208 protein-coding genes, 4 tRNA genes, 11 pseudogenes, 2 riboswitches and 1 other annotated feature (2 of these 226 only partly in view) are annotated in these 230,686 nt (G+C 38.5%); of the genes and pseudogenes, 187 read left to right on the forward strand and 36 right to left on the reverse strand.

Features of this window, described 5'->3' with window-relative positions:
* The 3 genes and pseudogenes from QK255_RS03285 to QK255_RS03295 form a co-directional block, all read left to right on the forward strand.
* Positions 1-693, forward strand: the 3' portion of a protein-coding gene (locus QK255_RS03285; protein ID WP_002290877.1) for a permease. Its footprint begins 237 nt before the window's first position; only the last 693 of its 930 coding nucleotides appear in the window; its start codon lies beyond the left edge, outside the window; its stop codon occupies positions 691-693.
* Positions 694-703: 10 nt separating this feature from the next.
* On the forward strand, positions 704-1,546 hold the full coding sequence (locus QK255_RS03290; protein ID WP_002290878.1) for a TIGR03943 family putative permease subunit: 843 nt from the start codon (positions 704-706) through the stop codon (positions 1,544-1,546).
* Positions 1,547-1,810: 264 nt separating this feature from the next.
* Positions 1,811-2,586: pseudogene (locus QK255_RS03295) on the forward strand (LytR/AlgR family response regulator transcription factor).
* Positions 2,587-2,847: 261 nt separating this feature from the next.
* On the opposite strand, the gene QK255_RS03300 reads toward QK255_RS03295, so the two are convergent.
* Together QK255_RS03300 and QK255_RS03305 are read right to left on the reverse strand one after the other, a co-directional pair.
* The gene (locus tag QK255_RS03300; protein WP_002290881.1) at positions 2,848-3,327 is read right to left on the reverse strand and encodes a threonine/serine exporter family protein; all 480 of its coding nucleotides are present in this window, start codon (positions 3,325-3,327) and stop codon (positions 2,848-2,850) included.
* 15 nt (positions 3,328-3,342) lie between these two features.
* The gene (locus QK255_RS03305) at positions 3,343-4,095 is read right to left on the reverse strand and encodes a threonine/serine exporter family protein (RefSeq protein WP_002290882.1); all 753 of its coding nucleotides are present in this window, start codon (positions 4,093-4,095) and stop codon (positions 3,343-3,345) included.
* 116 nt (positions 4,096-4,211) lie between these two features.
* Between QK255_RS03305 and QK255_RS03310 the strand changes: the two genes are divergently transcribed.
* From QK255_RS03310 to QK255_RS03340, 7 genes and pseudogenes are all read left to right on the forward strand, one after another.
* Positions 4,212-4,282, forward strand: a tRNA-Gly gene (locus QK255_RS03310).
* A 366-nt stretch (positions 4,283-4,648) separates the two neighbouring features.
* Entirely contained in the window at positions 4,649-5,374 is a 726-nt protein-coding gene (locus QK255_RS03315; protein WP_002290883.1) for a DNA/RNA non-specific endonuclease, read from the forward strand.
* Between the two features lie 253 nt (positions 5,375-5,627).
* A complete protein-coding gene (locus tag QK255_RS03320) occupies positions 5,628-5,894 on the forward strand; it encodes an IreB family regulatory phosphoprotein (protein ID WP_002290885.1) in 267 nt (88 codons plus the stop codon).
* A complete protein-coding gene (ruvX, locus tag QK255_RS03325) occupies positions 5,891-6,322 on the forward strand; it encodes a Holliday junction resolvase RuvX (protein WP_002290886.1) in 432 nt (143 codons plus the stop codon). Before QK255_RS03320 ends, ruvX begins: the two co-directional genes overlap by 4 nt.
* Before the next feature lie 24 nt (positions 6,323-6,346).
* Positions 6,347-6,652: a DUF1292 domain-containing protein gene (locus QK255_RS03330; protein ID WP_002290887.1), complete on the forward strand. Its 306-nt coding sequence runs from the start codon at positions 6,347-6,349 to the stop codon at positions 6,650-6,652.
* A 193-nt stretch (positions 6,653-6,845) separates the two neighbouring features.
* A pseudogene (locus tag QK255_RS03335) lies at positions 6,846-7,681 on the forward strand (sulfite exporter TauE/SafE family protein).
* 63 nt (positions 7,682-7,744) lie between these two features.
* The gene (locus QK255_RS03340) at positions 7,745-8,179 is read left to right on the forward strand and encodes a GNAT family N-acetyltransferase (RefSeq protein ID WP_283341582.1); all 435 of its coding nucleotides are present in this window, start codon (positions 7,745-7,747) and stop codon (positions 8,177-8,179) included.
* A 61-nt stretch (positions 8,180-8,240) separates the two neighbouring features.
* Here QK255_RS03340 and QK255_RS03345 read toward each other — a convergent pair whose 3' ends face one another.
* Entirely contained in the window at positions 8,241-9,563 is a 1,323-nt protein-coding gene (locus tag QK255_RS03345; RefSeq protein WP_002308483.1) for a 2-hydroxycarboxylate transporter family protein, read from the reverse strand.
* A 153-nt stretch (positions 9,564-9,716) separates the two neighbouring features.
* Positions 9,717-11,357, reverse strand: a complete 1,641-nt coding sequence (locus QK255_RS03350; RefSeq protein ID WP_002290893.1) for a malolactic enzyme — start codon at positions 11,355-11,357, stop codon at positions 9,717-9,719.
* A 327-nt stretch (positions 11,358-11,684) separates the two neighbouring features.
* Here QK255_RS03350 and QK255_RS03355 point away from each other — a divergent pair, with 327 nt between their 5' ends.
* The 13 genes and pseudogenes from QK255_RS03355 to QK255_RS03415 all read left to right on the forward strand — a co-directional run bounded on the left by QK255_RS03355 (position 11,685) and on the right by QK255_RS03415 (position 27,669).
* Complete coding sequence (locus tag QK255_RS03355) at positions 11,685-12,155, forward strand: DUF4809 family protein (RefSeq protein WP_002290894.1); 471 nt, start codon at positions 11,685-11,687, stop codon at positions 12,153-12,155.
* Between the two features lie 221 nt (positions 12,156-12,376).
* The gene (locus QK255_RS03360) at positions 12,377-13,480 is read left to right on the forward strand and encodes an alpha-hydroxy-acid oxidizing protein (protein WP_002290895.1); all 1,104 of its coding nucleotides are present in this window, start codon (positions 12,377-12,379) and stop codon (positions 13,478-13,480) included.
* 284 nt (positions 13,481-13,764) lie between these two features.
* A complete protein-coding gene (locus QK255_RS03365) occupies positions 13,765-14,445 on the forward strand; it encodes a WxL domain-containing protein (RefSeq protein ID WP_002290897.1) in 681 nt (226 codons plus the stop codon).
* Positions 14,446-14,535: 90 nt separating this feature from the next.
* Positions 14,536-15,573, forward strand: a complete 1,038-nt coding sequence (locus tag QK255_RS03370) for a WxLIP family cell surface protein (protein WP_002290898.1) — start codon at positions 14,536-14,538, stop codon at positions 15,571-15,573.
* 10 nt (positions 15,574-15,583) lie between these two features.
* On the forward strand, positions 15,584-15,919 hold the full coding sequence (locus tag QK255_RS03375; RefSeq protein WP_002290899.1) for an EF2685/EF0750 family sortase-dependent surface protein: 336 nt from the start codon (positions 15,584-15,586) through the stop codon (positions 15,917-15,919).
* A pseudogene (locus QK255_RS03380) lies at positions 15,903-18,383 on the forward strand (WxL domain-containing protein). The gene QK255_RS03375 and the pseudogene QK255_RS03380 overlap by 17 nt, the downstream one beginning before the upstream one ends.
* 55 nt (positions 18,384-18,438) lie before the next feature.
* A pseudogene (locus QK255_RS03385) lies at positions 18,439-19,998 on the forward strand (helix-turn-helix domain-containing protein).
* Positions 19,995-21,359: an NAD(P)/FAD-dependent oxidoreductase gene (locus tag QK255_RS03390; protein WP_002290904.1), complete on the forward strand. Its 1,365-nt coding sequence runs from the start codon at positions 19,995-19,997 to the stop codon at positions 21,357-21,359. The pseudogene QK255_RS03385 and the gene QK255_RS03390 overlap by 4 nt, the downstream one beginning before the upstream one ends.
* A 197-nt stretch (positions 21,360-21,556) precedes the next feature.
* Positions 21,557-22,627, forward strand: coding sequence for an ABC transporter permease (locus tag QK255_RS03395; RefSeq protein WP_002290905.1), 1,071 nt, complete (start codon positions 21,557-21,559; stop codon positions 22,625-22,627).
* A 14-nt stretch (positions 22,628-22,641) separates the two neighbouring features.
* Positions 22,642-23,310, forward strand: coding sequence for an ABC transporter ATP-binding protein (locus tag QK255_RS03400; RefSeq protein WP_002290906.1), 669 nt, complete (start codon positions 22,642-22,644; stop codon positions 23,308-23,310).
* Positions 23,311-23,329: 19 nt separating this feature from the next.
* The gene (locus tag QK255_RS03405) at positions 23,330-23,908 is read left to right on the forward strand and encodes a TetR/AcrR family transcriptional regulator (protein WP_002290909.1); all 579 of its coding nucleotides are present in this window, start codon (positions 23,330-23,332) and stop codon (positions 23,906-23,908) included.
* A gap of 433 nt (positions 23,909-24,341) precedes the next feature.
* On the forward strand, positions 24,342-26,618 hold the full coding sequence (locus QK255_RS03410) for a glycosyl hydrolase family 18 protein (protein WP_002290911.1): 2,277 nt from the start codon (positions 24,342-24,344) through the stop codon (positions 26,616-26,618).
* 136 nt (positions 26,619-26,754) lie between these two features.
* A complete protein-coding gene (locus QK255_RS03415) occupies positions 26,755-27,669 on the forward strand; it encodes an N-acetylmuramoyl-L-alanine amidase family protein (protein WP_002290913.1) in 915 nt (304 codons plus the stop codon).
* Positions 27,670-28,210: 541 nt separating this feature from the next.
* On the opposite strand, the gene rnhC is transcribed toward QK255_RS03415, so the two are convergent.
* Positions 28,211-29,128, reverse strand: coding sequence for a ribonuclease HIII (rnhC, locus tag QK255_RS03420; protein WP_002290798.1), 918 nt, complete (start codon positions 29,126-29,128; stop codon positions 28,211-28,213).
* 201 nt (positions 29,129-29,329) lie between these two features.
* Here rnhC and zapA point away from each other — a divergent pair, with 201 nt between their 5' ends.
* From zapA to QK255_RS03460, 8 genes are all read left to right on the forward strand, one after another.
* On the forward strand, positions 29,330-29,767 hold the full coding sequence (gene zapA / locus QK255_RS03425) for a cell division protein ZapA (RefSeq protein WP_002290800.1): 438 nt from the start codon (positions 29,330-29,332) through the stop codon (positions 29,765-29,767).
* Positions 29,768-29,824: 57 nt separating this feature from the next.
* Positions 29,825-30,373 carry a CvpA family protein gene (locus tag QK255_RS03430; RefSeq protein WP_002290801.1) on the forward strand — a complete coding sequence of 183 codons (549 nt, stop codon included), beginning with the start codon at positions 29,825-29,827 and terminating at the stop codon, positions 30,371-30,373.
* 142 nt (positions 30,374-30,515) lie between these two features.
* Positions 30,516-32,876, forward strand: coding sequence for an endonuclease MutS2 (locus QK255_RS03435; protein ID WP_002290802.1), 2,361 nt, complete (start codon positions 30,516-30,518; stop codon positions 32,874-32,876).
* Positions 32,877-32,962: 86 nt separating this feature from the next.
* Positions 32,963-33,277 (forward strand): thioredoxin, encoded by a 315-nt coding sequence (gene trxA, locus QK255_RS03440; protein WP_002290803.1) that lies wholly within the window; start codon positions 32,963-32,965, stop codon positions 33,275-33,277.
* Positions 33,278-33,458: 181 nt separating this feature from the next.
* Entirely contained in the window at positions 33,459-35,237 is a 1,779-nt protein-coding gene (gene uvrC / locus QK255_RS03445; RefSeq protein ID WP_002290804.1) for an excinuclease ABC subunit UvrC, read from the forward strand.
* Between the two features lie 143 nt (positions 35,238-35,380).
* Positions 35,381-36,280, forward strand: coding sequence for an ABC transporter ATP-binding protein (locus tag QK255_RS03450; protein ID WP_002290805.1), 900 nt, complete (start codon positions 35,381-35,383; stop codon positions 36,278-36,280).
* Positions 36,273-37,535, forward strand: a complete 1,263-nt coding sequence (locus QK255_RS03455) for an ABC transporter permease (RefSeq protein ID WP_002290806.1) — start codon at positions 36,273-36,275, stop codon at positions 37,533-37,535. Before QK255_RS03450 ends, QK255_RS03455 begins: the two co-directional genes overlap by 8 nt.
* A 161-nt stretch (positions 37,536-37,696) precedes the next feature.
* Positions 37,697-39,595 carry a fructose-bisphosphatase class III gene (locus tag QK255_RS03460; RefSeq protein WP_002290807.1) on the forward strand — a complete coding sequence of 633 codons (1,899 nt, stop codon included), beginning with the start codon at positions 37,697-37,699 and terminating at the stop codon, positions 39,593-39,595.
* A 543-nt stretch (positions 39,596-40,138) separates the two neighbouring features.
* Here the strand turns inward: QK255_RS03460 and QK255_RS03465 are convergent.
* On the reverse strand, positions 40,139-40,858 hold the full coding sequence (locus QK255_RS03465) for a gamma-glutamyl-gamma-aminobutyrate hydrolase family protein (protein WP_002292852.1): 720 nt from the start codon (positions 40,856-40,858) through the stop codon (positions 40,139-40,141).
* Between the two features lie 189 nt (positions 40,859-41,047).
* Positions 41,048-41,095: a sequence feature (sodium ion sensor (DUF1646 type); this cis-regulatory element may regulate processes involved in with the transportation of sodium ions), on the forward strand.
* A 99-nt stretch (positions 41,096-41,194) separates the two neighbouring features.
* Between QK255_RS03465 and QK255_RS03470 the strand changes: the two genes are divergently transcribed.
* The 10 genes from QK255_RS03470 to QK255_RS03515 are packed head-to-tail and all read left to right on the forward strand — an operon-like array spanning position 41,195 to position 51,112.
* Entirely contained in the window at positions 41,195-41,527 is a 333-nt protein-coding gene (locus QK255_RS03470; RefSeq protein ID WP_002320976.1) for a hypothetical protein, read from the forward strand.
* Positions 41,514-43,517 (forward strand): V-type ATP synthase subunit I, encoded by a 2,004-nt coding sequence (locus QK255_RS03475; protein ID WP_002314651.1) that lies wholly within the window; start codon positions 41,514-41,516, stop codon positions 43,515-43,517. The genes QK255_RS03470 and QK255_RS03475 overlap by 14 nt, the downstream gene beginning before the upstream one ends.
* Before the next feature lie 18 nt (positions 43,518-43,535).
* Entirely contained in the window at positions 43,536-44,006 is a 471-nt protein-coding gene (locus QK255_RS03480) for a V-type ATP synthase subunit K (RefSeq protein WP_099098345.1), read from the forward strand.
* A 20-nt stretch (positions 44,007-44,026) separates the two neighbouring features.
* Complete coding sequence (locus QK255_RS03485; RefSeq protein ID WP_002292847.1) at positions 44,027-44,611, forward strand: V-type ATP synthase subunit E; 585 nt, start codon at positions 44,027-44,029, stop codon at positions 44,609-44,611.
* Positions 44,612-44,625: 14 nt separating this feature from the next.
* Complete coding sequence (locus QK255_RS03490; protein WP_002292845.1) at positions 44,626-45,612, forward strand: V-type ATPase subunit; 987 nt, start codon at positions 44,626-44,628, stop codon at positions 45,610-45,612.
* A complete protein-coding gene (locus tag QK255_RS03495) occupies positions 45,602-45,913 on the forward strand; it encodes a V-type ATP synthase subunit F (protein WP_002292844.1) in 312 nt (103 codons plus the stop codon). Before QK255_RS03490 ends, QK255_RS03495 begins: the two co-directional genes overlap by 11 nt.
* 21 nt (positions 45,914-45,934) lie before the next feature.
* Positions 45,935-47,716, forward strand: a complete 1,782-nt coding sequence (locus QK255_RS03500; protein WP_002292843.1) for a V-type ATP synthase subunit A — start codon at positions 45,935-45,937, stop codon at positions 47,714-47,716.
* Positions 47,709-49,085, forward strand: coding sequence for a V-type ATP synthase subunit B (locus QK255_RS03505; RefSeq protein WP_002292842.1), 1,377 nt, complete (start codon positions 47,709-47,711; stop codon positions 49,083-49,085). The genes QK255_RS03500 and QK255_RS03505 overlap by 8 nt, the downstream gene beginning before the upstream one ends.
* Before the next feature lie 6 nt (positions 49,086-49,091).
* A complete protein-coding gene (locus QK255_RS03510) occupies positions 49,092-49,727 on the forward strand; it encodes a V-type ATP synthase subunit D (RefSeq protein ID WP_002292841.1) in 636 nt (211 codons plus the stop codon).
* Between the two features lie 29 nt (positions 49,728-49,756).
* Positions 49,757-51,112: a TrkH family potassium uptake protein gene (locus QK255_RS03515; RefSeq protein WP_002292840.1), complete on the forward strand. Its 1,356-nt coding sequence runs from the start codon at positions 49,757-49,759 to the stop codon at positions 51,110-51,112.
* Positions 51,113-51,310: 198 nt separating this feature from the next.
* Here the strand turns inward: QK255_RS03515 and QK255_RS03520 are convergent, their stop codons facing one another.
* Positions 51,311-52,705, reverse strand: a complete 1,395-nt coding sequence (locus tag QK255_RS03520; protein ID WP_002292839.1) for an aminotransferase-like domain-containing protein — start codon at positions 52,703-52,705, stop codon at positions 51,311-51,313.
* A 91-nt stretch (positions 52,706-52,796) separates the two neighbouring features.
* Here QK255_RS03520 and QK255_RS03525 point away from each other — a divergent pair, with 91 nt between their 5' ends.
* Complete coding sequence (locus QK255_RS03525; RefSeq protein ID WP_283341583.1) at positions 52,797-53,768, forward strand: ornithine cyclodeaminase family protein; 972 nt, start codon at positions 52,797-52,799, stop codon at positions 53,766-53,768.
* Complete coding sequence (locus tag QK255_RS03530; RefSeq protein WP_002292837.1) at positions 53,765-54,547, forward strand: PhzF family phenazine biosynthesis protein; 783 nt, start codon at positions 53,765-53,767, stop codon at positions 54,545-54,547. The genes QK255_RS03525 and QK255_RS03530 overlap by 4 nt, the downstream gene beginning before the upstream one ends.
* A gap of 167 nt (positions 54,548-54,714) precedes the next feature.
* Here the strand turns inward: QK255_RS03530 and gloA are convergent, their stop codons facing one another.
* The gene (gloA, locus tag QK255_RS03535) at positions 54,715-55,086 is read right to left on the reverse strand and encodes a lactoylglutathione lyase (protein ID WP_002292836.1); all 372 of its coding nucleotides are present in this window, start codon (positions 55,084-55,086) and stop codon (positions 54,715-54,717) included.
* Between the two features lie 133 nt (positions 55,087-55,219).
* Between gloA and QK255_RS03540 the strand changes: the two genes are divergently transcribed.
* A complete protein-coding gene (locus QK255_RS03540) occupies positions 55,220-55,663 on the forward strand; it encodes an NUDIX hydrolase (protein ID WP_002292834.1) in 444 nt (147 codons plus the stop codon).
* A gap of 45 nt (positions 55,664-55,708) precedes the next feature.
* On the opposite strand, the gene yidA is transcribed toward QK255_RS03540, so the two are convergent.
* From yidA to QK255_RS03555, 3 genes are read right to left on the reverse strand one after another with little or no spacing between them, the layout of a single operon-like run.
* A complete protein-coding gene (gene yidA / locus QK255_RS03545; RefSeq protein WP_002292832.1) occupies positions 55,709-56,518 on the reverse strand; it encodes a sugar-phosphatase in 810 nt (269 codons plus the stop codon).
* 18 nt (positions 56,519-56,536) lie between these two features.
* Positions 56,537-57,904: an HD domain-containing protein gene (locus QK255_RS03550; protein WP_002292830.1), complete on the reverse strand. Its 1,368-nt coding sequence runs from the start codon at positions 57,902-57,904 to the stop codon at positions 56,537-56,539.
* Positions 57,888-58,718, reverse strand: a complete 831-nt coding sequence (locus QK255_RS03555) for a lipoate--protein ligase family protein (RefSeq protein WP_002329496.1) — start codon at positions 58,716-58,718, stop codon at positions 57,888-57,890. The genes QK255_RS03550 and QK255_RS03555 overlap by 17 nt, the downstream gene beginning before the upstream one ends.
* A gap of 162 nt (positions 58,719-58,880) precedes the next feature.
* Here QK255_RS03555 and QK255_RS03560 point away from each other — a divergent pair, with 162 nt between their 5' ends.
* The 5 genes from QK255_RS03560 (at position 58,881) to QK255_RS03580 (ending at position 62,683) form a co-directional block, all read left to right on the forward strand.
* The gene (locus QK255_RS03560; RefSeq protein ID WP_002292826.1) at positions 58,881-59,318 is read left to right on the forward strand and encodes a YwiB family protein; all 438 of its coding nucleotides are present in this window, start codon (positions 58,881-58,883) and stop codon (positions 59,316-59,318) included.
* 75 nt (positions 59,319-59,393) lie between these two features.
* Entirely contained in the window at positions 59,394-60,014 is a 621-nt protein-coding gene (gene rpoE, locus QK255_RS03565) for a DNA-directed RNA polymerase subunit delta (RefSeq protein ID WP_002292825.1), read from the forward strand.
* 265 nt (positions 60,015-60,279) lie between these two features.
* The gene (locus tag QK255_RS03570; protein WP_002292824.1) at positions 60,280-60,786 is read left to right on the forward strand and encodes an RNA polymerase sigma factor; all 507 of its coding nucleotides are present in this window, start codon (positions 60,280-60,282) and stop codon (positions 60,784-60,786) included.
* A 16-nt stretch (positions 60,787-60,802) separates the two neighbouring features.
* Positions 60,803-61,702, forward strand: a complete 900-nt coding sequence (locus tag QK255_RS03575; RefSeq protein WP_002292823.1) for an RsiV family protein — start codon at positions 60,803-60,805, stop codon at positions 61,700-61,702.
* 90 nt (positions 61,703-61,792) lie between these two features.
* On the forward strand, positions 61,793-62,683 hold the full coding sequence (locus tag QK255_RS03580; RefSeq protein ID WP_002292822.1) for a polysaccharide deacetylase family protein: 891 nt from the start codon (positions 61,793-61,795) through the stop codon (positions 62,681-62,683).
* A 115-nt stretch (positions 62,684-62,798) separates the two neighbouring features.
* Here QK255_RS03580 and QK255_RS03585 read toward each other — a convergent pair.
* Positions 62,799-62,870 (reverse strand) — tRNA-Arg (locus QK255_RS03585).
* Between the two features lie 59 nt (positions 62,871-62,929).
* On the opposite strand from QK255_RS03585, the pseudogene rpoN reads away from it, so the two are divergent.
* The 8 genes and pseudogenes from rpoN (at position 62,930) to QK255_RS03625 (ending at position 72,581) form a co-directional block, all read left to right on the forward strand.
* Positions 62,930-64,261 (forward strand): annotated as a pseudogene (gene rpoN, locus QK255_RS03590) (RNA polymerase factor sigma-54).
* Positions 64,262-64,410: 149 nt separating this feature from the next.
* Positions 64,411-65,502, forward strand: a complete 1,092-nt coding sequence (locus tag QK255_RS03595; RefSeq protein ID WP_016628649.1) for a sugar-binding transcriptional regulator — start codon at positions 64,411-64,413, stop codon at positions 65,500-65,502.
* Between the two features lie 40 nt (positions 65,503-65,542).
* Positions 65,543-66,544: a type I glyceraldehyde-3-phosphate dehydrogenase gene (gap, locus tag QK255_RS03600; RefSeq protein ID WP_002292818.1), complete on the forward strand. Its 1,002-nt coding sequence runs from the start codon at positions 65,543-65,545 to the stop codon at positions 66,542-66,544.
* A gap of 109 nt (positions 66,545-66,653) precedes the next feature.
* Positions 66,654-67,844, forward strand: a complete 1,191-nt coding sequence (locus QK255_RS03605; RefSeq protein WP_002292817.1) for a phosphoglycerate kinase — start codon at positions 66,654-66,656, stop codon at positions 67,842-67,844.
* Positions 67,845-67,947: 103 nt separating this feature from the next.
* Complete coding sequence (gene tpiA / locus QK255_RS03610; protein ID WP_002292815.1) at positions 67,948-68,703, forward strand: triose-phosphate isomerase; 756 nt, start codon at positions 67,948-67,950, stop codon at positions 68,701-68,703.
* A gap of 115 nt (positions 68,704-68,818) precedes the next feature.
* A complete protein-coding gene (eno, locus tag QK255_RS03615) occupies positions 68,819-70,117 on the forward strand; it encodes a phosphopyruvate hydratase (RefSeq protein WP_002292812.1) in 1,299 nt (432 codons plus the stop codon).
* A 510-nt stretch (positions 70,118-70,627) separates the two neighbouring features.
* Positions 70,628-70,858, forward strand: a pseudogene (locus QK255_RS03620) (hypothetical protein); the annotation flags it as partial.
* Positions 70,859-71,441: 583 nt separating this feature from the next.
* A complete protein-coding gene (locus QK255_RS03625) occupies positions 71,442-72,581 on the forward strand; it encodes an ArgE/DapE family deacylase (protein WP_002292809.1) in 1,140 nt (379 codons plus the stop codon).
* Positions 72,582-72,644: 63 nt separating this feature from the next.
* Here the strand turns inward: QK255_RS03625 and QK255_RS03630 are convergent, their stop codons facing one another.
* Together QK255_RS03630 and QK255_RS03635 are read right to left on the reverse strand one after the other, a co-directional pair.
* The gene (locus QK255_RS03630; RefSeq protein WP_002292808.1) at positions 72,645-73,220 is read right to left on the reverse strand and encodes an ECF transporter S component; all 576 of its coding nucleotides are present in this window, start codon (positions 73,218-73,220) and stop codon (positions 72,645-72,647) included.
* A gap of 4 nt (positions 73,221-73,224) precedes the next feature.
* Positions 73,225-74,199 carry a nucleoside hydrolase gene (locus QK255_RS03635; RefSeq protein WP_002292807.1) on the reverse strand — a complete coding sequence of 325 codons (975 nt, stop codon included), beginning with the start codon at positions 74,197-74,199 and terminating at the stop codon, positions 73,225-73,227.
* 23 nt (positions 74,200-74,222) lie between these two features.
* Positions 74,223-74,267: riboswitch (PreQ1 riboswitch) on the reverse strand.
* Positions 74,268-74,481: 214 nt separating this feature from the next.
* On the opposite strand from QK255_RS03635, the gene QK255_RS03640 reads away from it, so the two are divergent.
* The 25 genes from QK255_RS03640 to QK255_RS03760 all read left to right on the forward strand — a co-directional run bounded on the left by QK255_RS03640 (position 74,482) and on the right by QK255_RS03760 (position 92,770).
* On the forward strand, positions 74,482-75,450 hold the full coding sequence (locus QK255_RS03640) for an alpha/beta hydrolase (protein WP_002292805.1): 969 nt from the start codon (positions 74,482-74,484) through the stop codon (positions 75,448-75,450).
* Positions 75,451-75,562: 112 nt separating this feature from the next.
* On the forward strand, positions 75,563-75,841 hold the full coding sequence (locus QK255_RS03645) for a GNAT family N-acetyltransferase (RefSeq protein ID WP_002300467.1): 279 nt from the start codon (positions 75,563-75,565) through the stop codon (positions 75,839-75,841).
* 117 nt (positions 75,842-75,958) lie between these two features.
* Positions 75,959-76,195: a preprotein translocase subunit SecG gene (gene secG / locus QK255_RS03650; RefSeq protein ID WP_002292802.1), complete on the forward strand. Its 237-nt coding sequence runs from the start codon at positions 75,959-75,961 to the stop codon at positions 76,193-76,195.
* A 102-nt stretch (positions 76,196-76,297) separates the two neighbouring features.
* Entirely contained in the window at positions 76,298-77,053 is a 756-nt protein-coding gene (locus tag QK255_RS03655; protein ID WP_002292801.1) for an alpha/beta hydrolase, read from the forward strand.
* Positions 77,054-77,055: 2 nt separating this feature from the next.
* Positions 77,056-79,413, forward strand: coding sequence for a ribonuclease R (rnr, locus tag QK255_RS03660; protein WP_002292800.1), 2,358 nt, complete (start codon positions 77,056-77,058; stop codon positions 79,411-79,413).
* Positions 79,414-79,434: 21 nt separating this feature from the next.
* Positions 79,435-79,899 carry an SsrA-binding protein SmpB gene (gene smpB / locus QK255_RS03665; RefSeq protein WP_002292799.1) on the forward strand — a complete coding sequence of 155 codons (465 nt, stop codon included), beginning with the start codon at positions 79,435-79,437 and terminating at the stop codon, positions 79,897-79,899.
* Positions 79,900-80,200: 301 nt separating this feature from the next.
* Positions 80,201-80,920: a F0F1 ATP synthase subunit A gene (gene atpB, locus QK255_RS03670; protein ID WP_002292798.1), complete on the forward strand. Its 720-nt coding sequence runs from the start codon at positions 80,201-80,203 to the stop codon at positions 80,918-80,920.
* A gap of 52 nt (positions 80,921-80,972) precedes the next feature.
* Positions 80,973-81,188, forward strand: coding sequence for an ATP synthase F0 subunit C (gene atpE, locus QK255_RS03675; protein WP_002292797.1), 216 nt, complete (start codon positions 80,973-80,975; stop codon positions 81,186-81,188).
* A gap of 90 nt (positions 81,189-81,278) precedes the next feature.
* Positions 81,279-81,803, forward strand: coding sequence for a F0F1 ATP synthase subunit B (gene atpF / locus QK255_RS03680; RefSeq protein ID WP_002292796.1), 525 nt, complete (start codon positions 81,279-81,281; stop codon positions 81,801-81,803).
* On the forward strand, positions 81,790-82,332 hold the full coding sequence (locus QK255_RS03685; RefSeq protein ID WP_002292794.1) for a F0F1 ATP synthase subunit delta: 543 nt from the start codon (positions 81,790-81,792) through the stop codon (positions 82,330-82,332). Before atpF ends, QK255_RS03685 begins: the two co-directional genes overlap by 14 nt.
* Before the next feature lie 22 nt (positions 82,333-82,354).
* Positions 82,355-83,911 (forward strand): F0F1 ATP synthase subunit alpha, encoded by a 1,557-nt coding sequence (atpA, locus tag QK255_RS03690; RefSeq protein ID WP_002292793.1) that lies wholly within the window; start codon positions 82,355-82,357, stop codon positions 83,909-83,911.
* Positions 83,912-83,924: 13 nt separating this feature from the next.
* On the forward strand, positions 83,925-84,827 hold the full coding sequence (locus QK255_RS03695) for a F0F1 ATP synthase subunit gamma (protein ID WP_002292792.1): 903 nt from the start codon (positions 83,925-83,927) through the stop codon (positions 84,825-84,827).
* Between the two features lie 22 nt (positions 84,828-84,849).
* Positions 84,850-86,256: a F0F1 ATP synthase subunit beta gene (gene atpD / locus QK255_RS03700; RefSeq protein WP_002289006.1), complete on the forward strand. Its 1,407-nt coding sequence runs from the start codon at positions 84,850-84,852 to the stop codon at positions 86,254-86,256.
* Positions 86,257-86,269: 13 nt separating this feature from the next.
* Positions 86,270-86,692, forward strand: a complete 423-nt coding sequence (locus QK255_RS03705) for a F0F1 ATP synthase subunit epsilon (protein WP_002289005.1) — start codon at positions 86,270-86,272, stop codon at positions 86,690-86,692.
* A 397-nt stretch (positions 86,693-87,089) separates the two neighbouring features.
* Positions 87,090-87,320: a DUF1146 family protein gene (locus QK255_RS03710; RefSeq protein ID WP_002300479.1), complete on the forward strand. Its 231-nt coding sequence runs from the start codon at positions 87,090-87,092 to the stop codon at positions 87,318-87,320.
* A gap of 99 nt (positions 87,321-87,419) precedes the next feature.
* On the forward strand, positions 87,420-88,721 hold the full coding sequence (murA, locus tag QK255_RS03715) for a UDP-N-acetylglucosamine 1-carboxyvinyltransferase (RefSeq protein ID WP_002308580.1): 1,302 nt from the start codon (positions 87,420-87,422) through the stop codon (positions 88,719-88,721).
* A gap of 12 nt (positions 88,722-88,733) precedes the next feature.
* The gene (locus tag QK255_RS03720) at positions 88,734-88,910 is read left to right on the forward strand and encodes a DNA-directed RNA polymerase subunit beta (protein ID WP_002292789.1); all 177 of its coding nucleotides are present in this window, start codon (positions 88,734-88,736) and stop codon (positions 88,908-88,910) included.
* Between the two features lie 131 nt (positions 88,911-89,041).
* Entirely contained in the window at positions 89,042-89,338 is a 297-nt protein-coding gene (gene yidD, locus QK255_RS03725; RefSeq protein WP_002329491.1) for a membrane protein insertion efficiency factor YidD, read from the forward strand.
* Between the two features lie 180 nt (positions 89,339-89,518).
* Positions 89,519-89,989: a GNAT family N-acetyltransferase gene (locus tag QK255_RS03730; RefSeq protein ID WP_002292786.1), complete on the forward strand. Its 471-nt coding sequence runs from the start codon at positions 89,519-89,521 to the stop codon at positions 89,987-89,989.
* A gap of 81 nt (positions 89,990-90,070) precedes the next feature.
* On the forward strand, positions 90,071-90,955 hold the full coding sequence (locus tag QK255_RS03735) for an ROK family protein (RefSeq protein WP_002292785.1): 885 nt from the start codon (positions 90,071-90,073) through the stop codon (positions 90,953-90,955).
* A gap of 110 nt (positions 90,956-91,065) precedes the next feature.
* A complete protein-coding gene (locus QK255_RS03740; protein WP_002316425.1) occupies positions 91,066-91,302 on the forward strand; it encodes a DUF2969 domain-containing protein in 237 nt (78 codons plus the stop codon).
* 87 nt (positions 91,303-91,389) lie between these two features.
* Positions 91,390-91,470: transfer RNA gene (locus QK255_RS03745), tRNA-Tyr, on the forward strand.
* Positions 91,471-91,476: 6 nt separating this feature from the next.
* A tRNA-Gln gene (locus QK255_RS03750) sits at positions 91,477-91,548 on the forward strand.
* Positions 91,549-91,672: 124 nt separating this feature from the next.
* Positions 91,673-91,843 (forward strand): hypothetical protein, encoded by a 171-nt coding sequence (locus QK255_RS03755; RefSeq protein ID WP_002292784.1) that lies wholly within the window; start codon positions 91,673-91,675, stop codon positions 91,841-91,843.
* A 219-nt stretch (positions 91,844-92,062) separates the two neighbouring features.
* On the forward strand, positions 92,063-92,770 hold the full coding sequence (locus tag QK255_RS03760) for a GntR family transcriptional regulator (protein WP_002292782.1): 708 nt from the start codon (positions 92,063-92,065) through the stop codon (positions 92,768-92,770).
* 57 nt (positions 92,771-92,827) lie between these two features.
* Here the strand turns inward: QK255_RS03760 and QK255_RS03765 are convergent, their stop codons facing one another.
* The gene (locus QK255_RS03765) at positions 92,828-93,472 is read right to left on the reverse strand and encodes a YigZ family protein (protein WP_002292780.1); all 645 of its coding nucleotides are present in this window, start codon (positions 93,470-93,472) and stop codon (positions 92,828-92,830) included.
* A gap of 126 nt (positions 93,473-93,598) precedes the next feature.
* Between QK255_RS03765 and QK255_RS03770 the strand changes: the two genes are divergently transcribed.
* The 27 genes and pseudogenes from QK255_RS03770 (at position 93,599) to QK255_RS03905 (ending at position 119,290) form a co-directional block, all read left to right on the forward strand.
* Positions 93,599-93,886: a DUF7662 domain-containing protein gene (locus QK255_RS03770; RefSeq protein ID WP_002292779.1), complete on the forward strand. Its 288-nt coding sequence runs from the start codon at positions 93,599-93,601 to the stop codon at positions 93,884-93,886.
* A gap of 107 nt (positions 93,887-93,993) precedes the next feature.
* Positions 93,994-94,314, forward strand: coding sequence for a PTS sugar transporter subunit IIB (locus QK255_RS03775; protein ID WP_002292778.1), 321 nt, complete (start codon positions 93,994-93,996; stop codon positions 94,312-94,314).
* An 80-nt stretch (positions 94,315-94,394) separates the two neighbouring features.
* Positions 94,395-95,709, forward strand: a pseudogene (locus QK255_RS03780) (DEAD/DEAH box helicase family protein).
* 50 nt (positions 95,710-95,759) lie between these two features.
* Positions 95,760-96,424: pseudogene (locus tag QK255_RS03785) on the forward strand (ComF family protein).
* 127 nt (positions 96,425-96,551) lie between these two features.
* On the forward strand, positions 96,552-97,103 hold the full coding sequence (hpf, locus tag QK255_RS03795; protein ID WP_002292771.1) for a ribosome hibernation-promoting factor, HPF/YfiA family: 552 nt from the start codon (positions 96,552-96,554) through the stop codon (positions 97,101-97,103).
* 221 nt (positions 97,104-97,324) lie between these two features.
* Positions 97,325-99,859, forward strand: a complete 2,535-nt coding sequence (secA, locus tag QK255_RS03800) for a preprotein translocase subunit SecA (RefSeq protein ID WP_283341585.1) — start codon at positions 97,325-97,327, stop codon at positions 99,857-99,859.
* Between the two features lie 125 nt (positions 99,860-99,984).
* Positions 99,985-101,086 (forward strand): peptide chain release factor 2 gene (gene prfB, locus QK255_RS03805; protein ID WP_096948712.1). Its coding sequence is split into 2 segments (ribosomal slippage): positions 99,985-100,056 and positions 100,058-101,086, totalling 1,101 coding nucleotides; the frame shifts between segments, so codons are not numbered across the junction.
* A gap of 104 nt (positions 101,087-101,190) precedes the next feature.
* Positions 101,191-101,877: a cell division ATP-binding protein FtsE gene (gene ftsE / locus QK255_RS03810; protein ID WP_002292768.1), complete on the forward strand. Its 687-nt coding sequence runs from the start codon at positions 101,191-101,193 to the stop codon at positions 101,875-101,877.
* Positions 101,870-102,754: a permease-like cell division protein FtsX gene (gene ftsX / locus QK255_RS03815; protein WP_002292767.1), complete on the forward strand. Its 885-nt coding sequence runs from the start codon at positions 101,870-101,872 to the stop codon at positions 102,752-102,754. Before ftsE ends, ftsX begins: the two co-directional genes overlap by 8 nt.
* Before the next feature lie 151 nt (positions 102,755-102,905).
* Positions 102,906-104,354: a cardiolipin synthase gene (gene cls / locus QK255_RS03820; RefSeq protein ID WP_002292766.1), complete on the forward strand. Its 1,449-nt coding sequence runs from the start codon at positions 102,906-102,908 to the stop codon at positions 104,352-104,354.
* Between the two features lie 336 nt (positions 104,355-104,690).
* Positions 104,691-105,548, forward strand: a complete 858-nt coding sequence (locus tag QK255_RS03825; protein ID WP_002292763.1) for a phosphate ABC transporter substrate-binding protein PstS — start codon at positions 104,691-104,693, stop codon at positions 105,546-105,548.
* A gap of 114 nt (positions 105,549-105,662) precedes the next feature.
* Entirely contained in the window at positions 105,663-106,583 is a 921-nt protein-coding gene (gene pstC, locus QK255_RS03830) for a phosphate ABC transporter permease subunit PstC (RefSeq protein ID WP_002292761.1), read from the forward strand.
* A complete protein-coding gene (pstA, locus tag QK255_RS03835; RefSeq protein WP_002292759.1) occupies positions 106,583-107,467 on the forward strand; it encodes a phosphate ABC transporter permease PstA in 885 nt (294 codons plus the stop codon). Before pstC ends, pstA begins: the two co-directional genes overlap by 1 nt.
* A gap of 14 nt (positions 107,468-107,481) precedes the next feature.
* A complete protein-coding gene (gene pstB / locus QK255_RS03840) occupies positions 107,482-108,288 on the forward strand; it encodes a phosphate ABC transporter ATP-binding protein PstB (protein WP_002292758.1) in 807 nt (268 codons plus the stop codon).
* A gap of 15 nt (positions 108,289-108,303) precedes the next feature.
* Entirely contained in the window at positions 108,304-109,062 is a 759-nt protein-coding gene (gene pstB, locus QK255_RS03845) for a phosphate ABC transporter ATP-binding protein PstB (protein WP_002292757.1), read from the forward strand.
* A gap of 12 nt (positions 109,063-109,074) precedes the next feature.
* Positions 109,075-109,752 (forward strand): phosphate signaling complex protein PhoU, encoded by a 678-nt coding sequence (gene phoU, locus QK255_RS03850; protein ID WP_002289490.1) that lies wholly within the window; start codon positions 109,075-109,077, stop codon positions 109,750-109,752.
* Between the two features lie 94 nt (positions 109,753-109,846).
* A complete protein-coding gene (locus QK255_RS03855) occupies positions 109,847-110,881 on the forward strand; it encodes a YibE/F family protein (RefSeq protein ID WP_002292755.1) in 1,035 nt (344 codons plus the stop codon).
* Entirely contained in the window at positions 110,878-111,645 is a 768-nt protein-coding gene (locus QK255_RS03860; protein ID WP_002292754.1) for a YibE/F family protein, read from the forward strand. Before QK255_RS03855 ends, QK255_RS03860 begins: the two co-directional genes overlap by 4 nt.
* 99 nt (positions 111,646-111,744) lie before the next feature.
* Positions 111,745-113,313 (forward strand): daptomycin-sensing surface protein LiaX, encoded by a 1,569-nt coding sequence (gene liaX, locus QK255_RS03865; protein ID WP_002292753.1) that lies wholly within the window; start codon positions 111,745-111,747, stop codon positions 113,311-113,313.
* A 175-nt stretch (positions 113,314-113,488) separates the two neighbouring features.
* The gene (locus QK255_RS03870) at positions 113,489-113,797 is read left to right on the forward strand and encodes a PspC domain-containing protein (protein ID WP_002292752.1); all 309 of its coding nucleotides are present in this window, start codon (positions 113,489-113,491) and stop codon (positions 113,795-113,797) included.
* Positions 113,797-114,147: a phage holin family protein gene (locus QK255_RS03875; RefSeq protein ID WP_283341586.1), complete on the forward strand. Its 351-nt coding sequence runs from the start codon at positions 113,797-113,799 to the stop codon at positions 114,145-114,147. The genes QK255_RS03870 and QK255_RS03875 overlap by 1 nt, the downstream gene beginning before the upstream one ends.
* Positions 114,148-114,313: 166 nt before the next feature.
* Positions 114,314-115,252: an HPr(Ser) kinase/phosphatase gene (gene hprK, locus QK255_RS03880; protein ID WP_002289568.1), complete on the forward strand. Its 939-nt coding sequence runs from the start codon at positions 114,314-114,316 to the stop codon at positions 115,250-115,252.
* A 14-nt stretch (positions 115,253-115,266) separates the two neighbouring features.
* Positions 115,267-116,097 carry a prolipoprotein diacylglyceryl transferase gene (gene lgt, locus QK255_RS03885; RefSeq protein ID WP_002291644.1) on the forward strand — a complete coding sequence of 277 codons (831 nt, stop codon included), beginning with the start codon at positions 115,267-115,269 and terminating at the stop codon, positions 116,095-116,097.
* 43 nt (positions 116,098-116,140) lie between these two features.
* Positions 116,141-117,166 (forward strand): NAD(P)H-dependent glycerol-3-phosphate dehydrogenase, encoded by a 1,026-nt coding sequence (locus QK255_RS03890; RefSeq protein WP_002291645.1) that lies wholly within the window; start codon positions 116,141-116,143, stop codon positions 117,164-117,166.
* 14 nt (positions 117,167-117,180) lie between these two features.
* Positions 117,181-118,119, forward strand: coding sequence for a UTP--glucose-1-phosphate uridylyltransferase GalU (galU, locus tag QK255_RS03895; protein ID WP_002291647.1), 939 nt, complete (start codon positions 117,181-117,183; stop codon positions 118,117-118,119).
* A 125-nt stretch (positions 118,120-118,244) separates the two neighbouring features.
* A complete protein-coding gene (locus QK255_RS03900) occupies positions 118,245-118,685 on the forward strand; it encodes a DUF948 domain-containing protein (protein WP_002291648.1) in 441 nt (146 codons plus the stop codon).
* 2 nt (positions 118,686-118,687) lie between these two features.
* A complete protein-coding gene (locus tag QK255_RS03905) occupies positions 118,688-119,290 on the forward strand; it encodes a YtxH domain-containing protein (RefSeq protein ID WP_002291650.1) in 603 nt (200 codons plus the stop codon).
* A gap of 60 nt (positions 119,291-119,350) precedes the next feature.
* Here the strand turns inward: QK255_RS03905 and QK255_RS03910 are convergent, their stop codons facing one another.
* Positions 119,351-120,454: an aminopeptidase P family protein gene (locus QK255_RS03910; protein ID WP_002291651.1), complete on the reverse strand. Its 1,104-nt coding sequence runs from the start codon at positions 120,452-120,454 to the stop codon at positions 119,351-119,353.
* Between the two features lie 209 nt (positions 120,455-120,663).
* On the opposite strand from QK255_RS03910, the gene ccpA reads away from it, so the two are divergent.
* From ccpA to QK255_RS03935, 5 genes are all read left to right on the forward strand, one after another.
* The gene (gene ccpA, locus QK255_RS03915) at positions 120,664-121,665 is read left to right on the forward strand and encodes a catabolite control protein A (RefSeq protein WP_002291653.1); all 1,002 of its coding nucleotides are present in this window, start codon (positions 120,664-120,666) and stop codon (positions 121,663-121,665) included.
* Between the two features lie 354 nt (positions 121,666-122,019).
* Positions 122,020-122,415, forward strand: a complete 396-nt coding sequence (locus QK255_RS03920) for a hypothetical protein (protein WP_025477479.1) — start codon at positions 122,020-122,022, stop codon at positions 122,413-122,415.
* On the forward strand, positions 122,412-122,666 hold the full coding sequence (locus QK255_RS03925; protein WP_002291658.1) for a hypothetical protein: 255 nt from the start codon (positions 122,412-122,414) through the stop codon (positions 122,664-122,666). Before QK255_RS03920 ends, QK255_RS03925 begins: the two co-directional genes overlap by 4 nt.
* Positions 122,667-122,712: 46 nt before the next feature.
* On the forward strand, positions 122,713-123,093 hold the full coding sequence (locus QK255_RS03930) for a hypothetical protein (protein ID WP_002291659.1): 381 nt from the start codon (positions 122,713-122,715) through the stop codon (positions 123,091-123,093).
* The gene (locus QK255_RS03935; protein WP_002291663.1) at positions 123,090-123,356 is read left to right on the forward strand and encodes a hypothetical protein; all 267 of its coding nucleotides are present in this window, start codon (positions 123,090-123,092) and stop codon (positions 123,354-123,356) included. Before QK255_RS03930 ends, QK255_RS03935 begins: the two co-directional genes overlap by 4 nt.
* Positions 123,357-123,517: 161 nt before the next feature.
* Here QK255_RS03935 and QK255_RS03940 read toward each other — a convergent pair whose 3' ends face one another.
* A complete protein-coding gene (locus tag QK255_RS03940; RefSeq protein WP_002329483.1) occupies positions 123,518-125,863 on the reverse strand; it encodes a transglycosylase domain-containing protein in 2,346 nt (781 codons plus the stop codon).
* 278 nt (positions 125,864-126,141) lie between these two features.
* Here QK255_RS03940 and QK255_RS03945 point away from each other — a divergent pair, with 278 nt between their 5' ends.
* Both QK255_RS03945 and QK255_RS03950 read left to right on the forward strand, forming a co-directional pair.
* Entirely contained in the window at positions 126,142-127,044 is a 903-nt protein-coding gene (locus QK255_RS03945; RefSeq protein WP_002291666.1) for a deoxyribonuclease IV, read from the forward strand.
* A 210-nt stretch (positions 127,045-127,254) separates the two neighbouring features.
* Complete coding sequence (locus QK255_RS03950; RefSeq protein ID WP_002291668.1) at positions 127,255-129,030, forward strand: hypothetical protein; 1,776 nt, start codon at positions 127,255-127,257, stop codon at positions 129,028-129,030.
* Positions 129,031-129,114: 84 nt separating this feature from the next.
* On the opposite strand, the gene QK255_RS03955 is transcribed toward QK255_RS03950, so the two are convergent.
* The gene (locus QK255_RS03955) at positions 129,115-130,701 is read right to left on the reverse strand and encodes an Nramp family divalent metal transporter (protein ID WP_002291669.1); all 1,587 of its coding nucleotides are present in this window, start codon (positions 130,699-130,701) and stop codon (positions 129,115-129,117) included.
* A gap of 250 nt (positions 130,702-130,951) precedes the next feature.
* Here QK255_RS03955 and QK255_RS03960 point away from each other — a divergent pair, with 250 nt between their 5' ends.
* The 5 genes and pseudogenes from QK255_RS03960 (at position 130,952) to QK255_RS03980 (ending at position 138,147) form a co-directional block, all read left to right on the forward strand.
* Positions 130,952-131,176, forward strand: a complete 225-nt coding sequence (locus QK255_RS03960) for a YneF family protein (protein WP_002291670.1) — start codon at positions 130,952-130,954, stop codon at positions 131,174-131,176.
* A 141-nt stretch (positions 131,177-131,317) separates the two neighbouring features.
* A complete protein-coding gene (locus QK255_RS03965) occupies positions 131,318-133,069 on the forward strand; it encodes an ABC transporter ATP-binding protein (protein WP_002291671.1) in 1,752 nt (583 codons plus the stop codon).
* Positions 133,069-134,853 (forward strand): ABC transporter ATP-binding protein, encoded by a 1,785-nt coding sequence (locus tag QK255_RS03970; protein ID WP_002291676.1) that lies wholly within the window; start codon positions 133,069-133,071, stop codon positions 134,851-134,853. Before QK255_RS03965 ends, QK255_RS03970 begins: the two co-directional genes overlap by 1 nt.
* 458 nt (positions 134,854-135,311) lie before the next feature.
* Positions 135,312-136,164 (forward strand): annotated as a pseudogene (gene licT / locus QK255_RS03975) (BglG family transcription antiterminator LicT).
* Positions 136,165-136,260: 96 nt separating this feature from the next.
* Entirely contained in the window at positions 136,261-138,147 is a 1,887-nt protein-coding gene (locus tag QK255_RS03980; protein ID WP_002291680.1) for a beta-glucoside-specific PTS transporter subunit IIABC, read from the forward strand.
* 40 nt (positions 138,148-138,187) lie between these two features.
* On the opposite strand, the gene QK255_RS03985 is transcribed toward QK255_RS03980, so the two are convergent.
* Entirely contained in the window at positions 138,188-139,090 is a 903-nt protein-coding gene (locus QK255_RS03985; RefSeq protein WP_002291682.1) for a MurR/RpiR family transcriptional regulator, read from the reverse strand.
* Positions 139,091-139,319: 229 nt separating this feature from the next.
* On the opposite strand from QK255_RS03985, the gene QK255_RS03990 reads away from it, so the two are divergent.
* The 5 genes from QK255_RS03990 to QK255_RS04010 all read left to right on the forward strand — a co-directional run bounded on the left by QK255_RS03990 (position 139,320) and on the right by QK255_RS04010 (position 145,534).
* Entirely contained in the window at positions 139,320-140,723 is a 1,404-nt protein-coding gene (locus tag QK255_RS03990; protein WP_002291684.1) for a 6-phospho-beta-glucosidase, read from the forward strand.
* A complete protein-coding gene (locus QK255_RS03995; RefSeq protein ID WP_002291686.1) occupies positions 140,723-142,156 on the forward strand; it encodes a 6-phospho-beta-glucosidase in 1,434 nt (477 codons plus the stop codon). The genes QK255_RS03990 and QK255_RS03995 overlap by 1 nt, the downstream gene beginning before the upstream one ends.
* 144 nt (positions 142,157-142,300) lie before the next feature.
* Entirely contained in the window at positions 142,301-143,227 is a 927-nt protein-coding gene (trxB, locus tag QK255_RS04000; protein ID WP_002291688.1) for a thioredoxin-disulfide reductase, read from the forward strand.
* A gap of 213 nt (positions 143,228-143,440) precedes the next feature.
* On the forward strand, positions 143,441-145,168 hold the full coding sequence (locus QK255_RS04005) for a phospho-sugar mutase (RefSeq protein ID WP_002291690.1): 1,728 nt from the start codon (positions 143,441-143,443) through the stop codon (positions 145,166-145,168).
* Between the two features lie 15 nt (positions 145,169-145,183).
* Positions 145,184-145,534 (forward strand): ArsR/SmtB family transcription factor, encoded by a 351-nt coding sequence (locus tag QK255_RS04010; protein WP_002316410.1) that lies wholly within the window; start codon positions 145,184-145,186, stop codon positions 145,532-145,534.
* Positions 145,535-145,617: 83 nt separating this feature from the next.
* On the opposite strand, the gene QK255_RS04015 is transcribed toward QK255_RS04010, so the two are convergent.
* Positions 145,618-146,478, reverse strand: coding sequence for a pyruvate, water dikinase regulatory protein (locus QK255_RS04015; protein WP_002314696.1), 861 nt, complete (start codon positions 146,476-146,478; stop codon positions 145,618-145,620).
* 91 nt (positions 146,479-146,569) lie between these two features.
* Here QK255_RS04015 and QK255_RS04020 point away from each other — a divergent pair, with 91 nt between their 5' ends.
* The 3 genes from QK255_RS04020 (at position 146,570) to QK255_RS04030 (ending at position 147,809) form a co-directional block, all read left to right on the forward strand.
* On the forward strand, positions 146,570-146,998 hold the full coding sequence (locus tag QK255_RS04020) for a Fur family transcriptional regulator (protein ID WP_002287322.1): 429 nt from the start codon (positions 146,570-146,572) through the stop codon (positions 146,996-146,998).
* 161 nt (positions 146,999-147,159) lie between these two features.
* Positions 147,160-147,336, forward strand: coding sequence for a 30S ribosomal protein S21 (gene rpsU, locus QK255_RS04025; protein WP_002287321.1), 177 nt, complete (start codon positions 147,160-147,162; stop codon positions 147,334-147,336).
* Between the two features lie 26 nt (positions 147,337-147,362).
* Positions 147,363-147,809 carry a GatB/YqeY domain-containing protein gene (locus QK255_RS04030; protein ID WP_002291695.1) on the forward strand — a complete coding sequence of 149 codons (447 nt, stop codon included), beginning with the start codon at positions 147,363-147,365 and terminating at the stop codon, positions 147,807-147,809.
* 155 nt (positions 147,810-147,964) lie between these two features.
* On the opposite strand, the gene brnQ is transcribed toward QK255_RS04030, so the two are convergent.
* Positions 147,965-149,344 (reverse strand): branched-chain amino acid transport system II carrier protein, encoded by a 1,380-nt coding sequence (brnQ, locus tag QK255_RS04035; protein ID WP_002291696.1) that lies wholly within the window; start codon positions 149,342-149,344, stop codon positions 147,965-147,967.
* A gap of 706 nt (positions 149,345-150,050) precedes the next feature.
* On the opposite strand from brnQ, the gene QK255_RS04040 reads away from it, so the two are divergent.
* The 23 genes from QK255_RS04040 (at position 150,051) to QK255_RS04150 (ending at position 175,117) form a co-directional block, all read left to right on the forward strand.
* Entirely contained in the window at positions 150,051-151,022 is a 972-nt protein-coding gene (locus QK255_RS04040; RefSeq protein WP_002291698.1) for a PhoH family protein, read from the forward strand.
* 23 nt (positions 151,023-151,045) lie between these two features.
* Complete coding sequence (locus tag QK255_RS04045) at positions 151,046-153,238, forward strand: HD family phosphohydrolase (RefSeq protein WP_002291699.1); 2,193 nt, start codon at positions 151,046-151,048, stop codon at positions 153,236-153,238.
* 28 nt (positions 153,239-153,266) lie between these two features.
* Positions 153,267-153,743 (forward strand): rRNA maturation RNase YbeY, encoded by a 477-nt coding sequence (gene ybeY, locus QK255_RS04050; protein WP_002291700.1) that lies wholly within the window; start codon positions 153,267-153,269, stop codon positions 153,741-153,743.
* The gene (locus QK255_RS04055) at positions 153,727-154,122 is read left to right on the forward strand and encodes a diacylglycerol kinase family protein (protein ID WP_002316408.1); all 396 of its coding nucleotides are present in this window, start codon (positions 153,727-153,729) and stop codon (positions 154,120-154,122) included. Before ybeY ends, QK255_RS04055 begins: the two co-directional genes overlap by 17 nt.
* Positions 154,123-154,136: 14 nt before the next feature.
* Positions 154,137-155,036, forward strand: a complete 900-nt coding sequence (gene era / locus QK255_RS04060; RefSeq protein ID WP_002342014.1) for a GTPase Era — start codon at positions 154,137-154,139, stop codon at positions 155,034-155,036.
* Between the two features lie 142 nt (positions 155,037-155,178).
* Positions 155,179-155,997 carry a DNA repair protein RecO gene (gene recO, locus QK255_RS04065; protein WP_002291704.1) on the forward strand — a complete coding sequence of 273 codons (819 nt, stop codon included), beginning with the start codon at positions 155,179-155,181 and terminating at the stop codon, positions 155,995-155,997.
* 385 nt (positions 155,998-156,382) lie between these two features.
* Positions 156,383-157,300 (forward strand): glycine--tRNA ligase subunit alpha, encoded by a 918-nt coding sequence (gene glyQ / locus QK255_RS04070; protein ID WP_002291706.1) that lies wholly within the window; start codon positions 156,383-156,385, stop codon positions 157,298-157,300.
* 1 nt (position 157,301) lies between these two features.
* Positions 157,302-159,377, forward strand: a complete 2,076-nt coding sequence (gene glyS, locus QK255_RS04075) for a glycine--tRNA ligase subunit beta (protein ID WP_002336542.1) — start codon at positions 157,302-157,304, stop codon at positions 159,375-159,377.
* Positions 159,378-159,762: 385 nt separating this feature from the next.
* Positions 159,763-160,539, forward strand: coding sequence for a hypothetical protein (locus QK255_RS04080; RefSeq protein ID WP_002336540.1), 777 nt, complete (start codon positions 159,763-159,765; stop codon positions 160,537-160,539).
* A gap of 36 nt (positions 160,540-160,575) precedes the next feature.
* Positions 160,576-161,520, forward strand: a complete 945-nt coding sequence (locus QK255_RS04085) for an LCP family glycopolymer transferase (RefSeq protein WP_104771655.1) — start codon at positions 160,576-160,578, stop codon at positions 161,518-161,520.
* A 15-nt stretch (positions 161,521-161,535) separates the two neighbouring features.
* Positions 161,536-162,315 carry a YveK family protein gene (locus QK255_RS04090; protein WP_104832584.1) on the forward strand — a complete coding sequence of 260 codons (780 nt, stop codon included), beginning with the start codon at positions 161,536-161,538 and terminating at the stop codon, positions 162,313-162,315.
* A 12-nt stretch (positions 162,316-162,327) separates the two neighbouring features.
* Entirely contained in the window at positions 162,328-163,026 is a 699-nt protein-coding gene (locus QK255_RS04095) for a CpsD/CapB family tyrosine-protein kinase (RefSeq protein WP_002348499.1), read from the forward strand.
* 27 nt (positions 163,027-163,053) lie between these two features.
* Positions 163,054-163,818, forward strand: coding sequence for a tyrosine-protein phosphatase (locus QK255_RS04100; RefSeq protein WP_113848304.1), 765 nt, complete (start codon positions 163,054-163,056; stop codon positions 163,816-163,818).
* Positions 163,819-163,830: 12 nt separating this feature from the next.
* Positions 163,831-165,648, forward strand: coding sequence for a polysaccharide biosynthesis protein (locus tag QK255_RS04105; RefSeq protein WP_113848305.1), 1,818 nt, complete (start codon positions 163,831-163,833; stop codon positions 165,646-165,648).
* A gap of 10 nt (positions 165,649-165,658) precedes the next feature.
* Positions 165,659-166,291 carry an acetyltransferase gene (locus tag QK255_RS04110; protein WP_086310301.1) on the forward strand — a complete coding sequence of 211 codons (633 nt, stop codon included), beginning with the start codon at positions 165,659-165,661 and terminating at the stop codon, positions 166,289-166,291.
* A 1-nt stretch (position 166,292) separates the two neighbouring features.
* Positions 166,293-167,411 (forward strand): DegT/DnrJ/EryC1/StrS family aminotransferase, encoded by a 1,119-nt coding sequence (locus QK255_RS04115; RefSeq protein ID WP_086310300.1) that lies wholly within the window; start codon positions 166,293-166,295, stop codon positions 167,409-167,411.
* A complete protein-coding gene (locus QK255_RS04120) occupies positions 167,401-168,021 on the forward strand; it encodes a sugar transferase (protein ID WP_174784076.1) in 621 nt (206 codons plus the stop codon). Before QK255_RS04115 ends, QK255_RS04120 begins: the two co-directional genes overlap by 11 nt.
* An 11-nt stretch (positions 168,022-168,032) precedes the next feature.
* Positions 168,033-169,160: a glycosyltransferase family 4 protein gene (locus QK255_RS04125; RefSeq protein WP_223602270.1), complete on the forward strand. Its 1,128-nt coding sequence runs from the start codon at positions 168,033-168,035 to the stop codon at positions 169,158-169,160.
* Between the two features lie 22 nt (positions 169,161-169,182).
* Positions 169,183-170,427 carry an O-antigen ligase family protein gene (locus tag QK255_RS04130; protein ID WP_086310297.1) on the forward strand — a complete coding sequence of 415 codons (1,245 nt, stop codon included), beginning with the start codon at positions 169,183-169,185 and terminating at the stop codon, positions 170,425-170,427.
* On the forward strand, positions 170,424-171,212 hold the full coding sequence (locus QK255_RS04135) for a glycosyltransferase family 2 protein (protein WP_161569052.1): 789 nt from the start codon (positions 170,424-170,426) through the stop codon (positions 171,210-171,212). The genes QK255_RS04130 and QK255_RS04135 overlap by 4 nt, the downstream gene beginning before the upstream one ends.
* A 178-nt stretch (positions 171,213-171,390) precedes the next feature.
* On the forward strand, positions 171,391-172,800 hold the full coding sequence (locus tag QK255_RS04140; protein WP_086310295.1) for an oligosaccharide flippase family protein: 1,410 nt from the start codon (positions 171,391-171,393) through the stop codon (positions 172,798-172,800).
* A gap of 27 nt (positions 172,801-172,827) precedes the next feature.
* Positions 172,828-173,994 (forward strand): nucleotide sugar dehydrogenase, encoded by a 1,167-nt coding sequence (locus QK255_RS04145; RefSeq protein WP_086310294.1) that lies wholly within the window; start codon positions 172,828-172,830, stop codon positions 173,992-173,994.
* Position 173,995: 1 nt separating this feature from the next.
* Entirely contained in the window at positions 173,996-175,117 is a 1,122-nt protein-coding gene (locus QK255_RS04150; protein WP_086310293.1) for a glycosyltransferase, read from the forward strand.
* 99 nt (positions 175,118-175,216) lie between these two features.
* Here the strand turns inward: QK255_RS04150 and QK255_RS04155 are convergent, their stop codons facing one another.
* The 4 genes and pseudogenes from QK255_RS04155 to QK255_RS04170 all read right to left on the reverse strand — a co-directional run bounded on the left by QK255_RS04155 (position 175,217) and on the right by QK255_RS04170 (position 179,899).
* The gene (locus tag QK255_RS04155; protein WP_113848307.1) at positions 175,217-176,167 is read right to left on the reverse strand and encodes an NAD-dependent epimerase/dehydratase family protein; all 951 of its coding nucleotides are present in this window, start codon (positions 176,165-176,167) and stop codon (positions 175,217-175,219) included.
* Positions 176,168-176,525: 358 nt separating this feature from the next.
* A pseudogene (locus tag QK255_RS04160) lies at positions 176,526-177,095 on the reverse strand (transposase); the annotation flags it as partial.
* A 305-nt stretch (positions 177,096-177,400) separates the two neighbouring features.
* Positions 177,401-178,885, reverse strand: a complete 1,485-nt coding sequence (locus QK255_RS04165) for a nucleotide sugar dehydrogenase (protein WP_104832605.1) — start codon at positions 178,883-178,885, stop codon at positions 177,401-177,403.
* 264 nt (positions 178,886-179,149) lie between these two features.
* Positions 179,150-179,899, reverse strand: a complete 750-nt coding sequence (locus QK255_RS04170; protein WP_002308670.1) for a MurR/RpiR family transcriptional regulator — start codon at positions 179,897-179,899, stop codon at positions 179,150-179,152.
* Between the two features lie 142 nt (positions 179,900-180,041).
* Here QK255_RS04170 and pfkB point away from each other — a divergent pair, with 142 nt between their 5' ends.
* Genes pfkB through lacD form a run of 4 tightly spaced genes read left to right on the forward strand, consistent with a single transcriptional unit; the run spans position 180,042 to position 183,863 of the window.
* The gene (gene pfkB, locus QK255_RS04175; protein WP_002342016.1) at positions 180,042-180,992 is read left to right on the forward strand and encodes a 1-phosphofructokinase; all 951 of its coding nucleotides are present in this window, start codon (positions 180,042-180,044) and stop codon (positions 180,990-180,992) included.
* On the forward strand, positions 180,974-182,437 hold the full coding sequence (locus QK255_RS04180) for a PTS fructose transporter subunit IIC (protein WP_002342017.1): 1,464 nt from the start codon (positions 180,974-180,976) through the stop codon (positions 182,435-182,437). The genes pfkB and QK255_RS04180 overlap by 19 nt, the downstream gene beginning before the upstream one ends.
* Positions 182,434-182,892: a PTS sugar transporter subunit IIA gene (locus QK255_RS04185; protein ID WP_002314721.1), complete on the forward strand. Its 459-nt coding sequence runs from the start codon at positions 182,434-182,436 to the stop codon at positions 182,890-182,892. The genes QK255_RS04180 and QK255_RS04185 overlap by 4 nt, the downstream gene beginning before the upstream one ends.
* Positions 182,889-183,863: a tagatose-bisphosphate aldolase gene (lacD, locus tag QK255_RS04190; RefSeq protein WP_002340863.1), complete on the forward strand. Its 975-nt coding sequence runs from the start codon at positions 182,889-182,891 to the stop codon at positions 183,861-183,863. The genes QK255_RS04185 and lacD overlap by 4 nt, the downstream gene beginning before the upstream one ends.
* A gap of 178 nt (positions 183,864-184,041) precedes the next feature.
* On the opposite strand, the gene yidC is transcribed toward lacD, so the two are convergent.
* Both yidC and QK255_RS04200 read right to left on the reverse strand, forming a co-directional pair.
* Entirely contained in the window at positions 184,042-184,992 is a 951-nt protein-coding gene (yidC, locus tag QK255_RS04195; protein WP_002306243.1) for a membrane protein insertase YidC, read from the reverse strand.
* Between the two features lie 438 nt (positions 184,993-185,430).
* Positions 185,431-185,706 carry an acylphosphatase gene (locus QK255_RS04200; RefSeq protein ID WP_002289551.1) on the reverse strand — a complete coding sequence of 92 codons (276 nt, stop codon included), beginning with the start codon at positions 185,704-185,706 and terminating at the stop codon, positions 185,431-185,433.
* A gap of 107 nt (positions 185,707-185,813) precedes the next feature.
* Between QK255_RS04200 and QK255_RS04205 the strand changes: the two genes are divergently transcribed.
* The 4 genes from QK255_RS04205 (at position 185,814) to QK255_RS04220 (ending at position 189,559) form a co-directional block, all read left to right on the forward strand.
* Entirely contained in the window at positions 185,814-186,578 is a 765-nt protein-coding gene (locus QK255_RS04205; RefSeq protein ID WP_002340862.1) for a TrmH family RNA methyltransferase, read from the forward strand.
* A gap of 122 nt (positions 186,579-186,700) precedes the next feature.
* Positions 186,701-187,204, forward strand: a complete 504-nt coding sequence (locus QK255_RS04210) for an HD domain-containing protein (protein WP_002291751.1) — start codon at positions 186,701-186,703, stop codon at positions 187,202-187,204.
* A 275-nt stretch (positions 187,205-187,479) separates the two neighbouring features.
* On the forward strand, positions 187,480-188,127 hold the full coding sequence (locus QK255_RS04215) for a FusB/FusC family EF-G-binding protein (protein WP_283341587.1): 648 nt from the start codon (positions 187,480-187,482) through the stop codon (positions 188,125-188,127).
* A gap of 41 nt (positions 188,128-188,168) precedes the next feature.
* A riboswitch (Fluoride riboswitch) is annotated at positions 188,169-188,235 on the forward strand.
* Positions 188,236-188,290: 55 nt separating this feature from the next.
* Positions 188,291-189,559, forward strand: coding sequence for a voltage-gated chloride channel family protein (locus tag QK255_RS04220; RefSeq protein ID WP_002342018.1), 1,269 nt, complete (start codon positions 188,291-188,293; stop codon positions 189,557-189,559).
* A gap of 24 nt (positions 189,560-189,583) precedes the next feature.
* On the opposite strand, the gene QK255_RS04225 is transcribed toward QK255_RS04220, so the two are convergent.
* From QK255_RS04225 to QK255_RS04235, 3 genes are all read right to left on the reverse strand, one after another.
* Positions 189,584-190,783: a YdcF family protein gene (locus QK255_RS04225; RefSeq protein WP_283341588.1), complete on the reverse strand. Its 1,200-nt coding sequence runs from the start codon at positions 190,781-190,783 to the stop codon at positions 189,584-189,586.
* Between the two features lie 120 nt (positions 190,784-190,903).
* Complete coding sequence (locus QK255_RS04230) at positions 190,904-192,211, reverse strand: serine hydrolase (RefSeq protein ID WP_002291756.1); 1,308 nt, start codon at positions 192,209-192,211, stop codon at positions 190,904-190,906.
* 117 nt (positions 192,212-192,328) lie between these two features.
* On the reverse strand, positions 192,329-192,451 hold the full coding sequence (locus tag QK255_RS04235; protein ID WP_002291757.1) for a hypothetical protein: 123 nt from the start codon (positions 192,449-192,451) through the stop codon (positions 192,329-192,331).
* A gap of 232 nt (positions 192,452-192,683) precedes the next feature.
* Here QK255_RS04235 and QK255_RS04240 point away from each other — a divergent pair, with 232 nt between their 5' ends.
* The 19 genes from QK255_RS04240 (at position 192,684) to QK255_RS04330 (ending at position 214,297) form a co-directional block, all read left to right on the forward strand.
* A complete protein-coding gene (locus QK255_RS04240; protein ID WP_002291759.1) occupies positions 192,684-193,802 on the forward strand; it encodes a baeRF6 domain-containing protein in 1,119 nt (372 codons plus the stop codon).
* A 300-nt stretch (positions 193,803-194,102) separates the two neighbouring features.
* Positions 194,103-194,423, forward strand: a complete 321-nt coding sequence (locus QK255_RS04245; protein ID WP_002291761.1) for a hypothetical protein — start codon at positions 194,103-194,105, stop codon at positions 194,421-194,423.
* Between the two features lie 452 nt (positions 194,424-194,875).
* Positions 194,876-195,076 (forward strand): cold-shock protein, encoded by a 201-nt coding sequence (locus QK255_RS04250; RefSeq protein ID WP_002288762.1) that lies wholly within the window; start codon positions 194,876-194,878, stop codon positions 195,074-195,076.
* A 146-nt stretch (positions 195,077-195,222) separates the two neighbouring features.
* On the forward strand, positions 195,223-198,012 hold the full coding sequence (locus tag QK255_RS04255) for a helicase C-terminal domain-containing protein (protein ID WP_283341589.1): 2,790 nt from the start codon (positions 195,223-195,225) through the stop codon (positions 198,010-198,012).
* A gap of 46 nt (positions 198,013-198,058) precedes the next feature.
* Entirely contained in the window at positions 198,059-198,586 is a 528-nt protein-coding gene (locus QK255_RS04260) for a cell wall elongation regulator TseB-like domain-containing protein (protein ID WP_002348809.1), read from the forward strand.
* 20 nt (positions 198,587-198,606) lie between these two features.
* The gene (locus QK255_RS04265) at positions 198,607-199,797 is read left to right on the forward strand and encodes a pyridoxal phosphate-dependent aminotransferase (protein WP_002291769.1); all 1,191 of its coding nucleotides are present in this window, start codon (positions 198,607-198,609) and stop codon (positions 199,795-199,797) included.
* Between the two features lie 39 nt (positions 199,798-199,836).
* Positions 199,837-201,135: an asparagine--tRNA ligase gene (gene asnS / locus QK255_RS04270; RefSeq protein WP_002291771.1), complete on the forward strand. Its 1,299-nt coding sequence runs from the start codon at positions 199,837-199,839 to the stop codon at positions 201,133-201,135.
* Between the two features lie 280 nt (positions 201,136-201,415).
* Positions 201,416-201,802 (forward strand): iron-sulfur cluster biosynthesis family protein, encoded by a 387-nt coding sequence (locus QK255_RS04275; protein WP_002291773.1) that lies wholly within the window; start codon positions 201,416-201,418, stop codon positions 201,800-201,802.
* 168 nt (positions 201,803-201,970) lie between these two features.
* On the forward strand, positions 201,971-202,645 hold the full coding sequence (locus tag QK255_RS04280; RefSeq protein ID WP_002291774.1) for an SGNH/GDSL hydrolase family protein: 675 nt from the start codon (positions 201,971-201,973) through the stop codon (positions 202,643-202,645).
* Positions 202,642-202,983: a GNAT family N-acetyltransferase gene (locus QK255_RS04285; protein WP_002316395.1), complete on the forward strand. Its 342-nt coding sequence runs from the start codon at positions 202,642-202,644 to the stop codon at positions 202,981-202,983. Before QK255_RS04280 ends, QK255_RS04285 begins: the two co-directional genes overlap by 4 nt.
* 35 nt (positions 202,984-203,018) lie before the next feature.
* Complete coding sequence (locus tag QK255_RS04290; RefSeq protein WP_002291778.1) at positions 203,019-203,378, forward strand: YccF domain-containing protein; 360 nt, start codon at positions 203,019-203,021, stop codon at positions 203,376-203,378.
* A gap of 203 nt (positions 203,379-203,581) precedes the next feature.
* Positions 203,582-205,663 (forward strand): heavy metal translocating P-type ATPase, encoded by a 2,082-nt coding sequence (locus tag QK255_RS04295; RefSeq protein WP_002329454.1) that lies wholly within the window; start codon positions 203,582-203,584, stop codon positions 205,661-205,663.
* Positions 205,664-205,973: 310 nt separating this feature from the next.
* Complete coding sequence (locus QK255_RS04300) at positions 205,974-207,440, forward strand: APC family permease (protein WP_002291780.1); 1,467 nt, start codon at positions 205,974-205,976, stop codon at positions 207,438-207,440.
* Between the two features lie 109 nt (positions 207,441-207,549).
* On the forward strand, positions 207,550-208,089 hold the full coding sequence (locus QK255_RS04305) for a P-loop NTPase family protein (RefSeq protein ID WP_047928418.1): 540 nt from the start codon (positions 207,550-207,552) through the stop codon (positions 208,087-208,089).
* A 73-nt stretch (positions 208,090-208,162) separates the two neighbouring features.
* Positions 208,163-208,603: a CopY/TcrY family copper transport repressor gene (locus tag QK255_RS04310; protein WP_002291784.1), complete on the forward strand. Its 441-nt coding sequence runs from the start codon at positions 208,163-208,165 to the stop codon at positions 208,601-208,603.
* 12 nt (positions 208,604-208,615) lie between these two features.
* Entirely contained in the window at positions 208,616-208,825 is a 210-nt protein-coding gene (gene copZ / locus QK255_RS04315; protein ID WP_002291786.1) for a copper chaperone CopZ, read from the forward strand.
* Entirely contained in the window at positions 208,825-211,011 is a 2,187-nt protein-coding gene (locus QK255_RS04320; RefSeq protein ID WP_283341590.1) for a heavy metal translocating P-type ATPase, read from the forward strand. The genes copZ and QK255_RS04320 overlap by 1 nt, the downstream gene beginning before the upstream one ends.
* 19 nt (positions 211,012-211,030) lie before the next feature.
* Complete coding sequence (gene copB / locus QK255_RS04325) at positions 211,031-213,241, forward strand: copper/silver-translocating P-type ATPase CopB (protein WP_002291788.1); 2,211 nt, start codon at positions 211,031-211,033, stop codon at positions 213,239-213,241.
* 96 nt (positions 213,242-213,337) lie between these two features.
* Positions 213,338-214,297 carry an IS30-like element IS6770 family transposase gene (locus tag QK255_RS04330; RefSeq protein ID WP_002329140.1) on the forward strand — a complete coding sequence of 320 codons (960 nt, stop codon included), beginning with the start codon at positions 213,338-213,340 and terminating at the stop codon, positions 214,295-214,297.
* A 124-nt stretch (positions 214,298-214,421) separates the two neighbouring features.
* Here the strand turns inward: QK255_RS04330 and QK255_RS04335 are convergent, their stop codons facing one another.
* The 3 genes and pseudogenes from QK255_RS04335 to QK255_RS04345 all read right to left on the reverse strand — a co-directional run bounded on the left by QK255_RS04335 (position 214,422) and on the right by QK255_RS04345 (position 218,603).
* On the reverse strand, positions 214,422-216,593 hold the full coding sequence (locus QK255_RS04335) for a DUF4129 domain-containing transglutaminase family protein (RefSeq protein ID WP_002291628.1): 2,172 nt from the start codon (positions 216,591-216,593) through the stop codon (positions 214,422-214,424).
* A pseudogene (locus QK255_RS04340) lies at positions 216,583-217,655 on the reverse strand (DUF58 domain-containing protein). The gene QK255_RS04335 and the pseudogene QK255_RS04340 overlap by 11 nt, the downstream one beginning before the upstream one ends.
* Before the next feature lie 3 nt (positions 217,656-217,658).
* Entirely contained in the window at positions 217,659-218,603 is a 945-nt protein-coding gene (locus QK255_RS04345; protein WP_002291623.1) for an AAA family ATPase, read from the reverse strand.
* 257 nt (positions 218,604-218,860) lie between these two features.
* On the opposite strand from QK255_RS04345, the gene QK255_RS04350 reads away from it, so the two are divergent.
* Complete coding sequence (locus tag QK255_RS04350) at positions 218,861-219,949, forward strand: hypothetical protein (protein ID WP_283341591.1); 1,089 nt, start codon at positions 218,861-218,863, stop codon at positions 219,947-219,949.
* Positions 219,950-220,225: 276 nt separating this feature from the next.
* Positions 220,226-220,801: a hypothetical protein gene (locus QK255_RS04355; protein ID WP_002291618.1), complete on the forward strand. Its 576-nt coding sequence runs from the start codon at positions 220,226-220,228 to the stop codon at positions 220,799-220,801.
* Positions 220,802-220,865: 64 nt separating this feature from the next.
* Here QK255_RS04355 and QK255_RS04360 read toward each other — a convergent pair whose 3' ends face one another.
* Positions 220,866-221,231, reverse strand: a complete 366-nt coding sequence (locus QK255_RS04360; protein ID WP_002291616.1) for a hypothetical protein — start codon at positions 221,229-221,231, stop codon at positions 220,866-220,868.
* Between the two features lie 207 nt (positions 221,232-221,438).
* Here QK255_RS04360 and QK255_RS04365 point away from each other — a divergent pair, with 207 nt between their 5' ends.
* From QK255_RS04365 to QK255_RS04380, 4 genes are all read left to right on the forward strand, one after another.
* Positions 221,439-221,921, forward strand: coding sequence for a hypothetical protein (locus tag QK255_RS04365; RefSeq protein ID WP_002291615.1), 483 nt, complete (start codon positions 221,439-221,441; stop codon positions 221,919-221,921).
* Between the two features lie 194 nt (positions 221,922-222,115).
* A complete protein-coding gene (locus QK255_RS04370) occupies positions 222,116-223,006 on the forward strand; it encodes a phosphate ABC transporter substrate-binding protein PstS family protein (protein ID WP_002291614.1) in 891 nt (296 codons plus the stop codon).
* A gap of 250 nt (positions 223,007-223,256) precedes the next feature.
* Positions 223,257-225,725 (forward strand): cation-translocating P-type ATPase, encoded by a 2,469-nt coding sequence (locus QK255_RS04375; RefSeq protein WP_002291612.1) that lies wholly within the window; start codon positions 223,257-223,259, stop codon positions 225,723-225,725.
* Between the two features lie 184 nt (positions 225,726-225,909).
* Positions 225,910-227,379 carry a C69 family dipeptidase gene (locus QK255_RS04380; protein WP_002291610.1) on the forward strand — a complete coding sequence of 490 codons (1,470 nt, stop codon included), beginning with the start codon at positions 225,910-225,912 and terminating at the stop codon, positions 227,377-227,379.
* Positions 227,380-227,473: 94 nt separating this feature from the next.
* Here QK255_RS04380 and QK255_RS04385 read toward each other — a convergent pair whose 3' ends face one another.
* Together QK255_RS04385 and QK255_RS04390 are read right to left on the reverse strand one after the other, a co-directional pair.
* The gene (locus QK255_RS04385; RefSeq protein ID WP_002291608.1) at positions 227,474-229,213 is read right to left on the reverse strand and encodes a sensor histidine kinase; all 1,740 of its coding nucleotides are present in this window, start codon (positions 229,211-229,213) and stop codon (positions 227,474-227,476) included.
* Entirely contained in the window at positions 229,210-229,914 is a 705-nt protein-coding gene (locus tag QK255_RS04390) for a response regulator transcription factor (protein ID WP_002291606.1), read from the reverse strand. Before QK255_RS04390 ends, QK255_RS04385 begins: the two co-directional genes overlap by 4 nt.
* 130 nt (positions 229,915-230,044) lie before the next feature.
* Between QK255_RS04390 and QK255_RS04395 the strand changes: the two genes are divergently transcribed.
* Both QK255_RS04395 and QK255_RS04400 read left to right on the forward strand, forming a co-directional pair.
* Positions 230,045-230,548 carry a 2-thiouracil desulfurase family protein gene (locus QK255_RS04395; RefSeq protein ID WP_002291604.1) on the forward strand — a complete coding sequence of 168 codons (504 nt, stop codon included), beginning with the start codon at positions 230,045-230,047 and terminating at the stop codon, positions 230,546-230,548.
* Positions 230,508-230,686 carry the 5' portion of a putative DNA-binding protein gene (locus tag QK255_RS04400; RefSeq protein ID WP_002291603.1) on the forward strand. It continues 160 nt past the right edge of the window, so the window shows 179 of its 339 coding nt (coding positions 1-179); it begins with the start codon at positions 230,508-230,510; the stop codon falls past the right edge of the window. Before QK255_RS04395 ends, QK255_RS04400 begins: the two co-directional genes overlap by 41 nt.

Genomic DNA, 230,686 nt, shown 5'->3' on the forward strand with positions numbered 1-230,686 from the left:
CATCAGTTTGTAAAAAAAGGCGTGCCGGTTCACACAGCATTTGCTTTTATGCTGACAGCGCCAATCATTAATCCCATCGTGATTTTTTCCACGTTTATCGCATTTGGCAATTCTTGGCAGATGGCAAGCTGGCGAGTGATAGGCAGCTTTTTTGTTGCACTTGTGATTGGTGTCTGGCTTGCCTATTTTCAAAAAGACGCTGTATTGAAAGAAAAAATCTCCTCTAAAGTAGCCGAAGATCACCATCATCATGCCCATGAAGAAGAACACAGTGATAAGAATGAGCCAAAAAATCGGCTGTTCCATCAAACGGGGCATGTGTTGACACATTCAATCGATGAATTTTTTGATACAGGTCGTTATTTGATTATTGGTGGGTTAATCGCAGCTGCGATGCAGACTTATTTACCAACTAGAATGATGCTAACGCTCGGCTCAACAAAGATTTTAGCCATCATTATCATGCTGTTATTAGCTTTTACGATGTCTCTTTGTTCAGAAGCAGATGCGTTTATCGGGTCTTCATTGTTAAGTCTGTTCGGCACAGCACCTGTAGCTGCCTTTTTGGTCTTTGGTCCAATGGTCGATATCAAAAATCTATTGATGATGAAACGATATTTTACAGGACGTTTTATTCTATCGCTGATCGGACTGATTGCCCTTAGCGTTGTTGGATTCACATTATTTATTTAGGAGGAAAAATATGCTGCGGTTTTTGATTTTATCTGGCTATTTCGAATTGATGATGTATTTGCAAGTCTCTGGCAAACTTGATCAATATATCAATGTCCACTATCGTTATTTAGCTATTCTTTCGATGATTTTATCCGCTCTTTTGGCTTTAGTTCAGCTGTATTTGTGGGTCAAAAACGGAAAAGCAGAGGAAGAGACGCACGAGCATGATCATGATCACGACCATGGGTTATCGAAACCTTATCAACGTGGAATCGCCTATGTACTGCTTGCTTTGCCAGTGATCGTTGGTACGTTGTTTCCAACAGTTAGTCTGGACACTACAATCGTAGAAGCCAAAGGATTTAATTTTCCGGTAAGCAAAGAATCGGTAGGTGATCCGGAAATGCAGACACAATACCTAAAGCCAGATACAAGTATTTATTTCAACAAGTCAGACTACTTAGACCAAATGAGTGAACTGAAAGAGAAGTATGGGGATAAGCAGACTATCGAGATCACAGATGAAAATTATTTAGAAGTCATGGAGCTGATCTATAATTACCCTAGCGAATTCATTGGCAAAAAAATCAGCTATGAAGGATTTGTTTACCAAACACCGAACGATAGCAATGCAGATGTCTTCTTGTTCCGCTTCGGTATTATCCATTGTGTGGCAGATTCAGGAGTCTTTGGCTTGTTAACACATATGCCTGAAGGAGTAACGGTTAAAAATGATGAGTGGTATAAAATAGAAGGAACCATCCAATCGGACTATTATCAACCATTCAAGCGTGAAATTCCATCTGTAGTTGTGACAAACGCAGAGAAAGTCGCTGCTCCGAAAAATCAGTATGTGTATCGTTCTTTTTAAAAGAAAAAAATAAATGAACATAGCTCAGACAGTTGACGTGTAAGGACGTCGGTTGTCTGGCTTTTTTTGTATGAGATATTTGGCTATTTGATATGTTTTGTAAAATGATATTTATTTTAGAAGTTGCATGCTGAATGTAGTTAATAGCGGTTTCAAAGGTGTTGGAAAAGATTGTGAAGAGAATTACAATTTATTCCTAACATGTATGTTGAAAAGTTGTATGAAATGATTTTGATAGTAAAATATCGAGTGGAGGTACTTTGTATGATAACACGTATATTTATTTTGGATGACAGTTTGGTTTTTGAAAAAATGATAGAAGATATTTTGGAAGAATCCAGAAATTTACTGATTCCTTGGAATTTCGAGATAATCAAGGGATTGAACGTCATGCAGTTTGTTGAATTTGTCAAAAACAATGATATTCGTTCATCGGATATTTTTTTTCTTGATATCGATTTGAACGCTTATTACAGCGGGATTGAACTAGGAGAAATGCTTAGAGAAAAGAACGCGAAGTGTAAAATTGTTTATTTGACCTCTCATCCGAATAAAGCAATAGCTGTTATTAACCGAAATATTACGCCTAGCGGGTATTTGATAAAAGAATTCACTTATGAAAAAAATAAAAAAAACATCCAAAGTTACTTATTGAAAGAAAAAGAGAACGAGCCTGTTCAACAAGCGAACAAAAAAAGTGGACGTCTGTTCGTTATGGCAATAGCGATCATTATATCCATTACGATGAGATTCTTTATCTAATGAGCATGCCAGGCTATAAAAATAAGATAGGTTTGGTATTGAAAGACGAAGAGACACTCATAAACGGCACAATAAAAAAATATAAAAAAACACTGGAATATGAGTATTTATGTAAAGATTTAAAAGTCTACATCATTAATACTGAAAACATTACATCTATTAGCCGAGTAAATGAAGTAGTAACGTTTACGAATGGAGAACAACTAGAGATGGGTAAGAGAAGTATTGATAAACTAAAGAAATTTATTCAAGAAAAGATAAGGAATGAATCATTTTAAAAAATTAAAAATAAAGGATCATATCTCACTTTTTAGTAAACAGACTTAAGTTAATCATGCAAGTTCCTTCTTCCATTTTGTTTCTCTAATACTCGGACCAAGATGCTGATCTCACCCCTTCTACTAAACAGTGTTCCAGAAGTAGTTTCTTCGAAAAATAAGATAGGATTCACAAAAATTTAAGAAACCATTTTCGTGAATCCTGTCTTATTTCGTGAAGCTAATCACTTCTGTCACAACCTTTTCTTTGTTACACTTCGTTTATTTAAAAAGCCGTTTTTTTCGTTTCAACATGATGGCATCACGCTTTACTTTGAAGTTGCGGATGTTATGGTTAAAGACTTCCGATAATACGAGACCTAAAGCAATTGCTCCAGCTATCATGATTGCTTGGACCGCATAGTGAGCTGCTTCTTGATAGGATTCAGTAACGAGATTCCGAACCGCTTGATAAGCCAAACCACCCGGAACTAAAGGAACCATCCCAGGAATATTGAAAATCGTTACAGGCATTCTCAAACGCTTAGAGAAAAGATCACTGATGAATGCGACTCCTAAAGAGCCAAGCAATGACCCGAAAGCAGCAGATCCGCCCATTTGAACACAGATCCAGTAGATCATCCAGCCGAAAGCACCAGAAAGACCACAACAAATCAATGAACGCCTAGGGACATTTGTAACAATGGCAAATGCCGCAGTCGCTAAAAAACTAAAAGAAAATTGAATAAATATCGTGCCCATACTCGTGCTCCTTTCTTAATAAAAAAGCTGGAAAATAAAAGCAATCGCAAAACCAATCATCGTAGCAGTCATCATCGCTTCTGTTCCGCGAGAAACCCCTGACACATAATGACCAGCTAGCAAATCACGGATAGCATTCGTAATTTGAACCCCAGGAACCAAAGGCATCACACATCCGATAATAATTAAATCCTGATTGCTTCCTAAGCCAAAACGAACACTGTAGATAGCAGCTATGCCAATCAATAAAGAAGATAAAAATTCCGATAAAAATTTGATTCTAAAAAATTTCAAACTATACAGATAAACTGCGTATCCCCATCCACCAATAATTAAAGTCACAGGCAAATCGGTCATCTTTCCGCCGAATAACACCATGATCGTTCCACTGATAACTGCCGCACTAACGATCTGCAACCAGACAGGAAAGAACGAACGGTCTCGGTCGATTGCCTGCAATTCACTGTAAAGTTCTTCTAATGTTAGTTCTGAAGCAACATACTTACGTGAAAGATCATTCACTTTTACTACTTTTTCTAAATTGATCGAACGGTTGGTGATTTGTTCCATTCGAATGGTCGAGGTACGATCAAGACCAATAAAGAGACCAGTCTGCGTGACATAGCTGACCAAACGGAAATTTCCAGAAGCTAAAGCAATTCGACTCATCGTATCTTCTACCCGATACATCTCTGCATTGCTTTCCATCATGATTTTCCCAGCGAGTAGACAAGTGTCTAGCAGCAGATCTAATTCTTTTCCCGTCATAGCATCTTCTCCAATAATTGATTGATTAGTTTTATTTTACTACAAAACATATCGGAAGCGTAAAGAATAAAAAAACTTGAGGAAGGAGTGAAAGAGGCGTATACTGTTTTTGTATCGCGGGTGTAGTTTAGTGGTAAAATCCCAGCTTCCCAAGCTGATGTCGCGGGTTCGATTCCCGTCACCCGCTTAAAAGAGGCTGTGAAAAAGCTGTCCTGCATCAAGTAATATGAATAGTCAAGCAAAAAAGCTTCTTATGTTTTTGACTTGGTTGGACTTATTACCGCAGATGCAAGCTTTTGAACACTGTTTACCAAGAGGTCGTACAGAAGCCGTTTAGTTTTGAGTATTAAGAAAAATTTTTTGAATGATAATAAATACCTTGTAAATAGTGTTTTGTGATTGAGTAGAGACGATGAATCCGTCTCTTTTTTTGTATTCTTAAGCCGTCTAAAAACTGGTTTTATTTTTTTACTGTTTCTATTTCTTTCCAGTATTTATTTATAGGGGAACATATGTTAAGATTTAGGGGGGCTGTTAGTAAAGGAGTAAAGAAATGAGCAAAAAAACAACCAAGGCGATCGTGGGGATCGTCGCTGCTGTGATTGCAGGGGCACTCGGTATTTCCACCACACAAAAAGATTCAGATATCTTCCAACAAATTACAACCATTTTTGATTCCACACCGCAAGCTTCTCAAGTAGCGGATGTGCCAGAATATGATGGAAAACATCAAGAAATAGAAATCAATGGGAATCAGCCGGAGTTTACAAAAGAGGATCTTAGTCTTTCCAAAGGGACATGGGAAAGCTATTCAAATATAGACAAATTGAACAGAGTAGGACAAGCCAATGCGATGTTGGGAAAAGACTTGTTTCCTACTGAAAAGAGAGAACCTTTGTATATTGATCCGACAGGTTGGAAACAAAAGAAATTAAGTGACGGACAATGGTTATACAACCGCAGCCATTTGATTGGTTTCCAGTTGACTGGTCAAAATAATAACATTAAAAACTTAATGACAGGGACACGTTCGTTGAATGCTCCGTACATGCTTGCCCACGAAAATGATATTGCGGCATATATCAAGGAAACAAATCATCATGTACGCTATCGTGTCACTCCTCATTTCGAGGGAAATGAACTGGTAGCAAGAGGTGTGCAGTTGGAAGCAGAAAGCATTGAAGACAAAAAAATTGAATTCAATGTCTTTATCTACAATGTTCAAGATGGCTACACCATCAATTATGAGACAGGGCAAGCAACGAAAACGAAAAATTAGTAGCAGCAATTCGAATTTTTTATGAACTTTATGAAAAAATTGTGTAAAAACATACTTTCAAAGAAATATAGCGTATACTTTATGGAAAGAGGGCTTTTGAAAAAGCTACAGAAAAAAGGAAAAATCAGACAAATCGTGTTTCTTAATTTATTCAGAAGTTTGGAATATTTGTTTGTAGTTTTCCCTTTCTTCGAGTAAAATAAGGGTGTAGAAGGTAAGCTGGAATTACCTTGCGGGAAAGAGGTGTAGAATCATGGGTTTTACAGATGAAACCGTACGTTTTGGTTTTGACGATAGTCGCAAAAAAGAAGTGAGCGAAACATTAGCGATTGTTTATCGGGCTTTGGAAGAAAAAGGCTACAATCCAATCAATCAGATTGTCGGCTACTTGCTTTCTGGAGACCCGGCCTACATTCCTCGTTATCGTGATGCACGAAATTTGATTCGCCGTCACGAACGCGATGAAATCATGGAAGTAATTGTCAAAGACTACCTCTCAAATCATGGAGTGAATTTATGAGAGTAATGGGCTTGGATGTCGGTTCTAAGACAGTAGGCGTTGCTGTGAGCGATCCCTTTGGCTGGACAGCTCAAGGAGTAGAAATCATTCGAATCAATGAGGCAGAAGAAGAGTTTGGTTTTGATCGGTTGAAGGAATTAGTGGCGCAGTACGAAGTAGACCGTTTTGTAGTTGGATTACCTAAGAATATGAACAATTCCATCGGACCAAGGGCAGAAGCTTCCATGTCATATGGAGAGAAGATCAAAGAACTATTCTCCTTGCCGGTTGATTATCAAGATGAACGACTAACCACTGTTCAGGCAGAACGTATGCTAGTAGAGCAGGCAAATACTTCAAGAGCGAAACGAAAAAAAGTCATCGATAAATTAGCAGCTGTGATGATCTTACAAAATTATTTAGACGGCTCAGGTAAGCAATTATTTTAATAATAAAAGAAAAGAGGTAATCTTATGACAGAACATAACCATTCCCACGACCATGAAGGACACGAACACATCACGTTGGTGGATGACCAAGGAAATGAAACATTATATGAAATCCTACTAACAGTTGACGGACAAGAAGAATTTGGACGTAACTATGTTCTTTTATATCCTGCTGGTGTTTCAGAAGATGAAGATGTAGAATTACAAGCTTATGCATACATCGAAAACGAAGATGGAACAGAAGGCGAGTTAGAACAAATCGAAACAGACGCAGAATGGGACATGATTGAAGAAGTATTCAATACATTCATGGCTGAAGAAGAAGAATAGAATAAAAGAATTGATATGGTGCAAGAAAGCTGGACTCTCTGAAAAGGAGAGCCCGGTTTTTTTGTTTAGCACTACATTTCTTTAAAAAGTAGAAAAGCTTTCGAAGCCTCGTTCGTTTCTTTTACTGTATAATATAAGCAAAGAGTAAAAATCGCTAAAAGATATAAATAAGAGAAAGGATATACAAGATGATATGATTGGTCTGATTTATTTTGTGGTGATCGTTCTGGCAAATACAGTTGGCGCTATTTCTGGCATGGGCGGAGGCGTGTTGATCAAACCGATTCTTGATCTTATCGGTGCCCATTCTGTTGCAGGTATTTCTTTTTACTCAACGGTTGCGGTATTCACGATGTCTATTGTTTCGACAGTGCGACAAGTATCAAGTGGGAAATCGCTGAATTGGCAGATTGTCGGTTGGGTATCTGGTGGAGCTGTAGTTGGAGGAATAGCCGGTAACATTGTATTCGAAATTTTTTTACGGTTGTTTGAAAATGAAAAGCATGTGCAGCTGATCCAAATTTTCTTGACGGTATTGACCTTGGTTTTTGCGTTCTTCTACACCAAGCATCATCAGCCAAAATTTCATCTAACGTCATGGATTTGGTATCTTATATGTGGGGGGATCTTGGGCTTTTTAGCTAGCTTTTTAGGTATCGGTGGTGGACCCATCAATGTTTCATTACTGATGCTGATGTTTGCCTTGCCAATAAAAGAAGCAACGCTGTATTCTCTATCTACGATTTTCTTTTCTCAACTGGCTAAATTAGTAACGATTGCTTAACAAGTGGCTTTATGCGCTTTGATTTATCTATGTTGTTTTATATTATCCCCGCTGCTGTTATTGGAGGTTTGTGGGGAGCAAAATTTAGCAGGATTTTGTCTCCAAAAAAAGTGACCTTTATTTTTCAAGTAATTGTCCTCGTGGTTCTTTTGGTCAATTGTTACAATGCCTTTGTCATCTTACAAACATTAGGAGAATCTAGATTAACGCAAGTCAAAATCACTGAAAAGTCTTTTTTTAAGTGAAAAAAGGAGTATACTGTGATAAAAAAATTCATTTAAAAAAATAAAAATTGGCTGGTGATTTGGATGTTGCGGGAAATGCGTTTAGGAGATGCAGAAGCACTACGAGAAATCAATGCGGAACAATTAGGATATGATGTACCATTAACCGTTACGGTGAGACAAATGAAGAAACTGTTGAAGGAGCCAGAAAAAAATTTTTTCTTGGTCTATGAAGATCCTACTTCTAAAAAAGCAGCTGGCTATGTACAAGCGGAGTCCTATGAATCGATTTTCAGCGATCCGATGTTCAATATTATGGCACTTGCTGTGTCTAAACATGCTGAAAAAAGAGGAATCGGAAAGGCCTTGATGACTGGCGTAGAAGAAGAAGTGAAAAGACGAGGAATATCAGCAATAAGACTTAATTCTGCAGAATACAGAGTAGAAGCACACCGATTTTATGAACGCATCGGTTATCATTCCGATAAAATGCAAAAAAGATTTTTGAAAATCCTGTAAATTTTTATCAAAAAATACCTGGTCATCAAGCCGATACTTGATGATCAGGTATTTTTTTTGACTAAGAAAGTAATTGCATCAAGAAACCTGAGATGATCAAAACGATGGCACCACCAAGCCGATTGCCCATTTGAGCAAAAGCAATAAGTTCCATCCGATTAGCTGCAGATAAGACAGCTACATTTCCTGTACCACCCATCGAGTTGTTGCATAAGCCAGCAGTAATAGTTGATTCGATTGGATATAAACCAAACAAACGACCGACAAATCCTGAAACTACTGAAATCGCGATAACACTTGTCAAACATAAGACAACAAATTGCCATGTCAAAGCAGAAGCCAATACATTTAGATTCAATAACGCAATACCGATACCGGCAAGAACAGCTGCTGTCAAGTTTTTGACAATCAAGTTGTTGAACATGATAGCTGCATCTTCGTAATATTCTGGTAATAGGTTTGCGATTTTACAGATAACAACGATAATGATCATGAATGCGTAAGCATGGACTTTAGGAACAAAATAGTTACCGATTTGTCCTAAGATGAAGAAAGTCAATGATACCATCAAACCGACACCTAATTGTGGAATGGAAGGTTTTACATTTCTAGGTTTTCCATCGCCAAGGTCGCCTTTTTCCATTAATTTACCATTACCGTTGAATTTTGGCATTGATTGTCCCGCACGAGCAACTAACGCTGCACCAATGATAGCTAGGACATTTGTCATTGCTGTCGCAGGAATCAGGCGGGAAATGATAGAAGAAGCGTCCGTACCTAAAACATTTGCATAAATCGTTGATAAAGGTACAGCTCCGGCTCCAACACCACCAGCCATTGCGGGCAATGAGATATATAAAACGGAATTTGCAAAACCATTTCCGATAAGCATACCTACGAGTCCTACGGCAAAAAAGGAGACGACCATTGAAATAAGTGCAACGGGAATAAAACGAACAGAAGCTTTCATCAATAGATTACGGTTCATACCAAGGATGCTACCAGTAATCAAGGCAGCAATATAAAAGTCTAAAAAGCCCATATTGCTGACAAAGTTTTCTGTGGATTTTACTACATACTCAGGTAAGATCCCAAATGTAGCAATCGCGGCAGAGGCAAAGATCGCAAAAACGGAGCCACCACCTAAATAACTTTTGACGATAGGGATTTTTGTTCCGATAAAATGAAATAAATTACCGAAAATGACCAAAACAGCGATTGGGCCAATCATATTCGTCGGTAATTTTCCTAAAGCCATTGCAATGATCAGGACAAGGACCATGATCAAATAAAGGGGCAAACTTACGCCGGTAATTTTTGTTGACCAAAACCCTTCTTTTTTCTTTTCCTCAACTGCAGTTGCAGTTGTTGTTTTTTGTGCCATTTTTACAGATCCTTTCTTATTCTGTATCGTATGAAAAAAGCCAAAGAGAAGCGGCAAAAGAGCAGTAGTTGGCTGGCTGCTGTCTTGCCGCAGTCGCTTTTTTCTTTTTAGACGTCATACAAAGTTTCTGTATGTTCTTTTACTATAACAATCTTAATCTTCTAAAGATTTATATTCAGGAACCCATTTAGCAGATTCAACAGCTTCTTTGATATCCGTGATTTCTTCACGATTCAATTTTTGTGCAACAACTGATTTTGCGACAGTTTCAGCAATCGTTTGAGAGAATTCAGTGATTTTTGCTACTGGAGGCAATATAGCTGCTCCTGGTTTTGTTACATCAACGATTCCGCCTAATGCTCGACTAGCTTGAGAAATGATTTCAGCATTTACTCGTGTAGCTGTTGAAGCAATCAAACCAAGCCCTAAACCTGGGTACATCAACGCATTATTTGCTTGACCGATTTGGTAAGTTACACCGTTATATTCCACATCAGCAGCAGGGATACCTGTTCCAACTAAAGCTTTTCCGTCCGTCCATTCAATCAAATCTTTTGCTTTTGCTTCTGCCAATTTTGTTGGATTAGACAAAGGCATGATGATTGGACGTGGGGTATGAGCCGCCATTTCTTTCACGATTTCTTCAGTGAATGCTCCAGGTTGGGTAGAAGTACCGATCATGATCGTTGGATGGATTGCTTTTACAACTGCTTCTAAGTTTGTCAATTCATCAGCATTAGTGAATTCTGAGCGTTTACGAGCGAATGGGATTTGACCAGGAGTCAATCCTTTTGTATCTTCAAACAATAAACCCTGTTTATCTACTTGATAGAAATGTTGGCGTGCTTCTTCTTCAGGTACACCTTGACGGATCATTTCATCTAAAAGGATGTTTGCGATACCTACACCAGCAGTACCAGCACCAAATGTCAAGATCGTTTGATCTTTCAATTGCTCACCTGATATATTCAATCCACCTAATACACCAGCTAGTACAACGATTCCTGTGCCTTGGATATCATCATTGAAAGTAGTGATTTTATCTTCGTATTTTTCTAAGATCGTTGCAGCATTTCCTCGTCCAAAATCTTCCCAATGTAATAACAATTCTGGGAATAATTCAGTAGCTGATTGAACGAATTGATCAATGAATTCGTAGTAAGTTTCGCCTTCTACACGAGCATGACGATTCCCTAAGTATAATGGATTATTCAATAATTCTTCGTTATTAGTACCAGCGTCGATTGATACAGGCAAGACTTGTGCAGGATTGATACCAGCCGCAGCAGTGTAGACCATCAATTTACCGATAGCGATGTCAACACCGTTCACACCCCAGTCACCCATACCTAAGATTCCTTCTGCATCTGTCACAACGATCAAACGAATGTCGCGTCCACCTGCTGCGTTTTTCAAACTTGCTTTGATATTTTCTGGTTCGTCGATTGAAAGAAATGCAGCATCTTGTGGTTTCAAGAAAATTTCGTTGTATTGTTCGATTGAATCCGCAACGACAGGATCATAAACGACAGGCATGAATTCAACTAAATGTTCGCCCATCAATTTATAAAACAATGTCCGGTTCGTATTGAATAGATTCATTAAGAAGATACGTTTTTCCAAATCGGTCTGTTTGCTTAAGTATTGACCGTAAGCTTGGACAGATTGTTGTTCCAATGTTTGGACAGTACTTGGAAGCATACCAGTGATTCCGTATTTTGCCCGTTCTTCTTTTGTAAAAGCTGTTCCTTTATTTAGAAAAGGATTATTTAATAAGTTTAGCCCTGTAAGCATGAATGATTCCTCCTAAGTTTTAATACAAACGAAGTATAGGAGTCAGATGAGGATATAGTCAAAAAGAGCAGGTATAATAAATTTTATTTATATGAGTAATAGAGTCAAAAGAAATCAAAATAGCGGTATTTGTTCTTTTTATATCAACAATCCTTGCTTGATTACTATGCGTATCTCTTATATGCTAAAGAAAGAAAAGTAGAAGAATAAAAGATATGTTAATAAATAGAATCTCTGAAGAATAAATCACGTGATCGTGACGATAAAGTTCACTTACGTCAGGTGATAAAAAATACATAAGTAGAAAACTAAGAGGAGGATCAGAAAATGAAAGAAGTTCAATTGATCAGAAAAAGCGAACTATCAGAAGGTGGTTGCAATGCGTGCGGCGTAGTAGAAGCAACAAGCTATACATTAAAGCTTGGTGCCAACAAAGCGATAATCTCTGAGTTGACAGTAGGCGGTCTTGTGGACAGTCTGGCGCTTGCTGAAGGTTTTATTGGAGAAGATATTTATGAGATGTTTTCAGAAATCCGTCAGTTAAAAAAAGGGGAAAACTGCATAGAGGTTCATCATGAGAGCCCGAATGTGAGATTCAAACGTGGTGATAATGAGATGATCTTCAATAATCATGTGTCCGATCACACCGAGCTATATGGAATCGTGAATCAAATACTAACTGAGCTTTTTGGATTGGGACCTTATGCGTTCAAGGAAGAAAACGGTAATCCAAAATTAAACGAAGAATGGCAAGAAACGATTGAAACACAAAGAAACAACCCGCACTTATTTCAATAGGCATCCACAGTATTTCGTAAAAGGGACTTTGACACGACTTTTGTCAAAGTCCCATCGTTTTTTATCTATTTGTGTTCTAAACATTTCTTTCAGAGTAGTAACAACTGGAATGACTGAAATGTAAACAGATTATTTGCCTGTATCAATACGGAAGAGTAATATAAAATGTGTAAACGCTATCATATTATTCATTCAATTTTTTATAGAGGGAAGGCATTGAAATGGAAAAAACGTATCAAGCAGGTACAAATGAAGGAATAGTGGATTTTATCAATATGGAAGATTTAGAAATAGCCGCTTCACAAGTGATTCCAGCTGGTGGTTATGGTTACATCAGCAGTGGTGCTGGCGACTTATTTACTTATCAAGAAAATGAACGGGCATTCAATCATCAGCTGATTATTCCTCATGTATTAAGAGATGTAGAATTACCCGATACAACTACACATTTTGACGAAGAAACGCTGACTGCACCAATCATCATGGCACCAGTTGCTGCTCATGGCTTAGCTCATGTGAAGGCGGAGAAAGCTTCTGCAAAAGGTGTAGCAGATTTTGGGACGATCTATACAGCAAGTTCTTACGCTTCTTGTACATTAGAAGAGATAAGAGAAGCAGGCGGGGAGAAAGCACCGCAATGGTTTCAATTTTATATGAGCAAAGATGATGGGATCAATTTGGATATTCTTGAAGTGGCCAAGCGTAATGGAGCAAAAGCAATCGTATTGACAGCGGATGCAACAGTTGGCGGAAACCGTGAAACAGACCGCAGAAATGGGTTTACCTTCCCACTGCCAATGCCGATCGTTCAGGCTTATCAATCAGGAGTAGGCCAAACGATGGATGCTGTGTACAAATCTTCCAAACAGAAGCTTAGTCCAAAAGATATAGAATTTATTGCTGCTCATTCTGATTTGCCAGTCTATGTGAAAGGTGTCCAGTCAGAAGAAGATGTCTATCGTTCATTAGAATCTGGTGCTGGCGGAATCTGGGTATCTAATCATGGCGGCCGTCAACTAGATGGTGGTTCAGCAGCGTTTGATTCGTTGCAATATGTGGCAGAAGCAGTAGATAAACGTGTACCAATCGTGTTTGACAGCGGTGTACGACGCGGACAGCATGTTTTCAAAGCAATCGCATCAGGTGCAGATCTTGTTGCTATTGGCAGACCCGTTATTTATGGATTGTCTTTAGGAGGAAGCATAGGAGTCCGTCAAGTGTTTGATTTCTTTAAAACAGAATTGGAAATGGTCATGCAATTAGCTGGAACACAAACAGTAGAAGATATCAAAAAAATAAAATTGCGTGAGAATCGTTTTATTTAAGATACAAATGACGAAAACAATAGGAGTGCGGCAGTTGATGCCGTACTCCTATTTGTATGGGTCAGAGAAGCATTAATAGAATAAGTTGAAATGAAAAAAAGAAAATTGAAATGTTTTTTCATACTTAATAAAAAAATAAGAATATTCATGTAAACGATTTTATTGCTTTTTTCTCTTTTTATACAAAAAGGGACAGAATTTCAAGTAAGCGGATGAATTCATGAGGATTTTTTGCATGCTGTCTCTACTATACTTAGGTCACTAAGAAAAAGGAGTGATTTATTATGAAAAAGAACATGATTGGGACATTATTACTTTCAACACTTCTTCTAGGCGGCTTGGCAACCCCAGCTTTTGCTGAAGGTCAAGCAACTTCAAAAGGAGATATTACCTTTACTGAGCCAACAAATACTGTCGTACCCCTTGATCCTACTGATCCTTCTAAACCAGTAGAGCCGGCAGATCCGGAAAATCCAGGAACTGGCCAGACAGGTCCTTTAACGCTGGATGTAGTTCCCGAATTGCCGTTTGGTACACACGAGATTGAAAGCGGAACAAAAACATATCAAATAGACGCTTCAAAAAATGATACACCTTATCTTCAAGTATCAGATCGTCGAGGTGTAGGTGCAGTCGGGCAAGCGCAAGGATGGAACGTGACAGTTTCGGTTTCAGATTTTGTAAACGGTTCACAAGTTTTGCAAGGGGCTGAATTGGATTTTGGGACATCCACTGTGAAAAGTACCTCAGATAACGAAGCCACTGCACCAACTAGTCAAGCTGTGACTGGATTAAGTAAAGCAAGTGCAGCGACACCAATATTTACAGCAGCAAAAGACCAAGGTCTAGGAACATGGCTTTCTGTTTATGATCCAGCAAATATCACGCTGAAAGTACCTAAAGCAGCAGCTGGAACATTCACGGCTGATTTGACTTGGAACCTCGTGGCTGGCCCAGTAGCATAGAATATGAAATGAATTCAACAAACTGCGGTGAAAATACTATGGGTGAAGAATCTTTTTACCGCAGTTGTTGTTGAAAGGATGTGGTGGACAATGAATCAAAGTAAACGACTGTTTGTTTCGTTTTTTTCTATTTTAAGTCTATTTTTCATTTTTCCGTCAATCAGTCAAGCAGAGGATTCAGCAGGAGACTTTGGGATCAAACCGGTATTTCCAGAGAATCAAATAGATAAAGCAATCGGTTATTTTGATTTATTAGTGGCACCGGAACAAAATCAGACACTGGAAGTAATTATCAGCAATTCTTTAGATCAAGAACGAACATTTGAGGTCTCTGTTAATCCGGCGGTAACGAGTGATGGTGGAACAATCGATTATAGTCAAAAAAATCCAACGCTAGATGGGACCTTGCCGTTTGATGTCCGTGACGTTTTGACCGTTGCCATAAAGGAAGTCAATGTACCAGCGCATGCTGAAACAACTGTACCTGTAGAAGTAAAAATCCCAGCTAAAAGCTTTAAGGGACGTGTATTAGCGGGTATTCATGTTTCACCTAAAGAAGAAGCTGAAACAGAAAATGCTACAGAAGGTGCACAAATAAAAAATCGTATTGCTTATAATCTCGCAGTCGTTTTACAAGAAAGTCAAGAGACGATAGAACCGGATCTGAAACTTTTATCAGGAGATTTGAACGAGGTCAATGCAAAGCCCACTGTCCAGCTTCGTTTCCAAAATCCTCAGCCTACGATTATCAGCAATTTGATATTTACGAGCAAGATCTATTATGAAAATCAGCTTTATATTGAAAATACGTCTAATGCATTTTTAGTTGCACCAAATTCGAATTTTCACTTGAATCTTGATTTAGCTGGTGATAAAGCAAAAGCCGGCGATTACCGCGCAGAAATCATAGCAAAATCAGGTGACAGTAATGAATGGCGATTTACACAAAACTTTACGATCAAAAAAGAAAAAGCACAGAAAGTAAATGAAAATTCCGTTTTTGCAGTACAAGAACAATCTTTCCCATGGCTTTATGCAGGATTGGTTGCTGCAGTTCTTGTATTACTGTTGATTTTGCTGTTTTTGTGGATCCACAAGAAAAAGAAAAAAGGAGAAACAACACGATGAGGTGATTTCGTTGAAAGCATCAATCTTATTAGGAGGGATTATTGCAAGTTTGCTGTTCTTCAGCTGGCAAGAGCCAGTCCAAGCAGATACCAAAAGTTCAGGCACGATTACATTTTATGATCTAAGTCCAGTTCCGCATCCAAGTGGTTCAGTCAATGGCACATCAAAACAGCAGACACAGCCATCGATTTATAAAGAGGCTAATCAACATGGCGTATTTCCGGAGACGAATGAACAAAGGATCCGTTTTCTTTATTTGATCATTGGTATAGAATTATGGCTTCTTGTGTGGTTGTTGTTATGGAGAAGAAAGGAAAAGGAGGATGAACATGTTGCTACAAAATAAATTTACATTTTTTCGCTCCTTCTTTTTTACTTCGCTTTTTGTTTTAAGTATATTTATCTTTTCACCTTCGGCAGAAGCTGTTGGAGCAACGCCTCCTACCATTTCTTATGATCCGTACACATACGAAAATATCGTACCTCCAAATGGTGGACGTAGTGCAGTGAATGGCGGGAAGCTTGTCCAACTAACTGGGGCTAACCAGTTGCCTAAATTGACTGCTACTTATTTAAACGATGGTTCAAATGATCCTTGGAAAGGTGGCACGGTCCGTTTTCATTGGGAAAGTCATGTGAAACTAACAAATGTACTTGATTTGGTGAATATCACTGCACAAGGTTTTGCCTTCGTTGCAATCATTAATTTACCGGAACATGTATCAAGCAGTGATGTATTAAAAGCAATTGACTGGAACAACGCCTACTTGTATATTGCCGGTGCCCCCATCAAGGTTACTAGCGGAAGTTTATTATCAGCAGGAAGCCATACTTTACGTTTTGGGATGGGTTCGTGGGATACAAATACTCTCCTGCCAGATATCATCGCTATTATTACGCGAGGCGAGTTCAATGTTGACGATGTCCCGCTTCAATTTGATATTACAGCTAATGTCGCGAAGATGACAGAAAACGGAGATAAATATGATACGAGTCCAAACAAAATTTTGACCAAAGGTAAATTACAACCTTCTATATCTAAAAAAGCTATTTTTTCTGTTGATTTTTATGACTCGAATAATATTATCCAAGATCGTATGTTCAATTCGATCTTAGCTCCAGCTGCAGGTAGATTTTATCCTAAATTAACTGGTGGAAAATTGAATCCAGGAGCGTATGCATTTTCTGCAAGTGCAGAGATAAATACGTGGAATAGTTACATTTCACCAAGTGATTCAACAGGAAAATATAATACATTTGCTGATACTACAGAATACGTGGATGGGAATAACCAGAACCTTCCAGGCTCAACCAATAATCGAACACTAACGATGGGGTTGACTGAAGGACGTTTTGATCAATTACCGTCTACTCGCTTTGATCGTGTAGTCAATTATTTTACAGGAAAAAACGTCACACAAGGAGCAGCGCTGACTCATACTCCAGCAAGCACAAGTGGATTGAATCAGTCAACCAATATTGTATATAGCGGGAAAGATGCGCAAGGTGGATTGCTTTCTCCCGTTGCTTTAAAGGTATTGGAGCAGTATAAGCTAGACGGTACGGTTTTACCAACAAATTTAACAGCTGATAGTCAGTGGGGAAAGCTCCTTTCTCCTGCGCCGTACCAAGTCATGGCCAATTGGTCAGCAACTGAATTAAAAACGGGGTCGATCCATTACAGGCTTTATTCGAAAGGAACCCAAAAATTAGCGGCAGGATGGACAGATCAACTTTTCCAAACGATCTCATCAAATAATGGCGGCACAACTACAGCTACTTCTACACTACCTGCATTGGCTTCAGGGCAATATTATTTTGATTATCGCTTGGTGGACGATGTACTTACTAACCTGTATCCTTCTTTTGCGTACAAATGGCAGTCTGAACAAGCGGGAATCACCACTCTTCCCCAAATAACAGTGGCTAATTTTCCATCAGTGAGTGCAGACAGCCAGCTAAAAAATCTTAGCAGACAACCGGATGAAGGAACCCCATTATCTGCACTATCAGGGGATACGATACAAGAAAATGTGACATTCACGTTGACAAAATCTGGGGATGCGATCACCGACAAAAAAATCACGATCTCACTTCCAGAAAATACTACTTATATCAATGGTACCTTAAAATTAAATGGTACAACTGTCGCAGATACCGGCGTTCAACAAGGAGTATCTGTCCCAGCAGATTTATTGAGCAAAGTCGGCGATACTATTCATCTTACTTACAACTATCAATTAAATACTGTAGATACTTCTGTGCAATCTGTCAGCATACCGACAAAGGCAGCTGTACTTTCTAGCAATATTACATTAGCAGATGGTGTTAAGCTTCCTAATCCAGTTGTCCAAACATCTTCCAAAACAATTCTTGTCCCCAAACAAGAATTGACATTAGTTGATGTACCAGATGATTTTACATTTGGCAACGATCTCCCCAAACCGTTGAAGACAAGTTATTATGAAGCAAAAGGCGATTTTTCTTTTGATGTACGGGATACTCGGCTTCCAAGCACGTCTCCTTGGCAACTGACAGGTACATTGACTTCTTCATTTAAGAATGATCAAGGTCAAGAATTAAGCGGAACAAAATTGTACTTTAATCATGCTGGATCAAAGCAATTGATCCAATAAGGACAAAACACGATGATTTATCAAAGTGATGGCACAGCTAAAGGAGAGGTTCTCGTTGACTTTCCCGATACCGATGGTTTACTCTTAGAGGTAAATAGCAGTACGAACGCTCAACCTGGCGTAAGGTATCAAGGCACGATCACATGGGAACTGTCAGCTGGGCCAATCAGCTAAGTGATCAGAATTTGTATGGATCTGTGACAACTGTCGCAGATCCTCTTTTTCAAGGATGAGAAGGAAACTTCTGCTGTTAAAATCAGAAATGCTTGGAGGAGTGGACTTGGAACTTTTCAGTTTGCTTGAAAAAAATGAACAACGGCAAATCAAACTTTTTCAACTTTTATTAGAGGAAAAAGGAGAGATCTCTGTTAATAACGTACTAGCCCGCTTATCAATCGATCGGTCTACCTTGAAAGAAGATTTATTTTATTTACAAGCTAGTTTGGAAAACATCGAACAACTGGAAATCGTTATCCAAGAAGGATACATTTTATTGATCAGACATGGCAATATAGCAGCTATCGATGTTTATTATCATTGCTATTTGCGCTATTCTACAAAATATCAAATCCTTCTTTATCTGTTAGAATATGGCTCATTTGATCGGCAGAAACTTGTTATGGAACTTAATATCAGTTCGGCTACTTTGTCGCGTAGAGTGAAGGAATTAAATGATTCTTTAAAAGAGTTTCATTTGAAAATAAAAAGCGGGCGTTTGACTGGCCCAGAAAATCAAATCCGCTATTTCTATTTTCAATTATTTTGGTTTGGTCGCCCCTACCTTGAAAATAAAAAAGAATACAGCGATTTATCAGGAAACACTTTTTTAGATCTGCTACAAAAAGAGTTCAGTTTTGCCATTACAGAAGAAGGGCGACTGAAATTTGAAATATGGCTTTCCATTATGAAGAAACGGATGCGCTGTACGAAAAAAGCCAAACCAGATTATAGTAATCTTCCTGTTGGATTGTTTCAAACGACACAATTTTTATTGGAGCTTCATACATTTTTGACCCGTTATTTCTTTCAATATGCCTTTCCTTGGGATCAAAACGAAACGTTGGTTTTTTATCTTTTCATGATCAGTAACTTTACATTAGATACACATAATTCACATGTTCAGGAATTTTTGATAAGCGAAAAATACTAAGATGACGTAGTGGCTCAATTGAATCGAACGTTTAAACAATCGATAGAAGAATATTTTTCTTTCTATGCTTTTCCAGAAGAGATTTCGCAAAAGATTGCGTTAACAGTGATGCAAAATCACGCTCATTTTGCCTATTTTAGAGGATGGATGAATATTTTTGGTCAAGAAGGATTGAAACAACGGTTAACTGAAGTAGAAGATAAACAATTCCTTGTTTTATGTGAAAGGCTGGTCAGACAAACATTTGCTATTGTGGATTTTACTGAAGCAGACGAGGAAAATGCCCGTTTTGAATTATTTGCTCGCTATGCATCTATTTTACGAACGCTAATCAAGCAATTGGAATTGCGTTTGCAAATTGCTTATGATCTTCCGTACGAAAGGCTAATGGCGGATATCGTGAAAGAAATCATTCAAGAACAGTTGTTGAATACGATCAAATATGATTTAGTGGAATACGAGAAAGACAAGCAATATGATGTTATTTTGACTAGCCAATTGAAAGAATACCCGTCACAGAAGTCCGCTAAAGTTTTTGTATTTACGAGTAATGAATTTAACTATGATTTTCCCTATTTGAACCAATTTTTAAAAGAATGCTATTTAGAAAAATTGAATTTAAGGATGAATAAAACATGAAAATCGTGATCATTGGTGCTTCCCATGCAGGCATCACCGCTGCCCTAAATCTACGCAAACTTCAACCGGAGGCAGAAGTTCTGTTGATCGATGAAAATCACAAAGATGGATTAGGCTATGTTTCAAATGGGATCAATCTTTATTTAAAAGGAAAGATACATAGTTTAGCTGAAGCTGCAAACAACGAGCGGACTCTTCAAGCAAGTGGTGCAAAACTGATCACCGAATGGAGAGTAACTGAACTTGATCCAGACAAGCATCAGCTCATCCTCACTTCTGAGGAAGGAAAAAAAGAAACCCTAACCTATGATAAACTAATCGTGGCAACAGGTTCATCTCCTGCTACTTTATATAAACAAATTGAAGCTGAAAATGTCTACACCTATAAAAATCTAGTGCAATCTAAACAAGTACTTGCCGCTTTGAAAGAAGCAAAAGAAGTAGTGATTTTTGGTGCTGGTTATATTGGGTTAGAATTAGCAGATGCTTTGAGAAATAAGGGACATATGATTCATTTAGTTGATTACATGCCGAATGTTTTATCAAGATATTTCGATAAAGATATGATTGGCAGTTTTCAAAATCAGCTGAAAAACAAGCAAATCAACTTTCATCCAAATGAATTTTTGATTGATTGGAAAAAATCAGGAGAAGAAGTAGTATCCGTACAACTTTTGTCTCAAACACTGAAGGCAGATATCGTCATTTTTTCTGCTCAAACTTGTCCAAATACGTCATTGTTAAAAGACAAAGTGGCATTGTATGAGGACGACACTGTGATGGTCAATGAATACCTGCAGACAAGTGATTCGGATATCTATGCGATTGGCGATATCGTTCCAGTCAGTTTTGACAAAAAAGAACGGCATCTCTTTTTGCCCTTAGTTACTCGAGCTGTACATATGGCGAGAGCGGTAGCGTTGACTTTGTGCGAGCAGCCGACTGCTTATGATCTCAAACAAAAGATAACAGCAACGGTCATTACCGACCACTTTTTAGGAACTGTTGGGTTGACAGAAGACGAAGCACCATTTTTGGAACAAAGTGCCTGTTCTTGTTCAGGAGAGTTTGACCTATTTCCACAATACTATGAAGAAAATAAAACAGTAAATGCAAAGCTGATCTATCATCCAGATACATTAGAAATCATTGGCGGACAGCTGATAAGCCAAGAATTTTTATTATCAGATTTGAACTTGCTTGCTGATATCGTGAAACAAAAAACCACGATTCCACAGTTAGCAGTTGAAAACTTTGGATTTTTGGCTGAATATACCCCACGTTTTCACTATCTCAATGAGTTAGCTTTTAAAGTACTAGCTAAGAGAGCAAATCGCAATAGAGTAGAAAAAAGACCGTGAGAAACATCACGGTCTTTTATTATGTGAAATGCTATTTTTATAATAAAAAAACTGAAAACTACTAACTAAAAAGCGTTTAGACATCATAAGAAGAGATAATAAAAAAGCGAAAATGTATTTTGAGCATAATATTCGCCAAAAATTTATCAAGTGATAAAATTATTGTATAAAATAATTATTTCAAGAGGAGGAATTAAATGTTTTTAGCATTAAATGAAATTATGCATTCAAAGTTACGTTACGCATTAGTTGCAGGGGTGATGTTTTTAATCGCCTACTTGGTATTTTTTTTGACCGGGTTAGCTTATGGCTTAGCTCAAGACAATCGAACGGCGGTTGACAAGTGGGAGGCAGATTCGATCGTTCTTTCGAAAGATGCAAATTCAAATCTAGGGATGTCCATGATTACTAAGAAGACCGCAGAAGAAGTCGAAGGTGGAAAAGTGGCCTATCTTGCCCAAACTCCAGGAGTCGTGACTAGTAAAGACAGTACAGATGAAGGAAAAATCAATGTTAGCTTCTTTGGTATCGATAAAGATCAGTTCATCATGCCGAATCTTGTTGAAGGAAAAGCTTTTAATAACGATGATGAGGCAATAGGCGATAGTAGCCTGAAGGAAGAATATGGTCTAGCCGTAGGAGATACGGTCAAGTTATCTGGTAGTGATAAGACGTTTAAACTAACTGGTTTTACGGATCATGCCAAGTTTAATGTTTCACCGGTTCTTTATACGACCATCAATGCTTACCAACAAATCCGTTTCGAAAAAGAAGACACAAGTGAGAATGCACGGATCAATGCAATAGTTGTCAGAGGAAAAATCAACGATTTACCTGAAGACTTGGAACAGATCAAAATTTCTAAATTCATCAATGAATTACCTGGATACAATGCACAAGTATTGACTTTTGGGTTTATGATTGGCTTTTTGATTGTTATTGCGGCTATCGTGATCGGGATTTTTATTTATGTACTGACGATGCAAAAAATCAATATCTTTGGTGTAATGAAAGCCCAAGGAATCACGGGAGGATTTATTGCACGCTCTGTAGTGGCACAAACATTCATTTTATCCTTTGTTGGTATTCTTCTTGGTCTAGTGGGAACAGTGGGAACATCTCTTGTTCTACCTGATGCGGTTCCATTCCAAAGCAATTGGCTATTTTTTGGCGTCATTAGCTTGTTGATGTTGGTAGTGGCTGTGTTAGGCGCACTATTTTCTGTTCGGACGATCGTGAAAATCGATCCGCTGAAGGCCATTGGATAAGAAGGAGGAAGAACATGAAAGCAATAGAATTTAAAGAAGTAGAAAAAAGTTTCCAAGATGGCGACCAAGTAGTAAAAGCATTGAAAGAAACAACAATGAGTATCGATAAAGGGGAATTTGTTGCGATCATCGGTCCTTCGGGATCAGGAAAAAGTACCTTTTTGACTTTAGCAGGCGGATTGCAGACACCTAGCAGCGGCTCTGTATTTATCAATGATCAGGAATTCAGTAATCAAAAAGAAAGCGAACGCGTTAAACTCCGTTTCAAGGAAATTGGTTTTATTTTGCAAGCATCAAATCTGGTTCCTTTTCTGACAGTAAAAAAGCAGTTGTTATTAGTAGATAAAATCAAACATGAACATCGGCAAAAAGAAGCAAAAGAATTATTTGAGCAGCTTGGCGTGGATAAGCTGATCAACAAGTATCCAGAAGAACTATCTGGTGGTGAAAGACAAAGGGTGGCAATTGCTCGTGCATTGTACAATGATCCGTCTATTATTCTAGCAGATGAACCAACTGCCAGTTTGGATTCAGAAAAGGCAAGAGAAGTAGTCGATATTTTGGCAAAAGAATCAAAAGAAAAAAATAAAGCAACGATCATGGTGACGCACGACACACGGTTGATTGACAAATGCGATAGAATATTTATGATGGAAGATGGTGTATTGAAAGAAAAAGAATAACCAAAAAGTAGGTGGAAAAATGGTCCATCGATACAATAAAGACACGCAACAAAAAATTTTAAAAGAAGCGGCTGACTTGTTCATGTCCAAGGGCTATCTTGGTACTTCAACAAGAGAGATCGCACAAAAAGTTGGGATCACCCAGCCCAATCTTTATCACTATTTTAGTGATAAAGAAAAGTTATATACAGCAGTATTAGAAAAGCACTTAGAAGATGTTGGGAAAGCGTTGAGAGAAATCGTCCAAACAAGCGAAACGAGATTTCAAGTGACGTTGACAAAAATGGCTCAATTTTTGATTGAGACGCATCTTGTTGATTTATTTCTGATGCTTCACGACCTTGAAAGCAATCTTTCCAATGAAACGAGAGATCATCTTTTCTTTCTATGGAAGAAAAATTATCGTGAACCATTTGAAGAAATTTTTTCAACAAACCAATCCGTGTTAAGAAACGGGATTACCAAAGAAATCGCAGCAAGGCATTTTTTCTTAGTGTTGGCACCGTACATCACTCGATCAAAAAGACCTGTAGAAGAACCGCTAAATGTGGCACAATTGATCGATTTATATTTGAATGGTGTATTAGGACAAACGTAAAGCTGTTATATGTGGAGAAAAACAGTTAGGTAAAGAAACAAGATATGACGAAAATCGTTGTATCTTGTTTCTTTTTTATACGGCTAGTTTTTCATGCATAAAATTTTGTTATTCTCTCATAATTATCATGGGATATTTTATTTATTATTTCATTCTAATTGAATCGTTATCAAAAGGGATTTAACCAAAAAAGTAGTTTTTGTTTACTTATAAATAACGTAAACAATATAAAAGAAAACGTTTGCAAACAGAATTACAGAATGTTACTATTTAGTTGTAATTATAAAGTCAATGTTTCTGGTGCGTTTGTTCTGTCGGCGATCTAGGAGGTGTTTTTATTTAATAACACAAATAATTAATTATTTGTAGAATGAAAGAAACTATTTATTTGGTGGATGAATCATAACGAATAGACAAAAGGAGGTTTCAAAATATGTCAAAAATGAAAAAAATCAGTTTAGCCGTAATGTTATTTTCTTCGGTGATGTCTGTCACATCTCCGTTATTAGGACAAAAAGACTCTGTCTATGCCGAAGAAACAGCTCAAGTTGTTCCAGCAAAAGAATACCGGAATGTCATGTATTATGGAGATTGGTCCATCTGGGATGGTGAAGGGAAATTTCTTCCTCAAGATATTCCAGCGGATCAGCTAACACATTTGAACTTTGCCTTTTTAGATTTTGATAGCGAGGGGAATCTGACATTTACAGATGCAGATGCTGCTGTAGGTGCATCTTTAGAACAACCTGGCGTAGGATGGAACACACCAAGTTCTGGGATTTTGAATGCAATCCAAGATTTACGCGGCAAAAATAAAAATCTAAAAATAGGCGTATCTTTAGGCGGATGGTCAAAATCAGGAGACTTTTCAGAAGTGGCAGCTGATCCAGTAAAACGTAAAAATCTAGTAGAAAATATCACGAAATTTATTAAGTATACCAATATGGATTTTGTCGATGTCGATTGGGAATATCCAGCTGATGTCCGTCAGCCAGATCTAGTAGATAATGTAAACGATGAAGGAACACCACATGCCAAACCGGAAGACAAAGAGAATTACATCACGCTTTTAAAAGAGATTCGCGAGTCAATTGATCAACAAGGAGAAAAGTTAGGGAAAACATATGAATTATCTGTAGCGCTTCCTTCTTCCAGAGAAAAATTAAATGATGGGATTGACATTCCTAAATTATTCTCTGTGGTCGATTTTGCCAATATCATGACCTATGATTTGAATGGGGCATGGAGTCCCAACAGTGCTCACCATACGGCACTATATGGCAATCCAGCTGATCCTAATTATGAAGAAGGTCTTTCTGTCGATCAGACAGTCAAATTTTTACAAAAAGAAGGAGCTCCTTCCGACAAAATCGTGATTGGTGCAGCTTTTTATACACGCGGCTGGCATGAGGTAGAAAGCGGGGATAACAAAGAGCTACCTGGTTTGTTCCAATCAGCAAAAGCAAGCAACCAAGATGCCGATCAAACACCTTCTTACGGTGCCAAAAACAAAAACGATCTCGTTTCAGGAAATGGTGGTAGAGCTGGCGGCGTCTGGCCTTATCGGAATATCGCTGATTTGATTGATCAAACAGCAGACTTAAAAGAATATTGGGATGATGTAGCGAAAGCACCTTATATGTACAGTAAAATAACAGGAGAATTCTTTACTTATGACAATGTCAAATCTGTCAGCTACAAAGCAGAATATGTAAAAGAAAATGAATTAGGTGGAGTAATCTCCTGGATGCAATCACAAGATAAGGAAACCAACAGTAGTAAGAGAGACGAGCTGACTAATGCGATCAAACAAGGATTATTCGGTGACGAAAAACTGTCAGAACAAGAAATAATTTCCTCCCCGTTAGCGATTGATGTGGATATTTCTACTTATAGTGAATATGGTGCGAATGGTTATAACATCACTATCAAGAACAACGAGCAGCTTAACGAAACTTCTAGTGTATTGAGTGCAGTGGAATTAGCCCAAGAAACAATCAAATTCCCTAAACTATATATTCCAATCCATTCAGCTGAAAGCCTAAGTGCCGGAGATTACAAAGCTGGAACAGTAACGATAGAAAATGGGTATGTCGTGATTGATTTAGCTTCTGTATATGACGGTAAACATATCGAGCCAGATGCTTCTTATGAATTTAGATTAAGATCAAGTGATGAAAATCCAACAGTCGATCGAATTGGCCATATTGCGTTAGTCCAAAGAATCGGAGATGAAGGAGCGGAAATCAATCGGCAAGTCATCTATGGAAAAGAACTGATACCGGATCCATCCGATACGCAACCCCCATCTGTACCCGAAAATCTAGCTGTTTCAGATATTCAAGGAACACAAGTTACTTTGAGTTGGGAAGAATCAACAGACAATAATCAGGTGGCAGGTTATTACATCTATCGTGATGGTCAGCGTGTAGCACAAACAGCTCATACTCGATATACAGATACAGGTTTGGAGACAAATACACCGTACACTTATACAGTCAGTGCATTTGACGCTTCTGGAAATGTATCTGAGAAAAGCTTGCCGATAACGATCACAACGAAAAGCGAAGACCCTGCTCCAGGATACGAAGAATGGAACCCAGAAAAAGCTTATGTCAAGGGAGACATCGTCACTTATAAAGGGAAAGTTTATCAGGCAAAGTGGTGGAATCAAGGGGAAGAACCAGGTTCTAATGAGTGGGGCGCATGAGAACTGATTGGTTAAATTTGCTGTTTATTTGAAAACACGGGCTGTGACAAAACGTTTGTCGCAGCTTCTTTTTTGCGTACTTAAGCTGATTTTAAGTTTTGACCCTTAGTCTGGATCTACGAGGTGAGAGTCAAGCATGAAAAAAATAATTGGAGCTTTTGTATGTGCAATCATTATCATTATTATCTGTTTTCAAATAGATGTTTTTGGTCAAAAAAAGATAGTTGGGCAAACAGTCAGCAGTACGAACAGTACGGTTACAAAGACAAAGGAATCATCTGATGACACAAAACAAGAGACATTAGTCAAAATCGGAAAAAATGACCGTACACTATATACAGATGACTCGCTAACTACCCCATTAGCAACTATAAACGGCGGAGAACTGACGGAGTTTCTTTCCGAAACAAAAAATGCTTATCAGATCAAGACAAATGATGGCTATACTGGATATTTAGCCCTCGAAGATGGAACCAAAGTCACAAAGAATATACAAACAAAACCGAAAGAGTTATCTGATGCAGTGATTGTATTAGATCCTGGGCATGGCGGAAATGATACTGGGGCATTAAGCAATGATGAACAAACAGAAGAAAAGGATATAACATTAAGTACAGCCATAAAAGTAAAAAAGGCGCTAGAGGATGCTGGAGCAACGGTTTATTTGACCCACACTACAGATGAATTAGTACAGCTTGGAGATATATGCGACTACAGTGAAGAAAAAAAGGCAGATGTCTTTATCAGCTTACATGCAGACTCTACGGAATATGCGAATGAAGCAACTGGGATCACGACATATTATTACTATGGACAAGAGGAAACATTAGCACAAACAATCGCTGATTCCTTCACTGATCTGCCTCTGGATTCAAGAGGAATCTCCACTGGGAACTATCAAGTTCTTCGAGAAAATCTTCAACCTTCTATTTTAATCGAGATGGGTTATATGAATAATGATGGTGATTTAGAGGAATTAGTAACAGACAGTTATCAGCAGCAGATCGCTGCAAGTTTGACACAAGCATTGACCACCTATTTTCAGCAATAAATAAGGAAAGAGGTTGTGACAGAAGTGGTCAGCTTCAAGAAATAAGAAGGAATTTACGAAAATTGCTTCTCAAATTTTTGTGAAATTTCGGCTTATTTTTCGAAGAAGCTACTTCTGGAACACCGTTTAAGAAAGAGGTCGTGAGCCTGCCGTTCAGCTCCGAGTCACAAGGAGCAATTTCAAAAAACAGCTTCTCATGTTTGATGAATATTGTGACTTGTGACCGAGGAGTTGGCAGGAGAACACCGTTTAAGGAAAGAGGTTGTGAAAAAGCTGTCCTGCATCAAGTAATAAGAACAGCCAAACAAAAATAGCTTCTCCTATTTTTCGTTTGGTTGGACTTATTATCGCAGATACAAGCTTTTGAACACCGTTTAAGGAAGAGGTTGTGAAATCAGCGTTCTGATCTGAGTATTAGAGAAACAAACGGAAAAATAGCTCCTCATATTTTGCCGTTTGTTGAGCTAATATCGAGGGTCAGCTAATTGAACACCGTTTATTCGGAATAAGGGACTGTGACACGACTTATGTCACAGTTTTTTTATTTTTTTATTAGCTTCAACGCTTTTTCTGTATTGGCAAAGTGAAGTTTGGCATATTTTTCAAGTATAGGCATGCCGCCTTTTTCTAATAGTTTTGCCGCTATTTGATCAGATTTCGTTCCAGCTCCTGAGGGAAGGGTGATTCCGGCTTCAGCTGATGCTTTGTCTAACTCTTCTAAAAAGCTGGCACGACTGATGATAGAAGCAGCAGCAACAGCTAAATGATATTGTTCTCCTTTAGTAACGAAGTACAGTTTTTCTTGCAAGTGATTTTTTTCTAAACGCGCATATTTTTTAAAATTTGCTTCTGGCGTAAACTGATCAATCAAAATCGCTTCTGGTTTTTCTGGTGCGATCTTTTTTAGCAGCAAATGGATTGCTTGATTATGCAAAGCGACTTTCATCCGAACAGCATTGTATTTTGGCTGGATCTCATTGTATTTTTCTGGGGGCAAGACAAGTAGTTTGTAAGGGATAGTTTCTTTTAAGACATCAGCAAGTTGGATGATTTGGCTATCTTTTAACTCTTTTGAATCTCGAACACCAAGTTTACGTAATTCTGCAAGCTGATCACGTTTCACATAAGCAGCACATACTGTTAGTGGACCGAAATAGCTGCCATTTCCGACTTCATCGCTACCTAAAACGGATAATTGACTGATATTTTTTGGCAAAGAAGAGACCGTTCTTGCTGGTTTGGCCTGCTTATCCTGTGCCTGTCCCCAGCGCTGAGCTTCCGTTTCTGCGTTTGCCCCTTGGAACATCACTTTTCCTGATGTGTAAGCAGTGATGGTCGTCCCGTCTTTTTTAGCAGCAAAGATAGTATAAGGAATCTGTTTATTTAACAAATAAGAGCGATAGTGTGCTTTCATTTGACTAAGTTGGTCGTTCGTTGCTTTGATAATGACGTTGCTCATAAAATTCTCCTCGTTTTTATACATAAATCTATACCGCAACTCCTGACTTTTCGTTTTCTAAGAGGTTGCGAGACATAGCATTTTTTTAAAGTTTATCATATAATAGTTAAGTATGTGAAAAATATTTGTGGAGAACGGTGAAAGAACCAACTTCATGGTACACTAAATAAAACTTTCATCAAATAGGAGGAAATGATTCGTATGGCGCACGAAAAAACACGCTACAAAGCAGTGATTGCCAACCAAACATATACTATTATCGGACGGGAAACCAAGCATCATATGGATATCGTAACGAAGCTGATCAATGAGCAGTTAGCAGAATTGAAACAATTATCACCACAAATGGATAATGAACAAGCAGCGATCTTGATGGCTGTCAATGCGCTTTCGGATCAATTGAAGAAACAAGAAAGAATCTTGGAGCTAGAAGAAGAAACAGCAGAATTAAAGAAAAAAATGATCAAATTTACAGAGCTTGAAAATCGCGTAAAACGCATGGAAGCAATCGAGAATGAAGCTCGAGAAGTACTGAAAGAAAATGGTCAAGCAGATTATACTATTAAAAATCATGTGGAAGCACAGCAGATTTTAAATGAAAAACGAAAAGGACAAATCAAACAAAAATCTTCTAATTAAGATCCTTTTATCAAAATAAGAAAAATTTAAAAAAGTTAGAAGAGAAAGGAACGTAGCATGCTGAGTTTGCTGATTTTATTTTTATTGCTAATTGCGTTTTTTTCTGGAGCACGTCGCGGGTTTGCTTTACAATTCATATTCGCAATCGGATATGTGTTGTCATTTATTGCTGCCCAGCATTTTTACAAACCATTAGCAAGTCATTTGGAATTATACATTCCATACCCAGCTGTCACCCCGACATCAAAGTTAGCATTTTTTGATCAAGTATTTGCCTTTCACCTAGATGAAGCTTTTTATGCAGGAACGGCTTTTCTGATCATTTTGCTGATTGGCTGGCTGATCACCCGATTTGTGGGGGTCTTTGTCCATGGATTGACATATGTGCCGATCTTGAGACAGGTAGACTGGATTGCAGGAGGTATCCTGTCACTAATCATGGCTTACGTTACTATATTTTTGATTTTGCAGTTACTTGCCTTTGTTCCATTAGATGTGGTCCAAAATCAATTCGGCGAGCATAGTTTCGCTCGTTTTATCGTTGAGAGAACGCCCTTTCTTACCAACAAGATGTATGAGCTTTGGGTAACGAATATTTTGAATTAAGGAAAATAGGGCTAGAAAATATTTTTTTAGAAAAACTTTTACAAGAATGTTTTGTTTTTTGTACACAGTAGTTTATTTAAGAAGGCTGCGCAACGTATGTCCGGCACAGCCCTTTTTTCATAGTGAAAGATAAGGTGATAAAATGAATAACCGAATCCTTGAAACATTGGAATTTGAAAAAGTCAAACAGATGGTCAAACAATTTGTAGTGACTGCACAAGGAAAAGAAGAACTGGCAGAATTGGTACCAGTGAGCGAGAAACAAACGATCACAGAATGGCTTCAAGAAACTGAGGATGGGTTGAAAGTACAACGTCTGCGAGGCGGGATTCCTATACCAAAACTTGAAAATATCCGCCCTCATATGAAACGGATCGAAATCGGGGCAGATTTGAATGGAGTGGAGCTTGCACAAGTTTCCAGAGTGTTATCTACGACAAGTGAATTGCATCGGTTCATTGATGATCTTTCTGACAGTGAAATTGAATTTGCGCGTTTGTATATGTGGGCAGATCAGCTAGTCACGATTCCTGTTTTAAGTCGCCGTTTAAAGGAAGCAATCGATGAAGACGGACGCGTGACCGACGATGCTTCTCCTGAGCTAAAAATCATAAGACAGAACATTCGTCGCAGTGAACAAGCTGTTCGTGAACAGTTAGACGGAATCGTCCGCGGGAAGAACGCAAAATATTTGAGCGATGCAATCATCACCATGCGAAATGACCGCTACGTTATCCCAGTCAAACAAGAATACCGCGGTGTATTTGGCGGTGTAGTCCACGATCAAAGTGCTTCAGGACAGACTTTATTTATTGAACCAAAACAAGTGGTGGATTTGAATAATCGTTTGCGTCAATATCAAATCGCTGAACGAAATGAGATTCAACGTATTTTAAGTGAACTTTCTGCAGAACTTGTTCCACATCGTCAAGAAATCATCCACAATGCTTATGTGATTGGTAAAATGGATCTGATGAATGCAAAAGCACGATTTGGTAAAGAACTAAAAGCCATCGTGCCGGGAATCAGTGAAGACAATCATGTCGTCTTGAAACAAGCAAGACATCCGCTGATCGATCAGGAAAAAGTAGTTCCTAATGACATCGCAATTGGAAAAGACTATCAAGCCATCGTCATTACAGGACCTAATACAGGTGGGAAAACGATCACGTTGAAGACTTTAGGTCTGTTACAGCTGATGGGGCAAGCAGGGTTGCCGATTCCTGCAGGAGAAGAAAGCCAAATCGGTATTTTTGAAGAAGTATTTGCGGATATAGGAGACGAACAGTCGATTGAGCAAAGTCTATCGACCTTTTCTTCTCATATGACGAACACTGTAGATATTTTATCAAAAGTCAATGAAAAAAGTCTGGTACTATTTGACGAGCTTGGTGCAGGAACAGATCCGCAAGAAGGTGCTGCTCTAGCAATCGCGATCTTAGATGATCTTGGTAAAAAGTCTGCTTATGTGATGGCAACAACACACTATCCTGAATTGAAAGTTTATGGATACAATCGGGCAAATACGATTAATGCTAGTATGGAGTTCGATGTGGATACACTAAGTCCAACGTATCGTTTACTGATCGGTGTGCCTGGTCGGAGCAATGCGTTTGAAATCTCCAGCCGATTAGGTCTTGATACAGATGTTATTAATGAAGCAAAGCAGTTGATGAATGATGAGAGCCAAGATTTAAATGAAATGATCACAGATTTAGAGAATCGCCGGAAAATGGCAGAGACCGAATATCTGGAAATGCGTCATTTTGTTTCTGAGGCACAAGAACTTCATCATGATTTGAAAGAAGCTTACAGCTATTTCTTTGAAGAACGTGAAAAAGAAATAGAGAAAGCAAAGAAAAAAGCAAATGAAGTCGTGTCAGAGGCGGAAAAAAAAGCAGAAAAAATCATTGCTGATATTCGTAAAATGCAACAGCAGATCGGGCAAGGAAATGTGAAAGAGCATCAGTTGATCGATGCAAAGACCCAATTAGCAAATCTACATCAAGAAGAAACATTGAAGAAAAATAAAGTATTGAAGAAGGCGAAAGAACAAAAAACATTAAAACCGGGAGACGAAGTGTTGGTTACGACTTACGGCCAAAGAGGGACGCTTTTACGTAAAAACGGGAATCAGTGGCAAGTAGAAATCGGTATACTAAAAATGAATGTGTCCGAAGACGAACTGACGCCTGTTGCTCCTCAAAAAGAGCCGACACAACGAGTTGTCCATGCTGTACGCTCTGAATCTAGCAGTCATGTGCCGAATCAATTGGACCTTCGAGGAAAACGATATGAGGAAGCGCTAAGTGAAGTAGATCAGTATTTGGATTCTGCCATCCTAGCAGGTTATCCTCAAGTGACTATTGTCCACGGAAAGGGGACAGGCGCACTTCGCAAGGGAATTACTGATTATCTTAAAAACCATCGGAGCGTCAAAAGCTTTGAGTTTGCACCGGCAAATCAAGGCGGAAATGGTGCAACAATTGTTAAATTTAAGTAAAACTTACTAAAGGTAAGCAGATGGTTCGCTATCCAAGGATAGAAATGCTATACTGGTCATAGATTTTAAAAATGGAGGTCTTTGATATGTCACAAGTAATTACAGATAAGACATTTAATGAAGAAACAGACAAAGGACTTGTATTAATTGATTTTTGGGCAACTTGGTGTGGCCCATGTCGTATGCAGGCACCGATTTTGGATCAATTGGAACAAGAATATGATGAAGAAGAATTCAGAATTGCTAAAATGGATGTGGATGAAAATCCAGAAACTCCTCAACAATTCGGAATCATGAGTATTCCAACATTAATGTTGAAAAAAGATGGTCAAGTAGTAGAAAAAGCTGTTGGTGTTCATTCAAAAGAACAACTACGTCAAATGATCGATCAATATTTATAAAAGCTTAAAGCAAAAATAAGCTGAGGATGGGACTGAATTCAGTTCCGTCCTCGGTTTTTTTGCGGTTGAGTTAAGGTTATTCAAATTAACATTTTTTGAGTATAATTACGTTGTCAGGCTGGATTGTTTTTTTGACAGACATGCTATAATAACTTTAATTGAATATGAAGGGGAGTACCAGATGAACGAACGAATCAAAAACAAACTAGCTTTACTTCCTGATCAGCCCGGCTGTTACTTGATGAAAGATAAAAATGGAACGATCATTTATGTCGGAAAAGCCAAAATATTGAAAAATCGCGTCCGCTCATATTTTACTGGCAGCCATAATACGAAAACGGAACGGCTTGTTAGTGAAATTGAAGACTTTGAATACATCGTTACAGAATCGAATATAGAAGCTTTGCTCTTAGAAATCAATCTGATAAAGAAAAATGATCCTAAATACAATATTATGTTAAAGGATGATAAAACCTATCCTTTCCTTAAGATAACGAATGAAAAATATCCCCGTTTGGTGATTACTCGCAAAGTACTAAAAGACAAAGCACTGTATTTTGGACCATATCCAGATGTCGGTGCGGCGAATGAGACAAAGAAGATTCTCGACCGATTATTTCCTCTGAGAAAATGCAAACCTAGTCAGACGAAGGAGCCTTGTCTTTACTATCATTTGGGGCAATGTCTGTGTCCTTATTATTTCGACGTAGATCCGAAAGTCTATACGAAAATCGTTGATGAAGTGAAAAACTTTTTAAACGGAGGACACGAAAAAATCGAGTCAGAGATCCATCAGAAAATGGAAAAAGCTGCTGAAAACATGGAATTTGAAAAAGCTGCAGAATACCGAGACCAGATCCGTGCTATCGAAACAATCATGACTCGCCAAAAAATGACAAATACTGATTTACTGGATCGAGATGTATTTGGTTATGCGATTGATAAAGGCTGGATGTGTGTCCAAGTGTTTTTTGTAAGACAAGGAAAGTTAATTGAACGAGATGTTTCAATGTTTCCTTTCTATAACGAAGCAGAAGAAGATTTTTTGACTTATATTGGTCAGTTTTATCAGGAAAATGAACATTTCATTCCTAAAGAAGTCTTGATTCCTGATACGATCGACAAGCCAAGTGTAGAAGCTTTGTTGGATACGAAAGTTCTACAACCGAAACGAGGCGAAAAGAAAAAATTAGTGGAATTGGCGAATAAGAATGCCTCAGTTGCTTTGAATGAACGATTTGATCTGATTGCTAGAAAGCAGGAACGGACGATCGGAGCAGTGGAACGTTTAGGAAACGCAATGAATATCCCGACCCCAATACGCATTGAATCATTTGATAACTCTAATATCATGGGGACGAATCCTGTGGCTGCGATGGTCGTATTCATTGATGGAAAACCAGCAAAAAAAGAATATCGGAAATATAAAATAAAAACAGTCAACGGACCGGATGATTATGCATCGATGAGAGAAGTCATCTATCGCAGATATTCACGAGTGATTCGTGAAGGGTTGCCTTTACCTGATTTGATCTTGATTGATGGAGGAAAAGGACAAGTCGATGTAGCAAAAGATGTCTTAGAAAATCAATTAGGAATCGATATTCCTATTGCTGGTATGGCAAAAAACGATAAACATAAAACAAATGAGTTGCTATTCGGTACAGATTTGGCTGTAGTACCACTTGAACGAAATTCACCTGAGTTTTTCCTGCTCCAGCGGGTCCAAGATGAAGTCCATCGATTCGCAATCACTTTCCATCGGCAGCTGCGTAGTAAAAACAGTTTTGCTTCCCGATTAGACGAAATTGAAGGGCTAGGACCGAAACGAAAAAAAATGTTGCTTAAAGAGTTCAAATCATTGAAAAATATCACAGCAGCTACGATAGAAGAATTACAAGAAATCGGACTACCGAAAAATGTCGCACAAAACGTATTTGATAAATTACATCAGGAATGAGAAAAGGGCACTTTACAAAGAAAGTAAAGTGTCCTATCATTTTAATTACAACAACAAGAGAGTATACGTTTTGTTGGTAAATAATAAATCGCTTACATCTGGTGTCTTAGGATATATGGATTTATTGAAGAAGGAGTGAAGAAATGTTAGAAGTCAAGAATCTTGTTAAAACTTTTGGGAACTACACAGCTGTCGATCATGTCTCTTTCCAAATCCCAGACGGAAAAATCATGGGGCTGATTGGTCAAAACGGTGCTGGGAAGACAACGACTTTTCGTTTGATCTTGGATTTTTTGACACAAGACCAGGGAGAAGTGTTATGGAATGGTCATCATCTTGGGGAGAAAGATTATGATATCATCGGCTATCTTCCAGAAGAACGAGGACTTTATCCAAAAGTAACGATTCAAGACCAACTGCTTTATTTTGCAGAACTTAGAGGGAAATCAAGAAAAGAAATTGAACCAAAAATCGATTTTTGGATGGAAAAATTTCAGGTAAAAGGGAAAAAGACGGATAAAGTAAAATCTTTGTCTAAAGGGAATCAGCAAAAAGTCCAGCTTATCGCCACATTGATCCATGAACCTAAATTGATCATTTTGGATGAACCATTTAGCGGGTTAGATCCGGTAAACGCGGAATTACTGAAAGATGGAATATTGGAATTGAAAAAACACGGTTCGTGTGTCATTTTTTCTAGCCATAATATGGATAATGTAGAAAAAATCTGTGATCATTTGATCATGCTGCGAAACGGAAAAATGGTTTTGAATGGAAAAGTCCATGAGATCCGTGAATCATTTGGCCGTACGAAGTTATTCTTGGAATCTGGGTTAAGTCAACAGGAAGTAGAAGAAATCGAAGGCGTGAAAAAAGTGATCCTTCGTGAGGATAATACGTTAGAGATCACATTAGAAGATCCTGAAGCTGGGAAAGAAATCTTTACTCGTGCGACACAATTCGGCTATATCCCTATGTTCAACCAGCAGCCGCCAACTTTGGAAGAGATTTTCAAATTGAAAGCAGGTGAAATCGATGCGTAAGTTTTGGATTATTACCAAAGATGTCTATTTAAAAAATGTCAAGTCGATTTCTTTCTTGATTATGATATTAGTCCCTTTCATCATGCTAGGTATTATTTATGTAGCAGGAAACTTTGCCCAGCAAAATAGTGATGTCAATAAAATCGGCGTATTGGCTGATAATGAGCAAATCAGTCAGCAATTGAGCCAAGTCAAAACAGATGATTTTGAGTTCAAAGCAGTGGATTCTGAAGAAAACGCACAAAAAGACCTTTCGAAAGAAAAAATTGATGCTTATTTAGTAGTCTCAACTGATAAAGATAAAGTAAATGGGACGCTTTATAGCGAAAATTCATTGGGACAAAGTACACAACTGCTGATACAACAACAATTGACTGGCTTGCAATCGATGCTTCGAGCAAGCGAATTAGGTATTTCTCCAGAAGAAGTGGCAAGTTTGAGCCAACAGGCAAGTTTGACTCGGCAAAAAGTCAACTTTGATTCAAAAGGAAAAATGTCGGTAGGAGAAGATAATTCGACAGTCCAATATGTTGTCAGCTATGTGGCGACGATTGTCTTGTTCATTATCATTCTGACTTATGCACAAATCATTGCACAAGAGATTGCTTCTGAAAAAGGCACGCGGATCATGGAAGTGATCCTGTCCAGTACGACTGCACAAAAGCATTTTTACGGGAAACTAACTGGTGTTTTGCTTGTTGCATTAACGCAAATGGCATTATACGGCATTATTTTTGGTGTAGGATACAATCAATTCAAAGATATGGAAATGGTCAAGAATATATTGGACGGTATCTCATTAGATAATTTGATTGGACCATTCTTGTGGTATTCTCTTCTATTTATGATCTTTGGCATTTTGATTTTTTCTGTTTTGGCAGCTTTATGTGGCTCTTTGGTCAACAAAGCAGAAGATACAGCAAAAGCAATCTTGCCAGTGACTTATTTATCTTTAGGCGGATACATGCTTGGGTTGATATTAGGTGCGTCAGATCCAAATAATATCGTTATTCGGATCACTTCGTATATTCCATTTTTATCTTCTTATATTATGCCGGTTCGCTTGGCAAATGAGACAGTCGGTATGGGTGGAGCATTGATTTCCTTGTTGGTACTTGTAGCCGTGACATTCTTATTGATGATCTTGTCTGCAAACATGTACAAATCGAATGTACTCGTGTATAGCGAAGGCGGATTATGGAGTTCATTGAAACAATCGATTTCAATTATGAGAAATGAACGAAAAAAAGCATAAAATATAGAAAAAATATAGAAGGAAGCTGGACATTTATTGTTCCCAGCTTCTTTTTTGTATATACCTATTTCTATTTTTTTATTATATTGGATATATATTCATTGAAAATAGCGTATAACAACTTTATAATGTTGAGTATACCAATTTTTGGAGGCGTTTTAATGGACCGCTATTTAGATTTACTTTCAGAGAAGTTCCCTACAACGGAAGATGTCATCACGGAAATCATCAATCTCGAAGCAATTTTGCAGCTTCCAAAAGGAACAGAGTTATTTTTGAGCGATATACATGGCGAATTTCCTGCTTTTGATCATATTCTGCGTATCGGTTCAGGAAATCTTAAAGAAAAGATCAAAGACCTTTTCTCTGAACAAATGACGGAAACGGAGATCAGCCAATTCACTATTTTTACGGCTTATCCAGAATATGTATTGACGACTGATTGGTACAAAAAACAAGATAAATCCCAGCTGATCCATCGTTTGATCGATCTTTTACGGTTTACGACAGTCAAATACACTCGATCAAAAGTTCGAAAAGGATTGCCGAAAGAATATAGCTATATCATTGAGGAACTCTTGTATATCGATGATCGTATCAACGGGAAAAAAGACTATGTAAAAAAAATCATTGAACAACTTGTCTTGATGAAGGAAGAAGAAAAATTTTTAACAAAACTTGCGCAGACGATCCAAAAATCTGTCATCGATCATTTGCATATCGTGGGTGATATTTTTGATCGGGGAACTCAAGCAGCCAAAGTAATGGATCGAATCATGGATTTTTCCTCTGTAGATATCCAGTGGGGGAATCATGATATTTTGTGGATTGGTGCGTATTGCGGCTCTGAGGCATGTTTATTGACGCTTTTACGGATTGCCGCACGCTACAACTATTTATTTGAATTAGAGAAAGAATATGGATTAAATTTACGTCCATTATTTTCTTTTGCCCATCAAACCTACCAGAAGAATCCTGTATTTACTCCTAAAAACAGGAAAGATCTATCTGAAAGAGAACAAGAAGAATTAGAAAAGATCCATCAAGCACTTTCTATCCTCCAATTCAAATCAGAACATCAGTTGTTGGATCGACGACCTGAATTTAAAATGGACGATCGTAAATTGTTGGAAAAAATCAACTATGAAGAATCAACAATCGATTTAGAAGGTCAGCTCTATGAGTTGAAAGGGACTTGTTTTCAAACGATCCAGCCAGATGATCCTAAAAAGTTCTTGGAAGAGGAACAAAAAGTGATCGATAGTTTGATGTATTCATTCCAGCACTCGTTAAGAATGCAAAAACACATGACGTTTTTGATCGAAAAAGGGGGAATGTATCTCACGAATAATCAGCATGTACTGTTTCATGGCTGTATACCTGTAGATGAAAAGGGGCAGCTCTTAGCATTTGAATTAGACCAATCTTATCGCGGAAAAGAATTACTGGGATTTTTTGAAAAACAGATAACTGAAAGCGCAAAAGATTTGACTGCAAAAGAAGATTTGGCGACCGATTTGATTTGGTATGCGTGGAGCGGGCCATTTTCGCCTTTATTCGGCAAGAGTAAAATGGCCACTTTTGAGCGCTATTTTCTCACAGAGCCTCATACGCACGTCGAAAAAAGCAATCCCTATTATCACTTGCGAGATGAAGAGTGGTTCAGTGAAAAAATTTTGGCAGAATTCGATGCAAAAGAAGAAGGTTCAGCAATCATCAATGGGCACACGCCAGTAAAAGTAAAAAAAGGAGAGTCACCGATCAAAGCAAACGGAAAAGCATTTGTTATTGACGGAGGTCTATCCAAAGCTTATCAAAAAACAACCGGGATTGCTGGTTACTCACTATTATGCAATTCTTACGGTTTCCAAATCGTGACACATTATCCGTTCTTGCCTATTGAACAGCAATTTGCAAAAAAATCTGATCAAACGAATGTAAAAAAAGTAATCGAGCAGCAGCTCCCACGCAAACTTAATCGGGATACGACAAAAGGAATGGAATTACAGCAACAGATTACTCAGCTCCAAAGGCTGTTGGACTATCGAAAGGACGATTGAGAAAAATGCTAGCCAACATTGCTCAATAGACTAAAAAGCGACTGCAACAAAAGGCGTGTCGCAGTCTCCTTCGGAATTAGCTCAAAAAACGGAAAAATATGAGGAGCTATTTTTCCGTTTATTTCTCTAATACTCAGGTCAGGGCGCTGATTTCACGACCTCTTGGTAAACGGTGTTCAAAAGCCAGTTTCTCGGTATTAAGCCAAATTTATTTAAAAATGTGGAAAGCCATTTTCACAAAATTTTTCTTAATACTCGAAACTAAACAGCTTTTTCACAACCTCTGATTCACGGTGTTCAAAAGCTTGCATCTGCGGTAATAAGCCCAGCCAAACGAAAAATATGAGAAGCTATTTTTGTTTGACTGTTCTTATTACTTGATGCAGGACAGCTTTTTCACAACCTCTTTCCTTAAACGGTGTTCTCCTGCCAACTCCTCGGTCACAAGTCACAATATCCAACAAACATGAGAAGCTGTTTTTTGAAATTGCTCCTTGTGACTCAGAGTTAAACGGCAGGCTCACGACCTAATCAGAAAAACGATTAAAATTCATTCACAAAGAAATCGAATAAACGCTGTTCAGATGAATCTACACGATGAGAAAGTTCCGGATGCCATTGGACACCAAGGATTTTGTGCATATTATCTTTACTTTGGACTGCTTCAATGAGTCCATCGTTGGAAAAGGCGATGGCTTTTAACAAAGGAGAAAGATCTTTGACTGCCTGATGATGATAGGAATTCACAAAGTATGAATCAGGGAGAAGGTCACTTAATAAACTGTCCGAAACGATTTTGACTTCGTGAGTCGCAAACTGCGGGGCAGTGGGCTGTTGTTCGTGTTTTACGGACCATTTTGGATATAATGAAAGATCTTGATAAAGTGTTCCCTCCAACACGACATTCAATAGTTGAAGTCCTCGGCAGACTGCAAAAATCGGTTTTCTTTGTTTCAATGCTTCCAAGATCAATGCCTGTTCGAATTGGTCTCGTTGAATATTTGTTTCCGTCAGTTTTGGATGAGGGTCTTCCATGTAAAGTTGCGGACTAACATCCTGACCGCCTGCAAGAATGAGTTTGTCGATTTTCTCAATTAGTTGAGGCGCTGAATCTGGAGACATGACTGGCAGAATAAGAGGCAATCCTTGAGCATCTAAAACTGCATCCACAAATCCCTGCGGTGTATAGCTTACTTGATTTCCTTGGAAAGTATCTGTCGCTCGAATCAGTTGATTCCCGGCAATGCCGATGATTGGTTTCATTTTTATTCCCCCTAAAGTAGACTAATTGTAACAAGGATTTAAAAAAATTTAAACTATGTAAGACTTGCCCCTATACTTATCTGTTCTTGCTGTGTTACTATCTGTAAAGAGAATTTTCGTGTGAAATTCATGACGATAGTTGAAAATATTGCTTAATTTGTTATAATAAAAAGTAAGCAGAAATAAAAAGGTTGGGCGTAAGCTTCAAGGATCTAGTTCTTCAAGGGGTGAGAAGGACATTTTATTGAAGGGGCCTGCCTATACTAAGTTATCTTTAGAGGTACATACTTTCAATGAAAAAAGAAAGCATGTACCTCTTTTTTAAATCGAAAGGAAGTGAAGCAAGTGTTAGAAGCTTTGGAACAAATCCGAAAAGCAGAAGAAGAAAATGAGAAGCGTGCTCGAACCCTACGGCAGCAGTTGAAGACCTATGCAGAAGAAAAAGAGCAAGAATTGGAGATAATCCAAACGAACAGTCGGCAACAGCTGAAACAGTTGGTAGAAGAAAAAGAACAATTTGAAAAGCAAGAATTAGAAAAAGAAAAAATGAAATTGAAAGCAGAAGCAGACAAGGTGCAAGCAACTTTGAAAGACCAATATCAAAAGCATCAGAGTCAAGCAATCGGTGCAATCATTGAAAGGGTGAAAGAAACTTATGGCCGTCACTAAGATGGAAAAAGTGACCCTCATTTCAGATAAAAGAAATCAGGAGAGGATTTTACAAGCAGTACAAGGAATCCAAAATGTTGAAATCCGGGATCTGTATCAAAATAGAACAAACAACCAGTGGGTAGAAAAATATTTTCCAGATACCACGATTATTGATAAAGAAGCAAAATTAAGCGCTTTAGGCAATCGGCTGAAAGACATCCAAGAAGCTATCCAATTCATACAACACCACGGCGATAGCCGTCAAAAGAAACTCCATTTGAAACGTCAAGAACTTTCCTTACAAGACTTGGAAGCAAATTATTCCGAAGAAAATTTCATGAATAAATTAGAAGAAGTCCTTGATTTAAAAGAAAAGTGGGAACAGCTAACTGAAAAACGTGATCGTTTAGAAGAAGAGGAAGAATGGCTTCTTCATTGGCAACAGCTGGATATTGCTCCAAGTATGTATGCAAGTAAGACGACCATTTTTGAGATGGGGACTGTGAGTGCAGCAAATTTTGAAAGTTTCAAGGAAGAACTAAGTAAGCTTGATGACGTTTATATGGAAGAAATAGATTATACGCCAAAACAAGTTTATCTTTCGTATGTTGCTTTAAAAAAATCAGCTGCTGCTATAGAAGAAATTGCTGGGAAATACGGGTTCAATAAAGAAACGTATCCTTATGAACAAAATCCTAAAGAAAAACTGCAAGAAACCAAACAGCAATTGTCCGTTGTTCACGAGCACCAAAAGAAGATAACGACAGCGTTAGGTCAGTGCAGCGGCTATATCCAAGAATTTGAATGGGTAGAAGAAGTCACACTTGCCGTTGCAGAACGGGAAAAAGTAAAAGAACGGTTTATCCATGCGACTTATCTGATCGTTTTGCAAGGTTGGGTAGATGCAGAAGAAAAACAGAATTTGATGCATGTGTTAACCGAAACTGTATCAGAAGAAGATATATATATTAGTTTCGAAACACCAAACTCAGAAGAGATTCAGCAGGAAGTCCCTACTAAATTGAAAAACCATCCGCTTATCGAACCTTTTGAATTGCTGACTGAAATGTACAGTCTGCCAAAATATGAAGAAGTAGATCCAACGCCTTGGATGACACCATTTTATCTTGTCTTCTTCGGGATGATGGTCGCAGATGTTGGTTACGGATTGCTGATGCTCATTGGGACAATACTAGCTCAAAAACTACTTGTTTTACCACGTGGGATGAAACGTTTCGTAAAATTCTTTGAGATTCTCTCGGTACCATCGATCATCTGGGGATTGATCTACAGTTCATTTTTCGGACAGGCATTACCAAAAGAACTATTTGGCATCCGCTTGCCTTTCCCAATCCTATCTACAACGGATGACGTCAATACGATTTTGATTTTATCCGTGATTTTCGGTCTGATACAGATCTTGGTTGGATTATTTGTGGCAGCAAAGGAAAATATCAGGAGAAAAGATTACTTGAGTGCTGTCAGTGATGGATTTGCCTGGCAAGGGATCCTGATTGGGATCGTTATTGCATTGATTGGTGCCATGTTGATAAAAAATACAGCATTTGTTTATCTTGGCGCGGGGCTATCGATCATTGCTGCTTTATGTATCTTAATCGTGCCGATTATCCAATCGCCGTCTAAAGTCAAGGGTGCTGCCAAAGGAGCGTATAATCTTTACGGATTGACGGGTTATATCGGTGATTTAGTCAGTTATACACGTTTGATGGCATTAGGTATTTCAGGCGGAAGTATTGGCGCGGCATTCAATATGCTGGTTGCTTTCATGCCGCCAGCCGCTCGATTCAGTGTAGGGATCCTTTTGATCATCGCTTTACACGCACTGAATATGTTTTTGACACTGTTGAGTGCCTATGTCCATGGCGCACGATTGCAGTATGTCGAATTTTTTGGGAAATTTTATACAGGAGGCGGACGTGCCTTTGACCCGCTGAAAACGGCGGAAAAATACGTCAACATCAATCATAAGAAAAAAAACAATAAATAATTGGAGGATTTTTATACAATGATGGATTACTTAATTAGTCAAAATGGTGGAATGGTATTTGCAGTATTAGCGATGGCAACAGCGACGATTTTTTCAGGGATCGGTTCAGCTAAAGGTGTTGGAATGACAGGTGAGGCAGCAGCAGCGTTAACAACAAGTCAACCCGAAAAATTCGGACAGGCTCTGATTCTGGAATTGCTTCCAGGTACGCAAGGGTTGTATGGATTCGTTATCGCCTTTTTGATTTTTATCAATTTAGGAAATGATATGTCAGTTGTACAAGGATTGAACTTTTTAGGCGCTTCTCTGCCGATTGCTTTTACAGGCTTGTTTTCAGGTATCGCCCAAGGGAAAGTTGCAGCAGCAGGTATTCAAATTTTAGCGAAAAAACCTGAACATGCTACAAAAGGAATCATTTTTGCTGCGATGGTTGAAACATATGCGATTTTAGGTTTCGTTATTTCCTTCCTATTAGTATTGAATGCCTAAGCATAAAGGAGGAAAAGCAGATGAACGCCATTGAAAAAATCATCTCTCAGATGAATGAAGCAGCAGAGCAAGAAAGAGCGGCGTTAGAGCAAGAAGAGCGAATGAAGATCGATCAAAACTTTGAACAAAAACGTACGCAAATCGAAACAGAACATCAAAAACAAAAAGAAAAACAAATCGAATTACTTGAAAAAAAATACCGTCAGCTTAGGAATCGCCAACAAGTAGAAGTACGACAAGAAAATTTGAATGCGAAGCAGGAATTTTTACGACGATTGTTTGCAGATGCAATAGCTGAAATGGAGAATTGGGATGAATCTGAACAAATCCAGTTTATCAAAAATTCATTGTATTCATTACCTTTGACAGGCAAAGTAGCATTCATTGCTGGAGAAAAATCAGCAGCTTATCTTTCTCAGACATTGCTGGATGAATGGAACAATGAACTTCCCTTTACGATGGTTTTAAGCGATGAATCTGTTGCTGGTCAAGCTGGTTTTCTGATAAACGATCAAGGAGTTCAGTATAATTTTCTTTTCAGCAGCCTTGTACAAGATATCCAAGGAACGATGAGTTTTGAGATTGCCAATCAATTATTCGAATAAGGAGGGATCAGTGTATGGAATACCACGAACTAAATCCCTTGATTCGCGGAAGAGAGCTTGAACTTTTGTCCAATGAGACATTTGAACGGATGATTCAAACCAATTCTGTCGAAGCACTTGGTGAAATATTGAAATCCACGATTTACAGTCCATATATCTATGACGGATATGAATATGACTTCGAACAGAATCTTTTAAAGGAGCAGAGCCGTCTATTTCGCTGGTTAAAGGAATCAGCACCGGAGCCTGAAATCGTTTGGATCTACACGATGCGCTATACTTTCCATAATCTGAAAGTTTTAACAAAGGCCGAGATGACAAATCAAAATCTGGACTATTTGTATATCGACGATGGGTTTTATTCATTAGAAACCTTGAAGGATGCCGTTCATACGCAAGTTTCAAATGAACTCCCTGAAAGCATTATGGACAGTATACGAGAAGTCCGCGATTATTTTGAAGAGTCTACCATTCTTCAGGGAATCGATGTGATCTATGATCGGCAGTTTTTGACAGAGCAGCGACGGCTTGCCGATAAGCTAGGATATCAAGAATTGCTGAAAGAAGTCATTGCTTTTATTGACTTGACCAATATCACAACGATGGCTCGAGGAATATTGCAGAAAAGAACATATGGGTTCATGACGACGGTGCTTTCCAGTTCGGGAAGTATCGAAAAAGAAGTATTTTTGAACTTTGTAGATAAAGATATGGAAGCTTACACGAACTTTCTATTAGAGACAGATTATGCTGAGTTTCTGCGTCCTGTCATCCGTGAGGGAAATCTTGATCTCGTAAAGCTTGAACAGTTGAAAGATGATTATCTAAGTTCATTGTATCAAGAAGCACAAACCCAGGCTTTCGGACCACTGCCACTACTAGCCTTTTTGAACGCAAAAGAGGTAGAAAGCAAAAACCTTCGTTTACTGGTTATCGGCAAAAGAAGCCATTTTGAACCAGAAACAATCAGAAAGCGGGTGAGACAAGTCTATGACGCATAAGATCGGTGTAGTTGGCGACAAAGATTCTGTTTTGCCATTCAAATTGTTTGGCTTTGATGTTCGTTATGGTACAACCAAGCAGACCGTTCGTCAGGCAATTGAAGAAATGGCAAAGAATGAGTATGGCGTGATTTATGTCACGGAGCAATGTGCAGCACTGAGCCCAGAAACGATCGAACGTTACAAAGAACAAATGATACCTGCTATCGTATTGATTCCCAACCATCAAGGATCATTAGGGATTGGGCTGGAAGAAATTCAAAAAAACGTAGAAAAAGCAGTAGGTCAAAATATCTTATAGTATGAAAAGGAGATAGAAATTTTGCAAATTGGAAAAATCATAAAAGTCTCCGGACCTCTTGTAATGGCTGAGAACATGTCTGATGCCAGTATCCAGGACATGTGTTTAGTGGGAGATCTAGGAGTTATCGGAGAAATTATCGAGATGCGTGGCGATGTGGCGTCTATTCAAGTATATGAAGAGACCTCAGGAATTGGTCCAGGCGAACCGGTTCGTTCTACTGGTGAAGCTTTATCTGTTGAATTAGGACCAGGGATCATTTCACAAATGTTTGACGGAATCCAACGGCCATTAGATACCTTTATGGAAATCACACAAAGTAATTTCTTAGGACGGGGAGTCCAATTGCCTGCATTGGATCATGAGAAAAAATGGTGGTTCGAACCCACATTAGAAGCCGGAGAAACGGTTAGTGCTGGCGATGTGATTGGAATCGTAGAAGAAACAAAAGTTATCAAACACAAAATCATGGTGCCAAATGGGATAAAAGGTACGATCAAAACAATCGAAAAAGGATCGTTCACTATTGATGAAACCGTATGTGTCGTTGAAACTGAAAATGGTGACAAAAACTTGACGATGCTCCAAAAATGGCCAGTCAGACGTAGTCGGCCAATCAAAGAAAAATTAAACCCTGATGCACCGATGATCACCGGACAGCGAGTGATCGATACGTTCTTCCCAGTGACAAAGGGGGGAGCAGCAGCTGTTCCTGGTCCATTTGGTGCAGGAAAAACAGTCGTTCAGCATCAAATCGCAAAATGGGCCGATGTGGACATGGTCGTTTATGTGGGATGCGGTGAACGCGGAAATGAGATGACGGATGTTTTAAATGAATTTCCTGAATTGATTGACCCTAATACAGGAGAATCATTGATGGAACGTACGGTATTGATTGCCAATACATCTAACATGCCGGTAGCGGCTCGAGAAGCTTCTATCTATACGGGAATCACGATTGCGGAATATTTCCGTGATATGGGTTATGACGTTGCTATCATGGCAGACTCCACTTCGCGATGGGCAGAAGCACTTCGTGAGATGAGCGGACGTTTGGAAGAAATGCCTGGTGATGAAGGTTATCCAGCTTATCTTGGTTCCCGTCTTGCGGAATACTATGAACGATCTGGAAGAGTCATTGCTTTAGGATCAGAAGGTCGCGAAGGAAGTATAACCGCAATCAGTGCTGTATCGCCTTCTGGAGGAGATATTTCGGAACCAGTCACACAAAATACATTGCGGGTCGTAAAAGTATTCTGGGGACTTGATTCGACTTTAGCCCAAAAAAGACATTTTCCTTCGATCGATTGGATCCAAAGTTATTCTCTTTATTCAACAGAAGTAGGGAAGTACATGGATCATATCCTTCAAGCTGACTGGGCATCCATGGTCACTGAGGGCATGCGTATTTTGCAGGAAGAACAGCAGCTGAATGAAATCGTGCGTTTGGTAGGGATTGATTCCCTTTCAGATAATGATCGTCTGACATTAGAAGTGGCAAAATCCATTCGTGAAGATTATTTGCAGCAAAATGCTTTTGATGATGTCGATACATTCACTTCAAGAGAGAAACAATTCAAAATGTTGAAGATGATCTTGACCTTTGGTGAAGAAGGACGCCGTGCGTTGTCGTTAGGTGCTTATTTAAGTGAGATCATGGACGGTACCGTATCGATTCGTGAAAGAATCGGACGAAGCAAATATATCCCGGAAACAGAATTAGAAAAACTAGATCAAATTATCGGTGAAATCAAGCAAACGATGCAAACAATCGTTTCAGAAGGAGGCATGAGCAATGATTAAAGAATATCGTACGATCGGTGAAGTCGTCGGTCCATTGATGGCGGTTGAAAAAGTTGCTGGTGTCAAATATGAAGAATTAATCGAAGTCCGTATGCAAAATGGGGAGATTCGTCGTGGACAAGTATTGGAAGTCCAAGAAGATAAAGCAATGGTCCAAATATTTGAAGGAACAAGTGGTATCAATTTACGTGACTCTTCTGTACGATTTTTAGGACATCCTTTAGAACTAGGTGTATCGGAAGACATGATCGGTCGAGTATTCGATGGCTTGGGACGTCCAAAAGATAATGGACCAGAAATCCTGCCTGAAAAGCATTTGGATATTAACGGAGAAGTAATCAATCCAGTAGCTCGGGATTACCCAGATGAGTTTATCCAAACAGGTATCTCTGCAATCGATCATTTGAACACATTAGTTCGTGGACAAAAATTACCAGTATTTTCTGGTTCTGGTCTTCCTCACAAAGAATTAGCTGCTCAGATCGCGCGACAAGCAACGGTACTTGATTCATCAGATGATTTCGCCGTAGTCTTTGCTGCTATTGGGATCACTTTTGAAGAAGCAGAATTTTTCATGGAAGATTTTCGACAAACTGGTGCAATCGACCGTTCTGTCATGTTCATGAATTTAGCAAACGACCCTGCAATCGAACGTATTGCTACTCCTCGTATGGCTTTGACTGCTGCAGAATATCTTGCTTATGAAAAAGGAATGCATGTATTGGTTATCATGACAGACATGACCAACTATGCAGAGGCATTGCGAGAGATTTCTGCAGCACGGCGAGAAGTTCCAGGAAGAAGAGGCTATCCTGGGTATCTTTACACGAACTTAGCTACTTTGTTCGAACGAGCAGGAAGGATCCGCGGACTAAAAGGATCAGTTACTCAAATTCCGATTTTAACAATGCCAGAAGACGATAAGACTCATCCGATCCCTGACTTGACTGGTTATATTACAGAAGGCCAGATCATCTTGACTAGAGAGCTTTACAAGAGTGGGATACAACCACCAATTGATGTACTTCCGTCTCTTTCGCGGTTAAAAGATAAAGGAACTGGACCCGGAAAGACAAGAGAAGACCATGCGGCTACGATGAATCAGCTTTTTGCAGCCTATGCACAAGGAAAACAGGCAAAAGAATTAGCCGTAGTTTTAGGAGAATCTGCTTTATCTGATGTAGACAAGATTTATGCGAAGTTTGCTGAGCGGTTTGAAAAAGAATATGTCAATCAAGGATTCTACACGAACCGTTCGATTACTGAAACACTTGATCTAGGGTGGGAACTGCTATCGATGTTGCCAAGAACCGAATTAAAACGAATCAAAGACGACATGCTGGACAAATATCTGCCAGAAGGGAAGTGAGTTCTGATGGCACGATTGAATGTGAATCCGACCCGCATGGAATTGACCCGATTGAAAAAACAGTTGACAACTGCCACAAGAGGGCATAAATTATTAAAAGATAAGCAAGATGAACTGATGCGTCAATTCATTCTGTTGATTCGAAAGAACAACCAACTGCGTCAAGAAATGGAAGAGTCCATGACAGAAGCAATGTCTGATTTTGTATTGGCAAATGCTTCAATCACGGAACCTTTCATCGAAGAATTGTTTGCTTTGCCGGCGGAAAACGTTGATTTATCTATCGTAGACAAAAATATCATGAGTGTAAAAGTACCTGTGATGAATTTTGAATATGATGAACAGCTGACAGACACCCCTTTGGAATACGGGTATTTGAATTCCAGTGCCGAACTGGATCGGTCAATCGATCGGTTTACTACCTTGCTTCCAAAACTTTTGGAACTGACAGAAATCGAAAAAACTTGTCAGCTAATGGCAAGTGAGATCGAAAAGACACGTCGGCGAGTCAATGCATTAGAATATATGACGATCCCTCAATTAGAAGAAACAATCTATTATATTCGTATGAAGCTAGAAGAAAACGAGCGCGCAGAAGTAACAAGGTTGATCAAAGTAAAAAATATGGGTACCACTGACTAAGTGGTATCCTTTTTTAAAAGAGGAAAACGATGATTAAACAAAACAAACAAATAAAGAAACGCTTGCCGGCCGTTCAGCTTCTCGCATTAGGATTTTTTCTCCTGATTTTAGTTGGCGGTGGTCTACTTACCCTGCCATTTTTTAGTAATAGTGGGCATGGGACAAATTTTATCGATGCGCTTTTCACTGCAACTTCTGCCGTCTGCGTGACGGGATTGACGACATTGAATACAGCAGAACATTGGAACAGTGCTGGTCAGTTTTTGATCATGCTTTTGATTGAGATTGGCGGTCTTGGTTTTATGATGGTTCCGATTCTATGCTTTGCATTGATAAAGAAAAAAGTCAGTCTCAGCACACGTATCATATTAAAAGAAGCGCTAAATCTAGAAGAAGTATCAGGTGTGATGAAGCTCATGCTTTACATCCTGAAATTGGCCTTTGTGATCCAATTGATTGGTACGGTTGCTTTATCTTTTGTATTCGTGCCTGAATTTGGCTGGTTGAAAGGGATCTGGTACAGTTTGTTCCACGCAATCTCTAGTTTTTGTAATGCAGGGTTTGATTTGTTAGGAGACAGTTTAGCCAATCACCAGCAAAATGTCTATTTGATCATGGTGGTATCAGCTTTGATCATTTCTGGCGGATTAGGCTTTATCGTTTGGCGTGACTTATTGGAATATCATCAGAAAAAGAAGATGACGATTCATTCAAAAATCGCATTAACCGTTACAGGTACCCTTTTATTAGGCGGTTTCGTTGTGTTCTTTTTCACAGAACACAATGGGGCAACACTAGTGGAAGGGAATATGTTTCAACGATTGGCAAATACTTTTTTTATGAGTGTAACACCTAGAACGGCTGGATATTATTCAGTTGATTACCTCCATATGAGTCATGCCGGTCTGATCTTAACGATGTTTTTGATGTACATTGGCGGAACATCTGGGTCGACTGCCGGCGGATTGAAAACAACTACGTTAGGTGTGTTGCTGATCCAGATGCGTTCGATGTTGAAAGGACGTACGAGAGCGGAAGCATTTGGCCGTACAATCCGTCAAGGCGCAGTGTTGCGAGCACTCACGTTGTTTTTTATCACGTTGACACTGTGTGTAGTCGCCATCATGATTTTATCAGTGACTGAAACGATACCTAAAACTTCTGGCATCGAATATATTGCTTTTGAGGTCTTCTCTGCATTTGGAACAGTAGGACTTACGATGGGATTGACGCCAGATTTGACTGCAATAGGGAAATTGATCATTATAGCGCTTATGTACATTGGACGAGTTGGGGTATTGACTGTGGTCTTCTCTCTGATGACAAAAGCACAAAGAACTCAATCAAAATACAAATATCCAGAAGAAAGTGTCATGATTGGATAATTTCATCTTCTGACAGAAATCTAGTGATCTAGCAAAATAAGAAAATAAAATATAAGACAAATTTTTTTGCTGTTTGGTTACTTTAAGTGCAAAATGTTCATTTGCTTTTTGAGGCACTATCCGTTGTTGAACTTCGGGTAGTGCCTCTTTTTTATCGAAAGGAATCAATCAGCTATGATTCCTTTATTTATCAATAGATTATAATTCATATTTTTTTATTTTTTCTTTTACGATACTTAGTCCAGAAGCTAAAATCTCAAGGTTGTTTGAAGATAGGGAAATACGAACGAATGCATCCGGTTGTGCTCGCGTAGTAAAGCGTCGGGAATGATAGAGTCGGATGCCGTTAGACAGAAAGTCATTCTCAATCCTCTTAGGATCAATCTCAGGATCAACTGGAAGAATTCGATAATAAGGAACACGATTCGTTGGTTTTTCTACTTTGAAAAGAGAATCAAAAAGCTGATTAGCTCTTTTCGTAAGATTTAATTTAGTTTCTAAGATTCTATTTGCTTCATTTGAATGGAGGATTTGAGTGATGACCTCCACATCTAATCCAGAAGTTTTCACATTTATATTAAAAATTGCTTGTTCTATCTTGCTTTGGACATGTACTGGAGCTACAAGATAAGCAACTCGCAATCCAGAACAAATAAATTTTGTCATTCCAGCTAAGTAGATTGTTTGGTTAGGTAACAATTTTTGGAAAGGAGGAATGATCGTATGTTGATAATAAGTTGTTAAAAAAGAATGGATATCATCTTCGATAACCCATAGACCTTCTTTTTCAATTACTTCGGCTAATTGCTCTCGTCTTTGGTGAGAGATTTGAAACCCTATAGGATTATTGCAAGAAGGCATAAGAAAGACACCATGGATCTTCTTTTTTCTACATTCCTGAATCAATATATCAGGTCGCATTCCTTGCTCGTCAAAATCAATTGGAACGATCTCTAAATGATATAATTGAGCCAATTCAATGAAATTAGCGTACGTATATCGGTCTGTTGCTATTCTATCACCTGGAGAGAAAAGTGCAGAAAGTGTGATAGCCAATCCATTTTGAACACCGGAAACAATAGACAGAGATTCTAAAGACGGAATGACTCCTTGAGTTTTTAACCAATTTGCTGCAGTAGTCAATTGAAAATTTGTGCCTTTGGGATCTTGGTAATTAAGCAAACCAACAAGATTTGGATTATTACCAGTTGATTGAATAAACGGGACAACGAATTTATTACATTCTTCAAAAGAACTAACCAGACCAAAATCAATGATATGTTCGGTTACTTCATTGGTAGAGATGGTAATGGATTCAAAGACATTGGGAGAAATAAAAGTGCCACTTCCAATATTCGTATACAGCAAACCTTTCTCAATTCCGTATTTATAAGCCTTGCCAACGGTAGTAAAATTTAAATCTAAATAATCAGCTAGCTCTCTTTGGGAGGGTAACTGAGTGTTTTTCTGTAATTTATTCTTTAAAATATCTTGTTCTAATTGTTGAATCAACGATCGATAATAAGGACGCTTCAATTTTTGTTTGTCTGGCCGCCAAGTTAACGGGTAGTTGTCATAAGAATTAATAGGCATTTTCTCCACTCCTTAAAATTGTATACCATACAATTTTACCATTGATTGTATTGATTTTAGAAGTTAATCTTTTGTGAGGAGGGAATTGTCTATGAAAATTATTAATTTTGAGGAAGTAGTAGCTTCTTTTAGTTTTGAAGAAGCGATCCAAGTAATGAAAAAATGTTTCTTTGATTATGAAAGTGGTAAAATCAGCCAAAATCCTCGATTGGTGGAAATTTTACCGGACGGAAAAGACAAAAATGTGTTTGCGATGATGCCTGCCTATTTGGGAGAGAATAGATATTTTGGAACAAAAGTCATTACCGCTTTCCCGGATAATCATCAGTATCATTTACCTTCTCATTTAGGAGAGATTTTCTTGTTTGATGCTCAAAACGGACTACCCAGAGCATTGATAAACGCAAATGCAGTCACTTGGATTCGAACAGCTGCTGTATCTGCGCTAGCAACAGATTACTTAGCAGATCAGCATGCAGAAACACTTGCTTTAATTGGAGCTGGTCAACAAGCATTGTCGCATTTGGCTGCGATTTCTACCATTCGTCGCATCACTACAGTGTTTGTTTACGATATTTTAGAAGAAAGACGAAATGCTTTTATCGCTAATGCTAAAAATCAGTATCCTAAAATGACGTTTATAAATGCAATATCAGTAGAAGATGCAGTACGCTCAGCGGAAATCATTTGTACGTTGACCCTTAGTAAAGAGGCATTTCTTCAAAAAGAGTGGGTAAGGGAAGACGCACATATCAATGCTGTGGGCACGTTTACTCCTGATACAAGAGAGATAAGTACACCATTGATGGAAACTTCTCAAATCTATGTAGATGATTACTCAGCTGCCTTAACAGAAAGCGGAGACCTACTTATAGCCATGTCAGAAGGAGATCTAGAGGAATCTTGTATTGTTGGTACATTAGGCGAATTAGTTTCTGGGAAAAAAACATTTTACAAAGGAGAATCGAGTCCGACGATTTTCGACGCAGTTGGTCTAGCTGTTGAAGATCTTTGCTGTGCAGAATATATTTATAACAAATTAGAGAGAGGATCTTTAAAATGAACTTAGATTATTACGTAGTTGATGCATTTGCAGATGAGGTGTTCAAAGGAAATCCAGCAGCAGTGTATGTTCTAGAAGAATGGCTGCCAGAAGGTACGATGCAAAAAATTGCCATTGAAAACAATTTATCTGAAACAGCATTTACAGTGAAGAAAAATCAAGGATTTGAGCTTAGATGGTTTACGCCAGATCGAGAAATCGATCTTTGCGGTCACGCGACATTAGCAACAGCATTTGTTTTATTTAACTATTACAAAATACTTGATGAAACGATTAAATTTTCTACTCAAAGCGGTAATCTATTTGTGACAAGAATTGAAGATTATTATTGCATGGATTTTCCTAGTATTATGCCAAAAAAAGTACCAATATTGTCTGAATATGAAGAAGCGATAGGGGCTAAGATTAAAGAAGCCTACTTAGCACGTGATTTATTTTTCGTATTAGAAGATGAAAAAGCGGTGGCTAAATTGCAGCCAGATTTCACAAGTATCAAAAATTTTGATTTAGGAATAGGGGTCATCGTGACAGCAGAAAGTGTACAAGAAGACTTTGTTTCTAGAACCTTCTTTCCAAAATTAACAATCAATGAAGATCCAGTATGTGGATCAGCACATTCTAATCTTATTCCTTATTGGGCAAAAAGAATGAGTAAAACAAAATTGTCAGCTTACCAAATGTCATCAAGGGGCGGGTATCTAGAGTGTGAATTAAAAGAAGATCGTGTGATAATAGGAGGAAAAGCAGTTTTGTTTTCTAAGGGAACCTCGTTTATTTGATTTCTTTCAAATGAACTAAAAATAAATAAGTGTAGAGTGGCAGCCTTATAGCTACAATAGTTGTTAAAAAAAGACGCAAACTTTTTCAATTTAAAGAAAGTTTGCGTCTCATTTTAATTATTGGCGTTTGTTTTTTGTTCAATCAAGAGCAAAATGCCCCCTACTAACTAACCTCGGATGACTTCGATTTTATAACCATCAGGGTCAATGACAAAGTAGTAAGAAGGCGCAGTGCCAGGTAATCCTTTTAAGTCAGTAATTTCAAGACCTGCAGCTTTATGCTGTTCATGTAATTTTTCTAAATCATCAGCTGCAATAGCGATATGACCATAACCATTTCCTAAATCATAGGAACCATGATCGTAGTTATAAGTCAACTCCAATTCATAGTCATCCCCAGGAAGTGTCAAATAAACAAGTGTAAATTTGTTTTCTGGAAAATCACGGCGGCGGCTTTCTTCAAAACCAAATGCCTTTTGATAAAATTCGATTGATGCTTCAAGATCTTTCACTCGAACACATGTGTGAGCCATTTTCATAGATTCATCTCTCCCTTTCCTTTTATTTAATCATAACAAAAAGAAGTAAGGAAATAGTTGATTTGTGCTTGTTCATGAGAAATTTCTCATGTAAAATGGATAGAAAATAAAACTGTTAAGGTGGAAACTATTCATGGATAAACCAATTTTTGGTGAAAAAAAGCAATTTGCTGATTATCAAACCCGTTATGCAGCATATATTGTCATAGAAAGAGATCAGCAGATTGCAGTAATCGAGGCTCCAAATGGTGCTTTTTTTCTTCCTGGCGGGGAAATTGAAGGAGATGAGACGAAAGAAGAAGCAATCGTTCGTGAGCTAGTAGAAGAAATGGGGATTGCGGCAGAAATCGCTTTCTATCTGGGAGAAGCAGATGAGTACTTTTACTCGAATTATCGTGCAACTTATTACTATAATCCAGGATATTTCTTTGCTGCTGATTCTTGGAAGCGTATAGGAGAACCCACAGAAAAGACCAATAAAATCTGGTGGGTCAGTCCTCGAGAAGCACTTGAAAAATTGAAACGTGGCAGCCATCGATGGGCAGTCGAGAGATGGGTCGAAAAAAATAAAAAATAAAAACTGAAAGAAAGCGAGTAGACCAGCTTTCTCTCAGTTTTTTTATTACAGAACGTATTTTTTGATTGCTTCAGCTACGCCGTGTTCGTCGTTCGATGAAGTGATGACATTTGCTGCTTCTTTGACAAGAGAAACGGCATTTCCCATAGCTACTCCTAGACCAGCATATTCAATCATGGATAAGTCGTTCTCGTTATCTCCGATAGCCATGATTTCATCTTGATCAATACCAAGATGCTGTCCGAGATTCGCAACTGCCGCACCTTTACTTGCTTCTTTATTTAGTACTTCAAAGTAATAGGGTGCACTTTTGACCGTTGTGTATTTATCACGGAAAGTTTGTGGTAAACGTGCAATTGCTGCGTCTAAAATTTCTGGTTCGTCGATCATCATCATTTTGACGATGTTCATGTCTGGTGTCATTTCTTCAGGTGTTCGATATTTTAGCGGCATCTTGACTAAGCTTGCTTCGTGGATCGTATAAGCGCTGATATCTCGATTAGGTGTGTAGATCGCTTTGTCATCAATCGAATGGAGATGACTGCCAACACGGCGTGCCATCACTTCGATCTCTAGAAAATCTTCATGAGTCAGACCGTGACGGGCAATGATTTTACCTGATTTTGTTTGTTGTACGAGTGCCCCATTATAAGTAATAACGTAATCATTATCTTGAAAAAGGTCCAGCTCGTTTAACTGTTCTTGGACACCTGGTAAGGGGCGACCAGTACATAAAACGATTGAGACCCCTTTTGCAACAGCAGCGGCAATCGCTTCTTTTACTTCTTTTGTTACTTCTCTTTTCTCATTTAATAAAGTACCATCGATGTCGATAGCGACTAGTTTGATAGCCATAATTTCCTCCAATATATTTCAGTTTATTTCAATCAATGCGCCATTACGGATATGGCTGGCAAATTCTTGATAAGTTTCATCAAATAAATCATAATGATCACGCAAGGATGGGTCAACCATTTCTTTTGGAAAGAAAAATCGCTCATCTCCTTGTTCTTGTCCCGCTAAAGCGGCAACAAGCTGACTAACCTGTGATAATTCTATCAAAGTTCCGTCATTTCGCAAAATCTCGATTTGCGTACGATGTCTGCCTTGTTCTGGGCGATAAAAATCATAAGGCAGATCGTAGCTAGAGTTGACAGCAGTGTAATAAACAGGGTTATAGCCAACCTTTTCTACTAACAAAGTGAGTTTTTGAATCAAATTTGAATCTCGGTTGCCAGAAAAAGTGGCGGATTTCAGTGGTTTACGATTCAAAAAACGTTTAGCTAAATCATTTAAAATAGGATCAGCAGATTCAGACCATTGAGTAAAGTAAGTACCCAAGACCCCATCATCAAGTTTGAGATATTCTTCTAAAGTAAAGCTTCCGTCAAGAAATGGCAAGAGTAGTTGAGAGTGAAGTTCAAAACTGCTGGCATCTTCTTGATACAACTCGTGCGCGCGATGAAGCAGATGCTCCAAGATCACTTCCATACCACGGGAAACAGGATGGAAGTACACTTGCACATACATTTGATATCGGCTAACGATATAATCTTCCACTGCATGCATGCCGCTCATAGAAAAGGCGATCCCACCTTCATATGGACGAATCACACGTAATATTCGGGTAAGGTCAAATGTTCCATACTCCGTTCCAGTGAAATAAGCATCCCGAAGCAAATAGTCCATTCGATCTGCATCGATCTGGCTGGAAATCATTTGGACAACTTGCGGATTAGGGTAGGTTTTTTGGATCACGCTCGCTACTTTTTCAGGAAAACCTTCTTCTACTCGGTTAAGGATCTGATACACCTCTGTTTCTGGAGAAGTGATAATCTCTACAGTGATAGCCTCGTGATTCGTATGGAAGATATGCTCGAATGTATGAGAGTAAGGACCGTGACCGACATCATGCAATAGTGCCGCACATAAAGTTACTAGCCGTTCCTGATCATCCCAGCCTCCGTTGCCTATCTTTTCTTTTGGAAAATTTCGAGAAAAGATATCGCAAATTCGTCTTGAAATCTCATAAACACCTAATGAATGGGTAAAACGGCTATGTTCTGCTCCGTGAAAAGTGAAAGAAGCAGTGCCTAATTGTTTGATTCGTCGCAGACGTTGGACTTCTTTCGAGTTGATCAAATCTAAGATTACTTGATGCTGGACATGGATATAGTTATGGACTGGGTCACGAAAAACTTTCTCCATAGGCAGCATTTGATATTTATAAGGGGTTGTCATATTGTAGCTCCTTTATGTTATTGCGTTGTTCCATTCTCTGGATTTGGTTGTTCCATTGCTCCAGCTGGATTTCTTTTTTTAGCCAGTCGGTAGAATCCAGTAAATCACTTGCAGAATACAGCTTTTCAAAAGCTTTTGCAAATGATTCTTTGACTTCTTCTACGAGAAGGGGATGGTCAAGCAGTTCTTCAAGTGTTGCCATTGTGGCAGGATCAACTGCAGGATAGCCATTTGTACCAAAGCCTTCTTTTAAAGCAGATTGATAAAATCGTTTCATGACTTGCCCACGCTTTTCCTGATTACCGTTGACACTTAAGTACATCATAACAGAAATCCCATTTTTGATGCGACGCTGAGCGATGCCGGCAAATTTTTTGCCATGGATGCTTAAATCATAAGTTCCAGGACAATAAGAATGGGTGATTTCGAATGCTTGAATCGGTGCCTTCGGAAAGGCGTATTTAGTCAATCGAAGCATTTGCTCGTAAGCTTCATCGATGGTTATTTTTTTTTTGTCATTCTGGGGGAAAATCAAAGAAATATTCAAAATCCCTTCGTCTGATACGATTCCTAATCCACCTGAGTTTCTGATTACCGGAGCATAACCTGCATCTTTCAGTGTTTGGATCCCGTCTCTAAGAAAAGGTGTCCGAACATCTTTCATACCTAAGATGACGGTGCAGTCATATTGCCAGAAATGCAAAAAGATCTGCTGGTGTTCTTTGGAATATTTCGTTAATATATCTGTTAATGCGAAAGGGGAAAAGTCGTTTTTTTGATAAATGTGCTGATCTAGTCGAATCGCAGGGTTCATTCAACCGGCTCCTTTTTATAAATTCATATTTTCTACAATATTATACTCTAAATTCAAAGAGTTGTTTTGAAAAAAAGGTTTTCTGTAAAAATGGACAAGTTGGTTGACAAAACAAAAGAAACTAGGAACAATGTAGCTATGAGAAGTAAAGGAGAATGAAGAATGGAATTATCACAAGGAACACCGATTTCGATCAAATTGCGTACAAAAGTGAAACAACAAGGGGAAGTGCAAGATTTTTATTTTGATTTGAAAGGGCAAATGGTGACGATTGGCGATACGCTGTACATACGGTATAAAGAGATGCAGGAGGAAACAGGCGATGAAATCCCTGTAACGATCAAATTAGTTCCAGATGGTCATGTACAGCTGATCCGTGCAGGAGAAATGCGAATGCGTTTGAAATTTGGTTATAAAGAACGGTTAGAAACAGCCTACCGAACACCATACGGTATGATCCAGATTGCTACCTTTACGAAAGAACTGCATGTAAGTTTGAAAGACCGTCCCACAGCAGGAAAGGTTCGGATCGATTATGATTTGTTCATGGGACTAGAAAAAATCGGCGAATATTATTTGACATTGGATTTTACAGCGTAAAAATAAAAGAAAAGTTTGATTTTTTGTGTCTGATTTTGTATGATAAGGAGTAGACTGTGAAAGGACGTGTCCTGATTGGAAATTAGTGTATTTGAAGGTGCAAACAAAAGCGAATTATCAATGATCGAAGTAGCACACGCGATCTTAGAACAACGTGGCGATGTCATGGATTTTTCTGATTTAGCCAACCAAATCCAAAACTATCTTGGCAAATCAGACAGTGAAATTCGTGATTCACTCGCACAATTTTATACTGACTTGAATATTGACGGCAGCTTTATCTCATTAGGGGATAATCGTTGGGGTTTGCGTTCATGGTATGCTATCGATTCGATCGATGAAGAAGTAAACCATGGAATGGACGAAGAGGATGAAGATACTCCGCGTCGCCGTAAACGCAAGAAAGTCAACGCCTTTATCAATGATGATGAAGACGCGATCGATTACAATGACGATGACCCAGAAGATACAGATCTGACAGAAGAAGACGACGATGATCTGTTTGATGACGATGATGATGAAGATGAAGAAATCGCTGCTTATAATTCTGACTTGCAAGAAATTGGAGCAGATGACCCAACAGATGATGAAGAAGACTTGCCTGGGAATATCGAAGAAGATTTAAGTATCATAGACGAAGACGATGATGATGAAGACTATGAAGAGGAAGAATTTTCTGACTCTGAAAAAGAATAAACATCATTTACTGTAGAGGCTGTGACGGAAGTGGTCAACTTCAAGAAATTTCCACTTATTTCCGAAGAAGCTACTTCTAGAACACCGTGTATCAGAGGTTGCAACAGAGACGTTGAAGCTATCAGAATAAGAAGGTGTGACATGATTTTTGTCACACCTTCTTTTTTGTATATAAAAATTCAAAGTAAATACATAAAAAATAAAATAATTGAAACTTTTAGCGTACCTTGTACGTCATATTAAGTGAGGCGGAAAGGAGTGGAGAATGATTTTTACTGGATATAAGAAAAAACGGCAGATTGAAAAATACCGTCACCTGCTGAATGGACTCATCGAAACTGATTATCAAAAAATGTTCCGTATCACGATGAATTACGTACATGATAAAGAAGAGGCCTTAGATGTGATGCAAGATAGTTTCCATAAAGCACTGAAGTATTTTGAAAAAGAAAAAGAAATCGAGCATTTTAGTGCATGGTTTTACCGGATATTGATCCGCACGGCATTAGATAGTTGGCGCAGACAAAAAAGGACACCTGTTGACTTATTTGAAATTCAAGATATCCCGCAGCAATTACCTTTAGAAACTTCCGTTGCAGAACTCCATATGATTTTAGATAAAATAGACAGTCCGGAAAAAGAGATTCTGATCCTTTACTTTTTTGAAGGATTTCGTTTGAAAGAAATTGCGACTATCTTAGATATGAACGAAAACACAGTTAAAACAAAAATGTATCGTTCACTGAATGTTTTACGTCAAATCCTAGAATGAAGGAGAGAAGACCGCTATGTATTCCCAAAAAGAAAAGTTAAAAAAACTAAAGAAAACTTATAAAGAACAAGAAATTCCAAGAGGGCTTCAAGAGGAGATCCGCCAGCGTTTTCTTATCGAAGAGCAATCATTCATAAAAGCAAGACGGAGAAAGAGACGCCTCCAAGGGTTCGGAGTATCTTTGGCTATCGTGATGATTACAACAAGTAGTCTCCTTTTTAATAGTCAAGTTCGAAGCTTTGCAGAAGACTTGCCCATTTTAGGATCAGTCATTGAATTGATCTTAGGCGAACGTTTTACTGATCAATCTGAAAAAATCGATATTCAAGTACCGAAGATCCATACTCAAAATGAGAAAGAAAATAAAACGATTCATGGATTAAACCAAAAATACTTTCACGAAGGACAAGCAGATTTTAAAAAAGCTGAAAAAGAATACGGAAATCTTGAAACGGATCATTACCAAGTTCTGGGTGATTATCAGAAAATCGTAGACGATGACCGGTTTCTTGTGATCGAAAGACAGATTACCCAAACAGCAGCGGATAGCCACGTTGAAAAAAGATACGACACGATCGACAAGAAAAACAGTGTCCAGCTCTCACTTCCGCTGTTATTCAAAGATGACACCTATTTATCTGTTTTGACAAAAGAAGTCAAGCGGCAAATGGCCGAACAAGTCAAGGAAGATCCGTCTAAGTACTATTGGACTGAACAAGATATTCAAGAAGGAACGATAGAAAAACCAACACTTGTTACACCAACACGAAGTTTTTATTTGAATAAAGAACATCAATTAGTTCTGACTTTTTCTCAATATGAAATTGCTCCTGGTTATATGGGAACACCAGAATTTGTCATTCCCAAGTCCGTGACAAAAACGATTTTGGCATCGGAAGATTATCTGGATCATTAGGCGAGAAGTAGTTACGACTAGCAGTTTCAATTCTTTACAGTTATTTTCAAGTAAGTAATTAAGAAGAGAAAAAGAGAAAGAAGAGATATAGTGAAAAGAAATTATTTAGTTATCAGTATCATTGCTTTATCCGTGCTTTTATTTTTCGAAGTCACTTCGGTTGCCTCCTTGATCAGCGAAGAGAAAGGACAAGTAACTTCTTCGGAGCGTTCGTCACAAGCTTTCAAACAATCAGAACAATCAACGAATAAAAACAAGTCGACTGAAACAGCTAGCGTCAACGAATCCACTCAAGAATCAGTGAGATCAACACAAAGTCAATCAACTGAACCAGAACCAACACAAGAAAGTACAGAAGCTGTCCAAGATCCGACTGTCAAAAGTATTGCCATCAGTTTTGATGATGGACCAGGAGCGACCACGACACCACAGCTGTTGCAAATACTTAAAGAAAAAAACGTGCATGCTACTTTTTTTGTTTTAGGAGAAAATACGGCGCAACATCCTGAAATTGTGAAGCAGACAGCTGAAGCAGGACACGAGATCGGCAATCACACGTATGATCATCAGGATCTGGCGACGCTTTCTGCCCAGTCGATTACGGAGGAAGTGACAAAAACAGACACTGAGATCAAAAAAGCCACTGGCAAAACCTCCGCTTTCGTTCGTCCGCCCTATGGTTCGATCACAAGTGTAGGAGCAAGTGTTATCCAGCGGCCAATCATCGAATGGTCGGTCGATTCAGAAGATTGGAAGACAAGAAATCCTGATTTGATTTTACAGAAGATCCAAGCAACAGTATACGATGGTGCAATTATTTTATTCCATGATATTTATCCTGAAACGATTCGTGCCGTTCCTCAAGTGATCGATTATCTGCAAGAGCAAGGGTACCGCATTACGACAGTGGGGGATTTATTAGGACATCCAACGACTGTCGAGAACTATTATGGCAGAAACGATCATCGGCCAGTCCAGTAAGTGAAAACAAGTATACTTATAATAAAAAACTGTCCGCCAATTTTTTTGGTGGACAGTTTTCACTTGAAAAATAAAGAAGCAAACATTCGGAAGTTATGCTAAAATGGCAATAGAACGCGTCCTGAGGGAATCGAACCCCCGTCTCAAGAACCGGAATCTTACGTGATATCCACTACACTAAGGACGCAAGCACTGGGATAATTGTAACTAAACAGATAAAAAATTACAAGGGGATTGGACAAAAAAATGAAATTTGAGCAAAATTTTTCACAAAAACAGCAGCAGACACAGAAACTAGCCATGACGCAACAGTTGCAGCAGTCCATCCAAGTTTTACAATATAACAGTGAAGAGCTGTTGGCATTCGTTGAGAACCAAGCAATGGAAAATCCATTGGTGGAAGTTGTTGAGCCGGAATGGCAGCCAGATTACATAAAAGCTTCTTCATCTTCTTATGAAGGAGAAGAGACAAATTACCTAAATCAGATTCCTGATACAAAAGGGTCTTTATTTGATTCATTGATCGAACAAGTCCATTTGAATTATCGAGATACTTTTTTAAGGAAAATCGTTCTTTATCTTGTAGAATACATCGATTTGAACGGATTTTTGACGATTAGTTTAGAGGAAGCTGGAAAAGAGATCGGAGCGACGCCTATTCAAATGCTCGATGCATTGACACTGATCCAGCAATTAGAACCAGCTGGAGTAGGTGCACGTAGTTTGCAAGAATGTCTCATGCTTCAAACGGAACGGGATGATTATGCGCCGGAACTAGCTTATATTGTGCTAGAAGAATGTTTTGAGCAATTGGTGGAGCGAAAATGGAAAGAGATTGCGCAGCGTTTTTCTGTTGATTTACATGCTGTTCAGCAAATATTCGACTATTTGCAAACATTGAGCCCAAGTCCTGGACGAATTTTCGACCGTAGTAGCGAATTGTACATTATTCCTGATGTCCGGGTATTAGTGGACGATGAAAATGTACAAGTCATCTCAAACCGAAAAAATCAGCCGAATATCCGATTCCAAGAGACCTACTTCAAGCAAATGTCACAACAAGCAGATAAAGAAACTGAAAATTATTTAAAAGAACGGAAACAGGAATTCGAATGGTTGAAGAAAACGATCCTCCAACGCGGGGATACAATTTTGCGGGTTGCTCAAGTCATTGTTTCTCGACAAAAAGCTTTCTTTATCGACAAGGGGCGGCCAATCAAACCTCTTACGTTAAAGGAAGTTGCGGCTGAGATAGATGTGCATGAATCTACGGTCAGTCGAGCTGTCAACGGGAAATATTTGGAAACAGATTTCGGTGTATTTGAGTTAAAGAAATTTTTCACTGCAAGAATCCCTACTAACGGTGCAGAACAGACAGAAGACCTTTCGGCAGATACTGCGAAGAAAAAGTTGCAGAAATTAGTTGATCAAGAAGACAAAAGCAAGCCGTTGTCGGACCAGAAATTGGTTGAATTGCTGAAAAAAGATGAGATAGCGATTTCAAGGTGAACGGTAGCAAAATACCGTGATTTATTAGGAATCCCAAGTTCATCAAAAAGAAAACGTTATGATAACTGATCATCCAAAAGATCAGAAAAAGTATTTTGCTTTTTCTGATCTTTTTAGTTGAAAAACGAAAGAAAAACTGTTAGACTAACAGTCGTGAGGTTGAGATTTCCCTTTATTGATGTGAAATTTGAAAAGTTAATTTCTTTTTTTTATCGTATATGGGTCGTTTTAAGTCTACATTGGACGTAAAGTGTCCAACTAAGGAGATCGCTATGCTAGATGAAATAAAAATGATTGAATCTGTTGCACCAGATATTATCGAAGTGTTGCAAGAACGCTATAAAATTTTACGAAATATCTATTGGATGCAACCGATTGGACGTCGAAGTTTATCGGAAAGTATGGGGATAACAGAACGAGTATTGCGAACAGAAACAGACCTTTTGAAAAATCTGAATTTGATCGATACCTCAAAAAGCGGTATGACGCTGACAACTAAGGGCGAAGAAGTTTATCAAAGTCTTGAAAACTTCATGGATCAGCTTTTAGGTACGCATCAAACCGAACAACAGTTGGCAGAATATTTTGGTAATCAGCGCTGTATCGTTGTTTCAGGAAACAGCGAAGAGCAAACCAAAGTGGCTGATGCATTCGGCGAAGCGCTGAGTGAAGCCTTAGACCGACTGCTTCCGGAAGGCGAGAATATCATCGCTGTGATGGGAGGAACTACCATGGCAGTTGTAGCAGAACAATTGTCTAATCTGGAAAATAAAAAACGGCATAACTTGTTTGTCCCTGCAAGAGGCGGGATTGGTGAAGCGATAACTGTACAGGCAAATTCTGTCAGTGCAAGAATGGCTGCTAAAGCAAATGGAAACCACCGTGCACTTTATGTTCCGGAACAATTAAGTCTGGCAACTTACAATTCTTTACTCAATGAGCCATCTATCCAAGAAGTCTTAAACTTGATTAGTGAGGCGAATTGTGTTATTCATAGTATTGGGCGTGCATTACACATGGCAGCACGTCGAAAGATGACTGAAAAAGAATTAGTCATGCTGAAACAAGCAAATGCTGTAGCGGAATCCTTTGGCTACTTTTTCAATGAAAAAGGCGAAGTTGTTTATAAGGTCCCTAGAATCGGCATAGAATTGCAAGATTTGGCGAAAGTCCCGATCATCATGGCGATAGCGGGCGGAAAATCAAAAGCCAAAGCAATTCGAGCTTATATGAAAAATGCACCAAAACAAACGTGGCTCATCACTGATGAAGCTGCTGCAAACGAGATTTTAAAAGGGGTAACCCTTTAAAATAAATATTTTTTTGATTTTCATAAGGAGGAAATCTTAAATGACAGTTAAAGTAGGTATTAATGGTTTTGGACGTATTGGACGTCTAGCATTCCGTCGTATCCAAGATGTAGATGGAATCGAAGTAGTAGCAATCAACGACTTGACAGATGCTAAAATGTTGGCACACTTGTTAAAATACGACACAACTCAAGGACGTTTCAACGGAACAGTTGAAGTTCATGAAGGTTCATTCAACGTAAACGGAAAAGAAGTTAAAGTATTAGCTAACCGCAACCCAGAAGAATTACCATGGGGCGAACTAGGCGTAGATATCGTTCTAGAATGTACTGGTTTCTTCACTTCTAAATCAGCAGCTGAAAAACATTTAACAGCTGGTGCTAAACGCGTTGTTATCTCTGCTCCTGGCGGAAACGATGTTCCAACAATCGTTTATAACACAAACCACGAAACATTAACTGGTAAAGAAACAGTTATCTCAGGTGCTTCATGTACAACTAACTGTTTAGCTCCTATGGCTAAAACATTGAACGACAAATTTGGTGTTGTTGAAGGATTAATGACAACTATCCATGCTTACACAGGTGACCAAATGACTCTAGACGGACCTCATCCTAAAGGTGACTTCCGCCGTGCACGCGCTGCTGCTGCAAACATCGTTCCTAACTCAACAGGTGCTGCTAAAGCTATCGGTTTAGTAATCCCTGAATTGAACGGTAAATTAGACGGAGCTGCTCAACGTGTTCCTGTACCAACAGGTTCATTAACAGAATTAGTAACAGTTCTTGAAAAAGAAGTAACTGTTGACGAAATCAACGCAGCAATGAAAGAAGCTTCAAACGAATCTTACGGATACAACACAGACGAAATCGTTTCTTCAGATATCGTTGGTATGACTTACGGTTCATTATTTGATGCTACACAAACTAAAGTAATGACAGTTGGCGACAAACAATTAGTTAAAACTGTTGCTTGGTACGACAACGAAATGTCATACACTGCACAATTAGTACGTACTTTAGAATACTTCGCTAACTTATAAGATAGACAAACGTACAAGTGTAAATGATAGACATGTACATTTAAAAGCGGGGAAGCAATCGCGCTTCTTCCGCTTTTTTTGATAATAAGTTTATTCAGGAGGAAATAAAATGGCTAAGAAAACAGTGAAAGATATCGATTTAAAAGACAAAAAAGTTCTTGTCCGTGTTGACTTCAATGTTCCTTTGAAAGACGGCGTGATCACTGACGACACTCGTATCAAAGCAGCATTGCCAACAATCAACTACGTTTTAGAACAAGGCGGAAAAGCAATCCTTTTCTCTCACCTTGGACGTGTAAAAACAGAAGAAGATAAAGAAGGAAAATCTTTAGCTCCAGTTGCAAAACGTCTAGGCGAATTATTAGGTAAAGAAGTAACATTCGTACCTGAAACTCGCGGAGAACAATTAGAAGAAGCAATCCGCAACATGAAAGATGGCGACGTTGTCGTATTTGAAAACACACGTTTTGAAGACGTTGACGGTAAAAAAGAAAGCAAAAACGATACAGAGCTAGGTAAATACTGGGCTTCATTAGGTGATGTATTTGTTAACGATGCTTTCGGTACAGCTCACCGTGCGCATGCTTCTAACGTAGGTATCGCTTCAACTGGTATCCCAACAGTTGCTGGATTCTTGATGGAAAAAGAAATCAAGTTCATCGGTGAAGCAGTAGAAGAACCAAAACGCCCAATGATCGCAATCCTTGGTGGCGCAAAAGTTTCTGATAAAATCGGCGTAATCGAAAACTTGATTCCTAAAGCAGACAAAATCTTGATTGGTGGCGGAATGACTTACACATTCTACGAAGCAAAAGGAATCAAGATCGGTAACTCTCTAGTAGAAGCTGACAAAGTAGAACTAGCAAAAGAATTGATCGAAAAAGCAGGCGACAAACTTGTCTTGCCAATCGACAATGTCTGTGCACCAGAATTTTCAAATGATGTAGAAACACAAGTAATCGAAGGAGACATTCCTGACGGTTTGATGGCTTTAGACATCGGCCCAGCATCAGTAAAATTATTTGCTGATACATTACAAGGTGCAAAAACAGTTGTTTGGAACGGACCTATGGGTGTATTTGAAATGAGTAACTTTGCTAAAGGTACAATCGGTGTTTGTGAAGCAATCGCTAACTTAGAAGGCGCAACAACAATCATCGGTGGCGGAGACTCAGCTGCAGCAGCAGAACAATTAGGTTTTGCTGACAAATTCACACACATCTCAACAGGTGGCGGCGCAAGCTTGGAATTGCTTGAAGGTAAAGAATTACCAGGACTAGCAGCAATCAACGATAAATAAACAGCCAAGTTTGCTCTATTCTGACGAGTGATCGATCAAAAGGTGAAGGGAGTTTTCATGACTCCCTAGCCATTTTTCAATAAATTAAGGAGTGTGTTCCTCAATGCGTAAACCTATTATCGCAGGTAACTGGAAAATGAACAAAACTGCATCAGAAGCAAAAGAATTTGCTGAAGCAGTAAAAAACAAAATCCCTTCAAATGACAAGGTTGATTCAGTCATCGGATCTCCTGCATTATTCTTACAAGAATTAATGACATCAGCTGAAGGTACAGAACTAAAAATCTCAGCACAAAACTGCTACTGGGAAAACTCAGGCGCGTTCACTGGTGAAACTTCACCAGCAGCTCTTGCTGATCTAGGTGTTCACTATGTGATCATCGGACATTCAGAACGTCGTGAATATTTCCATGAAACAGACGAAGACATCAATAAAAAAGCAAAAGCTATCTTTGCAAACGGTATGACACCAATCTTATGCTGTGGCGAATCTTTAGAAACATATGAAGCAGGCAAAACTGCTGAATGGATCGAAGGACAAATTACAGCTGGTTTAGCTGACCTTTCAGCTGAACAAGTGTCAAACATGGTGATTGCTTATGAACCAATCTGGGCAATCGGTACTGGTAAATCAGCTGACGCACAAATCGCTGACGAAATTTGTGGTGTTGTACGTCAAACAGTTGAAAAACTTTATGGAAAAGAAGTATCAGAAGCTGTTCGTATCCAATACGGCGGTTCTGTAAAACCAGAAAATATTGCTGAATACATGGCAAAAGAAAATGTTGACGGTGCTTTAGTCGGCGGCGCAAGCTTGCAAGCAGATTCATTCTTGTCATTGTTAGACGCTGTAAAATAATTGGTGAAAATTTGCGAAAAATGCAAGAAATGTTTGCACTAATGAGCAAAATTAACTAAAATCGTATATGAGGGAAATCCCTTAGGAAAAAACAAACTCAAAGGAGAGACAAAACATGTCAATTATTACTGATGTTTACGCTCGCGAGATCTTAGACTCACGTGGTAACCCAACAATCGAAGTAGAAGTATACACAGAAAGCGGAGCTTTTGGCCGCGGAATGGTTCCTTCAGGTGCTTCAACTGGTGAATACGAAGCAGTTGAATTACGTGACGGAGACAAAGCTCGTTATGGCGGTAAAGGTGTAACTAAAGCTGTCGACAACGTAAACAACATCATTGCTGAAGCAATCATTGGCTACGATGTTCGTGACCAAATGGCTATCGACAAAGCTATGATCGCTTTAGACGGAACTCCTAACAAAGGTAAATTAGGTGCGAACGCTATTTTAGGTGTTTCTATCGCTGTTGCACGTGCAGCTGCTGACTACCTAGAAGTACCTTTATACCACTACCTAGGCGGATTCAACACGAAAGTATTGCCAACACCAATGATGAACATCATCAACGGCGGATCACATGCTGATAACTCAATCGACTTCCAAGAATTCATGATCATGCCTGTTGGCGCTCCAACATTCAAAGAAGCTCTACGTATGGGTGCTGAAGTATTCCACGCATTAGCTTCAATCTTGAAAGCTCGCGGATTAGCAACTTCTGTTGGTGACGAAGGTGGATTTGCTCCAAACCTTGGTTCAAATGAAGAAGGTTTCGAAGTAATCATCGAAGCAATCGAAAAAGCTGGCTATGTACCTGGTAAAGACGTTGTTCTTGCTATGGATGCTGCTTCTTCAGAATTCTACGACAAAGAAAAAGGCGTTTACGTACTAGCTGACTCAGGCGAAGGCGAAAAAACAACTGACGAAATGATCAAATTCTACGAAGAATTAGTTTCTAAATATCCAATCATCTCAATCGAAGACGGATTAGACGAAAACGACTGGGACGGATTCAAGAAATTAACTGACGTATTAGGCGACAAAGTTCAATTAGTTGGTGACGACTTGTTCGTAACAAACACTCAAAAATTATCTGAAGGTATCGAAAAAGGAATTGCTAACTCAATCCTTATCAAAGTGAACCAAATCGGTACATTAACAGAAACTTTCGAAGCTATCGAAATGGCTAAAGAAGCTGGCTACACAGCAGTTGTATCTCACCGTTCTGGTGAAACAGAAGATTCAACAATCTCTGATATCGCTGTTGCAACAAACGCTGGTCAAATCAAAACAGGTTCTCTATCACGTACTGACCGTATTGCTAAATACAATCAATTACTACGTATCGAAGACCAACTTGGTGAAGTTGCAGAATACAAAGGTTTGAAATCTTTCTACAACTTGAAAAACAAATAATTCTTTTCTAATGAAGATACATGATCGACCGATTGAAAGATAGACGAGCATGATCACTTAGTTAAGTAATCAGACTCTCTACCTGCTGATTTCAGCAAGTAGAGAGTTTTTTTGTTGTGAAAATCATTTGATGAATAAATCTCTTTTTTAAGAACAGAAAAATCAGGAGAGTACATAAATTATTATAATAACAACTGTTTATTTATATATATTATATAAACCCTATTATATAAATATCCGTATTTGTTAAAAATAACTTATAATTTTATTTTTGTAACTGGCTTCTGTATATAATATTTACAAATATCGATACGAGACAATCGTATCGAAAAAAGTCAGTTATCAAGAGATAACATCGTATAGGACCTTTTAAGGATAGAACAATAAGAGAGGAGGAAGCAGTCTTCGTTTCATTCATATCCTTTTACGCTCGGATAGGATGATTCTCTTCAAAAAGGGGATGGCAATCTTCCTCTTTCGATAAAAATCATTTGAACAGGGAGACAGAAAAATGAAAAAATTTTAGATAATTACAATGATAAAAATTATAAATATGGGATAACTACAAATATTTTTGAGATGGATCCGACTTACTGTTCTAAAATCGTCTGGCAAGCTTATTGGTATGCTTCGGCTGCTGTGCAGGTAGGAGGAATGTATCAGCCGCTTATTGCTTTGCCATACGATCTTCCTGATTATTTTGATGAAAGAGCGATCCATATCTTAACATGGGAGAATTGATGATGAGAAGGAGGATTTCTAAAAAAAGAAATTACTGTTCTAAGATTTTTATTCGATAGGTTTACTGTTAGGGGGTACATGGCTCTATCAATTTCCAATCAAGAAACATATAGCTACACGAGCACTGTATCAATTATTAGAGGAGGAATACCAATTAACCGATTATGATATTTTTATTTCAAGAGTAGTGAAAGATACGAAAAGTGGTAGAGGCGGTGTCAGTATTTTTTTCATGGTAAGGAATAGTTTGTATGAATATGAGTATGACTACTCTATTGAAGAAAATAATTGGCTACGTGGTTATTACGTAAGGAGGGGTAATTATAGATCATGCGATACTCTCATTTTCAATGATGAGGAATAAAATGATTTGACTACAGAAGAACAGTTCAACAAAGTAGCTTCTCTTGTTTTTTTACTTGGTTGGATTTACTAGCGTAGAGGCAAGAATTGGAAAGCCATTTACTTGGAAAAGGGGAATGTGACGCTGCTTTTGTCACGCCCTTTTTTCTGTGGTCTCTCTTATTTGAAAATCTAGGCGTACTCCAATACAATAAAAAGAAACGGCAAAGGAGAAGATTAGATGAAAAAAGAAGAAAAAATTGCGATTTTACAAGAGATTATCCGAATAAAATCAGTGAATGGAAACGAAGGCGAAGTAGCAGCTTATTTGAATAAGCTTTTGGAAAAACATGGCATAATAGGAGAACTCGTTTCTTACAGTAATGGTAGAGATAATCTGATTGCTCAATTCCAAAAAGGGCAATCAGGAAAAGTGTTAGGCCTATCTGGTCATATGGATGTCGTGGCGGCGGGGAATGAATCGTCTTGGACCTATGCGCCCTTTGCAGCAGAAATCCATGGGAATCGTTTGTACGGACGTGGTGCTACAGATATGAAGAGTGGCTTGGCGGCAATGGTGATTGCCATGATCGAACTCAAAGAGTCAGGAAAACCATTTAACGGAACAGTCAAATTATTAGCCACTGTCGGAGAAGAAGTGGGTGAATTAGGTGGGGAACAGCTCACGAAAGCTGGTTATGTGGATGACTTAGATGCCTTGATCATCGGAGAGCCAACCAATTACAGTTTAATGTACACACACATGGGATCAATCAACTATACGGTCATCTCGCACGGAAAAGAAGCGCATAGCTCTATGCCAGACCAAGGCTATAATGCGATCAATCATCTAAATGAATTCATTACGAAAGCAAATGCTGAAATGAATCACCTCGCTGAAGCAATCGAGAATCCCGTCTTAGGAAAAACAATCCATAATGTCACGTTGATCAGCGGCGGAAATCAAGTAAACAGCATTCCGAGCCACGCGCAGCTTCAAGGGAACATCCGATCGATTCCTGAATATCCAAATGATAAAATCATTGCATTACTGCAATCAATCGTCAAGGAATTGAATCAAGAGACAGACTACCATTTGGAATTGACGATCGATTACAACAAAATACCTGTCAAAGCAGATCCAGATTCTCCTTTGATTCATTGCATTCAGCAACAATTCAGTCAGCCATTACCTTTAGTTGGAGCGGCAGCAACCACAGATGCAGCCGAATTTACAAAAGCTGACCACTCCTTCGACTTTGTTGTCTTTGGACCTGGTGTCGTTACTTTGCCTCATCAAATAGATGAGTATGTCGAGCTCGATAATTATTTAGATATGATCGAAAAATATCAAGCTATTATTTTATCCTACTTAGCGTAAGTTTTTTAATAGATGAAAAACAGAGCCAGATGAGCAACTTTTTGCTCATTTGGCTCTGTTTGTTCATCCTATTTTTCTCTTGGAATATATCAAGCGCTGCGGCAACATAGTGATGACTAATGAAACAACGACGACAGATAGCAGACGGTCAAGGTAGTCTGTGCCTGCCTGTACCAAGATCACACTGATGGTTTGATCGAAACCTAACCCATGTAATAATTGGACGATCATGCTAGACCCTGAGGAAGTGATTCCGCCAAATAACTGAACGGTAATGATCGAAGAGACGATCGTTCCAGGTACAGACAAAATCAAAGCGAGTAATAAGAGTTTCAAACGTTTTTTATCTTTGTCGAGATACCTTGGTAAAATCAATCCAGCCAACAAACCTGTGAGGATTTGGATCGGTGAATAATACAGTGAAAAAATATCTGTAGTCACCCCGCTTAATACACCGCTGGATAGTCCTGTCAACATTCCTGGTATGGGACCAAGTAACGCGCCAGCAAAAATCGTTCCAATAGAATCTAGATAGATTGGCAAACGAAGCCATAAAGCAATCGTTCCTCCAACATAATTGATCCCAATACACAAAGCCATCATTGTAAGTACACGAGTTGCCATCTTGTTTTTATTCATTTTGTTAGCCCATCTTTAACCTTTCCAAATCTTTCATAATCGTTTCTTCTTGTGCATTTAAAAGAACGGTTAAAAACTTTTGGAAAAAAAGACGAGTATCTACTTTTGTCATAATTTTACTGTTAGCAGATTTCTGCCAAAATTCATAACGATCAACCAATGTTTGTCCGCGACTTATTCCTTGAGTTTCTACAGCAGTGAAGCTTTTAAAGCCTTCACAGATGGACTCATCGATAAAATAAGCAACAGCTAACGGATCATTGATGACACATCCTAAGATTCTTTCTTGTTTCCAGTGAAAGTCAAAATAAAAACGAGTGATCGCTTTTAGATACTCTCCCTCTTCAGGATTCATTTGGCAGCAATATTCAAGGATAGTCGGTGTCAAGACGATTTCTCTTGTCACATCTAACCCAACCATTTCTATCGGTTGTTTGAGCTTCTCGAATACATAAGAAGCTGCCTCAGGATCACACCAGTAATTGTATTCAGCAACTGGTGAACAGTTACCATGGCTTTTGTAAGTTCCGCCCATTGAGACAAAACGATCCATATGTTTCCCAACAGTTGGGTTGATTTTCAAAACAGAAGCGATATTGGTCAAAGGACCCAAAGCAATGACTGATGTATCTGTTTTTTCTTTGAAATAATCAGCTAGAAAATCAACTGCATGGAGCGATTCTGCCTGTTTTGCTAAGACCCTCGGGAAATTTGTTTCCCCTAATCCATCCAACCCATGAGTGTCTTGCGCACTAATGAAAGGTTGCTTCAAAGGTTTTTCCATTCCTTGATAAACAGGGATATCTAAACGATCACAGCGCTCCAAACATTTCAGCACATTCTGCGTACCGATATCTACAGGGACATTCCCGCAAACGACGGTAATAGCAACTACTTCGATATCAGGGGATTTGACAGCTAGTGATAAAGCTAAAGTGTCGTCGATCCCTGGATCGCAATCAATAATTACTTTTCGCATTATTTCCAATCTCCTTTCTTTAGAGATACTTAGTTTTTTATTCTGGGAAGTTTCCGAACCAGTCCAAGACGAGCGTCTTGTTTATAATGCACGAAATTAGTATACTGGCTTTTATTGTGAATGTAAATGCTCTCTTACAAGTAAATCTATTGAGAAGAACTTTAAGTAAATGATACAATGAAAAGGAAATGGAATTTACGTGTGCCGAAGAAAAAGAATCCTATTGATCGGTATATTGTATAATAAATAGATTATAGTTTGGCAGAAAGCGGCGGGTGTACGATGGTTATTTTTTATTTCATTCTTATTCTGATAATTATAGGAATCAGTTACCATTTTCTTTCTTATTTTTATGCAAAGAAATTAGTAAGAGCGGGAGTACAGAGAGGCTATGACTGGTATGAAGACACTGGGCACCGCTTGATGGATCCTGCTGCAGTCACGTCAGTAGAAAAAAAGCGGCAAAAATTAGAAGAAGAGTGTGAAAGCTTCTGGGAACAAGGAATACCGAAAACGATCAAAAGTTATGACGGGTTGAAACTAGCTGGACAGATGTTCATCCAACCAACTCAGCAGAATAAATGGGTCATTTGTGTACATGATTATCGAAGTACAGGGAAAAGAGATATGTCTCATATAGGTAAAAGATATGCAGAGAAAGGATTCAACGTTCTTATACCCGATTTACGTGCGCATGGAGAAAGTGAAGGAGAAATCATCGGAATGGGATGGCTAGATCGGCTAGATTTAATTGCATGGATCCAACTCATCTTAGATGAACAACCAGATGCCTCCATTATTTTGCACGGCGGTTCGATGGGCGCTTCTACGATTATGATGGCAAGTGGTGAAAAGCTTCCATCTGCAGTCAAAGGATTTATCTTAGACAGCGGATATGTTTCTGTTTATGCGGAATTTCGGTACATGTTAAGTAAAATCACGGTCTTTCCTAAAAAAATGATCATGAGATATGCGAATCACTATGCTCAGAAATACGCAGGTTATTCTTTAAAGCAAGCATCAGCTACAAGACAGCTTGGTAGTAACCATTTGCCTTTGTTAGTCATCCATGGTGAAAGAGATCATTTTGTTCCTACAGAAGCAGCATACACGATTCAAAACGCTACAGCAGGGGATAAAGCATTACTGCTTGTTCCAGAAGCAGAACATTTGGAAGCATCGATGAAAGATCCGAAAACCTATTGGACAGTGATTTTTTCATTTATTGAACAAAGAATAACGATGGATTGATTTTCTCTTCCTTTTTGTAAGCAATCCGAGGATAAATAATTGTTTATAGACCATGAGACTGTTAAAATAAGGTAGGAATAAAAAAATATCAGTTATTTGAGGAGTGCGGCATATGGAAATCAAAGAGGAAAAAAATCGTCTTGCTTTATTCAATGATGAGCAACAAGAAATCGGAGAAATGACATGGTCGGATGCGGGGCCAGACATCATGATTATTGACCATACATTTGTCGATCCAGCATATCGTGGTCAAAAATTAGCTGAAAAGCTAGTGTATACTGGAGTAGAACTAGCAAGACGAGAGGGGAAAAAGATCATCCCTTTATGCCCTTACGCAAAAAAAGAGTTTGAGAAGAAACCAGAGTATCATGACGTCTTACGCCAATCATAATAATAACAGCTGAAAGATTTGCACTTTCAGCTGTTTTTCCATTTATATAGAGTTGTCACGGAGTTTTATCTATGATAAAGTTAAAGAGACGATATCTTTTGGGAAGGAGGCTGCTATATGTATAATTTAATTTTGGGAATCGTGATCGTTTTATCGATTGTTATGGTCATTGCGATTATGATGCAGCCAAGCAAGCAAAATAGTGCAGCGAGTGCATTTACCGGCGGTGCGGATCAACTATTCGGCAAACAAAAAGCTCGCGGCTTTGAAGCTGTCATGCAGCGATCAACTGCAGTCATGGGAGCTGTCTGGATGATCTTATTATTTGTCCTAGCATTTTTATCTTCGAAGTAGTCGAATAAGCCTCTCGCACAACGGCGGGCGGCTTTTTTTATTGCAAAGAGAACGCTTAAGAAGAAGTTATGAAAGAAACTATGGTAAAATGAGGCGAAAGAGGTGAAACGAGTGAAACAATTACCAAAACCCCTTTATGCAAAACATGGAAAACGAGCAGTTTTGCTGCTTCATGCGTACTCAGGAAGTCCAAATGATGTCCGGATGCTCGCACGGTTTTTAGAAAAAGCAGATTATACAGTCTATGCGCCGCTATTTAAAGGACATGGAACGATGGAGCCATATGATATCTTGCAAGAAAAAGCAGAAAGCTGGTGGGCAGATACTAAAAAAGCTATCCATTTTTTACAGTCTGAACAGTTTTCTGATATTGCCGTATTGGGATTATCGATGGGTGGCATCTTTGCTGTACGGGCACTAGAAGAAGAATCAGTAATTGGCGGCGGTTTTTTCTGTTCGCCCCTGTCTCCTGTAGAAACAAACGTGCCTGAAAATTTTGAAAAATATGTACGTCAAGTGCTGAAGATAGCAGGCAAACCAGAAAAAGAAATCAATGAAAAAGCTGTGTCTTACCGCTCGTTAGCTGAACATCAATTAATGGATATACAAGACCAAGCAGCAATCGCAGAAAGTAGACTATCAGATATCCAACAGCCAATATTTTTAGCTCAAGCTGGGAAAGATGAAATGATCGACCCAAATGGTGTATTTGAAACGGCACGCAAATTGAGCCGCCAACGAGTGACACTTCAATGGTATCCTGAAAGCGGTCATGTGATTACAGTTGGCACAGCAAGACGCGAATTAGAAAAAGACGTGTTGGAATTTTTAGAAAAATTACCTTGGAATGAGGAATAAATATGACAAAAGAAACAATAAAAGAGAAAATTCTCTTTTTCATGGAAAGCAGTCGCAAACGTAGTTTTTCTATGGAAGAAATCGCTGAAGGTCTAGGCTTTCAAAAAAGCGATGATTTTAAATTACTAGTACAAACGATTGCTCAAATGGAAAGAGAACAGAGTATCGTTTTCAATAAAAAAGGAAAAGTCGAACTTCCTTTAAAACCGATCTTGGTCGAAGGGACATTTCGGGCAAATGAACGAGGATTTGGATTTGTAACGATTGATCCCGAAGAAGATGATATCTATATCCCGAAAGAAGCGACTGGCTTTGCAATGAATGGGGATACCGTAGCAATTGATATCATGAAGCGAGCAAATACAGATATGGATCGCGGAGCAGAGGGAAAAGTAGTGGAGATTCGAGACCGAGCGACTACTCAGTTAGCCGGAGAATTTGTTGCTTATTCAGACGAAGAGATACAGGAAACGGATCTTTATGGTGTGGTCATCCCGAAAGATAGAAAGCTTAACCAATTCAAAGTGTATGCAGCGGCAGAGGGAGTTCGTCCAGTTGACGGAAGTATTGTATTGATCGAACTGACCCATTACCCTGAAAAAGGGTATGCGACTAGTTTAGAAGGGATAATCAAGCAAGTGATTGGTCATAAGAATGACCCTGGCATGGATATCCTCTCGATTGTCGTGGCTAACGGTATTCCTACAAAATTTCCTGATGATGTGTTGTCTGAGGCAGATGAAGTTCCAGACCAGATCAGCGAAAAGGATATTGTTGGACGCAGAGATTTAAGAGATCAGCTCATTGTTACGATTGATGGAGAAGATGCAAAAGATCTAGATGATGCAGTGACGGTCAAAAAATTAGAAAATGGTAATTATTTTCTTGGAGTACACATTGCAGATGTATCTTACTATGTGACGCAAGGCAGTCAACTGGACAGAGAAGCATACGAAAGAGGAACAAGTGTCTATTTGACCGATCGAGTGATTCCGATGATCCCACAACGTTTATCTAATGGTATCTGTTCATTGAATCCCCATGTTCCACGACTCACCATGAGTTGTGAAATGGAGATCGATCCACATGGACAAGTTGTCTCTCATGAGATTTTTCCAAGTGTGATCCAAACAACAGAACGGATGACCTACACAGCTGTCAATCAAATCTTAGAAGATCAAGATGAAGAAACGATGCAACGTTATGCTCAGCTCGTGCCTATGTTCCAAGAAATGGGTGAGTTGCATCGAATCCTTGAAACGATGCGAATCAAACGTGGAGCGATTTCTTTTGAGGATCGTGAAGCGAAGATCCTTGTTGATGCTGAAGGACACCCAAATGATATCCAGCTAAGAAGCAGAGGGATAGGTGAACGCTTGATCGAATCCTTTATGCTTGCTGCCAACGAAACGGTAGCTGAACATTATAATAAATTAAATCTTCCGTTTATTTATCGAATCCATGAACAGCCAAAAGAAGAAAAAATGCAGCGCTTCTTTGATTTTGCTTCAGCTTTGGGCATTCTGGTACGAGGAACGAAAGGAACGATCACACCGAAAGATTTACAGCATGTGATCGAAGGAGTAGAAGATAAACCAGAAGCGGCAGTTATCAATACTATGTTGCTCAGAAGTATGCAACAAGCACGCTATTCAGAAGACAATTTTGGGCATTATGGCTTAGCAGCAGATTACTACACACATTTTACATCTCCTATTCGACGCTATCCCGATCTGATCGTCCATCGGCTGATCCGTTCCTATAGCCAAGATAAAAGTGAAAGCAATCAAAGTTTATGGGCTGAGGAACTTCCTGAAATCGCGGATCATAGTTCTAAGATGGAGCGTCGCGCAGTAGAAACAGAACGTGAAGTAGATGCGATGAAGAAAGCAGAATTCATGATGGACAAAGTGGGAGAAGAATTCGACGGGATCATCAGCTCTGTTGTGAAATTCGGACTGTTTATCGAACTACCGAATACAGTAGAAGGATTGATCCATATCAATGAATTGAAACAAGACTACTTCCATTTTATTGAAAATCATTTAGCGCTTGTAGGTGAAAGAACTGGTCTGACTTTTAAAATCGGACAAAAAGTGCGCGTAAAAGTAGTCAAAGCTGATCCAGATGAACGAGCAGTGGATTTTGAACTCGTTTCCGCAGAAGAGGTCACTGCGTTGGAACGTCCAAAAGCACGCAATGGAAAATCTGGAAAACGAGAAGGAAAACAAGCAGGCAAACGCTCAGAAAAAAATGGCAAGAAGAACAAACGATATAGTGATAGTAAGCAAACGTTCGGTAAGAAAAAAGGGAAAAAGCCATTTTACAAAGGTGTCAAAAAGAAGAAAAAGAAAAAATAAAATGAGTTGGAGGAAACAGCTATGCCAAAAGGCGAGGGAAAACTAATTGCACAAAATAAGAAAGCTCGCCATGATTATTCGATCATCGACACGATGGAAGCAGGGATGGTCTTGCAAGGAACGGAGATCAAGTCGATACGAAACAGCCGGATCAATCTGAAAGATGGATTTATTCGCGTCCGCAACGGGGAAGCTTTCTTGCATAATGTTCATATCAGTCCTTATGAACAAGGAAATATTTTTAATCATGATCCGTTGCGCACGAGAAAACTATTATTGCACAAGAAACAAATCGTTCGTCTTGAAAACGAATTGAAAAACACGGGAATCACTGTTGTTCCTTTAAAAGTCTATATTCGTAACGGCTATGCCAAGGTATTGATTGGTCTGGCAAAAGGGAAAAAATCGTATGATAAACGGGAAGATTTGAAACGAAAAGATATCGATCGACAAATTGATCGAACATTAAAAAATTTCTCTAGATAATTTCATTATCCTTTTTCGCATATTCGGTGCTTTTGCTTTTACTTAATGATAAAATTTGTTAGCATTTAATCTGATAAAACATGATTATCACAGGTTTTTTCTTAGATCAGGAGCACCGTGCATGGGGAAAAATTCGTTTCGTTTTTGACTGAAATAAAAAAGTGTCTAATTTTCATGAAAATGTTTTGAATTTTCTGTTTCATGGTGGTATGATACCGTGTGGTTAGAAACCGATTGGAAAAAACCAGATACGCACATGAATTGATTTTATGTGAATTTCGGGGAAAAGAGGTGAAATGGATTGGATGAACGCTCGCTAACGTTCCACATTGGACCAATTTGGTTTGATGGTACAGTTTGTATAATGGTGTTACTGACCTGTTTGATTGTTTTCTTCTTAGCTTACTTTTTTACAAGAAATCTTAAGTTGAAACCAACAGGCAAACAAAATGCGATAGAATGGATCATTGATTTTAGTCGAGGAATCGTAACAGATAATCTGCCTAGAAAAGAATTGAGCAATTTCCATTTGTTGGCATTTACATTGTTTTTATTTGTTTTTGTTGCAAACAACATCGGTTTAGTAACAAAAATCGTCTTACCTAACGAAACAACACTTTGGAAAAGCCCGACAGCAGACCCGTTTGTTACTTTAACTCTGGCATTTATAATGATCTTACTTACTCACTTATTCGGGGTGAAAAAGTTAGGCTTCAAAGGATATTTCGTAAATTCGTTCTTGAAACCCTATAGTTTTATGTTTCCGATGAAACTGATTGAAGAATTTACAAACTTATTAACACTTGCTTTACGTCTTTATGGGAATATTTATGCGGGGGAAGTTTTGCTAACCTTGATTGCAAAAATGATGACAAGCTTAGGCTGGTTCTCATTACCATTAGCAATTCCATTAGAGATGGTCTGGATCGCGTTCTCCTTGTTTATTGGGAGCATCCAAGCATTTGTCTTTGTTACTTTGTCAATGGTTTATATGAGCCATAAGATTGAAGTAGAAGAATAATACTCGGTTAAAAAACAAACTACTATTTATCTATTTTAGGAGGAAAACAATTATGAATTATATCGCAGCAGCAATCGCAATCATGGGAGCAGCAATCGGAGCCGGTTATGGTAACGGTCAAGTTATCTCTAAAACAATCGAATCAATGGCTCGCCAACCTGAAATGTCTGGTCAATTCCGTACAACAATGTTTATCGGGGTAGCTCTAGTTGAAGCTGTTCCTATCTTAGGGGTAGTTATCGCCTTGATTCTAGTTTTTGCCGTTTAATTGAATCAGTATTAAGGCAGAAACAACATCGTTTGTTACTGCTTTTTTACATGGAAACTAGAAATACTCCAAAGAAAGGAAGGCTCGCCTATGCTGAATCAATTGGCAATTGCAGAAGTTGGCAATGCGATGTTAGGTAATATCATCGTTGTCAGCGGCTCATTTTTGATACTACTGGCTCTCTTGAAGCACTTTGCTTGGGGACCAATCAGCGATATTTTGAAAAAACGTGAAGACAAGATCGCCAATGATTTAGATTCTGCAGAACAATCTCGCATCAACTCAGCGAAAATGGAACAAGAACGCGAACAACAATTGTTAGCCTCTCGTTCTGATGCAGCTGATATCATCAAAAATGCGAAAGAAAGTGGAGAATTAAGCCGCCAAAATATTTTGAAGGATGCTCAAGAAGAAGCAGCTCGTCTAAAAAGCAAAGCCCAAGCTGATATCACTGTAGAACGTGATTCAGCGCTGAACTCTGTAAAAGACGACGTTGCAGAACTCTCTCTTCAAATCGCGGAAAAAATCTTGAACAAAGAATTATCTCCAGAAATGCATGAATCATTAATCAATCAATACATTGAAGGTCTAGGTTCTTCAAATGAAACTAGATAAATATACAGTAGGAAGACGTTACGGGAAAGCTTTATTTGAACTGGCGATCGATTCAAATCAAGCAGAAGAAATCTATCAAGATCTCGTAAGTTTACGTCAAATCTATGAACAAGTACCTGGATTAGGAAATATGTTAAGTGATGTTCGTCTAGAACCTCATGAAAAACGAGAAATCATGGACAAGCTTGTCAGCGGTTATGATGGGATCGTTAAAAACTTTTTAGAAGTTGTTTATGAGTATAACCGAATGGATGACCTTTTGTTCATGATCGAAGAATATGAACGTCGATATGATGAACATCAAGGGTTACTATTGGGAAGTGTCACAACAGCAGTCCCACTTTCAGACGAACAACGAATACAATTAGAAAAGAATGTTGCAAAAACAATGGACTATCAATCAGTTGAATTAAAACAAATCGTTGATTCTTCTATTATTGGTGGCGCGATTGTTGAAGCCAACCATCGAGTAATCGACGGAAGCATTCGCACGCAATTAGAAAAAATGCGTAATCAATTAAACAGATAGTACAAAGAGGTAGGTGAATCGAATGGCCATCAAAGCAGAAGAAATTAGTGCCTTGATTAAAGAACAAATTGAAAATTATCAAAACGTGCTTTCAGTCGAAGAAATCGGTACCGTAACTTATGTAGGTGACGGGATCGCTCGTGCACATGGTTTAGAAAACGCGATGAGTGGTGAGTTGCTTGAATTTTCAAACGGCTCATACGGAATGGCGCAAAACTTAGAGTCAAATGATGTAGGTATCATTATCCTTGGCGATTTCGAGTCCATTCGTGAAGGAGATAAAGTAAAACGAACAGGTAAGATCATGGAAGTTCCAGTTGGAGAGGCCTTGATCGGTCGGGTAGTCAATCCGCTAGGTCAACCAATCGACGGACTAGGTGAAATCGTTACTGACAAAGCTCGTCCAGTAGAAGCGATGGCACCAGGTGTTATGCAACGTAAATCTGTTAACGAACCAATGCAAACAGGGCTAAAAGCAATCGACGCCCTTGTGCCAATCGGACGCGGACAACGTGAATTAGTCATCGGTGACCGTAAAACAGGGAAAACTTCTATTGCGATCGATACGATCATCAACCAAAAAGGTCAAGATATGATCTGTATCTATGTAGCAATCGGACAAAAAGATTCTACAGTTCGTACACAAGTTGAAACATTGAAAAAATATGGCGCAATGGATTACACAATCGTTGTGAATGCCGGTGCGTCTCAACCAGCACCATTGCTTTATATCGCACCATATGCTGGTACTGCAATGGGTGAAGAATTCATGTACAACGGTAAACATGTATTGATCATTTTTGATGATCTTTCAAAACAAGCTGTTGCTTATCGTGAACTTTCCTTGCTACTTCGCCGTCCACCAGGTCGTGAAGCTTATCCTGGGGATGTTTTCTACTTGCACTCACGTTTATTAGAACGTGCAGCAAAATTAAGTGATGATCTAGGCGGCGGTTCAATGACTGCTTTGCCATTTGTTGAAACACAAGCTGGAGATATCTCTGCTTATATCCCAACAAACGTTATCTCAATCACTGACGGACAAATCTTCTTAGAAAGCGACTTGTTCTACGCGGGTACTCGTCCAGCGGTTGATGCCGGACTATCTGTCTCTCGTGTAGGGGGTTCTGCGCAAATCAAAGCAATGAAAAAAGTTGCTGGGACTTTACGTCTAGACTTAGCAAGTTATCGTGAATTAGAAGCATTTACACAATTCGGTTCTGATTTGGATGCGGCAACACAAGCAAAACTAAATCGTGGACGCCGTACAGTAGAAATCTTGAAACAAAAACTGCATGCACCGCTAGCTGTTGAAAAACAAGTAGTGATTTTGTATGCCTTGACACATGGATTCTTGGACAGTATCCCTGTAGACAGTATTTTAGACTTCGAACATGAATTATTCGAATATCTGGATACCAATCATTCAGATATTTTTGAAACAATCCGTACAACAAAAGATCTTCCAGAAGAAGAAACGTTGAATAGTGCGATTCAGGAATATAAAGACATGTTCTTAGCTACAAAAGGAAATAATTCCTCTACAGAAGATAAATTGAAATCCATTCAAAATGCATAGTGAGGTGAGATGAATGGGTGCTTCATTAAATGAAATCAAGACACGTATCGCTTCAACGAAAAAAACGAGCCAAATCACGCGGGCAATGCAGATGGTGTCTGCTTCTAAGTTGACAAAATCTGAAGCTTCTTCACAGAAGTTTCAGGTTTATGCAACAAAAGTAAGAGAAATCGTTACGCATTTGACTGCTACTCAGTTAAATGATATTGCCTCAGAAAATCCTAGAGGGGATATCAATTACAACAGCATGCTGCTCAGCCGTCCTGTGAAGAAAACCGGTTATATCGTCATCACTGCAGATGGCGGTCTGGTCGGTGGATATAACAGTTCGATATTGAAACAAACGATGTCTATTTTAGAAGAAGACCACCAATCACCCGATGATTACGTGATGATCGCAATTGGCGGAACTGGTGCAGACTTCTTTAAAGCACGCGGTATCAACCTAGCATATGAGCTGCGCAATTTATCTGATCAGCCAAGCTTTGATGAAGTCCGCAAAATCGTAAATATGGCAACAACTATGTACCAAAACGAAGTATTCGATGAATTATACGTATGTTATAACCATCATATCAATTCGCTAACTAGTCAGTTTCGTGTAGAAAAAATGCTGCCAATCTCAGACTTAGATCCAGAAGAAGCAACGACTTTCGAACAAGAATATATTTTTGAACCTTCAAAAGAAGAAATCTTGTCTCAGTTATTGCCTCAGTATGCTGAAAGTTTGATCTACGGTGCGATCGTTGACGCCAAAACAGCAGAACATGCTGCTGGTATGACAGCAATGAAAACAGCAACTGATAATGCTGCTAATATCATTGATGAGCTGACGGTTTCTTATAACCGTGCAAGACAAGGGGCTATTACCCAAGAAATTACCGAAATTGTTGCCGGAGCTTCGGCACTAGAATAGTATTGAGATTGGAGGAAAAAAGATGAGTTCAGGCAAGATTGTTCAAGTAATCGGTCCCGTTGTCGACGTGGAATTTTCTTTAGACCAATCCTTACCAGATATCAACAACGCATTAGTTGTTTATAAAAATGACGAAAATAAATCAAAAGTTGTTCTTGAAGCAGCATTAGAATTAGGGGACGGAGTGATCCGGACCATTGCGATGGAATCAACAGATGGTTTACAAAGAGGAATGGAAGTCATTGATACAGGCAAAGCAATCTCTGTTCCTGTAGGTAAAGAAACATTAGGTCGCGTATTCAACGTACTAGGAGATACGATCGATTTAGAAACACCTTTCCCAGAAGATGCGGAAAGAAGCGAAATTCATAAAAAAGCACCAGCCTTTGACGAATTAAGTACAAGTACAGAAATTTTGGAAACAGGGATCAAAGTTATCGACTTGCTTGCCCCATATTTAAAAGGTGGGAAAGTTGGACTATTTGGTGGTGCCGGTGTTGGTAAAACCGTACTGATCCAAGAACTGATCCATAATATCGCCCAAGAACACGGTGGTATTTCTGTATTTACCGGTGTCGGTGAACGGACTCGTGAAGGTAATGACTTGTATTATGAAATGAAAGATTCAGGAGTTATCGAAAAGACAGCCATGGTGTTCGGTCAAATGAACGAACCACCAGGTGCACGTATGCGTGTTGCGTTAACTGGTTTGACGATCGCGGAATATTTCCGTGATGTAGAAGGCCAAGATGTACTGTTGTTTATCGACAATATTTTCCGTTTCACTCAAGCTGGATCTGAAGTATCAGCCTTGTTAGGACGGATGCCTTCTGCGGTTGGTTATCAACCAACATTGGCAACAGAAATGGGTCAATTGCAAGAACGTATCACATCTACGAAAAAAGGTTCGATTACATCGATCCAAGCCATCTATGTGCCAGCCGATGATTACACTGACCCGGCGCCGGCAACAGCATTCGCCCATTTGGATGCGACAACCAACTTGGAACGTAAATTAACAGAACAAGGGATTTATCCAGCGGTAGATCCATTGGCTTCTTCTTCAAGTGCTTTAGCACCTGAAATCGTGGGAGAAGAACACTATAAAGTAGCAACAGAAGTCCAACACGTATTGCAACGATATCGTGAATTACAAGATATTATTGCTATCTTAGGTATGGATGAATTATCCGATCAGGAAAAAGTGTTAGTTTCTCGTGCTCGCAGAGTCCAATTCTTCTTGTCACAAAACTTTAACGTGGCTGAACAATTTACTGGTCTTCCAGGTTCTTATGTTCCTGTAGAAGAAACAGTGAAAGGATTCCGCGAAATCTTGGAAGGCAAATACGATGATCTTCCTGAAGAAGCTTTCCGAAGTGTTGGCCGAATCGAAGACGTCGTAGAAAAAGCGAAAACACTAGGCTACTAGAAAGGGGTGCCCCATGGATCAATATTTAACAGTAAATGTGGTAACTCCTGCCGGTTTGGTCTATGATCACCATGCAGCTATCGTCGTCGCACGTACGACAGCCGGTGAGCTTGGGATTTTGCCTAAACATGCACCGATCATCGTTCCTTTGACGATTGATGAAGTTCGTGTAAAACGGACAGATTCAGATACCCATGTCGATTGGATTGCTGTGAATGGCGGAATCATGGAAGTGCGTGATAATGTGGTTTCAATCGTTGCTGATAGTGCGGAACGTGAACGGGATATCGATGTATCTCGTGCTGAACGTGCAAAACAACGTGCAGAACGCCAAATCGAAGAAGCAAAAGCAAAACAAGATACGAACGAATTGAAGCGGGCAACTGTTGCGTTGCATCGAGCAATCAATCGTATTAAAGTATCTAAGCACTCATAAAATGAGAAGCGGATGTTTATCCGTGTATCAGAGGTTGCGACAGAAGTGGTCAGCTTATTTTTCGAAGGAGCTACTTCTGGAACACCGTGAATCAGAGGTCGTGAGCCTGCCATTCAGCTCCGAGTCACAAGGAACAAATTAAAAAACAGGTTCTCATGTTTGATGAATATTGTGGCTTGTGACCGAGTAGTTGGCAGGAGAACACCCTTTATTAGGAATAAAGGACTGAGACAAGACTTTTGTCTCAGTCTCTTTTTTTGCATATTTTTCCCCTTATTTCCTAAAAATGTAAGGGTATTCCTCTATTTTTAAGTATACTTGTTTTTCCTTTTATACATTTTATGGTATTATCATTTTATTAGTTATTATAAAAACAACTGTTAGAAAGGACGTCATTATGCAAGTATATGGAATTGATGCGATACTTCGAATCGTGAGTCATTTGGCGTTTATCTACTTAGCCTTCTGGTCTTTACGTTCGTTACGCATTGAGACTTTTTTTAGACCAATGCATAATACGCAAATTAGAATGGCAATCGTACTTTTTTCAATCTTTTTAGGGTACACTGCAAGTAATTTTTTCTTAGAAGTTATCGCTTTATGCCGAAATCTTTTCGTTAGCCTGTAAATTTTAAAAAAAGGTACTATTTTAAAAGGAAGGGTGTTATAATAGAAAAGATTTTGAGTAAGTGTATGCTCATTGGAATTTTTTGGAGGGAACAACAACATGGAAGAGATCATCGTAAGAGGTGGCAATCAATTAAATGGAACAGTAAGAATTGAAGGAGCTAAAAATGCTGTATTGCCTATTTTAGCTGCCAGTTTGTTAGCAGAAGAAGGTATTACGACATTAGACAACGTCCCGATTCTTTCTGATGTCTTCACTATGAATCAAGTGATTCGTCACTTAAATGTAGATGTAGATTTTGATGAACAAAAGAATCAAGTAACAATCGACGCTTCAAGACAATTAGAAATCGAAGCGCCTTATGAGTATGTTAGTCAAATGCGTGCTTCAATCGTTGTGATGGGACCGCTACTTGCTAGAAATGGACATGCAAAAGTGGCTATGCCTGGTGGATGTGCGATTGGTAAACGCCCAATCGATTTACATTTAAAAGGATTTCAAGCTTTAGGAGCAAAAATTATTCAAAAAAACGGCTATATTGAAGCAATTGCAGATGAATTGATCGGTAACACGATTTATTTAGATTTTCCTAGTGTAGGTGCTACTCAAAATATCATGATGGCTGCCGTAAAAGCAAAAGGAACAACCATCATTGAAAACGTAGCTCGCGAACCAGAAATCGTTGATTTAGCAAATATTTTGAATAAAATGGGTGCGCATGTCTATGGAGCGGGTACTGAAACAATGCGTATCGAAGGCGTTGATCATTTACATGCAGTCAACCATTCAATCGTACAAGATCGTATCGAAGCTGGTACCTTTATGGTCGCTGCTGCAATGACAGAAGGCAATGTACTGATTGCTGATGCTATCTCTGAACATAACCGCCCATTGATTTCTAAATTGATCGAAATGGGTGCAGAAATCATTGAAGAAGAAGGCGGAATCCGTGTCATCGGACCAAAACATATCTTACCTACAGATGTAAAAACGATGCCTCATCCTGGTTTCCCTACAGATATGCAAGCGCAAATGACAGCCATCCAATTAGTGGCAGAAGGTACAAGCGTAGTAACTGAAACAGTTTTTGAAAATCGTTTCCAACATTTAGAAGAAATGCGCCGTATGAACGCCCACGTCAAAATCGATGGAAATGTAGCAATCATGGATGGAAACCATGAATTGCAAGGTGCGGAAGTGTATGCAACAGACTTGCGTGCAGCAGCAGCATTAGTTTTAGCTGGCTTGAAAGCCAATGGAATCACACGTGTCCGTAACTTGAATTATCTAGATCGTGGCTATTATAACTTCCATATCAAACTACAAAAATTAGGTGCAGATGTTGAACGTGTAGACATGGATCAAACTCCTGCTGAAAAAACAGCACAAACGATTGCATAAGGAAGTGGCTGAATGAGTAACCAACGATATATCTTATTAACTCTGATAAAGATTTTAGTGGTGATCTTATTGCTTATCCTTCTTTTTGTAGCCGGAACGATGATTGGATATGGTGTCATCGGTGGTGGCAATCCATTTAAAGTATTTCAACCCAGCTTGTGGATTCATATTCGAGACTTTTTTCATTGATAATTAATTACGGTGGTTCTAGTCGATAGGAAATGAGCCATGAAGCAGCATAGGATAAAAGAAAACAGAAGGGAACGTTGACTTTAGTCGCGATCCCTTTTTTTAGTAAAAGAAAAGAAGGAATCTAGTTGATGAAGAAGATATTGATTTATTTAGTTAGAGGATATCAGCGCTTTATTTCGCCTGCATTTCCGCCTAGTTGCCGCTATTACCCAACCTGTTCTAATTATATGATAAAAGCAATTCAAACTCATGGTGCGCTAAAAGGGACGGTAATGGGGACGGCTCGGATCTTGCGCTGTCATCCCTTTGTCAAAGGCGGCATCGATTATGTACCTTTGACCTTTCAATTAACGAGAAATAAGAAAGATAAAAAAGAACCAGATTATAAAAAGGTTGTGAAAAATACGGGTAGCACTGAGCAATAAAGAAACAATTTGGAAAATAGCTTCCCATATTTTGCAAAATTGTGAGTGATTGCCGAAGTGCTGGATTTTGAACACCGTCAAAAAAAGGTTGTGAAAAATACGGGTAGCACTGAGCAATAAAGAAAAGAGAGAGTGACTATCAAAGTAACGACTTCATGACTACATATATGGAGGTCAAAAATGATCGAAGAACTCAATAAGATAGATTTACCATGGTCCTTGTTATTAGATGCAGATCCTGATAAAGAAAAAGTTCAGGTATATGTTTCAAAGGGGAACGGCTGGATATGGAAAGAAAAAGAAAAAACAATAGGTATACTGATCTATATAGTAAGGGAAAAAGAATTCGAAATCGTTAACGTAGCTGTAGAACCTTCGCATCAAGGAAAAGGGATTGGTGGGAAACTCCTTGAGACAGCTTTTCAGAAGCTTTCACAACTCGCTTCCAGTCAAACTCAGATCATCATACGAACCGGCAGTACTAGCAGTGCTGCGTTACATCTCTATCAAAAAATGGGCTATGTGGAGATTGGTCGAGTCAAAGACTATTTTATCCATCATTATTCTAAACCGATTTTTGAGAACGGAGAACAATTGCGAGATCAAGTGATTTTAGCGATTCACTTACACAAAACCAGCTTTAACGAATAGACTAGTGATCCGAGAAAATGCTTTCAAATACTAAACATATACATTACAATAGCTTTAGCAAGCAAAAAGGAGAATGTTTTTATGGGGATATTAGTTTTTGATTTTGGCGGGTCGGCTGTCAAATATGGTTGTTGGGATAGTAAAGATGTCAAAGGCAAGGGCCAATTTGCAACGCCTGAATCTTGGAAAGAAATGAAAGCGCAATTATTACAAGTCTATAAAGACATGTGTCTTTCTTTTGAGATTGAAGGAATTGGGATCAGCTCACCTGGAGTAGTGAATAATGAGAAACAGGTAATTGAGGGAATCAGTGCGATTCCTTATATTCATGGCTTTAATATTTTTAGAGATTTGGAAACTTTGTTTCAACTTCCGGTAACGATTGAAAATGACGCCAACTGTGCCGGAATGGCTGAGTTTTATGAAGGAGCTGCTCGTGATTATCAAGATGTTGCTTTTGTCGTGGTAGGAACTGGGATTGGCGGAGCGATGTTCACGAAAGGCCAAATCAATAAAGGTGCACATCTTTATGGTGGAGAATTCGGTTTGATGTTCTTAGAGGGCGATCAGACATTTAGTAAACTTGGTACAGCCGTACAGATGGCTTGGCGGTATTGTGAACGCAAAGGAGTCGATAAGAATACTTATACCGGAAAAGACGTCTTTGAATTAGCAGAAACCGGGGATGAAATAGCAAAAGAAGAAGTTGAGAGTTTTTATACGTACCTTGCAAAAGGTTTATTCAGTATCCAATTTTCATTCGATCCGGAAGTTATCGTATTAGGCGGTGGCGTTTCTGCAAAGGATGGGCTCATTGAAGAGATCCAAAGTAGAATGAAGAAGTTGACAGATCAATTCGACTTGCATGATTTCGAGCCGCAGATCCTATTGTGTGAATACAGAAACGATGCTAATCTTGTAGGCGCAGCGGCCAACTATATCGCTATAGGTCAAGGGGAGAATTAAGAGCTTTAGAGAAGTCGCTTCTTGCATAAAAGAAGATGAAATGGACAAGAGATTTTTACCTAAGGAATGTTTTATTGTCTGCAATATGATAAAATGTCTGAGAGGTGAAAATGATGTCAAAAAAAAATAAAGATATTGAAGTGCGTATCGAAGAAGTAAAAAAAGATATCAAAGGTAAGAATTATGAAGTCACTCAGTTATTTATAGGGAAAAAAATGATTGGTGAAATTTTAGCCTATGGACCAAAAGAATATGAAATTTTCTTTGGTGAAGAAGATTTTGGGAAAGAAAAAAGTCTTGAAAATGCGATAGAAACAGTGATTCGTCACTGGAATCTGCACGAATAAAAAAATATCAAAAAAACTTTCAATAAAGGGTTGCAAAAATCTGGAAAATTAGGTATTATAACTAAGTCAGGTTGATACAAACCTTTCGGAGGAGTAGCGAAGTGGCTAAACGCGACGGACTGTAAATCCGTTCCTTAGGGTTCAGTGGTTCGAATCCACTCTCCTCCATTTCATTGGGGTATAGCCAAGCGGTAAGGCAAGGGACTTTGACTCCCTCATGCGTTGGTTCGAATCCAGCTACCCCAGTATAGCACAACCGTAGGCTCTCGTAAGTTCGAGAGCTCTTTTTTTTGCTTTGTTACCTTGTTCCTTGAAGATTCTGTCAATTTAAGATAGAGTTAAGTTAACAAAAAGAATTGGAGGGGTCAAAATGAAGTGGAAAGAAAAAGTAGACGAAGCAGCTGAAAAGTTATATGACTTGGTCAAATCAGAAAAATACGATATCGAAGTGAACATTCCTAAAAAAGGCGAAAAAGCAGTCCATGTAAAATCAAAACGCCCAACGAATCATACAAAAAAATGGATGGCTAAAAACCGCTAATAATAACAAAAGATCCATAAATCGGCATTTTCAGCGATTATAGGGTCTTTTGTTATTTTCTCAATTGAATATATCTAGAAAATGGATTCTGTTAATAGGAATGGGAAGAAGGATTTGTACCTACATCATCTGCTTATGGATAGAATCCTTTATCTTTTTCAGTTGTGAATCAGGTATATACCAGTTATAATAGAAGAAACGAAAGGATGGGTGTACGTTATGTCGAATCAATTACCTGTATATATACAGATTCATGACCAATTAAAAAATGAAATCGAACAAGGTATATGGAAAGTCGGAGACCGTCTTCCTTCAGAAAGAGAATTAGCAGTGAAATTCAATGTCAGCCGTATGACGTTGAGACAAGCAATTCAAAACTTGGCAGATGAAGGAATCTTAGAAAGAAAGATCGGTTCGGGTACATATGTTGCGCGAGAAAAAGTACAAGAAAAGATGTCTGGCGCGACAAGTTTTACAGAAATCATGGAATCGCAAAATAGAGTACCGTCTAGTCGAACAATCTCTTACTTTTTGACTTCGCCAAGCTCAAGTGAAATGGAAAAACTAAACTTGAGTAAAGATGACACGATCTTGCGAATGGAACGTATTCGTTTTGCAGATGATGTCCCTATTTGTTTTGAAGTAGCCAGTGTTCCGCAAAAGCTGATCGATGGCTACAGCAAAGCAGAGATTACTGAATCGTTGTATCGCACATTAGAAGAAAAAGGCGGGAAAAAAATCGGTCCAGCGAATCAAACGATCACGGCTGTATTGGCGTCTGAGAAAATCGCAGACTATTTAGAGGTGAAACGAGGAGATGCAGTTCTTCGTTTGCGTCAGATTTCCTATTTTGAAGATGGCACGCCATTTGAGTATGTGCGTACGCAATATGTAGGAAATCGTTTTGAGTTTTATTTGGAAAAATAAAAAACAGGTGATCCCTGATTCCTTATTCGAAAAAAAGAGAATCAGAATCACCTGTTTTTATCTATGATCAGCTACCAATTGCTCGTGATAAGAAACAGGACCTTCTTCAAATTGGACTTGTCCGTTCAGCAGCTCAATGATGGATTCTTTAAAGCTGTCAGCATTTTTTTCATCCACTGCACAGATGACGATGACTTGATCAGTGTATTGGATTTCTTTTATGAAAAAATGCTGTAGTTCAAGATAATTTTGTAATTTTCCTAGTTGCGGATACGTGATCACAACGGAGATCTCCTGTTGCAAGGTACCTTCTACGATTCCAATGTCGGACAATGCTTGAGAGACCGCATGAGTGTATGCACGTATCAATCCGCCCGTGCCGAGTTTCGTTCCTCCAAAATATCGAGTGACTACTGCAGCTACATTGATCAGTTGATTTTTTTTGAGGACTTCCAACATCGGTACGCCCGCCGTTCCACTTGGTTCGCCATCATCGCTGCTTCGTTGGATCTCATTTTTTTCGCCAATGACGAAGGCACTGCAGTTATGGTTTGCTTTCCAATGTTCTTTTTTGATTTCTTGGATGAAGTTTTTCGCTTCTTCTTCTGATTCTATTCGTTTAAGAGAACAGATAAAGCGTGATTTCTTGATTTCGATCTCACTTTGTCCATTTTCTTTGATTGTACGATAACGTTCGATCATCTTGTCACCTCTTTTTTTCGGTTGCTTTATTCAGTATAAAGAAAGTTCTAGGTTGTTTCAACACTATAACGGTTGCGCAATTGCTGTAGTATGCGATAATAAAGACAAAGGCAGGTGGATCCGGGGATGAAGGAACGAATGAAAAAGTACGATGCAATTACGCATTATTTGAAGAACAACGGCGGCTCCCAAGTAACATTGACCTTTACCCAATTTGATGAACTGTTGTTTCCCAGTAACGGACTTCCCAAAACAGCCAGGGAAAGCACAGATTGGTGGGCAAATGACTATAGACATCCAGAAAAGGGTGCCTACGGCTGGTTAAATGCAGGCTATGAAGTAGTGGTCATCAATTTGGATAAAGAATATGTCGTATTCAATAAATTAGTGAAATCTAGCTGGCTATTTGATTAAATAAACCGTGTTTAGAAAACGTTGACAAATTTCTTTCTTTTTATATAATAGAGTAACAGATGCTAAGAAAACGTTTGCGTAGTCTGTTTTAAAAAGGAGAGAAAAGTATGGCTAAAAAAACAATCATGCTTGTATGTTCGGCTGGTATGAGCACAAGTTTGCTAGTAACAAAAATGCAAAAAGCTGCGGAAGCAAAAGGAATCGATTCTGATATTTTCGCTGTGTCAGCTTCTGATGCAGATAATAATCTTGCAAATAAAGATGTAGATGTACTGTTATTAGGACCTCAAGTTCGCTTTATGAAAGCTGATTTTGAAAAACGTCTGGAACCAAAAGGCATTCCTTTAGACGTCATCAATATGGCTGATTATGGAATGATGAATGGCGAAAAAGTATTAGACCAAGCAATTACATTGATTGGTGAATAAATAGATTATATAGAACTATCGAACAAGCAGTCCAAAAAAAGATTGCTTGTTTTTTCGTATATTTTTTTAGGGCGAATGATATGAATCATTTTTGGGGCAGAAGGCTTCTTACGAGAGAGATTGAAGCAATGGATTGTGAGGAGGGAAACTTACCAAATTATAAGAAGATCGCAGCAGTAGAACGTTTAGGTAACAGGATTCTTTGTCATCGTTGTGGAGTGAAAACGCCTGTCTTTGAGGGACAGCTTGCAGACTATGGCTATTTTTGGCATACATTGCCTGTCTTTAGGGCGATGCGACAGTCAACAAGAGTTATATTTATTTGATCAGCTAAAAGCAGAATCTCGAGAAGTCGTCTTTTCTTGGACAGGAAAGCTTACTGAAAAACAAACGGAAATCGCAGAGAGGATACTTTATCATTCAGAAAAAAGACACCATCTTATTTGGGCGGTAACAGGTGCAGGAAAAACAGAAATGCTTTATCCGATTTTAGTGAAAACATTAAAAGCTGGAGGAAGAGTAGCCATTTGTACACCGCGAATCGACGTTTGTAATGAATTATTTTTACGCTATCGACCTGTTTTTCCAGAAGAAACAATCATGTTGCTCCATGGGAATACAGCAACAGCGTATACCTTTAGTTCTTTTGTTATCTGTACGATTCATCAACTATACCGTTTTTATCGATCCTTTGACTTATTAGTCATTGATGAGATTGATGCTTTTCCTTATAGCGGGGACGCTGGGCTAGCTCACGCTGTGCAAACAGCAATCAAACCAGACGGTCGATTCATCTACTTAAGTGCCACGCCTGATGAGAAGTTACTAAAGGAAATCAAGCAGACATTTGAGCTCCACAAACTTGCCTTGCGCTTTCATCGGCGCTTGCTTCCTGAACCCGTGCTTGTTTTCATGAATAATTGGCGACAAAAATGTGGAAACAAAAAGAAAATCAACTCTTTGGTGCGGATCATTCAGCAACTAATCAAAGAAAACCGTATCCTTTTATTTTGTCCAAGTATTACGATGATGCATCGTTTAAAAATCACACTGCAAGAAGCTTTTCCAGAATATGAGATAACAGATGTTTCTTCACAAGACGATCAACGGGCAAAGAAAGTTCAGGAAATGCGAGAAGCAACATACGAGATACTGTTAACCACGATGATCCTAGAAAGAGGAGTCACATTTGAAAGAATCTCTGTCATCGTTTTAGGAGCAGATCATCCAGTTTTTACTAAATCCTCTTTGGTGCAAATCGCAGGAAGAGCTGATCGTAAAGGTCCTTATACGAACAGTCGGGTCTATTTTTTCTATGAAGAAAAAACTTCAGCTATTCGAAAAGCCTGTCAGGAAATCAAAGAAATGAACGAAGAAGGGAAGAAGATGCTGTGAGATGTTGTTGTTGCAGTAAAGACATCATCTAAAATTTAACATTCAGCGAGATCATCGGTGTGTCGAAATATAGACTTCCTCAGACATGTTCAGTTTGCCGCGCACAATTCCATTTATTGGAAGCAAAAGGTTGTGCAGGTTGTCAAAAACCAATCAATTTGAAATACGAGGAGACGAAAAAGAAAGCAAGGACTAGTTTCGTTTACTGCAACGACTGTCAAGAATGGAAGAAGAAATATCCTGCATATGATTTTCAACACCGCGCCTTTTTTACGTACGATGAAAAGATGCAGGCTTGGATCAATCGGTACAAGTTTATGGGAGACATCCGATTAGCAGGGACTTTTGCATATAAATGGACTCAGATAAAAAAAGATTACCCGGCATATATTTATTGTCCAATACCTTTATCTGAAAAAAGGTGGCTAGAAAGAGGATTCAATCAAGTAAGCGAGATGTTGAAAGCAGCAAAAATTCCTTTTCAGATGCTGCTCAAAAGAGAGCAACATCTGCTTGCTCAAGCAAAAAACACGCGAAAGGAAAGATTGGAGATGCCTCAGCCTTTTGAGCTTGCCGTACCTCTTTCTAAGATACAATATAAAAAATATTGATTATTGACGATGTCTATACAACAGGACAGACGCTTTTTCATGCAGCAGATTGCTTGCAGAACGCACAGCCGAAAATCATCCGAACCATTTCTTTGGCAAGATGAATCAGATGTGGAAATTTGATAGCGATTTAATTTGCAAATAACCTAGAGTTCGATATAATAGAATTAAGAAGAGGGAAAGAGTGGTCCTTCTCCTTCTTGATTGTGGTAGACGAAAGGGGTAATTTTTATGTTTAGATATAATGTACGCGGCGAAAATATCGAAGTAACTGAAGCGATTCGCGACTACGTTGAGAAAAAAGTAGGCAAACTAGAACGCTATTTCAGTGACGCACCCGATGCTACGGCGCATGTGAACTTAAAAGTTTATACAGAAAAAACAGCAAAAGTGGAAGTAACGATCCCATTACCTTATCTTGTATTACGTGCCGAAGAAACTTCTCCAGATCTATACGCAAGTATCGATTTGGTTGTTGACAAATTGGAACGCCAAATCCGCAAATTCAAAACAAAAATCAATCGTAAATCCCGTGAAACGGGCATGAATACTGCAGATGCTGCTGTTTTATTCAATGGAGAGGAAGAAAACGAAAACGATTCTGAATTAGATATCGTACGTACAAAACGCCTTTCATTGAAACCAATGGACAGTGAAGAAGCAGTCTTACAAATGAACATGCTGGGACATAACTTCTTTATTTTTGAAGATGCAGAAACAAATGGTACAAGTATCGTTTACCGCCGAAAAGATGGAAAATACGGATTGATCGAAACAGACTGATCAGCCATACTTAAATAACATCAAAAACTTGCAGCAGCTGTCAATAGCTGCCGCAAGTTTTTTTGAATTCGTCTCTTTTTTAGTTGAAATATGAATAAATTATGAAGTTCTTACTTTAATACGATTAAGATATTTCAATTATCTATAACTAATGATAAAATGAAAAGTAGAGTCTACATAGTCTGGATAATACACAGAAGGAAAAGGAGATTACACAACGCATGGCCAATTTGATTCGTTCACTTATCGAAAACGATAAGAAAGAACTAAAACGTTTAGATAGCATTGCAAAAAAAGTTGAATCATATGCTGACCAAATGGCAGCATTAACTGATGAACAATTACAAGCAAAAACTGCTGAATTCAAGAGCAGATACCAAAAAGGAGAAACATTAGATCAATTACTTCCGGAAGCTTTTGCAGTCGTTCGGGAAGCAGCAAAACGTGTATTGGGGTTATATCCATACCACGTACAATTGATGGGTGGGATCGTGCTTCACGATGGGAATATCCCTGAGATGCGTACTGGTGAAGGTAAAACCTTGACCGCAACGATGCCGGTGTATCTGAATGCGTTGACTGGCGAAGGGGTCCACGTAGTTACCGTCAATGAATACTTAGCAACCCGTGACTCGACGGAAATGGGCGAGCTTTATAATTTCTTAGGATTGACAGTTGGGTTGAATATCAACTCAAAATCTTCGGATGAAAAACGCGAGGCTTATAATTGCGATATCACTTATAGCACGAATAATGAATTAGGATTTGACTATTTGAGAGACAACATGGTCGTTTACCGTCATCAAATGGTACAACGTCCGCTGAATTATGCCATTGTCGATGAAGTTGACTCGATCTTGATTGATGAAGCGAGAACGCCGCTGATCATTTCAGGGCAAGCAGAAAAATCAACAGCTTTATATACAAGAGCAGACAACTTCGTGAAACGTTTGAAAGAAGAAGAAGATTACAAAATCGATATACAATCAAAAACAATCAGTTTAACTGAAGCAGGGATCGAAAAAGCTGAAGAAACATTCGGTTTGGACAACTTATATGACATTGAAAATACTGCATTGACCCATCACTTGGATCAAGCATTGAGAGCCAACTACATCATGCTTTTAGACATCGATTATGTTGTTCAAGATGGAAAAGTATTGATTGTTGACCAATTTACGGGCCGGATCATGGATGGACGCCGTTATTCAGATGGTCTTCATCAAGCGATCGAAGCTAAAGAAGGCGTAGAGATCGAAGACGAAACGAAAACGATGGCGACGATCACTTTCCAGAACTATTTCCGTATGTACAAGAAACTTGCGGGGATGACTGGTACAGCTAAGACAGAAGAGGAAGAGTTCAGAGAGATTTATAATATTCAAGTATACCAGATTCCCACAAACCGTCCGGTCATCCGCGACGATCGTCCAGATTTGCTTTACCCAACATTACAAAGCAAGTTCCATGCTGTCGTACAAGATATCAAAGATCGCTACCGCAAAGGACAGCCTGTCTTAGTCGGAACTGTTGCGGTTGAAACATCTGAGTTATTATCAGATATGCTGAATCAAGAACGTATTCCTCATGAAGTGCTGAATGCGAAAAATCACTTTAAAGAAGCAGAGATCATCATGAATGCGGGGCAAAAAGGCGCAGTGACGATTGCTACCAACATGGCTGGTCGGGGAACGGATATCAAGCTGGGGCTTGGCGTAAGAGAACTTGGTGGCCTAGCAGTTATCGGGACAGAACGACATGAATCTCGTCGTATCGATAACCAGCTTCGAGGGCGTGCAGGACGTCAAGGAGACCCTGGTATGTCACAATTCTACTTGTCTTTAGAAGATGATTTGATGAAACGATTCGGTTCAGAACGAATCAAAGCTTTCTTAGATCGAATGAAGATCGGTGACGAAGATGCTGTGATCCAAAGCAAGATGCTGACGAAACAAGTAGAATCTGCACAAAAACGCGTAGAAGGAAACAACTACGACACACGTAAGAACGTCTTGCAATACGATGACGTGATGCGTGAGCAACGTGAAGTAATCTATAAACAGCGCCAAGAAGTAATCATGGAAGAAAAAAGCTTATCTAAACCACTGATGAATATGGTCAAACGGACAATCAGTCGTATGGTAGATGCGCATACGCAATTAGAAAAAGAAAATTGGAATTTGGAAAGTATCGTCGATTTTGCTGGCAGCACACTTGTCCATGAAGACAGTATTTCCCTTACAGATATCGAAGGAAAAAAACCTCAAGAAATCAAAGAATATCTAAACGAACGAGCACAAGAAGTATTCAATACCAAAGCAGCTCAATTGAACGGACCAGAGCAACTGCTGGAATTCGAAAAAGTCGTGATCTTACGTGTCGTGGATTCTAAATGGACAGATCATATCGATGCAATGGACCAATTACGTCAGTCAATCGGCTTGCGTGCCTATGGTCAAAACAATCCATTAGTTGAATACCAAACAGAAGGCTACAAGATGTTCGAAGATATGGTAGGTGCCATTGAATATGAAGTCACTCGTATCTTCATGAAAGCTGAGATCCGTCAAAACGTACAGCGTGAGCAAGTTTCTCAAGGAACAGCTTCTCACTCAGAAGATGGAGATGCCAAAGAAAATAGTAATACTAGCGCGAAAAAACAACCAATCCATGTGAACAAGGTCGGTAGAAATGATCCTTGTCCTTGTGGAAGCGGGAAAAAATATAAGAACTGTCACGGAAAAGATGCAAACTAATTTCTGACAGCAGGATTGGTGAGACAAATTCTTTTTTAAAGAATTCGTCTCACCTTCTTTCTGTTATTTGCTGATTCTGTTAGACTAGATATAATGAAAAAAGTATAGTGAAAGAAGGAAAAAACATGGAAATATCCGAAATTCGAAATCTCCTGACAGAAATGCAGGAAAAGGTCACAAGCTTCAGGAGGTCTCTTTGACTTAGACCAGCTGGAAGAAGACATTGCGGAAGCAGAAGCAAAAATGGCTGAACCTGGTTTTTGGGATGATAGCGAAGCTGCTCAAAAAGTGATTAGTGAAAACAATGCAAATAAAGAAACTTATGATCAATTCCATTCTCTTGCTGAAGAACTGGAAGAAATCGAATTGATGGTGGAGATGTTGCAGGAAGAACCTGATGCAGCCATGCAAGAAGAAGCAGAAACACGTATCAATGCGCTAGATGAAAAAATGAAGACGTATGAATTATCTATGTTGTTAGATGGTCCTTATGATCGAAACAACGCCATCGTCGAATTGCATCCAGGGGCTGGCGGAACGGAGTCCCAAGACTGGGGCAGCATGCTTTTACGCATGTATACACGCTGGGCAGAGCAGCATGGGTATCAAGTAGAGACACTAGATTATCAAGCAGGTGATGAAGCAGGAATCAAGAGTGTGACCCTACTGATCAAAGGACACAACGCATTTGGTTATCTGAAATCAGAAAAAGGTGTTCATCGCCTTGTACGTATCTCGCCTTTTGACTCAGCGAAACGACGTCATACTTCTTTTTGTTCGGTAGATGTGATGCCAGAGCTTGATGAAACGATCGATATAGAAATCAATCCAGATGATTTGAAGATCGACACATATCGGGCAAGTGGCGCAGGTGGTCAGCACATCAATAAGACAGAGTCCGCTGTACGAATCACTCACTTGCCTACAGGGACAGTAGTAGCGAGTCAGGCACAACGTTCACAATTGAAAAACCGGGAACAAGCGATGGGGATGCTGAAAGCTAAGCTTTACCAATTAGAAGTGGAAAAGAAAGAACAAGAAGCAGCTGCACTGCGAGGAGAACAAAAAGAAATCGGCTGGGGATCACAGATCCGGTCTTATGTTTTCCATCCATATTCTATGGTAAAAGACCATCGGACAAACGTAGAGACAGGAAATGTCCAAGCTGTTATGGACGGAGATCTTGATTTATTTATTGACGGCTATTTGAAAATGCATCTGCAATAAGAGCCCTTTGTTAAATTGAAATAAAATTGTAAGGTTTTGCAAGCAAGTTGAAACATTGCCATGCTATAATAGCTAAAGACTGAAAAAGATATGGAGAGAACGCCATGATTGAAATGAAGGATGTAATGAAGAAGTACTCAAACGGTACCACTGCTATCCGCAATCTCTCGATTGTCATCGAACAAGGAGAGTTTGTTTATGTTGTTGGTCCGTCTGGAGCTGGTAAATCTACATTCATCAAATTGATGTATCGAGAAGAAAAAGCTTCAAAAGGAACTTTGAACGTCGCAGGTCATGATCTAATAGCCATCAAAAACCGCGAAGTTCCTTATCTACGCAGAGAAATCGGCGTGGTGTTCCAAGACTATAAATTATTGCCAAGAAAAACAGTATATGAAAATGTTGCGTACGCCATGCAAGTTATCGGCAGAAAACCTCGGGATATCAAAAAACGAGTAATGGAAGTGCTGGATCTTGTTGGTTTGAAACACAAAGTCCGAGTCTTTCCTAGCGAATTATCTGGTGGGGAACAACAACGTGTTTCTATTGCCCGAGCAATCGTAAATACGCCTAAAGTACTTATCGCGGATGAACCGACAGGGAATCTGGATCCGGAAAACTCATGGGAAATCATGAAACTATTAGATCGGATCAATGCACAAGGAACAACTGTCGTGATGGCTACACATAACAGTACGATCGTAAATACGATTCGACACCGAGTAATTGCTATCGAAAACGGCCGCATTATTCGAGACCAAGCGGAAGGGGAATATGGATACGATGATTAGAACCTTTTTCCGCCATTTATTAGAAAGTATCAAGAGTTTGAAACGTAACGGCTGGATGACAGTAGCTTCGGTCAGTGCGGTAACGATCACGTTGACTTTAGTTGGCGTGTTCATGGCGGTCATCATGAACGCAACCAAACTAGCACAAGATATAGAAGGAAACGTGGATGTATCTGTGTTTGTAGACATTGGTACAAAAGACGAAGAGATGAAAAAACTAGAAAAAGAATTAAATGACTTAGATCATGTCAAAAAAGTCGAATTTTCAAGCAAAGAACAGGAATTGAAGAAAATCCAAAACGAAATGGGTGATTCTTGGAAATTGTTTGAAGGAGATAATAACCCGTTATATGATGTATACGTAGTAAGTGCTACCGATCCTTCTTATACAAAACAAGTAGCAGAAAAAGCGGCAGATTTGAAGAATGTTTCCCGTTCTGATTACGGTGGGGCTTCCTCAGATCGGATTTTCCAAATTGCTGGTGCAGTTCGAACATGGGGATTAGTTGCGGCGGCATTGCTGTTGTTTGTAGCAATGTTTCTCATTTCTAACACGATTCGGATCACGATTTTATCTAGACAGCGTGAAATTCAGATCATGCGTTTAGTAGGGGCAAAAAATGGATATATCCGCTGGCCATTTTTCCTTGAAGGTGGTTGGATCGGCTTAATCGGTGCCATTCTTCCGATACTGATCATTACATTTGGTTACGCATGGTTTTACCAATTGATCAATCCGTCATTATTACGATCTCATTATTCATTGATCCATCCAGAAAATATCGTTTGGAAAATCAATCTTTTGATGGTCGGTATTGGTGTGATCATTGGTTCACTCGGCTCGATCATCTCTATGAGACGTTTCTTGAAATTCTAGTGTCACAAGATAAATATAATCAGAAAGTTGGACGATTTCGTTCCAGCTTTCTTTTTTTATTGGCTAAGTGGAGTAAATGGGGCGGCTTTTTTCCCTTTACTTTAAAAAACAACTTGGGTATTCTTAAGTTGGTAGAAAAAGAGGTGAAGCCGTGAAAATTATCGTTGACAATTTTTTTACGATCCTTTTGATTATGAATATTTTGCTTTCCTTTATTATCGTTTTTCGAGAAAGAAAGGAAACCGCGCAAACATGGGCATGGCTGCTCGTTTTGATGTTCATTCCAGTTGTAGGATTTATTTTATATATTTTTTTAGGAAGAGGGATTTCCAAAGAGAAAATCTTTGATTTGAAGATCCAAGGGAAAATCGGTAAGAATCTAGAAATCGAAGAAGACAAACAGGCATTGATGCGAGGACTTTACCCTCATCCGCCTACTGGACAAGTAGATGTGAAACAATTGATCTATATGCTTACTGTATTTGAAAGTACGCTTTATACGACTAAAAATGAAATCACTTTATTTACAGATGGTCGTGAAAAATTCGATGCGCTGATCGAGGATATCAAACAGGCAGAAGACCATATCCATTTCCAATATTATATTTACCGCAGTGATGCATTAGGTGAAGAAGTTCGAGAGGCATTGACAGAGGCAGCAAGACGCGGAGTAAAAGTCAGAGTCCTTCTTGATGCATGGGGTTCCACACAAGTTTCTTCTAGTTTTTTTCAGAATTTAAAAAAAGCTGGCGGAGAAGTCGCATTTTTCTTTCCTCTATTCGTTCCGTATATCAATCCTCGAATCAATTATCGCAATCATCGTAAAATCGTAGTGATTGATGGGAAAATCGGATATACAGGTGGGTTCAATGTTGGAAACGAATATCTAGGATTGGTAAAGAAATTTGGTTATTGGCGAGACAATCATCTGCGTATCTATGGAGAAGCGGTTTACACCTTGCAAAACCGTTTTTTGATGGACTGGAATTCTCAGCATACAAAAGAAGTAGGCTATTCACCGGAATTTTTCCCGTCCATTCATTCTACAGGTGATATGGCTGTTCAAATCGTGACAAGCGGACCAGATACTGAACATGAGCAAATCAAAATGACATATTTGAAAATGATTTCGTTAGCCAAACGGGAGATATTGATCCAAACGCCGTATTACATACCGGATGGATCGATTCATGAGGCATTGAAGTTGGCTCTTCTCTCAGGCGTAAAAGTCCATATCCAAATACCTAACAAACCAGATCATCTTCTCGTTTACTGGGCAACGTATTCTTTCGCTGCAGAGCTGATCGAGTATGGGGCAAGAATCGAAACATATGAAAATGGATTTATCCATGCAAAGACGATGATTATCGATGGCGGCATCGTTTCCGTTGGTTCAGCTAATATCGACGTTCGCTCATTTAGATTGGATTTTGAGGTCAATACACTGATCTATGATGAACGAATGGCTTCTCGCGTAAGAAAAGCATTCTTTGAAGATTCAAAGATTTCGACGCATCTCACAAAAGAAGTGTATGAAAACCGAGGGATGATGATTAAGATGAAAGAAGGATTAGCAAGACTGATTTCGCCGCTCCTTTAAAATACAAAAAGGACAGGAGAGCCATCAATAGATGGAGATCTCGTGTCCTTTTCTCTCGGGGCCATTTCTGAGAGTACGTCAGAAATGGAGAAAGCGTCTCGCATGAGCGAAATTAACTTTGGGGTATCTCTTGTTTTTTGGGGAAAGCAAGAAATAAGCTAATATATGCTATTAAAAGAGACACATTTCAAAGCCAGTATAGCATAGAAACTTTTAATGAGATAGCTTTTTTTGCAATTATGAGAATTTATTTTGTTATTTAATGATTTTGATTCGTTTTCATCAAGTAATGAAAATGATAGAATAAACATACTTTAGGATTAAAGGAGATTTCTAATGAAAAAACTAAAATTATTCTTACCAATAATAGGATTAGCTATTCTTTTATCAGGCTGTTCAAAGTGGATTGATCGAGGAGAATCCATTACTGCAGTTGGCTCTTCTGCCTTACAGCCTTTAGTAGAAACGGTTGCTGAAACCTACCAGACAGAAAATCCTGGAAAATTCATCAATGTACAAGGGGGCGGAAGCGGAACTGGGTTGTCTCAAGTACAGTCAGGAGCAGTCGATATCGGAAATTCTGATTTATTCGCGGAAGAAAAATCAGGGATTGATGCTTCGGCATTAGTCGATCATCGAGTAGCAGTTGTTGGAATCACTCCTATTGTGAACAAGGATATTGGCGTAAAAGATATCAGTATGGAAAACCTGAAAAAATTATTTACGGGCGAGATCAAAAACTGGAGTGAAGTCGGTGGGAAAGATCAGCCAGTAGTTATATTGAACCGTGCATCAGGAAGCGGGACCCGTAGTACGTTTGAAAAATGGGTATTGGACGGAGAAACAGCTGTTCAGGCACAGGAACAAGATTCAAGCGGAATGGTGCGCCAAATCGTTGCGGACACACCCGGAGCAATTAGCTATGTTGCTTTTTCTTACGTTTCCGATGATGTGGATACGTTGAACGTTAACGGTGTGGAACCAACAGATGAAAATGTGACAACGAACAAATGGACGATTTGGGCATATGAGCATATGTACACAAGAGACCATCCAAAAAAACTGACAAAAGAATTTTTAGACTATATCTTATCTGATGAAGTACAAGATAATATTGTCGGAGAGCTAGGCTATATCCCTGTTTCACATATGAAAGTTGAACGTGATTGGCAAGGAAACATTGTTAAAGAGTAATCTTTACACAAAATTTACAAACTTAGCTAAACTTTTACATGTTATTAAAACCAAATTGATGTTCAATTTGTACACTGAGTGAGTATGTTAAACCTGATTAAGGGGGAGTCATCTGTGGAAGATGTGAAAAAAGTATTATTAACAAAATCAAAACGTTCAAAAATGGAACAGCGCGGAAAATTTATTAGTTTTTTATGTATCGCGCTGATCGTGTTGGTTGTATTATCTATTTTTTATTTTGTCGCTAGTAAAGGTTTGGCCACCTTTTTTACTGATAAGATCAATGTATTTGATTTTCTGTTTGGTACAGATTGGAATCCGAGCCAAATCGGAGCAAATGGGAAACCAATGGTAGGGGCATTGCCTATGATCACAGGTTCATTTATTGTGACTTTTTTATCAGCTATCGTTGCCACACCATTTGCTATCGGAGCAGCAGTATTCATGACGGAGATTTCTCCTAAAAACGGAACGAAGATCTTGCAACCGGTCATCGAACTACTTGTAGGTATTCCATCTGTCGTTTACGGATTTATCGGTCTATCTGTTATCGTTCCTTTTGTTAGAAGTATCTTTGGCGGGACAGGGTTCGGTATCTTAGCTGGTACATTTGTGTTATTCGTTATGATCTTACCGACTGTCACAACGATGACTGTGGATGCATTAAAGGCAGTGCCACGGCACTATCGGGAAGCTTCATTAGCGCTAGGTGCCACAAGATGGCAAACAATCTACAAAGTGGTGCTGCGAGCAGCAGTGCCCGGGATTTTAACAGCAGTCGTTTTTGGTATGGCTCGTGCGTTTGGCGAAGCCTTAGCTATCCAAATGGTTATTGGTAATGCGGCATTAATGCCAACAGGACTTACTACTCCTGCTTCTACATTGACGTCCATCTTGACAATGGGAATCGGAAATACAATCATGGGAACAGTTGAAAATAATGTGTTATGGTCATTAGCGCTGATCTTGCTATTGATGTCATTATTCTTTAATATCGTGATCCGTATGATTGGGAAGAAAGGAGAGCTGAAATAATGAACGCAAAACGCTCAGATAAAATTGCTACAGGTGTTCTATATGTGGTTTCAGGGATCATCGTATTGATCTTAGCAGCTTTATTACTTTATATCTTAGTTCGAGGAATACCGCACATTTCATGGTCTTTCTTGACTGAACCTTCCAAAGCCTACCAAGAAGGCGGTGGTATCGGGATTCAACTGTTTAACTCGATTTATTTGCTTTTGATTACCATGATCATCAGTTTTCCTATTTCTTTAGGTGCGGGTATCTATCTTTCAGAATATGCCGGAAAAAACTGGCTGACAGACGTGATCCGTACGTCTATCGAGATCTTGAGTTCTTTGCCTTCTGTTGTTGTCGGTTTATTCGGTTTCTTGGTTTTCGTTATTCAATTCCAGTATGGTTTCTCAATCATTTCTGGTGCATTGGCTTTGACCGTATTCAACCTGCCTCTTTTGACTCGAACGGTCGAGGAATCTTTACAAGCGGTCCATTACACACAACGAGAAGCTGGATTGGCGTTAGGTTTGTCACGCTGGGAAACAGTGATAAAAGTGGTTGTTCCAGAAGCAACACCAGGAATTTTGACTGGTGTGATCCTAAGTTCAGGAAGAATTTTTGGTGAAGCTGCCGCATTGATTTATACAGCTGGTCAAAGCGCGCCAGCATTAGATTTTACGAACTGGAATCCATTAAGTGTTTCTAGTCCGATTAGCATTTTCCGCCAAGCTGAAACACTGGCTGTCCATATTTGGAAGATCAACACAGAAGGTACGATGCCTGATGGTGTTTCTGTTTCGGCTGGTGCTTCTGCCGTGTTGATCATTGCTGTTTTACTGTTCAACTTCGGCGCTCGTGCGATTGGCAAACGATTATACCGAAAAATGACTTCAGCCTAAGGAGAAGAAGTAAGATGAAAAAATATAATTGGAATGAAACAAATGTCATTACCATGCCAAAAGAGAAGGAAGTAGCATTATATACGAATGATCTTCATGTTTGGTATGGCGACAATGAAGCAATCAAGGGAGTGGATCTAGAGTTCGAAAAAAATAAGATCACTGCATTGATTGGCCCCTCTGGCTGCGGAAAATCCACGTATCTTCGTTCTTTGAATCGTATGAATGATGGGATCGCTAATACGAAGATCACTGGAAAGATCATGTATAAAGACGTGGATATCAATGCGCCTCAAGTGGATGTTTATGAAATGCGCAAACGGATCGGCATGGTGTTCCAACGCCCCAACCCTTTTAGCAAATCGATTTATGACAATATAACTTTTGCTTTGAAACAACATGGTGAAAAAAACAAGAAGAAATTAGATGAAATCGTTGAAACAAGCTTGAAACAAGCAGCTTTGTGGGATCAAGTAAAAGATAGCTTGGATAAAAGTGCTTTGGCTTTATCTGGCGGACAACAGCAACGTTTGTGTATCGCTCGTGCAATTGCGATGAAACCCGATATCTTGCTGTTAGACGAGCCGGCAAGTGCCTTGGATCCTATTTCGACAGGAACGGTTGAAGAAACACTTGTAAACTTGAAAGAAGACTACACGATCATCATCGTGACGCATAATATGCAACAAGCAGCTCGTATCAGCGACTACACTGCCTTTTTCTATCTAGGAAAAGTAATGGAATATGACAAAACAAACAAGATATTTACCAGACCAAAAATTCAGGCAACCGAAGATTATGTGTCCGGTCATTTTGGTTAAGACGGAGGCCTCAACATGACAAAAGAAATTATCTCATCCAAAGATCTTCATCTGTATTATGGAAAGAAAGAAGCACTAAAGGGAATCGATCTAAGTTTCAATCAAGGTGAAATCACAGCGATGATCGGTCCTTCTGGTTGCGGGAAATCTACCTATCTACGTTCGTTGAATCGAATGAACGATCTGATTCCAAATGTAACGATCACCGGAAGTGTTTTATATAAAGACAAAGACATCTATGGTCCGAAAACAGATGTTGTTGAACTAAGAAAAGAAATCGGCATGGTGTTCCAGCAGCCAAATCCATTTCCTTTTTCTATTTATGAAAATGTCATCTATGGATTGAAGTTAAAAGGAGAAAAAGATAAAAAAGTCCTTGATCAAGTAGTGGAAGAAAGTCTGAAGGCAGCGTCTGTTTGGGAGGATGTGAAGGATAAACTGCATAAAAGTGCCTTGTCTTTATCCGGTGGGCAGCAGCAGCGTGTATGTATCGCACGTGTTTTGGCAGTGAATCCCGAAATCATCTTATTGGATGAACCAACTAGTGCACTTGACCCTGTTTCTACTGGGAAAATCGAAAGTATGCTGTTAGAATTAAGAGAGCGGTATACGATGATCATCGTGACCCATAATATGTCTCAAGCTTCACGTATTTCAGATAAGACGGCATTCTTTTTAGATGGTCACTTGATCGAATACAACGATACGAAGAAGATATTCATGAATCCAGAAAAACAAGAGACAGAAGATTATATTTCAGGTCGATTTGGATAAGGAGGAAACGGAATGCTACGTACACAATTTGAAGAAGAATTGCTGAATCTCCATAATCAGTTCTACGAAATGGGGATGATGGTGAGCAGCGCTGTGCACAAGTCAGTTCGTGCATACATCAAACACGATAAAATCTTAGCTCAAGAAGTTATCGAAAACGATATAAATATCAATAATATGGAAACGCGTTTGGAGAAAAAAAGTTTTGAAATGATTGCATTGCAACAGCCAGTTACAACTGACTTGCGTATGATTATCACGGTCATGAAAGCTAGCTCTGATTTAGAACGTATGGCCGATCATGCGGTGTCCGTTGCTAAATCTACAATCCGCGTAAAAGGACAGACGAGAATACCGGAAATCGAAAAAGAGATCTCCGATATGTCCGATTACGTGAAAAAAATGGTGGACAACGTCCTAGTTGCATATGTCAAAACAGACGAAAAAGACGCGCGTACGATCGCCAATATGGATCAAAGAGTCAATGACTATTTCAATCGAATCTATAATGCAACCATCAAAAACATGCAAGAAAATCCTGAAACAGTCATCAGTGGAACAGACTATTTGAATGTTGCCAGTTATCTAGAACGAATCGGAGACTATGTGACAAACATCTGTGAATGGATCGTCTACTTGGCTACAGGGAAAATCACTGAGTTAAATACGAACCACAATGAGATTTTCTAAACTGAAGTTGTGATTCTGCTGTTTATTCGGGAATAGGGTTTGTGACAAAACATGTCACAAACCCTTTTCATTATTCCAATAGAAAGGATAAAGAATGCAAAAAAAGATTAGCATCATCATCACTCTATTTTTTATTTGTATACTTGCTTCATGGTTTATTCAGCGTCAAGCTGCTCTATATGACGTACCTGTTATCGAGATCGAAAGAGTGAGAATAGAAGAGGATCAGCAATTGATTACAGGAAGATTGATGAACACGGACCAAAAAGGAGAAGTGATTTCTTTATCGGCTCCTTATCAAAAAAATCAAATCGAAACAGCAAATATAACAACAAGACAAATCTATCTTGTCCAAATGCATGGAGATGAATGGCAACTAGTAGCAAAAAAAAATGATGGCTGGCTTTTTTTCTTTACAAGTATCTTCATTGGCACCATGTTGCTTATTGGTGGAAAACAGGGTGTATTTGCTTTGGGAAGTCTCATCGTCAACATCGTTTTACTTTTACTTTTGTTGCTCCTCTTTACCAAAACAGAAGGTATTTCTCTCTTAAATATAGCAATCTTATTTGTCGTTATAGGGATAATCGTTAGTATATTGGCGTTAGACGGATGGAATAGAAGCAGTATAATCAAAATTTCGGCTGCAGTTACAAGTGTTTTTTTAGCATTTTTTATTTGTCTTTTGACAATGAATCATTGGAAAGATCAAGGACTGCGCTATGAAGAACTGAATTATCTGACACGACCGTATCGTTCTGTTTTTCTTTCCAGCGTGCTGATTGGGACAGCTGGAGGGACACTGGATACCGTGATCACAGTCATTGCGACATTAGAAGAATTGACCAAGCAACAACCGAAAATATCAGCGAAACAGTTATGGCTTTCAGGAAGGCAAGTGGGCCGAGATGTGATTGGTTCGATGGCTAATATCCTTTTATTCGTCTATATCAGCGGAGCGATTCCATCGCTTCTGTTATATTTAGGAAATCAATGGTCTTTCAAAGAAACGGTAGAACAACATTTATCATTAGAATTTTTACGCGTCATTGCTGGCAGCTTAGGAATAGTATTATCAATCCCCATCGCGGTCCTCTTTTTTCTCGCTGTAAGGAGGTTAAAAAAATGAATGTACTTATTATACTTGTTGGGATTTTTGCAATTAGTGTGCTATTTGTCGGTGGTACGCAAGGTATGTATATTCTTTTAGGATTATTCATTAATTTAGGAATCTTTTTCCTATTATTATTCGGCTATCATCAGAAGTGGCCGATATTGGTATTGTCGATTATAGGATTCCTATTGATCGCTGTGGTTATCTTATTTTTTATCAACGGTTATAATCTGAAAATGCGAGCCGCTTTTGCCAGTATACTGATCTTTTTGTTTTGTTTCCTACTATTGATTCCTATCACTGATTTTTTAGCGATCCAAGGGTTTACTTCGATAGAACTAGAAGAACTATCTGGCTTAGATAAGACGTTAGCAATTGATTTTAGACTACTTGCGAGGTCGTTGCTTCTGATCAGTCTTAGCGGTGCTGTTTTAGATGCGAGTGTAGCGATTTCTAGTGGAACATTCGAAGTATATCAGGCAAATCCGCATTTGTCTTTTAACCAATTGCGCCATGCTAGTTTTGCCATTGCTAAAAAAATATTGGCGTCAACAGTGATGACTCTTCTTTTTGCGTTTATGGGGAGTTCTTTAGCGTTGATTCTTTGGTTCATTGATTTAGACATTCCTTTTCAGCAAATAATCAATGAAAAATCATTTGTCTTGGAATATACGATGGCTATCCTTACCACATTGGCCGCACTACTTGTCCTGCCCTTAACTTGCGTGACTACAGCATATCTCTTTACAAAAAAGAAAGAACATCTCAAGATGGAGTAAAAGTTACAACTTAAGTCCTATGACATTTTTACTGAATCAGTGCATAATATGGATGTAAGGAAAAGCTTGCAAACAATTTTGCTTAAGGAGGCAATTTCCATGAAAGAAAGAGAACGTATTTTAGATTTAGTGAAAAAAGGAATCCTTTCGACTGAAGAAGGCTTAGATTTATTAGAAAGCATGGCAACTGAAAAAGACGAAAAACAAATCAAAAAAGAAGCAGACAAGGTAACTGCTAGTCATAAAGAAAAAGATCAGGCAAGTCAATTGATCGATGAACTTGAAAACGGTGAAGAAAGAATTTCTGAGCCAGTTGATCCAAAAGAAAAAGAAAGACAAGATCAAGAAAACTTAGAAAAGATCTTAGATGAACTAGCAACTGAAGCGAATAAAACTTCGGCGCGTCTAGACGAAGTAAATGCTCAATTTGCTGACAATAAGGCAGCACGTAATGAGAAACAGGAAGCATTGATGCAGCTGAATACAAAAGAAGAATTAGGCGAATTGACAGAAGAAGAATTAGCACAGCGTCAAACGTTAGAAGCAGAAATCAAAGAGTTAGAAGCAACCGGCGATACACTATTAGAAGAACAATTGAAGCTGGAAGCAGAATTAAAAGATATCCGCAAGAACCAATGGTCTGAGAAAAAAGAAACGTTTACGGATAAGTTTGAATTGCCAGATGATTGGAAAGATCAAGCGACAGATACGCTGAATCAAGTAGGCGAAAAAATGTCAGAAGCTGGATCACAGTTAGGCAAATTCTTGAAGAAAACATTCCAAACTGTTTCAGAAACTGTAAATGACAACATGGAATGGAAAGATGTCAGCTTACGTGTCCCTGGAATTGCGACAACGAAATTTGAACACGAATTTTACTATGAAGCTCCTGCAGCAAGTATCCTTGATATCAAGGCAGCAAACGGAAACGTGACGTTAAAAACGTGGGACAGTGATGATGTGAAAGTGGAAGCTAAGATCAAACTTTACGGAAAAATGGGTGCTGAACCATTTGAAGCATTCTCTGAACGGAGCCAGATCGAGGTCAATGAAGATCATATCTCCTTCCAAATTCCAAATAAGCGTGTGCGTGCAGACCTTGTTTTCTACTTGCCTAAACGAGTATACGACCATGCAGCTATCAAACTTCTAAATGGCAACATCATGATTGAGACATTGGAAGCTAAAGATATTTATACAAAATCTACGAATGGGAACATCATCGTGAACCAATTAACTGCAACGATGTTGGAAGTAGAAGGTGTAAACGGCAATATCGATATTCGAAACGGGAACATCTTAGATTCTATTATCGAAACAGTAAACGGCACAGTGACATTTGGTGCCACACCAGAAAACCTTTCTGTGTCTTTAGTAAATGGTGATGTACGTCTTACGATTAAAGAAGATAATTTGAAAAAAGTAGAAGCAAGTTCAGTGAACGGGAATGTCAAAGTTGCTTTACCAGATACCATCGGTTTGGAAGGACACGCTAAAACAAGTCTTGGAAGCATCAACAGCCGTCTGTCCAATTACGAAGTAGTTCGTGAGAAAAAAGAACGGACAAACCAAATGTTGCAATTCCGCCGTGTTTCAGATGATGAGATCGCGCAAGTGCAACTTTCAACGACAACAGGAAGTATCTATTTAAAAGATACAGATAAATAAAGAGGTTGTGAAAGAGATGTTCAGCCTTGAGCAATAAGAAGCGATTTTGTAAAATAGCTTCCCCTATTTTACAAAATTGTGCCTTATTGCCGATAGGCTATCTCTTGAACACCGATTAAGAAGAAGGTTGTCACAACGATTTTCTTCATTTAAAATAGTAGAACAGAGGTGAGACATGATGAAAAAAAAGTTGACAAAATCCAATAAAAATGTTGTTTTGACAGGTACTTTAGCAGGGATTGGGGAATATATCGGGATTGATCCCACTGTTATCCGTGTGCTTTATGTATTCCTAAGCTTAGTTGCTTTTGGAAGTCCAATCATTTTATACATTTTATTAGCTTTGATTATCCCATCTGCGCGTTCTGCACGAACAAACTATGGACATAACAATGCATATTATGAAAAAAACAATTATCGTGAACAAACAAAAAAACGCAAAGAAGCGGAAAAAATCGATGATGACGAATGGAGTGACTTTTAATGTCGTACTTTCAGCGTATTTTGGTTAATACGTTAACATTCATATCGTTGGCTGTTCTTTTTCCTGCGATGGTCCATGTGAGCAGTATTTGGACAGCCGTCCTTGCCAGCTTCGTATTATCTGTGTTGAACATGTTTGTCAAACCGATTTTGACGATGCTGTCCCTGCCCTTTACATTAGTCACATTGGGATTGTTTACGTTTGTTATCAATGCAGCGATTCTTAAAATGACTTCCTTTTTTGTAGGAGCAGAACATTTTAGTTTTTCTTCATTTGGTGCAGCGTTATTCGTAGCTATCTTGATGTCACTTGTCAATGTAATCGTTAGTGAACATAACAGCAGAAAATAAAAAAAGCTGTGCCGAGATCTCGGCACAGCTTTTTTTGTTTAGAATCAAGAATGCGTTTTCTATTACATTGGTAATTAAATAAAAACGTTTTTTTTAATTGGTAGTACTTTTGGCTAGACAATGATAAAATGATAGAGAACACTCTAATAGAAATGAGGTAGCATGAATGTCAGAAGTTGTAAAAGTTAGCCAATTAGTAAAAAAATTATCTTTGGAAATCGTCACAGGCGACGAGAAAAGTTTAGACCGCGTCATCGTGACTGGGGACATCTCACGCCCAGGACTAGAGTTGACCGGTTATTTTAATTATTATTCCCATAATCGTTTACAGCTATTTGGCAGTAAAGAAATCAGTTTTGCGGAACGGATGATCCCAGAAGAGCGTTTGATCATCATGAGAAGATTATGTAGTGAAGATATGCCCGCATTTATTATTTCAAGAGGATTGCCGGCTCCGGAAGAAATGATCCAAGCAGCCAATGAAAATGGGATAGCTGTGCTGCGTTCGCCTATCTCAACGTCTCGGCTGCTAGGTGAATTATCTAGTTATTTAGATGGGCGCTTAGCCCCTCGAACAAGTGTCCACGGTGTGTTAGTCGATGTCTACGGATTAGGTGTACTAATTCAAGGGGACAGTGGGATAGGGAAAAGTGAAACGGCGTTGGAACTGATTAAGCGCGGACATCGATTGATCGCAGACGATCGAGTAGATGTCTATCAGCAAGATGAACTGACGGTAATCGGAGAACCTCCTAAAATCCTGGAACATCTGATTGAGATTCGAGGGATCGGGATCATAGATGTAATGAATCTTTTCGGTGCGAGTGCGGTACGAGGCTCTATGCAAGTCCAGTTAGCTGTTTATCTAGAAGCATGGGCGAAAGATAAGAAATACGACCGTTTGGGTTCTGAAGACACGACCGTTGAAATCGCGGAAGTGGGCATTCCACAAATAAAAATCCCTGTCAAAACAGGACGAAACGTTGCAATCATCATTGAAGTAGCCGCGATGAATTTCCGCGCGCGTACAATGGGCTTTGACGCAACGAAAACATTTGAAGAAAGATTAAGTCGCTTGATTGAAGAAAACTCAGGCAATGACTAGCAAGGAGTGACAATATGTTAGCACAAATCAATCGAGTTGCTTTTGAGCTTGTAGGAATTCCTATCTACTGGTATGCATTGATTATCGTATCAGGAATCATTATTGCCATGTGGCTCAGCAGCAGAGAAGCTGTTCGGGTAGGATTAAAAGCAGATGACGTGACAGATTTTATGTTGTGGGGATTGCCGATTTCCATTATTGGTGCCCGCTTGTATTATGTTTTATTCGATCTTCCCCAATATATAGCTGATCCAATCCAAATATTCAATATCCGTTCAGGAGGATTAGCGATTTACGGGGGATTGATTGCAGGTGCAATCACACTGTACTTTTTTACCAAATATCATTTTATTTCTTTGTGGACCTTTTTAGATATCGCTGCACCAAGTGTATTACTGGCGCAGGCAATCGGACGATGGGGAAATTTCATGAACCACGAAGCGTATGGTCCAGACACGACACGAAGTTTCTTAGAAAGTCTGCATTTACCGCAATTCATCATTGATAACATGTATATCGAAGGGATCTATCGACAACCAACCTTTCTTTATGAATCACTTTGGAGTTTGTTTGGATTTATTCTGCTTTTGGTTTTGCGGAAGAAACCGCATCTTTTGAAAAAAGGAGAAGTCCTTTTATGTTATCTAATGTGGTATAGTTTCGGACGTTTCTTTATCGAAGGATTACGCACAGACAGCCTTTACTTTTTAGGTGTGATCCGCATTTCTCAATTATTGTCTGCTGTTTTATTTGTCGGCACATTGATTCTGTTTATTTGGCGTAGAAAAAAAGGAAATTTACCGGATTATGACCGCTCATTAGGAAAAAATCAACAAATTATTTGATTTTCAGAGCGTTAAAAATGAAAAAAATTTCAGGAGTGGTAAAATGAATTATAGAGTAGCGGTTTTAGGACCAGGCTCTTGGGGGACTGCTTTAGCACAAGTCCTCGCTGAAAACGGACATGACGTTCGGATTTGGGGACATCGTGCTTCACAAGTAGAAGAAATCAACACCCAACACACCAATCAACGTTATTTACCAGATCATCATCTACCCGATTCCATCCGAGCATTCACCGATATGGAAGATGCAGTAAAAGATGCAGATGCGGTACTATTCGTTATCCCGACGAAAGCGATACGTTCTGTTGCAAAAGAACTAGTTGCCAAATTGAATACGAAGCCAGTGATCATCCATGCAAGTAAGGGATTAGAACAGGGAACGCATAAAAGAATCTCTGAAATCTTGTTAGAGGAAATCCCGACAGAAAAAAGAAAAGCTGTTGCTGTTCTTTCTGGGCCAAGCCATGCGGAAGAAGTAGCAAAGCATGACATTACGACGATCACAGCGGCAAGCACAGATGCAAAAGCAGCAAAATATGTACAAGAGCTGTTCATGAACCATTATTTTCGAATCTATACCAACCCTGATGTGATTGGTGTAGAGATGGGGGCAGCTTTGAAAAATATTATTGCCATTGGAGCTGGTGCTATTCACGGCTTAGGGTTTGGCGATAATGCAAAAGCGGCAATCATGACGCGCGGATTAGCTGAGATCAGCCGTTTAGGTGTAGCAATGGGTGCCAACCCGCTGACCTTTATTGGCTTAAGCGGAGTAGGCGATCTAGTCGTTACTTGCACAAGTGTTCATTCCAGAAACTGGCGCGCAGGCAACTTGTTAGGACAAGGACAGCCTCTAGAAGAGGTGCTAGCCGATATGGGAATGGTCGTTGAAGGTGTGAATACTACTCAAGCAGCGATGGAACTAGCCCAAATGATGGAAATCGAAATGCCCATCACTCAAACAATCTATGAAGTGCTGTATGAACAAAAAGAAATCAAAACAGCCGCAAAAGAAATCATGTTACGTGATGGGAAAAAAGAAAATGAATTCTCATTAACAATTTTTTGAAGGAGCGAATGTATATGAAAGTAAAAAAAGCAGTTATTCCAGCAGCAGGATTAGGAACAAGATTTTTACCAGCAACAAAGGCGATGGCAAAGGAAATGTTGCCAATCGTGGACAAACCAACGATCCAATTCATCGTTGAAGAAGCGTTGAAATCAGGAATCGAAGACATCTTGATCGTTACAGGAAAAGCTAAACGACCAATCGAAGATCACTTTGATTCAAATATCGAATTAGAAACAAACCTAAGTGAAAAAGGAAAAACCGAATTATTGAAATTAGTAGAAGAAACGACAGATGTCAACTTGCATTTCATCCGTCAATCTCATCCAAAGGGGTTAGGACACGCCGTTCTTCAAGCAAGAGCCTTTATTGGAAATGAACCGTTTGTCGTTATGCTAGGCGATGATATCATGGAAGACGAAGTACCATTGACACAGCAATTGATCGATGACTATGAACGTACACACGCTTCTACGATTGCCGTTATGCAAGTTCCTCACGATGAAACTTCAAAATACGGAATCATCAACCCAGGGGAAGTACTGGAAGATGGGTTATACAATGTCAAAAACTTTGTTGAAAAACCAGATCCAAGCAAAGCACCAAGTGATTTAGCTATTATTGGGCGTTACTTATTGACTCCAGAAATCTTTGATGTATTATCAGAACAACAACCAGGTGCTGGAAATGAGATCCAACTAACTGACGCAATCGATACGTTGAATAAAACACAACGCGTATTTGCCCGTAAATTCACAGGTAAACGTTATGACGTTGGTGACAAATTTGGTTTTATGAAAACAAGTATTGAATATGGTCTGACACATCCAGAAGTAGGGGCACCTTTGCGTGAATACATCATGTCTTTAGGTAAAACATTAGAAGCAGAAGGAAGCAAGATCGATCATAATCCAAAAGGAATAACAGAAATCAAAGAAGAAAAGAAAAAATAATCATTTTTTTCTAACGAGCTTCAGCTGCTAATTGAATAAAAAGTAGTTGAAGCTCGTTTTTATTTGTTTAAAAAACACGAAAATGCTATCCTTATAGAAAAGAGAGACAAGAAGGGAGTTTGATCATGTCAGGAGGAGAAATTGCAGGATTGATCGCAGCAATCGCCTTTGCGATACTTGTCGTTTTCATCGTTCGCGTATTGTTGCAAGTTTCCAAAACTTTAGAAAAAGTAGACCAGACTGTCGCAGAAGCAAATACGACAATTGAGATCGTCACAAAAGACGTAGATCTTTTATCTAGACAAGTAGAAGGCTTGCTGGTCAAAAGTAATGAGCTGCTCTTGGATATCAATGGAAAAGTCGCAACGATCGATCCATTGTTCACAGCAGTTGCTGATTTAAGTGAAAGTGTATCGGAACTTAATCATTCTAGTAAAAACATCGTGACGAAAGTCGGCGGAATCGGAAAAACGACAGCTAAAGCGACTGTTGCCGGAAAAGTCGGTGGAACAGCGATGAAATTTTTTAAAAACAAAAAACATACTGAAACGATAGGAGGAAAATAAGAATGGCTAAAAAAGGTGGATTTTTATTAGGTGCAGTAGTTGGAGGTACAGCCGCAGCAATCGCCGCATTATTGTTAGCACCCAAATCTGGTAAAGAACTTCGGGATGAATTGGCTGCTCAAGCAGATGATTTGATGGACATGGCTTCAGATTACACAGATATGGCAAAAGAAAAATCAGCTGAGTTAACAGGCATTGCAAAAGAAAAAGCGCAAGATCTTTCTCAACAAGCAGGGGATCTAGCAGGTAATGTTAAGCAAAAGGTAAGTGAATCAGCAGAGGAAGCAGGAAGTGAATCAGATGATATCTTGTTAAACCTCAAAGAACAATCAGCTGATTTATCTAATCGTTTCAAAAAAACAGCAGAAGATCTGAAAAAACCAGCAGACGAATTAGGTAGTATTGCTAAAGATACTTCAGAAGATATCATGATCGATGTAAAAGATGCTGCAGATAAAGCAGGAGAGACGGTCAATGAAGGAATGTCAGAAGCAAAACCAGTTGCAGATGACACAAAAGAAATGTTGAAAATGGCAAAAGAAGATGCAAAAGAAGCTAAAAAAGAAATGAAAGATACAATGACAGATTCGACTACCAATCACTAAGATTACTCATTTCTAGAATAAAAAGGTGAGAGCGGACCAGCTCTCACCTTTTTATTTTCATTACTCTAAAACAAGTAATTCTTTTGGTGTAGTCGTGAATGGCACACAACCATCACTTGTCACATACACACAATCTTCGATACGTACCCCTACTTTTTCAGGAATATAGATTCCTGGTTCAAGAGAGAAGCACATCCCTTCTTCGATCACTAAGTCGTTTCCTTCTACAAGAGAAGGAAATTCGTGGACGGTTGTCCCAATTCCGTGACCTAAACGGTGATTGAAATATTCGCCGTAGCCATAGCTGTTGATCACGTTTCGTGCAATTTGATCAAGTTCACCTGCTGTCACACCTGGGCGAACTGCCTCTTGTGCGGCAAGCTGTGCTTCAAGAGTGATGTTGTAGATTTTTTCTTGGAATTCTGTTGGTTTTTGATAAGCAACTGTACGAGTAGCATCACTGCAATAGCCATTCCAAACAACGCCAAGATCGAATAACACTAGTTCATTTGGTGAAACCTTCGTGCTTCCTGGTGTACCATGAGGGCTTGCAGCATTTGCTCCTGCAAGGACTAAGGTGTCAAAAGACATTTGCGAAACACCTTGTTTTTTTAATTGGTATTCGATTTCTGCGATAATTGCTTGTTCAGTTATGCCTTCTTTTACTGTTTTGAAGCCAATTTCAAAGGCAACATCGGCCCATTTACCAGCTTCGATCAGTTTGTCTTTTTCTTCTACCGTTTTGATCAGTTGCAGACGCTGGATAATAGAAGTTAGATCAGTGTAAGAATCTGTACATGTCAAGATATCAGAGATAGCATCGAAGCGATCGACAGTCAGAGCATTCTTTTCAATCCCTACATTACCAGGTTGCCCATAGCGTGCGCGAAGCTCTTTTCCGATGATCTCCCAAGGGTTTTCGCTGTCTAAGTAGCCACGTACATCGTACGTCCAGCTGCTGTTTTGAGCATCTTCAACTTCCAGAGCAGGAGTGAAAAGGAAAGGATCTTGTTCAAGAGGGATAAAAAGAGCGAGTACACGCTCGTGAGGATCACTTTCATATCCGGAAAAGTAAGCGATGTGGCCAGGGTCGCTGATATAAGCCAATTCTACTTGGTGTTGTGCCATCCATTGACGTAGTTCATTGATTTTTACGTTATTCATTTGGCAACCTACTTTCTAAATTAATTTTATATTCAATAATTGTACCACTGATTGATTAAAAGACCAACGTTCTTAAAACTGAAAAAAGTAAAAATTTTCATGAAAACAGAGATAAAACGGTTGCAATTGTTGAGATTATTTGATATCCTATTTTAGAAATGTAAGACGTATTTTCAGAAAACATATAAAATATGAATAGGAGAACACAAATGGAAAAGCAAACAATCACTATCTATGATGTAGCGAGAGAGGCAAATGTTTCGATGGCTACTGTTTCACGTGTCGTAAATGGCAATCCAAACGTCAAACCAGCAACAAGAAAAAAAGTCTTGGAAGTTATTGATCGCTTGGATTATCGTCCAAATGCAGTCGCACGTGGCTTGGCAAGTAAGAAAACAACAACAGTTGGGGTAATCATTCCTGATGTCAGCAATATGTTCTTTGCCTCTTTAGCACGTGGTATCGACGATGTGGCAACAATGTACAAATACAATATCATCTTAGCAAACTCAGATGGCAACGATCAAAAAGAAGTCAATGTATTGAATAATTTATTGGCTAAGCAAGTGGACGGCGTGATCTTTATGGGTCACCATATCACAGACGAAATCCGTGGAGAATTTTCACGTTCAAAAACGCCTGTTGTACTAGCTGGTTCCATTGATCCAGATGAACAAGTAGGTAGCGTAAACATTGATTATGTATCAGCAACAAAAGATGCAGTAAATAAATTAGCAAAAAGCGGCAATAAAAAAATCGCTTTTGTCAGCGGTGCGCTGATTGATCCTATCAATGGTCAAAACCGTTTAAAAGGCTATAAAGAAGCATTAAGCGAAAACAATCTACCATATAGCGAAGGATTAATCTTTGAGGCACAATACAACTTTAAAGATGGTCTGTCTCTAGTTGACCGGATCCATAATAGCGGTGCAACAGCTGTCTATGTTTCAGACGATGAATTAGCCATTGGTATCTTGGATGGTTTATTAGACCGCGGCGTAAAAGTACCAGAAGAATTCGAAATCATCACAAGCAACAATTCTTTACTGACAGAAGTAGCTCGTCCTCGTTTGACAAGTATCACACAACCATTATACGATTTAGGAGCGGTATCCATGCGCCTATTGACGAAAATGATGAATAAAGAAGAAGTCGAAGAAAAAACGATTATCTTGCCTTATGGAATCGAAGAAAAAGGATCAACTAAATAATAAAAGATCAATCATTTAAAGGTTGTTCCAAAAGTGGTCAACTTCTGGAACAACGTTTATTCGAGAAAAGGGGTTATGACAAAATTTTGTCATAACCCCTTTTTTTTGTGACTTTAAAAAAAGAGAGAATGGCGGAAACAAACCTTACGTCCATCGTATACGACACAATCTGTGCGTAGATGCTACATTTTGTTCACTACTATCAAAATTACTTTAAAATGAAAACGTGATAAAAAAGAAAGTAGAAAAGTAGATAAGTAACTCTAAAAAAATTCAAAAAAATCCAAGCCCGATTGCGTACTTATCTTAAAGGAGAAATAATCCATCATACATAACCCGAAAGGAGACTTCTATTTGCCTAAGAAAAGACGAAAGACCATAGTCATCATTTTGACCATTCTTACTATAGGAATCGGAGGAAAATTTTACATGGACAAAAGAGAAGCGCAAAAACAGCAAGATTTACTCGCAGTAGAAAAACAGTCAGTCAAAGTTTTGAAAAATACCTTTGCGGATATCAAGGAAGTGAAGGTAGAAGAATTTAAAAAAAACCCTGTCACCGGAAGTTATGGTGCACTTGTGACAATGACAAATAATGAAGGGAAATCTGTTTATTTTGATTATTTTTTTTCAAAACAAATGAATGAAATTAGCAGTTATGGCGTAGAAAATGAAGAAATACAAAACGAAGGGGTTACTACTCCTAAAATAAGAGTTATTTATTCTAATGGAGAGGCGGAGGAAGTGTGACAGTAAAAGACGAAGAGTATAGATATATAAGTGAACATGTTTATTGGCTAGATCCAAAACATCCTCAATATAGTAAAAGTTACAAAGAAGGCGCCATTAAAAACTTTGGAGAAACAAAATTCCAAATCCTAAAAATCAAAGACTCATTGGATGGCATGCAGGCGATGGCTGCAGCGCCAATCGTCCATAGCAAATTGGAGAAAAATTTCAAATATAAAAAAATTCCTGCAAACTTTCGCGTACTTAAATAATGAAGGTGTCAATACTTACATACATAAAAAGAAAGGAGGCACGTTCTTGTCACGGAAAATAAGAAAACGCAGCTTAGCCATTTTGTTAATCGTCATATTAGGAATCGGAGGGAAAGTCTACATGGACAAAAGAGAAGCACAAAGACAGAAAGATTTACTCGCAGTAGAAAAACAGTCCGTCAAAGTTCTGAAAAATACCTTTGCGGATATCAAGGAAGTGAAGATTGAAAAATCTGCTCGAAATGAAATGACGGGTTCATACCGGATAGTTATTCTAATGACTAATAAACAAGATCAATCGATTTATTTTTCTTATAGTTTTTGGAAAGAAAGTAGAACGACGAAAACTCTATCAGCAGCAAGACGAACTAGAACGTTCCTATCGTCAAAAAATCAGACAAATAACTATGGAGAAATCATCTTATGAATGAATTTTTAATGCAATTACTAAAAGAATTAGAGAAAAATCTACATCGATCAAATGTACGTTCAGTTGGTATGGGGATATCTCAGCAAATTTGGGCAGAAAAACGATTGACAGATCAAAACCACCAAATGACTGCAGAAGAAGCTGTTCAAGAATTTTCTAACCGACATGTACACTTGAAAGAATCAGTAAAAGGTCAATTTGCAGAAAAACTAACCGAATTATTCCAAAGACAAGAAAAGAAATTAAAACAGTTTCGTTAGTAAAGTTATATAGAAAAATTTTGTGAAAATGCCTTTCACATTTTTACATAAATTTGTCTTAATATCGTAGATGCAAGCTTTTGAACACCATTTATTCGGAAAAAGGGAGCTGTGACAAGATTTTTGTCGCAGCTCCCTTTAATTCTGATTAATCTATTAGATCAATCATCTTTATCGTCTGATTCTTTGGTCTCTGGATTCGCTCTAGCATAAGCTGAAGCGGTGTTCCAGTAATCTGTATAGTTTTCATCGGTACCGCCCACGCCGAATTTAAAGGCGCTTTTCTTCGGACCATTTTTTGCCCAAAGTGATTCCACTGTTTTTCCTGGCGTTTGGATGGATTTTTTATTGACAGTAACTTTTCCAGCTGTTTGTCCTGTGAACCCAGATACTTTTTTCTTCATCACATCGGATGATAAGTCAAATTTCTCATCAGTGCCGAAAATCTCAGGGTTTGCTTGGTAAGCTTGATTGATTAGATTGGCAAGATAATTAGCCGAACGTATCCTTGCTTGGCTGTCCATTCCAGTATTGTCATCGTGTCCTGCCCAACTACTGATAGTGATAGATGGAGTTGAGACGATCAGCCATGAATCTCGGTATTCATTGGTAGAACCAGTTTTTCCGACCCAATCTGCTTTTCCTAGATTTCCGTTTAAGCTTGAGATGACATCTTTGAATGGTGTAGTGATTTTTTCATTGATCACACTGCGCATCATGTCATTCATGATCGATGCCGTTGCTTCGGAATAAATACGGACAGAATTACTTTCATGTTTATAAATCACATTACCTGCATTATCTGTGATGGAATCAATGATATAGCCTTCTTCGTAGACGCCACCATTTGCTAAGGCCTGGAATCCATTTGTCTGTTGAAGCGTCGTTACATCTACTGTCCCTAAAGGAGCCGATTCAACGCCCCAATTATCATTTGCTGGGTAGTTCATCTTCGCCAAGTAGTGCTCGTAAGCATATTGTTTCGATCCACCGGAATTCAATACGTCTTGGTATAAGTGATAAGCTGGGATATTGTTGGACCATTCCAGTGACTCACGGACGGTTTGGAAGGTGTTCGACCCTTCATTGGTCGCATTGACGATTTTCTCGCCAGCATTTTCTCCTTCTTGCCAAGTCGTTGCATAATCTGATACACGGGATTCTGATCCGACAAGTCCCATATCGATTGCAGGACCGTAAACAAGAACCGGTTTGATGGATGAACCAGCTTGACGTTCTGTATCAAAGGCGTGGTTATTTTGATTCTGGCTGTAATTCCGGCCACCCACGAATCCATAGATACGTCCGGTTCTGTTATCCATCAATACATTTCCAGTCTCCACTTGGCTACCAGCACCATCATCTAACATATAGCCGTAATTTTCTACGCCGGTTTGCAATGCAGCATAGATATCTTTATCGATCGTCGAATGGATCGTATATCCTTTGTTTTGGATCGTTTGCTGTGCTTTTTGATAATAAGCTTCACTGACCGATGAATCTGAAATATCAGCATTATCTTTTTCTGCCAATTGTTGTGCAATAATCCTTGTTGCTTCGTTCATCACGGTATAATACAAGAATTCTCTGTCAGTCTGTTCCGCGATTTGTTGTGGGAGAAAGTCTTTTGTAAGATCATAGGCTTTCGCTTCTTCGTATTGTTCTTTCGTAATTTGTCCTTCACGGTACATACTGAATAAAACAAAATCTTTTCTGGCAAGACCGGCAGAAAGATCTTCTTTTAGCGCGCCTGTATTCGTGTAGGGACTATACGTGATAGGGCTTTGAGGCAAACCAGCGATATAAGCAGCTTGTGGCAAAGTCACATCTTTTGCATCTACACCAAAGATTCCTCTAGCAGCTTCCTGGACTCCAGCAATATTTTGCCCCTTATTATTCCGACCAAATGGCGAGACATTCAAATACGTAGCAATGATCTCATCTTTTGAAAAGTGTTTTTCTACTTGTGCAGAAAGAACGATCTCGTTTGCTTTACGTTTGAATGTTGTTTCATCGGTTAGGATCTGTTGTTTGACTAATTGCTGTGTCAAAGTGGATCCTCCAGACGAGCCGATGCCAGTAGCTTCTGAAACTAATGCTCGTAAAACAGCTTTAGGGACATAACCTTGGTGTTTATCGAAGTATTCATCTTCTGTACTGATAATCGCGGTTTTCAATAAAGGCGAAATCTTATCAGATGAAATAGTCGTCCGCATCAGATCTGTCTGGATTTTTGATATCTCTGTATTATCTGCATAAACAATCTTTGACGTTTCCGTAATGTTTCCTAGTTCTGTCTGCAGTTCTTTTTTAGTCGGCAATTGTGTGTCTTCGACAAGATAGGCAAAGTAGCCAGCACCTATTCCGATACCTAGAGCTGCGAACAACAAAAGAAGAACAGTAATAAAAACAGTCAATGATTGAAACACTCTAAAAATAATCTTAGGAACAAACCATTTTTCTTTTTTTCTTCTATTCTGTTTTTTTCGAGTATTTTTGCGTGGCAAAAGGGTCACCTCAACTAATGGTTTTATTTCGCTAATTATAGCAAATAATAGGACAAAAAAACAGACAAGGCTGTTTTTGACAGGAATTTCTTTTTCGAATGAGATAAAACGTGAGGAAATGATCTTTTTTATGAAAGAGTTCTTAAGCTTTTCTTTAGAGAAAGTTTCAGTTACTATGGAGAACAGGGCAAAGAAAAACAAACCATTTTCTTTGTACATCATCTTATCAATATATAGGAATTGTTCGAAACAATTGCCTTTCAAGGAGGAATCCATCCATGTTATTAGGCTCACACGTCAGCATGAGCGGAAAGAAAATGCTGTTAGGCGCGGCAGAAGAAGCAGCCAGTTACGGATCTTCGACCTTTATGATCTATACAGGCGCTCCTCAAAATACTAGAAGAAAAGCTATCGAAGAGATGAATATTGATGCCGGAAAAGCATTTATGGCAGAAAACGGACTAACAAATATCGTCGTTCATGCGCCCTATATCATTAATTTGGGAAATACGATCAAACCAGAAATGTTTCCATTTGCTGTACAATTTCTGAGAGAAGAGATTGTTCGTGCGGAAGCTTTAGGTGCTACTCAAATCACCCTTCACCCAGGCGCTCATGTAGGAGCAGGGGCAGAAGCTGGGATTGCTAGAATTATTGAGGGTTTGAATGAAGTTTTGACAAAAGAACAGACGGCACAGATCGCTTTGGAGACGATGGCAGGGAAAGGTACGGAAATCGGTCGAACATTTGAGGAATTAGCGCAAATCATCGATGGAGTAAAATTGAATGAAAAATTATCCGTTACTTTTGATACATGTCATACGAATGATGCCGGATATAATATAAAAGAAGATTTTTCAGGTGTGATGGAAGAGTTTGATAAGGTCATCGGATTAGATCGGCTTAAAGTACTCCATATCAACGATTCTAAAAATCCACAAGGTTCTCATAAAGATCGGCATGCCAATATCGGTTTTGGAACAATTGGATTTGACACATTGAACAAAATCGTCCATGATCCAATGTTTGACAACATTTCGAAAATCTTAGAAACTCCATATGTCGGTAAAGATAAAAAGAAAGCTTACGCACCATATGGAAAAGAAATTGCCATGTTCAAAGCGCAAGCATTCGATCACGAAGTGTTCCCTGAGTTATTAGCAGAAGAAGTCACACTTTAAGTTTTCTATCTGACAGCAACAAAAAAGGATTGGGCAGTCTGCCTTGTCCTTTTTTGTTTAAGAAACAAAGGAGTGCTTTTTGCAGTCGTTTTCGCCATGCTCCTTTCGCCCCCTCTTTTTAAATTCAGACAAACAGGGTATACTGATAGAAAAGTAAAAAACGAAAAGATTCACAAGCAAGTAGCAAAACGTGATTGAAAGGACGAAAAGATGCTGAACACTTTAAACCCCTTGATCGACCAACTAAAAAAGAAACATACATACTTTATTCTTGGCATAGCCGTATTATTTACAATTATTCGGTTGTATTTATATAGTAAAGCAATCTATGGAACAGATATGTCGGCAACCTATGATGATCAGCTGCTGATTCACTATGCTCAAAATATTTTGGATGGTAAATGGCTAGGGGAGTACACGACTACGACACTTTCAAAAGGGATCTCCTACAGCTTGTTTTTAGTACTTGCACATAAACTGCATCTTTCTTATGCAGTTTTGTTCGGCATGTTCAGTATTCTTGCCAGCATATTGGTTGCACTAGCGTTTAAACCGATCGTGAAGAACAAGTATCTTCTTTTAAGTATCTATTTTTATTTTTTGTTTTCTCCGATTAGTTTTACACATGAGTATTCTACTCGAACGTATCGTAATGCTCTCGTGATCCCGGCTGTTGAGATCATTATCGCTTGTTTACTAGCTATTTATTACCGTAAATATAGTTCCCGCAGAAAATTGCTGCCGTGGTTTTTAGGGCTGGCTGTTTCTTTTCCTTTCTTTTGGTTCATTCGCGAAGATTCCATCTGGCTTCTTCCTTTTACTGTAGTCGCGTTAGGCATCAGTTTCGTTCAGATCTTGCTAGGACAAGACTTTTCTTTCAAAGAAGCAAAGAAGTTAAAAGAACGACCATTTCTCCTTTCGAAACAAGAATGGCTGAAACTTTCATTGTTTTTACTCCCTCTAGTCGGTTTCTCCATCGTCTATCAGTGGATCGAATATAAAAACGAGACAACATATGGTATTGCCACCATCAATGACCGTTCGAGTGGCGAATTTGGACGTTTGATGAAACAGCTGATCCGAATAGATGACGAAACGAACTTAAATAAAGAAAACAGTGAGATATGGGTCTCGCATGCTGCGTTAAATAAAGCATTAGACGCATCTCCTACATTTCATACTGTTTCTACTCGTATTGACGAATTGTATACGACTCATGCGTGGACCCAAGGTGGAAAAGTAAAAGAATTACCAGGAGATATCATTTTTTGGGCATTGCGAGATGTGGTAAGCGAATCTGGTTATTACCAAAACAATGCAAAAGAAACCAATGATTTTTGGAAAAAAGTCAATCAAGAATTAGAAGAAGCCTATCAAAAGGGAACTATCAAAAAGAAAAAAGAATTCTATCTGATGGGATCAGGGGATGGAAAGACGATGAATGATCTGCCAATCGTATTTGCTTTTCTGAAATCAGGATATGCCTATGCATGGCGATACAAAGATTTCCATCAAGGGGGGGATTATAGTTTCGGGACGCAAGAACAAGTCGAACAGGCACAAGAACTATTGAATCTTCCACTAATGGATAATTGGATCGATAGCAGTGATCCGAGAACACCTGATTTCCAGTTGATAAAAACAGCAAAAGTCGCGAATGTCATGATAAAAATTTACCAAGTTTTGGCCATTCCCGTGCTGATTGCTTCAATAGCAGGGATATTACTTATGGTACTAGGAACCGTATTTGCAAAAGCTGATCGTGCCTATTATAGTTCCTCTTTGATTGTAGTCATCGGATTAATACTGACACAATTGGTTTTTCTTTTCGGCGTCTCGTGGTTTTGTTCTTATGCGCCAGAAAAAAAGGATTATTTTTTAAGTGTCTACACTGGCGCAGGTGTGCCATTAACGCAATTCATCGTAGTAACAAGCATGCTAGTTTTCAGTAAATTGAATCTGAAAAAAGCTTTATCTTCTAAATAAAAACATACTAAAAGTAGAGGGGAACATCATTGACGAATGATGTTCCCCTCTACTCTTAGTATGTTTGTGTGAAAGAATCAGTTTCTATTCGATTTCTTCTATCGTTTCTTGCAAACGCTGTTCATATTTTTTGTTTCCTTTATATAAATCACCAATCGTCCATGCCAACAGGAGAAGGACGAGAACAATGATTACATAAGCGATTTGATCAGCCAATGCTAGTTGAGCTGAGGTGGCTTGCTCGCCGAAGAAACTTTCGATTTGACCTGGTAATCCTCGTAAGTTCAAGTAAGTCAGACTAATCACAGAGAACCAGCCAAGTAGTTTTATAACAAATGAATTTTTGAATCGGCTCCCCATCTCCGCTTGGCTATTGGTCATCATCAGTAAAGGAATCATCGAGAATGGCAATGCAAAAGCCAGAAAAACTTGGGATTCATTCATCAAGTTATTCAAAGCGGTATGTTCTTCAATCGTTCCTTTTGTACTTGTAAACAAAACACAAATCAATACAGGAATCACAGAAAGCAATCGTGTGACTAGTCTTCTTAGCCAAATTGGGATACGCATATGGATGAAGCCTTCCATGATGACTTGACCGGTCAACGTACCAGTAATAGTAGAGTTCTGGCCAGAAGCAAGAAGTGCTACAGCAAATAAAGTGGACAAGATACCAGATTTTGCCACAGCAATCAAGATACCATTGCTCATAGCTGATGGATCAGATAAAGCTTCATACAGACCAAAAAAGGAAGGATCTTGGACAGAACCGGTTTTGAATACAGCAACACCCATGATCAATAGCAGTGCATTGACTAGAAAAGCCATTGACAACTGGATATTAGAATCCCAAGTAGAAAAGCGTACCGCTTGTGCTACATCTTCTTCGTCTTGGTGATCGATCTTCCGAGTTTGAGAAACTGCTGAATGAAGATATAAGTTATGCGGCATGACTGTTGCACCAATAATCCCTAAAGCTCCAGTCAGCGGAGTTTCACCGCCGATGACAGGTGAGTCTGAGAATGTATGACTGTTAGGGATAAAGCCGGCAAACAAACTGTGCCAATCAGGGTTAGACAAGCCAACTTGATAGACGAAAACGAATAAAATGACGAAAATCAAGCAGACAACCAAAGCTTCGATTTTACGAAATCCGACTTTTGTCAGCAATAAAAGGACGAAAACATCTAACACAGTGATAAATACGGCAATTACCAATGGAATATCAAAAAGCAGGTAGAGGGCGATTGCTGCACCAATGACTTCTGCGATGTCTGTTGCCATAATGGCTAATTCAGTCAAGATCCATAAAATGACACCCAATGTCTTACTTGTCCGTGCTCGGATTGCTTGGGCCAAATCCATTTGGGTCACGATTCCTAATTTTGCTGCCATATATTGTAAAAGCATAGCAATCAGACTAGACATCAAAATAACTGACATCAATAAATATTGGAAATTTTGTCCACCAGTGATCGAAGTGGACCAGTTACCTGGATCCATATAACCCACTGCTACTAATGCACCTGGTCCAGAGTAAGCAAGAAGTGTTTTAAAAAAACTTTTTCCCTTGGGTACATCCACTGTTCCATTTACTTCAGCTAAAGATAAACCATTTGTATGTTCAATAAGTCGATGCTTATGAAATTGTTTGTTGGATTGATTATTCAAGAAAAAACCACCTTTCCTATTTATCTACGATTACATTCTACACCTCAGAAAGAAAAAATTAAAGAAAAAGATTCGGTATGCCTAATTTTTTTTCGTGGCGTGTCTTGCTGGTTAATGAAAGAAATTTTGTTCTTCTCTAAAAAAACCACTATTTTTTGCATGAAACTAAAGAATACGCCTTTCTTTTTTCAATAAACTTTAGTAAAATAAATCATTGAGAGCAATTCGGAAATAGAAAGGAGAGATTTATATGGTATCAACAGGTATTGTCGTACTTATTGCTATTATTGCTTTGCTAATCGGCGCAGTAGGTGGCTTTTTCCTAGCGCGTAAATATATGAAAGACTATTTAGAAAAAAATCCTCCCGTTAATGAGGACATGTTGCGATCAATGATGATGTCAATGGGGCAAAAACCATCTGAGAAGAAAATTCGCCAGATGATGCAGCAAATGAAGAACCAAGGGAAAAAATAGGTTCTGACCCAAAGACTTTTTGCGGGCTGATTTTTTCAGTCCGTTTTTTATTTCGTAATTTGTTAGACTATTCAGACTATTCAGCAAAAAAGACAAGCACAGACAATCCTATGCTCTTGATAAAGACAAAGGAGGAGTAAAATGTCGATTTTTAGAAAATTAGGTTGGTTTTTTCGACAGGAAAAGAAACATTATTTAATTGGGATTTTCTCCCTATTCGCAGTGGCCTTGGTACAGTTAGTTCCTCCAAAGGTGATTGGGATCATCATTGATGAGATTGCCGATAAAAATTTATCAATAAAGATCATTTCCTGGTGGATCTTATTATTGATCCTTGCAGCTCTCTTACAATATCTTTTTCGTTATATCTGGCGGACGAATATTTGGGGAAGTGCAGCTCGGTTGGAGAAAGAACTTCGGCAGCAGCTATTCAAACATTTTACAGAAATGGACAATCTCTTTTACCAAAAATATCGGACTGGAGATTTGATGGCTCATGCAACGAATGATTTGAATGCAATCCAGAATGTAGCAGGAGCTGGTATCTTGACCTTTGCAGATTCAGTGATCACGGGCGGAACAACGATCATTGCGATGATTTTGTTTATTGATTGGCGCTTAACACTGATTGCGCTGATTCCTCTGCCTTTGCTAGCCGTTACTTCACGAGTGCTGGGGTCAAAACTCCACGATGCTTTTCGTGATTCGCAAGAAGCTTTTTCTAGTATCAATGATAAGACACAAGAAAGTATCACTGGGATCAAAGTCATTAAAACATTTGGACAAGAAAAAGAAGATCTCGCGGATTTTGAAGAAAAGATTGAAGATGCAATTATTAAAAACAAACGAGTCAATTTTTTAGACTCCTTATTCGATCCATTCATTACCTTGATTATCGGTCTGTCTTATGTTGCAACAATTATTTTAGGTGGAAAGTATGTCTTGGAAGGCACGATCTCGATCGGGCAGATGGTCTCATTTATTAGCTATATCGGTATGCTTGTTTGGCCGATGTTTGCGATTGGTCGATTGTTCAACGTATTGGAAAGAGGAAATGCTTCTTATGATCGCGTCAATGAACTTTTGCATGAAAAGACGCATATCGTGGAACAACTGGGTGCAGTGCAGACCCCGGCAAAAGGCGAGCTGAATGTAGCTATTTCCTCTTTTAACTATCCGAAAGAAGAATCACCAGCATTAGAACAAATCAAATTTGTGATCCAAGAAGGAGAAACATTAGGTATTGTTGGGAAAACTGGTGCGGGAAAAACGACAATCATCAAATTACTGATGCGTGAATACGATGATTATCAAGGAAAAATCCAATTTGGCGGACGTTCGATCAAAGAATATTCATTGAATGCTTTATTAGGATCAATCGGCTATGTGCCTCAAGATCACTTCTTGTTTTCGATGACCATTCGAGATAATATCCGTTTTTCTAATCCAAAACTTTCAGAAGAAGAAGTAGAGCATGCGGCTTCTTTAGCATTTATCAACAATGAAATCAAGGAATTGCCAAAAGGTTATGATACCTTAGTTGGAGAACGTGGAGTCTCTTTATCTGGCGGACAGAAACAAAGGATTTCGATTGCTCGAGCATTGATCAAAAATCCTGAATTGCTGATCTTAGATGATGCACTTTCTGCAGTAGATGCCAAAACAGAAGAAGCTATCTTGCATAATTTAAAAGAAATAAGAAAAGAGAAAACAACCATCATTGCAGCTCACCGTTTAAGCAGCGTGATGCATGCAAAAGAAATCATTGTTGTCGATCAAGGGAAAATCATTGAACGAGGAACCCATCATGAGCTGCTTGCATTAGGCGGCTGGTATGAACGAATGTGGGAGAAACAGCAATTAGAAGCGAAGATAGAAGGAGGCGAGGCCTGATGGATGAAAATTATCAATCGGAATGGACAAAATCGATTCCACTTAAAGAACAGAAGAAGATCATCAAACGACTGATGAAGTTCGCCAAACCTTTTAGAAGAACGTTCATCGTTGCTATCTTATTTGCGTTTGCCCTGTCTGTGATCAATGTCCTATTGCCAAGGATCATCCAAACTTTTATGGATGATCATCTGGCTAAACAGTCGGCTACGACACAAGTTATTTTGTTTTTTGCTGGTATGTACTTGTTTGGAGTCATAGTCAAAAGTATCATTTGGTTTTTCCAATGGTATTTGTATTCCATGGCTTCATTGAAGACCTATCAGTATGTTCGGGTAAGATTATTTGAAAAGCTGCATACACTAGGTATGCGTTATTTTGATCAGACACCGGCAGGATCGACTGTTTCTCGAGTGACAAATGACACAGAAACGCTATTTGAATTTTGGTATGTCTTTTTGATGGTATTGACTGGGATCTTTGCAGTCGTTTCTTCCTTCATTGCCATGTTTCAAATCAATGGAGAAATTGCCTTGTGGACTTTGGTGTTCTTGCCGATTTTAGGAATCGTCATCTGGTATTACCAGAAATTTAGTTCTCGTATTTACCGGAATATGCGGGAAAAATTAAGTCAGCTGAACACGAAATTGAATGAATCGATTTCCGGCATGCGTATTATCCAGCAGTTTCGCCAAGAAGCTCGTTTAGCTAAAGAATTTGAACAAGTGAACAACGAGTATTTAGACACGCGCTATGCGATGATCAAAACGAATTCGATTCTGTTAAGTCCGATCATCAATTTTCTATATGCATTGGCGATTGCGTTGGCGTTGACTTTGTTTGGGATCGATGCGTTGCATTCTCCCGTAGAAGTTGGACTGATCTATGCATTTACGACCTATGTCCAGGGATTTTTTAATCCAATGTCTCAAATGATGGACTTTTTGAGCACCTTTACAGATGGAATGGTTGCCGGTAGTCGCATTTTGAAAATCATGGATACAGAAGAATATGCACCGCAACAAAATCCTGGAGCAGATCAAGCGATTACTTCAGGTAAGATCGAGTTTCGCAATGTAAGCTTTTCTTATGATGGAGAGCACAATGTATTGAACAATATCTCTTTTGTCGCTAATCCGGGAGAGACCGTTGCATTAGTGGGGCACACCGGAAGCGGAAAAAGCTCGATCATCAACGTATTGATGCGGTTTTACGAATTTTATGAAGGCCAGATCTTGATTGATAATCATGACATTCGAGAATATCCAATGGAAGAGTTACGTAAGAAAATGGGATTGGTCTTGCAAGATGCCTTCTTGTTTTATGGAGATATCGCAGGAAATATCCGGATGATGAATCCAGCTATCACAGACGAACAGATTCGCCATGCAGCTGAGTTTGTTCAAGCAAACAAGTTCATCGATGAATTACCAAAAGGATATCACTCAAAAGTGATCGAACACGGTGCCAGCTATTCTAGCGGACAACGACAGCTGATCACTTTTGCGCGAACAATCGTGACAGATCCTAAAATACTAGTATTGGATGAAGCGACAGCAAATATCGATACTGAAACAGAAGGATTGATCCAAGAAGGATTGACAAAAATGCGACAAGGACGGACAACGATTGCGATTGCCCATCGGCTGTCCACGATTCGGGATGCAGAATTGATTTTAGTTTTAGACAAAGGTCATATAGTAGAACGCGGGAATCATGAAACACTTCTAGCGCAAAATGGTTTGTATGCAGATATGTACAAACTGCAAAGCAGTGGTGTGTAAAAAGTGGTTGTGACAGGGCTCCGTTCAGCTTTAGGTGATAAGAAAAAAATTGTAAAAAAGGCTTTCCAGATTTTTGCATAAATTTGGCTTATCACCGATAAGCTGGTACTGGAACATCGTATATTAGAAGTTGTGACAGTAGCATAGTAGCATTTTGACCTAAGCGCTAGAGTGAAAATAAAACAGAGCTTCCCAGATTCTTCATCTGTGAGCGGTAGTGTCGTAGTCACCAGATTTAAAAAAAGATCACGACAGCTAGTCAGAAGTGCCTAATAGCCGCTAAGAAAGCGTTGACAAAAACATTTACTTTCGATAATTTAAAGAAAACGATACAACTTGGATAGTGATTGCCTGATGCAAGCTAAACCTGATGAGTCTCCCATGGTTCCATGGACGGCTTTTTGGGTTTTTCTTTTTGTTTTGGATACAGCCCTATATATCATGGAAAGGAGCAAAACATGCTGATTGAGAAAGTACTGAATAACAACGTCGTAATAACCAGGGATGAAAGAAATCAGGAAATGATCGTGATGGGAAAAGGTTTGGCATTCAAAAAGAAAGTGGGTGACCCGATTTTTGACTCATGCATCGACAAAAAATTTCAGTTGACAAATGACGGACTTTCACAACAGTTCCAAGAATTGGCACAAGCGATTCCTCTTGAGTACTTAGAAATTTCTTGTGAAATCATTGAATATACAAAAGAGGCTCTACAAGTCCAGTTGAATGATTCGGTGTATATTGCATTGACGGATCATTTGTATACGGCTATCGAACGTCACAAAATGGGAATATTTGTACCAAATGTATTGCTGTATGATATCAAACAACTATTTCCTAAAGAGTATGCCATCGGGAAAAAAAACAGTGAAGAAAATCTCGGATAAATACCACATCAAGTTATCAGAAGATGAAGCCGGATTTATCGCATTGCATTTAGTCAATGCACAAGGCATTCAAAGCCAACAAGACAATACCTACCTGTTTACTACAACAATACAGGATATTCTAAATATCGTCCGCTATTACTATAAGATTACATTTGATGAAGATTCAGTCCATTTTTTTCGATTCGTCACACACCTACGTTTTTTTCTGACACGCGTCCTAGATGGAGAAAAAACAGAAGTGGGAGAAGTTTCTGAGGAATTGTTCCAGGTTATTCAAAAAAAATATAAGGACACGTTTGGTTGCGTTGAGAAAATAGCAGACTTTTTAGCCGAGGCATTCAACTACCAGATGTCCACGGACGAAAAAATGTATTTAACGATTCATACTGCGCGTTTAGTGCATGAGAATCGTTGTAAATAAATAAAAAAAGGAGGATAAATTAACAAGAACGTATGAAATAAGGGTAGTGACATTCAGTTGGCTAAACCTTCCACTAATAAATTGGAGGGAATAGAAATGGGAAAATATCAAGAATTAGCGAGCAAAATTGTAGAAAATGTCGGCGGAAAGGAAAATATCAATGGTTTGACACATTGTATCACAAGGCTTCGTTTCAAATTAAAAAACGAAGAAAAAGCAAATGATGAGATCTTGAAAAATATGGACGGTGTTGTGACGGTAATGCGAGCGGGAGGACAGTACCAAGTTGTTATCGGGAATCATGTGCCAGTCGTGTTTGAAGAGGTTATAAAAGCAGGAAACCTTACTTTTGATGAGGCTGTTTCAACAGAAAAAATGAGACCGTTTGATATGCTTATTGATGGAATATCGGGCTGTTTCCAGCCATTCCTTGCTATTCTAGCTGCTGGTGGGATGATTCGTGGACTGACAGCATTACTTGTCTTCTTAGGCGCATTTGACCGCGGTTCTGGCACATTTGTTATGTTTGATAATATCGGTGATTCTGTATTCCAATTTATGCCTGTTATTATCGGTTTAACAGCTGCCCGTAAATTTAAAGTAAATGAATTCGTAGGGATGTTGCTTGGCGCAGCATTAATGAATCCTAGCTTGTCGCTGGAAGCTTTGAGTGGTGCAGCAGAAGCACCACTGACGACCATATTTTCTGGTACTATTTTTGAAGCACCTATTTATCAAACAGTATTCGGCATTCCCTGGATTGCGCGTAACTACGCTTCTTCTGTCATTCCCATTATCTTTATTGTGTTGTTAGCTAGCCAAATTCAGAAGCCAATTAAAAAGTTAGTACCTGAGATGATCGCGAATTTCTTCGTTCCATTCTTCACCGTTCTTATTACAATGCCCTTAGGTTTTTTACTCGTTGGACCAGCATTCACATTCGCAACTGATATTTTAATGGCTGGATTTGAAACACTTTTAGCACTTTCGCCAGTTATTTATGGAGCAATCGTAGGCTTCTTCTGGCAAATTCTAGTGATGTTTGGTCTCCATTGGGCAATCGTACCAATGGGATTGATGCAATTTTCTGTGAATGGCTGGCAAAATATCATGACACCTGTTGCAGTAGTGTCTTTTGGACAAACTGCAGCACTTACTGCACTCTACTTTAAGCTTAGAAACCCAAAAGACAAAGCAATCGCAATACCAGCCATTGTTTCTGGTATTGTGGGGATTACAGAGCCAGCTATTTATGGGTTTACATTGCCACGTAAAAAAATATTTATTTTTACCTGTGTCGGTGGTGCGTTAGGGGGTGCGTATAGTGGATTAATGAATTTAACTTCTTGGAATCAAGGTGGATTAGGCATCTTTACAATTCCCAACTATATTAGACCAGATGGTGATTTAACGGATGTGATTAATGTATTGATTGGAATCGCCATTGCGACGGTGGTATCCTTTGCGCTGACTTTTTTCTTTTGGAAGGAGGAAGCAGGTGAAACAGATGATAGACAGAAAAGATCAGGTAAAGAAATTGTAAAAACACCGATACAAGGACAAATCGCTCCACTGAATGCAGCAAAGGATGCAGCTTTTGCACAAGGAACACTAGGTCGAGGAATCTTGATCTACCCTGAAAAAGGAGAAGTACGTGCCCCTTTTGACGGAACAGTCATGACCCTGTTCCCGACGAAACATGCAATCGGAATGGTTTCTGAAGCAGGTCTGGAATTGCTGATTCATGTCGGATTGGATACTGTTCAGTTGGAAGGGAAATATTTTGAAAGCTTGGTGCAGCAAGGAGAAAGAGTGAAACAAGGCGATCTGTTGCTCCGCTTCGACAAAAAGAAAATCGAAGAGGAAGGATACAGTTTAGAAACACCTGTGATCGTCACCAATTACACGGATTATTTGGATATTTTGGAAAATCAAGGGGAGACGGTCGGGCCAGACGATGCACTTATCACCGCACTGACCTGAACGGTTAGGTGAAAGAATGGACTAGGCTTAACTATTCTTTTTATTCCACTTCTTTATTTTCGAAATTGAAAGGCTCTTTCATGATGGCTGAGCTGATAGGGCGTTTATCAAATTTTTGTCCTACAGAAATTAGATGGACTAAATTCTGTTGATAATTTTCTGCAAAAACACAACTATATAACACGTCTAGAAGATAACAAATCGATGTATTGATCGTAAAATTACCAATTTTCGAATACAGTCGTTCGCGTGTCGTAAGTCGCAAAGCGGCTGTACTCATTGAAGATAGCGTTGAATCACCGATACTGGTCAAAGCTAAAATTGGCACATGATTTTGTTTCAATATTTCTGCGGTACGAAGGATCACATTGTTTTCACCCGTATAAGAAATCAGAATCCCGCACATATCACTCGTGCAATTGTACGCTTCATAGAACGATTCACCAAAAGTGGTGACAATCGTGACATCCATTTTGATGCGCTTCATTTTCAGCATGAAATCTTGAGAAATCAAAGTATTCGAGTTACTGGCGAAAATCACGATTTTTTTTGCTTGAAGCATTAGTTGTTTGGCTTTTTGCAGTTGGTCATGATGAATGAGAGAAAGTGTATCTTGAATCGTCATCTGTTCTAAAGAAGCCATTTTATTTGCGATCGTCATAATACCGTCTGTGGTGGAAAAAGGAAGATTCGCATCTACGTCTTGAAAATTCCCTTCAAGATAGGCTGTTTCAGCTAAAAAAGCATTACGAAAACTGACCCAGCCATCAAAACCCATTTTTTTTGCTACACGGATGAGTGTGGACGGGTGGACATAACATCGCTCAGCAATCTCTTGGATGGTCATTTCGCCAAGTGCTGGAGAATCGCTTAAGAGAAACTGAATCACTTCATTTTCTGAAGGAGAAAAGGAGATTTCTTTGATTTTTTCACGTAATAACATGTAGATACCTTCTTCTTGTTTTTTTACGTAAATTATAACTTTTTTGAAAATGATTTGTAAACGGATTTATGTTATATAGCTTAATAAAGACATTTTTTGACAAGATATTTACAAAAATCCAGAAGAAAACACTAACTTTTGTAAATGTTACTGGAAAGAAACGAATTTCTATTGTTTGTTTTGTTTACAAAAAAGATAATAAAAGTGTAAAAAGTAAAGGAGTGAGAACATGGCAAAAGGAATCAAAATCGCTACGATTGGTGGAGGCAGCAGTTACACCCCCGAGTTGATGGAAGGATTTATCAAAAGATATGAGGAATTACCGATACGAGAAATCTGGCTCGTAGATGTAGAAGAAGGAAAAGAAAAGCTTGAGATCGTCAGTCAGATGTCTCAGCGTATGTGGGATGCTTCTCCGTATGAAGTCAAAATCTATGCAACTCTGGATCGGGAAGAAGCATTGAAAGATGCGGATTTTGTTACGACTCAGTTTCGTGTCGGTCAATTAGATGCACGAATCAAAGACGAGCGGATCCCTAGTTATTATGGGATGATTGGGCAAGAAACAAATGGTGCTGGCGGGATATTCAAAGCTTTTCGTACTGTTCCAGTGGTTTTGGCAATCGTTGAAGACATGAAGCGTTTATGTCCAAATGCTTGGCTGATCAATTTCGCGAACCCAAGCGGGATGGTGACAGAAGCAGTTATCAGATATGGCAAATGGGATAAAGTGATCGGATTATGCAATGTGCCAGTAATGGCGATGATGACAGAACCAACAATGCTTGGCAAGAAAAAAGAAGAGCTGATCTACAAGTTTGCCGGTCTAAATCACTTCCATTGGCACAAAGTAGCAGATAATAAAGGAAATGACCGCACGGCAGAATTGATTGATCGTTTATACGATGAAGACAATGGATTGCCGAAAAATATCTTTGATATCCCGTTTTTCAAAGAACAATTAAAACAAATGAACATGATCCCTTGTGGCTACCACCGCTATTACTATCGTGAAGAAGAAATGCTGGAACATGCTTTAGAAGAATATCAAACGATTGGTACAAGAGCGCAGCAAGTGAAAGAAACAGAAGCAGAGCTGTTTGAATTATACAAAGATCCAGAGTTGGATCATAAACCTGAACAATTGCAAAAACGAGGTGGTGCTTATTATTCAGATGCTGCCTGTGAAACGATTGCTTCGATCTATGGAAATAAAGAAACACAGATCGTGGTATCTACAAAGAATGATGGAGCTGTTCCTGATCTGCCGGCAGATTGTGTAGTAGAAGTCACTGCCTATGTTGGCGCACAAGGCGCACGAAATGTAGCGTTTGGTTCCCTTCCTGCTGCTGAAAGAGGCTGGTTGCAAGTAATGAAGAATATGGAATTGCTGACGATCGAAGCAGCCGTGACTGGTGATTATGGAACAGCTTTACAAGCGTTTACGATCAATCCGCTTATACGATCAGGAAAGACAGCAAAACGGATCATGGATGAGTTGTTTATTGCACATCAGCAGTATTTACCGCAATTCAAGGAAACAATCAGCCGGTTAAAAGCAGAAGGAATCGAAGTCCAAGATGAACTGGCAAGAGAATTATCAAGCAATCCACATGTAATGGAGGAAGTATGATGGGATTCAGAAAAAATTTTTTATGGGGCGGAGCTACAGCAGCCAATCAATGCGAGGGCGGTTATGATGAAGGCGGACGTGGGTTAGCGAACGTAGATGTTGTGCCAATCGGAGAAGACCGTTTTCCTGTCATTACTGGAAAAAAGAAAATGTTTGAATTTGATGAAAATCATTTTTATCCAGCAAAAATTGCGATCGATATGTATCATCATTATAAGGAAGATATTGCTTTATTTGCAGAAATGGGGTTCAAGACTTATCGGATGTCCATTGCTTGGAGTCGTATTTTTCCAATGGGCGATGAAAAAGAGCCAAATGAATCTGGTTTGAAATTTTATGAGGATGTCTTTAAAGAATGTCAAAAGTACGGGATCGAGCCGCTTGTGACGATTACACATTTTGATTGTCCGATGCATTTGATCAAAGAATATGGTGCGTGGCGTTCCAGAGAACTCGTTGGTTTTTATGAAAATCTGTGCCGAGTCATCTTCAATCGCTATAAAGGACTTGTCAAATATTGGTTGACATTCAATGAGATCAATATGATCCTTCATGCACCATTCATGGGCGCAGGGCTGTATTTTGAAGAAGGAGAAAATGAAGAACAAATCAAATATCAAGCGGCACATCATGAGTTGGTTGCAAGTGCCATCGCAACGAAGATTGCTCATGAAGTAGATCCGGAGAACAAAGTAGGCTGTATGCTGGCAGCAGGAGCATATTATCCATACACTTGCAATCCTGAAGATGTTTGGGCTTCTAGAAAATCAGATCGAGAAAATTATTTCTTCATTGATGTCCAGTCACGAGGAGAATATCCCGCTTATGCATTGAAAGAAATGGAACGAAATGGCATTCAGATCAAAATGGAACCTGGGGATGCCGCATTGCTGAAAGAACATACTGTTGATTTTATCTCCTTTTCTTATTATTCTTCTCGAGTTTCGACTACTGACAACGAACTCTTGGAACAGACTGCAGGAAATATCTTTGCTTCTGTCAAAAATCCATATCTGGAAGCAAGTGAATGGGGTTGGCAAATTGATCCATTAGGCTTGAGAATAACGATGAATGATATTTATGATCGTTATCAAAAACCACTATTTATTGTAGAAAACGGTTTAGGTGCAGTCGATACGCCCGATGAGAATGGTTATGTGGAAGATGATTATCGAATCGACTATCTGGCAGCACATATCCAGGCAATGAAAGATGCAGTAGAATTAGATGGAGTCGATCTATTAGGCTATACGACTTGGGGATGTATTGATTTAGTATCAGCTGGTACAGGTGAGATGAAGAAAAGGTACGGATTCATTTATGTCGATCGTGACAACGAAGGAAATGGCACATTAGCCCGTTCGAAGAAGAAATCATTCAACTGGTATAAAAAAGTAATTGATTCAAATGGAGAAAATCTTTCGAATGATTGATCAATGATTTATAAAAGTCTATTGTTTTTCAGCGGATTTTTCGAGTATAATAAAGCTATTCGAGAAACGCAAGCAGAACAATAGACTTTTTTTCGCATTGGCTGTAAAGTATGCTTACTTGATTAAGTAAAGGAGAATCTACATATGTATGATGTAATCGTTATTGGCGCAGGTCCTGCTGGGATGACTGCTGCTTTATATGCTTCACGTTCAAACTTATCCGTATTGATGATCGAACAAGGCGCCCCTGGCGGCCAAATGAACAATACGGCAGAAATCGAAAACTATCCTGGTTTCGATTCAATCATGGGTCCTGATCTAGCTTATAAGATGTATGAAGGTGTTTCAAGATTTGGGACAGAAAATGCTTATGGAATCGTGCAAGATATCAAGGATCACGGCAGCCACAAAGAAGTTATTTGTGAAGATAAAACTTACGAAGGAAAAACAGTCATTATCGCAACAGGCTGTATCCACCGTAAATTAGGCGTACCTGGCGAGGAAGAATTTGCTGGACGTGGCGTTTCTTACTGTGCAGTTTGTGATGGTGCGTTTTTCCGTAACAAACGTCTAGTAGTGATCGGAGGAGGAGACTCAGCAGTAGAAGAAGCCATCTATTTGACACAATTTGCTTCTGAAGTAGTCATCGTCCACCGTAGAGATGAATTACGTGCACAAAAGATCATCCAAGACCGTGCATTTGCGAATGAAAAAATTTCCTTTATGTGGGATACAGTCGTTGACGAAATCGTTGGGAATGAAATGGTAGTGACAGGTGTGAAAGCACGTAATGTCAAAACCGGCAATGAGTTTGATTTGGCAGCAGACGGAGTATTCATCTATGTTGGACTGGATCCATTAACTGCACCATTTAGAGAAGCTGGGTTGACGAACGAAGCCGGCTGGATTCCAACAGACAACGAAATGAAGACGAATATACCAGGCGTTTTTGCCATCGGAGATGTTCGTGAAAAAGATTTGCGACAAATCACTACTGCTGTTGGTGATGGTGGGATCGCTGGACAACAAGTGTATAAATACTTGGAATCTTTAGAAGAAACAACTGCATAAGTTTAAAAAGAGTGGAAGAACGGTTTCAATTGTTCTTTTACTCTTTTTTTTCGCGTGAAATCTACTGAATCCGATTTATGCGAATACTTGTAACCGTGCTTGATAAAAGAATCTTTTCTTGATTTAAGCGTTTTTTGGTCCTCATACTTTCATATCTAATAAGTGAATGCTATACTTATTAAGAACCATATTTCAGAAAGAGGTGTTATTTTCATGTCTTGGGAACAAGTGTATGAACAATGGGTACATGAAGAAAATTTAGAAGAAAACTTAAAAAAACAATTAAATGATCTGGGTGAAGATCCTGAAAAACTTGAAGATGCTTTTTATGCACCGTTGGAATTCGGTACTGCAGGCATGCGGGGAATCTTAGGACCTGGGATCAATCGAATGAACATCTATACGGTAAGACAAGCAACAGAAGGACTTGCACGTTTCATGGATACACAAGGCGAAGAAACAAAACGCCGAGGTGTCGCTATCGCTTATGACTCACGCCATCAATCACCAGAATTTGCCATGGAAGCAGCCAAAACATTAGCACATCACAATATCCCATCTTATGTATTCGAAAGTCTACGTCCAACACCAGAGCTTTCTTTTGCAGTCCGTCATTTGAAGACGTTTGCGGGAATCATGGTAACTGCATCCCACAATCCAGCAGCTTACAACGGATATAAAGTCTATGGAGAAGATGGGGGACAAATGCCTCCTGCAGACGCAGATGCATTGACGAAATATGTCCGTGAAGTCAGCAATCCGTTAAAAGTTGAAGTATTATCTGACGAAGAAGCTGAACATAGCGGATTGATCACGATCATCGGAGAAGAAGTGGATGCCGCTTATCTAGAAGAAATCAAAGCAGTAACGATTGATCATGAATTGGTGGAAACAATGGGGAAAGATTTGAAACTTGTGTACACACCACTTCACGGAACAGGAAAAATGTTAGGCGAACGTGCGTTGAAACAAGCTGGATTCGAACAATTCGTACTAGTTCCAGAACAAGCTGTCGCAGACCCAGATTTCACTACAGTCAAATCACCAAATCCAGAAGAACACTCTGCTTTTGAGTATGCGATACGACTTGGCGAGAAAGAAGGCGCTGATTTGCTGATTGCAACAGATCCTGATGCAGACCGTTTAGGTGCAGCCGTTCGTTTGCCAAATGGCTCCTATGAAGTATTGACCGGAAACCAAATCGGAGCACTGTTTGCTCAATATATTTTGGAAGCACACCAATCGCGAGGCACTTTACCTGAAAACGCAGCGGTATTGAAATCGATCGTTTCTAGCGAATTGCCTACAGCAATTGCGGAACACTATGGGGCTACCATGTTCAATGTATTGACAGGATTCAAATTCATTGCTGAAAAAATTCAACAATTCGAAGAAGATCATTCCCATACTTTTATGTTCGGATTCGAAGAAAGTTACGGTTATTTAGTTAAACCTTTCGTTCGCGACAAAGACGCGATCCAAGCATTGCTCTTATTAGCAGAAGTAGCAGCTTACTATAAAAAACAAGGCAAAACGTTGTATGACGGCTTGCAAACGATTTTTGAAACCTATGGCTACTACGCAGAAAAAACGATTTCTGTGACAATGAGCGGACAAGAAGGTTCTGCGAAAATCTCTGCTTTGATGGAAAAATTCCGTGAAGAAGCACCAACAGAATTTGCCGGAGCAAAAGTCATCCAAACAGAAGACTTCAAAGAGTTGACGAGAACAAACCGTGAAGGAAATGTAGAAAAACTAACGACACCGCCATCTGATGTATTGAAGTATACGCTGGAAGAAAATGGCTGGATCGCTATCCGTCCTTCAGGAACTGAGCCGAAAATCAAGTTTTATATCGGTGTAAAAGGAAACTCTTCAGAAGACGCAGCTGAAAAAGTAGCCGCTTATGAAGCGATTATCCAAAAGATGACAGAAGAATAAAAAAACTTGAGACTGATGGAAAAAGTGGTAAACTTTAGAAGTCAGTCTTTTTTCAAGTTGGAGGTGAATGGATTGCCAGACACGCAAAAAACAAAAGTAGAGAAAGTCAGCCAACTATTCAAAATGTTGAGTGACCCCACTCGTCTCAAAATTCTGCTGTATCTGAAAGACGGGGAACAAAATGTGACAGCAATCACCCAAGCAGTGGAAATGGAACAATCTGCTGTATCGCATCAACTGCGTTTATTAAGAGAAAACCATGTCGTCAAGTCCCATCGTGAGGGAAAAGCGATTTTGTATAGTCTTGATGATTCTCACGTACTGGATATTTTGAACCAGACACTCAAACATGTGGAACATCAATAACGATAGGTGCAAATAGAGACAAACTGGACTGTGTCAACGAATCTTCTTCGCTGACACAGTCCAGTTTTTTTAAAGAAAAATTGTTAGTCTGTTTCTTCGGTGGTTTCAGTTCCATAATAACTATGGTCTTCTAGGTCTAAAGCATTCAAAATAAGCGAAGCTGTTTCTTCAATAGATAAAGAAGCGACATTGATTACTACGCAGCCCAGTTTTTCATAAAGATCATTTGCAAAATCGAGTTCAGCTCGTATTTTTTCGATATCGGAATAAGCAGTATCAGGATTTAATCCGTAAGAGCGCATCCGTTCTTTACGGATATTGTTTAAAATATCTGGGTTATTCGTCAGTCCCACGATTTTTTTAGGATCGATCTCCCAAAGCTGTTTGGGAATATGTGCTTGTGGGATCAAAGGAAGATTGGCAACTTTTAAATTTTTGTTAGCTAAAAACAAGCTCAAAGGCGTTTTGGAAGTTCGGGATACGCCTAGCAAAACGACATCTGCTTCTAGAAACCCACGCGGATCTTTCCCGTCATCGTATTTTACAGCAAATTCCATTGCTTTGATCCGTTTGAAATAGTTCTCATTCAATAAATGAAGGGCGCCAGGTTGCCGAATGGGCTTGATACCAGTTAAGCGCTCGATTTCTGATATCGGCGGAGTCATCACATCAAAACTAAATAATTGATGTTCTTCACAAAAAGAACGCGTCATCTCGATCAATTCTTGATTGATCAATGTGTGTAGGACAAGGGCTTTTTCTTTTAGTGCATCTTGCAGTGCCTGCATCAATGTTTTCTCATCTGTCACAAATGTTCTGCGGAATAAATTGAACTCAACGCTAGGATATTGGGCCATAGTGGCTTGTGCTAATTTTGTCGCAGTTTCTCCAGCAGAGTCGGAGATGACAAAAAAAGTAACGATTTCTGTAGAATCGGAAGACATGGATAAAACCTCACTTGCATTTTTTTTATGTTTATTATACCATACTCTAGAATGTGTACTTCGTAATCATTTTGATTTGGAGGGATAAGTCATGAAAAAACAGACATTGATCGAACAATCACTAGAAACATTGAAAAATAACGGTTTTAAATATACTAAAAAAAGAGAAGCATTGTTAACTTATTTAGTGAAGCGCAATCGCTACGTATCCGCTAAAGAAGTTTTTGACTATATGAATCAGGAATTCAAAGGAGTAAGTTACGATACGATTTATCGAAATCTCCATGATTTTGCAGAAATCGATTTACTGGAAGAAACCGATTTAAATGGAGAGATGAAGTTTCGTTTTCATTGCTGTCAAGGGGAAATCGGCCATCACCATCACTTTATCTGTACGGTGTGCGGAACAACGAAAGAAATCCATATGTGTCCAATGAATTATTTCGAAGAACAGCTCGGTGGATGTACGATCGAAGGGCATAGATTCGAGATTTTCGGAAGATGTGAAAATTGTCAATAAGGATTTAAATAAAATAACATTTGATAATTTTAAAAAAAAGCAAGATTTCCTTGACGGTCAAAACAGCATTAGATATAATATTTACAGGACAGTCTTGTTTTTTGAGATATATTTCAATAACAATTACGGTTACTTTTTAAGCTCGGAGGGAGGGAATTAACATGTCAAAAACAGTCGTTCGCAAAAACGAATCACTTGACGATGCTCTTCGTCGCTTCAAACGTTCCGTGTCAAAAGCGGGTACTTTACAAGAATCTCGTAAACGTGAATTCTACGAAAAACCAAGTGTAAGACGCAAGAAAAAATCTGAAGCAGCTAGAAAACGCAAAAAATTCTAGTTCTGTGATGAATTGGAGTTGGTAGTGTGTCACTACTAAGTAGATTAAACGATGACATGAAAACAGCGATGAAAGCGAAAGATAAGGAATCTTTACAAGTCATCCGAATGATCAAGTCATCTATACAAAACGAGCAGATTAAAGAAGGTCACGACTTGACAGAAGAAGAAGAATTAACGGTGTTGTCTCGCGAAATGAAACAGCGACGTGATTCTTTGCATGAGTTTGAAGAAGCAGGACGTGACGATTTAGCTGAAAAAGTAAAAAGTGAAATTGTGATAGTCGAAAAATACATGCCGGAACAACTTTCCGACGAAGAAATTCGACAACTTGTTCAAGAAGCAATCACACAAACTGGTGCTTCATCAATGAAAGAATTTGGCAAAGTCATGGGTGCGATCATGCCTAAAGTCAAAGGAAAAGCAGATGGAAACCAAGTAAATGCCATTGTGAAAGAACTATTACAATCTTAATTTTATCATTTAAACTGCGGACAATCATTGTCCGCAGTTTTTTTGTGCTCGTAAAAAAGAAATCTAAAAAATAGCTAGACGAAAGAATAGGATTCTTTCATCTAGCTGGTTTTTTCCTGTTTAATATTTCTTATGTTAGATTGTGTTTGATCTGGTTATTCTTCTGGTAGTTCATTTGCTTCTTGTTTGTACCCTGATAGGCGATAGGCGTAATAGAAGAGTAAGCTGCCAGCGTAACCAAGTAACGTTGGGACCATCCAACCAAGTCCTAATGCAGCAAAAGGAACGTGATGATGATAAAATTCGAGCATGCTTGCTACAACTCTTTGTTGACTCACTAAAGCAGGCGAATTTGCCAGCATATCCAATACGGCGGGAACAGCAGCAAACAACATCGTTACTTGATAGACAAATGGTGTCTTTTGGAAAAATTTTGCTGTTAAGGAAAGCAAGATCAACGCAAGCGACAATGGATACAAAAGCATCAATACTGGTAAAGACCATTGGATGATATTGTCCAAACCAGCATTTGCAACGACAAAAGAGACGAAAGTCGTTAACCGCAGCCATGTCATATAACTGACTTTAGGGAACAGTTTATGGAAATCTTGTGCAAAAGAAACAACGAGTCCCATAGCGGTAGTGAAGACACCTAATGTGACCATCACTCCTAAGAAGCTAGCGCCGAAGTTACCTAAATAAAAATTAGTGATCTGAGAAAGTGCAGTTCCGCCATTTTCTGATAAAGACATCTTATTCAAACTCATCGCACCGAGAAGAACAAGACCAAAATAGATCATGACTTCTAGCGCAACGCTCAGGCTACCAGCTTTTGCTGTTAATTCTGTGACTTTTTTATCTTTGAAACCAAGGTCACGGACTGCATGGACAAAAGTGACACTTAAGGCAAGCAAGGCTACTGCATCAACCGTGTTATAACCTTCTAGGACACCATTTGTTAAAGCGTTTGTTTGGTAAGTATCTGCAGCAGATTGATTTAGATTTCCCATTGGGTGGAATAAAGAAACGACAAAAATGATTGCTAATAATGCAAGAAACAAGGAGTTTAGATACTTTCCGACGTATTTGACCAACCGTGTGGGATGGACAGTAAGGAAATAAGCAAGTAAAAAGAAAAGAGCAGAGAATAAAAACATACCTAATGAATTATATTTTTCAGGCAAAAATGGTTTAGCAGCCATTTCAAAAGCAGTAGCAGCTGTCCGTGGTGTACCGAAAAATGGTCCGATCGTCAAATGAACAAGGATTAAGAACAAGGCAGCATACCATTTTCCAACAGGTTTAGCTAAGTCATACAGACCATCACTTTTTGTCACTACTACAGCTAAGATAGCTAGTAATGGGAAAAGAGCGCCTGAGATGGCAAAACCTACGCCAGCACTGACCCAGTTTGCGCCAGCCATTTGACCTAAGTGGACAGGAAAGATTAGATTACCTGACCCGAAGAACATCCCGAAGATAAGTGAACTGACCATCAATAGTTGTTTCCATGAATAAGTTTTTGTTTCTTCCATAAATTTTTCCTCCAATAATTATCATTTTGATTGACGATATAAACGTTGCAGCAATTAGTAATGCCACTAATATCAGATTCCATGAAAACCACCACCTTAAAATATAAAAAAAAGCCCTTTTCCACTTGGGAAAAGGGCTCTAGATTCTAGAACGGTACCACCTTTTTTCGCTTAAAAAAGCTTCTTCATTCACGGACGCTTTTTGCTAAAGTTATCCGCTAGCCTGATAATGGAGGCAGCCACAATGATCTACGTTTTCGACATTGACTCGGAAATGATGTTCGTCTATTCGATTTATTGTCATTTCTCACTTACATGACTCACTGGGAATAAATCGTTGAATAGCCTACTGTTTTCCTCGACGCTTTGCTGTATGTTTATTTGTTGACGTAATAATACACCTGTTTTTTTTGAAATGCAAGAATATTTTAACTATTTTGTTTTCTTTTTTTGAAACAAGAAAAATACCTAGAGAATACCTGCTGAATGAAACGGAATATTTTGTTCTCCACTTTCATATAACTTACATTCTCAGCTTCTTTTTATCAAAACGAGACCTTTAGCGAATGGAAACGGCTATTTTTTAACGTTTCTTGGTACGTATGGTTAAGCGGCTCTTTTACAACCTTTTCTTATTTGCTATATAGTTTCTTCTGAGTATGGTAAAATAGGAAAGAATGAATCGAAAAAAAGGGGATGTCTATTTTTGACGGAAGAGTCTAGTTCTTTAGAGATTAGATTGACAGCTGCTGATGATGTCAGCATGCTTTTAGGTGCACACGACAAGCATATAAAACTGATCGAGGAAACAACGGAAACAACCATCCATACACGTGGAGAAATCATTCAGATCATTGGTGAACAATCCCAGATTTCCTTGGCTGCCTCAGTCATTCGGACATTACAGGAATTGATCAAACGAGGAATCCACGTAAGTACACCAGATGTCGTGACGGCATTGAAAATGGGGCAAAAAGGTACATTAGATTATTTTGTTGAGATGTATGAGGAAGAGATCGTCAAAGACCGTAATGGAAAACCTATACGGGTAAAAAACAGCGGTCAAAAGAAATACGTTGAATCGGTAGCCAAACATGACATCGTATTTGGTGTAGGGCCAGCCGGAACAGGGAAAACGTTTCTTGCCGTAGTATTAGCAATTGCTGCCTTAAAAAAAGGCGAAGTGCAAAAAATCATTTTGACGCGGCCCGCTGTAGAGGCAGGGGAAAACCTAGGCTTTCTACCAGGGGATCTGAAAGAAAAAGTGGATCCTTATCTGCGGCCTGTTTATGATGCTTTATACCAAATTTTTGGATTGGATCATACGAACCGATTGATGGAACGAGGCGTAATCGAAATCGCACCATTAGCTTACATGCGGGGGCGGACATTGGATGATGCATTCGTTATCTTGGACGAAGCACAAAACACGACAGTCGCTCAGATGAAAATGTTCTTGACCCGTCTCGGTTATCAATCAAAAATGATTGTCAATGGGGATACAAGTCAGATAGACTTGCCTCGAGGGACGACAAGTGGTCTTGTTCATGCAGAACGAACACTAAAGCAAATCAAAAAAATCGATTTTGTTAATTTTGAAGCAAGTGACGTTGTTCGGCACCCTGTAGTTGCCGAAATCATCAAAGCTTATGAAAAGGCGGATCTTCATCAAGAATAAGCTTTGCTTAGGAGGATAAGCACATGTTGAATAAAACACTGCAGAAACTACAAGAAAAACTCGGAAAGGCAGCATTGCCTTTCCTTCTGTTCTTGTTTTTTATCATTGTCTGCGGCGTTACATTTAGTAGTGTCAAACAAAAGGCCAATGATTTTAGAGAAGGCCAAGTAGCAGAAGAGAGTATCCGTGCGAATAAAACGATCGAGAACACGGAAGAAACCGAACAAAGAAGAAAACTGGCAGCAGAAGCAGTGACTCCAGAATATACTTATCAAAAAGATCTGGCAGATGACCAGAACAATCGGATCAAGCAATTATTCGAATTGATCGATAAGACGAATGATACCATCAACAAATCTTATAATGACAAGGTAGATAAGGCGAAGGAAGATGAAAATATCCCGAAACCTACTACAGAAGAGCGGATTGCTACACTGAAGAAAAATTTTGAAAACGTGAATGCAGAAAACGTTGCGTTTTACCAAAAACTGCCGAACAATTTTTATTCGACGATATTTGAAATGACTGAAACGGAAATTCACACAGTTAGGGATGAAAGTTTGAAGCTCATTGACGAACAGATGAGTAAACAAGTTCGTGAAAGCGAATTGGAAGCTTTTAAACAAGAAGCAGAAGATCAGATTCAATATTTGAATGTCACAACAGAGCAGCAACAAATGATTCGCTACTTAGTAGATCAAGGAATTGTAGTCAATGATGTATTGAATGAGAAAAAGACAGAAGAATTAAAACAATCTGCACGAGAAGCTGTACAACCAGTGATGATCTTCCAAGGAGAAATCATTGTTCGCGAAGGAAATCAAATTGATGCTTCAGCAATGAAAAAATTGGAATTACTAGGATTGACGAATCAAACGACTTCGATTTTCCCACTCATTGCCATGGTTTTAGCTGTTTTGCTTCAAATCGGTGTACTGATTTATAATTCACTTCAATTCCAAAATGCAGGAGAAAGAACAAAATACGTACTTTTCTACGTGACGGCAATGTCAGTCAGCGTAGTACTAATGAAATTTTTCCAACTCTTCCAAACAGAACAAGCTGCTTATATTCCGCTGTTTTACCCCGCGGCTTTTGCTCCACTTGTTTTAAGCTTTTTCTTGAATCGAAGAGCAGGGATCATGGCTGGTATTTTCCAGGCAGTATCCGCACTTTTCATTTTTTATGATTCGATTGGCACGAACTTTCTGACAGTTATTTTGATGTCCTATGTATTTTCTGGTCTTATGGCAACGATCGTCAGACGCAAACGGATCTCAGAACAAGGGTTATCCGCTGCTATGTGGGTCATTATTTTCCCTGTGATGATGGATGTCATTTTGATTATCTACCAAGGAATGAGCTTTGGAGATGCAACGACTTGGTTAACGCTAGTCTGCGGATTCACAGGTGCACTGTTCTCATTCTTGCTGACGATAGGTCTGCACCCCTATATTGAATTGATGGTCAATGATGATAGTGTGATCGTATTAAATGAACTCAGCAATCCTAATCATCCTTTATTGAAACAGTTGCTGGAAGAAGCACCAGGCACGTATCACCATAGCATGATGGTAGCCAATCTAAGTGCTAATGCTGTAGCAGAAATCGGTGGACGTTCTTTACTAACTCGAGTAGCTTGCTATTATCATGATATCGGCAAGATCAAACACGCCAGCTTTTTCGTTGAGAACTTGCCTTCAGGAGCGGAAAATCCGCACAATTTCTTATTGCCAGAAGACAGTAAACATATTATCTTTGGACATGTGACAGATGGTGCCAAAATATTGGAAGATTATAATATGCCGCAAATGGTGATCGATATTTGCAGACAGCATCATGGAACCACGCTGATGCGTTATTTCTACGTTAAGGCAAAGGAACGCAACCCGGAAGTCACGGAAGAGCAATTCCGTTATCCTGGACCAAAACCTCAAAGCCGTGAAGCAGGAATCGTCAATATAGCTGACAGTTGTGAAGCGGCAGTACGGGCAATGGACCATCCAACGAGCGAAAAAATCGAAAGTTTTGTCCATAATCTTATAGAAGAGCGTATTTCCGATGGACAATTGGACGACAGTGGATTGACGTTAAAAGAAATCCGTAAAGTAGAAAAATCATTGATCAGCGGTTTAAGCAGTACCTTCCATTCTCGGATCAAATATCCTAAAATGAAATCGGAAGTTGAGAAGATAAAAGAAGAACAAGAAGAATAGCAAGAAGAATAGAAAGAAGTGATGTATAATGGATATTACTTTCATGGATGAAACAAACCAAGTATCAGAAGAGAAAATGAAAGAAATCGACGACTTGTTGCAATTTGCAGCATCATATTTAGAGTTGCCAGAAGAAACAGAAATGTCTGTTACTTTCATGGACAATGCAGCAATCCAAGTAATCAATCGTGATTACCGTGGAAAAGATGCACCGACAGACGTCATCAGTTTTGCCTTGGAAGAAGAGGGCGAAGACGAAATCCCAGTGATTTTTGAAGATGGAGAGAATCCATTACCTCGTGTACTGGGAGACATCATGATCTCTACTGAACGTGCTGCAGAGCAAGCAGAAGCTTACGGCCATTCGTATGATCGGGAACTTGGCTTTTTAGCGGTTCATGGATTCTTGCATATCAACGGGTATGACCATATGACACCAGAGGATGAGAAAGAAATGTTTGGTTTACAGAAAGAGATCTTAGATGCCTATGGACTTAAAAGATAAAAACGTAGAGAAAAACAAACATTTCCTGATGTCCGTGGAATTTGCCGTCCAAGGAGTCAAAACCGTTTTTGAGGAAGAACGCAACATGAGGAAACATGTTGCGTTCGGAATCCTCGCTTTGTTTATGGGCGTGATTTTCCAACTTGATCGGATAGAATGGTTATGGCTGCTTTTAGCTGTTTTTCTCGTATGGATAGTAGAGATCATCAATACTGTTTTTGAAAATGTCGTGGACATGTTTACGGATTTTCATTTTCATCCGATTGGGAAAAAAATCAAAGATATGGCAGCTGGAGCAGTTTTAGTGACCGCTTGTTTTGCCGTCATCGTTGGGTTGATTTTATTTGTCCCTAAAATATATCATTTGTTGTTTAATTAAAAAGGAGAACATATATGCCAGAACATAAATCAGGGTTTGTCGCAATCGTCGGCCGCCCGAATGTAGGAAAATCCACGTTATTGAATCGAATCGTGGGTCAAAAAATTGCCATCATGAGTGATAAGGCGCAGACAACTAGAAATAAAATCCAAGGAGTATATACTACACCAGAAGCTCAGTTGATTTTTATTGACACACCAGGAATCCATAAACCAAAGCATCGTTTAGGAGATTTTATGGTAGAAGCAGCTTACAGTGCGTTGAAAGAAGTGGACGCGGTCTTATTTATGATCAGTGCTGATCAAAAACGCGGTCGGGGAGACGATTTTATTATTGAACGTCTAAAAAACGTGCATTCTCCTGTTTATCTGATTATCAATAAAATCGATAAAATCCATCCAGACGAGTTGTTGGGAATCATCGAAGATTATTCAACGCAGATGCCGTTTGCACAAGTGATTCCAATTTCTGCTACAGAAGGAAACAACGTCGAACGTTTGATGGATGTATTAGTCAGTGAAATGCCAGAGGGCCCACAATATTTTCCAGATGATCAAGTGACTGATCATCCTGAATACTTCATCGTTTCTGAATTGATCCGTGAGAAAGTCTTGTTTTTAACACGAGACGAAGTGCCTCATTCTGTCGCAGTCGTTGTTGATTTGATGAAGCGAAACGAGAATGATAAAATCCATATCCAGGCTACGATCATCGTCGAAAGAGATAGCCAAAAAGGGATCATTATCGGCAAAGGCGGAAAAATGCTGAAACAAGTAGGAACGAAAGCAAGAAAGGATATCGAAAATCTTTTAGGAGACAAAGTCTTTCTAGAACTTTGGGTCAAAGTTCAAAAAGACTGGCGAGACAAAAAAGTCTATCTGCAAGACTTCGGCTACCGAAAAGACGAATACTGATATTTTGAGCTTCTTGTAAGTTAAGTATAGAAATAAACTGGATAAAAATCCGCGTGTTGAGAAAAGCTGCGGAAGATCGCAACATAAATGATCTGGATCGGCAGAATCTGCTTTTCCAGATTTATTTTTTAGGAGGGAGAATATGAGCCAGCTTGCAGAATCAAAAGGCTTGATTTTATCTAGCCGTAATTACAAAGAAAAAGATAAATTAGTCAAAATCTTTACGGAATCTTCTGGCAAAATGATGTTTTATATCAAAGGGATCCATCGGCAAAATCAGCCCTTAGCTCCGGCTTTGCTCCCTTTTACTGAAGCAGTTTATATCGGGAATTTTCGAAGTGAAGGTTTGTCATTTTTAAGCAGTGTCAAAGATGTCCACGCGTTTCGACACATCCAAGAAGACATCTTTTTGAGCGGCTATGGCACATATTTATTGAATCTAGTAGATGCGGCAATCGAAGATCATCAGTACGACCCGCATTTGTTCCAGTTTACGCAACAAGCACTGCAACGGATGGATCAAGGAGATGATGCAGAAATCATCACGAATATTTTTGAAGTCCAAATACTGCAACGTTTCGGGATCGCGCCGATCTGGACGCACTGCGTCGTATGTGGGGAAACAAAAGGAAAGTTTGACTATTCTTCCAAATATGGTGGTGTGATATGCGAAAGACACTGGTCGATGGACGATCACCGTTATCATGCAGATCCTCGAGCTGTTTATTTCGTTCGGATGTTTTCAGCTATTTCTTATGATAAGATCAGTGGAATCCATCTGAAAGAAGAAACCAAACAAGCAATCCGTGAACTCATCGACCAGTTGTATGATGAATATGTCGGTATCCATTTGAAAAGCAAAAAGTTCATCGATCAAATGAAGTCTTGGGCACACGTGTTAAAGACGCCAGAGAAAGATCAGTCTAAAAAAGAAAAAGAGACACCTGAAAAAGAAGAATAGTAAATGAAACATACAACAAAAAATCAAAACCATTTGACAAACACAGGGAGTTCCGTCTATTATTAACCGTAGATCAAATAGATCGTTCAGTGAGAGGATCTATTATAGAAACAAGAAAACTGCAAAATGAATACGTACATTGACCAAAATCAGTAAAAAATACGTGGTTTAGCGAGTTCGGGAGAGTGGGAGCCGGACCCAAACGATTTTTGAAGAGGCACTTGCGAGTACGATAAATGAAGCTGCCGAATCTTTATTCGGAAGTAGGGTGGAACCGCGAATTATTCGTCCCTATGTCTGTAGTCAGACATAGGGATTTTTTGTCGTTTTCTTTCCTGTATTCTTATTTGACAGCAACGCTTTAAAATTGAAAGGGGCAAAACAGATGAGTAAAAAATTGACCGTCCAAGATATGATTTTAACATTACAAAAATTTTGGTCATCAAACGGCTGCATGCTGATGCAAGCTTATGACACAGAAAAAGGAGCAGGTACGATGAGCCCATATACCTTTTTACGGGCAATCGGACCAGAACCATGGAATGCTGCTTACGTAGAACCATCTCGCCGACCAGCTGATGGACGTTATGGCGAAAACCCAAACCGTTTGTATCAGCATCATCAATTCCAAGTCGTGATGAAACCTTCACCTGAGAATATCCAAGAGCTTTATTTAGAAAGCTTGCGCCTTTTAGGAATCGATCCATTAGAACACGACATCCGTTTTGTTGAAGACAACTGGGAGAACCCATCCATGGGCTGTGCCGGTGTGGGTTGGGAAGTATGGCTTGACGGAATGGAAATCACACAATTCACGTACTTCCAACAAGTTGGTGGACTGCCTTGTAAACCAGTAACTTCTGAGATCACTTATGGATTAGAACGTCTTGCTTCTTATATCCAAGAAGTTGAAAGTGTCTATGATTTAGAATGGGCTGATGGCGTGAAATATGGCGAGATCTTCAAACAACCAGAATATGAACATTCTAAATATTCTTTTGAAGTAAGCGACCAAGACTTGCTACTAAGCAACTTTGATCGTTTTGAAAAAGAAGCTAAACGCTGTATCGATGAAAATCTTGTTCATCCGGCGTATGATTATATCTTGAAATGTAGCCATACATTCAACTTATTAGACGCCCGCGGTGCAGTATCCGTAACAGAGCGTGCCGGTTATCTTTCTCGCATCCGCAACATGGCTCGTGCTGTAGCCAAAATCTTTGTGGCAGAACGCGAAAAATTAGGATTCCCTTTGTTGAATAAAAACACAGCAAATCCAGAAAACGTGAAGGAGGCTGAATAAGATGGCAAAAGACTTATTACTTGAAATCGGGCTGGAAGAAATGCCTGCTCATGTTGTCACACCAAGCATGAAACAATTAGAAGAAAAAACAGCAAAATTTTTAGATGAAAACCAATTGACTTATGATACGATCGAAACATTTTCCACACCGCGCCGTTTAGCAATCAAAGTAACAAACATTCCAGAACGACAAGCGGACAGTGAAGAAGAAGTCAAAGGACCAGCCAAAAAAATTGCTTTGGACGCAGATGGAAACTGGACGAAAGCAGCGGAAGGATTTGTCCGCGGACAAGGTCTGACGACAGACGCTATCACTTTTAGAGAATTAAAAGGTGTGGAATATGTCTATGTAACGAAATACACTCATGGTAAGGAATCCAAAGAAGTATTGACAGGTTTAGCAGATGTCATTAAAAGCCTGACTTTCCCTGTAACGATGCATTGGGCAGAATACGATTTTGAATATATCCGCCCTATTCACTGGATCGTGGCATTGTTAGATGACGAAGTAATCCCATTCGAAATCTTGGATGTCAAAACAGGCAGAGCCTCTCGAGGTCATCGTTTCTTAGGCGAAGATGTGACATTTGCGCATGCAAAAGAATATGAAGAAAAATTGAATGAACAATTCGTCATTGCGTCTCCGCAAAAAAGACAAGAAATGATCGTTACACAAGCCAATGAATTAGCCGAAAAAAATCATTGGGTTATTGATCTAGACGAAGATTTACTAGAAGAAGTCAACAATTTAGTCGAATATCCAACTGTCTTTTCTGGCGACTTCGAAGAAAAATATCTTTCTGTTCCTGAAGAAGTACTAGTCACTTCTATGAAAGAACATCAACGTTATTTCGAGGTACGGAATGATCAAGGTATGCTGCTTCCTCATTTTATTTCTGCTCGTAATGGTGATCGGGTAAAATTGGAAAATGTGGTTCGAGGCAATCAAAAAGTATTGACGGCTCGTTTAGAAGATGCGGAATTCTTTTATAATGAAGACAAGAAAGCTTCAATCGACCAATACGTTGAAAAACTAAAAACTGTTACTTTCCATGAAAAAATCGGTAGTATCTATGAGAAAATGCAACGGGTACAAGTCATTGCCCGTATCATTGGCGAACAAGTAGGACTATCTGAGGAAGAATTGATGGATCTGCAACGAGCTGCTGAAATCTATAAATTTGATCTAGTAACCAACATGGTAGGGGAATTTCCTGAACTGCAAGGGATCATGGGCGAAAAATATGCTCTGCTGAAAGGCGAGAAACCTGCTGTAGCGACAGCGATTCGTGAGCATTACATGCCTATATCCAGTGAAGGAGAGCTACCTCAGTCTACAGTAGGTTCTGTTTTAGCGATTGCAGATAAATTAGATAGCATCTTTTCTTTCTTTGCTGTTGGGATGATCCCAAGCGGTTCAAACGATCCTTATGCCTTACGTCGCCAAGCATACGGTGTCGTTCGGATCATCGAATCTAAAAAATGGGCCTTTCCTTTGTCTGTTCTGCAAGAAACGATTAGCGATGTTATCAGTAAAGATACGGATCGTTTCGGCATTGGTTTATCAGAAGGGCAACAACAAGTGATCGACTTTATCAAAGGCCGTCTGCGCCAATTATTGACAACGAAGAATATTCGTCATGATGTCATCGATGCTGTTTTGAATGCGGAACAAAAAGATCTGACAAAAGTATTTGCAGCAGCACAATTGTTCAAACAACATCTTGCAGATGAAGACTTCAAACCTTCAATGGAAGCTTTGACACGTGTCGTGAACTTAGCGAAAAAAGCGCAGCTTGAAAAACAATCAGAAGTAGATCCTGAGCTGTTCGAAAACGACGCAGAGAAAGAATTACACAAAGCAGTAGAAGCAATGAAAGCAAGTTTTGCTGACCAAACGATCCACGAAAACTACGACCAGCTTGTCGCTCTTCGTCCACTGATCGAAAATTATTTTGATCAAACGATGGTCATGGCTGATGAACCAGCAGTACGTAAGAACCGACTAACACAACTAAGTCAAATAGCTGTCATGGCTTTGTCATTAGCAAGCTTGGATCAAATCATCACAAAATAGTCTTTTGTTTGAAAAACAGAGAGCATGCACGAAACGTGCTGTGTCTCTGTTTTTTTGTTATAAATCTAAATAGCTGTTATTAATTCTATTTTAATAATTTTTGTTATTTTATTCTTTGTTCGAATTTTCAAAAACGCTCATGAAAAGTGAGGAAATAAAAATGAAAACGATTAATCATTATCTTGTTACTGTTTTATTTACTTTTAAATTAGGAATTTCCCTAGTCAAAAAAACTGTTTGTGGTATGATTATATAGGGAAAACCTGTTTATAAATATTTCTATGAATATATTAGTTTAATTATGCTTTTAAAATAAAAAGCGCTCATTCTGATGTGAATGAATCACATCTTTATTTATCTATCATCAATATTTAGGAGTGAATCTATGGAAAAGCCGTTCGTCAAGTTATTGGCTACTGTGGCGGTAGGCACAGGCGCTATTGTGATTTGCTTGTTTGGATACCATCTCAATAATCAGCGGCAACATCACCAACGGATCAATTACGCAGAATCTGCCATCACCAATCAAAAAGACACCGTGACCTCTTTATCAAAAGAAGTAGATAAGCTGTACAGTACAAAAGAAAAAATTTTCCTGAATCCTGAAATAACAGAAGAAACAGTTTCAAATTTGTCACATAAACTATCTTCTATCAAACTTTCGGCAGATGATTATGACATCAAGGAATCAGAATTACCTAAAGAAGCTGCTGCGATCCAAGAAGAAAAGAAAGCAGTCTTAACGCAGTTAGAGGATGCAGAATCAAAACTGAAGATCCAGACAGCTGTCAACGATTTATTTACTAAAAATGTATCAAACTGGCAGCAAGCTGTAGACGATGTCATCATCAAAGAAAAGGTGACAAGTGCAGATGTCGCTCGTGTACGTGAAAATATGAGCTTTTTTAAAGATAGTCCTTGGAAAACGGTTGTTATACAATATCTAGGATTCGCTGATACCCAGATCGCGCAAGTCACGCAACTAGATCAGTTATTCGATACGATGTTAAAGGATGGTCAAGTGACTGCCACCGCTACTTACGATCAATATTTGACGGCGCTCAGTCAAATAGAGCAGATCCGGAATGAAAAAATAAGCGCAGCATACGCAACAAAAGCACAAACTGTTGCTCAGCAAATGGGCTATAGCAATATAAGTTAGTAACAATTAAAGCAAAGCTAGCAAACGGAGGAAACTATGGCAAGACGAAGAAGAAAATCAAGAGGGAAAAAAATATTTCTGATTATTTTAGCAGTTCTTATCGTATTAGTATTAGCAATTGTAGGAGTAGGAGCAAAATTATATCTGGATCTCTCACATTCTATTGAGAAAACTTACGAATCAGTGGAACGAACCCAAGGAGAACGAACGAAACCAGTTGATCTGGACAAACAAGAATCTTTCTCTGTTCTATTGATGGGGATCGATACTGGAGACTTAGGTCGGGTCGATCAAGGAAGATCAGATACGATAATGGTGGCCACAGTCAGTCCTGAAGACAAACAGACAACGATTGTCAGCATTCCTCGAGATACGTATGTCGACATCGTAGGTCGTGACACAAAAGACAAGATCAACCACGCTTACGCATTCGGCGGAGCTGCCATGGCGATGGATACCGTACAAAAATATGTAGACATCCCAATCGATCACTATGTCTCTATCAATATGAAAGGGCTAAAAGAACTTGTTGATGCAGTTGGTGGTATCGAAGTCAATAATGACCTCACTTTCTCACAAGATGGCTATGACTTTACAATCGGTAAAATCACATTGAACGGGGATCAGGCATTATCTTATTCTCGTATGCGTTATGAAGATCCAAATGGTGACTATGGTAGACAAGAGCGTCAAAGAAAGATCGTAGAAGGTGTAGCGAAAAAAGTATTGAGTTTAAACGGTGTCAGCAACTATCAATCCGTTTTGAATGCTCTAGAGTCGAATATGAAAACAGACATGAGCTTTGATGAAATGAAAAAAATCGCTTTAGATTATCGGGAGGCATTTGGTACGATCAAGCAAGATCAGCTGCAAGGAGAAGGCTTCATGCAAGATAATATCTCCTATCAAAAAGTCAGCGATCAAGAACTTGATCGTGTGAAAAAAGAATTAAAAGATCAAATGAATCTAGAGAATAAATAGGAAAGTGGAGAAAAAATGGAAGAGACAATCAGCTTGAAAGAAATTTTTGAAACATTACGCAAACACTTGGTAACAATCATCATCTCAATGTTTGCTGGCTTGGCCATCTCAGGAATCGTAACATTTTTCATCTTGACACCAAAATATAGTTCACAAGCACAATTGATCGTGACACTGCCGCAATCAGATACTGCAAATGTCAATGATGTCAATACGAACCTGCAAATGATCAATACGTATAAGGATATGATTGTCAGTGATCTAGTACTAAATGAAGTCAAAGATCGTTTAGAAACAGAAGACAATGTAAAAATGACTGCTGGACAAATTAAAGATGCTATCTCCGTCAATCAGTCACAAAATTCACAAATGTTCTCGATCCAAGCAACAAGCACAAATGCAGTGACGGCTCAACAGATTGCTAATACAACGTCACAAGTATTCCAAGAGAACGCCAAAGATGTGATGAATGTCGATAAAATCTCGATCATCTCAGGTGCAGTTGCCAATACGACACCTGTTTCGCCAAATAATAAATTGAATCTAGTGATTGGCTTAGTGTTAGGAATGATGGTAGGTGTAGGTCTAGCTTTCTTATTTGAATTACTTGACCGGACAGTAAAAGATGAAAAATATGTGACGGATACATTAGGCTTCCCAATCTTAGGGACTGTACCAGAAATGTCAGCGAAAGAATTGAATGCTGGTATCCGTAAAAAAGGACCAGCTCCGACACAACCAAAAGCTACAAACGATAAAACAGCGCCATCACGCAGAAGCCGCTCAAGAGTCTAGGAGGAAAGAAAAATGGCACGAACACAGAAACAAAAAGCAACCCAAACTCATGCAGTCAGTTTGGTCACACTCACCAATCCCTCTTCACCAATCGCTGAACAATATCGTACGATTCGGACGAATATCCAGTTTGCCTCCGCAGCTGGTCAGCAAATCAAAACGATTGTTGTGACTTCATCAGGACCTGAAGAAGGGAAATCGACCACTGCAGCAAACATTGCCGTTGTTTTTGCCAAATCCGGTCAACGGGTGCTGCTAGTCGATGCAGACTTACGTAAGCCCGTCATCTATAAAACGTTCAAGTTGAACAACGCAAGCGGATTAAGTACTGTCCTTAGTTCATCAGGAAGTGTAGCAGATGAGATCCAACGAACACCAGTCGACAATTTGTCGATTCTGCCAAGTGGACCTAAACCACCAAATCCATCAGAACTACTAAGTTCGCCAAGAATGGATCAGATTTTAGCAGAAGCAAGACAACTATTTGATGTAGTAATCTTCGACATGCCGCCAGTCGTTGCCGTAACAGATGCGCAGATCATGTCTTCCAAAACGGATGGTACCTTATTGGTCGTACGGGAAAATACGTCACGTAAAGAATCATTGACTAAAGCAAAAGAATTGCTGGATATGGTACAAGCGCGAGTCCTTGGTGTTGTATACAATGGGGCAGAACACAGCAAAGATGCTGGCTATTACTACGGGAATTAAGAAATAAAAAGAGAGGAGACAAGAGAAATGATCGATCTACATTGCCATATCCTGCCAGGAATCGATGACGGAGCAGAAAACTTAGATGCCAGTATCGCCATGGCTGAAAAAGCGATTCAACAAGGGATCACACATATTTTATGCACACCCCATCACAATAATGGAAAATACAGCAATGAAAAATCACAAGTCATTTCTCTAGTCGCTTCGTTACAAGCAGAATTAGAGAAAAGACAATTGCCTTTGACGTTATTGGAAGGACAAGAAGTACATATTACCGGAACACTGATTGAAGACATCCACCGAGATGAAATTTTATTTACAGATTTAGATGATACATATCTTCTGATCGAATTTCCGACACTGGAAGTGCCGTTATATGCAGAACGGCTTTTTTTCGAGTTGTTAGAACTAGGAAAGACACCAGTGATCGTCCATCCAGAACGTAACGCGCATTTTCGTAAAGACCCGAATCATTTGCTTCCATTCCTAGATATGGGATGTTTGGCCCAACTTACTGCGCCAAGTTATGTTGGTGTATTTGGCAAAGATATCCAGAAAACAGCCAAAACGATGGTCAAACATAATCTTGTGCAGATGGCTGCTTCTGATGCCCATGGGGTCTCTAAGCGCACCTTTTACTTAAAAGAGTGCTATGAGCAGATTGCCAAGGACTTTGGTAAGGAAAAAGTAGTACAGATGAAACAAGTCGCAAAGGATCTGATCAACGGGGATGAAATCAGTTATCCAATCTATGAAGAGGTAAAAAAGAAGAATTTTGGTTTATTTTAGGGGGAGTGTAAGGTGTTTGTATTAACAAGAAGAAGAAAAATTGCCACATTGGTTTTTGTGGACAGTTTGTTATTGATCGCTGCAAATATTGCAGCAGCTAAATTCATGAAGCCGTTTGTAGCTATACCAATGGACCTTATTTTAATCTCTATCGGTTTGTCGATTGGTTTTTATTTATTTTATGGTAGTTTATTCAAAGTTTTCACTCGGATCAATCGCTATACAAATTTAAGAGAGATCATTGCAATTTTTAGTTCACTATCTGCAAGTGCTGCCTCAAGTATCCTCATACTGCTGTTCATTAATCGGCGATACAGTTTACGGTTAGTTATCTTTGCTTATCTGCTTTCGCTCTTATTGATCATCGGTAGCCGATTGATCTGGCGTATCTACATCGAAACAAAAAATATGAGATACGTATCAGCAGGTTCTGCTAAAAATACATTGATTGTTGGTGCTGGCGAAGGCGGGCGTATTTTATACAACAGCTTTCTTGGATCCAAAACGGCTCAAGATATCCACGTTGTCGGGTTCGTAGATGATGATCCAAATAAAAGAAATACGTATCTTTCAGGAAAAAAAGTATTAGGTGCATTAAAAGATATTCCGGAATTGATTGAAAAATATGACATTCAAATGGTAACGATCGCTATCCCTTCCTTATCAAGAAAAAAATTACGAAGAATCTTCGAGTTAGTCGAATCCGCTCGTGTGAAAGTCAACACGATGCCTTCTATAGAAGAACTTGCTTCAGGAAAAATTAGCGTATCAAAATTAAAAACAATTGACGTAGTGGATTTACTGGGAAGAGATGAGGTAAAGCTGGATATTGAATCCATCAAAGATCAGATCACAGACAAAGTCATTCTTGTCACCGGCGCAGGAGGATCGATCGGTTCAGAAATCTGTCGGCAAATCATTCAATTCAATCCTGCAAAGCTATTGCTTTTAGGACATGGGGAGAACTCGATCTACTTGATTGACCGTGAGTTACGCACGCATCATCAAAATTGTCCTACAGAAATCGTACCGATCATCGCAGATATCCAAGATCGCGAGAAAATCAATGAAATCATGGAACAATATCATCCAGATATCGTCTACCATGCAGCTGCTCATAAACATGTACCACTGATGGAATATAATCCAAAAGAAGCAGTCAAAAACAATATTTTCGGTACAAAAAATGTAGCAGAAGCAGCTAAAGCAGCAAAAGTGAAAAACTTCGTCATGGTATCGACAGATAAAGCTAACAATCCTCCAAATGTCATGGGTTCAACAAAACGAATCGCTGAAATGATCGTGACTGGATTGAATGAAGAAGGCTGTACGAAATTCTCAGCTGTCAGATTTGGGAATGTCCTTGGTTCTCGCGGTAGTGTGATTCCAGTATTCAGAGAACAAATTGCTCAAGGTGGTCCAATCACTGTAACAGACTTTCGTATGACCCGATACTTCATGACGATTCCTGAAGCGAGTCGTTTAGTTATTCAATCTGGCGCATTAGCAAAAGGTGGCGAAATTTTTATTCTAGATATGAGTGAACCAGTGAAGATTGTAGACCTAGCGAAAAACATGATCCGATTGAGCGGGTATAGCGAAGACGAAATCGAAATCATTGAAACAGGTATCCGTCCAGGGGAAAAACTATATGAAGAACTATTGTTGGATAAGGAAAGAAATGATGAAGCAGTTTATGAGAAAATCTTTGTAGGAAACATCAAAGGCTACTCAATACAAAAAGTGATGGATTTTGTCAAGAGCCTGCCGCAAGACGATGAACAATTGGCTAAAGATATCGTCACTTTTGCAAATGCTTCGAATAAGTAGGGGGAGTAAAGTGAAAGCAATTATTGTAGGAGCTGGTGGATTTGGCAAAGAGATTGCTTTTCTATTACAAAGTGTCTCTAGATATAAATTAATTGGTTTTGTCGATGATTCGTTAAAAATGCAAAATCAAGAATTATTGGGAAAACCTGTATTAGGAACAATAGACTCATTAATAGAATTAGAAGAAGAGACTGCTATTTTTCTGGGAATTGCTTCGCCAGATATTAAGGAGAAAATATATCAAAAGATAAATAAAAATAATAAACTGATTTTCCCTAATTTAGTTGCACCAAGTGCACTAGTGGGCATAAATGTTCAGTTAGGGATTGGCAATATTTTGATGCCTTATACGACTTACACTGCTGATGTAGCTTTAGGAAATTTCAATATGATCAATATCGGCTCTACTATCGGACATGATGCTCAAATCGGTAATTATAATTCAATTTTTCCAAGTGTAAATATTTCAGGACATGTTATATTAGGAGATAAAAATGAAATTGGAGTAGGTACTAAAATAATACAAAATCTAAGAATTGGAAATATGAATATTATAGGTGCAGGAAGTGTAGTAATAAAAAATATTAATAACAATACTAAAAATGTTGGCGTACCTACCAAAGTAATAGAAAGATGGGATTAAGTTGGAAAATAAACGAATATTATTAGCATCTCCTCATATGAGTGAGGAAGGATATGAACAAGAGTATGTAAAAGAAGCATTTGATACAAATTGGGTTGCTCCTTTAGGTGCGAATGTGAATGGATTTGAGAAAGAATTAGCAGAATACGTGGGAGCTAGTCATGCTGCCGCATTGTCTTCTGGAACAGCAGCTATACACTTAGCTTTGAAAGCGGCTGGGGTCGGTAAAGATGACATAGTGATTTGTCAGTCCTTGACGTTCTCAGCTACTGCTAATCCAATTCTCTATCAAGGAGCTATACCTGTATTTGTTGATAGTGATTACGAAACTTGGAATATGAAACCTGAACATTTGCGAACAGCGCTAGAAAAATATCCTAACACAAAGGCTGTATTAGTAGTACATTTGTACGGTTTATCAGCTAACTTAGACGAAATTACTAAAATATGCAAAGAATACGATGTTACTCTAATTGAAGATGCTGCAGAATCATTAGGAACAACATATAAAGGAAAATATACTGGTACATTTGGGGACTATGGAATTTATTCTTTTAATGGAAATAAGATAATCACAACTTCAGGTGGCGGAATGCTTGTATCTAATGACAAAGAAAAGGTGGAAAAAGTGAGATTTTGGGCTACACAATCTCGTGAGAAGGCACGCCATTATCAACACAATGAAATTGGCTATAATTATCGAATGAGCAATATCGTTGCAGGTATCGGTCGAGGACAATTGAAAGTTTTAAATGAAAGAGTTGAGAAAAAACGATATATTCATAGTTTTTATAAAAAAGAATTGTCTAAATTGTCAAATGTACAATTCATGCCAGAAAATAATTGGAATGAACCAAATTATTGGTTAAGTGTCATAATAATAAGGGGAATAAATACGAATCATCTTATTGATGAGTTAGATAAAAATAATATAGAAGCCCGCCCAGTATGGAAACCAATGCATTTACAACCTGTTTTCAAAAATTATGATTATATTGGCGATGATGTAGCAGAAACTTTATTTGACTTAGGAGTATGTTTACCATCAGATACAAAGATGACAGATGAAGAATTAAAATATGTAGTATCCACGATTAAAAGAGTGATTAATGATGCGTAAAAAAACTTTCTATCAGCTTTTTGGAAAAAGAATTTTAGATATCCTATTGTCAGGCATCGCTCTCATTGTTTTATCACCGATAATCTTAATTGTAGGTATTTTAGTAAGAATTAAACTTGGTTCTCCAATTATCTTCAAGCAAGAACGACCAGGAAAAAGTGAAAAAATTTTTTCCATGTATAAATTTCGCACAATGACTGACGAAAGAGATCACAATGGAGAATATTTACCTGATGAAATTCGTCTAACTAAATTTGGAAAACTCCTACGAGCGACTAGTTTGGATGAACTTCCAGAATTGATAAACATCTTCAAAGGTGATATGAGCATTGTTGGACCGCGTCCATTGCTTGTGGAGTATTTAGAGCTTTATAATGCAGAACAAAAAAGAAGACATTTAGTACGTCCAGGGTTGACTGGGCTTGCACAAATTAATGGCAGAAATGCAATTAGCTGGACAGAAAAATTTCAGTTAGACTGTGAGTATGTCGATAGCGTGTCTTTCAAACAAGATATTATTATTTTTTTCTTAACTATTAAAAAGGTGCTAGTTAAAGAAGGAATTTCTTCTTCCACTAGTGTTACAAATGAAAAATTTAAAGGAAATTAATATAACGAGAGGTGCTTATCATTAAAATACTATACGTTACCACTGTATCAAATACAATAAATGCTTTTCTTGTTCCTCATATTAAGATGCTCCAAGCTGAAGGTCATGAGGTTGATGTTGCTTGTAATATTGTACAACCATTGAGTCAAGAAATTCAATATCAAGCAGATTGTGAAATATTTGAGATTCCTTTTAACAGAAGTCCGCTAAAAAAAGATAATCTAAAGGCATATAAAATCCTAAAAGAAATTATAAATAGAAAAAATTATGACATTGTACACACACATACTCCAATTGCTTCCGCCATCACCAGATTGGTATGTCGAAAAAAAACTGAAACAAAAGTTTTTTATACGGCGCATGGTTTTCACTTTTTTAAAGGGGCACCACTAATTAATTGGATAATTTATTTTCCAATCGAATATTTGTTATCGAAATATACAGATGAGTTGATTACAATTAATCAGGAAGATTATCTAAGAGCAAAAAGATGGTTTCATGCTAAAAGTGTAGACTTTGTCCATGGAGTGGGACTGGATCTTAAAAAGATAGATGAGATTGAAGTCGATAACCAAGAAAAGAAACTAGACCTAAAAATAATGCGTGATCAGATTATTTTGCTTTCTGTCGGGGAACTTAATGAGAATAAGAACCATGAGCTTGTAATTGAAGGTTTAAAGAACTTCAACAATATAAATTTTAAATATCTTATTTGTGGTGAAGGAGCATCAAGAGAAAGATTACAGTCACTGATAAAACAATATAAATTAGAAGATAAGGTAGAGTTACTTGGTTTCAGAACAGATATTCTAGAGCTTTTAAAAATTAGTGACTATTTTATCTTTCCTTCAAAGAGAGAAGGATTGCCAGTATCAATCATGGAGGCATTGGCTTGTGGAGTTCCTGTAATTTGTTCAAAAATAAGAGGAAATTCGGATTTAGTTCAAAATAATGTAAATGGTTTTCTTTTTTCAACAGACGATAGAGAATCATTTATGCACGTTCTTACTAAATTATTATTGAATAAGTATGAAAAGAATGAGGTAGAGTCTATAAAAGAGAATTCAATTAAATCAGTTGAACCTTATTCTTTAGAAAACGTGTTAAATGAGTTAAGTGAAATTTATTCTATAAAATAAGATCGTATACAGGAGAAAAATCATGGTGAAGTATGGTGATAATGTTTCATATCAATATAACTTAGTTGAGAATAAAATAATTTCATTTTTAGTTTTTTCTATAGGTTTTTCAATAAATATATCCCAGGTAATATCTGGTATAAATGTTGCTTTAAGTGATTTGTTTTTGATACTGTTATTTGGATATTTATTATACAAGAGAATATTTTATTTAAATAATTACATTTTTTCCTATTTCTTAATGATAATTAGTTTTAGACTTTTTTCAACTCTATTAATAGGAAATTGGATACCTATAACTATAGCGGTATCTTCCCTAGTTGTTACTCTAATAAAATTCTTGATTAGTCTTCTTTACTTATTTATTCTTATATCTATTTTTAGCCTAGATGCAAAAGTAAAAATGATATTTCTTAAAGGAATGATGTATGGGACAATTTTACTCGGAGCAATAAGCTTAATAATTTTTATTTTAGGTCCTAAATTTTTGCACGCAATAATTTTATTTGGTGATTTAAGGCTAAGAGGGTTTATGAATGATCCTAATTTTTTTGGCTACATGCAGATCAGTGGTTTCTGTGTATGGTTGTTTAACAGATTTAAATCAAAACTTCTAAATCTAGTAAGTATCATTACTTATGTGTGTACGATTATACTAAGTGCCTCCAAAACAGCTCTATTAATTTTTTTATTTATTATTTTTGTGTATTTAGCCTACCGGTTTTTTACTAATAAAAAAAGCCTTGTTCAGGTTACTATTTTTATCTTTAGTGTAGTTGTTTTAATTGGATATATATTGCTTGAGTTTAAACAAATAGCATTAGTATTTACTAATATTGTAAATGAAACTCCTCAATTGTCTCGTACAATGGTATTATTTGATAATTTTGATACAGCTGTTAATTCTGAAGGGTCGGGTAGGACAGAGGCTTGGCATACTGCTATTAATATTATAAAGAGTACGAATTATTTAGGTATAGGTTTTGTTAACTATTCTGATGTTGCAAATTATATATCTGGTGCAAGAACAATAGCTCACAATACGTATTTACAACTTGCAGTGGAGTGGGGAGTAATCCCATTATTGATTTCTATAGTAATAATTTTTAGGAAGATTATAGATAAAATTGTCAGTAAAGATTGGAACATATTATTTATAATTGGTGTTTCTTTAGTATTTTCTTTAAGTATATCTTTACAAAACTCTCGACTACTATGGTGTCTATTAGCTATTTTGTTTTTTAAAGAAAAGAGGAATGAATTTTGATATCAGTTATTACTACTGTTCATAATGGCGAAACTACAATTGCCGAAACCATTGAAAGTATACAAAAACAAACATTCTCCAAATTTGAGTACATCTTAATAGATGATGGCTCTACAGATAATACAATAAAAATTATAGAGCATTATAAAGAAAAGGATCCGAGAATAAAATTAGTCTCTACACAAAAAATTGGAAGGTCTGCTGCGCTAAATTTAGCTATAAAAAATGCTAGATATAATTATATTGCAAATATAGATGCAGATGATATAGCATACCCTGATCGTTTGCAATTACAATATGATTTTTTTCAAATTCATGATGATGTAGCTTTAGTATCCTCAAAAGCAAAAATTGTTTATGAAAATCAATCTATTTTGCCGAATAGAAAAATAGATATGGCTCGTTTTTCACAGCTAACAAGTAGAAATTTAAAAAGAACAAATCCTATTCCACATTCTTCAGTTATGTTTAATCTGAATAATCTTAAATTAGAAGATTTATATTATTCAGAGAATATTACAAGAGTTGTTGACTATGAATTATGGATTAGGCTAGTTCGTCAAGATTATAAGTTGGTCCTATTTGAAGACTATCTTGTTACGAAAAGGATCCATCCAAATCAATCCTTTGAAAATAAAAATAGAAGGGAATATTTACGAACTGTGTATAAAATTCAAACAGATGGATTTAAAGGAGATTTAAGTGTAACAGATAAATCTATAATACTAATTAAGTATCTTTATGGTTTATTGCCACAAAACTTTAGAATGAAGATAAGAAGATAAGTTTAATATATCAATTTTTAGATGAAAATATAGCTATAAGGAAAACATTTTTCATAACACACGAGGTAGTTTTTTTAGGATAAACCTACCTATTTATACGTCTATTTTAGTTATTTAATCTGATTAAAATAATACAATTTTTAGCAATTTATTTCTATATATAGTAATGGAGAATCATATGAAAAATTTTATTTCTAAGTTAGTTGGGTTTTCAATGGGACCAATTATTGGATCTTTTATTGCCTTAGTAACTGTTCCAGTTACCACCTTCTTTATTTCACCAGGGGAATTTGGAAAAGCTAGTATGTTTACTCTAGTACAAACATTGATGGTTTCAATTATTTATCTGGGGATTGACCAAGCATATACAAAAGAGTTTCATTATGTCAAAGATAAACGGCTTTTATTTCAGAATGCATTGATAACACCTTTAGTTTTTGCTAGTAGTATTGCGGTTCTTCTTATAATTATGCGTAAAAATTTTTCTCAATTATTATTTGAAGATACAAGCTACACTAATGTTAGTTTATTCTTCGGGTTAATGCTAATTTTTTCAGTTATAGAAAGATTCATTTTATTGCATATTAGGATGCAGGAGAAGGCGTTAGAGTATTCATTATTCACTATTTTATTAAAGTCTTTTATTTTAATTTTTACAATTTTTATTATTGGGATGGGGAATCGTACTTTTATAACGGTTGTCTATGCAACAATTTTTGGACAAATAGTAGGGGACATATCACTAATAATTAAATATAGAAGTCTTTTTGATTTTCGTTATTTTAAATTGGATAGTATATTAGTGTTGCAGATGATAAAGTTTGGCATACCATTAATAGTCGCAAGCTTTGTTACTCAATTCTTAAATGGAAGCGGGCGTTTCTTTCTCAGAATTTACGGTTCTTTTCATGATTTAGGTGTATTTGCTGCTGCTTTAAAAGTTTCTTCAGTAATTGGCATCATACAAAGTAGTTTTACTAGTTTTTGGGTTCCAGTAGCGTATAGATGGAATAAAGAAAACCGAAGTATTGAATTATATGAATTAGTTAGTGATATTTTATTATTGTTATTAACGATTGGAATGTTTATATTAATCTTACTAAAAAAGCCAATTATTTTAATACTATCATCGGAATACTCAGAGGCACAGTATATAATAGGCTTAATTTCATTGACACCAATTCTTTATACATTAAGTGAAACAACCACGTTAGGCATAGTTTTTTCTGGGAAGAGTTTCTATAATGTTTATGTTACTATTATTTCATTGATTCCTAATGTGATATTGAATATATTTCTAATACCTGGTCTGGGTATTATAGGAGCTGCGATTTCTCAAGGAGTTAGCTATTTATTTTTTTATTATCTGAGAACGTATTTTTCTAAAAGAGCAGGATTTAAGTTGAATGTAAGAAGACAAGTTTTACCAGTGTTTCTTTTATTTGCTCTAGCTTTAATAAATTCTATACCTTTAAAGAATATTCTAATTGGTAATATAATTTTAATGTTTGTGATAATAGTTCTTCAAAAGAATACTATTAGAAAAATAAAAAATATTATTAAAGGACGCATAGAATATAAATTATAAATCAATATATAGTCAGGTGGATTAATCATGAATATATCAGTTTTCGGTCTAGGTTATGTTGGTTTAGCAAATGCACTTTTGTTGAGTCAAAAAGAAGAAGTAAAGGCATACGATATCGTTGAAACTAAAATCGATATGCTGCAAAAAAGACAATCACCTCTGGAAGATAAAGAAGTTCATGAATTTCTTGAACGAGATGATTTAAAAGTAGAATTCACTAAAGATTTTGAAGATGCTGTTTTGTTTGGAGATTATCTAATTGTCGCAACACCAACTGATTACGATGAAAAGAAAAATTATTTTAATACATCAACAGTAGAAGATGTGATTGAAAAAGCTTTATTGATTCGCCCAGATGCAACATTCATCATCAAATCTACTGTGCCAGTGGGATATACATTGGAATTGAAAGCAAAATTCCAAACCGAAAATATTATCTTTTCTCCGGAGTTCTTGCGGGAAGGTAAAGCATTGTACGATAATTTACACCCATCACGGATCGTTGTTGGAGAGTATTCTGATCGTGGACAAGAAGTTGCGAATATATTCAAAGAGAATGCTTTGGATGAGGATATTCCTGTTTTGTTGACATATTCAACAGAAGCAGAAGCCATCAAACTGTTTTCGAATACGTACTTAGCTTTGCGGGTAGCTTATTTTAACGAATTAGATACTTATGCAGAATCTCGTGGTTTAGACAGCCGACAAATCATTGAAGGAGTGGGATTAGATCCACGTATTGGATCACATTACAATAATCCTTCATTTGGTTATGGTGGTTACTGCTTGCCTAAAGATACGAAACAGCTTCGGGCAAATTATGAAGATGTACCAAGCAATATTATCGGAGCCATTGTGGAAGCAAACACAACTCGTAAAGATTTTATAGCAGAACAAATCATTGCTAAAAATCCTAAAGTAGTTGGAATCTATCGTTTAACGATGAAGGCTAATTCTGATAATTTCCGTTATTCATCAATTCAAGGTGTTATGAAACGGATCAATGCAAAAGGAATCGAAGTAGTTGTTTATGAACCAACATTAGATGCAGAAGATTTCTTTAATTCTAAGGTAGTTAAAGACTTTGAAGAATTTAAAGCTATATCAGATGTTATTGTATCTAATCGTGCTGAACCTTTGCTTAAAGATGTAGAGGACAAAGTTTATACGAGAGATATTTTTAGGAGAGATTAGTGTGAAGACAATTGCAATAGTAAATAATGACTTTTCTGCTGGAGGATTGCAGAGAGTCACATCTGTAATAGGAAAAGAATTATCAAATAAATATAAAGTTCTGTTTTATGCTCTCTATAGTAAGGATAACTTCTATGAATTAGATAAAGTTTATAATGATTCAAATAATAAATTTTCGCGTGTTATTCGAAAAATTCCAAGATTACTTGAGATATTAGTCAACGATGGAGAATACACGCCTTATAAATATGTTAGAAACAGATTAATTAAACTAATTATGTTTTTTGAGAAAAAAAAAGTAGATATTGTGATATTAAGTGGTCCAGATTTAATTTCATATATACCTTATTTAAAACAAAAATGCTCAAACAATATAAAATTTGTAGCTTGGGCGCATAGTAATTTTTCTGTCTATGTGGATAGATATGCCAAACAATTTAAGAAAGCATTTTTAGAAGGTTTTAGTACAGCGGATGCAGCCATTTGCTTAACTGAAGTAGATCGAAAAAAATTTATCCACTATAATAAGCGAACATATAAAATTTATAATCCTCTTACAATTAAAAATAATAAGTTATCTAATCTACAAACAAAAAATATTTCGTTTACTGGTAGACTTGCTTTTGAGAATAAGGGGATAGACTTATTAATAGAAATTGCAAAAAAATTAAATGAAGAGTGGACAATCACTATAGCGGGCTCTGGAACTAAAAAAGAGAAGAAGAAGCTTTTTGAACTCATAAAAAAATATTCACTTGAAGATAAGATAATTTATAGAGGATTACTGAAAGATGAGGATTTAATTACTCATTATCTATATTCTTCTATGTATATCATGACAAGTCGATGGGAAGGATTTGGTTTAGTATTAACTGAAGCAATGAGTTTTGGATTACCAATTATTGCATTTAAACAGTCTGGCTCAGAAGAAGTACTAGAAAATGGAAAATACGGAGTGTTGGTTGAGAATGGAAACATTGAAGAATTTTCTATTCGGTTAAATCAATTGATTTCTAATAAATATGAATTAGAAAAATTAAGTAAGTTATCTTTAAAAAGAGCCAAAGACTTTAACGTAAACACAATTGTAAAAAAATGGCTATATTTATTAAATGAAATTTAAAGTTATGTATAGAATGTAAACAATTCTTTTTTATACAGTATCCAAGATATGCTGTATAGATAAAGTATTATGCAAAAACATGCTTTGATAAGTGAAATTTCAGAAAGAAATTTCACTTATCAAATATTTTTTTATACCACTTGCAATATGATGCTTAAATTTATACTCTAGACTCAAAATTCTAGATACATCTGCTCTAGAATCTTTTATATCCCCAGCTCGTTCTTCTTCAAATTTCACTGGAAGTTTAACATTCAGTGTTTCATCAATAACATCAATTAATTCTAATAAAGACGTACTAGTACCAGTTCCCACATTGAACTGTGTTCCTAAAGCTTCTTCTGATTGTGCAACAAGTAATAGTGCTTGAATGACATCATCAATATAAACGAAATCTCTAGATTGTTTTCCATCTCCAAAAATAGTAAAAGCAGCTTCTTCATTTCTTAAAAGTGTCTTGTATCTATCAACTAGAATGGAGATTACTCCACTGTATGGAGAAGAAGGGTTTTGGTTTGGACCATATACATTGAAAAAGCGCACTGCAGTTGTAGGTATATTATATAACTTATAGTAATCAAGTACATATTGTTCAGCGGCAAATTTATCAACCGCATATGGAGTCAAGGGTCTAATTACAGATTCTTCTTTTTTAGGTAAAGTTGGTTCATCTCCATATACAGCAGCTGATGAACTGAATATTAATCTAGCAAGATTAGGTTGGTAAGTTTTTATCAATTCTAGTAGTAGAAGAACACTTTCAAAATTAACTTTATGTGTTTCAACAGGTCTTTCAACAGAATCTGCAACACTAGCAACAGCGGCTAAGTGAAAAATAAACTCAAACTGTTTTTCAGAAAGAAGTTGTGTCATTAATTTGTCATCAGTGACACTCCCTTTAATAAAGACGATGTTCTTTTCTAAATTTAAATTCTCTTTTTTACCCATTGAAAGATCATCTACTACGATAACCTCATAATCATCTGATAAATGATTTGCAAGTGTTGATCCAATAAAACCAGCATCACCAGTAACTAAAACTTTTTTCACATTTTTCGCTCCTTAATATAGACATACATTTTAGTTCATCTTAATATATTGTATAATAAATGTACATACTTTCTGATATTTATGTGAATTAGAAAACTAGATATCAGTTAATCTGATATGAGGAAAATAACAAGTGTATTGTAAGCTCCATATGGAATAGTACCTGTACGTTAAATAACCCGACCTATAGAAAATAAGGTCGGGTTATTTGACGTTTTTTAGGCTTTAGAAAATAACCTTATTTTAGATAATATTTCTATTAATTATATTTAATTGATTGCATTTTGTAGAGAGTGGGACAATAGTCCTTTCTCCAAAAGAAAACAAGTCCGATTTTGATGGTTAATTTCAAAATCGGACTTGTTTTTTCTTCTTTTAAATAAGGCAAGATTTCTTCTTTATAAAGGGCATGGTAGAATTCGTTTGATTGCTTATCCAAAGCAGTTTCATAACGATTCGTTGCTTTACGCCAGAAGAAACTGAACTTGTTGGCATCTGCTTCAATTTTTGTACCATCAATAAATATCGCTTCATTATCAATTACTTAATTGGTGATCGATTGGCGGCGAAATAAGACAAACGCTTCAGCTAAAAGGTCAGCGGTTGTTTCCTGACTTCGGAATTGATTGATGGTCCGATAGCTGACTTGTTCGTGGTTAGCCAACCAACACATACGATAGCTGTCATCTAATAGAAATTCAATTTTCCGACCAGAAAAGACACGCTGCGTATAAGCATATAGAATAATTTTTAACATCATTTGGGGGTGGTAGGCCGGTCGTCCTAGTTATTCTTATAATTCAAGAAAGAGTGTTTGTGGCATTGCTGCGACTAAAGCGTTGACTGCAAAAGCGACATCTGTTTCAGGAATATATTGTTCCATATCTAATGGTAAAGTTGTTTGGTTGATGAGATAATTTTTAAACATAAAGCACTCGCTTCCTTTCTGATTGGGTTTGGTCACTTTAATCTTACAGGGATGAGTGCTTTTTGTGTACCTTAAAATCAAAAAAAGTGGGGCAATAATCAGATTTTTTCTGACTATTGTCCCACTCCCCTTGCGTTGTAAAAATTTTGATAATTAGATTTCTTAAAGTTGGTAATCTTTTATTAAAAATCTTTTCTAAAGAGAGACGTAATTCCCCCTAGCGCTTAATTAATGGGTCTAAATGAAAGGATAATAATTAGTCTTGCTGTTTATTGTAAATTATTTTAATGCATCTAATTATTTGTTTAATCCCGTTGAAATAAATCTCTAGTGTATACTTTTTCTTTTACATCATTAAGAATACTATCATATCGATTAGCAATAATACTATGACTTATGCTTTTAAATTTTTCTAAATCATTTATTACTTTTGAACCAAAAAATGTACTACCATCTTTAAGTGTTGGCTCGTAAATTATCACAGTGGCTCCCTTTGCCTTGATTCTTTTCATAATACCTTGAATAGAAGATTGACGGAAGTTATCCGAATTACTTTTCATTGTAAGCCTATAGACTCCAATAATCACTTCTTTTTCTAGAGACAAATCGAAAGTATTGTCATCATCGTAAGAATAATATCCAGTTTTTTGAAGCACGCGGTCTGCTATAAAGTCTTTTCTTGTTCGGTTACTATCGACAATTGCACTCATCATATTTTGAGGTATATCGTTATAGTTAGTTAGAAGTTGTTTTGTATCTTTCGGTAAACAATAGCCTCCATATCCAAAAGATGGATTATTATAATGTGTGCCAATTCTTGGATCTAAGCAAACCCCGTGAATGATTTCTTGTGTATTTAGTCCTTTCATTTCTGCATAAGTATCCAGCTCATTGAAGTAAGATACTCGAAGTGCAAGGTAAGTATTAGCGAATAATTTAACTGCTTCAGCTTCTGTGAATCCCATGAAAAGAGTTTCGATATCTTTTTTGATTGCTCCTTCTTGGAGTAAATCTGCAAAAGTATGAGAGGCTTCTAGTAAAGTTTTGTCAGTTTGGTCCGTGCCGACAATAATTCGCGAAGGATATAGGTTGTCATATAATGCCTTAGATTCTCTGAGAAATTCTGGGCTGAATAGAATATTTTTAGTATTGTATTTTTTACGAATACTTTCGGTATAGCCTACGGGTACCGTCGATTTGATGACCATTATGGCCTTTGGATTGACTGCTAATACCAATTCAATTACTGATTCTACAGCAGACGTGTCAAAATAATTTTGTTTACTATCATAATTTGTTGGAGTAGCAATGACAACAAAATCGGCTTCTCTATAGGCGGCTGCACCATCAGTCGTTGCAATTAAATTAAGATTTTTTTCAGCTAGATATTTTTCAATGTAATCGTCTTGTATTGGAGATTTCTTATTGTTAATTTGTTTTACTTTTTCAGGAATAATGTCTACTGCTGTTACCTGATTATGCTGGGCAAGAAGAGTAGCAATGGAAAGGCCTACGTAACCAGTACCTGCTACAGCAATATTCTTCGACTGATGTTTTGGTCTGTTTGATTCATTTGATTCATTTATAAACAGATCTGTTGGTTCAAAATTTAGAACTTCTGCTAATGATTCTAATTGTTGTATTGAAGGGATAAAATCGAGAGATTCTAACCGACTAATTAAGGCGCGGTTGATACCAGTAGCTACTGCAAGTTGTTGTTGTGTCATTTTTAGAGATTTTCTAGAATCAATAATGATTTGAGCTAAACGTTTTTGAGATAACTTTTTCATGATATACTCCTTTTTGTTACTATTAATAACAAATGATTTTTTCTTCTATAACAGAATAGCCTATTATTAATAAATATGTCAATTTTTTTATTGATTAAAAAGATATTTTTTGGTTTTAAGTATTCTCACTTATTATTTTGTTACTTAAAGTAACTTTGTAGATTGTGAATAACCTTATACATAAAAAGTTTCGTGAGTCCCTACAATATAAAGAATAAAAAAATGTGATGTTTTAAACTGTAACCAACCACAATAAACTGCTTCTCAATTCTCCCCCATACGCAATACATAGGCATCAAGCAGAATTCTCGCGATGATCTGGAGAGGCAAGCGTGAACGTACTTCATAATTAGGGAAATACGAACCTTCTGATTTGAAACCTACGAGATTTATCTCGCAATAATCTTTGAGTGTAGAGGAATGATTAGCTGTAACTAGAATCGAACCAATCTCTGCATCATAGCAATTCTTTGCGGCGGTGACGAGTTCTTTTGTCTCGCCGTTCAAAGAAACAAAAATAACGCTATCTTTCTTAGTTAGTTTCCGACTGATGCTTTTGATGATTTCTGGATCAGTATGCATTTGACAATTTTTCCCTGTTAATTGAAGTTTTACGAGCATCTCTTGACCAATCATTTCTGAAAATCCTCGTGCAAAGACAAAAACCCGGTCAGCAAATTTGATTCTTTGTATTGCATCTTCAATGTTCCCGATTTCCAACATATTGATCGTACGTACCACTTCTTGTTCATTTTTTAGAATGGCTCGACGGATACCTTTGTCTACTTTATCTAAGAAAGAAAAATTGATGTTCTTGTTTTCTCCTTCTTTTAGATGGTGCTTAAACGAAGTAAATCCTTCATAGCCTTTCTTTTTCATTGTCCGCACAATGGTGGCTGTTGAGACATTTGCTTGTTCACTTAGTTTCACGATGGAGTAGTTAGGGATCTCTAGGATGTGGTGTTCGATAAAGTTCCAGAGGTACTGTTCTGTTTCACTTAATTTGTGATCCATATTCTTTCCTTCTTTCACCAAAAGTTAGTTAAAAAATAGCACGAGGTGTTTATAAATGTAAAGGTTTTCTTTGTGTTGGAACGATTGAGAAAACATTTTCTCTTTCGCGTATTTCATAATAGAGTCAAGGAGGTCATTGGTTATGTCTATCTACACATGCACGATGAATTTGGCAATTGATCTATTTATTGAAACAGAGGAGATGCATCCTTTTATGGTAAACCGCACAAAAGAGGATGACATTCAGGCAAACGGAAAAGGGGTGAATGTGTCACTAGTATTAAAGATGCTAGATTTCCCAAGTACGGCATTAGGTTTTTCTGCTGGTTTCACAGGAAAGTATATAGAAGACTATTTACAGAAGAAACAAATCTATACAGAGTTTATTGAAGTGCCTGGTATGACGCGTATCAATGTATTTACACAAGTCAATCAAACGAGAGAAGAATACAAATTAGTGAATCAAGGACCTGAAATACCGCAGGCAGCTGTCCATAATTTTTTAAATCAAATAAGAGCATTACAAGCAGAGGATTATCTTTGTGTTTCTGGGAGTTTACCAAGAGGAATGTCTCCGAAGATTTTAGTGGAAATCAGTCGGATTTGTCAGGAAAAGGGGATTCATTTGATTATTGATAGTAGTGATCAAGAAGTCATGGATTGTTTACCCTATCGACCGTTTTTGCTGAAACCGAATGAGGAAGAACTTTCTTCTTGGTTCGGACGAAAAATGGTTACAGATGAAGATTACTTTGTTTATGGACAACGACTAGTAGAGTCAGGTGCAGAAAATGTTTTGTTATCCCTCGGTGAGAAAGGAGCGATTCTTTTTACGAAAAACAGGGTGATTCGAGGAAACTCGCCAAAAGGAAAAGTTGTCAATACAGCATGTGCAGGTGATGCCATGTTAGGCACTTTTTTAGCAGGATACATGAATCGACGATCGCTTGATGAAACGTTACGTAAAAGCATAGCAGCAGGCAGCTCTACTGCTTTTCGTAAAGGACTGACTGATTTTTTGGATGTGGAGGAATTAAGTAAACAAATCAAAATCAAGGAAGAGAGGTTCGAAAGATGGGAAAATATCAACTAATTGCAGCAACCGGTTGTCCGACAGGAATTGCGCACACCTACATGGCGCAAGAGGCATTAGAGCAAGCAGCTAGGAAAAAAGGCATCACGATCAAAGTGGAGACCCATGGACAAATTGGGATCGAGAATGAATTAACGGCTGAAGAAATCAAACAGGCAGATGCTGTCATTATTGCCGCAGACAAAGATGTCCATTCAGAAAGATTTGCGGGAAAACGAGTCATTGATGTTTCTGTCAGTACAGGAATCAAGGATGCACAACGGCTGATTGACGAGGCATTGGCAGGAAAAGGGGCCATCTTAGCAGATAATGAAGCTGTTGATACTTTAGAATCAGAAACGATAAGTGGTGCTAATTTTGGTCGCAGCATCTATAAAAATTTAATGAATGGCGTCTCTCATATGTTGCCTTTCGTGGTAGCTGGCGGAGTATTGATTGCTATTTCATTTGCCGTTTGGGGAATCTATTCTTTTGATCCAGACCATGCACAATACAATGCTACAGCGGCGATGTTAAAAACGGTTGGCGATGCAGCAATGGGGATGATGGTTCCAGTTTTAGCAGCTTATATTGCAGAAGGGATCGCGAAACGTCCAGGGTTAGTCGTTGGATTTGTTGGTGGAATCGTGGCCATGAGTGGCGGTACTGGATTTTTAGGAGGTATTTTAGCTGGGTTCTTAGCGGGTTATTTTATCTTATTTTTGCAAAAGCTACTGACAATTTTACCTAAACAACTAGATGGCTTGAAGGCAATCTTCTTATATCCAGTTATTGGTGTAGCGTTTATTGGCATCGCAATGTCTTTGTTGGCGGGTCCAATGAAGGCTATAAATGAAGGAATGATGAGCTTTTTAGCTGGATTTGAACATTCGAATCCACTTGTTCTTGGCGTGATTGTTGGTTGCATGTGTGCGTTTGATATGGGAGGACCGATTAATAAGGCGGCATATGTAACAGGTACAGCTCTTTTGGCACAAGGAAACACGACTTTTATGGCTGGCGTGTCAGCAGCTTGCATTGCACCACCGTTGATTACTGGTTTTGCAACTTTATTGTTTGGTAAATATTTTGATACTAATGATCGTAATGCAGGTTTGGTTAATTTTATTTTAGGATCAACTCATATTACGGAGGGAGCTATTCCGTTTGCTGCGAAAGACCCGATCCGAGTATTACCAACGATGATGTTAGGCTCATCAATTGCTGCTGTCTTGACCTATCTGTTTGGTGTCCAAGTACCAGCCCCACATGGCGGTTTTTTAGTGTTACCTGTAGTGACGGGAAAAATCCAATGGGTTACAGCGATTCTTATTGGTTCGATCGTTGGTGGAGTGATACTAGGTTTGATCCAAAAGAAAAGAGTAACTGATAAAGACAAGAAGAGGGATAATAAAGCAGCAAATCGTACAGTTATCGAAGAAGGAAGAGCAGGAGGCTTATCATGACAATCATTCATGAAGAGAACATTTTTTTACAACAGCCATTAGATAGTCAAGAAGAAGCATTTAAGTTTTTAGCAAAGCAAACATTCTGTTTAGGAATCGCTCATGACGAAAAAGAAGTATATCAAAAACTTCTAGAAAGAGAAAAAGAAGGTACTACAGGAATAATGTCAGGTTTTGCTATCCCTCATGCGAAGTCTCAAACAATCAACGAACCTAGTTTGATTATCGTCACACTGAACAAAGGCATTGAATGGAACAGTTTAGATAGACAGTCAGTTGATTTTATTTTTGCGTTATTTATCCCAGATTCAGAAGCAGGAACGACTCATTTGAAATTATTGTCTCTCGTTGCACGATCATTGATGCGAAAAGAGGTTACAGAACAGTTGAGAGCAGCAAAATCAAAAACAGAAATAGCCACAATATTAACTAAAGAAATAGGTGAAGATATATGAAGAAGATGAGTATAGAAAAGCTGGAACGTTTGAAGCGATTGACGGATGAAGCTGGAATTATTAGCGCGTTAGCAATCGACCAGCGTGGTGCTTTGAAGAAAATGATCAACCAATATAAAGAAGCTACATCAGAAGACATCATCCAATTTAAACAGATCGTTTCTCAATACCTGACTCCCTATGCCTCAGCTATTTTACTTGATCCAGAATACGGCCTGCCTGCAGCAGCGCTTCGAGAGAAAGAATGTGGCTTGCTGCTAGCTTATGAAAAAACCGGCTATGATACGAAAATGCCGGGAAGATTACCTGATTTATTGAATATTTGGTCGGTGAAAAGGTTAAAAGAAGCTGGTGCGGATGCTTGTAAATTTTTATTGTACTATGACGTTGATGAACCAGCAGAGATTAATGTGCAAAAACAAATAGTTATAGAACGGATTGGTTCAGAATGCGAAGCAGAAGGCATACCTTTCTTTTTAGAGATCCTTTCTTATGATGCAACTATTGGCGATCCGTCTTCTCTTGCCTATGCAAAAGTAAAACCACATAAAGTTATTGAAGCCATGCGAGAATTTTCAAAAGAACGTTATCAAGTGGATGTATTGAAAGTAGAAGTGCCAGTGAATATGAGATTTGTGGAAGGATATGGGCAAGAGACTTGTTATAGTCAAGCAGAGGCATCCGCGTATTTCTATGAACAATCGAAAGTGACTGAACAACCGTTTATTTTTTTAAGTGCGGGAGTCAATGCTACGCTATTTCAAGATACATTACGTTTTGCAAAACAATCAGGTTCGACATTCAATGGTGTCTTATGTGGGCGAGCAACATGGGCGAAGGGAGTGGCGCCTTTTGTTACCGAAGGCGAAGAAAAAGCGAGTAGTTGGATGTTAGAAGAAGGAAAACAAAATATTAAGGAATTAAGTACACTATTAGAAGAAACAGCAACACCTGTCTACGTTGATAGATAAGAAAAAGTTGTTTCTTCATAAAAAGATGCTGCTGCAATTAGATAGCGATCAATCGATGATTCAAATTAAACATTCACTTAAATAAAAATATCGACCAGATTTCTTTTTCAAAAATCTTGGTCGATATTTTTAATTGCTAAAACTGTTAATGAATTTTTATTACACTCTTATTTACTATCTACTTCCGCTTCTGCTGCTTTCCTGCGTTGCGGCCTTTGTTATTTGTACTATTTTTTGGTTGTTTGATTTGTTTTGTTGCTTGTTTGTTGTCAGCTGGCTTTGCTGATTCTGTCACGTCTTTTCTTGGAGTGACGACTTGTTTTGGCGGGTTTTGTTTCAACTCTTCTGCCACTTGTGCTTTCAAACGTGGTTTCATCATAACGTTTGTGATGAATGTTTGCAGACAGCTGAACACACCACCGACTACCCAGTAAAGTGTAACACCGGCTGGCGCACTGATCGACATGAAGACGATCATAGCAGGAGAGACGATCAGCATCGTACGCATCGTCTTTTTCTGTTCTTCAGGAATACCGATCGTTGAGATATATCCTTGAAGCAGATAAGCGACTCCTGCAATGGCAACAAGCACCATACTTGGTGAGCCTAGATCGATGCCGTAGAAAGATGATTCCCGAATACCTTCTGTATAACGTGCCGTAAAGTACAAGGCAGAGAAGATCGGCATTTGGATCAATAGAGGCAGACAGCCGATTCCGCCGGTCATACTCAATCCGTTTTCGCGGTATACTTGCTGCATTTCTGCTTGTGCCGCCATTTGTTCTTCACGTGTTGTTGCAGCTTTCAATTTTTGTTGGGCTGCTTCAACTTGTGGTTTTAACGCTTGCATTTTTTCAGATTGGATCATTGTTTTTTTCGATTGACTAATACCTAGTGGCAAGATGATGATACGGACGATCACAGTCATTGCAATAACTGCCCAGCCATAAGACCAATTGAAATTCTCAACTAGATATGTAATCGCTTGGCCCATAGGATGGACGAGTACTCGATAAACGATTCCTGAAGTGTCAGGGTTTCCGTTTGAATCCATCCGCACACAGCCAGATAAAAAGAGCAGGATACTGACAAGTCCGGATCCCAATAACCAGTTTTTCCATTTATTCATAGAATACTTCCTCTTCTATAATTTTTACACAAACTTAACTATACTAAAAAAGCGCATGGAATTCAATCAACTTCATAGAAATTTCATATAAATATTCGTTCTTTTACGTAGCGAAAAATTTTGAAAAAAAGACAAAAAATCAAGAAAGAAATACTAGGAAAAAGTAGAATGATTCCAAGTGTTTCTTTCTTATTATAATAAACTAAAAACTTTTTTGTTCTGCCCGAAAAGCGGAGACAAATGAACTCACTGCAAGTGATAGATCAGCTTTTTCACTGCTGTCCTTAATACTCGAGGCAAGGCGCCTCAAAAACAACCTTATTGACGGTGTTCAAAAGCTTGCATCTACGGCATTAAGTCCAGCCTGTTGAAAAATATGGAGAGCTATTTTTCACAACCTGTCCTTAATGCTTGATGCAGACCAGCTTTTTCACAACCTTATCCCACCACATCAAATTTCTTTCGTTCCTCAATCATCGGGTCTTCTTGGACATCCACATACTGCACTCGTCCACTTGGGCTCGGTGATTTCTTGACTTCTTCAATAAATTTTTGGATGATGTCGTCATTGCCGATTGCTTCGATCGTGACTGAGCCGTCGTCTTCGTTTTTTACTGTTCCAGTCACGCCTAGTTGATCAGCAACCATCTTGGTCATGTAGCGAAATCCTACTCCTTGGACGCGTCCTTGGACGTTCATTTTAACTTTGCGCATGTTCGTCACCTTTCTTTCCTATTTTATAAATTAATGATACCGATTTTTTTAGGATGAAACAAGCTCAAGCACCTATTCCGTGATATAATCATGGGGAGGTGAGGAATGTGAAAGAGATCCAATCAGCAAAAAATCCAAGAATCAAAGAATTAAAAAAACTACATAAAAAAAAATATCGGGAAGAAAAGGAAGAATATCTTTTGGAAGGGTTCCATCTGATTGAAGAGGCTGCGTCGTCTGATGCAGAAATAAAAGAACTTTTTGTGACACAGCGAGGCAGGAAAGAATGGGGAGACTGGCTGGCCGCAAACAAAGGGATTTCTACTTTTCTAGTTTCGGACGAGGTCATGGATGCTGTATCGGATCTACCTACACCACAAGGAATCTTAGCAGTGATGGCGTTAACGGCTGAAGGCGCGCCAGATTTTTCAGGAGGTTGGCTGTTATTAGATAATGTACAAGATCCTGGAAATGTAGGGACGATGATCCGTACGGCAGATGCATTTGATATGGCTGGTGTTTTATTAGGTAAAGGAACGGCAGATATTTATAGTACAAAGGTGCTGCGGAGCATGCAGGGAAGCAATTATCATTTGCCTGTGTTGCAACAAGATTTGACAGAAGTGATCCCTTTAATGAAAGACAAAGGGTTCACAGTGTATGGCACAGAATTAAATGAAGAAGCACACGCATTAGACAAAGTAGAAAAATCAGATAACTTCGCAATAATCATGGGGAATGAAGGTCAGGGGGTAAGTCAGGAAATCTTGTCTCTGACTGATCAAAACGTATATATCCCGATGAAAGGAAATGCGGAATCGTTGAATGTTGGGGTTGCGGCAGGAATTGTTCTTTATCATTTTTCTTTATGATTAAGGAACTATTAAGCTTTGGCTATTTTATCCAAGGCGACTAGAATAATCCGAACACTGGTGGTATACTTAGATCAATTTCAGAAGAAAATGAAATTCAAAAAGGTGGCAGATCGATAATTATGACAGAAAAATGGCGTGAAGACGAAGAATATATGTCTTATGTAGAAGATCTTTTAGAAACAGAAGCAGTAAAAAAATTAGCGAATTACACACAGCATGTTCATTCCACTCGTTTGGAGCATTCCATCAGTGTTTCTTACTATAGTTATCTGCTCGCAAAAAAATGGGGTGGCAATGCTAAAGCAACAGCGCGTGCTGGACTTTTGCATGATCTGTTCTACTATGATTGGCGTACGACGAAATTCGATGAAGGTACACATGCGTATATCCATCCAAGAATCGCTGTAAAGAATGCAGAAAAGATCACCGAATTGTCGGATCTTGAGCGAGATATCATTTTGAAGCACATGTGGGGCGCAACGATTGCACCGCCTAAGTACAAAGAAGGATATATCGTAACATTCGTAGACAAATACTGCGCAGTCAAAGAAGCCGCTCAGCCTATGTCAGCAAGTATGCGTAAGAGATGGCAACGTTACTTTGGAAAAGAATCCTCGATTTAAAAAGTAAAACCAATAATAGCCCATATTCCGAGAAAATCTAGCCGATTTTCTCGGTTTTTTCTGTTTGCAGTTGACTATCTGGTCAAGATACGGTTTACTTTTATTTATCGAATGAATCATGTACATAGAAGAATGAACATTAAAGGGGGTGATGATAAGATGCAAAACGTATCTTATTTAAAAGAGTCCGGGATCTTCAGGTAACACATACTTTGCAGAAGATCGCTTTTTTCTACAAAGTATGCACTTTGGATAGAAGAAAGGACTTTAAAATCATGGAACAAACAATGAAACCATATCAATATTTTTTTATAAAAAGAGAAGTAGATCAGTTATTAAATGCGTACTCATCTGTCAATGACCCAAAAACGGTACAAACGGTTCAGGCTCTAGCAGCTGAAAAGATTCGCGATGTATTAGGTTACGAACCACCAGAAATCGATACGTTTTTAACGACAGTTTTAGATATAAAACTGACAAAAACACAAGCAGAACGAGCATTAGAGGAGCTGAAGCAAATCGTCCAGCCGTTTATGCAGCCGAGCAAACCACAAATCGAGAAATTATTCCGAAAAGTGAAAAAACTCAAACAACCAGCTTGGAATGAAATCGACTTGCAAGCACATACGTACATCGGTTGGAATGATCCAGGGACGCAAAAAAAATTCATGGTCTATTACGAAGATGGAAAATTAAAAGGGATCAGCGGTACTTTATCACCAACGATTAATAAGGGAATCTGTGCAATCTGTCAGAAAACATCGAATGTCTCGCTCTTTCTTTCTACAACGAAAGCCGGTTCTGATGGCACGTATACGAAAAAGGGGAATTATATTTGTCATGATAGTGATCAATGTAATCAACAGTTAACGAAATTGGCTCCTTTCTATGAATTTGCTGAGCGTGTAAAGAAAGAACAATAATTTTATTGTTTTTTACAGAAAAATATGCTATCTTTTAATGGAAGTGAATAGGTGATGGTGTTCGCCTTTAAATGCTAACGAAAGATAGCTAATGACGCCTACTAAAGTCTGGGGACAGCCCCTTTCTTTAGTAGGCGTTTTTTTATTTGAGGAGGAATTTTTTATGGAAAAACAATTACCGAGTCCAGTGCGTATTTTGATGTACATGCTGAAGTGGCTAGTGATCACAGCGATTCTGGGAGTATTCATGGGGAGTTTGTCTGCTTTTTTCTTAAATAGCTTGACATTTGTGACAGATATCCGACTAGCACATCCTTGGCTACTTTATCTATTGCCAGTCAGCGGCGCGCTTTTTGCTTATCTTTATGCGTATCATGGCGGCCTTTCTAGTCGTGGGAATAACTTAGTGATCGATCAAGGGAATGGAGGAGAAGAAAACATCCCTTTGCGGCTCATTCCATTGACCTTGTTTGGGACCATCACTACTCATTTATTTGGGGGATCTGTAGGCCGTGAAGGAACAGCAGTCCAAATGGGGGGAGCGTTAGCTGATAATATAGCGCGTTTATTCCGATTGGATAAAGCAGAACGGGAGATTTTGATTATCAGCGGGATCAGTGCCGGTTTCAGTTCTGTATTTGGCACACCTTTAGCCGGAACATTGTTTGGACTAGAAGTGTTGGCAATCGGGAAAGTCCGAACAGAAGCAATCTTCCCTAGCTTCTTTGCTGCGCTTTTTGCAAATTTCATGACGGAAAGCTATGGTGTTTCTCATCTACATTACCAAATGGGTGTGATTCCTGAATGGAGTATGTTGCTGTTCTTCAAAGTTTTTGTTGCGGGAATTGCCTTTGGGTTGATTGGTTGGGTATTCAGCCGTTCAATCGTCTTTTTAAAAGCACGGTATGCGCAATGGATCCCTCATCCTGTTTGGCGAAATACGATAGGTGGAGCAGTAGTTGTAGCCGCAGCGTTGATTTTGCAAACACAACGTTACCTTGGGTTGAGTCTTCCGTTACTGCAGGAATCATTTAATGGACAGGCACATGCTTATGATTTTATTGGGAAATTATTCTTCACAGTCTTGTCTTTAGGTGCGGGGTACCAAGGGGGAGAAGTGACACCACTGTTTGAGATTGGTGCAACGCTTGGCGCAGCACTAGCGCCTTTGCTCCATGTTTCTGTTCCTTTTCTTGCTGGATTAGGTTTTATCGGGGTATTTTCTGGTGCGACAAATACACCGATTGCCTGTTTTGTGATGGGAATCGAATTATTTGGTTCACAAGCTGCTGTTTACTTCTTTATGATCTGCTTGATCAGCTTTATGTGTTCAGGAAACAGCGGTATTTATTCTGCACAGCAAGTAGCCGTCAAAAAAGGAATATTATTCTTGCCAATCGTCAAGAGAATAAAAGAAAAAAACAAGGTGTGACATATATTTGTCACACCTTGTTTTTTAGAAAAGTAAAGTGATCAGTGATAAGAATGCGGAACCTGCGAAAAGCAATCCGCAAATGATCATATGTCTTTTTTTGTTCATCATCAAGATGGCGATGTATTCTCTTAAAAACGCGTTAGGCAAGTAATAGAAAGCTGTTTTTGCCCCAATACCATTTGCCTTCAGTTTCGCTTGTCGTGCATAGAGACCAGCTCTGAAAATGTGGTAATTGTTAGAACTGAAGATCGCGCGATAAGGACCTTTCATTTGCTGATCCATGATTTCCTTTGAATAGCGCATATTCTCCAAAGTGGTTGTCGAATTGGTTTCGACAAGAATATCTCTTTCAGGAATTTCTTGTTCCATGGCATATTGTTTCATCGCAATTGCTTCTGGTACTTTTTCGTCTGCTCCCTGTCCACCCGACATTAATAAGATAGGCGGATTTAATGTTGCACGGCTTTGTGCCCAATAAAAAGCAATCGCCTTATTGATTCGCTTGGCAAGAAGAGGAGAAACTGTTTCTCCATTGATCAACCCAGCGCCTAACACAACGATGAAGTCTTGATTGTATCGAGGGCGGTTGAACTGATACAAGAATGAGACAGTCAAAAAGTTGTAGAATACGATAAATAGATAGATCAAGATCAATGGAATGCAGAAAAACAAAGCATTTATCCATTGCGGCAAATATTTTAACAAGAAAAAGTCAAAAACAAGAAACAATGTAAGAAAAATGGCTAGTATCAACGTTAAAAGATTAGCTAATGAATGCGACTCTCTACGTAAAACTGTGACACCGTTCCAAAAAAGAAAAACGATCAATCCATAAATGCCGAATAGAAAGACAAGCAGTAACGGGATCGTGATCAAGGCAATCAGTCCGCCAAGAAAAATATTTTGTGTTTCGTATAGCAAGACAAACAAGTAGATACCAAAACTAATGAGGAAAACATTGAATAAAAGACCATTCAGCAGCCTTCGCTTTTCTGAAAAATAGGAAAAGGCAAAGATACTGAAAAACACTAAGGGAATCAAAAAATAAAAGGTCGAATAAAAAATTTCCAACACGACAAAATAAGTCAAGATTACCGCAAATGTCCACGTACTGCTGTAAAAGAACAAGGAAGGATCCTTTTTCTGTTTTCGCCAATAAACGATGGAGAATACCCCAATAAGATAGAGAACCAAAAAAATCAGATCTCTGGTTAGATTCATAAATTCAACTCCTTTTTCTTATACAGTATAACGAAAATAGATGAAAAAAACTGTTATTTAAACTAGAAAAAACAAAAAAACATCTTCCACACGGAAAGATGCTTTTTTCTTTTTGTTCAATTAAAACAAGTTGCCGAAAAATTCTGCGACACGTCGCCAGCCAATAACGAAAATATTTGCTTTTTCTACGGTTTTATCCGTGATGATTTCTGTGGATGGCGCGTTGTTGTCTTCTAGATAACCTAATTTATCCTCTGCCAAGGTGATCGTTGCGGTACCGATTTTTGTTCCTTTATCCATAGGTGCTTGGATCTCATTGTCAGTGACTTGCTTTTTGTCAAGAGTTGGTGTGATTGTTAATTTTCCAGTATCCATATCGTTTCGTACCCATACTTTTACAGGACTTTTAAGCACAACGGGCACTGTTGATTCTTTTCCGTCTTTTACATCAATGGTTTTTAGACTAGGGATACTTGCGTTGGCTTTTCCAAGCTCTTTTTCTGACCAATTGTCGTAGCAGTAGTCCATCAAGCGGGCTGTTTCATTGAAGCGGGCACTTGGGTTTTCCGCATGGCCGTCTGCATTCAATACGACAGTGATGATCCGTTGATCGTTTTTAGTGATCGTACCGACGAAACAGGCACCTGCAAGCTCAGTCGTACCAGTTTTTAATCCGTCTACACCTTCTTTATAATTCACGAATCCTGGGAGCATCCAGTTCCAGTTGACCATTTCCACGGGTGATTGCGTGTTTTCGCCAAACATTTGTGTCGTAGTGCTAGATACGTCCAGTATTTCTGGAAAATCCAAGATCAAATGACGGGCCACGATAGCCACATCTTGAGCAGACATTTGATTTTCGTCGTTTTCTCCAGTACCTTCTGGTCGGTTTTCGCCAAGATAAGAGTTATTCAGTCCTGATGCATTAACGATCATTGCATCTTTGATTCCCCAATCTTTCAATTGTTCTTTCATTCGTTCAGTGAATTTCGCTTCGCTGCCAGCAATTTTTTCTGCCAAGGCAACCATTGAAGCGTTGGCTGACTGGATGATTGCAGAGTCGAATAATTCTTTAACGGTGTAGGTGTTTTCTTTATGCAAAGGAACATTTGATAAATCTGGGGTGACACTCAAATTTTCTGCATAATCTGAAATTGAAACTTTATCATCCCATGATAGTTTCCCTTCTTTTACTTGATCAAGGACGATGTAAAGACCGATGATTTTTGTGATTGAAGCGATCCCCATGGTTTTTTCTCCATCTTGATCATAAAGAATCTTACCGCTTTGCGCATCTACAGCAAAGGCTGCTTTTGCATTTACTTTGAAAGTATCTTCAGCTTGCACAGCAACAGCTGGTAGAAAAGAAGCAAGGCAAAGAATGAGACTAGCCAATAATAGGACTAGACGTGTTTTTTTTATGGACATATCCGATCTCCTTGTATTTAATTTGTTTCGCTACAAATTAAAATTTTATCAGAGAGGGAAGAGAGTTTCAATGTTTCTGAAAAAAACTTTAGGATAAGAACGCGCGTTATGAAAAGGTTAGCGGTCATTTTTCCGTACTTTTACAGGGACAGGCTGTGTTTCCGCCTCTAATAAGCGGGAAGCGCTGAAAGCAAATAAGCTGATGATACTTAATAAACTAAAAATCATAATCAAATGCATAAGGTCCACCTCTTTTATTCTTTTTCTTAGTCTAACAGCCTTTCATGAAGAATAGTTGAAGACTGTGCCTAAATAATTGAGGAAATTATGAAGATAACTTAAAAAAATTGCAAAATACCTAACTAAAGAAACCGTTTTATTTTTTTAGATACGTTTTATTGTATGGAAAAATAGTGTTGTGGTAGACTTTAGATAGACACAAAGGAATGATTTTTTTAGGAGGGGTACGTTTATGGCAAAAAAGGATAAAGAACTATTGTCACAATTGACTTCAGAAGGCGCTAAAGGACCGTTCGTCACGATCATGCTGAATACGCATGTCGCACATCAAGATGTGGAAAAAGATCAAATCAAATTCAAAAATTTTGCAAAAGAAGCAAAGAAACGTTTTGAAAAAAAATATTCCGAGCATGACTGGTCCCCGTTCCAAGAAAAAATTGAAAATTTGTTAGGAGATCCTTCATTTTGGCGTAGTGCAACTACGAGTGTAGCGGTCATTATAACTGCTGATCAAACCTATATCCATCGTTTGAGTATCCCGGTAGACGATCAATATTATGTAAGTGATCTTCCTTATTTACTGGCCATTATCAAAAATGGACAGTTCAACTATTCCTATTATCTGTTGGGATTGAACCGCGACTCCATGAAATTGTATGAAGTCAGCAACAAACAAGTAAAAGAAGTGTCTCTACCAGAAGGGGCACCGGTCGATGTCGTTACTGCATTGGGATCTGAACTGACAGGTGGCGGTTTGAACTTCTCTTCTAATGGAGGGGGCGGTGCCCGAGATGGCGTGACTTTCCATGGCGTGAATCCAAAAGATGAAGAAGTAGAGATCGATTGGGTCAACTATTACCAAGCAGTTGATACGTACTTGAAGAATTCTTTCGAAAATCCTGAACAATGGCCGATTTATTTATTCGCTCTGCCAGAAAATCAGACGATGTTCAAAAAAATCGCCAAAAATCCTTACTATTGTGCAGACGTTGCGATTTCTGCTTCTCCAGCACAACTATCCTTTAGAGATATCGAAGAAGGAGCGAAGAAGCTGTCAAGTGAACTAGCAGCCCAAGAATCAAAAGAGTACAATAAACTTTTAGATAAAAAATTCATCGATCAGTTAGTTGATATCGTTCCAGCTGCGAAAGAAGGAAAAGTATCCCATTTGTTTATCGCTACGTCAAACTTAGCTGATGGTTTCGGAGAAGATCCTGAAACAGAATATGATCGGCGTCAAGTGCTGAATGCTTTGGCAGACGATGTAATTATTAATGGTGGGAAAGTGTTTATTTTGGATCAAAAAGATGCACCAGATGAAAAGAGTCTGACAGCGATTCTTCGTTATTAAAGAGGTTGTGAAATCAGTGTTTTGACCTGAGTATTAGAGAGGAAAAGCTGTTCTGCCTGTTCTGCATCAAGAAATAAGAAGAGATTTACAAAAATTATTTCTCAAATTTTTGTGAAATTTCGGCTTATTTCCGAAGAAGCTACTTCCGGAACACCGTTTAAAGGAGAGGTCGTGACATCGTCACGACCTCTTTTTTGACGATTATGATACAAAAAACACCATTTATGAATGAAATGCAAATAACGGTCGTTCTTGAGATATGATTTTAATTGGGAAAAACTTATCGATAAGGAGGTCTTTATGAAAAAAAGACTGTTATGGTGTTTGCTGTCTCTATCCCTAAGTTTAACAAGTCAACCAGTTTTTGCAGAAGAAACACAGCGTTCTCTAAGCACAGGCGCACGTATGTACAAAAATATTTATGCGCAGACATCAGCGTTTGATTCTGCGTTCCCTGAAACAGAAGAACGGGCTTTGCAGCCAAGATTTGGTTATTTTTGGTATTGTCCGTCATGTGATTACGAAAGCTGCTGGCATTTCTTCCATTCAACAGCTGCAGCTTTTGCTGTTACCCATGCTCAGAAATATGATGGGCATCATCCTGTCATTTATGAGGTATAGGTATGAACAAAAAAGAAAAATTAATCTCGTTGATCGTATTGGTTTGTCTTGTTCTTCTGGTCACTGTCATAGGCTATCAGAAATACCATGAGAACATCAGACCTACTAAAGAGTCTTCCCCATCCTCAACCGTTGAAACAGAAACAATAAATAGTCAGACAGAATAATTTTTTTAGTTTAAAGAGGTGCAAAGGATCGAAAGAGGGGTATCTGAACAATAAAACATTTGTCATTAAGAAAGTTCGGTTTTTCACTTGATGTAATCGCTGAGAAAACATTTTTTTATAAAAAAATATCGAAAAACTCTAGCGTTTTTGTAAACGGTATGATATACTGTAGAAGTAGTTTTTGTTCGGTAATCTGTGGTAGCTTGTTTCAAATAAACATCTTCCAGATATACACCATTCAAGTAATTGCAAAATATGTGTTGAAACACAAGGAGGATTTTTATTATGGAAACAGGTACAGTAAAATGGTTTAACTCAGAAAAAGGATTTGGATTCATCACTGCAGAAAACGGAAACGATGTATTCGTTCATTTCTCAGCTATCCAAGGCGACGGATTCAAAACTTTAGAAGAAGGCCAAGCAGTAACTTTCGATGTTGAAGAAGGTCAACGCGGACCTCAAGCAACAAACGTTACTAAAGCTTAATTTACCTATATTAAAAATAAAAGTCCAGACATTTATGTGTCTGGGCTTTTTTGTCTTTTTTTCCTTAAAAAGCGATGAGAGTATTTTTCTGCACTTTGTAGTATAATTTCAAAAGAACATTAGAGGCAGGAGAAGAGGAAGATATTTTGAAACCAAGAACTTATGCAGTCGTTGATATCGAGACGACTGGGACGAATCCAAAAGAAGATCGGATCATCCAATTTGGCTGCGTCATGATTGAAGCTGGTCGGATCACTTCACGTTTTTCGATCGATATTCATCCAGGGCGGAAGATTTCAAAACAAATCCAGCATTTAACAGGGATCACGAATCAACGCGTCCAAAAAGCGCCTTATTTTGAAGATGTCGCCCAAACGATTTACAATCTTTTGGCAGACACCATATTTGTCGCGCATAATATTTATTTTGATTATAATTTTTTGAACCATGAACTCATGCGATGCGGACTTCCTAGTTTGAAGATACCGGGCATCGATACCGTAGAACTTGCACAAATTTTCTTGCCGACGGAACCAAGTTTTCGCTTAGCTGATTTGTCAGAAAGCCTTGGCTTTATTCATGAGAATCCTCATCAGGCGGATAGTGATGCCGAAGTGACAGGTCAGCTTCTTTTACTGATCGAAGAACGAATGAGGAAATTGCCGATCATCACATTAGAGCAGATTGCACGATTAAGTAGCCATACAGGAATGGATACGAGTCGTTTCATTTACCACGTGCTTGAAGAAATGAAAGAAAACCCGGAGCCCCTTGATCTCTCATTAGAAATCATCGATGGGCTAGCTTTGCAGAAAAAAGAAGTGGAGCTATTCACATCCGTCCATTATGGCGAGCGGACATATCCAAGAAAAAAACAAGAAAAAGAAAAAATGTTTGGTAAAACACTGATGTATCGAAAAGAACAGAACAGGCTGATGAATGCTGTCTACGATCATTTCACAAAAGATGAATCAAAAGATTTGATGATCGAAGCAGCTACAGGAATGGGCAAAACGATTGGTTATCTGTTGCCTTTGAGTTATTTGGCTACACCTGAAAAACCAGCTGTCATCAGCACCGTTTCGCTTGTTTTGCAGCAGCAGATCATGGAAAAAGACATTCCATTACTGAATCAATTGCTAGATCAGCCGATACAACCTGTGATTATCAAAAGCTATCGCCACTATATTGATTTACAGCGTTTTAAAGGTACACTTGTGGAACCGCCGGGACAAAAACAATATGCTTTGTACCAAATGGCTGTCTTAGTTTGGCTAACACAAACGAAGACCGGTGATTTGGATGAATTACATTTAACCAATCTGAACCATGCATTCTTTGCAGATGTCGCGCACAGAGGCACTGGGTTTTTAGCAAGGAATCAGTCGTTTTACAAACAAGACTTTGTGCGTTTCTTGCAAAAGAAAATCAAACAAAGCAATTTTTTGATAGTCAACCATGCATTTTTAGTACAAGAAACACAGCGAAAAGAACCATTGCTTCCAGCTAGTCCTTATTTGTTGATTGATGAAGTGCATCATTTGCCGGAAATTGCTGAAAAAGTAAATGACAAACGACTAAGTATTAACTACTTCCATAAACAAATCCAGCAACTGGAAGAGCCGAATCAGTTATTTGACCGCATACAAAGTTATTTGCCGAAGGAACATGAAGCCTTGCGCTGGTTGTCGATTTATCGAGAAGAACTCTCTGCACTATGCGAAGCGCAGATTTGTGTGGCAGAGGGATTAATGAACTTAGTAAGCAGCAAGCAGCCTAACGGACAATATCCAGAAGAAGTCATGATGACAAAAGAAATGTTGGATCAGCTGCCACTGGAATCTGGAACAGCAATGGATCATCTGCAACTTTTTTATCAAGAGATCCAACAACTACAATCACAGATGCGCTTGACTTTTGAGATTATCCAAGAAAGTTGGACCAACCAGATGCGGATCGATTTAGCAAGTTTATATAGCTTATTTGATCAATTAGACAAGCAATACTTGCTGATGGAGCAATGGCTAGAAGACTGGCGAGATCATTTGATCCATTGGTTCGTTCCCGGGAATACAGCACAGCAGATGATTTTTCATCTCCATGATTTTCAAGCAGCTATGTTGCCGTCAACTGTGTGGTATCCTCGATATGACCATATTCTTTATATTGGAGGAACACTGAAGATCGGACCTAATCGACAGTATCTCTCTAAACGACTTGGCATTGAAGCAGCACCTCTTAAAGTGATTGCTTCTCCTTATGATTACGAGAAACAGGCAAGAATCTATGTGCCGAAAGAAGCACCTGCAGTCCATCAAGTCAGCAATCAAGCATATATCGATTATTTAGAAGCAGCACTCACAGGATTGATTGAACAAGAAGATCGGCCGATCCTTGTTTTATTCACTTCTCATGATGTTTTACAAAAGATATATCAGAAAATGCATTTGTCTATGCTAGAAAAAGGACGTGAAATTCTTGCTCAAGGATTTGGCGGAAGTCGGGAAAAACTTTTGAAACGCTTCATTTTGTCAGAAAAAAGCGTCTTATTTGGTGCTGACAGCTTTTGGGAAGGTGTAGATTTACCTGGAGATGCTTTGCAGATTGTTGTAGTCACACGTTTACCCTTCGACAACCCGTTACGTCCGATGGTCAAAGCTAGGAATGCTTATCTGGAATCAGAGGGGATCAATCCTTTTTATCAGGAATCCGTGCCTAAAGCAGCTTTGAAGTTACGCCAAGCATTAGGCCGTTTGATAAGGACGGAGACAGATCGTGGCGTATTACTTATTTTGGATCGGAGATTAGTCACTGCAAAATATGGTGCACGAATCATCCATGCATTACCGAAAAAAGTACCGATAAAAGAGCTAGCTATGGATGAAATCTATCAGGATATCCATGAATTCTTAAAGAAAAATGAAGAAGGAAGTTAAAGGTGCCGTCTTTTTTCATCATTAAAATCTGCTATAATGAAAAGGAATGAAGATAAAGGAGCGACGACCCTTGAAGAAAAAACAGACAAAGGAAAAAACGATTAATCGCGTATTGCTTGGCTTGATCGTATTTTTATTAGCGGTCATCGTGATCAGCTCGATTTTTTACTTGCGTTCCAGTCGTCCGGCGGTCCAGGCGAAAAAAGAAGCAGTAGAAATCGCAAAGAAATATGCAAATCTCGAGGAAGCCGATCATTTTTACTGGTTTACTCGAAAGAAAACGTACTTTTCATTGACGGGTACGAATGATAAAGGAAAAGAAATCGCCGTTATCATTCCTAAATCTGGTGAAAAAGTAAAAGTATTGGATCAAACGAAGGGATTGACTGAAAACGAAGCGAAACAAACAATTGCTGCAGCTCATCCTGAAATCCAAATCGAAAAAGCAGCTTTAGGAATGTACGATGATCAGCCTGTATGGGAAGTAGTAGGAAAAGAAACAAATGGAAAATTGAATTATTACCTGATTGGTTTTGAATCAGGAGATGAAGTCAAGACAATCAAGGGAATTTAATAGATAAAGGAATGAATGGGATGGAGTTATCAAAAAGAACGAAACGATTAGAACCATCTGTTACTTTGGCAGCTGCGGCAAAAGCCAAGGCGTTAAAAGCAAAAGGAAGAGATGTGCTGAGTTTGACTGTGGGAGAACCGGATTTTGCGACACCAGAAAACATCCAAGAAGCAGCGATCGAAGCAATCCGCAACGGAAAAGCTAGCTATTATACACCAACAGCAGGAATCCCAGAACTTCGGCAGGCGATCGTTGATTATCTGAAGAAAAATGATGGACTTGTCTATGAATCTTCACAAACGGTCGTAACAGATGGCGCGAAATTTGCTTTGTATACACTTTTTCAAACAATCTTGGACCCGCAAGATGAAGTCATCATTCCTGTGCCTTATTGGGTCAGTTACGGCGAGCAAGTGAAACTGGCAGAAGGCCTGCCTGTCTTTGTGAAAGGGAAAGAATCTAATAACTGGAAAGTTACTGTTGAACAGTTAGAACAAGCACGTTCAGGAAAAACAAAAGCCGTGATCATCAATTCGCCATCGAATCCGACTGGAATGATTTATAGCAAGAATGAACTGCAGGCAATTGGTGAATGGGCAGTAAAAAATGATATTTTGATAGTTGCTGATGATATTTATGGTCGTTTAGTTTATAATGGCAATGAGTTTACTCCAATTGCAACGATTTCAGAAGCAATCAAAAATCAGACCATCATCATCAATGGCGTGTCTAAGACCTATGCGATGACAGGCTGGCGCATCGGTTATGCGGTTGGGAATCCTGAAATTATCAATGGAATGATCGCTGTTGCTTCCCAATCAACTAGCAATCCGACAGCAGTCAGTCAATATGCAGCTGTTGAAGCATTGAAAGGTGAGCAAGATACAGTGGAAGAAATGCGGAACGCCTTTGAAGAACGCCTGAATACGTTATATCCGCTTGTGGCAGAACTGCCAGGTGTTTCTCTTGAAAAGCCGCAAGGAGCTTTTTATCTTTTTCCTAATGTAAAAGAAACGCTACGCATGTGTAAGTATGAGAATGTCACACAATGGGTAGAAGATCTTTTAGAAGAAACAGGGGTAGCACTTGTGACTGGCGAAGGCTTTGGGGCACCAGAGAATGTCCGCATGAGTTATGCGACTGATCGTGCTACGTTAGAAGAAGCGGTACGCAGAATCAAGCAATTTATTGAGAGTAAAAGTCAAAATTAATCCTGAAGAAATTCAAGGAATATAAAAGGAGAGTCATACGTGGAACAAATTCAAATCATCGATTCGAAAAACCATGTGGGAGAAACAGTAACAATCGGCGCTTGGGTCGCAAATAAACGATCAAGCGGAAAAATCGCATTTTTACAATTAAGGGACGGAACAGCCTTCTTCCAAGGGGTAGTGGTAAAAAGCGAAGTGCCAGAAGAAGTTTTCCAAACAGCTAAAAATCTGCACCAAGAAACATCTGTGCTAGTAACTGGAGAAATCCGTGAAGACAGCCGTTCAAAATTCGGTTATGAAATCGGGATTACAAATGTGGAAGTAGTAAGCGAGAGCCACGATTATCCGATCACACCAAAAGAACACGGAACAGATTTCTTGATGGATCATCGTCATTTATGGCTACGTTCTTCAAGACAACATGCGATCATGCAAATCAGAAATGAAATCATTCGTGCAACGTATGAATTCTTTAATCAACATCATTTTGTCAAAATCGATCCGCCAATCTTGACTGGTTCAGCACCAGAAGGCACAACGGATCTATTCGAAACAAACTACTTTGATCAAAAAGCCTATTTATCTCAAAGTGGCCAATTATATATGGAAGCTGCTGCTATGGCTTTCGGAAAAGTCTTTTCATTCGGTCCGACTTTCCGTGCTGAAAAATCAAAGACACGCCGTCACTTGATTGAATTCTGGATGATCGAACCAGAAATGGCCTTCACTCACCAAGAAGAAAGTTTAGAAGTACAGGAGCAATATGTAGCCTTCTTAGTACAAAATGTTTTAGATCATTGCGAATACGCATTGGATGTACTAGGACGAGACAAAGAAGTCTTAAAAACTTATACAAAATTGCCATTCCCTCGTATTACTTACGATGATGCAATCGAATTACTGAAGAAAAATGGATTTGATGACATCGAATGGGGCGAAGATTTTGGTTCACCTCATGAAACGTTCATTGCAAATTCATTCGAACAACCTGTCTTTATCCTAAACTATCCAAAAGCCATCAAGCCATTCTACATGAAACCACATCCAACAAGAGAAGACGTGGTGATCTGTGCAGATATGATCGCACCAGAAGGCTACGGTGAAATCATTGGCGGAAGCGAACGGGCAACGGACTATGATTTCTTGTTAGAACAAATCCGTAATCACGGTTTGGATGAAAAAGAATATTCATGGTACCTTGATTTACGTAAATACGGTTCTGTTCCGCACTCTGGTTTTGGTCTAGGTCTTGAACGAACAGTCACTTGGATTGCTGGTATCGACCATGTGCGTGAAGCTATTCCATTCCCACGTTTGTTGAACCGAATTTATCCATAAGAAGTGATGAAAAAGCTGTTTAGTTTCGAGTATTAAGAAAAATTTTGTGAAAATGGCTTTCCACATTTTTGCATAAATTTGGCTTAATACCGAGAAACTGGCTTTTGAACACCGTTTATTCTAAAAAAGAACTGCGAACTCTCGCAGTTCTTTTTTAAAATACGGGATAAAGGAAGTTTCCAGCAGACAAGAGAAGAAAGCAAAAGAAATTGCTATTTGATTCACAAGGTTCTATAATGAAATCGCAATCAATCCAACATATACAAAGAAGGCGATTCAAATGGAGATCCGATTTGATGATGCTTCTGCTGCTGAAATAAAGCAGCATCTAGCACCTGAAAACAAACTAATATTAACATTCGAAGATGGAGTAGGTCCGTATTCTCAGCATGCAATGATCCACATGCAAGTTCAATTCACCCTTGGAATCATTGGATCAGATATGTCGACAGAAAGTTATGACCAATCTATCCCAAGCAATCTAGGAGAGATATTAGTAAAGGGATATTCGTTGGCAGACTTAGATGAGCATATGAATATACGTTTTGATGCTTCTCGTCATATTTTGAGTTTGACGGGCGACAGTGGGCTAATTGACGGAAACTTAGGTCTTATCGATTTCACTGAATCAAACAACGAAGGAATCAAGAAAAATCCGGCACGTTAAGAAAAAAGCATAAAAAACTAGGCACTTGCTGAGTATTCATCCAATCGTTTGAGGAAACTAGGCGGGTGTCTTTTTTTATACATCTATTTTCGCTTTCGTCTTGGTAGAGCTTATGGGATAATATAAAGAAGAAAATCGTCGTTTTATTCAAAAAGGAGTTTTTGACAAATGAAAACACGCGTGTTATTTATTGGTGACAGCATTACAGACGCAGGAAGAGACCGTTCAGAAGCAACGGATCTAGGTAAAGGGTATCCGCTTTTGATTGCCGGGAAACTAATCTCACAATATCCAACGATGGAATTTGAATGTATAAACCGTGGGATAGGAGGAGACAAAATTGCAGATCTGCAAGCACGCTGGCAAAAAGATTGTTTAGCTCTGCAACCTGATTATGTATCGATTTTGATTGGAATCAATGATACGTGGCATAATACTGGAGATCAAGCTATATTCGGCACTGAGAAATCTGTGCAGCAATTTGAATCCGTTTATCGAGAGTTACTAAATGAACTTCAAGCAGCTGGAATCTGCAATATCGTCTTAATGGAGCCTTTTGTACTTCCTGTGACAAATGATCGTTATGGGTGGCGCAAAGACTTAGACCCTAAGATCCAAACCGTTCGTAAACTCGCAAAAGAATATGGCACATTGCTGATTCCTTTAGATGGGATATTCAATGCTTTAGGAATCGCTTATGGTTTTTCGAAATATACAAAAGAAGATGGCGTGCATCCAACGATTGGCGGACACGAGATTATTGCACAAAGTTGGATAGATGCGATTTCCGCAGTTGATTTTTTTAGTGGAAATAAAAATGAACGAAAGAAAAGGGAGAAATGATGGAAATACGAAGGGCAGTAAAAGAAGATCTCCCTCAAATCAATCAGCTGATTACTGATCATCCAGAATCATTCGTAAAAGTAAAAACGGCAGCTGAACTACATGATAGGAATAAACTATTGATCGTTGCTGTAACAAAAGAAAACCGGATCATCGGTTTTGCGCAAGCAGATGAACAGCAATCAGAAGAACGGGTGGATCAGCGACCAGCAGGAAAACTAATCCAACACACATTAGTAACAAAAGAAAAAACGGAAGAAATCCAAAAAAGATTTGCGGAATACTTGATGCTGGAAGCTAAAAAACGAAAAATCAAATCGTTTTTTGTCCAGTTCTAGTTCTAATTAAAAACAGTAATAAAAGGAGAAATACAATGAGTTGTTTAGGAAATGTCATCTGGTTCATATTTGGCGGACTAATTGGGGGTCTTAGCTGGTTAGCAGCAGGGGTACTTTGGTGTATCACGATCATTGGTATCCCTATCGGTATGCAGTGTTTTAAAATCGCCTCCCTTTCTTTTGCGCCTTTTGGCAAAGAAGTAATTTACCACCAGTCCGGCATGTCATTGATTGTCAACATCATCTGGCTGATCGTTTCAGGTCTCCCAATTGCTCTTGGACATGTCGTCAGCGGCATCCTTCTATGTATCACGATTATAGGGATACCATTTGCAAAGCAATCTTTCAAACTTGCTCGATTGGCGTTGATGCCATTTGGTGCAGAGATTATATAAGTCAGGATGTTCTAAAAGAGTGTCCTAAACATGTTATATGAACGAGAGAACTGGATGAAACACAACTATCACGTGTTTGATCTGGTTCTTTTTATGTTTTGAAAACTCATTTTTTCTTTCGGATACCTTGACATATGAATAACCATTCATTTATAATCAGTTATGAAGAGATATTCATATGTTAAAGCGAGGAGGTCATTAAAATGAAAAGTTACAGATTAGAAGGTTTAGACTGTGCGAACTGTGCGATGAAAATCGAAAAAGGAGTCCAGCAGATCGATGGAGTCAAGGAAGCAACGGTAAATTTCACTTCTGGAAAACTAACGATTGACGTAGAGGAAGACCGATTAGCTGCGGTTGAACAGGAAACAAAAAAAGTAGTGAGGGAATTAGAACCAGATGTCAAGGTAACAGAAATAGACAAGGAAAAAGTATCTGAACATGGAAATGAAAAAGAGAGAAACACGCTGATCCGGATTTTATTTTCACTTGCAGGTATCGCTGTCTTGCTATTATTTGATTTTAATGAACCAGTTCGTTTGATAGGGTATTTATTGATTTATCTGCTGATAGGATATGATGTAGTGAAAAAAGCGGTGATGAATATCGTCAAAGGACAAATCTTTGATGAAAATTTCCTCATGTCTGTTGCTACAATCGGCGCTATGTTGATCGGTGAATATCCAGAAGCCGTAGCAGTGATGCTATTTTATCAAATCGGCGAATATTTCCAAGGATTGGCAGTCAATCATTCAAGAAAATCGATTCGTGAACTGATGGCTATCCGTCCAGAAACAGCGCACATACAGACAGCAGAAGAATTGATGACCGTGAATCCTGAAGATGTGCAGATTGGTCAGTATGTACTTGTTAAGCCTGGTGAACGTGTACCGTTAGATGGAACGATCATCGAAGGAGAATCATTAGTTGATACATCCGCACTTACAGGTGAATCCGTTCCTAAATCTGTATATGTTGGCGAAACAGTATTAAGTGGATTTATCAATAAAAATAAACCATTTTTAGTTCAAGTAGAAAAATCCTATGAAAATTCTACCATCAGTAAATTATTAGAATTAGTAGAAAATGCCAGCAGCAAAAAAGCACCAGCTGAAAATTTCATTACCAAATTCGCGCGATATTATACACCAGTCGTTGTAGGGCTGGCCGTCTTATTGGCTGTTTTACCTCCAATAGTTTCTGGAGCGGCGTTTTCTGAATGGATCTATCGGTCGTTGACATTTTTAGTGATCTCATGTCCATGTGCATTAGTGATTTCCGTACCACTTAGTTTCTTTGGTGGGATCGGAGGAGCAAGTAAAATTGGTGTATTAATAAAAGGTTCAAATTATTTGGAATTGCTTGCACAAACTGAGACAGTGGTATTCGATAAAACTGGCACATTAACGAAGGGCGACTTTTCGATCCAGACGATCGATCCAACAGGAATTGATCCAAAGAAATTTATGCAATATGTTGCAAGTGCAGAACAGTTTTCTACACATCCGATTGCGCAATCCGTTTTAGAAGGTTACGAAGGTCCGCTTTTACCGGCAACAAATATCCAAGAATTTGCAGGTGAAGGGATCTTAGCTGAAGTTGACAGCAAACAAATATTAGTAGGTAATCACAAATTGATGGAAAGGTTTGAAATCTCTTTTCCTTCAAGTCAAGAAATCGGTACATTGCTTTATATAGCAATCAACCAAAGTTATAGTGGTTATCTTGTCATTGCGGATACCTTGAAAGAAGATGCTGTAGACGCATTGGTTCAACTAAAACAGGCTGGTGTCAAGCACACAGTCATGTTGACAGGTGACTCGAAAAAAATCGCTGATCATATCGGGAAGCAAGTTGGCGTGGACAAGATATACAGTGAACTACTCCCAGAAGATAAAGTACAGCGGTTAGAGGAAATCTTACAAAGAAGCAATAAAAAGACTGCCTTTGTCGGAGACGGAATCAACGATGCACCGGTGCTAGCAAGAGCAGATGTAGGGATCGCAATGGGTGGATTAGGAAGCGATGCTGCAATTGAAGCAGCAGATGTAGTCATCATGAACGATCAACCATCGAAGATTGCAGATGCGATCCGGTTAGCAAAGAAAACATTGAAGATCGTCAAGCAGAACATTGTTTTTGCTATTGGGATAAAAATATTGGTACTTGCCTTAGGTGCTTTTGGTTTTGCAACAATGGGAGATGCAGTATTTGCAGATGTCGGGGTAACAGTCCTAGCTGTTTTGAATGCCATGCGAAGCTTACATGTAAAAAATAAATATTGACCAGTAGAGAGGACGAATGAACGTCCTCTTTTTTTATACCTTTTTCTTAATAAAAGAATACAAAGAAAATGGCTAAGATTATAAAATAACTGATGTTTTTAATTTTGCAGAAAATTCAAAATTGCTTTAAATACAATAAAATCAATGAAATCAAAGAAAACAACTCCTTTTTTTGATGGAAAAAATATGAAAAAATGATGTGTATTAAATAAAAGAATACACACATAAAATAACGCTGTCTTGTAAGTTTGTTAAAAATTGAATATGATTACATTTGGTTAACAAATTTTTATTATAAAGGAGAGAACGAATGAACAATAAACAATTACGCTGGTTCACTGTTGCGTTAATTGCATTCAACATGGTTTGGGGCATGGGGAATGTAGTTAATAACTATGCCCAGCAAGGAGTATCAGTTGTCACCTCTTGGCTATTGATTCTAGCCATTTATTTCATTCCATACGCATTGATCGTTGGACAATTAGGATCAGCCTTCAAGGATAGTAAAGGAGGCGTCAGTTCATGGGTCGAAAATACGACATCCAATAAACGGCTGGCATATTATGCTGCTTGGACTTACTGGGTCGTGCATATTCCTTATTTGGCACAAAAACCTCAAGCCATCCTGATTGCAGGGGGTTGGGCGGTCCAAGGAAACGGAAATATCGTAAATACGATGTCAGTCCAAATGGTAGCAGTTATTTCACTTATTATATTTCTTGCCTTTTTATATTTATCAACAAAAGGACTTTCTACGTTGAAAGTGATCGGCGGATTAGCCGGAACAGCGATGTTCGTTATGTCGATCCTATTTATTCTTTTAGCAGTAACGGCACCGTTCATCAACCCAACGATGGAATTTGCCACACCGCATATGAATCAAGTGAAAACATATATTCCAACCTTTGACTTCAGTTATTTCACAACCGTCTCTATGTTAGTGTTTGCAGTTGGAGGAGCGGAAAAAATATCCCCTTATGTCAACTCTACAAGAAACCCTGCAAAAGAATTTCCTAAAGGGATGATTTTCTTAGCAGCAATGGTAGGGATTTGTGCTGTATTAGGTTCAGTCGCAATGGGCATGCTGTTTGCTAGCGATAATATCCCTAAAGACTTGATGGCAAATGGGGCATACAGTGCTTTTCAAATTTTAGGTAATTACTATGGTATCGGTAACTCATTGATGATTATTTACGCATTGACAAATATGATCGGGCAAATCTCCGCATTAGCCTTTTCAATCGATGCACCGTTAAAAATCTTGTTAGCAGATGCAGATCCAGAATTCGTACCAAACTGGCTACGTAAACGTAGTCATAAAGGTACATTAGTAAACGGCTATCTTTTGACAGGTATCCTAGTAGGAATCATTATTTTGCTGCCAATCTTCGGTATCAAAGATATGAATGAATTAGTTAAATGGTTGACGAACTTGAACTCAGTTGTTATGCCAATGCGTTACCTATGGGTATTCTTGGCGTATATGATGTTGAATAAAGCTTATAAGAAATTCAATTCTGAATATAAATTTGTCAAAAATCCAAAAATCGGGTTTATCTTCGGTGCTTGGTGCTTTGCCTTCACTGCGTTCGCCTGTATCTTAGGAATGGTACCAAAAGTAGATTATACTGCGGATCCTAAAGCATGGTGGTTCCAGCTATTCACGAATATCATCACACCAATCGTCTTGATCTTATTAGGCATGATCTTGCCGGCCATCGCTCGTCGAGACAAAAATAAAGAAATCACTGAGCCAGAAACTGTGGTTCAGCCTTAAAATAAAATTACTTCTTGCAAGAGTTGGCGTGTAGAGCCAACTCTTGTTTTTTTGTGGCGTTATAAATGGTATGATCGAACCAAATTCCAAAGAGAAGTGAGGGAGGAAAATGAAGATCATCGTGATTGGACAAAGTGGGTCGGGAAAATCGACCCTCGCAAGGAATATCAAAGAAATCACGGGCTTTCCGCTACTGCCGCTAGACCTTTTATGGCATACAACAGATTACAGTATTCAGGCAAAACAGTGGTTTTTGCAAGAACAACAAACGTTTATGGTATCTAATCCGTCATGGATCGTTGAAGGAAATTATACTTCTACGTTAGAAGAGAGAATCAAAGAAGCAGATAGAATCATTTGGCTTAAAGTGCCGCGTTATGTCGCCATCTACCGAGTAGTTTGGCGTTCTTTAAAAAGAAAGATAAACAAAAAAACACGGCCAGATATGCCTGAAGCATTTACAGAGAAACTAAATAGGGAATACGTAGAATTTTTATCTTTTATCTGGCATTTTGAAGAAAACAATGAACCGAAAATACAGCAGCTGATCCAAGAAAACCATGCACGAAACAAACTGATCATCCTTAAAACAAGAGGGGAAAAACAAGAATTTTTAACTAAATTGAAAATAGAGAGCAAAAATAATTGACAGTTTTTGTTTACAAGTGTAATCTGTATTCATAAGTTATTGATTACATTTGTAAACGAAAGGTGTGAAATAAATGGAGAAAGTCAAAACGCCGGTAAAAATCAGCGATTCAGAATGGGAGATCATGCGGGTTATTTGGACACTTGGACAGACGACTGCTCAAGAAATCACGCAGATCTTAGCTGATTCGATGGATTGGAAACCAGCAACGATCAAAACTTTGTTGGGACGTTTGGTAAAAAAAGAAGTGATCTGGACAGAACAAGAAGGAAAAAAATTCATTTATCATCCAGCTGTCTCAGAGATGGAAACAGTTCGTAGTGCGACGGAAAATCTTTTTTCCCATATCTGTGCAAAAAGGATTGGAGAGACGATTGCGGATCTAGTAGAAGAAGCTACTTTGACTCAAGAAGATATCAATGAAATCTTGAAACAATTAGAACAAAAGCAACCAGTCGAAACAATCGAATGTAACTGTATCCCAGGTCAATGTGAATGTAAACAACATCAATAGGAGGAAGAAAAAATGAAACAACAATTTTCAATCGAAGGTATGAGCTGCAATCATTGTGTTGCAAGAGTCGAAGAAGCGGTAAGCGCACTTGACGGCGTACAGAAAGTAAAAGTGAACTTGAAAAAAGCAAACGGTACAGTCAAGTTTGATGAAACAAAAGTCCAATCCGAAAAGATCTGTCAAGCAATCAATGGATTGGGATATAAAGCAGAGGTGATTTGATGGCAGCAGCAGAAACCAAAATGGACACATTCGTCATTACAGGTATGACTTGTGCAAATTGTTCTGCTAGGATCGAAAAAGAGCTGAACGGACAACCTGGTGTTGTCAATGCCACAGTCAACTTGGCCACTGAAAAAGCAAGTGTCAAATATGAAGGGACGACCACTGAAAAATTAATCCAAAGCGTAGAGAATATCGGCTATGGTGCGATTTTGTACGATGAAGCCCATAAACAAAAAATTGCGGAAGAAAAGCAAGCATATTTGAAAAAAATGCTATTCGATCTTGTATTGAGTACGATTTTGACTTTGCCATTGATGCTGTCAATGATTGCCATGATGTTGGGGAGCCATGCGGCAATTGTTCACTTTTTTCATCTGCCAATCGTTCAGTTAGTTCTGTCTACACCTGTCCAATTTTATGTTGGTGCTCGTTTTTATAAAGGGGCATATCATGCAATCAAGACGAAAGCACCAAATATGGATGTACTGGTAGCAATCGGAACATCAGCTGCTTTTGCATTGAGCATTTACAACGGATTTTTCCGTGGACATCCCCAAGATCTTTATTTTGAAAGCAGCAGTATGATCATCACGTTGATTTTGCTCGGCAAATATTTGGAACATACAGCAAAAACGAAAACAGGTAATGCAATCAAACAATTGATGTCTCTTCAAACAAAAACAGCTCAAGTAATAAGAAACGGTAAAGAAGAAACGTTAGCGATTGAAGAAGTCGTCGTTGGCGATCAGCTAGTCATCCGTCCTGGTGAGCAGATCCCAGCAGATGGTCGAATCATTTCAGGAAGTAGTGCGATCGATGAAAGTATGCTTACTGGCGAAAGTCTTCCTGTAGAAAAGAATCCAGATGACACACTCTTTGGCGGAACAATCAATACGAATGGTCTGCTTCATATGGCAGTCACACAAGTTGATAAGCAGACAGTTTTAGCTCAAATCATCCAAATGGTGGAAGACGCTCAAGGAAGCAAAGCACCAATTCAAAAAATCGCGGATCGAATCTCAGGAATTTTTGTTCCGATCGTTTTAGTCATTGCATTCATCACGCTAGTGGCGACAGGATTGATCACGGGTGATTGGCAACTTGCATTGATCCATAGTGTCTCTGTATTAGTCATTGCGTGTCCATGTGCATTAGGTTTAGCAACTCCAACAGCTATCATGGTAGGAACGGGTGATGGCGCACGAAACGGAATCTTAATTAAAGGCGGAGAAGCATTAGAAGCAGCTGCTCACTTAGACAGCATTGTTTTGGATAAAACTGGAACGATTACAGAAGGAAAGCCCAAAGTTACAGATCTAGTCGGTTCTAAAGAAGTCCTATCTATTTTTTATACTTTAGAACAAGCTTCTGAACATCCACTAGGTAAAGCAATCGTGGAATACGGAAAACTGCAAGAAGCAGCAACATACGATATGATTGATTTTACAGCTCATCCAGGTGCTGGAATCAGCGGTACGATTAACGGAGTACGCTATTTTGCGGGTACACGTAAACGATTAATTGAATTGAACCTATCATTTGATGAATACCAAGAACACGCGTTAGAATTAGAACAGCAGGGAAAAACAGTCATGTTTTTAGCTGATGAAAAGCAAGTGATCGGGCTGATTGCCGTGGCAGATCAAATCAAACAAGAAGCCAAACAAGCAATCAAGCAGTTACAGGATAAAGGATTAGATGTCTTTATGCTGACAGGAGACAACAAACTGGCAGCCGAAACGATCGGTAAACAAGTGGGTATTGATCCAATGCACATCTTTGCCGAAGTACTTCCAGAGGATAAAGCAGCCTATGTGGAAAAACTGCAGAAAGATGGCAAAAAAGTCGGTATGGCAGGTGATGGAATCAATGATGCGCCAGCTCTCGCATTAGCTGATGTTGGTATGGCAATGGGAAGTGGAACGGACATCGCGATGGAAACAGCAGATGTAACGCTGATGAATAGTAGTTTGGCGTCCATTGCTCAAACAATCGAGTTGTCTAGAATGACATTGAGAAAAATCAAACAAAATCTTTTCTGGGCTTTTGTCTATAATACGATTGGCATTCCTTTTGCTGCATTAGGCTTTTTGAATCCAATCATTGCAGGAGGAGCGATGGCGTTTAGTTCCGTCAGTGTATTGTTGAACTCCCTGAGCTTAAATCGGCACATGAAAAAGTAAGAGAAGGGATGGAGTAAAAATGAACGGGAACGATATGGAGAAAAAACAGGAGCATAAAAAAGAAGCAGGAAACAAAGAAAGTGCTCATTCAAACGAAAAACAGATGGAGATGAAGCATGACCATAGCCAGATGGACCATTCAATGCATATGGGACATAACCATGGAGATATAGCGGACAGCAAAGAAATGGACCATTCGATGCACATGGATCACGAACATGGCGGTATGGACCATTCGATGCACATGGATCACGAACATGGCGGTATGGATCATTCCATGCACATGGGGAATTTCAAACAAAAATTTTGGCTATCGCTTATCCTAGCTATCCCAGTCATTCTTTTTTCACCGATGATGGGAATGGAATTTCCCTTCCAAATAACATTTCCTGGTTCGGATTGGCTCATACTGATCTTAGCAACTATACTATTTATCTATGGCGGACAGCCATTTTTAAGCGGAGCAAAAATGGAATTGAAACAAAAAAGTCCTGCTATGATGACGCTGATCGCGATGGGGATTACAGTTGCATATATTTATAGTGTCTATTCGTTTATCGCGAATCTGATCAATCCTCATACGCACGTCATGGATTTCTTCTGGGAATTAGCTACATTGATCGTCATTATGTTGCTAGGTCACTGGATCGAAATGAACGCTGTTTCGAATGCCAGCAATGCTTTACAAAAACTAGCAGAATTACTGCCAGAATCAGTGAAACGCTTGACGAAAGAAGGAAAAGAAGAGACAGTCTCACTAAAAGAAGTAAAGGAAGGCGATCATTTGATCGTCCGTTCCGGTGACAAAATGCCAACAGATGGTGTTATCTTGAAAGGTGAAACAATCGTTGACGAATCAGCTGTGACTGGCGAATCAAAAGGAATCAAAAAACGAGCCAATGACAAAGTAATCGGCGGTTCTATCAATGGGGATGGAACGATCGAAATCGAAGTAACTGGAACTGGTGAAAATGGGTATCTAGCTAAGGTTATGGAAATGGTGCGAAAAGCACAAGGAGAAAAATCCAAGCTAGAGTCATTATCAGACAAAGTGGCAAAATGGCTGTTTTATGTTGCCTTAATTGTCGGTATCTTGGCATTTATCGCATGGCTGTTCTTGACAGATCTTCCTAATGCATTGGAACGTATGGTCACTGTCTTTATCATCGCCTGTCCCCATGCTCTAGGTTTAGCTATCCCATTAGTTGTTGCTCGTTCCACATCGATCGCCGCTAAAAACGGATTGCTTTTGAAAAACCGCAACGCACTAGAGCAAGCCAATGATCTAGATGTGATCATGCTGGACAAAACCGGGACACTGACAGAAGGAAAATTTACGGTAACGGGTGTCGAAGTTCTTGATGATGCGTTCAATAAAAATGAAATCCTTCAATATTTAGGAGCATTGGAAGCGAATGCCAATCATCCATTGGCTGTTGGCATTATGAATTATTTGAAAGAACATGAAATCAAGCCTTATCAAGCCGAAAATCTAAAAAATCTTTCAGGAGTTGGGCTAGAGGCAACAGTCAAAAACCAACAAGTGAAAATAGTTAATGAAAAAGAAGTTGAGCGTCTCGGATTAAACGTAGAACAAGCATTATTGAAACCTTACCAAGAACAAGGGAATACCATCAGCTTCCTGATTTTAGAAAATCATCTAGCTGCAATCGTTGCTTTAGGTGACGTAGTAAAAACAGAAGCAAAAGAGTTTATCCGAACATTGAAGGAAAGAAAAATCACTCCAGTCATGCTTACTGGCGACAATAAAAATGCTGCTCAAGCAGTAGCAGATTATTTAGGAATCGAAGAATATTACGGCGGTTTATTACCAGATGATAAAGAAGCTGTTGTCCAGAAATATCTTGACCAAGGGAAAAAAGTAATCATGGTGGGTGATGGGATCAATGATGCGCCAAGTTTAGCCCGTGCTTCTATTGGGATGGCAATAGGTGCAGGAACAGATATCGCGATCGATTCTGCGGATGTCGTCTTGACAAACAGCGATCCAAAAGATATTTTGCATTTCCTTGATTTAGCTAAGCAAACGCGAAAGAAAATGATCCAGAACCTCTGGTGGGGAGCAGGGTACAATATTCTCGCAATCCCACTAGCAGCCGGAATACTTGCACCAATTGGTATCCTATTAAGTCCAGCAGTTGGTGCTGTCTTGATGTCGTTAAGTACGGTAGTCGTAGCGCTGAATGCTTTGACATTGAAAATCAAATAACGCGAATTGTAAAATTAAGTTAGAAAAATAAAAAGGCATTTATGGTACACTCAAATTGTATTTCCGACGAAAGAAAACAAAGGAGTGTAACCATAAATGACCTACAAACATCTTACCATAGACGAACTGACAATGATAGAATCATATTATCTTCAACATAATAAGCCGGTTGAAATCGCTAACCGAATGGGACGTGCTATACAAACTATTTATAATGTAGTCAATAAGTTCAAGCAAGGCAAGACTGCTCTTGATTATTGGCACCAGTATAAAGAAAATAAGAAAAAATGTGGTAGAAAAGTCATTCAATTACCTGCTCATGAAGTAGATTACATTAAAGAGAAAGTCACTCTTGGTTGGACGCCTGACGTCATTATCGGGCGAAAAGAAAGGCTTGTTTCATGCGGTATGAGAACACTTTATCGTTTATTTTCTAAAGGAATATTTGATATTGACACACTACCGATGAAAGGTAAAAGAAAAACCAATGGCCATCAGGAAAAACGGGGAAAACAACAGTATCAGCGCTCAATCCATGATCGACCTGATAATTATCCTGATTTCAATTCTGAGTTTGGTCACCTTGAAGGTGATACGATCGTTGGCATTCATCATAAAAGTGCCGTCATTACTTTAGTTGAAAGATTATCTAAAGTCATTATCACGATTAAACCCAACGGCCGTAAGGCATTAGATATTGAAACTGCCCTTAATCAATGGTTTTCTCGCTTCCCTAAAAACTTCTTTAAATCTATTACGTTTGACTGTGGAAAAGAATTTTCTAACTGGAAAGCCATTAGTAACCAACATGATATTGATATATATTTTGCGGACCCTGGAACACCTTCTCAACGCCCATTAAACGAGAATTCTAACGGGATTCTGCGTCGTAATGGACTGCCGAAATCAATGGATTTTAGAGAAGTGAATCAGACATTTATTTCCAGTGTCAGCAATCAACGTAATCATATTCCAAGAAAATCATTGAATTACAGAACACCAATCGAAATATTTTTGAGCTATGTACAAGAAGCATTTTATTCTAGCTTAATTTGACAAATCATATAATAATGAAAAAAGGTTGTGACAAAAAACGTGTCACAACCTTTTTTTACGAATAATCGATGCTCAATCAGCTGGTTCTCGGCATTCCAGAAGTAGATTCTCCAGGAATTTTATCTTATTTTTTGAAGCTGCTCCCTTTTGTCATAACCTTTTTGTATACCATTTTTCTTATTATATGCGTTAGTTCTAAATAGGTTTTTTTATCGAATTTTACCGGATTTGCTTGTCGCCCATATATTTCAGCTTCATATTGAGCAGTTAATCGAATGAAACGTTGATCTAGATTGAATGTTTGTTCTATTCGTTGGCTGTATGCCTGCAAAGATTCTGCGAGGGTGCGCGGTACCAGTGTTTCCAAATGGTGGAGAAGTTTTTGATACGCAACCGCATTAGTAGAAGCAAAAAAATGAAGATAGATAAGATAACTTGTCCAGCGCAGAGATTTTCTAAATAACAATAGAAAGAACAACAAGACGGATAAACACACCCCAAGGCTGAATAAGACGATTTTATAAGACGGTGTGAGCGTCGTGTTATCTGACGAAATAGTCGCAGGTCTCTCACTGGTAATAGTTTCTGCTATATTTTCGCTTTCTTTTGGTTGTTCTTCAGCAGATTGGACGGTTTCTGTTGTTTCAGCGGCTGGTTGTGAAACAGTTGGATTGGCAAATGAAGGGGTTGGTTCAAATGGAAGCCAGCCAAACCCAGGAAAGTACACCTCTGGCCAAGAATGAGCATGACTATTGAGAATGCTGTATTCCTCATTTCCTTGCTCATCTGTACCTGTTCTAATCCCATCCGTAAAACCTTTTGTCCACCGAGCAGGGATGCCTAGTGTGCGAAGAAGGACGACCATAGAAGTTGAAAAGTTGTCACAATAGCCGACTTTTGAATCGAAGAGGAAATAATCTACATAATCGCGTTCTTTAGGCGTATGTCCGGTATCCGTTTTGGAATAGCGAAAACTCCCGCTTGTTTTCAAATACTGTTCGACAGCTTCGACTTTACGAATTAAAGTTGCTTCATTTTTGGTCAATTCGATCGCCAAGTCCTCAATCCGTTGAGGCAACCCTTTCGGCAACTGAAGATTTGTCTGTTGATTTTCTAAATCATCGGCCGCTAACTGACTGCTTTTTAATTCTTCTCTCGTAAAAGCTAATCTTTCTGTTTGTAAGGACGCCAATCGCGTCGATTCATTCGGGACAGGGATGAATCGTTGGCTTTCAGGCAAATAGTAAAGCGTTTGTCCACTGGCTAATGAAAAATCAGTCAAGGTAGTATTTCCATAAGGATAAGGTAAGAAAGCTTGGTTTTTTAGCGTCAATGTAATGTTTTCTTTTTCTTCCATAACTGTTTGGTAGCTTGTGATATCAACAGGAAATTCTTGGATTGGTTGGATGGGTGCATCCGGATCTTCTACCCATCCAGAACCGGTGTAATGATTCTTATTTTCTATCTTCCAATAGCCGTTTACTTTCTGGTTCGCTGTAAAAACAACTTCACCATTATCATACAATGGACCACCAAGTTGTTCATCATTTTCACTGAAACCCGTTCTGGCACTTCCGGTTAATTGGTACTCATGGAGTGTATCATAAAGCCCTTCATCATTAAGATATTCTCGGATCGGTTCACTCGTTTCCTCAAGAGATTGGTGTACTTTTGGGAGATATAAAGGCAAGATGGCGCTGAAAGTGAACAAACAAATAAGCAGGATCGTAGTAAACGACTGGAATCGAGCGTTTCCCGACAACAATCGGATGGCGAAAAATTGCCTTGCTGCCAAATATACGCATAAAACAGCTACTACCGCAATCATTTCGTACAATAGTTCTTTTTCCCGAAAAACGGTAAGCATCATGAAGTAAGCCATCAACGCAAGAAAGGGTGCATACCAATAGTCGTAATCCACGGTCAAAGTAATAAATAAATAGATCAACAACAATATGAGAAAAAAAGCTGTCTTTTCTGGTAAATAATGAAGTTTACCTTGGGATAGATGGAAGAATTCCTCTGTAACTGACGAAAAAAACTGTACGACCCATAATAAAGAAAATGTCTTTGAAGGAAAATAGGCAAACAAACAGCCAATCATTACTGGCAAAGAAAGTAGCAATCGTACCCATTTTTTAGAAATACAGCAGACAATAAGACATAGGATACCAATAGTTAGGATAAGAGGGGAGCTGTTTTGCAATTGATTAGCTGCTACAAATATCGGAGCACCTACACTTAGTATCATAAAGGAGTAAACGCCGCGCAGGTATTTTTCCCATTTAATCGTCAATCCATTCACCTCCTGGCAATGAACATACCTTGTCTTTTTCTTGGATCATGATTTGTTTTTCTGCGAAATAAACAAGATAGACCGTCCGATCTTTCGACAATGTTTCGACAGCTTCTGAGACTTCAGGAGAATGCGCAGGAATAAAGAGGACGATTTGTTTTTTTGCCTGTTTTTTCAAGTGTGCCAAAAAAGTTTTCTCATCTCCAGCGTTCAAAGAAGCAAAATAGGTATATCCAGGATCTTTGCCATGAAAGATACGGTCGCCTAATATCAGAAGTTCCGGCTGCTTTTCTTTTCTCAGATGCCATAAAGAAAAATACAAATCTAGCAGATGGTCAAATTTCAAGCTAGGTGAACCCCAAAAGCAAAGAAGCGGAGAATATTCTTCTTCTTGATACTCGTATTCGCGGTATAACCACTCTTGACTATGAGCAGACAATTTCCAATCGATTCGGTTAAAAGAATCGCCGGGGCGATAAGAGCGATGTTCTCGAAAATCAAGACCTTTTTGATACGCGTTCAGCTGTTGTTTTTTTTCCAGAACTCTCTGCAATGTTTCTGCTTGAGTCTTATGAAAAGCTGGAAGAACAGTCACAGGAAAAGAAAGCTCTCTTCTTGTCCTTTTTCTAAAAAGTCCTAGACTATCATAGGCTGTAAAAATGACGGTTAATGCTTCATGGAACCCTCTCTCTTTTGGTTGCCAAAGTACTTGGACTTCTTGCGGTTTATTTGTAAGGATCAATATTTCTTGTTTTTTTCTGTAAAGATCTCTGGAAAGACGATCTGTAAACGAGGGAGAGGGAAAGAAAAAGCTCTCTTTTTGGCTATAGAAAAAATAACCTGTATACTTTTTTTACGATAAACGACTGGCTGGACTGTGCAAGTAACAGAAAGTTTCTTTAGAAAGGTGCTTAATGAAAACACACTCCATGATACATAAAGAGTAAAAAAGGCCAATAAGAACCACCCTAAAGAATTGTTGAATACAAGAGCAAAAAAGACAATGACGAAATATATCAGAAATAACACAAAATTAATGAAATAATCTTTGGCTTTTTCCATTATCTACCTCACGGGAATTGGGATTTGTGCAACAAGGGTATGGATCATTTGTGTCTTTTCGTCTTCCTTCAATGAACGATCGTAAAAAATCAAGCGGTGAGAAAAAACGAAAGGAACTAACTCCTGCAAATCTTTGGGCGTGACATAATTTCTCCCATGGATCAACGCATAGGCTTTTGCTGCCTGAATAAAGGCAAGGCTTCCTCGTGGACTGATGCCAAGCTGGATAGCAGAGTGGGTTCTTGTTGCGGATACTAACTGCAAGGCATAAGATGCCACTTCTGGACTGACAAAGACATTCGCCACACTTGTTTTTATTTCTTCTATTTCTTGACTGTTCAAGACGACCTTCAAATTATTCAACACTTTTTCAAATTTATCCAAAAGTAGCAGAAGTTCGTCGTCAAAAGAAGGATAACCAATTTGTAGTCGGAATAAAAAACGATCGAGCTGTGCTTCCGGCAAAGGATATGTTCCTTCATACTCGATTGGATTTTGTGTAGCTAAGACAAAAAAATGATTGTCTAGGGGGTATGTATTGTTGTCGATCGTTGCATGATTCTCTGCCATTGCTTCTAAAAGTGCTGACTGAGTGCGAGGAGTCGTACGATTGATTTCATCTGCTAACAAGATCGTTGTAAAGATTGGCCCCGGACGAAATTCAAACTCTTTTGATTGTGAGTTATAGACAGAAAAGCCTAAAATATCACTAGGAAGAAGATCGGGTGTGCATTGGACTCTGCTAAAGGTTCCTTGCACAGCCTTTGCTAGTGCTTTGACTAGTAATGTTTTACCTACACCGGGAATATCTTCGAACAAGACATGACCACCTGCTAGCAGGGCAACAATCATCAATTGGATAGTGGAACGTTTACCGATGACCGCTTTTTCTAATTCTTGTATCAACTGATCGATTTTTTGTTTGGATTCTTCGATTTTAGCTTCCATTTTCACATCACCTTCTCATGAAATCACTATTTATTTTAATTGTAATGGAAGGGGATACATCCTACAAGCAAAGTGATTTTATTATGTTTTTTTAAAGTACATTCGTTTTAAAATGAGAATACAATTAAATTAAGTAAAATAAAAAATAATGAGAGAAATTTGCGTAATTAAGTAAATAGAAAGGGACTTTTTATCTTTTTAGAAAAGAGCCCTTTCTGATCAAACAATATGTTTAGAAACTAGGTGAGAGATGATCAATGAGATGGCAAAAACTATTATCAAAAAATGCACAGAATTTATTTTCACTAATCAACCTAATGAAAGATCTGATCTGGCGAAAAACGGATTTAGCTGAAGAACTGAAAATCGATGTCAAAACAGTTGATCGGCATCTAAAACGTTTGGCAGAAAGCGACTGTCCAATCCAACTGATTCTTCATAAGAAAACCGTTCAGTTAGTTTATGATCAAGGATATAGCGAACCTTACCTCCTTTTTGTTTTTCTGATCCAATCACCACCTTTTTGTCTACTGAAAAATCTGCTGTTGAATGAACCTTATGAACAGGAGTATGATCGTTCGACACAAGAGCGGTTGAGAAAATGGTTTGGTGAGTATCACCTTTCATTTTCTTATAAAAAAGCGCGGATCTTTGGTTCAGAAAGAAAAATACGGTACCTGCTATTTTGTTTCTTGAAAGATTTCCCCCATTTTTTTGCAGACGAAGGAGAGCAATCCTTTTCAGAGACATTCATCCAATTATTGAAGCAACGAAAGGATCCGGCAGAAATCGAGATTTTAGGAGACAGTCGAACCCTTTTCTTTGAGTTGTTTCCAGAATTGCTTTTTAGAGAAGAGCAGATTTTGCCAATAAAAGAAAAAAATTATCTAGCGATTTTGCGCTTGAGCTGTAATCAGATTACTGAAAAACGGTGGGAACGGATAGAAGAGACACAAGACTATCGGAAATTGACGATCGTAACTGAAAAGCTTGACTCGCTGTTTTGGCTGAATAGTGAGTTTGAAAGTGGAAATAAGTCAAAACTGACAAAAGTACTTTACCAAGAATGGCTTCGTTATGTGATTGGTATCCATGACCGACTGGTGGAAGAAGAAGTTCGTTATTATCAGGAAACATTAGAAAAGTTTCCTAATTCCAAAGATAAACTCTATCAATTTCGTCTAGCAATCCAACAAGCACTTGCACACCCCGCAGTTGAATGGGGAATGCTTTTACTTAAGACACTCCAAGAACGGGGGTATTTAGATGTCCATCCTCCTGAAGTGAAAATCGTCTTTTTTTTCGTTATGAACATCAGGAAGCAAGAAGACTTGCCGGGGTACTGAACAAAACCCTAAGACATCGAAAACGGATCTCGATCCATGTTTGCACTCGAAATAAGCCACCTCGTTATGCAGATCTAGTGATTACGGATCATTTTTTTCCATTAGACCATAATGAAGATCAAAAAACGTATCTGTACCATCCTTCATTTGGTATTGAAAGACTACTTACGGATATCAATTACTGGTTAGGGAAAAACTGATAAAACCTTTGGAAAACAGATCAAAACAAGTCAGTCTATGCTATAATAAAAAGCGATTAGTAAAGGAGGAAATCCATTGGAATTAAAGAAATTAGAAGTTCCCACATCTTCGATCACAGAAGTGAAACGATCGCCGATGGATGTATTTGCTCAAGCGCGAGACGCGGGAACTGGCGTATATATATTTAATCGGGAAAAAGTAGCTGGTGTGATGCTGACCCAAGAACAATACGAAACGCTCTTGCAAGAACTAGATGTCCTTCGTCAAACAGTGAAAGAGGAACTGAAAGAACCAAAGGAAAAAGAAATACATGAAGAATCTGTCAATAAAACAGCTTCCGTCGTATCCAATGCTGAAGGGATGGAAGAGTTGGCTCAAACATTACAGCACTCGCTTATTACGGGTGTGACGATTACAGCAAAAAATCTAGATGAACGAATGGTCGCACTTGGTTTTATTACGAAAAAAACCGGATTTGGCGGGGTCGTGGATATGCTCAGCGAATTGATGAAAACCGGGAAAATCAATTACCAGCTAAGAAGAAAACCGCAAAATCGGACCATCATCGCTGAAATCATAGGGGAGCAAAACAGTCAGTCCCAATTGATGGATAAGATCATTATCAAAAAAATTTTTCTACATGAATTATAAGAAAACCCTATATGTACAAAAAGAAGAAAAACAGCTTCTCTTTGTACATATAGGGTTTGTTTTTTTAGGGATGCCGTGCTTTTTTATAAGATAAGGCTACCGCCCATAACGATCCAAGGATTTGTGGAATTAAGTAAATGCCAGCTAGAATCAAAATCAGTTGGGTCGGTTTTAAAGGATGATAAAAGTACCGCCATTCAGCAAAATTGACGCAAAACAAATAGGAAGTGACAGTAGATATAATATTGGCGATAAATAAAGATAAAATACGCCTGCTTTTTTGGAAATAATACCCAGCAAAAAGAGATAAAAATATCAACGTGATGAATCCGCTTACGGAATGATAATGGAAATCAAGCAGTAAAGCGAAATGCACATAAGGAACAAAAGATAAAAGCAATGGAAGATTCTTCCAACACGTTTTTATCATATTTTGTCACCACCTAACAAGTGTTATTATTTTGTTAGTTTTATTGTAAATTGAATCATATAATAATCAATTACTTTTTCATTATTTCTAGATTAAATGAATAAACTCTCATGCCATTATCTCTAAAAAAAAAGTTTTTCCCCCTAATTTTTTTAGATAGAAAATTGTATAGTATGATGAAAGAAAAATTGGTTTGGGGGAACATTGATGAGAAGAAAAGCAGTAATCGATCGGCTTTATTTATTTTTTTGGTTTTTTCCTATCGTTTTGCTACCTTTTACATGGGTAAATGCTGTTGTGCAAGGGGCCGAGATATTAGGGCTGATCCAAGGAAGTGGATTTGTGGTTTCTAGAAATTTTCCAGCTTTGACTGTTTTTTACTTAGTGATAAGTGTAGGTCTATTACTGCCAAAATCTCTGATCAATCATTATAATTGGCAGCTGCTTTATTTTTCTTGTTTACTCATATTCACATCTATGTTTTCCTTGTTGCCTCGCATGATCATCGGTCCTAATGGTTTGAGCGAGAGCGGACTGAAGGATTCAGCATATCCCTCCATGTATTTCTTGACCATTAAACCGTGTTTCTATTTAGTCATTGTCTCATTTATTCTTGCGACATTCTTTTACTTCTGGACAGAGATCCGGATAAAAAGTGAACGATCTGTATCTATAAAAAATAACCGTTGATGGTGGATCATCGGTAACAAGCATATGAGCGGCGGAAAACGCCTGTTTCTCATATGCTTTTTTATTATCGTGTAATGATTCTAAAAAACGTTTACATGATTTTTACATAACTTAACTATATTTTTACAGCAACCATACGAGGGATTTACAGTCGACTGATAAACTTTAGTTGTAAATAAGAAAGGAGCAATAAAATGAAAAAAGTATTGTTTACTCTAGGTATGATGGGAATTCTTTTAGCCGGATGCGGCTCAGGATCAGGAAATACAGATGGCTCTGCCACACAAAATAATTCAAGTGACTCAAATGAACAAGTAAAAATCGTTGCGGTAGGTTCGACAGCATTGCAGCCTTTGGTCGATGCAGCGCAAGAAAGCTTTGTACAAGAAAATCCGAATTATCAAATCTCTGTACAAGGAGGAGGAAGCGGAACTGGTTTGAGCCAAGTCGAAGCTGGAGCAGTTACTATCGGAAACTCTGATGTATTTGCAGAAGAAAGAGACGGGATCGATGCCTCTAAACTAGTGGATCATAAAGTAGCAGTAGTTGGGATGGCACCCATCGTCAACAAAGATACAGGTGTCAAAGATATCACAAAACAGGAATTGATTGATATCTTTACAGGAAAAATCACTAATTGGAATGAAGTTGGCGGGAAAGATCAAAAGATCAACGTTGTGAATCGTGCAAACGGCAGCGGTACCCGTGCGACATTTGAAAAATGGGGATTAGATGGTGCCACACCTATACAGTCCCAAGAACAAGACTCATCAGGAACTGTTCGGCAGCTTGTAAGTCAAACACCAGGAGCAATCAGCTATTTAGCCTTCTCATATCTCGATGATTCCACACAAGCACTAAGTATCGACGGTGTAGAACCAAAAGAAGAGAATGTAGCAGATAACAGCTGGAAAATCTGGTCCTATGAACATATGTACACGAACGGAAAACCTTCCCCTGAAGTCCAAAAATTCTTAGACTACATGATGACAGAAGAAATCCAAGAAGGACCTGTCAAAGAATTGGGCTATTTACCAATCACAATGATGAAAGTAGAACGTGACCACGAAGGAAATATCAAATAACTAGCAGATAAATATGCTACAGTTATCGTGACTATCAAGGAAAAATCAACTATGTTTCCCCGCATATAGATTTTTCCTATAATTGAGAAAAAGAGCGACGACATAGAACTGTCGTCTCTCTTTTTTTGCTATATGACAGGAATGAAAGGTGTATGCAAGCTTAATAAGAGGAACACTTTTCATATCTGTTCTATACTGGATAGGAGAAGTTTGTAAATATCCAGAAAACGAAATTGATCGAGGTAGCCACATGAAGAATAAATGGACAAATCGAAGTAAAAAAAAGAAAAGAACACAAAAATCATCTGACAAAGTTATCCGTCTTTTTCCCTCGTACAAAGAAGGATTGACAGCAGAACAAGTCAAGGAACGAATAGAAAAAGGTGCAGCAAACGATTCAGTCGATCCCACATTCAAAACAAACCAACAAATTATATTGGAAAATATTTTTACGTATTTCAATTTGATCTTTCTTATCTTAGCCATTTTGCTTTGCCTAGTAGAATCTTATAAAAACTTGACCTTTTTACCAGTTATCATAGCCAATACAGGAATCGCTGTCTTTCAGGAAATTCGATCCAAAAAAATCTTGGATGAATTGAATGTATTGAATACAGCAAAAGTCAATGTCATAAGAGAGGGGATAGAGCAAACAGTAGCTATAGAAAACCTTGTATTAGATGACATTGTTATTCTAGAGACTGGACATCAGATTCCAGCAGATGCAGAGGTCGTGGAAGGAAAACTGCAAGTCAACGAGGCTTTATTAACAGGTGAAGCAGATGAGATAACCAAAGAAATAGGTGATCCATTGATGTCCGGCAGTTTCGTTGTTTCCGGAAAAGCTTACGCCCGATTAGACAAAGTCGGAGCGGATTCGTATATTTCCCAATTGACAGTCAAAGCCAAGACAATGGGAGAAGGAGAACAGTCGGAGATGATTGCTTCTCTTAATCAATTGATCAAATGGATTGGGATCATCATTATTCCTATCGGTATTCTGCTTTTTTCTCAAAGTTACTTTTTTAATGGAAACACGATGAAAGAAAGTGTCGTCGCAATGGAAGCAGCATTGATCGGTATGATACCTGAAGGACTGTACTTGCTAACGACGATCGCATTAGCATTAAGTGCGACTAAACTAGCAAAGCAAAGAGTTCTTTTACACAATATGAAAAGCATTGAGACATTGGCAAGAGTAAATGTCCTTTGTGTAGATAAAACAGGAACGATCACAGAAAACAAAATGTCTGTCCAAAAAGTGATTGTCTCTAAAAAACAAGAAATAATCAGCCAATCAGATCAACTGGAAGAGCGCATTGCTGACTATGCAAAAGCGATGGCAGGAGACAATGCAACAATGGAAGCCGTCAAAGAATACTTTACAAAAACCACTGATCAATCCTATCACCAGGTCATTCCTTTTTCTTCTGTCCAAAAATTCAGCAGTGTAGCGTTGGAAGACAAGGTGTATGTTTTAGGAGCACCCGAAATGGTTTTGCGAGATCAGTTGCCGGAATATGCGGAAGAGTTTGTTTCTTTTGCTGAAAAAGGCTATCGCGTGTTGGTCTTTGGTGTGTACGATGGGATTCTTGAAGAACCAGTATTGACGGAGGCAGTCACACCATTAGGCTATATCCTGATCGCTAATCCTATCAGAAAAGAAGCAAGAGCCACATTCGATTACTTCAAAAAACAGCAAGTAGCCATCAAAGTGATTTCTGGAGATAATCCGCTCACCGTATCTAATGTAGCTGTCCAAGCAGGGATTTCACATGCTGATCAGTACATTGATGCGTCTAAATTATCAGAAGAAGAATATGAAGCAGCTGTCGAAAAATATACAGTTTTTGGACGCGTCAAGCCAGAACAAAAGAAAATCTTCGTTCAATTGCTAAAGCGTAACAATACAGTAGCTATGACAGGTGATGGCGTGAATGACATTCTAGCCATGAAAGAAGCAGACTGCAGTATAGCGATGGCTTCTGGCAATGAAGCCGCCATGCAGGCCTCACAAGTGGTCTTGCTTGATTCTGACTTTTCACGCATGCCGGAAGTTGTTGCAGAAGGACGGCGCGTCGTGAACAATATTGAGCGATCAGCCAGCTTGTTTTTAGTGAAGAATATTTTTTCCTTTTTGCTTTCGCTGTTTTCAGTCATCTTTGCTTTGACCTATCCTTTAGAACCATCACAGATCACATTGATTAGTTTGTTTACGATCGGACTCCCATCTTTCTTGCTTGCTCTAGAAGAAAACAAAAAGCGAATCAAAGGGAAATTCATCATGAATGTGATGGAAAAGGCTGTGCCAGGTGGACTGACAGATATGATCGTAGTCGGTGCGTTGGTGATCTGCGGGGTGACTTTGAATCTAAATAAAACAGATGTTTCTACAGCATCTACTATGCTTTTGATTGCAGTAGGATTTCTCGTTCTCTATAAAATCTGTTCACCGCTGAATAAATTCAGAAGTCAGATCATTCTTTTCTGTGCTAGCGGTATCTTTTTTTCGGTGGTTTTTTTGCATAAACTTTTTTCAATCACCGGTATCTCAGCTGTATCGCTTTTGTTGTTGAGCATTCTATTTTTCTCGGCAGATTCGATTTTTAGGCATTTGACTACATTGGTAGAATATTTGTTTGAACGTAAAAATGAAAAAGAGCCGGAGATAATAAATAAATTGCCTCGGTTCCTTCGATTATTCAAAAGAAATAAATGACTAATAAGATAAAAGAAGCTTAAAAAATACATTAACCAAAAAATTGTATTTTCTAAGCTTCTTTCTGTATAAAAAACAAAGCAAATTTTTATCTAGAACTTATAGAAAACCAATTAAATCTTTACTTCAGGTGTCCTATAATCATTTTGAAAGCGTTTTTATAAAATTGGGAGGGATGCTTCAAATGAAAAATAGAAGATTGCTTCAATTTAGTTTATTTTTAGGTGTACTGTATGGGATTTTCTTATCCGTTTCCATTGATGCTTGTACGACGATTTTAGTAGGAAAAAATGCTTCAGTAGATGGATCAACGATGATTGCTAGAAATGAAGATCTGAACACGGCTTGGTCCAAACACTTTGTTGTCAGAAAAGAAAATACGAATCCTTCACATTTTGTATCAAAAGGGAATGGATTTACCCTTGATCTTCCGAAAGAACAGCTGAAGTACACAGCGACCCCAGAATGGGATACGTCAGAAGGATTATTTGAAGAAGATGGTATCAATAGCAAGAACGTTGCAATGAGCGCTACTGAATCAGCTACGACAAAGGAAGAGATATTGAAAAAAGATCCATATACTGCGCATGGTATCGCAGAAGACTCTATGTTGACAGTGACCCTTCCTTATATTGATTCAGCAAGAGCAGGAGTAGAACGATTAGGAAAAATCGTTGCTAAGCAAGGAGCTGCGGAGACAAATGGTGTGATTTTCTCTGATAAAAATGAAATCTGGTATATGGAGATACTTAGTGGTCATCAGTGGGCAGCTGTCAAAGTTCCAGATGACTGTTATGCAGTTATTCCTAATATGTTGTCAATTGATTCATTTGATTTGAAGGACAAAGATTCTTATCTTTGTTCAGCAGATTTAGAATCTTTTTTAGAAAAGAATCAACTGATAAATACGAAACGGGATATTTCTTTAAGAGACATATTTGCAGATAAGTCAAAGGATGAAAAATACAATCTTCCTAGGATATGGGATGCACAGAGAAAACTGACACCTTCAAAGAAACAAAAAATAACAGACCGTTCATTTGAGATGTTCATCAAACCAGATAAACCTATTTCAATTGCAGAAACAGCTTATATCATGACATTACACTTTAATGGTACTGAATATGATACCATCGAAGGGACAAAGCCAGATAAGTATCGTCCAATCTCTGTGCCGAATACGATGGAATCTCATATTCTACAGATAAGAAACAATGTACCAGAAGAAATCAGTGGTATCCATTGGTTAGCGTTGGGGATTCCTGATACAAGCAATTATATACCATTTTATAGCAATATAAGCGAGACACCCGAAGCTTATCAAAAAGGAACAGATATGCCAGATGATATTTCTGCTTACTGGACATATCGGTTGACGAACATCTTGACGAAGCCATACTATAGTGATTTCAAGAAAAATATTACTTTACCAACTCGCCAAAAAGTTCGAGACCATCTATCGAAAGAGTTAGCAAGTACAGACCAACAAGCAAGAGAATTAATAGTAAATCATCCCGAAAAATTAACGGATTATTTGAATCAAAAAACACAAAGTTTTGCTGATTATGCTATAGATGCTTATCAGAAAATGAACCAGGAGCTGATTGTAAAGATGTCAGAAAAGACAGCTACACATCATGACAAAGATTTATAACATGTGGCTCAGCGTTTTTAGCTAATAAAAAGCCTGCTTTTCAGCGTAGTAGATGATCGTTAGACATCTAAACATTGCTGCAAGCAGGCCTTATTTAATTGCTTTTCGGAATGGTAACGGTGAAAGTCGAGCCTGTTCCAAGATGACTGTCTACAGTAATCGTCCCATGAAGGAGTTGCACGTAGTCTTTTACAATCGCTAACCCTAGTCCGGTCCCACCTGAATGCCGGCTTCGCGCCTTGTCTACACGGTAAAAACGCTCAAAGATCCGTTCCTGATCCTCAATGTCGATACCTATACCAAAGTCTTGGACAGAAAACGATAATTCATCTGTTGCCTGATAACGGATAATGATCTCGCTGTCGTTTTTTGAATATTGGACAGCATTTTCAATCAGGTTTTTGAGGATTGGATAAAGGATATCTGTTTTAGTAGTAAATGGTTCGTTCTTTCCAATCAATCGAATCGTCAACCGTTTCTTTTCGATGATTGGCTGATAATTTTGAACGATTTGGTGGAAATAAGGTTCTGTATAAATCGTCTGGATTTCGTAAGAATTCTCACCGTCTTTTGACAGCTGGATGATTTCCCGAATCAATTTATCTAACCGAATCGCATCTTTTTGCATGATCTCAAGAAAAGAAGTCAGAGTTTGCGGGTCATATTTTGCACCATCCAATAAAGTCTCGGTAAAACCAATCAATGAAGTCACAGGAGTTTTTAATTCGTGAGAGACGTTGCCAACGAAATCCTTTTGTAGCTTTTCTAAACGTCGCACTTTCGTTAAGTCATACGCCACCCCTAGAATCTGTCCGGTACCTTCTGAATTAGTAAAGTAGCGCAAACTCAAGTCTAATGTCTGTCGTCCTTCAGTGATGGTGATCTCCTGATGGATCAGCGGATGCTCAGGAGTCACTTGGTGAATCAGCTGAATGAGTTTTGGCTCTTGGATGACTTCTGTGTACCGTTGTTCAGGTTCATAGCTGGTCACATTTAAATGCAACTGCATCTTTGGATTAAGCAGTAGTAAACGAGAATCAGCATCATCAATCAGGAATACGCCTATCATCAGTTCGTTTAATAATGTGTACAATTGTTCTTCTGTTGTAGTATACGCTCGATACATCTTACTCATTTGTTCGCTCAGCGCATTGATCGTCTGATACAATTCCTCCCATTGGTCAGGTGTCTGCATGATTACTTCTGCTTGGTTTGGATTTTGTACCATTTTTCTAAGAACAGGCAGGACAGTTTTCAAAGGCTGATTTTTTTGGTAGATCAGGTAATAGATCATTCCTGCAAGAACAAGGAAGAAAGACAGAAAGAAGAAAAAGACCCAACGGCGAAAACTTTCCGTTCTCGGTAAAAATCCGCTTGTCGGTTCTGCGATACGTAAAATGGCTTCTAACTGGCCTCCTTTTTTGACTGGTAATGCGACGTATAAAAGATCCTCATTCAAAGTAGTACTTTTGCGCAAAGCGCTACCTAGGTTCCCACCATTCAATACAGCTTTTATTTCTGGACGAGAACTTCGCTGTTCATTCAATGTTTCATTGTTTGTGTCAAATAAGATTTTTCCAGTAGCATCCATTAAAGTGATCCGTTCGTTCGACTGATGGACGAATTCTTCCAAAGCAGTTTTGTTTTGCGCCGCTTGGAGGTTTTCGACATCTAATTGCCGGATCAGTAGTTGTGCTTTTTTTGTCAGGTAGCTTTCTTGCTGTTCGACGATCTGTTGTTGGAAATAATGGGAGATCAATTGCCAACCACCAAAAAATAAACTAATCAAAAGAATAAGAAAGAAGAGACGTTCATAAACTTTTTTCCATTTCATCGTTTTGGTTCCTGAAACTTATAGCCAAATCCTCTAACAGTCACCAAGTACTTTGGATGTTTTGGATCTCGCTCGATTTTTTCTCGCAAATGACTAACGTGCACATCTACGATTCGGCTTTGTCCTGCGAAGTCAAAATTCCAAATGCGGTCTAGCAATGTGTCGCGATCGATCACACGGTCTTTTCGTTTCATGAAATAAACGAGTAATTCAAATTCTTTCGGTGTGAGTTCAATCAGATGATCGTCTACGGTGACTTGATAATTGGTCAAATCAGCAGTGATTTGTCCAATCGATAGATATTCAGGTTCAGCTTCATCTTTTGATTGCTTACGAGGTTCGATCCGTCTGAATATGGCTTTCATACGGGCTAATACTTCACGTGGACTAAATGGTTTGGTCAAATAGTCGTCAGCACCTATCTCCAGACCAATGATCCGATCCACTTGATCATCTTTAGCCGTCAGCATCAAAATCGGTGTTTCATTTTTTTCTTGACGCAGCCGCTGAGTGATCTCCATGCCATCCATTGTTGGAAGCATCACATCTAAAATGATGAAATCAAATGATTGTTCTAATGCTAATTCTAATCCTTCGCCTCCATCTGCGGCACTGGTTACCTTATAGCCTTCTTTTTCCAAATTGAACGTCAAGAGCGTCACAATAGAAGGTTCATCATCAACAACTAGTATTTTTTTCATTCAAATCTCCTTTAAATAGGTTTCATTCTGTTTATATTTTAGCATAGAATCAGTACAAGGGGCTATTTTACAAAAGAAATAAATGGTATAATAGGAAGGCACTTTGCTGAATAGAAAGGAAGAGCAGTCAATGATTGGAATCAGTGCATGTTTAGGCGGTCTAGCCTGTCGCTATGATGGACAGAAAAAAGAAGTACCAGAATTGATGGAACTAGTTGAAACTGGCGAAGCTGTCATGGTCTGTCCAGAAGTAATCGGTGGATTGCCAATCCCTAGAGATCCTGCTGAAATCATTGGTGGAAATGGGTTCGATGTGTGGAAAGATCAAGCAAAAGTATGGACGACAAGCGGCGAAGATGTAACGGAAGCGTATAAAAACGGCGCGATCAAAGCATATCAAAAATTGCAGGAAAAACACATTGATCTAGTCATTATGAAGGAAAAAAGCCCTTCATGCGGGACCCATTCGATTTATGATGGAAGCTTTTCCGGAATAACAAAAAATGGCGCCGGAGTGGCCACTGCTTATTTTATTCAGCAAAAAATGACTGTGCTCTCTGATGAAGAATGGCTGAAAACTAGAGGTGAGCAGAATGGAAATCGAAAAGACCAATCGAATGAACGCGCTCTTTGAATTTTATTCGACCTTATTGACAGAAAAACAAATGAACTACATGGAGTTATATTATGCAGATGATTTTTCATTAGGTGAGATCGCGGAAGAATACGAAGTAAGTCGACAAGCAGTATATGACAATATCAAGCGGACAAG

It is taken from the genome of Enterococcus sp. ZQ21, from assembly GCF_030053755.1.
Taxonomy (GTDB): domain Bacteria; phylum Bacillota; class Bacilli; order Lactobacillales; family Enterococcaceae; genus Enterococcus_B; species Enterococcus_B lactis.

Excerpts from the sequence above, each read along its gene's own strand:
- QK255_RS03290 (WP_002290878.1), top strand. The coding sequence starts at position 704 with ATGCTGCGGTTTTTGATTTTATCTGGCTATTTCGAATTGATGATGTAT.
- QK255_RS03300 (WP_002290881.1), bottom strand. The coding sequence starts at position 3,327 with ATGGGCACGATATTTATTCAATTTTCTTTTAGTTTTTTAGCGACTGCG.
- QK255_RS03305 (WP_002290882.1), bottom strand. The coding sequence starts at position 4,095 with ATGACGGGAAAAGAATTAGATCTGCTGCTAGACACTTGTCTACTCGCT.
- QK255_RS03315 (WP_002290883.1), top strand. The coding sequence starts at position 4,649 with ATGAGCAAAAAAACAACCAAGGCGATCGTGGGGATCGTCGCTGCTGTG.
- QK255_RS03320 (WP_002290885.1), top strand. The coding sequence starts at position 5,628 with ATGGGTTTTACAGATGAAACCGTACGTTTTGGTTTTGACGATAGTCGC.
- ruvX (WP_002290886.1), top strand. The coding sequence starts at position 5,891 with ATGAGAGTAATGGGCTTGGATGTCGGTTCTAAGACAGTAGGCGTTGCT.
- QK255_RS03330 (WP_002290887.1), top strand. The coding sequence starts at position 6,347 with ATGACAGAACATAACCATTCCCACGACCATGAAGGACACGAACACATC.
- QK255_RS03340 (WP_283341582.1), top strand. The coding sequence starts at position 7,745 with ATGTTGCGGGAAATGCGTTTAGGAGATGCAGAAGCACTACGAGAAATC.
- QK255_RS03345 (WP_002308483.1), bottom strand. The coding sequence starts at position 9,563 with ATGGCACAAAAAACAACAACTGCAACTGCAGTTGAGGAAAAGAAAAAA.
- QK255_RS03350 (WP_002290893.1), bottom strand. The coding sequence starts at position 11,357 with ATGCTTACAGGGCTAAACTTATTAAATAATCCTTTTCTAAATAAAGGA.
- QK255_RS03355 (WP_002290894.1), top strand. The coding sequence starts at position 11,685 with ATGAAAGAAGTTCAATTGATCAGAAAAAGCGAACTATCAGAAGGTGGT.
- QK255_RS03360 (WP_002290895.1), top strand. The coding sequence starts at position 12,377 with ATGGAAAAAACGTATCAAGCAGGTACAAATGAAGGAATAGTGGATTTT.
- QK255_RS03365 (WP_002290897.1), top strand. The coding sequence starts at position 13,765 with ATGAAAAAGAACATGATTGGGACATTATTACTTTCAACACTTCTTCTA.
- QK255_RS03370 (WP_002290898.1), top strand. The coding sequence starts at position 14,536 with ATGAATCAAAGTAAACGACTGTTTGTTTCGTTTTTTTCTATTTTAAGT.
- QK255_RS03390 (WP_002290904.1), top strand. The coding sequence starts at position 19,995 with ATGAAAATCGTGATCATTGGTGCTTCCCATGCAGGCATCACCGCTGCC.
- QK255_RS03395 (WP_002290905.1), top strand. The coding sequence starts at position 21,557 with ATGTTTTTAGCATTAAATGAAATTATGCATTCAAAGTTACGTTACGCA.
- QK255_RS03400 (WP_002290906.1), top strand. The coding sequence starts at position 22,642 with ATGAAAGCAATAGAATTTAAAGAAGTAGAAAAAAGTTTCCAAGATGGC.
- QK255_RS03405 (WP_002290909.1), top strand. The coding sequence starts at position 23,330 with ATGGTCCATCGATACAATAAAGACACGCAACAAAAAATTTTAAAAGAA.
- QK255_RS03410 (WP_002290911.1), top strand. The coding sequence starts at position 24,342 with ATGTCAAAAATGAAAAAAATCAGTTTAGCCGTAATGTTATTTTCTTCG.
- QK255_RS03415 (WP_002290913.1), top strand. The coding sequence starts at position 26,755 with ATGAAAAAAATAATTGGAGCTTTTGTATGTGCAATCATTATCATTATT.
- rnhC (WP_002290798.1), bottom strand. The coding sequence starts at position 29,128 with ATGAGCAACGTCATTATCAAAGCAACGAACGACCAACTTAGTCAAATG.
- zapA (WP_002290800.1), top strand. The coding sequence starts at position 29,330 with ATGGCGCACGAAAAAACACGCTACAAAGCAGTGATTGCCAACCAAACA.
- QK255_RS03430 (WP_002290801.1), top strand. The coding sequence starts at position 29,825 with ATGCTGAGTTTGCTGATTTTATTTTTATTGCTAATTGCGTTTTTTTCT.
- QK255_RS03435 (WP_002290802.1), top strand. The coding sequence starts at position 30,516 with ATGAATAACCGAATCCTTGAAACATTGGAATTTGAAAAAGTCAAACAG.
- trxA (WP_002290803.1), top strand. The coding sequence starts at position 32,963 with ATGTCACAAGTAATTACAGATAAGACATTTAATGAAGAAACAGACAAA.
- uvrC (WP_002290804.1), top strand. The coding sequence starts at position 33,459 with ATGAACGAACGAATCAAAAACAAACTAGCTTTACTTCCTGATCAGCCC.
- QK255_RS03450 (WP_002290805.1), top strand. The coding sequence starts at position 35,381 with ATGTTAGAAGTCAAGAATCTTGTTAAAACTTTTGGGAACTACACAGCT.
- QK255_RS03455 (WP_002290806.1), top strand. The coding sequence starts at position 36,273 with ATGCGTAAGTTTTGGATTATTACCAAAGATGTCTATTTAAAAAATGTC.
- QK255_RS03460 (WP_002290807.1), top strand. The coding sequence starts at position 37,697 with ATGGACCGCTATTTAGATTTACTTTCAGAGAAGTTCCCTACAACGGAA.
- QK255_RS03465 (WP_002292852.1), bottom strand. The coding sequence starts at position 40,858 with ATGAAACCAATCATCGGCATTGCCGGGAATCAACTGATTCGAGCGACA.
- QK255_RS03475 (WP_002314651.1), top strand. The coding sequence starts at position 41,514 with ATGGCCGTCACTAAGATGGAAAAAGTGACCCTCATTTCAGATAAAAGA.
- QK255_RS03480 (WP_099098345.1), top strand. The coding sequence starts at position 43,536 with ATGATGGATTACTTAATTAGTCAAAATGGTGGAATGGTATTTGCAGTA.
- QK255_RS03485 (WP_002292847.1), top strand. The coding sequence starts at position 44,027 with ATGAACGCCATTGAAAAAATCATCTCTCAGATGAATGAAGCAGCAGAG.
- QK255_RS03490 (WP_002292845.1), top strand. The coding sequence starts at position 44,626 with ATGGAATACCACGAACTAAATCCCTTGATTCGCGGAAGAGAGCTTGAA.
- QK255_RS03495 (WP_002292844.1), top strand. The coding sequence starts at position 45,602 with ATGACGCATAAGATCGGTGTAGTTGGCGACAAAGATTCTGTTTTGCCA.
- QK255_RS03505 (WP_002292842.1), top strand. The coding sequence starts at position 47,709 with ATGATTAAAGAATATCGTACGATCGGTGAAGTCGTCGGTCCATTGATG.
- QK255_RS03510 (WP_002292841.1), top strand. The coding sequence starts at position 49,092 with ATGGCACGATTGAATGTGAATCCGACCCGCATGGAATTGACCCGATTG.
- QK255_RS03515 (WP_002292840.1), top strand. The coding sequence starts at position 49,757 with ATGATTAAACAAAACAAACAAATAAAGAAACGCTTGCCGGCCGTTCAG.
- QK255_RS03520 (WP_002292839.1), bottom strand. The coding sequence starts at position 52,705 with ATGCCTATTAATTCTTATGACAACTACCCGTTAACTTGGCGGCCAGAC.
- QK255_RS03525 (WP_283341583.1), top strand. The coding sequence starts at position 52,797 with ATGAAAATTATTAATTTTGAGGAAGTAGTAGCTTCTTTTAGTTTTGAA.
- QK255_RS03530 (WP_002292837.1), top strand. The coding sequence starts at position 53,765 with ATGAACTTAGATTATTACGTAGTTGATGCATTTGCAGATGAGGTGTTC.
- gloA (WP_002292836.1), bottom strand. The coding sequence starts at position 55,086 with ATGAAAATGGCTCACACATGTGTTCGAGTGAAAGATCTTGAAGCATCA.
- QK255_RS03540 (WP_002292834.1), top strand. The coding sequence starts at position 55,220 with ATGGATAAACCAATTTTTGGTGAAAAAAAGCAATTTGCTGATTATCAA.
- yidA (WP_002292832.1), bottom strand. The coding sequence starts at position 56,518 with ATGGCTATCAAACTAGTCGCTATCGACATCGATGGTACTTTATTAAAT.
- QK255_RS03550 (WP_002292830.1), bottom strand. The coding sequence starts at position 57,904 with ATGACAACCCCTTATAAATATCAAATGCTGCCTATGGAGAAAGTTTTT.
- QK255_RS03555 (WP_002329496.1), bottom strand. The coding sequence starts at position 58,718 with ATGAACCCTGCGATTCGACTAGATCAGCACATTTATCAAAAAAACGAC.
- QK255_RS03560 (WP_002292826.1), top strand. The coding sequence starts at position 58,881 with ATGGAATTATCACAAGGAACACCGATTTCGATCAAATTGCGTACAAAA.
- QK255_RS03570 (WP_002292824.1), top strand. The coding sequence starts at position 60,280 with ATGATTTTTACTGGATATAAGAAAAAACGGCAGATTGAAAAATACCGT.
- QK255_RS03575 (WP_002292823.1), top strand. The coding sequence starts at position 60,803 with ATGTATTCCCAAAAAGAAAAGTTAAAAAAACTAAAGAAAACTTATAAA.
- QK255_RS03595 (WP_016628649.1), top strand. The coding sequence starts at position 64,411 with ATGGGTCGTTTTAAGTCTACATTGGACGTAAAGTGTCCAACTAAGGAG.
- gap (WP_002292818.1), top strand. The coding sequence starts at position 65,543 with ATGACAGTTAAAGTAGGTATTAATGGTTTTGGACGTATTGGACGTCTA.
- QK255_RS03605 (WP_002292817.1), top strand. The coding sequence starts at position 66,654 with ATGGCTAAGAAAACAGTGAAAGATATCGATTTAAAAGACAAAAAAGTT.
- tpiA (WP_002292815.1), top strand. The coding sequence starts at position 67,948 with ATGCGTAAACCTATTATCGCAGGTAACTGGAAAATGAACAAAACTGCA.
- eno (WP_002292812.1), top strand. The coding sequence starts at position 68,819 with ATGTCAATTATTACTGATGTTTACGCTCGCGAGATCTTAGACTCACGT.
- QK255_RS03625 (WP_002292809.1), top strand. The coding sequence starts at position 71,442 with ATGAAAAAAGAAGAAAAAATTGCGATTTTACAAGAGATTATCCGAATA.
- QK255_RS03630 (WP_002292808.1), bottom strand. The coding sequence starts at position 73,220 with ATGAATAAAAACAAGATGGCAACTCGTGTACTTACAATGATGGCTTTG.
- QK255_RS03635 (WP_002292807.1), bottom strand. The coding sequence starts at position 74,199 with ATGCGAAAAGTAATTATTGATTGCGATCCAGGGATCGACGACACTTTA.
- QK255_RS03640 (WP_002292805.1), top strand. The coding sequence starts at position 74,482 with ATGGTTATTTTTTATTTCATTCTTATTCTGATAATTATAGGAATCAGT.
- QK255_RS03645 (WP_002300467.1), top strand. The coding sequence starts at position 75,563 with ATGGAAATCAAAGAGGAAAAAAATCGTCTTGCTTTATTCAATGATGAG.
- secG (WP_002292802.1), top strand. The coding sequence starts at position 75,959 with ATGTATAATTTAATTTTGGGAATCGTGATCGTTTTATCGATTGTTATG.
- rnr (WP_002292800.1), top strand. The coding sequence starts at position 77,056 with ATGACAAAAGAAACAATAAAAGAGAAAATTCTCTTTTTCATGGAAAGC.
- smpB (WP_002292799.1), top strand. The coding sequence starts at position 79,435 with ATGCCAAAAGGCGAGGGAAAACTAATTGCACAAAATAAGAAAGCTCGC.
- atpE (WP_002292797.1), top strand. The coding sequence starts at position 80,973 with ATGAATTATATCGCAGCAGCAATCGCAATCATGGGAGCAGCAATCGGA.
- atpF (WP_002292796.1), top strand. The coding sequence starts at position 81,279 with ATGCTGAATCAATTGGCAATTGCAGAAGTTGGCAATGCGATGTTAGGT.
- QK255_RS03685 (WP_002292794.1), top strand. The coding sequence starts at position 81,790 with ATGAAACTAGATAAATATACAGTAGGAAGACGTTACGGGAAAGCTTTA.
- atpA (WP_002292793.1), top strand. The coding sequence starts at position 82,355 with ATGGCCATCAAAGCAGAAGAAATTAGTGCCTTGATTAAAGAACAAATT.
- QK255_RS03695 (WP_002292792.1), top strand. The coding sequence starts at position 83,925 with ATGGGTGCTTCATTAAATGAAATCAAGACACGTATCGCTTCAACGAAA.
- atpD (WP_002289006.1), top strand. The coding sequence starts at position 84,850 with ATGAGTTCAGGCAAGATTGTTCAAGTAATCGGTCCCGTTGTCGACGTG.
- QK255_RS03705 (WP_002289005.1), top strand. The coding sequence starts at position 86,270 with ATGGATCAATATTTAACAGTAAATGTGGTAACTCCTGCCGGTTTGGTC.
- QK255_RS03710 (WP_002300479.1), top strand. The coding sequence starts at position 87,090 with ATGCAAGTATATGGAATTGATGCGATACTTCGAATCGTGAGTCATTTG.
- murA (WP_002308580.1), top strand. The coding sequence starts at position 87,420 with ATGGAAGAGATCATCGTAAGAGGTGGCAATCAATTAAATGGAACAGTA.
- QK255_RS03720 (WP_002292789.1), top strand. The coding sequence starts at position 88,734 with ATGAGTAACCAACGATATATCTTATTAACTCTGATAAAGATTTTAGTG.
- yidD (WP_002329491.1), top strand. The coding sequence starts at position 89,042 with ATGAAGAAGATATTGATTTATTTAGTTAGAGGATATCAGCGCTTTATT.
- QK255_RS03730 (WP_002292786.1), top strand. The coding sequence starts at position 89,519 with ATGATCGAAGAACTCAATAAGATAGATTTACCATGGTCCTTGTTATTA.
- QK255_RS03735 (WP_002292785.1), top strand. The coding sequence starts at position 90,071 with ATGGGGATATTAGTTTTTGATTTTGGCGGGTCGGCTGTCAAATATGGT.
- QK255_RS03740 (WP_002316425.1), top strand. The coding sequence starts at position 91,066 with ATGATGTCAAAAAAAAATAAAGATATTGAAGTGCGTATCGAAGAAGTA.
- QK255_RS03755 (WP_002292784.1), top strand. The coding sequence starts at position 91,673 with ATGAAGTGGAAAGAAAAAGTAGACGAAGCAGCTGAAAAGTTATATGAC.
- QK255_RS03760 (WP_002292782.1), top strand. The coding sequence starts at position 92,063 with ATGTCGAATCAATTACCTGTATATATACAGATTCATGACCAATTAAAA.
- QK255_RS03765 (WP_002292780.1), bottom strand. The coding sequence starts at position 93,472 with ATGATCGAACGTTATCGTACAATCAAAGAAAATGGACAAAGTGAGATC.
- QK255_RS03770 (WP_002292779.1), top strand. The coding sequence starts at position 93,599 with ATGAAGGAACGAATGAAAAAGTACGATGCAATTACGCATTATTTGAAG.
- QK255_RS03775 (WP_002292778.1), top strand. The coding sequence starts at position 93,994 with ATGGCTAAAAAAACAATCATGCTTGTATGTTCGGCTGGTATGAGCACA.
- hpf (WP_002292771.1), top strand. The coding sequence starts at position 96,552 with ATGTTTAGATATAATGTACGCGGCGAAAATATCGAAGTAACTGAAGCG.
- secA (WP_283341585.1), top strand. The coding sequence starts at position 97,325 with ATGGCCAATTTGATTCGTTCACTTATCGAAAACGATAAGAAAGAACTA.
- ftsE (WP_002292768.1), top strand. The coding sequence starts at position 101,191 with ATGATTGAAATGAAGGATGTAATGAAGAAGTACTCAAACGGTACCACT.
- ftsX (WP_002292767.1), top strand. The coding sequence starts at position 101,870 with ATGATTAGAACCTTTTTCCGCCATTTATTAGAAAGTATCAAGAGTTTG.
- QK255_RS03825 (WP_002292763.1), top strand. The coding sequence starts at position 104,691 with ATGAAAAAACTAAAATTATTCTTACCAATAATAGGATTAGCTATTCTT.
- pstA (WP_002292759.1), top strand. The coding sequence starts at position 106,583 with ATGAACGCAAAACGCTCAGATAAAATTGCTACAGGTGTTCTATATGTG.
- pstB (WP_002292758.1), top strand. The coding sequence starts at position 107,482 with ATGAAAAAATATAATTGGAATGAAACAAATGTCATTACCATGCCAAAA.
- pstB (WP_002292757.1), top strand. The coding sequence starts at position 108,304 with ATGACAAAAGAAATTATCTCATCCAAAGATCTTCATCTGTATTATGGA.
- phoU (WP_002289490.1), top strand. The coding sequence starts at position 109,075 with ATGCTACGTACACAATTTGAAGAAGAATTGCTGAATCTCCATAATCAG.
- QK255_RS03855 (WP_002292755.1), top strand. The coding sequence starts at position 109,847 with ATGCAAAAAAAGATTAGCATCATCATCACTCTATTTTTTATTTGTATA.
- QK255_RS03860 (WP_002292754.1), top strand. The coding sequence starts at position 110,878 with ATGAATGTACTTATTATACTTGTTGGGATTTTTGCAATTAGTGTGCTA.
- liaX (WP_002292753.1), top strand. The coding sequence starts at position 111,745 with ATGAAAGAAAGAGAACGTATTTTAGATTTAGTGAAAAAAGGAATCCTT.
- QK255_RS03870 (WP_002292752.1), top strand. The coding sequence starts at position 113,489 with ATGATGAAAAAAAAGTTGACAAAATCCAATAAAAATGTTGTTTTGACA.
- QK255_RS03875 (WP_283341586.1), top strand. The coding sequence starts at position 113,797 with ATGTCGTACTTTCAGCGTATTTTGGTTAATACGTTAACATTCATATCG.
- hprK (WP_002289568.1), top strand. The coding sequence starts at position 114,314 with ATGTCAGAAGTTGTAAAAGTTAGCCAATTAGTAAAAAAATTATCTTTG.
- lgt (WP_002291644.1), top strand. The coding sequence starts at position 115,267 with ATGTTAGCACAAATCAATCGAGTTGCTTTTGAGCTTGTAGGAATTCCT.
- QK255_RS03890 (WP_002291645.1), top strand. The coding sequence starts at position 116,141 with ATGAATTATAGAGTAGCGGTTTTAGGACCAGGCTCTTGGGGGACTGCT.
- galU (WP_002291647.1), top strand. The coding sequence starts at position 117,181 with ATGAAAGTAAAAAAAGCAGTTATTCCAGCAGCAGGATTAGGAACAAGA.
- QK255_RS03900 (WP_002291648.1), top strand. The coding sequence starts at position 118,245 with ATGTCAGGAGGAGAAATTGCAGGATTGATCGCAGCAATCGCCTTTGCG.
- QK255_RS03905 (WP_002291650.1), top strand. The coding sequence starts at position 118,688 with ATGGCTAAAAAAGGTGGATTTTTATTAGGTGCAGTAGTTGGAGGTACA.
- QK255_RS03910 (WP_002291651.1), bottom strand. The coding sequence starts at position 120,454 with ATGAATAACGTAAAAATCAATGAACTACGTCAATGGATGGCACAACAC.
- ccpA (WP_002291653.1), top strand. The coding sequence starts at position 120,664 with ATGGAAAAGCAAACAATCACTATCTATGATGTAGCGAGAGAGGCAAAT.
- QK255_RS03935 (WP_002291663.1), top strand. The coding sequence starts at position 123,090 with ATGAATGAATTTTTAATGCAATTACTAAAAGAATTAGAGAAAAATCTA.
- QK255_RS03945 (WP_002291666.1), top strand. The coding sequence starts at position 126,142 with ATGTTATTAGGCTCACACGTCAGCATGAGCGGAAAGAAAATGCTGTTA.
- QK255_RS03950 (WP_002291668.1), top strand. The coding sequence starts at position 127,255 with ATGCTGAACACTTTAAACCCCTTGATCGACCAACTAAAAAAGAAACAT.
- QK255_RS03960 (WP_002291670.1), top strand. The coding sequence starts at position 130,952 with ATGGTATCAACAGGTATTGTCGTACTTATTGCTATTATTGCTTTGCTA.
- QK255_RS03965 (WP_002291671.1), top strand. The coding sequence starts at position 131,318 with ATGTCGATTTTTAGAAAATTAGGTTGGTTTTTTCGACAGGAAAAGAAA.
- QK255_RS03970 (WP_002291676.1), top strand. The coding sequence starts at position 133,069 with ATGGATGAAAATTATCAATCGGAATGGACAAAATCGATTCCACTTAAA.
- QK255_RS03980 (WP_002291680.1), top strand. The coding sequence starts at position 136,261 with ATGGGAAAATATCAAGAATTAGCGAGCAAAATTGTAGAAAATGTCGGC.
- QK255_RS03985 (WP_002291682.1), bottom strand. The coding sequence starts at position 139,090 with ATGTTATTACGTGAAAAAATCAAAGAAATCTCCTTTTCTCCTTCAGAA.
- QK255_RS03990 (WP_002291684.1), top strand. The coding sequence starts at position 139,320 with ATGGCAAAAGGAATCAAAATCGCTACGATTGGTGGAGGCAGCAGTTAC.
- QK255_RS03995 (WP_002291686.1), top strand. The coding sequence starts at position 140,723 with ATGGGATTCAGAAAAAATTTTTTATGGGGCGGAGCTACAGCAGCCAAT.
- trxB (WP_002291688.1), top strand. The coding sequence starts at position 142,301 with ATGTATGATGTAATCGTTATTGGCGCAGGTCCTGCTGGGATGACTGCT.
- QK255_RS04005 (WP_002291690.1), top strand. The coding sequence starts at position 143,441 with ATGTCTTGGGAACAAGTGTATGAACAATGGGTACATGAAGAAAATTTA.
- QK255_RS04010 (WP_002316410.1), top strand. The coding sequence starts at position 145,184 with ATGGAAAAAGTGGTAAACTTTAGAAGTCAGTCTTTTTTCAAGTTGGAG.
- QK255_RS04015 (WP_002314696.1), bottom strand. The coding sequence starts at position 146,478 with ATGTCTTCCGATTCTACAGAAATCGTTACTTTTTTTGTCATCTCCGAC.
- QK255_RS04020 (WP_002287322.1), top strand. The coding sequence starts at position 146,570 with ATGAAAAAACAGACATTGATCGAACAATCACTAGAAACATTGAAAAAT.
- rpsU (WP_002287321.1), top strand. The coding sequence starts at position 147,160 with ATGTCAAAAACAGTCGTTCGCAAAAACGAATCACTTGACGATGCTCTT.
- brnQ (WP_002291696.1), bottom strand. The coding sequence starts at position 149,344 with ATGGAAGAAACAAAAACTTATTCATGGAAACAACTATTGATGGTCAGT.
- QK255_RS04045 (WP_002291699.1), top strand. The coding sequence starts at position 151,046 with ATGTTGAATAAAACACTGCAGAAACTACAAGAAAAACTCGGAAAGGCA.
- ybeY (WP_002291700.1), top strand. The coding sequence starts at position 153,267 with ATGGATATTACTTTCATGGATGAAACAAACCAAGTATCAGAAGAGAAA.
- QK255_RS04055 (WP_002316408.1), top strand. The coding sequence starts at position 153,727 with ATGGACTTAAAAGATAAAAACGTAGAGAAAAACAAACATTTCCTGATG.
- era (WP_002342014.1), top strand. The coding sequence starts at position 154,137 with ATGCCAGAACATAAATCAGGGTTTGTCGCAATCGTCGGCCGCCCGAAT.
- recO (WP_002291704.1), top strand. The coding sequence starts at position 155,179 with ATGAGCCAGCTTGCAGAATCAAAAGGCTTGATTTTATCTAGCCGTAAT.
- glyQ (WP_002291706.1), top strand. The coding sequence starts at position 156,383 with ATGAGTAAAAAATTGACCGTCCAAGATATGATTTTAACATTACAAAAA.
- glyS (WP_002336542.1), top strand. The coding sequence starts at position 157,302 with ATGGCAAAAGACTTATTACTTGAAATCGGGCTGGAAGAAATGCCTGCT.
- QK255_RS04080 (WP_002336540.1), top strand. The coding sequence starts at position 159,763 with ATGGAAAAGCCGTTCGTCAAGTTATTGGCTACTGTGGCGGTAGGCACA.
- QK255_RS04085 (WP_104771655.1), top strand. The coding sequence starts at position 160,576 with ATGGCAAGACGAAGAAGAAAATCAAGAGGGAAAAAAATATTTCTGATT.
- QK255_RS04090 (WP_104832584.1), top strand. The coding sequence starts at position 161,536 with ATGGAAGAGACAATCAGCTTGAAAGAAATTTTTGAAACATTACGCAAA.
- QK255_RS04095 (WP_002348499.1), top strand. The coding sequence starts at position 162,328 with ATGGCACGAACACAGAAACAAAAAGCAACCCAAACTCATGCAGTCAGT.
- QK255_RS04100 (WP_113848304.1), top strand. The coding sequence starts at position 163,054 with ATGATCGATCTACATTGCCATATCCTGCCAGGAATCGATGACGGAGCA.
- QK255_RS04120 (WP_174784076.1), top strand. The coding sequence starts at position 167,401 with ATGATGCGTAAAAAAACTTTCTATCAGCTTTTTGGAAAAAGAATTTTA.
- QK255_RS04130 (WP_086310297.1), top strand. The coding sequence starts at position 169,183 with ATGGTGAAGTATGGTGATAATGTTTCATATCAATATAACTTAGTTGAG.
- QK255_RS04140 (WP_086310295.1), top strand. The coding sequence starts at position 171,391 with ATGAAAAATTTTATTTCTAAGTTAGTTGGGTTTTCAATGGGACCAATT.
- QK255_RS04145 (WP_086310294.1), top strand. The coding sequence starts at position 172,828 with ATGAATATATCAGTTTTCGGTCTAGGTTATGTTGGTTTAGCAAATGCA.
- QK255_RS04165 (WP_104832605.1), bottom strand. The coding sequence starts at position 178,885 with ATGAAAAAGTTATCTCAAAAACGTTTAGCTCAAATCATTATTGATTCT.
- QK255_RS04170 (WP_002308670.1), bottom strand. The coding sequence starts at position 179,899 with ATGGATCACAAATTAAGTGAAACAGAACAGTACCTCTGGAACTTTATC.
- pfkB (WP_002342016.1), top strand. The coding sequence starts at position 180,042 with ATGTCTATCTACACATGCACGATGAATTTGGCAATTGATCTATTTATT.
- QK255_RS04180 (WP_002342017.1), top strand. The coding sequence starts at position 180,974 with ATGGGAAAATATCAACTAATTGCAGCAACCGGTTGTCCGACAGGAATT.
- QK255_RS04185 (WP_002314721.1), top strand. The coding sequence starts at position 182,434 with ATGACAATCATTCATGAAGAGAACATTTTTTTACAACAGCCATTAGAT.
- lacD (WP_002340863.1), top strand. The coding sequence starts at position 182,889 with ATGAAGAAGATGAGTATAGAAAAGCTGGAACGTTTGAAGCGATTGACG.
- yidC (WP_002306243.1), bottom strand. The coding sequence starts at position 184,992 with ATGAATAAATGGAAAAACTGGTTATTGGGATCCGGACTTGTCAGTATC.
- QK255_RS04200 (WP_002289551.1), bottom strand. The coding sequence starts at position 185,706 with ATGCGCAAAGTTAAAATGAACGTCCAAGGACGCGTCCAAGGAGTAGGA.
- QK255_RS04210 (WP_002291751.1), top strand. The coding sequence starts at position 186,701 with ATGACAGAAAAATGGCGTGAAGACGAAGAATATATGTCTTATGTAGAA.
- QK255_RS04215 (WP_283341587.1), top strand. The coding sequence starts at position 187,480 with ATGGAACAAACAATGAAACCATATCAATATTTTTTTATAAAAAGAGAA.
- QK255_RS04220 (WP_002342018.1), top strand. The coding sequence starts at position 188,291 with ATGGAAAAACAATTACCGAGTCCAGTGCGTATTTTGATGTACATGCTG.
- QK255_RS04225 (WP_283341588.1), bottom strand. The coding sequence starts at position 190,783 with ATGAATCTAACCAGAGATCTGATTTTTTTGGTTCTCTATCTTATTGGG.
- QK255_RS04230 (WP_002291756.1), bottom strand. The coding sequence starts at position 192,211 with ATGTCCATAAAAAAAACACGTCTAGTCCTATTATTGGCTAGTCTCATT.
- QK255_RS04235 (WP_002291757.1), bottom strand. The coding sequence starts at position 192,451 with ATGCATTTGATTATGATTTTTAGTTTATTAAGTATCATCAGCTTATTT.
- QK255_RS04240 (WP_002291759.1), top strand. The coding sequence starts at position 192,684 with ATGGCAAAAAAGGATAAAGAACTATTGTCACAATTGACTTCAGAAGGC.
- QK255_RS04245 (WP_002291761.1), top strand. The coding sequence starts at position 194,103 with ATGAAAAAAAGACTGTTATGGTGTTTGCTGTCTCTATCCCTAAGTTTA.
- QK255_RS04250 (WP_002288762.1), top strand. The coding sequence starts at position 194,876 with ATGGAAACAGGTACAGTAAAATGGTTTAACTCAGAAAAAGGATTTGGA.
- QK255_RS04260 (WP_002348809.1), top strand. The coding sequence starts at position 198,059 with ATGAAGATAAAGGAGCGACGACCCTTGAAGAAAAAACAGACAAAGGAA.
- QK255_RS04265 (WP_002291769.1), top strand. The coding sequence starts at position 198,607 with ATGGAGTTATCAAAAAGAACGAAACGATTAGAACCATCTGTTACTTTG.
- QK255_RS04275 (WP_002291773.1), top strand. The coding sequence starts at position 201,416 with ATGGAGATCCGATTTGATGATGCTTCTGCTGCTGAAATAAAGCAGCAT.
- QK255_RS04280 (WP_002291774.1), top strand. The coding sequence starts at position 201,971 with ATGAAAACACGCGTGTTATTTATTGGTGACAGCATTACAGACGCAGGA.
- QK255_RS04285 (WP_002316395.1), top strand. The coding sequence starts at position 202,642 with ATGATGGAAATACGAAGGGCAGTAAAAGAAGATCTCCCTCAAATCAAT.
- QK255_RS04290 (WP_002291778.1), top strand. The coding sequence starts at position 203,019 with ATGAGTTGTTTAGGAAATGTCATCTGGTTCATATTTGGCGGACTAATT.
- QK255_RS04295 (WP_002329454.1), top strand. The coding sequence starts at position 203,582 with ATGAAAAGTTACAGATTAGAAGGTTTAGACTGTGCGAACTGTGCGATG.
- QK255_RS04300 (WP_002291780.1), top strand. The coding sequence starts at position 205,974 with ATGAACAATAAACAATTACGCTGGTTCACTGTTGCGTTAATTGCATTC.
- QK255_RS04305 (WP_047928418.1), top strand. The coding sequence starts at position 207,550 with ATGAAGATCATCGTGATTGGACAAAGTGGGTCGGGAAAATCGACCCTC.
- QK255_RS04310 (WP_002291784.1), top strand. The coding sequence starts at position 208,163 with ATGGAGAAAGTCAAAACGCCGGTAAAAATCAGCGATTCAGAATGGGAG.
- copZ (WP_002291786.1), top strand. The coding sequence starts at position 208,616 with ATGAAACAACAATTTTCAATCGAAGGTATGAGCTGCAATCATTGTGTT.
- QK255_RS04320 (WP_283341590.1), top strand. The coding sequence starts at position 208,825 with ATGGCAGCAGCAGAAACCAAAATGGACACATTCGTCATTACAGGTATG.
- copB (WP_002291788.1), top strand. The coding sequence starts at position 211,031 with ATGAACGGGAACGATATGGAGAAAAAACAGGAGCATAAAAAAGAAGCA.
- QK255_RS04330 (WP_002329140.1), top strand. The coding sequence starts at position 213,338 with ATGACCTACAAACATCTTACCATAGACGAACTGACAATGATAGAATCA.
- QK255_RS04345 (WP_002291623.1), bottom strand. The coding sequence starts at position 218,603 with ATGGAAGCTAAAATCGAAGAATCCAAACAAAAAATCGATCAGTTGATA.
- QK255_RS04350 (WP_283341591.1), top strand. The coding sequence starts at position 218,861 with ATGAGATGGCAAAAACTATTATCAAAAAATGCACAGAATTTATTTTCA.
- QK255_RS04360 (WP_002291616.1), bottom strand. The coding sequence starts at position 221,231 with ATGATAAAAACGTGTTGGAAGAATCTTCCATTGCTTTTATCTTTTGTT.
- QK255_RS04365 (WP_002291615.1), top strand. The coding sequence starts at position 221,439 with ATGAGAAGAAAAGCAGTAATCGATCGGCTTTATTTATTTTTTTGGTTT.
- QK255_RS04370 (WP_002291614.1), top strand. The coding sequence starts at position 222,116 with ATGAAAAAAGTATTGTTTACTCTAGGTATGATGGGAATTCTTTTAGCC.
- QK255_RS04375 (WP_002291612.1), top strand. The coding sequence starts at position 223,257 with ATGAAGAATAAATGGACAAATCGAAGTAAAAAAAAGAAAAGAACACAA.
- QK255_RS04380 (WP_002291610.1), top strand. The coding sequence starts at position 225,910 with ATGAAAAATAGAAGATTGCTTCAATTTAGTTTATTTTTAGGTGTACTG.
- QK255_RS04385 (WP_002291608.1), bottom strand. The coding sequence starts at position 229,213 with ATGAAATGGAAAAAAGTTTATGAACGTCTCTTCTTTCTTATTCTTTTG.
- QK255_RS04390 (WP_002291606.1), bottom strand. The coding sequence starts at position 229,914 with ATGAAAAAAATACTAGTTGTTGATGATGAACCTTCTATTGTGACGCTC.
- QK255_RS04395 (WP_002291604.1), top strand. The coding sequence starts at position 230,045 with ATGATTGGAATCAGTGCATGTTTAGGCGGTCTAGCCTGTCGCTATGAT.